The sequence below is a fragment of the Ruegeria sp. C9 genome (assembly GCF_056537585.1).
Genome location: NZ_JBQFRU010000005.1, coordinates 55,486 through 278,060, shown reverse-complemented (window position 1 = coordinate 278,060; position 222,575 = coordinate 55,486). Strand labels below are relative to the sequence as shown.

Here is a 222,575-nt window from a genome sequence, read left to right as displayed (position 1 = left end):
TTGATCCATCTTTCAATCAGTACCGTAACACCAACACCCCAAAACTACCGCCCGCGTTGTTAACCTGGTTTCCCTCCGAACGATGCGGGTTTTTTTGGGGGGGATGGGGATATAATGAGTTTCCATTTTGCAGAGCGACCGACTGGACCTTCTACTTCTGGTTTGGTCGATGGCGCAAGTGTTGGCCTCATTACCACCTGCTTTTCAAACCATTCGAAAGGACGCAGCCATTCATTTTAGTTTGAAGATTCGCGTTTTCGGTTTTCCCTCACATCTTCATTCTGCAATATTATAATGGGATTGTTCCTATGAAAACGACAACTAAGATCCTTGTTGCCGCTGCCGTTCTTGCATGCGGAGCAACCGTAGGACATGCTAAGGACAAAAATATTCTGCCAAAAGACAACGCAGAGTTCGTAAACTATGGCGAGGAATCCGGCTGGAATATGTTTGTGGATTAGAGCCGAAATACTTGCCTGATCGAACGGGTGGATGAAAATACCAACGTTGTTCAAATGGGTCTGACCCCAGACAAAGATTTTGGCTACATGGGTGTTTTTACAAAGGCAGACATCGAATTTGAGGATGATAAAGTCTAGCTGCTCATGGACAACAAATTATACTATGGCGATACATCAGCGGCGCCACCAAATTTGGCGGACGGGTACAAAGGCGGTTATCTCATTGCCAACAATCCCGACTTCGTCACAGACGTGATGGAGCGCGAAACCATGATTGTAATGCCACAGTCTATTTTTGCCTTCGAAATAAGCCTTGCTGGCACCAAGAAGGCAATTGAAGCGGCGCGTGAGTGCAGTGCTTCTCTGACCAACTGATCGGTGTCGATACTTCAAGGCCGTCCACTTTGTGGGCGGCTTCGTTTGTGACTGCGCGAACCCTGTGTATCGAGGAAGCCTATAATCGATTTCAGGCTTCAATTTCGATCAACTCTGTTTTGTAACTTAGATAGTTTGTCCCTTTGTTCCAAAATAACTTCTTAGAGGCGCAAAAATACGTCCGCTTCGGGCTCGAAGGGGACGTTCGCCTCACTTTACATGAGTGACTGCTTACTTCCCTAAGCACTAACATGGGAGTGAGCGATGACGCCCCAGTTACTGACCTGAGCCCGATGTCCTTGCGGGAGATTCAACTCAATCGACGACGATGGTGACGCTCGTCTCGGCTCGAAAGTCCGGTGGAAAGTCATCACTTATGCGACAATTGCCAATCACGAAATGCGGACGACTCTTGCCGCCCGCTCAATCTTCAAACGTCGATATTTTCTGCGATACTCAGCGCGTCTTCCAATTCAACGCCAAGATATCGAACTGTGCTGTCAACCTTGGTGTGGCCAAGCAAAAGCTGCACCGCGCGTAGATTGCCTGTTTTCCGGTAGATCAGTGCCGCTTTTGTGCGTCTCAGCGAATGCGTGCCGTAACCGCTTGGCTCCAGTCCAATCGCCGACACCCAATCACGGACCAGACGCGCGTACTGACGTGTCGAAATATGCGGCCTTTCGTGGAAGCGGCTTGGGAAAAGGAAAGTGCGTCCAAGCATCTCCGGGCGACATGCCCAGGTCAAGATGGACTGGCGGGTGTTTTCTGAAACCTCGAATTGGACCGGCCGCTTTGTTTTGCTCTGGACAACTGTCACGCGTTCGCGGACACGATCACCAGTAACAAGATCGGCTACGTTCAAGCGAACGAGATCGCAGCCTCGCAGCTTGCTATCGATCGCAAGATTGAAGAGTGTCAAGTCCCTGAGATTGTCTGAGAGTTCAAGCCGAACGCGGATGGCCCAGACGTGCCTCGCGAGAAGCGGGCGTTTTTAGCCTATAAGGCGACCTTTGTTCCACGGCGGGCGTTTCGGTGTGATGGCAGGAAGTTGAAAAATGGACATCAATTGTCCTCCATCCTTCCCTCCCACTCCAGGCACCGACACCGTGTCGACCAACTGAAACTATTAAGGAGCCAAATGGCAGGTTCATCAACATATCTGATGACGTTGAATGTCTGCGCCAAGCTAGTCAGGTTCCCCTAAAGGTGTTGCGCACTGGTGAATGAAGTCAGACATCCTCTCTTTAATCTGAAGCAAACTCTCAAACCCACTGGTCACAAAAATCACAATGCAAAGAGTTCTTAGTGAGATTGCAGGGGTTGGCGTTGACAACGCAGTGCGGGCCATCTCAAGCCTAAACAACAGCTGCACTGCCGCCGCTATCGAGGTGTGCGACAAATGTGACCTATGCGAGTAATGTAGTGCACCATTTAATAGTTTTCTCGAACCGGTTTCCTCGTGCGAGCCATTTTTCAATTGCTCACAATGGTCACATTGGTCACGCTTTCGCAAAGCGCGTAGTACTTGGTGAGGAAAATGGGTCAAGTTTCCTTGGGGGGGTGAGAAAGACTGGCACGTCAAAGGCCCTATTTTCAAAGCCGTGTGACTGCGAGTGAATTCGAATTGAGGAGAAAAATGGTGGAGCCTAGGGGAGTCGAACCCCTGACCTCTTGCATGCCATGCAAGCGCTCTCCCAACTGAGCTAAGGCCCCATAAAAGTACCGTCGTAACGGTGGACGGACGTTTATGAGACGCCGTCGATGAGTGCAAGTCCTAAAATCGGAATCGGCAAAAAATTCAGACCGACTTCGCGGACCGGGTCGAGGCGGCGGGGCCGCCTCGGGATCCATCAGTTTTCGTCTTCTGACGACATGTCCTTTATATCGTCTAGTGAAACGTTGTCGCTGTCGTCATCGTCGTCTAGCAGATCGTCGTCCAATTCGACATCGACATTATCGTCATCATCCAAAACGATGTCTTCGTCCGACGACGCTTCGCGCGCCTTGACCGATGCGGCATCTTCAGCATCCGCGGCGATCATCCGGCTTTTTCCGGTATCCAGCTCCACGACCTCGCCCGTATAGGGGCTGACGATCGGGTCCTTGTTCAGGTCGTAAAAACGTTTGCCGGTTGTCGGGCAGACACGCTTTACGCCCCATTCTTCCTTGGGCATATCAAATCCCCTTGATATCAGGTGAATCTCATCAATGATTCAGGTCACCTGCCACATGCGGCAGGCACTGTCAAAGCCTTTGCGCAAAGGAGGCCCACCCATGGGGCGACACGCATTGCCCGGAACGCCTCCGGTGCCGCTGATACTGCGCAGATCGGCGCGCGCACGGCGGATCAGTTTGCGAATTTCCCAATTGGATGGGCGGGTTACGCTGACCTACCCGACAGGAGTGGCCGAAGCCGAAGCGCTGGATTTCGCACAGCAGAAAGAGGGCTGGATCCGCGGGCACCTGCAGGATCGACCTAGCCTTGAAGCAGTTGGCGTAGGGCAGTTCATTCCGATCGAGGGTACGGCGCGGCGAATCGTTCCTGCATCGGGGCGGAGGGTCTTGCTGAGTGGCGATGCGATCGGGGTTCCGCCCGGTGCCGAAGCACGGCGACTAGCGCGGTTTCTAAAAGAGCTTGCCCGCGATCGTCTGACCGGTGCGTGCGATGATTACGCGGCGATGCTGGGGCGGTCGTACAGTAGCCTTACTTTGCGAGATACGCGTTCGCGCTGGGGGTCGTGCAGTTCTGCGGGCGGGTTGATGTTCTCCTGGCGGTTGATCCTCGCCCCGACAGAGGTTCTCCATTATGTGGCCGCGCATGAAGTGGCGCATCTTGCCGAAATGAACCACTCACCTGCGTTCTGGGCGCAGGTCGAGCGTATTTTTGGCCCTTACAAAGAACCACGCCGCTGGCTGCGAGACAACGGGGCTGAACTGCACAGATATCGCTTCGACTCCGTCGCTTGACCTCAGCGCGATTTGTGATCACATAAACTCATGTTAACCTCACGCCCCGCCGAGTCTCATACGGCAACCCATGATCGCGTTTATCGCGCCCTCAGATCCCGCATCATGCATGGAGAGATTGCCCCGGGGCAGGCGTTGACGCTGCGCGGGATTGGCAAGGAATTCGGTGTGTCGATGACTCCCGCGCGCGAGGCGGTGCGACGTCTGGCGGCAGAAGGTGCTTTGTTCCTGTCCACCTCCGGTCGGGTATCAACGCCGGAACTCACGCGCGATCGGATCGAAGAGCTGGCGGCGCTGCGCGCGCTGCTTGAGGTTGAACTGGCCAGCCGGGCCCTGCCGCGCGCGCATATGGCGCTGATTGACCGGTTGCAAAGCATCAACATGGCAGTAGCCGAGATGGTCACGAAACGCGATGCAGTGGGATATATCCGTGCAAATCTGGAATTTCACCGCACGCTGTATCTACGCGCACAGGCCCCCGCGATGCTTGCCATGGCCGAAACCGTCTGGCTGCAGCTGGGTCCCACGATGCGTGCCCTATACGGTCGGTTGCGGAGGACCGAGCCACCGCACTACCATCGTCTGATCATCGCAGCGCTCAAGGCCGGGGATGAGCCTGGGTTGCGACTAGCAGTGCGTTCGGATGTGACCCAGGGCTTGCGGCTGCTTGTGACCTGAGCGGCTTGTTGCCCATCTCTCAACTCAGTTGATTTAGGATGTCGCTTTGCTGGCTTGAGCGACCGGGCTGCGCTATTCTGAACGCAAATCACAACAAGAGCAGATTTAACCATGATTAATCGAAGAGTGTTTTCCTTAGGGCTTGGTTCAACCCTGTTGGCGGCCTGTTCCACAGGCACCGCACCCAACAGTGCTCCGGCTTCGCGGATGCGTGCGGTTCCGAACGCAGAATGGGATGCCTGGGTGGCCAGTTTCAAAAATCGGGCAGCGTCGCAGGGCATTTCACAGACGACCCTTAACCGAGCGTTTCAAGGCGCAGGATATCTACCCGACGTGATCGAACGCGATCGCAATCAGGTCGAATTCAAACGCTCGCTTGAGGATTATCTGGCGATCGCTGCCTCGGATGAACGGATCAACACTGGCAAGCAAATGCTTGTGCGGCATGCAGGAACCCTGTCGCAGATCGAAGCCCAATACGGTGTCGACAAAGAGGTCGTCGTGGCTGTTTGGGGCCTGGAAAGCCGCTATGGCGCACGGCGGGGCGATGTACCGGTGATCTCGGCAACGTCGACTCTGGCCTATGACGGGCGGCGCGGAGCGTTTTTTGAGAAGCAACTGGTGGCAGCGCTGAAGATCATTCAAGAGGGCGATACGACCCCGGCTAACATGACCGGCAGCTGGGCCGGAGCGATGGGCCACACACAGTTCATTCCGACGTCCTACCTTGCTTATGCAGTCGATTTCACCGGCGACGGGCGGCGCGATATCTGGTCCGATGACCCAGCAGATTCACTTGCGTCAACGGCTGCTTATCTGGCACGTGCCGGTTGGGTGCGAGGGCAGCCTTGGGGCGGTGAGGTCGGCACGGTTTCGGGCACGCCGGCGGCAGTGCTGCAACCGCAGACGCCTGGCCCACGTATTGCTGTGTTCCGCAATTTTCAGGTGATCAAGCGCTACAACAATTCGGACAGCTACGCGATCGGCGTAGGTCATCTTTCTGATCGCATTGCTGGCGGCGCGCCGTTCCAAGCGTCATTCGGGCCGGATGCGACCGGTTTGACGCTGGAGGATCGTAAAGAACTGCAGCGCCGCCTGACATCCGCGGGCTATGACACACAAGGCGCAGATGGTGTTATCGGCAAGAATACTGAGGCGGCAATTAGCGCCTACCAGCGCGCCAACGGGTTGTCCGTGACTGGCCAGCCTTCGGTGGCTCTGTTGCAGCGGTTGGGTGGCTGACGGGTTAAGCCGCCAGCCCTTTCGAACCGATATCCAGGAACTTCTGACGGCGGTCCTTGATCAGGGCTGCCGCGTCTTTCCCATCAAGCTCTTCCAGCATCGAGGCAATTGCAGACCGCACGGCTTCGACCGCCGCCGGGCGGTTGCGATGTGCACCGCCCTTGGGCTCGGTGATGATGTGGTCACAAACGCCCAGCTTGTGCAGATCCTGAGCGGTAAGGCGCAACGCTTCGGCGGCCTCGCGCATTTTTTCGGCATCTTTCCAAAGAATCGACGCGCAGCCTTCGGGCGAAATCACCGAGTAGACCGAATACTCCAACATCGCTACGCGGTTCGCAGTCGCAAAGGCGACCGCGCCACCAGAACCACCTTCGCCGATGATTACGGACACCAAAGGAACGCCAATCTTTAGGCACATCTCGGTTGAGCGCGCGATCGCCTCGGACTGGCCACGTTCTTCCGCCCCCTTGCCGGGATAGGCCCCAGCTGTATCGATCAAGGTGATTACCGGCAGGCCAAAGCGGCCTGCCATTTCCATCAGGCGCACAGCCTTGCGATAGCCCTCGGGGCGGGCCATGCCGAAATTGCGTTCAATCCGCGATTTGGTATCGCTGCCTTTTTCGTGGCCAATCACCATGACGGGTTGATCGTTGAACCGCGCCAGACCGCCAATTACCGCCAGATCGTCGGCAAAGTTCCGGTCACCTGCCAGTGGGGTGAATTCGGTAAACAGCGCATCCACGTAATCGTTGCAGTGTGGACGTTCAGGATGACGCGCCACCTGACATTTCCGCCATGGGGTCAGATCGGCATACAGCTCGTCCAGAAGCTTGGCGGCCTTGGCATCCAGCGCGGCGGCCTCTTCCGTCACATCCATTTCTTCATTGGCACGGGCCAGCGCGCGCAGCTCTTCAGCTTTGCCTTCGATCTCGGCCAGCGGTTTTTCGAAATCCAGATACTGGGTCATGACGCCTCTCAACGCGGAAGTTCCCTGCTATATGACCAAAGGTGGTCCGGGATGCAACTCAGCAAGATTTGTGGTCGCGGAATATGCGACCACGGACGGGCAAAGAGAAGAAAGGATACCGATGGCCGCCAGCTACGAAGATCGCGTGTTGCGCGTGTTGGCCTACATCCATGATCACCCCGCCGGGGATCTGTCGCTGGATGCTTTGGCCGAGGTCGCAGCCATGTCGCGGTTTCACTGGCATCGCGTGTTTCGCGCCATTACTGGCGAGACCTGCGCGCAGGCCACCCGTCGGATACGCCTGCACCGTGCCGCATGCTGGCTGGTGCAAACAGACAGACCGGTTTCGCGGATCGCGACCGACATTGGCTATCCGAACCAAAAATCCTTTGCGCGGGCCTTTTCCGAGGCCTACGGCAGCAGCCCCACCGCGTTTCGACGCGCAGGGCAGATTCTGCCGGCCCATCCAATGTTCAAAACCGGAGGTTATCCGATGCACCCAGTAACAACCCGAACCGAACCGTCCCGTCGTGTCATAGCGCTGCCGCATAAAGGCGCTTACGCTGAGATTGGCCGTAGCTTTGAGACCTTTGGTGCCCTGTGCGAATCCCGCAAGCTGTGGCCGCACGTCGGTCCGATGATCGGGCTGTATCTCGACAGTCCCGACGATGTGCCCGAGGATGAATTGCGAAGTTTTGCGGGCGCTGAATTCCGCGGTGATGATACGCCCGAGGGGATGGAAGACCTTGACATCCCGGGTGGCAAAACGGCGGTGCTGACCTACAAGGGCCCCTATTCCGGCATTCACGGCGCGTACCAGACCCTGTTTGGCAATTGGTTGCCCGATTCCGGCGAAGAACCTGCGGACCAGCCGTGTTATGAGATTTATCTCAACGATCCGCGGGAAACGGCCCCCGAGGATCTGCTGACCGAGATTTGCCTGCCGCTCAGATAACCTAATTCGGCCACAGCACCGGATAAAGCGAGGCCACAAGCAGGGCAGCCATGGTCCAGTTGAATACCAGCAATCGGCGCGGGTTCGTCAGGATTCGCGCCATTTGCTGTCCAAGAACCGTCCAGGTGCTGACCGAGGGCAGGTTGATGGCTCCGAACACCAGCGCGACCAGCAGAATCGCATTGATCGTTTGGTCGGGCGCATAGGCGGCTGTCGCGGTCAGCGCCATCGCCCAGGCTTTTGGGTTGACCCATTGGAAGGCTGCAGCTTGCAGAAACGTCATCGGGGTGCCCGCAGCATCGACACCTTTAGCGGGCGCTGCATGGGCGATTTTCCATGCCAGATACAGCAGATACAGAACCGAAAGAACTTTCAACACGGTATGACTAATCGGATACCGGTCAAAGACTTGAACCAGACCCGCCCCTACCAGAAGCACCATAAAGGTGAAGCCCAAACCGATACCCAGCATATGCGGGATCGTGCGGCGAAAGCCGAAATTCGCACCCGATGCCATAAGCATAAGATTGTTGGGTCCCGGCGTGATTGACGAGACAAAGGCAAATGCGATCAGGGCCATCAGGATATCGTAGGTCATGGCTGCATTTTCTCGCTGAATCCGGCAAATGAAATTGCGTATTCGTGCGCTCTAAGGTTAATGTTGCAATAAATGGCGAAGATTGATCAGATCAACCAACATATATTGCAAGAGCTTTCGCGGGACGGTCGCATCAGCAACCTCGATCTTGCCGAGCGGGTGGGCCTGTCGCCCTCCGCTTGCTTGCGCCGGGTGCAGGAGCTTGAGCGGGCAGGGATCATTTCCGGCTACCGAGCAGTGCTGAACCCGGCGGCGCTGGGGGTGGGTTTCGTTGCCTATATCGGCGTTGGTCTGGGCGAGCACACAAAAGCGGCGCAGGAAGGGTTCGAAAGGGCCTTGCAACAAGCGCCCGAAGTGGTGGAATGTCACAATATCACCGGCACGATCGAATACCTGCTACGGGTCGAATGTGCCGATTTGCCCTCCTACAAAACCTTCCACACCGAGGTGCTGGGTACACTGCCGCATGTGACCTCGATCACCTCATATGTTGTGATGGGATCGCCCAAGGATATGCGCGCGTGACCATCAAAAAGTGATTTTTAACCATCTTGCGAGGTCAAAGTTCAGCGCCTAGTGTCATCTCAACAGGATCGTCGGCAGGGATTAACCCCGAAGCAGGCGCAAATTCAGGGAGTAGACCATGACATTTTTTCGCACCGGAGCGCTGGTGGCTGCCTTAGCAATGTTTGCCGGCGCTGCGACAGCAGCACCTTTGAAGTTACAGCCAGCTAGCCCTCAGCCCAGCCCAAAAGCCGGCTTGAACGTAAAATACAGTTGGGAAGGTAACCCGCCTCGCAAAATCCAGAACCTCTCGAAGGTCAATCATCTGCTAAAAAAGGCAAAGCCGGGTCAGCCCCTCCGAGGTTTGGACTACAGAGACACGAACGAAGGTGATCCTGTCCTGACCTACAATCAGGCGTTCAATGTTGCCGCGGAAATCAGCGGATATATCCGGTTTGATTCACCCGGAGTTTACGAGCTTGAAACCTGGTCGAACGATGGGATTGACGCCTGGGTCGGCGGTCAGCAGATCGGCTATGTCAACGGCCGTCAGGGCTGCGAAGCCAACCAACGCACCGAGGTCGAAGTGCCGCAGGCGGGTTGGTATCCAATCAAAATCAAGTATTTTCAGAAATACGGTACCTCGTGCCTGATGATGAAATCAGGAAAGAAGGGTGAGCGTTTCACATGGACACCAAACAATGTATTTGGACGCTGATCAGATCGATTAGGGCGCTCAGCTGAGCGCCCTTTTTTCTTAGTTACCCGCCGCGATTAATTCCGCCTGCGCCACAATAACCTCGGCTTGTTTGATCGAAGCGATATCGACCAAACGCCCTTTGTAGACCGTCGCGCCTTCGCCGTTGGCTTTTGCTTGTTCCATGGCGGCCAGAATCTCGCGCGCTTCGGACACTGCTTCATTCGACGGTGTGAAGACCTGATTGGCCAATGCGATTTGCTTGGGGTGGATCGCCCATTTGCCGACCATCCCCAGCGTGGCAGACCGTTTGGCCTGCGCGATATAGCCCTCATCGTCTGAGAAATCGCCAAACGGGCCGTCGACAGGCAGCACGCCATGAGTCCTGCAGGCGGCGACAATTGCGGCCTGCGCCCAGTGCCACGGATCGGACCAGTGCTTCTCACCCTCGCGCAGCATATAGTAGTTTTCCTGCGTACCCCCGATGCCGGTTGTTTGCATGCCCATTGAGGCTGCAAAATCTGCGGCACCAAGGCTCATGGCCTGCAGGCGCCGGGATGAGGCTGCGATTTCTTCGACATGCGCCAGTCCGGCGGCAGATTCGATGATCACTTCGAATGAAATTGGCTTGGTTCGGCCCTTGGCGCGCTCGATCGCGGTGACCAGCGCGTCAACTGCATAGACATCCGCCGCGCAGCCTACCTTGGGGATCATGATCTGATCCAGACGGTCGCCTGCCTGTTCCAGCACATCAACCACGTCACGGTACCAATAGGGTGTATCCAGCCCATTGATCCGAACCGACATGTATTTATTGCCCCAATCGACTGTGTTCAGCGCCTCGATTACGTTAGCGCGAGCGGTATCCTTGTCGGAAGGAGCCACCGAATCTTCTAGATCCAGATTAATGACGTCTGCAGCTGATGCAGCCATCTTGGGAAATAGCTTGGTGTTCGAGCCCGGGCCAAACAGTTGGCAGCGATTGGGCCGGGCCGGAGCGGCAGGTTGGATGCGGAAGCTCATTTGGACCTCATGAGAGTAAGGAAATTGCGTTTAGGGTTGGTCATGGGATATTAAATTGCGCAATGCTGCGCAAGCGTGATTGTGCATATGCGGCAATGCGTATGCAGCATGATTGAAGATACTGGCAAAATGGGGTGCTTAAAGTTTGATCAGTTTAAAAACTTCGAACAATCTTGTGCACGAAAGCCCAAATACGCAAAAACTTCCCGCTGTGGGCGGGCAGGCAAGAAGAATTTGAGAAACCCTCGTCAAAACGGTTCTCTAGCTTAAGCCAGAATCAAAGGAGTGCACCGCAATGATCGAGACACCGTACCTGTTGTTTTTGGGCGATGCGCCCGACTTGTTGGCGGCCAAAGTGGCCATTGGTATCCGCGACTGGCGTCCTGAGAATGCCGTGGGTCAAATAAGGCTGGATGGTTGCAAGACTGATTTGGGTCTTACCGAAATGACACTTGCCGAAGGTAAAGCTGCTGGTGCCAAGACTCTTGTCATTGGTGTTGCCAACCGAGGTGGGGTCATCAGTGAGGCCTGGAAAGAGGTTCTGATCGCAGCGTTGGAAATGGGTTATGATCTGGCGTCGGGCCTGCACAACCTGCTGCGCGACGAAGGCGATCTGGTTGCTGCGGCGCAGACTCACGGCTGCACATTGCACGACGTCCGTGTACCGACCGTAGGATATCCTATCGCAAACGGCCGCAAGCGTACTGGTAAGCGGTGCCTGGCCGTTGGAACCGACTGCTCTGCCGGCAAGATGTACACTGCGATGTCCATGGATGCTGAAATGCGCAAACGCGGCATGAATTCCACCTTCCGGGCCACCGGTCAGACCGGAATTCTGGTCACGGGTCAGGGCGTCCCGCTGGATGCGGTTATCGCCGATTTCATGGCGGGATCCGTTGAGTATTTGACACCGGACAATGATCCGGATCACTGGGATCACATCGAAGGGCAGGGCTCGTTGTTCCATGTGTCCTATTCTGGCGTGACCATGGCGCTGATTCATGGCGGTCAGCCCGACGCGCTGATCCTGTGCCACGAGCCGACCCGGACCCATATGCGAGGATTGCCTGAGTATTCGCTGCCGACGCTGGAGCAGTTGCGCGACACAGCGCTGCCGCTGGCGCGTGTTGCTAACCCGGAATGCCAGGTTGCGGGCGTGTCGATCAACACCCAGCATCTGAGCGAAGACGACGCACACGCATACATCGCCAAGGTTGAGACCGAGATGGGTATCCCAGCAACCGATCCTTACCGGTTTGGTGCCGGTAAACTGGTGGATGCGCTGGCCGCACTGTGATCTAAGCAGGTTGCCGATCGCCCCTTGCTGTCGGCAACAGACATCACTTTCGATGAAAGGTTGAACGCGTGCAGATTGACGTTTCCCGCGATGTATTTCGGCTGGCGCAGGTATTCACTATCTCGCGCGGCTCACGGACTGAGGCAAAGGTCCTGACGGTTCGGATCTCGGATGGTGTGCATCATGGTTGGGGCGAGTGCGTGCCCTATGCGCGCTATGACGAAACGCTGGATTCAGTCGAGGCCGAGATTGCCGGCCTGCCCGACGTATTCTCTCGCTATTCCCTGATGGATCTGCTGCCTGCCGGCGCGGCTCGGAATGCAGTGGATTGCGCGCTTTGGGACCTTGAGGCGAAACGCTCCGGCAAACGGGCGTGGGAGCTGGCGGAACTTGCCGCACCGGGGCCTGAAGTTACGGCCTATACTCTTTCCCTGGACACTCCCGAGGCAATGCAGGCACAGGCGGCAGAAAATGCGTTCCGACCCTTGTTGAAGATCAAACTTGGTACACCGGACGACATGCCCCGGCTTGAGGCCGTGCGGGCTGGTGCGCCGGAGTCCAAAATCATTATCGACGCCAATGAGGGTTGGTCTGCTGAAGTGTACGCCGATCTTGCGCCGCATCTTGTGCGACTGGGCGTTGCTCTGGTTGAACAACCTCTGCCAGCCGGTGAGGATGATGCACTGATCGGCATGGATCGTCCGGTGCCGGTATGTGCCGACGAATCCTGTCACGATCGGGCCAGCTTGCCTGCGCTAAAAGGCAAATATGATGTGGTGAACATCAAACTCGACAAGACCGGCGGTCTGACCGAGGCGCTCGAACTGCGCAAGGCCGCGCTGGCCGAGGGCTATGGCATCATGGTCGGATGCATGGTTGGAAGTTCGCTGGCCATGGCACCTGCAACGCTGGTCGCGCAGGGTGCGATGGTGACGGACCTTGACGGACCGCTTTTGTTGGCAGAAGACCGCGACACATCCCTTATTTTTGATGACGCCGGAGTGCATCCGCCCAAAGCGGCACTTTGGGGCTGAGGAGAAGAACATGACCCGCACCGTTTATGTGAATGGCGAATACCTGCCTGAAACCGAGGCAAGCGTCTCGATCTTTGATCGGGGTTTCTTGTTTGCAGACGCCGTCTATGAAGTAACCAGTGTGCTGGATGGTAAGCTGGTCGATTTCGAAGGCCACGCGGTGCGGCTGAAACGCTCGCTGGACGAGTTACAGATGGCTGAACCCTGCAGCAAAGAAGAACTTCTGGAAATCCATCGCAAACTGGTCGAGTTGAACGACATCGAAGAAGGTCTGATCTATCTACAGGTTTCGCGCGGCAGTGACGGCGACCGGGATTTTGTGTTTCCGTCAGCGGATACCAAGCCTACGCTGGTTCTGTTCACGCAGAATAAGCCAGGTCTGGCCGACAGCCCCGCGTCGAAGAAAGGGGCCAAGGTCATTTCGATCGATGACATCCGTTGGGGCCGCCGCGATATCAAAACCGTGCAACTGCTGTATCCGTCCATGGGCAAGATGATGGCGAAAGCGGCTGGCTGTGACGATGCCTGGCTGGTTGAAGATGGCTATGTCACCGAAGGCACCAGCAACAACGCCTATTTCGTCAAGAACGGCAAGATCGTCACCCGCCCGCTGTCCAACGACATTCTGCACGGCATCACCCGCAAGGCGGTTCTGCGCATGGCCGCCGAGGCGCAGATGGAGATTGAGGAGCGCCTGTTCACCATCGATGAGGCGAAAGAGGCGGATGAGGCCTTCACCACTTCGGCCAGCGCTTTTGTCATGCCGGTGGTTGAGATTGACGGCGTGGCACTGGGTGATGGCACGCCGGGCCCGATTGCCAAACGCCTTCGCGAGATCTATCTGGACGAAAGCCGAAAGGCCGCAATCTAAAGCAAAGGCCCGCCAAAACGGCGGGCATTTTTCGTTTTCGGGGCTTCAGCCTTTTTTCGTGACGTTCTCTTCAAACGCGACCTTGAAGGCGGCTTGTTTCTCGGCGTTCGCTTCGGTCTGGTAGTTGGCCTTCCACTCATCCATGGTCATGCCATAGAAAATCTCGCGCGCTTCGTTTTTGTCCATGTCGATGCCCTTGGCATTGGCGGCTTCCTGATACCAGCGCGACAGGCAATTGCGGCAGAACCCGGTCAGATTCATCATATCGATGTTCTGTACGTCGGTGCGATCCTGCATCAGATGCTGCTGCAAACGGCGAAACGCTGCGGCCTGAAGTTCGATTTCGGTTTGCTTGTCCATTGTCGGGCTCCGAATGATTGTCTTGCGTTCTGGACCTGACCTAGCAATCCGTGGGCCATGTTACAACGAACAGTAGAGGCCCTAAGGCCCCTTGGAACGTCAGGTTTGGATGCTTTATGTCAGTTTGAGGGCCAGCCACGGCACAAGGCAAAAAATGATTGTCAGGATTTTGTAGTTCGCAAGATATCTGAAATAGACCCTCTTTACGTCGGCCCGCTCCATTTGGAACATTCTGCCATGCACGCCTGCAATCCAGTCCTGCATGATGAGGATCATAAGTGTGCTGAACAACAAAACAGCGATGTTAAGGGCGGTCATCCAGCCGAAGACAGTAGTCAGGAATTCCTGAGTCATGGTCGTCTCCTTTCCCTTAATATATGGGTGTCAGTATATTGGCTCACAATATTTCGAGGATCGGAAGCGGCATGAAGTGACCTTACGTCATAGTCCGCTATCGTTCAGTGCATCCTGCAGAATAACGGCCAATCGTTCGGCCCAGCTGCGTTGCCCGTCATGATCCGCAATCAGATCATTACGCAGTTCGATCAGTGCATTAGGACGGCCGAAACTGCTGCAATGCTTGTCGATCGCATCGCCGGGTAGCACACCTGTATAGGGTTCATTTACCCCAACGCACAGATCATCCTCGGCGTTCAACCGGTTGATCAGCGGGCGCGAGAACCGCTCATCCGGTGTGTGCAAGACGCCGATGTGCCACGGCCGAGGATCGCGGCCACGGAGCTGGCGCGTAAAGGAATGCATCGAGATGATGACCGCATGCGGCAGGGCTGCAAGCTCTGCCAGCGCATCGTGATAGGGCCGGTAGCACATGGTCAGACGACGCTCACGCTCGGTCGCATCTGCGTGTCGGTTACCGGGGATGATCGAGCCGTCATAGAGCTTCATCAACAGCGTCGGATCGTCCTCGCCCCGGTTGGGGTCAATCACGAGGCGCGAGAAGTTGGCTGCGATTACGGGGGCGTTCAGAACCTCACCCAGATGCTTTGAGACCTCGTAGGCGCCCACGTCATAAGCGATATGGCGTTCCATATCTTCGCGCGGCAGGCCCAGGTCTCCGCCGCTGATTTCGGGCGGCACCATGTTGGTTGCATGGTCGCAAGTAATCAGCCAACGCGACGGGCGATCCGCGCCGTGAACAAAAAACGGAGAGTATGTCATGAGCCTGTCATCTTGTTTGTCGCAGGTGTAGGACAGTTGCGTTGGAAAGGGAATTGCGCAATAAGCAGCCTGAGCAATGTTTGCGGTAACATTTACGCGTTTGAGGAGAGCCTGATCAATGCGACGCCTGAGAAATGTGAAAATCGTGGCGACGCTGGGACCGGCGTCCAATGACTATGACACCATCCGTGCGCTGCATGAGGCCGGGGCCGATGTATTCCGGCTGAACATGAGCCATGGCAGCCACGATGAGATTCGCGAGAGGCACCGTATAATCCGGCAGATCGAAAAGGATCTGGAAAGCCCGATCGCGATTCTGGCTGATCTGCAGGGGCCAAAGCTGCGCGTTGGCGTGTTTGCAAATGATGCGGAAGAACTGGAGGAGGGCGCCGCATTCCGTCTGGATCTTGATCCGGCAGCCGGGGATATCACCCGGGTCTGCCTGCCACATCCCGAAATTTTTGCCGCATTGGAGCCAGGTGCGCGCCTACTGGTCAATGACGGAAAGATTCGTCTGATCGTGCAGGATTGCGGTCAGGATTTTGCACATTGCACGGTCGAAGTCGGTGGCACGATTTCGAACCGCAAGGGTGTGAACGTGCCTGACGTGGTGCTGCCATTGGCAGCGCTGTCGGCCAAGGATCGCGACGATCTGGAATTTGTCTGCCAACTGGGTGTGGACTGGTTGGCGCTGAGCTTCGTTCAGCGTGCCAAGGATGTGTTCGAGGCGCGCGCACTGGCGGATGGCCGAGCATCGATCTTGTCCAAGATCGAAAAACCTGCTGCGGTCGAAGCTTTTGACGATATCCTTGACGCCTCAGACGGGATCATGGTTGCGCGGGGTGATCTGGGCGTCGAACTGCCTGTTTCGGCAGTCCCCCCGATCCAAAAACGTCTGGTGCGTAAATGCCGTACAGCCGCGAAGCCTGTGATTGTCGCAACCCAGATGCTGGAAAGCATGATCGAAAGCCCAATGCCCACACGGGCCGAGGTTTCGGACGTGGCCACCGCGATCTACGAGGGTACCGATGCAATCATGCTGAGTGCTGAATCGGCTGCTGGTTCTTATCCCATCGAGGCGGTTCAGACGATGAACAAGGTTGCCATCGAAGTTGAAGCTGACCCAACCTACACTCAGATTATTGCCGCGTCGCGTACCGCCAAGGGTACGACCATCGCTGATGGTATCGTGGCTGCGGCACGCGAGATTGCCGAAAAGACTGACATCAAAGCCATCTGCTGCTTCACTCAAAGCGGGACCACCGCCTTGCTCACCGCCCGTGAGCGTCCCGGTGTGCCTATCATCGCGATGACTCCCGCCACCGGCACCGCTCGCAGGCTATGCCTGAGCTGGGGCTGTCATTGCGTCTTAACCCCTGAACAGGAGCGGTTCAAAGGCGCGGTCGTCAGCGCCGCTCGCGCCGCCCGATCGGGTGGTTTCGCCGCTGAGACTGATCAGATTGTGGTCACCGCCGGCGTCCCTTTCAATGTTCCTGGCACTACCAACATCTTACGTATAGCCCCTTGTGATGAACGGCTGATCTACAACACTGATCCGGGCTAAGCCCGGATCACCACTACTAATTTCAGTTTGATACAAAGCGCATGCCTAATATTTGGGCATATAATAATATTTATTTACAGTGCCTTAGAAGTTTGAGGGTTGTATCCAGCAATAATCTCTCTGTTTTTGCGTGTTTTTTCGGGATACTTGCCCTTAGGGCGGTCTACTCAAGCAAGTTCCAGGTTCCGGCTGCCCTGCCGGGGGCGAGGGCCCCGGCCAAAGCAACAATAACGGAGGAACGGCATGACAACGAAAATTGTCATAGGACTGGACGGGACAGAAACCGGAGAACGCGCGATCGCCTTTGCCAAAGACTTGGCCGGGCGTATCGGTTCATGCGAGCTTCTGGCGGTTTACGTCATCGAATGGTCTCCTTTCACATTCCAGACACCAGAAGAGAACGCCCTGCGCCACAAACGGCGCGAAGAAGAGGTTGCGTTAGCTACGTCACGGATCATCGAGCCAGCGGTCGAAGCGTTGAAGGCTGCAGGATTCGAGGCGCGCGGCATCGTCCGTCACGGAGATGTGGCGGAAACGCTGAATGCAATCACGGTTGAAAACGGTGGCTCCCAGATCGTTGTGGGTCGGGCCTCGGCAGATGGGTTTAAAAAACGCCTGTTTGGCAGTTCGACCCAGAACCTTGTCATGCACGCCGATGTTCCGGTTACGGTCGTGAACTGAGGGGAGAGATTATGATGAATATTCAGAACAAACTGAGTCTGGCAGCACTTGCCGCTCTGGTTGCGAGCCCCACTGCCGCACAGGAGGCGGTCGGGTTGGACGATAAAATCAACCAGGCCTTTGCTGATTTCACCGGGCCTTTCGTCAGCTTTATTTTTGCCCCGTTTCCGGGCACCGGGTTCCCTTGGATCGTGGGTTGGCTGGTGATCGCCGCGACCGTCTTCACGCTTTATTTTGCCTTTGTACAATTGCGTTTCTTCGGTCATGCGATCAGCCTTGTGAAAGGTGACTATTCTGATCCCAATGATGCGGGTGAAGTTAGCCACTTTCAGGCGCTGGCAACGGCGCTGTCCGGTACAGTTGGCCTCGGTAATATTGCCGGTGTTGCGGTCGCCGTCGGTATCGGCGGGCCAGGTGCAACTTTCTGGATGATTGTCGCGGGCCTGTTGGGCATGGCGTCGAAATTCACCGAATGTACGCTGGGTGTGAAGTACCGCAACGAATATGATGACGGCACCGTTTCTGGTGGTCCAATGTATTATATGTCGAAAGGGTTCAACGAACTGGGCCTGCCGGGCGGTAAAATTCTGGCCGTTCTGTTCTCGATCTTCTGCATCCTTGGCGCGCTTGGTGGGGGCAATATGTTCCAGGCCAATCAGGCGCATCAGCAGATCGCAGGCATCGTCGGAGATTACCCGGGCTGGATCACTGGCCTGGTCTTTGCAGGCATCGTCTTTGCAGTGATCGTGGGCGGCCTGAAATCCATCGCGCGCGTGACTGAGAAAGTCGTTCCTTTCATGGGCGTGATGTATGTGGCCGCGGCGCTGGTGATCATCCTGATGAACGCGGATCAGATCGGTTGGGCCTTTGGCCAGATCTTCGCAGGAGCCTTCACCGGTCTTGGTGTTGCTGGCGGTATGGTCGGCGCATTGATCCAGGGCTTCCGGCGTGCGGCGTTCTCGAACGAAGCGGGCGTTGGTTCTGCGGCGATTGCCCACTCGGCGGTTCGCACCAAAGAACCGATCACCGAGGGCTTTGTGTCTCTGCTGGAGCCGTTCATTGATACGGTCGTAATCTGTACCATGACCGCGTTGGTGATCATCATCACCCAGCAGCTGATCGTCGATCCGGAGACCGGAAACTATATGCTGAACGAGGCGGGCAACGCGATTGCAACCGTTGATGGCAACTCGGGCGTTAGCCTGACCTCTGCCGCCTTCGGCAGCGCGTTCAGCTGGTTCCCATACGTGCTGGCGATCGCCGTGGTCCTGTTTGCCTTCTCGACCATGATCAGCTGGTCCTACTACGGCCTCAAGGCCTGGACTTATCTGTTCGGTGAAGGCCAGACCAAAGAGCTGGTGTTCAAGGTCATTTTCTGCATCTTCGTAGTCATCGGTGCAGCGGCCAACCTTGGCCCCGTTATCGACTTCTCGGATGCGGCGATCTTTGCCATGGCGGTTGTGAACGTCTTCGCGCTCTACTTCCTGATGAAAGTGGTACGTCAGGAACTGGCATCTTATGCAGAGCGTTTGAAGAGCGGTGAAATCCGCAAATTCGAACATTAATCCAAACCACCGGGGCGGCGCGCGTCGCCCCGGTGCCTAGCCAGCCTGCAAAAAGCGCAGATTCTGGCCCAAACCCCCTTGCCAGTATGACCGAACTTGCGTAAACGGCGCTTCTGATCGCGTGACCGGCCGAGATGGCATGCCGAGTCGCGTTTGAAACCGAACCCCGAAAGGAGACGGAAATGCCTAAGATGAAGACAAAGTCGAGCGCCAAAAAGCGCTTTAAGGTGACTGCGACCGGTAAGGTCCTTGCTGGCCAGGCCGGCAAACGGCACGGTATGATCAAGCGGACCAAGAAATTCATCCGCGACGCCCGTGGCAACACCACCCTGTCCGCCCCCGACGCCAAGATCGTCAAGGGCTACATGCCCTACGACCGCTAAGAGGAGATTAAGAGATGTCCCGCGTTAAAGGTGGAACCGTAACTCACGCCCGTCACAAGAAGGTCATCAAGGCTGCCAAAGGTTACTATGGCCGCCGCAAGAGCACCTTCAAGGTTGCCCGTCAGGCCGTAGACAAGGCCAACCAGTACGCAACCCGCGACCGCAAGAACCGCAAGCGCAACTTCCGCGCGCTGTGGATCCAGCGTATCAACGCCGCTGTCCGTTCGCATGACGAGGCACTGACATATTCCCGCTTCATTAACGGCCTGAACCTGGCCGGTATCGAAGTGGACCGCAAAGTTCTGGCCGACTTGGCTGTGCACGAACCGGAAGCGTTCGGCGCGATCGTCGCCAAAGCACAGGCCGCGCTGGCTGCCTGAACCTCTTTCGAGAGACAGTGAATGAAAGGCCGTCCCAGTTGGGACGGCCTTTTTTTGAATCCGTAACGGGTGTCGATTGCGCCAGTTTGCCAAATTGAGCTTTCTAGGGCGACGAAGATAGATATCTCACCGCCTCCAACATCCTGGGCTGAATTGTACTGCAGACAACGCACCAAGCTCCGGCATCAGGGTGCAATGGTTGATGCGAGCGATCCAATCCGCCTTGAGAAATGGTAGTGTGCAACGCCCGTGAAATGCCGTGAATTCAGTGGGATGATTTTATGAGATCGTTCAGACCATGGCGGGCATCGCAGGTGATGCCCGGTATGGGTGGCGGAGACGAAGGGATTCGAACCCTCGAGACGGTTTCCCGCCTACTCCCTTAGCAGGGGAGCGCCTTCGACCACTCGGCCACGTCTCCGCTGGCCGGTATATCCTTGCCTGTCATCCAGATACAAGGCGATTTTCTATGTCTGGAAAATTTTTCTGAATACCGATGATCAAACCCACAAGAAGGAGCGCTGGGGCTACCGGAAGCAGGGGTGCGAAACCCCCGAAATGCTGAAAAACATGCAAAACCTTGCCAACTCCACCTGTTCTGGCGCATATTTGTCTAGTTTTAAGGCTCTAATAACTATTCAGATTTAGCTTTCTGAGGCGACAGATATCGGGCGTGGGGTGTTTGGCACCCTGGTAGGTACCTTTTGGGGGAAGGGGACTTGGGTTTGGCCTGGTTGAAATTGTTTTGTGTTTTCTTGGTTCTAGCGACGCTGCCTGCGTCGGCCATCGCATCAATCGGAAAAGTGCTCAGTGCTAAACCGGGCGCGGATATTATCCGGGCCGGTAAAAAGATACGCTTGCGTGAAGGGATGGATGTTGTTTCAGGCGATACTATTTCGACCGACAGATCAGGCGTGGTTCAATTGGTGTTTGTAGATGAAACCAAGATCGCGGTTGGTCCGAACGCGCGAATGATCCTGGATGTCTCAATGCTGCGAGGCAATCGGAAGGCAAAAAACTTCACCGTGCAGGCGCTGGGCGGCAGTTTCCGTTTCATTTCGGGCAAAAGCAGAAAGCGCGCTTATTCGATCAAAACGCCCGATGCCACCATGGCCGTGCGGGGAACGACATTTGACATGTGGATTACATCCGGCAGCCAAAGCGCGATGCTGGTTATCGAGGGCACCGTTCAGATGTGCGGCCGACGCGGGTCATGCCGGTCGGCAAGCCGACAGTGCAGTCTCTTTGCGACCGGTTCGGGCGGTCAGGTGGGGCGCCCGATAGATCAGGAGCAGTATGACAAAGCGCTAAAAGGTGGTTTTCCCTTCATACGCTCGCAAACGCAACTGCTGCCACCGTTTCGGGTGAGTGCCGAAGGGTGTTCGGGCAGACAGGCTCAGGCCCTAAAGATTGAATCTGAAAGGCCAGAGCGGCGCGAAGCGCGGCGGCAAACGGAACAAGGTCGTTCTGAGGTGTCGGCGGCCCGCGAAAGCGGGCGATCCGAAGCGCCAGACCGGGCCTCAGCCAGCGCCGAAGGGCGTTCTGGGACATCAGCGCGCGCAGGTGTAAGCGCCTCGGGTGAAACGAGAACATCCGTAAACGCATCCAGTGGAGATAGCGGTGGATCGGGTGTCAGGGCAACGGCGACGGCAGGTAACGCTTCAGCGATAGCTGGTTGGTAGCATCAGGTTACATATATTTTCATGTTCCCCTGCGCCTGGAAGGTGAACGTGGTGGGTAAGATAAGAGACAAAATTGGGCATCGATTAGTATTCAGGCTTGTAGGCTTGGGGCTGATCTTGATGGGCTGCTTCATTAGGGTCGCGGATCCGTATCCCGTTCAAATGTCCAGATTGATTTACTTCGATATCCTGCAGCGGATTTCACCACGGGCCTACAACCCGGATCTGCCGGTCCGCGTGGTGGATATTGATGAAAGGTCTCTGGCAGAATGGGGCCAATGGCCTTGGCCTCGTACCCTGTTGGGTCAGATGGTCGAACGATTGGGCGAATACGGTGCCGCTGCGATTGCCTTTGATATGCTGTTTGCCGAGCCCGACCGATACTCTCCGATGCGATTGTTGCAAGACCCGACCTTGTCCGGACTACTGCAGGTGGATCAGGCCGCGATCGATCTGGACAATGACGTCAGATTTGGGGACGAAGTTGCGAAATGGCCAGTGGTTCTGGGTGTGGCAGCCCGGCAAACCGATAGCGGTTCGGCCATTGTACCGAAGGCGGGGTTAGTTGAAATCGGAGAGAACCCCGCAGCTGGCCTTGTCAGCGTTGCCCACTGGACCTCTCTGGCACCGCCATTGGGGGAAGAAGCGGCCGGGATCGGGGGTGTTAATGTTTCGCCCCAAGGAAGTTTGGGTGTGGTGCGACGGGTCCCTGTGCTTTGGTCCGGGCCCAACGGTGTATTACCTGCGCTTGGGGTTGAAGCCCTGCGGGTGGCCATGGGCGAATCCGTTTATTTTGCGGAAGGATCGCAGGACGAGATCGGCATCATGCTTGAGGTTGGTCTGGGTGATTTTGTGCTGCCGACCACCGAGAATGGCGAGATCTGGGTGCGTTACAGGCGGGACAATCCTGGCCTCTATCTGTCGGCCGATGATGTCATGCGCAGCGGTAGTGATCCAACGCTTCAGTCAGAGATAGAAGGACGGATCATTCTGGTCGGCACCTCTGCGGCGGGCCTGTTCGATATGCGCGAAACGGCTCTGGGTGAATCTGTTCCCGGTGTTTCGATCCACGCCCAGATTATCGAACAGATCATCCTTGGCGATGTGCTGAGCAGATCGGATGTTACCTCAGCGCTTGAGTTGTTGGCGTTCGTGATCCTGGGCGTCGTTGTCACAGTGGTCATGTCCAACTATGGGGCGGTCGCTTCTTTTGCTGCAGGCGGAGTGGCCGCATCGGCCGTGATTGCCATCAGTTGGTTGGCGTTCCAGAACCAGTCGGTTCTGTTTGATGCGACCTTCCCTTTGGCCGGAGGTATGGCCAATTTCGGGCTTCTGGCCGGGTACCTCTTTGTTTCGACCGAGCGGGAGAAGCGGGTGATCCGCCAGACTTTCTCGCATTATGTTGCACCGGAAATCCTCGATGAGATGGAGGCCAACGGGCATCAACTGCAATTGGGAGGTGAATCTCAGGAGATCACGGTGATGTTTTCGGACATTCGGGGCTTCACGCCATTGTCCGAATCTGTATCAGCCACCGATCTGGTGGCCTTGCTGAATGCGCTGTTCTCAGAGATCGGGGATCAGATTCTGGTCGAGCGTGGAACGATCGACAAATTTATCGGCGATGCGGTTATGGCTTTTTGGAATGCACCGCTGCCCGTGGATGATCACCCGTGCCGCGCTGCTTTGGCCGCGCTGAAGATGCGCGGCGCGTTAGATAAGTTCAACACTTTGCCCATCATGCGCGGGCGTCCTCCCATCGTTCTGGCGACTGGCTGCGCAACCGGAGTCGCCTGCGTCGGCAATATCGGCTCGCGGCGCCGGTTCAATTATACAGTAATCGGAGATGTGGTGAATGTGGCAGCGCGGATCGAACAAAACTGCCGACATGTGGATTATGATATTCTGGTCTCAGAATCTATTCGCCGTGTCACCAATTCTGATCTTGCGCTGCTAGAGGCGGGCTTCGTGGATTTGAAAGGCAAAAGCGAGCCAGAGCCTGTTTATGTACTGGTCGGAGATCGAGAAGTTGCAGGCAGTGCATCGTTTCAAAAGCTGCAGACCGCACACATAGGTCTACTAGAGGCGATACGCGCACGGGAATCACAGACCGTAGTCGCTGGGTTGTGCAAGGAGTGTGCCAAGCATGCGATGGCGGTTGAGCCAGGTTTGGCATCATTCTATCGCGCGCTACCGGGGCGCATGGCGGATTTCCGATCAGAGGTGCTTCATGCGCAGCCGGTGTTTAGTCATCATCATGGTCTGCGCGAAGGTGCAGAGTAAGTACTTCGCCATATGCTTTGGAAAAGAGAACGGGGCGCTGTTGAAAATCAACTGCGCCCCGCCGGAAGTATCAATCTCGCCCCCTCGAATACCATCTAAAACAACACGGGCTAAAACTTTCGATATATTCGAGATCGATCTTCTGTCCCCATATTTAACGAATTCGGCAGGGTAGACAGTGAAGAAGTTCACATTACCCTGAAATTGTTTAAATTTTTTCTTAGCGCCAGTCGAAAAACCCTGGTCCGGCCTGTTTCAGCAGAGAGGCGGCCATTGTCTGACCCAGTTTTGCGCCGTCTTCGAGCGCCCCGGTGGCCTCTTCGCTGATCGCCTCGGAACCGTCCGGGCGCAGAACTTCTCCACGCAGATGCAGTTGGCCATCTTGGACTTGTGCCAGACCGGCGATCGGTGTTTCGCATGAGCCATCCAGCCCGGCCAGCAGGCTGCGTTCAGCCGCAAGGCGTTGGCTTGTTTCGACATGATGAATCGCCGCCAGCATCTCGGCGGTGCGGTTATCGTCGCTGCGCCGTTCAATGCCGATGGTGCCCTGCGCAATGGCAGGTAGCATGTCATCAGGTGATATGGCAGTCGCGGGGACGTCTTTCATATCCAAGCGGCGCAATCCGGCCATGGCCAGAAAGGTACAATCGGCCACGCCATCGGCCAGCTTCTTCAGGCGAGTCTGAACATTGCCGCGAAACTCGACCACTTTCAGATCGGGCCGCCGATTCAGCAACTGCGCCCGGCGGCGCAACGATGAAGTCCCGACAACTGCGCCCACTGGCAGATCGTGAATCGAACTCAGAGTCGGCGAGATAAACGCATCGCGCACATCCTCGCGCGGCAGGAATGTATCCAGCACCAGCCCGTCAGGCTGTTCGACGGGCATGTCCTTGGTCGAATGTACGGCGATGTCGATCTCACCTTTCAGCATCGCCTCTTCGATTTCCTTGGTGAACAGACCCTTGTTGCCAATCTCTTTCAGTGGCCGGTCCGCGTCGATCATGGCGCGGTTGTCACCGGTGGTCTTGATCACCACGATCTCAAACGCGTCCTCAGGCAGGTCGAAAGCGGCGCCAAGTCTCTGACGGGTTTCATAGGCCTGTGCCAGCGCCAGCGGAGATCCACGGGTGCCGATTTTCAGAGGCGATGCGGGGGTAGGCAATATCAGACTCATGTGCACAGCTTTAGTCGCGTCACATTGCCCTGACAATGGGGGCAGAGCTTGACAAATTGCCACTGAGGGCCGACGCGTTGCACCAAACCGGAACACTGGGGGCACGAATGGCCGAGACAAAGAAATTGCTACGGGCGCTGGCGGGGGAAGTGCAGGATGTGCCGCCAATCTGGATGATGCGACAGGCCGGGAGGTATTTGCCTGAATATCGTGCAACGCGCGCGCAGGCCGGAGATTTCCTGTCTCTTTGCTATAACCCCGAGCTTGCCGCCGAAGTCACCCTTCAGCCCATTCGCCGCTACGGCTTTGATGCCGCGATCCTGTTTGCTGATATCCTGCTTGTGCCGCAGGCGCTGGGTGCGGATTTGTGGTTTGTCACCGGCGAAGGTCCTCGCCTTTCGACAATTACACGGCAGTCGGAGTTTGATGCGCTGAAGCCGGTTGATGCAATTCATGAGACGCTCTCCCCGGTGTATGAAACCGTGCGCATCCTTTCTCGCGAGCTTCCTTCTGAGACTACTTTGATTGGCTTTGCTGGCGCGCCCTGGACAGTGGCTACCTACATGATCGCCGGACGGGGCACCCCGGATCAGGGGCCAGCCCATGCGCTGCGCGAAGGAAACACTGCGCTGTTCGAGGCGCTGTTGGATCGGATCACGGCCGCGACAATTGAATACCTGTCTGCCCAAATCGAGGCAGGGGCCGAGGTTGTCAAAATATTTGATAGTTGGGCGGGATCATTGAAGGGTGAAGCGTTTCAGAAATACGCCGTAGAACCCTGTCGCGAGATTACTGCCGCCATAAAAGCCCGCCATCCGGGCATTCCCGTGATAGGTTTCCCACGCGAAGCGGATCAGGGTTACATCGGTTTCGCCAAGGCCACCGGTGTGGATTGTGTCGCGCTGGACAATTCTGTGTCGCCCGAATGGGCTGCTGCGAATGTGCAAGTCGATGGGTGTGTACAGGGCAATCTGGCTTCATCGCATATGGTGACAGGCGGGCAAGCGCTTGTCGATGAGACGCGGCGGATTGTCGAAGCCTTCTCAAAAGGACCGCATATCTTCAATTTGGGTCATGGTATTACGCCAGATGCAGACCCTGAGAACGTTCAATTGATGATCGATACGGTGCGCGGGCGGTAAGCCTGGCGAGGGGGCCAGCCCCCTCTTGGCCTGCGGCCAATTCACCCCCGAGGTATTTTTAGCCAGATGAAGCGGGAGGAAGTTCGTTCAAAATCTCATTTGTATGCTCTCCGCGTTTGGGGCTGGGCCGCGGTTGCCAGTTGTAGGTTGAGAATCTAGGAGCGGCTGCGGCTTGACGTGTTTCGTCGTGGTCGCCCCATGTTTGGCGAGCCGAATTCATGGGGTGATCTCGTGCTTCTTGTGGACTTAGGACCGGCGCAACGCAGGCGTCTGTCCCCTGGAATAGCGCCGCCCATTCGTCGCGCGGTTTTCTGGCAAAGATTTCGCTCAACCGTTCCGTCAGATTGGGCCAAGCGGTCTGGTCGTATTGCTGAGCGAACTCCGCATCATCGCTGAGCCCGAGGATGTCCAGGAAGTGAGCATAGAATTTTGGCTCCAGACATTGAACTGAGATGAAGCCGCCATCTGCGCAGGCGTAGGTTCGGCTCCAATGCGGTCCGTCAAGCAGGCTTTGACCCCGGGTGTCGGACAGGTTGCCGGTTTGGCGCAGGCTCATCAGCAAATTCATCATGTGTGCCGAGCCATCGTAGATGGCGGCGTCCACCACCGTGCCTTTGCCTGTGCTCCGGGCATTCAGAAGCCCGGCGAGCAGACCTGCAACCAGATACATCGCACCACCGCCGATATCCCCGACAAGTGTTGCGGGCGTCAAAGGCGGTTGGCCGGGCAGCGACGCGTAGGATAAAGCCCCTGAAAGGGCGATATAGTTGAGATCATGGCCCGCTGTCTCAGAAAGTGGGCTATGCTGCCCCCAGCCTGTCATTCGGCCATAGACCAGCTTTGGGTTCAGGTAATGACAGTCTTCCGGCCCCAGCCCCAGCTTTTCCATCACGCCGGGGCGAAAACCCTCGATCAGCGCATCAGCCGTTGCGATCAGCCGTTTTGCAACGCTAAGGTCCTGCGGGTCTTTGAGGTCCAGCGCAATTGATCGTTTGCCGCGATCCAGCAGCGAACGTTCAGGCATACCCGGAGTGACGGCGGACCATTTGCGATGGATGGTGATGACATCGGCGCCCATATCCGCCAGCAGCATGGCCGCGAAGGGGGCTGGGCCCAGCCCCTCGATTTCGATGATGCGTATGCCGTGCAGCATGTCTTCCTCCTGCGGCGCAGGGTTTCTGTTGGGCGGAGCGAATGCAAGCGAAGAATCCCGATCCAGTGCCTTGGTGTGAGCAAACTGGTTGCCTGCATCGATGTTTCAGGGCTAGGTCTTTGTGGTCTGCCGTAGGATTAAAAAGAGGTTGAGAGATGCAGTTAAGCGATACCCGTGAAATTCAGGCGCCGCCTGCCGCCGTTTACGCTGCGTTGCTGGACCCTGAAGTATTGAAAGCCTGCATCAGCGGCGCGCAGGAGATTACCGGCGATCCAACCGAGGGGTATAATGCGACCGTGGTGCAAAAGGTTGGCCCTGTGAAGGCGACTTTCAAAGGCACTGTGACCATGTCCGACATGGTTGAGCCTGAACGCCTGACCATCGCTGGTGAGGGCAAGGGGGGCGCCGCAGGCTTTGCCAAGGGAAGCGCAGATGTAACCTTCGCGCCCAGCGAGGCTGGTGGCACCCTTCTGACCTACGAGGTCGAGGCTAAGGTGGGTGGCAAACTGGCTCAGCTGGGCAGCCGCCTGATTGATGGGTTTGCCAAGAAGATGGCCGATCAGTTTTTCGCCAATCTTCAAGAATATTTCGAAGGTCCGCCACCGCAAGAAGACGCTGCCGAAGAAGAGACCAAGTCAGGCTGGCTAGGTCGCCTGACGGGACGAGACTGAACCCTGCGCACACGCGCATGGCACTGTGCGGAATTGGACTGTTCGACGATGGTCCGTCACGATAGGTTGCGGGGTCAGAACGAGGGTACGCATGACGACCATATTGTCGATCCGGGATTTGCGGAAGTCTTATGCCGATGGGTTTGAGGCGCTGAAAGGTGTGTCTCTGGACATTGAAGAAGGTGAGATTCTAGCGCTGTTGGGCCCCAATGGGGCGGGTAAAACAACGCTGATCTCGACTGTGTGCGGTATTACCACGCCGACTTCGGGCTCGGTCACCGTAGGTGGCCATGACATCCAGACCGAGTACCGCGCAGCCCGCAAGATGATTGGGCTGGTGCCGCAGGAAATCGCGCTGGAACCGTTCGAGAAGGTCTGGAACACTGTCCGCTTTTCGCGCGGGCTGTTCGGTCATAGCGGAGACAACGCTAGGATCGAGGAAATCCTGCGCAAGCTGTCCCTATGGGACAAACGCCGTAACGCAATCAAGGAACTATCGGGAGGCATGAAGCGACGTGTGCTGATCGCGAAAGCCTTGGCGCATGAGCCAAGGGTGCTGTTTCTGGATGAACCCACCGCCGGCGTAGATGTCGAGCTACGTAAGGACATGTGGGAGATCGTGGCCGAATTGAAGCAGGCTGGTGTCACCATCATCCTGACCACTCACTACATCGAGGAAGCCGAGGCAATCGCCGACCGTGTGGGTGTCATCGACAAGGGTGAGCTTTTGCTCGTGCAGGACAAAGACACATTGATGGCGCAGATGGGCAAAAAGCAGATTGAGGTCATGTTGACCGAGCCTATTTTATCGGTTCCCGACGTTCTGTCCGATCATCAACTGACGCTCAACGGTGCAGGCGATGCGCTGATCTATACTTACGACACCAATGCCGAGCGCACGGGCATCACCACTCTTCTCAATGATGTTGCACAGGCCGGTTTAGTGCTGCGTGATGTGCAGACGCGGCAATCGAGCCTTGAAGAGATTTTCGTCAACCTCGTGTCCGGAGAACCCGCATGAACTGGTCCGCTATTACTGCCATCTACCGGTTTGAAATGGCCCGGTTCTTTCGCACACTGGCGCAGAGTTTTTTGTCTCCGGTCCTGTCGACCTCGCTTTATTTCGTGGTGTTTGGCACTGCCATCGGCAGTCGCATTCAAGAGATCGAAGGCGTGTCCTATGGGGCCTTCATTGTGCCGGGTCTGATCATGTTGTCCGTAGTGATGCTATCAATCTCGAATGCGTCCTTTGGCATCTACTTCCCCAAATTCTTGGGTACGATTTATGAGTTACTTTCAGCCCCCATCAATTTCATCGAGATTGTGATTGGCTATGTGGGCGCGGCCGCAACTAAGGCACTGTTTGTAGGTCTTGTCATTCTGGCCACTGCGACGTTCTTTGTGGACATTCGCATTGAACACCCGTTTGCCATGGCGGCTTTCCTGATCTTGTCTTGCCTCAGTTTCTCGCTGCTGGGGTTTATCGTGGGCATTTGGGCCGGAAATTTTGAGCAAATGTCGCTTGTCCCCCAGCTTGTTGTGACGCCCCTGATTTTTCTGGGTGGGACGTTTTACTCGATCTCGATGCTACCTCCGCTTTGGCAGACGATCACTCTGTTCAACCCTGTGGTTTATCTGATTTCCGGGTTCCGCTGGTCATTCTATGGTATCGCAGATGTCCCGATATTTTGGAGCCTTCTGGCCATACTAGCCTTCACCGGAATATGCCTCGCGATCATTGGCTGGATCTTCAAAACCGGTTGGCGCATCCGCAGCTAGGGCGTTGCATTTTTGCCCATCAGGTGTGTGAAATTGGTTCACGTCGCGTTTATGGCGCTTCGGGTCTCTTGTTTACGGCTCCGGCGCGCTCTACATCGGCTTCCATGAAACTCAGCCTGCCCTTCATGAAAAAGCCGCCACTTGTGGCCGTTGTTCGCCTGTCCGGTGCCATTGGAATGGCCGGGCGAGGGTCGATGAACGCGACCGCTCTGGCACCGGTGTTGGAGAAAGCCTTTCGCAAGGGCAAGCCCGCTGCGGTCGCGCTGGAGATCAATTCGCCGGGCGGCTCCCCCGTTCAAAGCTCATTAATCGGTGCGCGTATCCAACGGCTGGCGGAAGAGCTTAAGATCCCTGTCTACGCCTTCGTCGAAGACGTGGCGGCTTCGGGTGGATATTGGTTGGCGGTTTCAGCGGATGAGATTTGGGCCGATGACAGTTCGGTTCTGGGGTCGATCGGCGTGATATCGTCGGGATTTGGCGCGCATGTTTTTCTGGCACGTCAGGGCTTTGAACGGCGCGTACATACTGCGGGTCAGTCGAAATCAATGCTCGACCCGTTTGCTCCGGAAAAGAAAGAAGACATTGCACGGCTCAAAGTGCTGCTGGGCGATATCCACGAGAATTTCATAACCCATGTGAAATCTCGCCGGGACGGCAAGCTGGACAGCAGCGCTGATCTGTTCAACGGCGAGGTCTGGCTGGCCCGTCGCGCGCAACAGCTGGGCCTGATCGATGGTATTGCCCATCTGAAGCCCAAGATGCAGGAGAAGTTTGGCGACAAAGTCAGGTTCCGCCGCTATGGCCTGCGCAAACCGATCTGGTCGCGCTTCGGCGCGACGCTGGCGCAGGATGCCATAGCCGGGTTTGAGGAGCGCGCTGCCTACGCGCGTTTCGGGTTGTAGAGTGATCATCAAAGCAGTCACCTTGTTCCTGATCGCCATGGGCGTTCTGGCGATGTTCGGCAAGCTACGCTTTCCTGGACAGAAACGATTGAGTTCTGCGAAATGTCCGCGTTGTGGGCGGTTTAGGATCGGCAAAGGCCCGTGTCCTTGCGAAGAAGGAGGCCGTGGATGACGGCATGGCTGTTCTCCGGCCTCGGGCTGCTGATCCTGTTGTTGGCAGGCGACGCGCTGGTGCGAGGGGCCGTGAACCTCAGCCTGCGGTTGGGGGTTCCCGCCCTGATCGTCAGCCTGACAATAGTTGCCTTTGGAACTTCGGCCCCTGAGCTGCTGATTGCAATCAGCGCCATCAAGGAAAACGCGCCGGGCATTGCGTTGGGTAACGTGGTGGGCTCGAATACAGCGAATATCTTGCTGGTTCTGGGATTGCCCGCGCTTCTGGCGACCTTGCACACAAGCGAGTGCGACAGCCGCAAGAACTACATCTTCATGCTTCTGGCGTCGGTGTTATTTATCGGGTTGGCTTTTTGCGGGGTCTTTAATCTGCTCAGCGGGGCAATTTTGCTGGCTGCGTTGGCTCTGATCCTCGGCAACGCGTTTCGCGAAGCACATGCGCACCGTAAAGCCTGTGGTGAAGCTTGTGCCGATGAGGACGAGCTTGAGGGTCTTGAGGAAGCAGATCCTGACATGCCTTATTGGAAGGTGTCGATCTACCTGATCCTCGGCTTGATCGGCCTGCCAATGGGTGCGCATCTGCTGGTCGAAAATGCGACCGTCATTGCCCGGAACTATGGTGTGAGCGAAACAGTGATCGGCCTTACGCTGATCGCGGTGGGTACGTCCCTGCCGGAACTGTCGACAACCGTCATGGCTGCCCTGAGGCGACAAGCGGATGTGGCACTGGGTAACGTCATCGGATCGAACATGTTCAATCTGCTAGCCATTGTCGGCATTACGACCTTGTTTGGGCGTATTCCCGTCGATCCTGAATTCCTGCGTTTCGATCTGTGGGTGATGCTCGGCGCGTCGCTCTTGTTGGTTCCTTTTGTGTTCTTCAAGAAAGATATCACACGCGTCTGGGGCCTGATCTTGACAGCGCTCTATGTGATCTATGTTGCAAGCCTGTTAGCCTGACCTGACGAGGAGAATGAGCCCATGACCCGAGCATTGGTGACCGGTGCCGGTAAACGCCTTGGTCGTGCCATGGCGCTGTATTTGGCGCAGCGCGGCATGGATGTCGCTGTGCACTATTCCAGTTCGGATCAGGCTGCGCGTGAAACGGTTGATGAGGTTCAGGCGCTGGGCCGAAAGTCAGTTGCGCTGCAGGCCGATCTGCTTGATGAGGGGCAAGTCAGCTCATTGCTGCCGCGTGCAGCTGAGGCGCTGGGTGGTCCGATCACCTGTCTGGTCAACAATGCATCGATATTTGAGTATGACAATATCCACACAGCTACCCGCCAAAGCTGGGATCGGCATCTCGACAGCAACCTGCGCGCACCATTCGTACTGACCCAAGCCATGGCCGAGCAGGGGTTGCAGCCGGAGCTTGATGATCAGGGAGAGCCTCTGGCGATTGGGCTGATCGTGAACATGGTGGATATGCGGGTGCGTAAACTGACGCCTGAGTTCATGTCATACACGATTGCCAAGATGGGGTTGTGGGCCTTGACCCGGACTGCAGCGCAGGCTCTGACACCCGCAATCCGTGTGAACGCGATCGGCCCCGGTCCAACGCTACAGGGTCATCGCCAAAGTGATGCCCATTTTAGCGCTCAGCGGCAGAACACGATTCTGGAGCGCGGCGCGAACCCGTCGGATATCACTGCTGCGCTGGGATACTTTCTGGACGCACATGCCGTTACGGGGCAGCTTCTTTGCGTCGATGGTGGGCAACATTTGGGTTGGCAAACACCCGATGTTCTTGGTGTAGAATAAGTAAATCTGCTGCAAGTTTTGCACCGCTCTCATCTCTGTTACTCGAGCGTTACAAAAATGTCTTAATTTTCATACACTTGTCTCAGATCAACAAATTTATCTTTTAAAAACAACACCATAATTTCCTGCCTATTTTTTGTGCAGATCAACGAATAGGCAAGGATTCAAGGGAAAATCACGATGCCCCTAAAGTTATCTGCACAGTTATCCACAGAAGTCGTGGATTTGTTTTCTCTTGATCTGAAGCGCACAAGATTGCAGCCATGGTCAGAGAATCATATCTCAGACTCATGACCGCCAGCACCGATCCCGAATCGTCGACCCAAGCCACCGGCTATGCCTGCATTCAGCGTTATGCGAAAACGCTGGACAGCTCGCCGGGTGTGTATCGGATGTTGGATGGGGACAGCCGAGTTCTTTACGTAGGTAAAGCGCGAAACCTGAAGGCGAGGGTATCGAACTACACCCGCCCGGGACATTCGGGTCGGATCGAGAAAATGATCGCCGCAACTGCCTCGATGATGTTTCTGACCACTCGGACCGAGACCGAGGCGCTGCTGCTGGAACAGAACCTGATCAAGCAGCTCAAGCCCAAATACAACGTATTGTTGCGGGATGACAAAAGCTTCCCGAATATTCTGGTCGCCAAGGATCATGCCTTTCCGCAGATCAAAAAGCACCGAGGGGCGAAGAAAGAAAAGGGGGCTTATTTTGGCCCCTTCGCCAGTGCAGGCGCGGTGAACAGGACGCTGAACCAGCTGCAAAAGGCGTTCCTGCTGCGGAACTGTTCGGATTCCATGTTCGATAGCCGGACCCGGCCGTGCCTGCTCTATCAGATCAAGCGATGTTCTGGGCCGTGCGTCGGACTGATCTCGGAAGCCGATTATCGTGAAAGCGTTAAGGATGCCGAAAGGTTCCTGTCAGGCCGATCTACCAAAGTGCAGGAAGATCTCGCCGCGCAGATGATGGCTGCCTCCGAGGCGATGGAGTTCGAACGAGCCGCCGGTTTGCGCGACCGTATCCGGGCGCTGACGCAGGTGCAGACGTCTCAGGGCATCAATCCGCGCGGTGTGGCCGAGGCTGACGTCATTGGCCTCTATATGGACAGCGGTCAAGCCTGCGTTCAGGTGTTTTTCATCCGGGCCAACCAGAACTGGGGTAACCGCGATTTCTATCCGCGCGTCGGCCCGGATGTGTCACAGGCTGAGGCGATGGAAGCGTTCCTGGGCCAGTTCTATGACAACAAGGAACCACCCCGGCAGTTGATCCTGTCTGATGCAATCGAGAATGCCGATCTGATGCAGGAGGCATTGTCCGAAAAAGCTGGACGCAAGGTGGAAATCCTGGTGCCCCAGCGCGGTGAAAAGCAGGAACTGATCGCCGGTGCCTTGCGCAACGCTCGTGAATCGTTGGCCCGGCGGATGTCGGAAAGTGCCACGCAGGCCAAATTGCTACGCGGCGTGGCCGAGGCATTTGATCTGGACGCGCCGCCCAACCGGATCGAGGTTTACGACAACTCTCACATTCAAGGCACCAACGCCGTGGGCGGCATGATCGTCGCGGGCCCAGAAGGGTTCATGAAAAACGCCTATCGCAAATTCAACATCCGCGGCGACGACCTAACACCCGGCGATGACTTCGGCATGATGAAAGAGGTCCTGACCCGCCGTTTTACGCGCCTGCAAAAGGAAGATCCGGATCGGGACAAAGGGCATTGGCCCGATCTGCTGCTGATCGACGGTGGCGCGGGGCAGGTGAGCGCCGTACATGAGATCATGGCCCAGCATGGGGTCGAGGACATCCCGATGGTCGGTGTTGCCAAGGGTGTTGATCGAGATCACGGCAAGGAAGAGTTCCACCGCATCGGGCAGCGCCCTTTTGCACTGAAACGCAACGATCCCGTATTGTACTTTATCCAGCGCTTGCGGGATGAGGCGCACCGCTTTGCCATCGGCACCCATCGCGCGAAACGCGCCAAGGCGGTTGGTGCAACGCCACTGGACGAAATCCCCGGCGTCGGGGCCGCGCGCAAACGCGCCCTGCTGACTCATTTCGGCAGCGCCAAAGCGGTGAGCCGAGCCAATTTGGCGGATCTTAAAGCCGTCGAGGGGATTTCAGCCGGGTTGGCGCAGAAGGTCTATGACTTCTTCCATGACAAGGGCTAGGCTTTTCGCCCCCGCCAAAGGATATAGAGGCCCGACGCCACGATGAGGCCGCAGCCAATCCACATGGTCTGATCCAATCGCTCGCCAAACATCACCACGCCCAAGCCGATACCGAACAACAGCCGCGAATAGCGAAACGGCGTCACAGATGAGACCTCGCCGGTGCGCATCGCCTTCATCAGCGCGGCATAGGCCATGACCCCCATCACAATCGCCCCGCCCATGTGCAGGCTGACATTAGGCGTCAGAGTTTGCAGCGGTGTTCCTTCCCAGAATCGATAAGCCAAACCCGCGACAATGATGCAGAGGAAGCCATAGAACCCCAGAACCTCAGTGCCCAGTGTTGCGGGCGCGGCGCGGCTGGCCAGATCGCGCCCCGCAAAGCCGAGCATCCCCAGCACGGCAAGGATTGACAGGGCCGAGAAGCTGTCTCCGGTCGGTTGGATGATGATCACAACGCCAACAAGACCGATCAAAATGGCGCTCCATCGCCGCCAGCCGACGGATTCTCCAAAGAACAACGCGGCCCCTGCGACGACAACCAGTGGTGTGGCCTGCAGGATCACCGTGGCCGATGACAGTGGCGTCAAAGCGATCGCCAGCACATAGAACAAACGTCCAAGAATCTCGAAGACCACACGCACCTTCATTGGGCGCGACAACACGTCGGGCTGGAACAGACGCGTGCTACGTACTGTGGCAACCGCTGCGTAGATTACAGCACCGCCCGCACCGAAGAGAACAAGCACTTGCCAGATCGGGATCGACGCCGAAGCCGCCTTAAGCAGCGCATCCTCCAGCGCGAACAGTGCCATTGCGGCGACCATCCAGGCGCTGCCGATCAGATTTGACCGGGGATCGGTTTGAATATGCGGTGTCATGTCAGCTCTGGGGTGTTGTCTGGTTGGCCAGCCGACAATCTGACGCCAAAGCAATCAAGTGCCAAGATGAAATCTGTAATGTGACCACCGCTGCGACGCTTTGACTTTTAAGACAGCAAACGCTTGTGTTGGGTCAGTTTTTTAAGACCCTGTCTTTTCTGTCTTGAACCGGCGATGTAGGGTCCAAGCCATGAAATGGAACCTGCCGAATATTCTGACTGTACTGCGCCTTGTGGCGGCCCCCGGTCTCGCCGTGATGTTTCTGTATTTCACCCGTCCCTATGCGGATTGGTTTGCTTTGATCCTGTTCCTGTCAGCGGCGATCACCGATTGGTTCGACGGGTATCTGGCGCGCGCCTGGAAACAGGAAACGAAGATTGGCGCCATGCTGGATCCCATTGCCGACAAGGCAATGGTGGTAATCGCGCTGATGATATTGGTGGGCTATTCGACTGAACACTGGACACCATGGCTGGTCCTGCCCGCGACAGTGATCCTGTTTCGCGAAGTCTTTGTCTCAGGCTTGCGAGAGTATCTGGGCGATGTGGCCGGAACCCTGAAGGTCACCAAGCTAGCCAAGTGGAAAACGACGGCACAGATGGTAGCGATCGCGATCCTGTTCTCGCAGGGGATATTCGAGCACCATTTTGTGATGGCCACGTTTGGCATGGATGCGACAACCATTGATCAGGTTCTGGCAGGGCAGGTCGAGGACCTGAACAACATCCGCTGGCATCTTGAGGCCATGTTCTGGTCAGGTCGTATCGGGCTATGGCTGCTCTGGATTGCCGCGACGCTGACATTGATCACGGGCTATGACTACCTACGTAAAGCCATGCCCCACCTGAAGGAGAGCTAACCGATGAACGTGCTGTATTTCGCTTGGGTGCGCGAACGCATCGGCCTGCCGAAAGAGAAGATTGAAACTGAGGCCGCAACAGTCAGCGATTTGGTCGCGGAACTGAGCGCGCGTGAGGATCGCTATGCTGCTGCCTTTGCCGATCTGTCGGCCTTGCGCGTGGCTCTGGACCAAGAGCTTTCGGATTTTGACGCCCCGCTGACCGGTGTGCGCGAGGTTGCGTTCTTTCCGCCCATGACGGGTGGCTAGAATGCGGATCGTCGTGCAGGAGGCCCCGTTCGATCTGGGGGCCGAAGCCAACGCTTTTGCCGCCGGGGACGATACCAACGGGGCCATCGTGACCTTCACAGGCGTTGTGCGCGATCTGGCTTCGGGCGATCTGGATGTGATGGAGATCGAGCACTATCCCGGCATGACCGAACGCGCCCTAACCAAGATAGCGGAAGAGGCGCAAGCCCGTTGGTCACTGGGCAACGTTCTGGTGATCCACCGCCACGGAAGGCTTGCGCCGGGTGACCGTATCATGATGGTCGCTACCGCCGCACCGCACCGCAAAGATGCGTTTGAGGCGGCGGAATATCTGATGGATTACCTCAAGTCTCGCGCGCCATTCTGGAAGAAGGAAATCACCACTTCCGGAGCAGAATGGGTGGCTGCCAAGGACGAGGATGAAGACGCGCTGACCCGCTGGTAGGGTGCCTAGTCTGCGTTGTTGATCCGCCCGCGCATCTCTTCGGCTTCCTGCCGCGCCGCGCGCAGCCCTTCCATTGCGGCATTCAACTCGGCTTCGGTTTGCGTCAGCTGGTTGGTCAGCTCTGCCTCACGCTGCTGCAAATATGTGATGGCCTGATCGCGTGTTTCTTCGGCCTCGTGCAGTTCCTGACTCATGCGGTCAAGATCGGCCACGTCGCTTTGGCGAACACGGGACAGCCGATGGGCCAGCCAGTTGGCGAACCAACCCATGCAGAAAGCTGCGAACAGGATAATGGCTGTGGCGATGATGAATTCTGTTCTGTTCAACTTACTGGTCCTCTGAGCCTGCATCCGGTGCGTCGGTTTCAGGTGTCTCGATTTCGGCCTCAGATTCGGCCTCGGCTTCCATCGCCTCAAGCCCGGTCAGGGTGTTGGCCACGGGTTCAGGACGGATCAGGCGAAACTCTATGCGGCGGTTCTCTTCGCGGCCTTCTTCGGTTTCGTTATCGGCGATGGGCTGCGTCTCGCCATACCCGACCGCAGAAAAGCTTGAGGTCGGCACGCGCCGTCCGCGCAATTCGTTCAGGATCGACTGCGCGCGCGACTGGCTGAGCTGCTGGTTCATCTCTTCACGGCCCTGACTGTCGGTATGGCCCTGAATCTCCAACCGGATGGGGCCACATTCACGCAGGATGTCCGCGATCTGGTTCAGGGCATCTCGCGAGTCTGCTGCGACGGTGGCTGATCCCGGTTCAAACGCAATTTTGCTGACGGCCTGAACCTCGGCCAGCTGCTCTTCGCAGACCTCAGGGTCGGGCGGCGCGTCGGCGGGTGCGGGCGGCTCCTGATAGGTGATTGACAGGGTGTAATCCTGCGCCTCGCCCAGCTTGTCCGACAGCATGCCGGCGATCCGGGCCTTGGCGTCGGGATCATGGCTGATGCCCGACAGCGCTACATTGTCCGGCGTAACGGTCAGGGCGCCATTGTGCAGTTGCGACAGTGCCTCCAGCCCGGCCAAGACGCGTATGGGCCAATCCGCGGGCAGGTCCGGTGCAATCCGGGTGGCTGTGTGCACCTGCAATGATCCAAAGGCGGCACGTGCAAAGCTGTCGGTCATTTCACGCAGCGTTTCGTCACTCAGACGGCCACGCAGTTGAACCAAACCCTCAGGGCTACGTGTTGCGACGAATTCAATAGGCCCAGTCGGGTCATCCGGTTCGGGTTCGGGAAGAATTGCATGCAAGGCGAAAACCTCGGGCAGCGTATTTTCGAGCTCTCCCACGATCCGGTCGAAATCCAAAGGGTTAGTCCCTTGTGTGGCAACTAGAGTGATATCCGCATCCGACAGAGTAACTGAACCCTGACCAAGTTCGGATAGCGCACGAATGCTGAGCTGCGCTGCATTCGCCCAACGCGGAGACGGTACGCCTAGCCCAATGGTGCAGGAATAGGGGCCGGTCAGTCCGGCCTCTTGTGCCGCAGCGACGATGATGTCGCGCGCAACTTCATCCTGGGCCGAGCACGCATCAAACTGCCCGCCATCTTCATCAATCAAATAGCGCAGCGTGAATGGTGTGATTACCGGGCGAGGTGCCGAAATCGAAAGGCCGATTCGCAGACCTGGTGGCGCGGCGCGGCTCAGGTCTTGTTCCAGCTGGTCTTTCTCTTGCTGGCTATCGGCAATCGCCGTGATACGCACCAACCCTGGGCTGGCAGATATCTTGGCCCGTGGCAAATCCGAGAGCGCTTCGATCGCATAGTCGATTGCCTGATCCCAACCGTCTGGCTTGGGATAGTCGGCACTTTCCATCAGGTCCGAAACTGACGCGTCCCGATCAAGGCGTTGCAGCCTGTCTACTAGATCATCGCGATCCAGAGCCGCAGGTACTAGCCCGATAATCGAAATTCCACTGTCATTGCGCAAGATCTCGGTAGAAAAGCGGGGCGGTGTCAGATCGGCGGTGGGAGCAACCTCCATCTCGTCAATGACGCGCGAGGTGTCGACCTCGGTGCCCGCAGCGATCAGGGCGTTGAATCGGGTCGCCTCAGTCGGGGCCGTGCCGGTCAGAACGACACGCAGGCCGTCGGATTCGACTTCGGCCCAATCATGCCCCTGCAAGTTCAAGGCCTTTCGCACGGCCAGTTCCGAGGCGTCTTCGATCTTGCTGACCGCAAATCCAGCGACCACCAGCGATAGAACGGCGGACACCGCGAAAATCAACGCAACAGCTAGGGCGTAAGGCAGACGCATGGGCGAAATCGAGACTCCTCGGGCGGTTGGTTCCGGGACTCATACAGAGCGCAGCACAGAGGTGCAATCAGAGGAAAAGGGCGACGCAGAGGAAGATCAGCGGAATCAAGCCGGTGTCGCGATTGGCCCGGAAAAGCTGCAGCAATTTGGCGTTGTCCTCCGTGTCCAGCCCCCGCAATTGCCAGGCCAGATGCCACCCCATCGCCCAGGGCCCGCCAAGGGCGACCGCCAAAGCAAGAACCGATGTCCCGGGCAAAGCCGCGTCGATAATTGCAAAGGCCATTAGACTGACGGTTCCAATCAGAAAATACTTGAGCCAACGGGCGGTATCGGTGCCAAACAGCCGTGCGGTGGACTTGATGCCGATCAGCTCGTCATCCTCGGCATCCTGATGGGCGTAGATCGTGTCGTAGAACAAAGTCCAGGCGATTCCTGACAGATAAAGCATGATCGCAGGCCAGCCCACGGTGCCGGTATGTGCAGCCCAGGCCAGCAATGCGCCCCAGTTGAAGGCCAGCCCCAGAAAAATCTGCGGCCACCAGGTAAATCGTTTTGCATAGGGATAGATGGTAACAGGCAGCAAAGACAAAACTCCCATCGCAATCGCGGCCCGGTTGAAGGTCAGAAGGATGGCCAGGGCCAACAGACATTGCAGCACCATCCAGAATACCGCCTGACGGACACTCACCTGACCCGAGGGAATCGGGCGCGACCTTGTACGCTCGACCTTCCCGTCAAACTCTCGATCGGTGATGTCATTCCACGTACAGCCCGCGCCACGCATCAAAAACGCACCAATGGCACAACCAACTGCGATCCAAAGATCCTCCCATCGTGGTGCGCCGTCGCTCAGGATGGCCAAGGCCAGACCCCACCAGCAGGGAATCAGCAGCAGCCATGTGCCGATGGGTCGGTCTGCACGGCTGAGCCGCAGGTAAGGGCGGGCAAAGGCGGGGGCGTGGGTGTCGACCCAATTGCCGGTTACGGCATCGGCGACCTGACCGTCTGGTGTTGGGGCATTGCCTTGCATATGTAGGGTCTCATGAATGCGAAGATCAGACTGTATGTAGAGCACCCTTTGGGTCCGGGGCAATCGGTTCCTTTGACGCGTGAGCAGGCGCATTATCTGTTCGGTGTCATGCGCCTGTCGGTTGGGGGGCAGGTCGCGCTATTCAATGGCAGCGATGGCGAGTGGCAGGCAGAGGTAGCAGAAGCAAGTAAACGAGGCGGAATTCTGTCGTGCGTGGAGCAATCGAAACCTCTGCAATTACCGCCCGATCTGTGGCTTCTCTTTGCACCGATCAAGAAGGCGCGGACCGATTTCATCGTTGAAAAAGCAGCTGAAATGGGGGCCGCGCGGATCATACCGGTGCAGACCGAATTCACCAACTCCGAGCGCATTCGGCAGGATCGCTTGCAGGCCCACGCAATTGAGGCGGCCGAACAATGTGGCGGCACTTTTGTGCCTGAGGTCGCTGACCTCCAGCGATTGGATCGTATCCTGGGCGCGTGGCCCGATGATCGCCAATTGATGTTCTGTGACGAGGCAGAAGCCGGCTCGGCCCTGCGCTTGGCAGAGAATGAGAAAGGCAAGCCGTGGGCGATCCTGATCGGCCCCGAGGGCGGGTTTTCCGAGCCCGAACGCAAACGGTTGGCAGAGCTGCCATTTACCCATGTGGTCAGCCTCGGCCCACGCATCCTGCGCGCCGATACAGCAGCCGTTGCGGCGATGACAATGTGGCAGCAATCGTTGGGAGATTGGACGTGACGTGGCAATTGGCGCAGGAAACGGACCTGTCCAGGATCGACTCGTTTTTGTCCCAACATATCCAAACATCGATGTTCCCTTTGGCCAATCTACGGGATTTTGGCCTGTGCGGTACGCATCCCCGGTCGTTGAATGCATGGACGCTTGGCAGCCCGTTGCGTGCGGTCTTTGCCATAACAAATGAAGGCATGATCCTGCTGCAATGTCCCGACTGTTCGGATACCGAACTTGCCGCAGCGATTGACCTTATTCGAGGCCGGGCCCTGTTCGGCATCGCGGCTGAGGCAACGCAGGCTCGTCGGATAATGCAGTTGGCAGGTTGGGAGGGGCGACCCGCGACCCTGAACAGCGATGAGCCGGGGTTTTCCCTGGCGTTGGATCGACTTCAAATACCGGATTTCAGTGGGGCAGATCTCATGCCGCTTACTGATGTAGACCGTTCGGTCCTTGAAGACTGGCGAGAAAGCTACCTCATCGAAGCCATGGATTTTGATCCTGTGCGCGCACAGACGCAGGCTGGGAAGGACATCAAGACCTATATCGAGCGGGATTCTCATCGAGTTTTGCTGCAGAATGGCCTACCGGTCAGCATGACCGGCTTCAACGCCCGCCTGCCTGATGTGGTGCAGATCGGCGGTGTCTACACGCCACCAGATTTACGAGGGCGGGGCTATGCGCGTTTGGCTGTTGCCTTGCATCTGGTTGAGGCGCGCGACGCGGGAGTTTCCAGAGCTGTCCTCTTTGCGGCTTCCGATGCGGCAGCGCGTGCCTATATATCCATTGGGTTCCAGCCTGCGGGTCAATACTCGCTGATCCTGTTCAAAAACCCGGAGGACGTGGCATGAGTTTCTTTCGACCCGAAGCCAAACTGGCCCTATGGCGCTGGCGCGAAGTGCTGGTTGCAGGGTTTGTTCTGATCCTCGGCCTCAGCTGGATCAGCGGCCCTGGTGGATTGCTGGCGTGGTTGGGGTGGCTGCTGATCGTCGTCTCGATGGCACTGGCGGTGATCGGAGTGCAACGCGCGCGCTTTCGCAATGGTGCGGGAGGACCGGGTGTGGTGACTATTGATGAAGGCCAGATCACCTATCTGGGCCCGCTCGACGGCGGCATCGTTGCAGCCCGCGAAATCGAGCGGTTGGCGTTGGATCCGACCTCGCAACCTGCGCATTGGGTTTTGGATCAGCCGGGGCAGCCGACCCTTCACATTCCGGTGAACGCCGAAGGGGCCGAGGCACTGTTTGATGTGTTCTCAGCACTTCCGGGGCTTAAAACCGAGCAAATGCTGTCGGAACTCAACGGTCGTGCGGCACATCCGGTGGTGATCTGGGAACGCACGCCGTCACGGCCTGCGCATCTTAGGCTGCATTGACACTGGCGCGGTTTGCGCTCAGGACTGACCGTCAAGACAGACACATCAGGATCGGAGCACGGGTCACATGTCCATCCCCCAGTCCGGCGGCGGACCGATCGAACGCCATGAGCAACTGGCCGAATATCTGGAATCGGGCTGCAGGCCCAAGGAAGATTGGCGCATCGGAACCGAGCACGAAAAGTTCGGCTATTGCAAAGACACTCTGAAACCACTGCCGTTTGAAGGCAAACGGTCGATTGTGGCCGTGCTGGAAGGTCTGCGAGACCGCCATGGCTGGGCTGAAGTGCGTGAAGCTGGACATTTAATCGGGCTTGAGAAGGACGGCGCGAACGTCAGCCTGGAACCAGGCGGTGCGTTGGAACTGTCCGGCGCTCCGCTCGAGACAATTCATGAAACGTGTGATGAGGTGAACACTCACCTGCGTGAAGTGAAGGATATCGCCGATGAGATCGGTGTAGGCTTTATTGGTCTGGGCGCAGCCCCGATCTGGACCCATGAAGAGATGCCGTTGATGCCCAAAGGCCGTTACCGGCTGATGAACGATTATATGGAGAAAGTCGGCACCATGGGCCGTGCCATGATGCGGCGCACCTGCACGGTTCAGGTCAATATCGACTTCGGGTCCGAGGCCGACATGGTGCAGAAGCTGCGCGTCGCTCTGGCCCTTCAGCCGGTCGCGACGGCGCTGTTTGCGAACTCTCCGTTTTTCGAGGGCAAGGTGAACGGCCAGAAAAGCTGGCGCAGTTATATCTGGCGGCATCTGGACGATGCACGGACGGGCATGCTGCCCTTTGTGTTCGAAGAAGGCTTCGGGTTCGAACGCTATGTACAATATGCGCTCGATGTACCGATGTATTTCGTCTATCGCGACGGCCAGTATATCAACGCGCTGGGCATGTCGTTCCGCGACTTCCTGCAGGGCAAACTGCCTGCGCTGCCCGGTGAGACGCCGACTCTGTCCGATTGGGCCGATCACCTGACCACGGCATTTCCCGAAGCGCGGATCAAGAAATTCATGGAGATGCGCGGCGCCGATGGTGGCCCATGGCGCAGGCTCTGTGCGCTGCCTGCCTTCTGGGTTGGTCTGACCTATGATCAAACCGCACTGGATGCCGCTTGGGATCTGGTCAAAGGCTGGGATGCCGAGACGCGCGAAGCGCTGCGGGTTGAGGCTGCCAAGGATGGCCTGCAAGCGCAGGTCGGCAACATCAACATGCATGATCTGGCGCGCGAAGTGGTCTCGATCGCAGAGGCCGGACTTGCATCCCGCGCGCGCCCCGGTGCGGGTGGTCTGGTGCAGGACGAAACGCATTTCCTGAACGCGCTCAAGGACAGCATCGATACGGGCAAGGTGCCCGCAGATGAGTTGCTGGATCACTACAATGGCGACTGGAATGGCGACCTGACCCGGATTTATCCCGAATACAGCTATTGATCCCTACCGTCCCGCTTGCATTCGCGGGGCGGGGCCGATAGCAGGTTGGCGACCAAATTCAGAGGGCGTCATGGACGATCTTAAGGCAAAATATCTGGGCCAAATCGCCGAAGCTGGCGATGAAAACGCGCTTGAGGCGATCCGCGTCGCCGCCGTCGGCAAAAAAGGCGAGGTCGCGCTGAAGATGCGCGAGCTAGGCAAGATGACCCCCGAGGAACGTCAGGTCGCAGGCCCCGCGCTGAACGCCCTGAAGGATGAGATCAACTCGGCGCTTTCTGCCAAAAAGGCCGCGCTTGCCGACGCCGCGCTGGATGAGCGGCTGCGCACCGAGTGGCTCGACGTAACACTACCGACCCGGGCACGTCGTCAGGGCTCGATCCACCCGGTCAGCCAGGCGACCGAGGAACTGACCGCGATCTTTGCCGAACTGGGTTTCTCGGTGGCCGAAGGGCCGCGGATCGAGACCGACTGGCACAACTTTGACGCTCTGAACATCCCCGGCCACCACCCTGCGCGGGCCGAGATGGACACATTCTACATGCACCGCGCCGAGGGCGACAATCGCCCGCCGCATGTGCTGCGCACCCATACCTCGCCAGTGCAGATCCGCTCGATGGAACTGCAGGGCGCGCCGATCCGCGTGATCTGCCCGGGCGGTGTCTACCGCGCCGACTATGACCAGACTCACACGCCGATGTTCCATCAGGTCGAGGGGCTGGCCATCGACAAGGATATCTCGATGGCGAACCTGAAATGGGTTCTGGAAGAGTTCGTGAAAGCGTTCTTCGAGGTCGACGACGTCGAGCTGCGCTTCCGCGCATCGCACTTCCCCTTTACCGAACCGTCGGCCGAGGTCGATATCCGCTGCTCGTGGGATAACGGTCAGCTGAAGATCGGCGAGGGCGACGACTGGATGGAAATTTTGGGCTCCGGCATGGTCCACCCCAAGGTGATCGCCGCCGGTGGGATCGACCCCGAGGTCTATCAGGGCTTTGCGTTCGGGATTGGCATCGACCGTCTGGCGATGCTGAAATACGGTATTCCGGATTTGCGGGCGTTCTTTGATTCAGATTTGCGGTGGTTGCGGCACTACGGATTTGCAGCGCTGGATATGCCGAACCTGCATGGTGGTTTGAGCCGATAGAGTGCGTGTTGGATAGCTGGCTGATAGCATACCAAGACTGGTGGAAGCAGCGAGTTTCCAAAAGACCATTGGTTTGGTTCTTGGGTCTTTTTATCGCCAGTGTATTGCCTCTCATGCTCACTTCTTGGGTATGGGGTAACGACTCAGCGGCAATCTTTATTGTGTTTATTGGATCTTTACTGCTGTTTTTGCCTGGAATGATAGTTGCTGGCATGGAGTTTGCACGACCAGGTGCGTTTCAGCTTCGCGACAGAATTCAGAGAGAAAAGACGCGGGATTTGATAGACAAAAGGAAGGGCGGATTTTGGAATTGGTGGTGATCCGTTTGGTTTTCTGACCAGCGCGGCTTTGTGATTTGATCCGTTGTAGGGTGGGGTTTCACCCCACCGTGGGGTGGTTGGTGGGGTGAAACCCCACCCTACACCAATAAGTTACGTGACAGGGCGGAGCATGTCGCTAGGCTCCGGCGTATGATCTATCAACTGCTTTTTCTTCTGCTGACTGCGACTCCGGCTTTTGCCATGGGGCCCTGGAAATCTGACTGCCACGGCGATACCGCCTGTCAGATCGGCGACCGCTCGTACCATGTGATGGAACCTGATGGTTGGGATGGCGAAACGCCTCTGCCGGTGCTGCTGCATTTCCACGGCTGGGCGCGGCAGGGCGATGTGGTGGTGAACCATGAGCGCATCGCCGGGGCAACCAAGCTGCGCGATGTGCTGTTGGTGGCTCCGAATGGGCTGGGCAAAAGTTGGAACTTCTGGACTGCTGATACCGCAGACGTGCCGTTCGCAGATCGCGTGCTTGAGGACGTCGCCAAACGCTATCCCATTGATCTTGAAAGCATATATGTCTCGGGTTATTCTTATGGCGGCGCAATGGCATGGCGCTATGTCTGCCAGTCGGGAAACGACATCGCTGCTCTGCTGGCGGTTGCGGGCTCGATCCGCCAGACCGAGGATTGCCCGGAAGCCCCAAGCGAGGTGCGTCATGTGCATGGGCTGGACGATACGGTGATGGATTTTCCCTTTGGGCCGGACGGCGATACGACCTATCCGGTGGCGCTGTGGAAGGCCAAGTTCAACTGCAACGGCGCGACCCCGCGTGGGGATTGGAGCGTGAAGCCCTTCCTGACGCTCAGCCGATTGGAGTGGACCGATTGCGCGCAAGGGCAGGTGACACTGGACACCCATCCCGGCGGGCACTTTATTCCCCACGGCTGGATCGGCTGGCAGCTGGACGAGCTTTTGGGTCGCACCCCCACCTATCCGTGAGCCGCAGCGCTTGCACCTCGGCGCAATCTTTGCCATTGCCTGTGCCGACTGAATGTTTGCCGAAAAAGGCCCGCTGCAATGAAATTCACTCTGTCCTGGCTGAAAGACCACCTCGATACGGATGCGTCGGTTGATGAGATCGCCGAAGCGCTGACCGATCTCGGGCTTGAGGTCGAAGAGATCGTCAACCCGGCGGACCGTCTGGCGGGCTTTACGCTGGGCCATGTGAAACATGCCGAGAAGCACCCGGACGCCGATAAGCTGCGCGTTTGCACGGTTGAAACCGACGAGGGCGATCTGCAGATCATTTGCGGCGCGCCCAATGCGCGCGAAGGCATCACCGTGGTGGTTTGTAAACCGGGTATGTATATTCCCGGCCTGGATATCACCATCAGCGTCGGCAAGATCCGTGGCGTCGAGAGCTTTGGCATGATGGCATCCGAGCGCGAGCTTGAGCTGTCGGATGAACACGACGGGATTATCGAGCTGCCCTCGGGTGAGGTCGGCGACAAGTTTGTCGATTGGTTGGCTGAGAACGATCCGTCAAAGGTTGATCCGATGATCGAGATCGCGATCACGCCGAACCGCCCGGATGCGCTGGGTGTTGCGGGTATTGCGCGAGATCTGGCTGCACGTGGATTGGGCACGCTGAAGCTGCGTGACTATGTCCCCGTGCCGGGGGACTTTGAAAGCCCGATCAAAGTGTCGATTGATGAAGATACGCTGGATGGCGCGCCGCATTTCACCGGTCGGCTTATCAGGGGCGTCAAAAACGGCCCCAGCCCGCAATGGCTGCAGGACCAGTTGAAGGCGATTGGTCTGCGTCCGATCTCGGCCTTGGTGGATATCACCAACTATATGACCTTCGATCACAACCGCCCGCTGCACGTATTCGATGCCGACAAGGTGCAGGGTAACCTACGCGTTCACCGTGCCAAAGGTGGCGAGAAGCTGGTTGCACTGGATGAGAAAGAATACACACTACAGCCCGGCATGATGGTGATTTCGGACGACAAAGGCCCGGAATCTATCGCGGGTATCATGGGCGGTGAGGAAACCGGTTGTACCGAGGAGACTGTGAACGTCTTCCTTGAAAGCGCGTTCTGGGATCATGTACAGATCGCCCTCACAGGTCGGGCGCTGAAGATAAACTCGGACGCGCGGTATCGATTCGAGCGCGGCGTCGACCCGGAATACACGCGCGAAGGGTTGGAGCATGCGACGCAGATGATCTTGGATATCTGCGGCGGTGAAGCCTCGAATGTGGTCGAGGCGGGCAAAGCGCCGAACCACGCGCGGGCCTACAAACTGGACGCGGCGCGCGTGCAGTCCTTGGTCGGGATGGAGATTCCGGAAAGCGAGCAGCGGCAGACACTGACCCGTTTGGGCTTTCGTCTGGATGGCGAGATGGCGCATGTGCCCAGCTGGCGACCCGATATCATGGGGGAGGCCGATCTGGTGGAAGAGGTTGCGCGGATCGCTTCTCTGACCAAGTTGCAGGGTATTCCGCTGCCGCGTACGACAGCAGGTATCCCCAAACCGGTCATGACACCCACGCAGCGTCGCCAGTCGATGGCGCGCCGGACCTGTGCAGCGCTGGGGTACAATGAATGTGTGTCTTATACCTTCATCGATCAGGCCTCGGCAGCCTTGTTCGGGGGCGGTGACGCAGCAACCATGTTGGAAAACCCGATCTCGTCCGAGATGAGCCATATGCGCCCTGATCTGCTGCCTGGTCTGCTGCAAGCGGCGGCGCGCAATCAGGCGCGGGGTTATGCCGATCTGGCCTTGTTCGAGGTCGGGCCAGTGTTCCACGATGGTGAGCCGGGGGATCAACAGACACAGATTACCGGCCTGTTGGTTGGGCGTAGCGGTCCCAAGGACGTGCATGGAGCTTCCCGTCCCGTTGACCTGTTTGATGCCAAAGCCGACGCAGAGGCGGTGCTTGCCGCCATTGGTGCGCCTGCCAAGGTTCAGATCCTTCGTGGCGGCGATGCCTGGTGGCACCCGGGTCGGCACGGCAAGATTTGTCTGGGCCCCAAAAAGGTTCTGGGCGTTTTTGGTGAATTGCATCCGCGCGTGTTGCAGGCGTTGGATATCAAGGGTCCGGCAATGGCGTTCACCATTTGGCCGGATCAGGTGCCGATGCCACGTAAATCCGGTGCGACCCGTTCTGCCTTGGAATTGCGCGACCTGCAGGCGGTCGAGCGCGATTTCGCCTTTGTTGTAAATGCGGATATCGAAGCTCTGACGTTGGTCAATGCGGCTGCGGGTGCTGATAAGGCTCTGATCGAGGACGTGCGCGTCTTTGACGAATTCATTGGCGGTAGCGTCGGCGAGGGCAAGAAGTCTCTGGCCATTACCGTAAGGCTTCAGCCGTCGGACGCGACCCTGAAGGAAAAGGATATCGAGGCGGTCAGCACCAAGATTGTCGAAAAAGTGGTGAAAGCCACTGGCGGCGTCTTGCGGGGATGAGTTGGTTTTCGCCTCCGGCGGGAGTATTTTTGAAATGATAAAGGGGCCATTGCGCCCCTTTTTCACGGGAGGAGAGAAAAATGCTGAAGGTCTATTTGTCCGGTGAGATTCACACGGATTGGCGCGAGCAGATCATTGCGGGCGCCGATGGGTTGGATGTTGAGTTCAGTAGCCCGGTCACCGATCACGGTGCTTCGGACGATTGCGGTGTCACGATCTTGGGGGCCGAGCCGAACAAGTACTGGCATGATCACAAGGGTGCCATGGTCAACGCGATCCGGACCCGCAAGGGCATATCAGACGCGGATGTTGTGGTTGTACGCTTTGGGGACAAATACAAGCAGTGGAACGCGGCATTTGACGCGGGCTATGCGGCAGCACTGGGCAAGTCGATCATTGTTCTGCACGGGGCTGATCATCAGCACGCGCTGAAAGAAGTAGATGCAGCAGCCCTCGCCGTCGCTGAAGAACCCGCGCAAGTTGTTGAGATCTTGCGCTACGTTCTAACAGGCGCGCTGCCTGGGTAACCCGATGGCCCGTGGCGGCGGATTTGGATCCCGCCGCACAGGCCTTGTGTATCAATCCCGTGAGGGGATGTTCAGTCCTCTTTGCACTGCGGGTCGATCCAGGAACCTGTCCAGATAGCGCGTAACGTTGCCATAGCTTTCCCAGCCTATGACATCCTTGACGCCGTAATAATCTAAACCGCGCAGCCAGGGCGCGATTGCGATATCGGCGATCGAGAATTCTCCGGCGATCCAATCTTGGCCGTCCAGTTGCCGGTCGAGAACGTTCAGCAGGCGTTTGGCCTCGGACACGTAGCGTTCGCGCGGGCGGGGGTCTTCGATTTCAGCCCCTGCGAATTTGTGGAAATACCCAAGCTGGCCAAACATTGGTCCGATACCGCCCATCTGAAACATAACCCATTGGGTGACCCGGTGCTTGTCGCCTTTGTTCTGACCCAGCAGCTTACCGCTCTTTTCAGCGAGGTACAGAAGGATTGCACCGCTTTCGAACAAAGCGAACGGAGCATCGTCAGGCCCGTTGGGATCAATGATCGCCGGGATCTTGTTGTTCGGGTTCAGCGAAAGAAATTCCGGGCTTTTGACATCTGCATCGGCCAGTGTGACACGATGTGCCTCATAAGGCAGGCCGGTTTCTTCCAGCATGATCGACGCCTTTACCCCGTTGGGTGTGGGGAAGGAATAAAGCTGAATCCGCTCGGGGAACTGTGGGGACCATTTATTCATGATCGGGAATTGGATTGTGTCCAGCATGATGGGCTCCTTTTATCGCGCCTGTCTCGGTCAATCTGGTAATTTGTGGCGCTTTTGTAAGGTCCAATTCTGTGCGTGATCGGTCAGTCGATGTTTGCTGGGGAACAGCAGGGGGGAAAACTCGGAAATCCCGCACCTAGACCTGCGCGCAAAATTAGCCCAGACTTTTCAGCGATCCCGCGCCAAAAGGCGCGGGTTTGCTGTTGGCGCAAAGGAGAAGCGTGTGGAAGATGTCGTAACACAGGTGGGCGCATTTGGTCCGCTGATCATGAGCGCGATCAAAGCGTTGATCGTTCTGGTATTGGGTTGGATCGTTGCCGGAGCCATTAGCGGTCTGGTGCGGCGGCGGATCAACGCCACGCCACATATCGACCCGACTTTGGGGAATTTCGTTGCGAGCCTCGTGAAATGGGTGCTGCTGGCGATTGTCTTTGTCGCCGTTCTGGGCATTTTCGGAATCGAGGCGACCAGCATCGTGGCCATTCTGGGTGCCGCATCCCTGGCCATCGGTTTGGCGCTGCAGGGAACACTCAGCGATCTGGCCGCGGGCGTGATGCTGGTGGTGTTCCGGCCCTATAAGCTGGGCCAATATGTCGATATTGGTGGCACAGCGGGTACTGTGAAAGACCTGAACCTGTTCACGACCGAGCTGGTGACGCCGGACAACGTGCAGATCATCGTGCCAAACGGTCAGGCTTGGGGTTCGGTGATCACCAACTATTCCGCCCATGACACCCGCCGGGTCGATCTGGTGTTTGGCATCGACTACGGCGATAGCGCGGATGAGGCTATGAACATCATCCTGGATGTGGCCAAAGCTGACGATCGTATCATGGCTGATCCTGAGCCCTGGGTGCGCGTGACAAACCTTGGGGATAGTTCGGTTGATCTGACCGCGCGCCTGTGGTGCGCAGCGGCTGACTATTGGGATGTGAAGTTCGAACTTACCAAAGCGATCAAAGAAGCGTTTGACGCCAAAGGCGTATCCATCCCGTATCCGCATTCTGTGGAGATTCACAAAGAAGCGTAAGCCTCCCGCCCGGCGATCGGGCATTGAAATGCCCACTTCCGGGTGGGCCGGGCACCGCGCTAAGGCGCGGCGCTGGGCCCAAGTCTGTAAAGCGTCCTTTGGAAAAGGACGCTTTCAGAGGCGGGAGCGCTCTTAGTTCAACAGAGTTGTTGGATCGACAGAGTCGATGTTGAGGGCGGTGCCCACCGCTTCGTAAGTCAGCTTGCCGGCGTGGACGTTCAAACCTGCCAGCAAGTGTGCGTCGTCCTTACAGGCCTGCTTCCAGCCCTTGCTTGCCAGCGACAACATAAACGGCATGGTTGCGTTGCCCAGTGCGATGGTCGAAGTCCGGGCAACCGCACCGGGCATGTTGGCGACGCAGTAGTGCATGATGCCGTCAACTTCGTAAACCGGATCGGCGTGGGTGGTGGCTTTCGAGGTTTCAAAACAGCCGCCCTGATCGATCGCAACGTCTACCAGAGCCGCGCCGGGCTTCATGGTCGACAGCTGTTCGCGCGAGATCAGTTTGGGAGCAGCTGCGCCCGGGATCAGGACCGCACCGATGACCAGGTCGGCATCCTGGATCAGCTCGGCTGTCGCACCAGCGGTTGAATACTGGTTCTTGAAGGTTCCGCCGAACACATCGTCCAGATAGCGGAGACGCGGCAGCGAACGGTCCAGTACGGTCACATCCGCACCCATGCCTGCGGCAATCTTCGCTGCGTGGGTGCCTACGACGCCTCCGCCGATGACGATCACTTTGGCAGGGCCTACACCCGGAACACCACCCATCAGAACGCCGCGGCCACCGTTGGCCTTCTGCAGAGTCCAGGATCCAACTTGCGGAGCCAAGCGACCGGCAACCTCGGACATCGGCGCCAGCAGCGGCAGGCCGCCATTGGAGTCAGTCACGGTCTCATAGGCAATCGCGGTGCAGCCGGATTCCAGCAGATCGTGGGTCTGGTCTGGATCGGGTGCCAGGTGCAGATAGGTGAACAGCAACTGACCTTCGCGCAGCATTTTACGCTCGACCGCCTGAGGTTCCTTGACCTTGACGATCATATCAGCCGTGGCGAACACTTCTTCTGCAGTGTCGACGATGCGGGCACCTGCCGCTACATAAGCGTCGTTATCAAAGCCCGAGCCCATCCCGGCACCGGTTTCGATAATGACTTCGTGACCGCGGGCCACAGCTTCGCCAGCAGCGTTCGGGGTCATCCCGACGCGGAATTCCTGAGGTTTGATTTCCTTGGGGCAGCCGATTTTCATGTGAGACTCCATTCATAAACTGCCTAAATTATGGGCATAAATTGGCGCAATTTTTGTGAAACCCCACTTGCTAAACACACAATATGCGGGAAAATATTCAGCATATAGACAACTTGACGCAATGGATGTGCGCAAATGACGATTGACGCAACAGATAGGAAGATTCTGGCTGCCCTACAGCGTAAAGGGCGGATGTCAAATTCGGAATTGTCCGAACAGGCGAATCTATCCCCTTCGGCCTGCCACCGGCGCGTGCAGCGACTTGAGGCTGAGGGTTATATCAAGGACTACGTCGCCCTGTTGGATGCACGGAAGTTGAACGTTCCAACCACTGTGTTTGTCGAGATCACGTTGCAGGGTCAGGCGGAAGAAGTGCTGGAGGCGTTTGAAAAAGCCGTAGCACGGATTCCGGATGTGCTGGAATGCCATTTGATGGCGGGCACGGCGGACTACATTCTAAAGGTCGTCGCAGAAAATACCGAGGATTTTGCTCGCATTCATCGGCAATACCTGTCGCGCTTGCCTGGGGTGGCGCAGATGCAAAGCTCATTTGCTTTGCGCACGGTGTTCAAAACCACGGCCTTGCCTGTCTGAAACCAACTATTGGGGGTTAGCCTTGCGTCAATTCTGCCGCTTGTATCTGTCGTGCGGTCGGGCCAAAATCCATGTTTCCGACCTTATGTACGACCTCGGCACTTTGCGCTGACACTCCGTGGTTACACTGGCCGTGTACGGTCCGAACCCGATGAACGATAAGGAGCAGACCTTGGCTTACGAAAACAACAGCACGCCGAAAGATTGGCTGGAAGCTGAACTGGAAGACACGCTGGACGAAGATTTCGAGATCGAATTCAGCGAACCCATGCTTTCGATGGAAGTGCGCAAGATTTACAAGGACCAGCATCCTGACATGCTGGATCGCAAGGTCTATTTTCGTAACCTTTTGCGGCTGCAGGCTGAACTTATCAAAGTTCAGGATTGGGTGGTCCATACAGGGGCCAAGGTCTGTATTCTATTTGAAGGGCGCGACAGTGCCGGGAAAGGGGGCGTGATCAAGCGGATCACGCAGCGCTTGAACCCTCGTGTAGCGCGTGTGGTCGCCTTGCCTGCACCCAGCCGACGCGAACAAAGCCAGTGGTATTTTCAGCGCTACGTGCCCCATTTGCCTGCGGCCGGTGAGATCGTGTTCTTCGATCGGTCCTGGTACAACCGCGCTGGTGTTGAACGCGTGATGGGATTTGCCAACGAGGATCAGGTCGAACAGTTCTTTCAGGACGTTCCCGAATTCGAACGGATGCTGGTGCGGTCGGGGATTATCCTGCTGAAATACTGGTTCTCGATTACAGACGAAGAACAGCAATTGCGATTCCTGATGCGTATTCACGATCCGATGAAGCAGTGGAAACTGTCACCGATGGATCTGGAATCCCGCATCCGGTGGGAGGCATACACCAAGGCCAAAGAGGATATGTTCTTTCGCACCAACATATCCGAGGCGCCTTGGTATATCGTTGAAGGCAACGACAAGAAACGCGAACGGCTCAATTGTATCGAGCACCTGCTGACTAAGATCCCCTATGAGGATGTGCCGCAGGAAAAGGTCAATCTGCCGGATCGGCGCTATAACCCCGAATACGAACGGCGCATTTTGCCGGATGAGTTACACGTGCCTAAGATATATTGATTTGGCAGGAAAGTGGTGCGGGAAAAGGATCCCCGCACCTGAACGGTTTGATTAACCCCAATCAAATCCGCAGTTCGTTTCGAAAACAAACACGCCGCACATGTCGTCATTCATGTCTTCGACTGTGGCTTCAACGGTTTCGATCATGTCGTCAGCGAAGTCGGTGTCGAACACCGGATCGAAATCATCCATCTCTGGGGTCGTGTCAGCCTGCTGCAACGGAGACCATTCGAACTGGTCAAATTGGGCTTGCAGCGCATTAACAAACGCTTCGATCCCGGCAAGGAAGGCCTGAACGTCAAAGCAGTCCGCGCCCGGTGCAGCATTGTCAACGACAACTTCAGGTGTTTCTGGCTCGGGTTCTTCGACCTCGGTGACGTCGGTCTCCGGAGTTTCGGGTTCCTCGACCTCGACGACGTCAGTATCCGGCACATCGGGTCCCGGGTCTTCAACTTCAGTCACATCGGTATCAGGCGTTTCCGGCTCTTCAGTTTCGGTCACGTCTGTTTCTGGAGTCTCCTCAACCGGGTCCTCGGTCTCGGTAACCTCAGTTTCTGGCGTTTCGTCTGCCGGTTGCTCGGTTTCCGTCACATCGGTGTCGGGTGTTTCGTCCGATGGTTCTTCGGTTTCGGTGACGTCTTCCTCCGGGGTCTCCTCTGCCGGTTCTTCGGTATCGGGAACTTCCGCTACCGGTGTTTCGTCAACTGGTTCCTCAGTCTCGGTCACATCGGTTTCCGGCACTTCTGGTTCGGTCGGGGTGGTAACCTCTTCCTCTTCTGGCTCAACAACTTCTTCAACTGGAGGCGTCACCGGCGGGGTGGTGCCGCCGTTATCAAGATCGACATCGCCCTGAGTCGCCGCAAAGTTCTGCGTCACCATGACAGCGTCGTACCCCTGCATGTCGCCTTCTTCGATCCCGATGCCGATATATTTGAAATCGGGGTTCAGAATGTTGGCGCGGTGACCGGGGCTATTCATCAGGTTCTGGTGCAACTGGGCGACATCATCGCTGATACCGGGTGCGCCACGCTCGGATTGCCAAGCGATGTTTTCTCCGGTGCGCCAGCTCCCGGACAGGTCGAATCCTGCGGCTTGCATCCGTTGGGTCGCGGATGAACCACCCTGACCGGTGTGGCTGAACCGGTCGGTGTCCAGCATCCAGCTGCTGTGGTCCTCGGAAGATTCGTTCAGGTTGCGTTCAAGTTCCAGGGGATCAAGACCGCGGGATGTGCGCTCTTGGTTGATCAGCGCGAGCATTTCGCGCTCGACCGTACTTGCTGTCGACATCAGTGCCTCCGTTTTTGGTTATGTCTGAGTGGACGGCCTCACTTACAGACGATCAAAGAACGCTGAATAGTGCGGGTACGGCGATGGGCGTTTTTCGGCGGCAGAATGCAACCGAACGGCGATTCGCTGCGCTGTAAAATGCCGACTGCGGCGATTGCATTAAAATCGGCAGGTTGCCGCGAGGGTAAAGCCGGGAATTGGCGGGATCATCCGCCCTAAAAACGACAAACCCCCGGGCAGGGCCTCGGGGGTCGTCAAATAGTGTCATCCAAAGCTGGACGAGTCGCGGTAGGCTCTTAGAGCAAACCTTCGCGCTGTGCTTTCTTACGTGCCAGTTTACGGGCACGGCGGATCGCTTCAGCTTTCTCGCGCGCTTTTTTCTCGGACGGTTTCTCGAAATGTTGCTTCAGCTTCATTTCACGGAACACGCCTTCGCGCTGCAGCTTTTTCTTCAGGGCACGAAGCGCCTGATCGACGTTATTGTCGCGAACACTAACCTGCATGTGGTTGTCACCACCTTTCTAGATAGAGTTGCAAGGAAATTGCAGGAGGTGGCCGTATAGCAAAGCGCGCCTAACTTGTCTAGTACTGGACCCGCAGCCTCGGAGAGCCGAAATGACCGCTACCTATGAAGATACCAAAGAACGACTTCTGAACGCGATTCTCGACCATGTGCCTTTTGACGGTTGGTCGGAAACAAGCATTCGCGCAGCGATTTCCGATTGCGGTCTGGATGCCGGACTGGCCCGCGCCATCTGCCCGCGCGGCGCTGTCGATCTGGCACTGGCCTTCCATGCGCGCGGTGATGCGGCAATGCTGGATCGTATCAATACTGAGGATCTAAGCGGGCTGAAGTTTCGTGACAAGATCGCCGCCGCTGTCCGCTTTCGTTTACAGGCAGTCGAAGACAAAGAGGCCGTGCGCCGGGGTGTGACTCTGTTCGCGCTGCCGATCTATGCCGCAGATGGGGCCAAGGCGGTCTGGGGTACCTGTGACCAGATCTGGACAGCGCTTGGCGATACTTCGGACGACGTGAACTGGTACACCAAACGTGCCACTCTGTCGGGCGTCTATTCGTCGACACTGTTGTATTGGCTGGGTGATGACAGCCCGGATTATCAGGCGACATGGGAATTCCTGGATCGGCGGATCGAGGGCGTAATGCAGTTTGAAAAGTTCAAGTCGCAGGTGAATGGCAACCCGCTGCTGAAACCGTTTCTGGCCGTCCCCAACTGGCTTGCGGGTCAGGTGAAGGCTCCGACGAAGTTGCCCGACAACCTGCCCGGTTCGCTGTCATCGGGAAAATAGTCGCAGCGTTTCCACTTGCCGCTGGGCCTCTGCGTTTTCGCCTGCTAGGCATTGGGCAAAGGAGATATGCCCATGACCCAGACAATGCGCGCTGTCGAGATCACTGAAGCTGGTGGCCCGGACGTTCTGCAACTGACGGAACGCCCGATGCCGGAACCGGCAGAGGGTCAAGTGGTTCTGAAAGTCGCGTACGCCGGGGTGAACCGCCCTGATGCGCTGCAGCGGGCAGGGGCGTATGATCCACCTCCCGGTGCAAGCGATTTGCCGGGGCTGGAAGCGTCAGGAGAGGTCGTCGCCATCGGCTCGGGTGTCGAAGGTCTGGTCGTTGGCGATCGGGTTTGCGCCCTGTTGCCCGGCGGCGGTTATGCTGAATATGTCGCAACGCCCGCCGCTCATTGCCTGCCTGTGCCTGCGGGTATGGGTTTGAAAGAAGCTGCCTGCCTGCCCGAAACCTTCTTTACTGTTTGGTCCAATGTCTTCACCCGTGGCGGCTTGAAGCCGGGGGAGCGGTTTCTGGTCCATGGCGGTTCCAGCGGGATCGGCACGACGGCTATTCAGCTGGCCAATGCGTTTGGCGCCCGCGTCTTTGCAACCGCCGGGTCGGCTGAGAAATGTGAGGCTTGTATCAAGCTAGGTGCCGAAAAGGCGATCAACTATCGCGACGAAGATTTCGTGGCTGCGATGCGCGCCGAGGGCGGGGCGAACCTGATTCTGGACATGGTCGGTGGTGATTATATCCCGCGCAACATCAAGGCTTTGGCGGAAGACGGGCGGCTGGTTCAGATCGCTTTCCTGCAAGGTCCGGTGGTCGAACTGAACTTTGCGCTGATGATGGTGAAACGCCTCACCCTGACTGGCAGCACCTTGCGCCCACAAAGCGATTTGGCCAAGGCGCGCATCGCGCAAGACTTGCGTGAAGCCGTGTGGCCATTGCTTGAGGCCGGGAAGGTCGCACCGGTGATGGATTCAGAATTCGATCTTTCTGATGCCGCCGCTGCACATGCGCGGATGGAAGCATCGGGCCACATTGGCAAGATCGTTCTGAAGGTCTCTGGTTAAGCTGCTGCCATGTAGTCAGGCGACCGCCCGGCGATACAGGTGCCATGTGGCGTGGCCTAGAACGGGCATGACGACGATCAGCCCCAGCAACATCGGGATCGCGCCCAGTACCAACATCGCGGCCACAATGGCCCCCCAGGTCAAGATCACACCCGGGTTCTGACGCAAGACCCGTACCGAGGTTACGACGGCCACGGGAACGCCCACTTTGCGATCCAGCAACAGCGGAAAGCTGACCACGCTTAGCGCCAATGCGACCAGTGCAAACAGGAAACCGGTGACGGTGCCGATGATGATCATGCTCCAGCCTGCTCCGGTGGTGAACACTTCTGTCACGAATGCCATGGCCGAAGCCGGAGGTTCTGGCCCTAGGGTTTGCGCGTAGATGCCTTGCGCGACCATCAGCCAGATCATCAATAGCATGACCAGATAGAAGCCCAATGCCAGTATGGCTCCGAAGGAAGGCGAACGGAATACGCCGAACGCGTCCAGCCAATGAACGTCTCCGCCCTGTTCCCTCTTGCGACTGATCTCATAAAGCCCGACGGCGGCGACCGGCCCGATCAGGGCAAAGCCCATGACAAGCGGGGCCAGCAGGGGCACCATGTCTTTGTTGAGCCCAATACCGAACATCAGCAGACCTGCGATTGGATAGATCAGAACGACAAAGATCGCATCGGCCCGGGTTTCGAGAAAATCGTTATATCCAGCTTTCAGGCATTCGCGCAGATCCTGCAGGGTCAGCGTATGCACCGTCGGCAGAGCCTGAACATCCGCGCTGCCGATCTCGGTCACGGATTCAGTGACATGATCGCTGGTTGCCCGCAGATTTCGGGCGACCCAGGTGATTGGGTTACCGATTGTCTTGTCCATGTTCATCCCCTTTTCTGGCGTGGGTGCGCCGCGGGATGCATCCGGCGTGGCAATTCGCGTGACCGGATCAGCCGGCAACGTCTGCCCAATTACAACGTCTCGTTGCATTATAGCACATATTGCGAAATTTTGCCCGATCACCCTTGCAGAGCCGGAAGGATTGCTCTGCCGCACAGGCGTGTTAGCTTTGTTTCCACAGGCAAGGGAGGCATTCATGCAGCAGACAGCACGCACAGTCGTCATACACGAATCCGGCGGCCCCGAGGTTCTTCGGATTGAGGATCGCCCGCTTGGCGATCCCGGCCCGGGTGAGGTGCGCATTCGCCATCATGCCTGCGGATTGAATTTCATCGATGTGTACCAGCGTACCGGCCTTTATCCGCTGGAATTGCCTCATGCGTTGGGAATGGAAGCGGCCGGAGTCGTTGAGGCGGTAGGCGAAGGCGTTACGCATCTTGCCCCCGGCCAACGCGCGGCCTATGCCGCAGGCCCATCGGGAGCATATTCCGAAGCGCGCGTGATGCCTGCAGCACAGGTTTGTCCGCTGCCCGAGAGTATCTCGTTCCGCACCGCAGCGGCCATGATGCTAAAGGGCATGACGGTTGAATACCTGTTTCACCGCACAACGCCGCTGCGGCGCGGAGATACCGTGTTGTTCCACGCGGCTGCCGGAGGTGTGGGACTGATCGCCTGCCAATGGGCGAAATCCGAAGGCATCAAACTGATCGGGACAGCGGGAACGGATGAGAAATGCAGCCTGGCGCAATTCAATGGCGCGTCACATTGCATCAACTACCGGACCGAGAATTTTGTCGAGCGTGTGGCCGAGATCACCGGAGGCAAAGGGGTTGATGTGGTGATGGACTCCATCGGTGCGGACACGTTTGAGGGATCGCTGGATTGCCTGAAACCCTTGGGCATGATGATTTCATTCGGAAACGCTTCGGGGCCAGTGCCGCCTGTCGATCTGGGAATGCTTGCGCAGCGGGGATCTCTGAAGGTGACGCGGCCAACCTTGTTCACGCATATCTCGGATCACGCCACCTGTCAGGCGATGGCGCGACGCTTGTTTGGCAAAGTGGACGGGCGCGAGGTCAAGATCCATGTCGATCAGGAGTTTCCGTTGGATCAAATTGCTGATGCGCATCGTGCTTTGGAAGCACGACAAACCACCGGCAGCACAGTCTTGGTGCCCTAGTGGCACGGGCCCGGCGCAAATAGCCGGGCCCAACTTTCTCATCAAAACCGATATGCTACACGCAGTTGAACTGTAGTTGCGTCAACATCGACGCCCGATGAGTTGAAGTCGTCGAACTCATGATACAGAATCTCGCCTCCAACGCTGATATTGGGGGCTACGATCTGCTCATAGCCTGCGCCGATGAACCAGCCATCGTCACTGCCCAGATTATCGGTATCCGCATCGGCATAACCGGCGGTGCCATAAAGCAGGCCCTGCGGGTTCAACTTGTAGCCCGCGCGCGCTTTGAGCCGCCAGACATTCTCGACCGTGGCGGCGCCGGAAAGGTCTACGTCGCTCCAGTCATAGTCGAAGCCACCTCCGACGACCCAATCGCCCAGATCGTAATCATATCCAAGGATGATACCGCCGATCGCACCATCGCCGTCGACGCCTGATACGTTTGTGTCGATGTCCGCATAACCAAACTGTGCACCGCCGTAGAATCCAGTCCAGTTGCCTGAGGATTGCGCCATGGCGGATCCCGCAGCCAATACGGCGACCGAGGTGATCAGTGCCAATCTTCCTGTCATCGTCTCATTCCTTTCGCTCGAAACCTGCTGCCAATCAAATCTAATGGCAGCGTTATGATTGAATCTACGTTCCGGCCCTTAGGCCGGATCAGTGATGTTTTGACTGTCCCGAACAACTTTATTCTGGCCGGTGCCCCGGCGTGGGCCCACTCAGGTTGGGCTCTTTTCTCACATGCTAGATAGGGTGAAACATGATGCCTTCAAACGAAGATCGGCGGCAGATACGATCTGCCGCCGATGCACAAAGGTCTTGTCAGCGAATTATTGCTGTAGTTCAGCCGGGTCTTTGTCGGCGATGTCTTCCCAGTTCGCGCTGGCTTTCTCAACAAAGCCCGGAATGTCGCCTTCCCAACGCTCCTGAATGTCTTGTGACAGGTTCAGATACAGCTTGTTGTCGACGATTTTCCAGTAGTTCGGGTCACCATCGAACTTGAAGCCCATTGCGGTGCCAAATGCGCAATAGCCGCCGTAAGCAGGCAGATAGGCCTCTGGGTTCGCCTCAAAAGCGGCTTTGTTCTCTTCCGATGCAAAACGGTACAGGGCGTCGTTGTGCAGCGTGGTGATTTTGTAATCACCCTTGGTTGCTTCGCCAACGGTGAAATAGGCAACCGGGTCATAGCCCTGCATTGCCAATCCGGTCGAGCTTGCGTTGATTTCGACGCCAGCCGCCATTGCTGAGCTTGCGATCGCAACAGACAGCGCGACTCCGCTGATGATGGATTTGAACGTGTTCATGACTTCACCTTTCGTGAATAGGCTCGCTGAAGAGCACTGTAATTTTGCCCGGGCGAACCGGATTTGATTGTCGCGACGCCTGTAATTGGCCGTCACAAAATCCCAGTTGGGGAATGGCCCGATCACGTTCAAAGCAATCAATTGTGATTGTGCAATCACAAAGACCGGTTGTTCATTCCTGCACGTCAGGCACCAGCGCCAGGACAAAATCCACCACCTTTTCCGCAGGCACTTCGCAGGGGCGAAGCAATGCGCCGCTTTTCTGTGTTAGATAAAGGTTCAGGCTGATGTAATCCGGCCCGCCCAACTGGTGAGCCACCAGTTTGTGAGATTTCCCGCGGGCCATGATTTGATGTGAAACCACATATCTCTGTGGGCCAGCCGTGCCGGTGAACGTGCCGACAGGCAGATCATGGAACGCTTTCAGCAACGCGCTGGGCGCTGTCACGATTTCCCGATTTTCGGTTCTGTCCCTGCCTTGATCCGCGCAAGGTTGGCGCTGTGCCGCCAGTAGAGCAGCAAGGTCAGAGCGATCCCGAGGACGAAGGTACTGCCATCTGTCAGCACCATGATCCAGGTGGTGGATAGGGCGGCGGCGGCCAGCGCACCAACGGACGAAATACGCCAGATCAGCGCCGCGACCAGCCATGTCAAACAGCAGGCGACGCCCACGCGCCAGTCAAGTGCCAGCCAAAGGCCCAGAAAGGTCGCAACGCCTTTGCCGCCTTTGAAGCCCAGCCAGACCGGAAAGCAATGCCCGAGAAACGCGGCCAATGCGGCGATCTGCGCGGCATCTTCACCAGCCAAAGCGCGTGCCAGCAGAACAGCAACGGCACCCTTGGCTGCATCAAACAGCAATGTCAGCGCTGCCGCTGCCTTATTGCCGGTTCGCAGGACGTTGGTTGCGCCGATATTGCCCGACCCGATTTGCCGCAGATTTCCCAGACCCATCACGCGCGCGACGATCATGCCAAAGGGTATGGAGCCTAGCAGGTATCCCAACGCGGCCCACAGGATGAGCTGAGTTATTGTGCTGTCGATCAGGGGCATCAGGCTCTCCGGTACACTTCTTGTCCAGCGACATAGGTTGCGGTGACCTTAGCCTGCATCCGCTGGCCGTCAAACGGTGTGTTCTGCGATTTCGATTTCAGCGTAAAGCGGTCCAGAACAAAGGGAACATCCGGGTCGAACAGTACCAGATCAGCGGGCGCGCCTTGGGACAGGCGACCACTCTCCAAGCTCAGCCGTTTGGCCGGGTTCAGGGCCATGGCGCGGAACAGGGTCGGCAAGTCCAGCTGTTCAGAATGGTATAGGCGCAGCGCCGCAGCCAGCAGCGTTTCCAGCGCCACCGCGCCCGAGGCCGCCTCTTCAAACGGCAGACGCTTGCTTTCCTCATCCTGTGGCGTGTGCATGGAGCTGATCGTATCGATCAGACCGGTTCGCACCGCTTCGATCACGGCTTGCCGGTCATCTTCGGATCGCAGCGGGGGCTTGATCTTGAAGAAGGTGCGATAATCGGACACGTCCAATTCGTTCAACGTCAGATGGTGGATCGAGGTGCCTGCTGTGATGTCCAGCCCGTTGCGCTTGGCGCGCTCCAGTGCGGGTAGGGCGCGGGCCGTGGTGATCTGATCGGCGTGATAGGCGGCCCCGGTCATTTCAAGCAGGGCGATGTCGCGGTCCAACCCCATACGCTCGGCCATAGGCGATACGGCAGGCAAACCTCGCAGTGCGGCGAATTTACCGCTGGTGGCCGCGGCACCGCTGCTCAGGCCCGGCTCCTGCGGATGGGCAATCACAAGCGCGCCACAGGATTTGGCGTAGGTCAGCGCGCGTGAGAAGACCTTGGTATTGGTGATGACATGATCGCAATCGGTGAAGGCCACAGCTCCCGCATCTTGCAGGAACCCGATCTCGGTCATCTCACGCCCTTCGCGCCCTTTGGTAAGGGCGGCCATCGGCAAGACGTTTACCGGCGCGTCCGCTTGCGCGCGGCGGGTGGCAAACTCCAGCGTTTCGGGTGTATCGACGGCAGGCAGCGTGTCTGGACGGGTGACGATGGTCGTCACTCCCCCGGCGGCAGCGGCCAAACCCGCAGATTTATAACTCTCCTTGTGTCGCTCACCGGGCTCGCAAACCTTAACGCCAATGTCGACGATACCGGGCGCAAGGCATTGCCCACCGCAATCGACCACCTGCGTGTCAGCGTCTGGGGCCGTGCCTTCACCAAGCGCTGCGATCCGACCATCGGCAATCTGCAGCCAGCCGATGCTATCTGTGCCAGCTTCGGGGTCGATCAGGCGAGCGTTAGTGAAAATCAGATTGCTCATGCCATAGCCCTTTCGATTGCAGCTTTGGTGGCGGCGGGGTCCGCCTGGTATTTGATAAGGTGTTTGTCGCCGCCTTTGGTGACGATCTGGACAAAACTGCCAATGGTATTGACCGCCTGAATTTGGTTCAGCGCCACCTTACGCGGACCAGGACCGGTGAGAGTGGTGCCCGTCATTTCCCACTTGGCGACCAGTTCTTCCGAAGCCAAATACCAAGCGCGGATGGTGATGGCGGCCAACCCTGCGGGCGCGCCGGTCCAGACGTAAGGGTTGCCTATTAACCAAAGCAAGACCATCGCAGCCGCCATTGCAAACGCGGCGAGCCATGCGTTGGTGCGGATATAAGCGCCCTTGTCTGGCGTGAATGTTACAGGATCAGCCACAAGGCACCTCCGACGGCGATCAGAATCAGCAAGGCAATGACGGCTGAACCGATGCGGCTTGGTTTATTATCCACTGGCGGGCTTTGCGCGGCCGAGAACGGTTTTGCGCTTTCGGTCTCAATCGTGCCGCCGGACCAGTTGGTAGCCTCTTCGGTGAACAGGCCAATCAGATGCAGGCGGGGATCGAGGGAAAGGGTTGCAGATCGACCACCCAGCGCCGCACTGCGCAGGACCATCACCCAGCCTTCAATGGCGTCCAACTTCGCGCGATCCAACTGGTCTTCCGAGACACCACAGCCTTCGCTGAGATAGCCATAAAGCCCGAGATCTTCGAGGTCGGATACCGGAAAAATGTCGATCTGTTCTGGATCCAGCCCCTCGACACCCAACACCTGATCAACAGCCCCCGGTTCGCGCAGGAATTTCGCTTCTTCCGGGCGCATGTCCAGCGAGAACAGGCGGATCACACCGCGCTCATGGGGGGCGATGATCAGATCGTTCATGCGGCTTCTCGCACGTTGCGCGCCAGCAGGTCCATGGCGGCCATGCGGACGGCAACGCCCATCTCGACCTGTTCCTGAATGACGGATCGGTTGATGTCATCGGCCAGAGTGCCGTCGATCTCGACCCCGCGGTTCATTGGACCGGGGTGCATCACGATGGCGTCTGGCTTGGCCAGCGCCAGCTTTTCAGCATTCAAACCGTAGCGGTGATAATATTCGCGTTCCGAGGGGATAAAGCCGCCGTCCATCCGTTCCTTCTGAAGACGCAGCATCATCACAACGTCGACGTCTTTCAGACCCTCATTTATATCATCATAGATCTCGGCCCCGAATTCCGCGAATTGCGACGGCACCAGCGTCGGCGGGCCGATCAGACGGATGCGGTTTTCCATCTTGCCCAGCAGGATCAGGTTCGAACGCGCCACGCGCGAATGCGCCACGTCTCCGCAAATCGCGATGTTCAGCCGGTGCAGACGACTTTTGGCCCGGCGGATGGTCAGCGCGTCCAGCAGGGCTTGCGTCGGGTGTTCGTGCCGCCCGTCTCCCGCGTTCAGAACGGCGCAGTTCACTTTCTGCGCCAGCAGGTCGACCGCGCCAGAATGAGGATGCCGTACCACCAGCAGATCGGGATGCATCGCGTTCAGCGTCATTGCTGTATCAATCAGCGTCTCGCCTTTTTTGATCGAACTGGCCTGCATCGCCATGTTCATCACATCAGCCCCCAACCGCTTGCCCGCCAGTTCAAAACTGGCCTGCGTGCGGGTCGAGTTTTCAAAGAACATGTTGATTTGAGTCAGGCCCGACAGCACGTCCGAATGCTTAGTCGATTGTCGGTTCAGATCGACATAGGTTTCGGCCAGATCAAGGATAGCGGTGATATCGGATTGCGACAGATGCTCGATGCCAAGAAGGTGACGATGGGCGAAACGCATGGGCGGGCTCCTGTCTGACAATCGGACCGCTTATAGGAAGCCATGCAGGCCAAGGCAACCTAAGGTTCCGACCCTTCGGGCAGTTTCTCGCATCCACCTTCGGGCAGGCATTGTTCCCCTGGTTTGCACCACTTGCCATAGCCACAATCAATGGCCTTGATCGGAACACAGCCCTGATAAGCCGAGCATTTAAATCCGGGTCGGCATTGCGAACCGGTTTCTTCACACAGAAACCAGCCGGGGCGCGAACATCCGCCGCCCGGCAAGCAGGATGAACCGGCTCTGCAACTCCTACCATCTGCGCAGGTTGTGGGTGGAGCTGGGACCAAATCCGGTCGGCTGCGCTCGCATTCCCCGCGCCCGTTGCAGAAGCTGCCACCTGGGCAATCCAGACGCGAGGTGCACTTGTTCGCCCCCGCCGGGGCGCAACGGGTTCCTCCTGCCACGCAGCGCTCGAACGGGCCGCAGGTGCGCCCACCTCCACAATAGGTGTGTCCCGGCGGGATACAGCGGCCATCAAAGCTGCAGCGCTGGCCTGCGGGGCAACAACCGCGCCCGCATTGCAACTGTCCGGCGCGGCATTGTGTATTCCGATCAAACAGCTGCGCACTCGCCGAACCGCCAGAGGTTGCCAGCAATAGAGCAATCAGAAGGAATCGCAGAAATGACAGCATGACCCTGCCATGGTCGGTGCGACCCTGTGCCATGGCAAGGTCTATTCGCTTTCCCTCGGTCAAAAGCTGGTTAGATTGAGGGTTATGGAATCGGGCTTGGACCATCATACCGCGCGGGCGCTGCTGGAATGGCAGATCGAGCTGGGCGCAACCGAGGCGATCGGCGACGCGCCGGTAGATCGCTATGCGTTGCCGGACAAAGCGGCCAAGGCTAAGAAACCAGCTGCGGTTGAACCTGCGAAAAAACCAGAACCGGTCGATGCCGCAGCTGTTGCAAAACAGGCGGCGAAAACCGCTGCATCGCTCGTCGATTTGCGTTCGGCGATGGAGGCGTTTGATCTTTGCGACCTCAAACGCGGCGCGCGGCAGTTGGTGTTTTCCGATGGCACCCCCGGCGCACGGGTAATGATCATCGGCGAAGCGCCCGGCCGTGATGAGGATCGCGAAGGTAAGCCCTTTGTCGGGCGCGCTGGGCAATTGCTGGACCGGATGCTGGCCGCGATTGATCTGGATCGGCGCGAGAATGTCTACATTACCAACGTGTTGCCGTGGCGGCCCCCGCAGAATCGCGATCCCAAGCCGGAAGAGATTGGCATGATGAAGCCGTTTCTGGAGCGGCATGTGACGTTGGCCAAGCCCGAGGTGCTGGTGGTGATGGGCAATATCAGCTGTCAGGCCTTGCTGGGCAAACGCGGTATCACGCGGCTGCGCGGGAAATGGGATCAGGCGCTGAACCTGCCGGTCATCCCGATGTTCCACCCGGCCTACCTGCTGCGTCAACCGCAGATGAAGCGACAGGCCTGGGCCGATCTGCTGGACCTGCAAGCACGGCTGAGAGGCGCGGGATGAGAGTTCTGGCGTTTTCCGATCTTCATATGGCGCGCAACCGGGCCGCTGATCTGGTGGTCGCCAGCGCCGAGGCTGATCTTGTCATCGGAGCGGGGGATTTTTGCAATGCGCGGCGGGGCCTGAATGAAGCGATGCAGATGCTGTCGGGCATTGCAGCGCCGCTGATCCTTGTGCCGGGCAACGCTGAGAGCGCCGAGGAACTGACAGCCGCTGCGCCCGAAGGCGCGCATGTTCTGCACGGGACGGGCATGACATTGGATGGTCTGCGCCTGTTCGGGCTGGGCTACGGCGTGCCGGTGACGCCTTTCGGAGACTGGTCCTGCGATCTTACTGAAGCTGAAGCATCGGAACTGCTGGACCGGTGCGAGGCTGCGGATGTTCTGATCGCGCACTCTCCGCCAAAAGGATATGGGGATGTGACATCGCAAGATGTGTCGGTCGGCTCGACCGCAGTTCGGGACGCGGTTGAACGCATCCAGCCCGATTTTGTCTTTTGCGGTCATATCCACGACAGTTGGGGATACCGCGGCATTCTCGGGCGGTCTCAGATCGCCAATCTGGGCCCAAAACCACATTGGTTCGAGGTAACAACGTGATCGAGACAGTGACATTGATGGCCTTCATCCCAGCCGCACTGGTGCTGAATTTTACACCCGGCGCTGACATGATGTTCTGTTTCGGGCAAGGGTTACGGTCTGGGTCACGCCCAGCGATGATGGCCAGCCTCGGTGTTTCGACGGGTCTGATGGTGCAAGTTTTGCTGGCGGGGCTTGGACTTGGGGCGTTGGTTTCAGCCGTGCCTTGGCTGTTTGACGTTATCCGGTGGATGGGCGTTGCTTATCTGTTGGTTCTTGCATGGGGCGCAATCCGGAAAGGGGCAGTGTCGGACGATGCAGCAGTCAAGCCTGCTCATTTCGCGTTTCGCGAGGGGTTGCTGGTGAACCTGACCAATCCCAAGGTCATTCTGTTTGTTTTGGCCTTTATCCCTCAGTTCGTGGACCCAGCAAACGGCCCGGTTCTGCTGCAATTCCTAACCTTTGGTGCAATCATTACTTTGGGCAGCATTCTAGTGAATGGGATGGTCGGTATCTTTGCGGGCGGAGCAGGACGCATTTTGATCTCAAACCCACGCGCTTCACGTATCATTGGATTGGTCACGGGCGGGATATTCGCGGCTCTTGCCATCCGGCTTGCCATTATGGAAAGGGCTTGACGACATATGTCGCGCATTGACGAAAGCATTGAGTTCATCCCCGTCCGTATTGCGGTTCTGACCGTGTCGGATACACGCTCACTGGACGACGACCGCTCGGGCCAGACGCTTGTCGACCGGATCGAAACGGCTGGACATTCAGTGGCGGACCGCAAGATCATTCAGGACGAACGCACCCAGATTGCCGAGCAATTGCGCAGTTGGATCGCGGATCCTGAAATCGACGTCGTGATCTCGACCGGCGGCACAGGTCTGACGGGTCGCGATATTACAGTCGAGGCGCACCGGGACGTTTATGAAAAAGAGATCGAGGCGTTTGGCACCGTTTTCACCATCGTGTCCATGGAAAAGATAGGTACTTCTGCCGTGCAGTCACGCGCCACAGGCGGAGTTGCAGGCGGAACCTATCTGTTTGCGTTGCCGGGCAGCCCGGGTGCCTGCAAAGACGCTTGGGATGCGATTCTGGAGAAGCAGTTCGATTATCGTCACCGGCCCTGTAATTTCGTTGAAATAATGCCCAGATTGGACGAACACCTGCGACGGAAGTAGACTGGTTCTGCGTTTAACGGATCATAACCGCTTTGTGGCTTGGCATTTTTTGCGACCCGGCTACCTTTGCGGAAGGCAGCATGTGCGACCAAAGGTGAGTGACCGATGCGATTTCTGCGGCAAAGCCTTGTTGGGGTCTTCCTGGCGTTTCTGACGCTGGGCCTGTTGATCGTTGCCGCACAGATGATCTCGGGCGCGGTTCAGGATGTGCTGACGCGGGACAATCAGGCACCTGAGGCGCGGGAACGCATATTCGCCGTTACCGTACGAACCGCCGAGCCGGAAACTGTCACTCCTTATCTGGAAGCGTTTGGCCAGATTCAAAGCCGCCGCCGGTTAGAGCTGCGCGCGGCCTTGGGTGGGCGCGTTGTATCACTGGCCGAAGATTTTGAAGATGGCGGTACCGTAACGGCGGGAGAATTGCTGGTCGAACTGGACCCAGCCGATATGCAATCGGCTCTGGACCGTGCCAAATCCGATCTTCTGGATGCCCAGTTTGAAGAGCGCGACGCCGAACGCTCGCTGCTGTTGGCGCAGGATGAGTTGAAATCAGCCGAGGCACAGGCCGAACTTCGCGACCGGGCGCTGCAGCGCCAGCAGGACCTGCAGACGCGAGGTGTCGGGGCTGCTGCAAGCGTCGAAGAAGCGGAACTGGCCGCAACATCGGCTCATCAGGCAGTTCTCGCGCGCAGGATCGCTTTGGCGCAGGCCGAATCTCGTGTGGATCAGGCAACAACCTTGTTTGCGCGGGCTCGTATCGCGTTGGAAGGGGCCGAGCGTGACCTGGAGGATATGACGATCCATGCCGGGTTTGATGGGACGCTGACCGAGGTCACTTTGGTTGAAGGCCGCTTGGTCGCGGCCAACGAAAAGCTGGCCGAACTCGTCGACCCCAATGCGCTTGAGGTCGCGTTTCGGGTTTCCACCGCGCAATTCGTGCGGTTGCTGGACGCGCAAGGTGATCTGATCTCAGCCCCGGTGACTGTATCGCTTGAGGTCACGGGGACCGATCTCACTGCCACCGGCCGGATCAGTCGCGATAGTGGCGCGGCGGGTGAAGGGCAAACCGGGCGTCTGATCTATGCGCGTCTCGACGACGCGCCGGGATTCAAGCCGGGGGATTTTGTCACCGTTTCGATTGAAGAACAGCCGCTCGATAATGTGGTCCGTCTGCCATCCTCGGTTCTGGACGCCACGGGCAATGTGCTTGTTCTCGGCCCCGATGACCGGCTGGAACCGTTGGCTGTGCAATTGATCCGTCGTCAGGGCGATGAGGTGCTTTTGCGTGGTGAAGGCCTGGAAGGCCGCGAGGTTGTGATTGGCCGGACGCCTCTGCTGGGTTCGGGTGTACGTGTGCGGCCCCTACGGATTGAGGCGAATGCCGAAGCTGATCCGGGCATGGTCGAGCTTTCGGACGAAAAGCGCGCTCAGCTTGTGGCTCAGGTCGAGGCCAGTGATGCCATGTCTCAGGAAGACAAAGCCCAAGTATTGGGCCAGTTGAGCGAGGCCAAAGTGCCCGCCACCCTAATACGCCGTCTTGATGACAACCGGGCTGGGGGCTAAGCGCCATGATCCGCGACATTCCCAACGCGGCGGGCGGTATCCTCAGCTATTTCACCCGGCACCGGACTGCGGCCAATCTGTTGCTGCTGATCATGCTGGTGCTGGGGGCCGCCGCGATCCCCAACATGCGGGCGCAGTTCTTTCCTGATGTGATTCTCGAACGCGTCGATGTGAACGTTCAATGGGACGGCGCAGGCCCCGAGGATGTCGACAATGGCATCATCCAATTGCTGGAACCTGCGCTTTTGGCGGTTGAGGGCGTTGCCAGCACGGAATCAACTTCTCGGGAGGGAACGGCGCAGGTCAGGCTGGAGTTTGAGCCGAACTGGGACATGTCTCGCGCGGTTGAGGAGGTCCGGACCGCCGTCGATAGCGTCACCAACCTGCCCGAAGACGCCGAGGAACCAACCATCAGGCGCGGCGCTTGGCGGGATCGTGTCACGGATGTGGTCATCACGGGGCCCATCGAAGCTGAACAACTGGCCAAATTCACCGATGAATTGATAAGCCGCCTGTTTGCGGTTGGTGTCACGCGGACAACGATCCGGGGACTGGCCGCGCCGCGTGTGGTGGTCGAAGTGCCCACCGCACAGTTGATCGCCAATGATATCTCGCTTTCGGATATTGCCGAGGCCATTGCGGCAGAAGTCACCGCGAACCCCGCGGGCGATGTCACAGGTGCCAATGCGCGTATTCGGACAGGTGTTGAGAAACGCACCCCGGAAGAGATCGAAGGCATCGCACTGCGCAACTTTGCCGATGGCTCAAAGCTGGTTGTGGGCGATGTGGCTGAAATTCGGGTCGAGGGGGTCACGCGCAACCGCAGCTATTTCGTCGGCGACAATCCGGCGATGTCGATCCGCGTCGACCGGTCCAATCTTGGCGATGCCATAGGTATCCAGCGCGATGTCGAGGATGTCGTGGCCAAGATGCAGGCCAGCCTGCCCGAAGGTATCACGGTTGAGCTGATCCGCACCCGCGCACAAGCGATCGCCGACCGACTGGATATTCTGGTCGACAATGGGCTGGTCGGGCTTGGGCTGGTGGTTTGTCTACTCTTCTTGTTTCTGAACGCCCGCATCGCTTTCTGGGTGGCTGCCGGTATTCCGGTGGCAATGTCTGCGGCGATTGCGCTGATGTATCTGGGCGGGTTGTCGCTGAACATGGTGTCTCTGTTCGGTTTGATTATTACCTTGGGCATCGTGGTTGATGACGCCATCGTCGTGGGAGAGCACGCCGATTTCCGTGCCCGCCGTTTGGGCGAAGCGCCAATCGTCGCCGCAGAACGCGCTGCCCGCCGAATGGCGATGCCGGTGTTTGCTGCAACAGTGACCACGGTCATCGCCTTCTTTGGTCTCACCGCCATCGGTGGCCGCTTCGGAGAGCTGATCCGAGACATCCCGTTCACCGTTATCGCTGTCCTGATTGCCTCACTGATCGAATGCTTCCTGATCCTGCCGAACCATATGGCCCATGCCATCGCGCATTCGGCTAAGGAGCATTGGTATGACTGGCCCAACCGGGTTGTGAACAAGGGCTTCCGCTGGGTGCGCGACCACCTGTTCCGCCCGTTGGTCGCGTGGGTGGTCTGGGCACGGTATGTGGTTGTTGCACTGATGGTAGTGATTCTGGCCAGCCAGATTGCTCTGTTCATTCGGGGCGACGTGAATTGGCGGTTCTTCAACGCACCGGAACGCGGCTCGGTCACGGGCAATTTCATCATGGTCGAAGGGGCGACGCGCGCTGAGACGCTGGAAATGATGCGCATGGTCCAGAAAGCCACGGAAGAACTGGGTCAGGTTTACGAAGAACGCCATGGCCGCAATCCAATCGAATACGTTCTAGCCGAGGTTGGCGGTTCGGCCGGATGGGGGCTGCGCGCGGCGGATGGCAAGGATGACGATTTGCTGGGCGGCATCTCGATCGAGCTGATTGATGCCGACTTGCGCCCCTATTCCAGCTTTGAATTTGTGGGCGAGCTGCAGGATTTCGTGCCGCGCCACCCGAAGGTTGAGCTGCTTAGCTTCCGTGGTTGGCGTTCAGGGCCCGGTGGCGATGCGATTGACGTGCAGTTCTACGGTGCGGATGTGAACACGTTGAAATCTGCATCCGAGGACCTCCAGGCGGAACTCGCGAAATACCCTGAAGTTTCAGCGCTCGAGGATAACCTCGCCTATGACAAGGAAGAGTTCATTCTGGACCTCACCGCGCAGGGTCAGGCGCTGGGTTTCCGCATCGAAACACTGGGCCGCGTGTTGCGAAACCGGCTGAACGGGATTGAGGCCGCGACCTTCCCGGATGGTCCGCGTAGCACCGAGATTCGGATCGAACTGCCCGAGGGCGAACTGACTGCTGATTTCCTCGAACGCACATTGATGCGGACTCCGGATGGCGTTTATGTCCCGCTCGCCGATATCGTCTCGGTCGAGCGTAAATCGGGTTTCTCGACCGTCCGGCGCGAAAATGGTCTGCGGGTCATCTCGGTGAATGGTGATATTTCCGAGGACGACCCGGCGCAGGCTGCCGAAATCGCCCGCGCCATGCGCGAAGAGATATTGCCAAACATCGCCGCCGAACGGCAGGTCGAATGGCGCATGGCTGGCCTGAGTGAGCAGGAGGATGAATTCCTGTCCGAGGCCCGCACAGGCCTGATCCTGTGTCTGACCGGAATTTATCTGGTATTGGCTTGGGTCTTTGCCAGTTGGACAAGGCCCTTGGTGGTCATGGCGATCATTCCCTTTGGCCTCGTGGGCGCGATCTGGGGGCATTACCTGTGGGGCGTGCCGTTAAGCATGTTCACCGTCGTCGGCCTGTTGGGCATGACCGGGATCATCATCAACGACTCGATTGTTCTGGTGACCACAATCGACGGATACCGGAAAGAGCGCGGGTTGGTGCCGTCAATCGTAGAAGGTACGGCAGATCGTTTGCGGCCTGTGATGCTGACCACGCTGACCACGGTACTGGGGCTGACGCCCTTGATGTACGAAAGTTCGCAGCAGGCGCAGTTTTTGAAACCGACCGTGATCACACTGGTCTATGGGCTGGGCTTTGGCATGGCCCTGATCCTGCTGCTAGTGCCTGCGTTGCTGGCCATCCTGAACGACATCTCACGCCCGATGACATCGATGAGACGGGCCTTGCGAGCGCCGGACAGGGTGGTGCGCAATGCCGTGCGCGCAACGGGCGCAGCGTTGGCGATCTGGCTGGGGGCCTCGATGATCTGGCCCGTAGTGACAGGTGCGCCGTTGGCGCTGCTCTCGGGTCTCTACCCAGCCGCCGAAGGTCCAAGTGTGCTGCAAATGGGCTTTGGTGTATTCCTGGCGGGTGCGACCGTGATCCTGCTGGTAGGTGTCGTGCTGTCCAGCGCGCTTTATGCACGCTTGTCGGATCGGGTCGAGGCTTAGTCCATCTCTAAAGCACGCCGCAAAAGATCGGGAACGCGGTCGCTCATTGGCAGGTCGCCGCTGGTGATCTGGTCCACCGGAAACCACTGAGCGTCCTGCGCGTCGTCTGCAGCGACAGGCGTGCCGGTTACATAGCGACACGCAACTCCGACCAGCAGGTAGTGCGCCCGGGTCTGCCCGCTATCATCGCGCAGCAAAAGGTCGAGATTGTCGAGATAGACCAAAGGCTCAGCAATCACACCGGTCTCTTCCCGCAGCTCGCGGGTCGCGGCGTCCAGAACCGTTTCACCCCATTCCACATGGCCGCCTGGAAAGCCCCACAACCCCTGATCGGGTTGCTTGCTGCGTTGCACCAAAAGTACCTGGCCATCGTGCAGCACGACAGCCAAGGCACCGATCTTTGGGGTCTGGCTCATCCGGTCAGCCTGCGCTGCATCCTTGGATATCGACAGCGTGGTTTGCCCCCAGAACCGTGATGCGCACTTCGGACCGATCCAGCGCAAATGGCCCGCCGGAGGCACCGATAATCTCCGAGCTTGCGATCAGGGTGTTGCCCTGACGGCGTGTATCGGGCTGCGATGCCCAGAGTGCCGGGTTTCCTGGTTCAATGACGGCGAATTCGGACCCGCCCGCTGAAGGCATGGTGATACGCGCCTCGATCCGCATTCCGTCTGCAGTGGGAGTCAATTGGCACGTCGCATCCGCCACGCCTGCTTCGCGTTCGGAAAACGGGCGCTGGGCGAGGGCTGCGGCGATGGCCGGATTGCGTGCAGCGTCGGCATCCATTGTGTGATCGAATTCCAACCGACCCGGCACGCAGACATCCTTACACACGCCCAAGTCCATCTCGCCGCGCAAACGCACGGGTTTGGCAGGGTTCTTAGGCGTAATTTCAACGGGCAGTACAAGTTGATCCTCATACCCGACCGAGCGCAGCCCGTTCTGATCAAACACATGCGGCGCGGGCCATGTGAAGGCTATGTCTGCAATATTGCGAGAGCCTTTCCAATCAAACTGTGGCGGAATGCCCGCATCGCCGGGTGCGCGCCAATAGGTCTTCCACCCGTCCTTGAGCTTTAGACGCAAGGCCCCCTGATAGGTACCTTCGGCGGTTTTGCCGCCGTCCAACACCTCAAGCTGAACCAGATTATCAACCCCCTGCGCAATGGCGGGGGCACCAAAACAAAGGCTAACGGCCAACACGGCTGCAGCAGATTTGCAAAGCGCTTTCATATGCAGAACATGCGCATTCCGGTCGTGATTGCCAAGTCACGTTCCGGTCACTTCTGTGAAATGCACGGAAATCCCGGCTGATCCCTTGCCATTCCCCGGTTCACAGGGTCATTCTAGGGATATCCTATGGCGCAAGAGATATCTGCTGATGGACCTTACGGGAAAACTGTTGATTGCGATGCCCGGAATGGGCGACCCGCGATTCGAGCATTCGGTCGTCTATATCTGCAGCCATGGTGATGACGGCGCGATGGGATTGATCGTGAATAAGCCTTCGGACTTGCGGATCAAGACCTTGCTGGAACAGCTCAACATCCCGTGTCGGATACCCGTAATTGGCGAACGGCTGGTGCAGTTTGGCGGCCCGGTCGAGATGTCGCGTGGCTTTGTCCTGCATAGCGCAGATTACGAGGCGAATCTGCATTCAATGCAGATTTCCGAAGATTTCAGCATGACCGCAACGCTGGATGTGCTCGAGGATCTGGCCTCGGGCAAGGGGCCGCTGAATTCGATGCTGACTTTAGGTTATTCCGGCTGGGGGCCGGGTCAGTTGGAAGATGAGATCGCGATGAATGGTTGGTTAACGACTGATGCGTCGTCGAAACTGGTCTTTGATGTCCCTGATGACGAGAAATGGGAGGCGGCTTTGGCTACGCTTGGTGTTGATCCGCTGACCCTATCAGCCAGTGCAGGCCGCGCCTAATCGCGAGGGGCTGCTGCGCGGCGTAGACGGTCGTTGATGGCCGCACCTAGTCCGTGATGGGGAATTGGTGATACGGCGATTGGCCGACCGGTATCGTTAAGTTTGTGAAGGGCGGCAAACAGGTTGGCGGCGGCCTCGGGCAGGTTGCCGGTGCTGGAGAGGTTCAGATCACAATCAACGGGGCCAAAACCCAGCAACACCTCGTCCCCCTGCCGTGACCGGGCGTTCAGCCGCACCGGCGCGTCCGGCGCGTAGTGGGATTGCAATTGCCCCGGCGCGGTAAGCAGATCGCCGGGTTGGTGGTGATGCAGTTCTGCCTTTAGAACCTCTTCGATTTGTTCCAATGCGACACCACCTGGACGCAACAGGGCAGGGGTGCCGGCCAGACCCACAATAGTGGACTCAAGCCCGACACCGCACGGCCCATCGTCCAGAACTGCGGCTATGCGTCCCTCCAGCCCCGCTCGGACATGGGCCGCCGTCGTTGGGCTGATCTGACCAGAGGGGTTTGCCGATGGCGCTGCCACAGGACCGTCAAAAGCGGTCAGTAAAGCGTGCGCTGTGGGATGCGCAGGCACGCGAACGGCCAGAGTATCCAAACCAGCTGTGACCAGCGACGAAATCCCGTGATCGGGGCGCAGAGGAAGAACCAGAGTTAACGGTCCGGGCCAGAAGGCATCAGCCAACAAATCAGCCTGATCGGTCCATTCGACGAAGCGTTTTGCGGTCTCGGTTGAGGCGACATGGGCGATCAGTGGGTTAAAACTGGGTCGCCCCTTGGCTTCATAGATCGCGGCCACAGCCTCGCCGTTCCGTGCATCGCCACCCAGTCCATAGACGGTCTCGGTCGGGAAAGCGACCAGCAGCCCCTGTCGCAACAGGTCAGCGGCCTTGGCGAGCCCGTCGGCGTTTGCTGGTAAGTCTTGAGTACCGAGAAGGGTCATGGATCGTGACGCCGCGTTTTGGTTGCTTGCAGTTCAGGTAACGGTAGGTAATCGTGCCAGCCCAGATGAATACCGGCGTGGGGCCGGGATTCCAACCCCACGCTGACAACTTGCCAGAACCAGAGGGAAACCATGCCCTATCGTGCCCCGATCTCAGACTATGAATTCCTGTTCCGCAACGTGATCGGCTTTGACCAGATCGCCGCGACCGAAAAGTTCTCGGAAGCCAGCGAGGATGTGGTCAGCGCCATTCTGACCGAAGCCGGGAAGATGTGCGAAGAGATCATGGCCCCGCTTCAACGCCCTGGTGATCTGGAACCCGCGCGGCTGGAGAACGGCGTGCTGCGGACCTCTCCGGGCTATGCCGAGGGCTGGAGGGCGATTGCCGAAGGCGGCTGGATCGGGATGAGCGGCGATCCCGAATATGGTGGTATGGGTCTGCCCATGACCATGACCACTGCCGTGAATGAGATGATGAGCGCGGCCTGCCTGTCCCTGCAGCTCGCTCCGTTGATGACCCAAGGCCAGATCGAGGCGCTGGAGCATCACGCAAGCGTTGCGTTGAAGGCGCTCTATCTGCCCAAGATGATGGCGGGTGAATGGTCAGGCACCATGAACCTGACCGAACCGCAGGCCGGATCGGATGTGGGCGCGCTGACCTCGAAAGCCGAAGACAATGGCGACGGCACCTATTCGGTGACCGGGCAGAAGATCTATATCTCTTGGGGCGACAACGACTTTGCCGAGAATGTCTGCCATCTTGTTCTGGCCCGCCTGCCAGACGGTGTTCCGGGAACCAAAGGGATTTCGCTGTTTCTGGTGCCGAAATACATCCCCGACGAGAACGGCAACCCCGGCGTGGCCAATGACCTCAAGGTGGTTTCGCTGGAACACAAGATGGGCCTGCACGGCTCGCCGACCTGCGTGATGCAATATGACGGGGCCAGAGGCTGGCTGGTCGGCAAGGAACATAGCGGGATGGCCGCGATGTTCACCATGATGAACAACGCGCGTTTGGGCGTTGGTGGCGAAGGTGTGGGCGTCGCCGAGGGCGCTTATCAACACGCGTTGGCCTATGCGTTGGAGCGTAAGCAGGGCAAGACGCCCTCGGGCACGATCATCGACCATGCGGATGTACGGCGGATGCTGATGTCGATGCGCGCGGATGTGTTTGCGGCGCGGGCGATCATGCTGGCCAATGCAGCTGCAATCGACATGGCGCAGGCCACGGGTGAGGCCGATTGGGCGGCACGTGCGGCGCTGCTGACGCCGATCTGCAAGGCTTTTGGCACCGAGACCGGCATGCGCGTTTCCGAGACCGGCGTTCAAGTGCATGGCGGCATGGGCTTCATCGAAGAAACTGGTGCTGCACAATATTATCGAGATGTCCGTGTGACCGCGATCTACGAGGGCACCAATGGTATTCAGGCCATGGACCTCGTAGCGCGCAAGATGATGGATGGGGGTGAGGCGGCCTCGAACCTTCTGGATGAGATCGAGGATCAAGCCGAGAAGGCGCGCGCCACGATGCCTGAACTTGCTGGTCCTGTTTGGGAAGCTTCCGAGTCGCTGCGGGAAGCGACGGAGTGGCTCGTTGCTCAATCGGATATGAACAACCGGTTTGCTGGCGCGGCTTCGTATCTAAAAGCGTTCGCGCGGGTTCTGGGCGGGCATTACCATCTGTCAGCGGCGCTAGCCGATTCCGATGGACCGCGCGCCAAGTTGGCACGTTATTATATTAATGTGCTGCTGCCTGAACATACGGGCTTGCTTGCGCAGGCGCAGAACGGGGCGGATGACCTCTATGCCCTCAGCCCAGAGGAACTGGCGGTTTGATGGATGGCGAGGCTCCGCAAGTGATGCGATATCCGTGGGAGGAACCACCCGTTCCTGGCGAATGGGTCGAAGTTGCAGAAGGAGTTCTGTGGATCAGGCTGCCTTTGCCGATGGCGCTGGATCATGTGAATGTCTATGCATTGGATGATGGCGACGGCTGGACCATCGTCGACACAGGGCTTTCTTCAAAGAAAACACGGGGAATCTGGCAGACCCTGATGGAAGGGCCATTGGCTGGCAAACCCGTCCGTCGCGTTGTCGTGACTCATCACCATCCTGACCATGTCGGCAATGCGGGCTGGTTCCAGTCCGAGCATGGTGCTGAACTGGTCACCAGTCGTACCGCATGGTTGTTCGCGCGTATGCTGACGCTGGATGTGCAAGAGAATTGGCCGAAGGAAACGCTGGATTACTACCGCAGCGCGGGGATGGATCCGGACGTGCTGGCCGGTCGGATGGCCGAGCGTCCGTTTAACTTTGCCGACGCCGTGTACCCTATGCCGCTGGGATTTACCCGTGTCAAACAGGGCGACGTGATCCGCATGGGTGGCCGCGACTGGGATGTTCACATGGGCAACGGCCATGCGCCCGAGCATTGCACCTTCTGGAGCCGCGAGGACAATCTGGTGCTGACCGGTGATCAGATCCTCAGTTCGATCAGTTCCAACTTGGGCGTCTATGCCACCGAGCCGATGGCCGATCCGGTGGCCGACTGGTTGGAGGCGTGCGAACGCCTGCAACCGCTGGCCCGGCCCGATCATTTGGTTTTGGGCGGGCACAAACTGCCGTTCACCGGGTTGCCGATCCGCATGCGGCAGTTGATCGATAACCACCACGGCGCGCTTGAGCGTCTGCTGAACGATCTCGATCAACCCAAAACCGCCGCCGAGTGCTTTGCCCCGCTGTTCAAGCGCCAGATCAGGGGCGGGGAATACGGCCTCGCGCTGGTCGAGGCGGTTGCACATATGAACCATCTCTACCACATTGGAGCGGTCACCCGGACGCGGCGCGCGGACGGAGCTTGGGAATATCAGCGCAAAGGGTAGAGCAATGGACAAGATCGAAACCTCAGCCGAGGCAGCGGAATCTGCGGCGTTGCCGCGGTGCTATGAGGTACACGCCAACCCTGAAGCGGCATCGGGGAACAAGGATTTGCCCAAGCCATTGCAAAAGCCGGTCGAAAGCAAAAGCCCTGCTCAATGGGCCTATGAGCGGCTGATCATGTATATTCAGAATTTCGAGAAGACTCTGGATGGCGATCACGAGGTTGCCATGGGATTCACCGGTGGTGATGCCGGTGTAATGCGGATCGAGGGCATGGGCTATTTCGATCCGGATGTGATTACCTTCTATGGCTCGGACGGAGGCGGCGCCAAAACGCAGCTCGTCCAGCATGTCAGCCAGTTGAATGTGATGCTGCGTGCCTTGCCGAAATCGATCGAGGATAAACCAGCCAACCGCATTGGTTTCCGGCTGGCGGCTGATCTGGAAGAAAGCTGACGCCCACTCTTGCAATTCACACTTACGCAGCCTTGAATGGATAGACCATTCAGGAGGCAACCGCGTGACCAATTTCTCAGCCGTTACAACTGCCTACCGGGGCGCATGGGCGCGGCGGCGCGTGTTTGTGCCTGTTTATGTCGCCGTCCGGTTGCTGCTGGTTGCACTGATCGCTCCGGGCGTTGCCATCGCCGTCAATCTTGCTGTCTCATTGTCTGATCAATCGGCGCTGACGGATCAGGACATTGCGATGTTCCTGCTGTCACCAGCGGGCTTCATCGCGGCGGTTGTAGTTCTCAGCCTGTTCTTACTGGCCGAGGTCTTTGTCTTCTCGGTCATGGCCGGATCATTGCGGATGGGTGAGCGTGACCCTTGGCGCGCGGGCAGTGCTTCCATCCGGTTGATCCTGACGCGTTTACCTGCGCTTTTCGGCTTTGCCGCACGGTTCATTTTGCGTGTGCTGGTACTTGCGCTGCCTTTTGTCGCCGTGGCTGGCCTGATCGCCTGGTGGATGCTGACTGAATACGACATCAACTATTACCTCACCTTCCACCCGCCTTCATTCTGGGTGGCGGTAGTGCTGATCGGATTTGTGGTGCTGTGTCTGGCTTGGGTTCTGATCCGCAGGCTCTCGGCCTGGGCGCTGTCGCTGCATCTTGTATTATTTGAGGGCTGCAAACCCGCCGAGGCCTTCTCCGCCAGCACGGATCGAATGGAAGGCAAACGCGGTCGCCTCAAGATCGAGCTTGGCCTTTGGCTTGCGATGCGTCTCGTGATCGCCGCACTGATTGCCTTTGTGGCCGGACTGTTGTTCGATCTGGTACCGTTGCAGGAAAGCACGAACCTGCGCTTTGCGCTGATCTTCAGTATGATCGTAGCGGGCCTCTGGTCGCTGGCTGGGCTTGTGCTTGCAGCCGTCGCTCTGGGAGCATTGGCGGTTCTGCTGGATGGGTTCTTCGACACACAAGGCCGAGAGGTCCCTCATCCCGAACCAGGCAACCTGCGCGCGCCGCTTTACGCTGTGGTCGGTGGCGCGGCAATCGCCCTGCTGATCGGGCTCTGGTCCGGGCAGGAGTTGCTGGTCCGCATTCAGGCCCCCGATCATGCGGATGTCATTGGTCATAGAGGTGCGGCGGCGATAAGGCCGGAAAATACCATGGCGGCAGTGTTGAAGGCTATCGAAGATGGCGCCGATTGGGTTGAGATCGACGTTCAGGAGACTGCGGATGGTGTGGTCATCATCGCGCATGACAGTGATTTCATGAAACTGGCCGGTGTGCCGCTCAAGGTCTGGGACGCAACCATGGAGGATGTGGCCGAGATCGACATCGGCAGTTGGTTCGGCCCCGAATATGCCTCGGAACGGACGCCCACGCTGCGCGATGTTCTGGAAGCTGCGAAGGGCAAATCCAAGGTCATCATCGAGCTGAAATACTATGGCCATGACGTCGACCTGGAAAACCGAGTCGCCACAATTGTCGAAGAGATGGGGATGCAGGACGACATCGCCACCATGTCGCTGAAATACCCGGCAGTACAGAAGATGAAAGCGCTGCGCCCCGATTGGCGGGCAGGCGTTCTGGCCGCAACCGCCATCGGCAATCTGTCGGGGCTTGAGGGCGATTTTGTGGCCGTAAACGCGGCGACGGTATCTCCGGGTCTGATCCGCTCGGTCCATGAGGCGGGCAAGGACATCTATGTCTGGACGGTGAATGACCCGCTACAGATGTCGGCCATGGCATCGATGGGGGTCGACGGGCTGATCACCGATCGTCCTGCCATGGCCCGCGAAGTGCTGCGTGTTCGTGCCGAGATGGGACCGGGCGAGCGTCTGATGCTATGGTTGGCGACGACGTTCGGATTGTCTATCGATACTGCCGAGATGCGCGATGCGAACCCGTGAACTCACCCTCATTCTGGCCTGTTGCGCGCTGCCTGCAGCTGCGCAGGACCTGATGCGTAGCGTGGAAATGCCCGCTCACCGGGCGTTGGCCGACACGATAGAAGGCGCTGAACTGACCCCCTTTGAAACGGATGGCTGTTCGGGCGGATTATCTTCCAGCTGGCGTATGGTTGCCGAGACCTTTCCGAAGTTCAGTCTGCTTTATGAAGAACACCCGCCATGGGAGTACTGCTGCGTTACTCACGATCGCGCCTATTACAACGCAGGCGGCGCATCGCAGGCCGAGGCCAGCTTTGACGCCCGGCTCGCTGCCGATGACGCGCTGCGCACCTGTGTCAAAACCCACGGCGAAAGCCATGCTGATGAATATGCCGAACGCTATGATATGACGCCGGATCAAATCCGCTCGGTTCATTCGATCACCTCCGAGGCGATGTTTCTGGCCGTGCGTTTTGGGGGTGGTCCCTGCAGCGGGTTGCCCTGGCGCTGGGGGTTTGGTTATCCAGGCTGCACGATTTTTGGACCAACTGCGCGCGAATGACGTCGTGACAGGCCCTGAGTTTTGCATTATCCAACATTTCAAATACGCGAATTGGGATTCTAATAAACATGGCTGATCACAAGCACGGCGAGATGGACATCACCGTTCAAACAAAAACCTTTGACGGTTTCATCAAATTCACCACGTGGTGCGTGGTGGCAATTGTACTCCTTTGCCTGTTCCTGGCGGTCTTTGCGGCCTAAACGGTACACGAGGCGCATCTCTTGTTCAGGATTCTGATTGCCTGCCTGCTGGCAGTGACAGTTGCGGGTTGCGCGGGATCGCAGCGCCCGCAGGCTGATCCCTCGGAAATCGTGGCTCGGTCCTATCGTGATCCGGGGCCATCGACACTGACGCTCTATACGATGATCAGCACGCGCACCGGATCGGGGGCACACACGTCGCTGATGATCAGCGGCAGCGAGCGGGTCATATTTGATCCTGCCGGATCGTTCCGGGCGGATGTGGTGCCGATCAAGAATGATGTCCTTTATGGCATCACGCCAAATGTTGAACGCGCCTATCGTAGCAGTCATGCGCGCGAGACGCATTATGCCCGTATTCAGACGATCGAAGTGACGCCACAGCAGGCCGAGATCGCGCTGCAATTGGCCAAGCAGATGGGCCCGGTTTCGCAGGCTTTTTGTGCAAATTCGACCTCGCAATTGCTGCAACAGGTCCCGGGGTTCGAGCAAATCAAAACAACATTCTACCCGGTGAAGCTATCCGATCAGTTTGGTCAGATTCCAGGCGTTGTCACCACGGACTATCGTGAGAATGACTCGGCTGATCTTCAGCAGGGGCTGGCGGAAAACAATGCGCGCCTCAATCAGCTTGAAGCGGTCTCAACCAACTAGGTACAGCAGACCGTAAAGCGTGGCGGCCCCTGAAAAGATGGCCGCTATGACGTTCTTCGTTACAATTCCCACCGTCAACGCAACTGCCGCAGCCGCCATGCGCGGCATATCCGGTTGTCCTTCGGTGGCCGTGGGCCAGACTACCAAAGGTGCGATCAGGGCAGGCAGAATCGCCACTGCTGTGTACCTCAGGTGCCGCAGAAGCCAGGGCGGCATCGGGCGGTCGCCAACCAGCCCGATAAAGGTAAAGCGCAGAAGGTAGCTGCCTATCGCCAGACCTACGATGATGATCCACATGGTTGTCGGGTCGATCTGCGTCATGACTTTTTTCGCTCTAACATCAATTCAGCCTGCGCACCTGCCATCATCCCGGCTATTCCTGCGATCAACAGTCCAAGATTGAACGGCACTGCCACGCACAGCAGGGCGACAACAATCGCCACCAGCGCGGCTACAACATGCGCCATGGTGCGCATCATTGGTCCGATCATGGACAAGAACGTGATCGGCAGCGCAAAATCCAGAGCCCAGCTTTCCGGAATCTGCGCCCCCAGAACAGCACCCAGATAAGTGGCGAGTATCCAAAGCGGCGTGATCGGCGTGACCGAGCCGACAAAGTACGCCATGCGCTGAGGCACGGACATATCCGGTTCTTTCTCGAATCGGACAATCGAACAGGCGTAAGACTGATCAACAATAAGATAGGCTCCAAGGGCCCGTTGCCACAGCGGAGCCGCCCCCAGATAAGGGGTCAGTGAAGCCGAATACATGGCCACCCGCAGGTTCACAGCCAGGGCCGAGATCAGAACGATAACCGTTGGTGTATTGTCCTGCAGCAATTGCAATGCGGTGAACTGAGCAGCGCCGGCAAACACCGTGGCGGAAAAGGCCATCGTCTGGATGATATCCAGCCCTGCTTCTGTGGCAAAAACACCAAACAGAAGGCCAAAGGGCATGGCGACGAAGATAAACGGCGTCCCGTCGCGAAAACCTTTCCAGAAGTATGACTTGGATGTGGCAGAGGCCATGGCTAAATCCTATGGTGACGCGAGCAGCAGTAGCCGTCTTGGGAAGGGGTTGCAATTGGCCACGGAGATCGACCTGTCAGACTACCTCATTGCGCCCGATCCGGGGGCTGCCCGCCTGACGCGCGGTGTCGAGGGTGTGGACCAGAATGGTGAGATAAGTCAGATCTCGGTGGTCGAGGAACGCCCGCTGACCATTTTCCTCAACTCACAGGAAATCGTGACGGCAATGACCATCGGCGACTATCCCGAATACCTTGCGCTCGGGTTTCTGCGTAATCAGGGGATGCTGCTTGCAGATGATGAAATTACTCGGGTCGACTATGACGACGATCTGGAAACCGTGGTCGTGCGTACAGCGCGTGAGACCTCATACGAGGACAAGCTGAAGAAGAAGACCCGCACCAGCGGTTGCGCAGTAGGCACTGTGTTCGGAGACATGATGGAGGGGCTAGAGGACGTGCGCCTGCCACAGGTCTCGGTGCGCACCTCGTGGCTGTATGAGTTGGCGTCGAAGATCAACCGCACCCCGTCTCTGTACCTCGAGGCGGGTGCCATACATGGTACGGTGCTTTGTCATGAAAGCCACCCGTTGGTTTATATGGAAGACGTGGGCCGCCATAACGCAGTCGACAAGATCGCAGGCTGGATGCTCTCCGAGAGTGCGAGCGCGTCTGACAAGATCCTCTATACGACCGGTCGTTTGACCTCGGAAATGGTGATCAAAACGGCGATGATGGGCATCCCAGTTCTCGCTTCGCGATCGGGATTCACCGCCTGGGGCGTCGAGATCGCGCGCGAGGTTGGTTTGACCCTGATCGGCCGGATGCGCGGGCAGCGGTTTGTGTGTTTGTCGGGCGAAGACCGATTGGTGCGCGATGTTGATCCGTCGAGCGTGGCGATTGAGGACAAAAAACATCGCAGGAAAAGTGCCGATGGCTGAACAGTCGCAAAAACCGCTGGGGGTTATTCTGGCAGGCGGCCTCGCAACGCGAATGGGAGGCGGCGATAAAGGGCTGTTGCAGATCGGCGGGCAGAGCCTGCTGGATCGGGTGATAGACAGGCTGCGCCCTCAGGTCGGCGGGCTGGCTTTGAACGCCAACGGCGATGCCGAACGGTTTGCCCGCTTGAACTTGCCGGTTGTTTCGGACTCGATCGAGGGCTTTGCAGGGCCGCTGGCCGGCGTTTTGGCCGGGCTTGATTGGGCCGCTGAACAGGGCGCTCAATCTATCGTGACGGTTGCGGCGGATACTCCGTTCTTTCCGCATGATCTTGTGGCGCAACTGGTGCACGCATCCGAAGGTCAGAAATACCCCCTTGTTCTGGCAACCACCCCGCGCACGGGTGACGAGGCTTTGAAATCCGGTGGCGGCAAGCGGGTCAATCGGCACCCGACCTTTGGGCTCTGGCCGGTGGCATTGCGCGATGATCTGAGGGAGGCGTTGAACGCTGGATTGCGCAAGGTTGTCCTGTGGACTGACCAGCATGATGGGCGAGAGGCGCTGTTTTCGGCCCTGCCGTTTGATCCGTTCTTCAACGTCAACACTCCCGATGATCTGACCCGCGCTGAAACCTTGTTGGAGCAAGTATGAGGGTCTACGGCGTCACCGGTTGGAAAAACGCGGGCAAAACCGGCCTAGTGGAACGGCTGGTGGCTGAAATCACCGGACGTGGGTATACCGTTTCCACCGTTAAACATGCGCATCATTCCGTCGACGTCGACCAGCCGGGTACCGACAGCCAGCGGCATCGCGCGGCGGGTGCGTCCGAAGTGCTGTTGGCATCCGGCCAGCGGATCGCACTGATGCAGGAGTTGCGCGGTGCGCCCGAGCCGAAGCTGGACACCTTGCTGTCGCGTTTGTCTCCGGTCGATCTGGTGTTGATCGAAGGCTTCAAACGCGAGCGTCACCCCAAGATCGAAGCGTTTCGCGCAGAACCCGGAAATCCGCTGATCGCCACGGATGATGACACGGTTCGCGCGGTTGCAAGTGATACGCCTTTGGAATTGGATTGCCCGGTGTTTGATCTGGATGATACGGCGGCCATTGCAGATTTTATCTTGGAAGAGGTCGGATTATGAGCACGCCGGATATCTCACCTCCGCCCTTGCGCAATGATTGTTTCGCCTTGCCTGCAGGGGTGAACTGGACACCCGTTGATGAGGCTCTGGCGCTTTTGCGAGACAGATTGTCGGTGGTAGCTGGGGTTGAAAACGTGCCCGTGATGCGGGCGGCGGGCCGAGTTCTGGCGGTGGACGTGTCGGCCAAACGATCAAACCCGCCTCAGCCCAACACCGCTGTCGATGGGTACGGATTTGCCGGTCCGGTGCCGGACGGACCCTGTGTCATGCCTTTGGTAGAGGGCCGGGCGGCCGCGGGTGTACCCTTTGACGGTGAGGTCCCAGAGGGCCATGCGATACGCATTCTTACCGGAGCTGCACTGCCAAAGGGTGTTAATACGGTCATATTGGAAGAGGATGTGACCTTTGATCAGGGGCACATTGCATTCCGAGGTCCGTTGAAACAGGGCGCGAACACGCGAAAGGCAGGCGAAGACGTGGTTGAAGGCGCGCTGACCTTGCCAGTTGGGCGGCGTTTAACACCAACGGATCTGGCGCTTTTGTCGGCGGTTGGTCTGGCTGAGGTTTCCGTCCGCAAGGTTTTACGCGTCGGAGTGCTATCGACCGGGGATGAGTTGGTCGAGCCGGGTGACAGCGCCGGACTGGGGCAGATTTATGATGCCAATCGTCCGATGCTGCTGTCGCTGGCCGAGCGGATTGGATTCAAATCGGTTGATCTTGGGCGCGCCGAGGATGATCGCGCGGCGCTGAAACAGCATTTGGATCGCGCGGCTCAGCAAGTGGATGTAATCCTTACCAGTGGCGGGGCCTCCGCCGGCGATGAAGATCACGTCTCGGCTTTGTTGCGAGAGGCCGGGGCGATGCAGGAATGGCGCATCGCACTAAAACCCGGGCGGCCTTTGGCGCTGGGCATGTGGGATCAGACACCGGTGTTTGGCTTGCCGGGCAATCCGGTGGCAGCACTGGTTTGCACGTTGATCTTTGCCTGCCCGGCACTGAACCTGCTGGCCGGTGCAGGCTGGCAAGAGCCGCAAGGCTTCGACGTGCCCGCCGCGTTCGAAAAGCGCAAGAAACCGGGGCGTCGGGAATACCTGCGGGCGCGCATCCGTGAAGGACAGGCCGAGGTATTCCATTCGGAAGGATCTGGCCGGATCAGCGGGCTGAGCTGGGCCGAAGGCTTGGTCGAAATCGAGGACGGTGCCCGCGATATCAAGCCCGGCGATCTGGTGAGGTTCATACCCTACGGAAGTTTTGGGCTTTAATCGAACGTCCCTGCGACACGCCCCACCAGCATGAAGGCACGTGCTGTGCGGGTTTCGCCCAGGGCTGTAAGCTCGGCATCGCTGGCATTAGGTTCGAACTCGACGATCATATGGTCAAAGCGGCGCAGGAAATGGTGTGCGGCATCGCGAAAGATCGGATCCTGTTTCATCCGCGCCGCAGTCAGCGCCAGTGACGAACGGTCCCGAATGCCACCCAAGGCAGCCACCGACCGCCCGCGCGCGCCTTGGGCAAATTGCCGCCAGACTTCGGGTCGGGCCATATCGGGGCGCAGGTCATCCATATAGATGCCTTCCTGGCTGAGAAGGGTCAGAACATCTTGTGAGGCCTGCACAAGTTTCGAGGTCTTGCGATCTTTCAATGCAAGCCGCAGCGCGTTAAATCCCTCGGCATCGCTTTGTGTCTCGGGGAAGTTCAGGGCGCGGATAAAGATGTCGGTGGGCAACGGGGGCGCCATTTCTTCCGCTGAGGTGCCAAGTTCCAACGAAGTCTGATTGGCCATGTCCGGCGCGGGCCTTTGGGTGCGTCCGGGTTCACCGCGATTGGTCGAAAATGTCGCCAGCGCGCTCTCGGTCTTTTTTGCGCTTTCGGCGATTTCATCCAGTTTCTTGCCGACCGTCGGTTCATACGTGCTGGCCGCGCGTTGTTGCTGAACGACATAGCTGTTGCGGATCGCATCGATGGCTGTCTGCAGGCGGGCGCTTTCTTCGCGCATCACGCGGCTGGCGCGCATCGCGAGGGCTGCGACCCAGATCATTGCGACCGGCATGAACACCGCCAGGAAGGTGACGATGAACCCTCCTTGTTGCCCGCCGGGCAGTACCAGAAACACGACCGACACCACCAGCCAGATCAGGCTGAGAACAACTGCTGCAATCTCGATCTCGGTGACCGAACGGTGCGCCGGACGGTCGTAGATACCCAGCGAGGTGGGTTTCTCGGGTTCTTGCTCAGGTTCAGACCCTGACATGACAAACGCTCCGGTCAGGCGTATTCGATACTCAGAACTTCATAAGAGCGCACGCCTCCGGGGGTGCGGACCTCGACACTGTCGCCTTCTTCTTTGCCAATCAGGGCGCGGGCGATGGGGGATTTGATGTTCAGAAGGCCCGCTTCGATATTGGCCTCATACTCACCCACGATCTGCCAGGTCTTTTCTTCGTCGGTATCTTCATCCACCAACGTGACCTTCGCGCCGAACTTGATGGCCCCTGACAGTTTGGCCGGATCAATGACATCTGCCAGCGACAGGATGCCTTCAAGCTCTTTGATGCGGCCTTCGATAAAGCCCTGCTTTTCGCGCGCCGAGTGGTATTCGGCGTTTTCTTTCAGGTCGCCCAGTTCGCGGGCTGAGGCAATCGCCTCGATGATCGCCGGGCGCTCGATGGATTTCAGATTCTTCAGCTCTGCCTCGAGCGCGGCATTGCCCGAAGGCGTCATGGGGATCTTTTCCATTGTCTTGTCGTCCACGCAGAAATTGTTACGCCCCGCCGCACAATAGCGTCGGGGCGAAGGATGGGTTGGCAATTACCTGACCCAAATGAGGCGTGAATTGCAAGAGGGGAGGTGTGCGTTGTCAGTAAACTCGCAACTTAGCGCCGCCGTTCCGGGGGGCGGGTGCGCCTGTGGCGCTGTCCCAACAATTCCCCATTTCGCCAGCGGCTGGCTTCGTGCCCAAGCCACAGCATCTCAATCATACTGAACCACTTCGAATTCGATGCCATTGTCATCTTCGAAATAGAACCGCTTGCCTGGCTCATAGTCTGCGTGGTTGTGCGGTTCAAATCCCGCTTTGCGGACCTTTTCCTCGGTGGCGTCGATATCCTCGACCAGCACACCTACATGGTTCAAGCCGCCCACGTAATCATAGCTGCTTTCGCCTGATGGCTTGGGATCGCCGGGGGCGTAGAGTGCCAGATAGGTATGCGGGCTGCCCACATGCACCGTATAGCCACCGGCAATGGCGGGGCCTTCCCAGCGTGTTTTCCAGTCGAAGACTTTCTGCATCCACGCCGCAGATGCCTTTGGGTCGCGGACCGTGAAATTAGTATGTTCCAGCGTCGCCATCATGGGATTCTCCTTCCAATTTGAGGCTTGTCCCGACTCACTGTAATTTCTAAACCTAACTTTAGGTCAAGAGATTTCTTTGGGAGGATGTAATGGTTGTTTCGGAAGGTCTGGCGATTGGAGCATTGGCCCGGCGCACCGGGTTGGCGGTGTCGGCGATCCGATACTACGAGGCGCAAGGTTTGATATCTCCATGGCGTAACGCGGGTGGGCAGCGGCGTTATCAGCGCGCCGATATCCGACGGCTAAGCTTTGTGATGATCGCGCAGCAATTCGGTCTGACTTTGCCCGAGATCCGCGAGGTATTGTCGGGCTTGCCAGGAAACCGCACACCGACGCCTCAGGACTGGAAGAGTATCAGCGAACGGCTGCGCACGCATCTGGATCAGCGAATCGATACGCTGATGCGACTGCGCGACAATCTGGATGGATGTATTGGTTGCGGCTGCCTCAGCCTGCCGAAATGCAAGCTTTACAACCCCGATGACAGGGCCAAATCCCATGGTAGCGGTCCCAGATACCTTATGGGGGACGCACCCGAAGCCTGAAGTGTCGAATAGCGGCGTTGTTACGCCGTGTTTCGATTGACCAAAGTCTTTATGACCATGTAATCAGCCGTGAAACAATATTGCGCCGACCGCATGAAGAAAGCGCCAATTCGGAAAGTTAGCTAAGGAGCCCGCGATGGCCGAGATTGAACGCGAAGCGATGGAATATGACGTGGTGATCGTGGGTGCTGGCCCTGCGGGCCTGTCTGCGGCCATCCGTCTGAAACAGCTGGATGCCGACCTGAACGTCGTGGTTCTAGAGAAGGGTTCGGAAGTGGGTGCGCATATCCTGTCGGGTGCGGTGCTGGACCCTTGTGGTCTGGATGCTCTGATCCCCGATTGGAAGGAAAAGGGTGCCCCGCTGAACGTGCCTGTGCATGAAGACAATTTCTACATGCTGGGCGAGGCTGGCAAGATCCGCATCCCCAATTTCCCGATGCCGCCGCTGATGAACAACCACGGCAACTACATCGTCTCGATGGGCAATGTCTGCCGCTGGATGGCAGAGCAGGCCGAAGAACTAGGCGTCGAAATCTTCCCCGGCATGGCCTGTTCCGAGCTGGTCTACGGTGAGAACGGTGAAGTCAAAGGCGTTGTAGCCGGTGTATTTGGTCTGGAGCCAGACGGATCCTACGGTCCCAACACCGAACCGGGCATGGAACTGCATGGTAAATATGTCTTTCTGTCGGAAGGCGTGCGCGGCTCACTGTCCAAGGAAGTCATCGCCAAATACGACCTGTCTGCCGGTAAAGAGCCGCAGAAATACGGCGTTGGCATGAAAGAGATCTGGGAGATTGATCCAGCCAAGCACAAAGAAGGCAGCGTCACGCACACCATGGGCTGGCCGCTGGGCAGCAACGCGGGTGGCGGGTCGTTCATCTATCACCTTGAAAATAATCAGGTCTATGTCGGTTTTGTGGTCCACCTTAACTACAAGAACCCGCACCTGTACCCCTACATGGAATTCCAGCGTTTCAAGCACCACCCGATGGTGGCCGAGCTGCTGAAAGGCGGCAAGCGTGTGGCTTACGGCGCCCGCGCGATCACCGAGGGTGGCTACCAGTCGATGCCGAAACTGGTCGCACCGGGTGTTGCGCTGTTGGGTTGCTCGGCCGGGATGGTCAACGTGCCGCGCATCAAGGGCAACCACAACGCGATGCTGTCAGGCAAGGCCGCGGCCGAGGCCGCCTATGACGCCATCAAGGCCGAGCGTTCGGGTGATGAGCTGACCGCTTATGAGGCCAACGTTCGCGATGGTGCAATCGGCTCGGATCTGAAGAAGGTGCGCAACGTCAAACCTCTTTGGTCGAAATACGGCCTGACCGCCAGCCTGGTACTGGGCGGTATGGACATGTGGACCAATACGCTGGGCTTCTCGCTGCTGGGCACGCTGGGCCACGGCAAGAACGACGCGGAATCGACCGAAGATGCCAGCAAGCATCAACCCATCGACTACCCGAAACCTGATGGCACACTGTCCTTTGACCGCCTGACGAACGTATCGTTTGCGGCCACCAATCACGAGGAAAGCCAGCCTTGCCATCTGAAACTGGCCGACCCGGATATCCCGGTTAAGGTCAACCTGCCCAAATTCGACGAGCCGGCGCAGCGTTACTGCCCCGCAGGCGTCTATGAGATGGTCGAGGATGAAGACGGGCCGCGATTCGTGATCAACTTCCAGAACTGTGTTCACTGCAAGACCTGTGACATCAAGGATCCCAGCCAGAACATCACCTGGACTACACCGCAGGGCGGCGACGGGCCGAACTACCCCAATATGTAGGCAAGAACACGGGCGTTGGCAGGGTCGTGAAGGCTCTGCCATTGCCTCTCGCCCAGCAAAGCCCTAGCTTGTCGGTCAGTCAACGACAGCAAGGCAGATTATCAGTGGTTTCCCTGGTTCGACGTGCGGCACTGGCCGTGATCCTCAGCTCTTCAATTGCGCTCCCTGCGGTATCGGATACCGGATCGGGGTCGTATCTGGCTGGACGTCAGGCGATTTATCAGAGCGATTATCCCGCTGCCGAGCGTTACTATGCGCAGGCGCTGCGCGCTGATCCCCAAAATCCGAAACTGCTGGAAAACGTGGTCGTCGCCCGGCTCGCTTTGGGTGAGATTGAGCGGGCCCTGACCGTCGCCGAAGTTATCGAGGAAAATGAACTGCCCAGCCAGGCCGCTCGGATGGTGATCGCCGCCAATCTGGTGGCAGATGGCAAGCTGGATGAATTTCTGGCCCGCGATCCTGAAACGCAAGGGGTTGGACCGCTGGTTGATGGCCTGATGATTGCTTGGGCTCATATGGGGCAAGGCGCCATGACCAAAGCGATGGAACAATTTGACGTTGTTACCACGCAGGAAGGTCTGAAAGAATTTGCACTTTATCACAAGGCCATGGCGTTGGCGTCAGTCGGAGACTTTGAGGGGGCCGAGGCGATCCTTGCCGCAGATGATGGCCTGGTCGCCCGTTTTTCACGCCGGGCTGCGCTGGCGCGTGCCGAAGTGCTGTCGCAGCTGGATCGCAACGACGATGCGCTGGAATTTCTGGATAACGTCTTTGCCGCCGGCAGTGATCCGACCATCGAAGGTTACGTCACTCGGCTGTCTGATGGCGAAACGCTGCCCTTTACCCATGTCCGTTCTGCACAGGATGGCATGGCCGAGGTTTTCTTCACCGTTGGCGCTGCGCTGAGTGCGGAGGCCGCGCAGGATTATGTTCTGCTATATGCCCGCGTCGCGGCCTTTCTGCGGCCTGACCATATTGATGCGCTTTTGCTAAGCGCTGAGTTGTTGGATGGGCTGGAACAATATGATCTGGCGGTTGATGTCTATCGGCAGGTGCCTCCGGACAGCAGCGATTATCATGCCGCCGAGCTGGGGCGCGCCGAGGTCCTCAGTCGCTCTGACAGAAAAGAAGCTGCCGCCGAAGTCCTGCAAAACCTTGCCGCTCAAAGCCCCGATTTGCCCGGTGTGCATGTAGCTTTGGCCGACCTGCGGCGCCAGCAAGAGGATTACGCGGCAGCGGTCGCCTCTTACGACAAGGCGATTGGCCTGACGGAAGAGGGTGCAGGCGGAAACTGGTTCCTGCATTATGCCCGCGGGATATCGCATGAACGTCTGAAGAACTGGGACGAGGCCGAGGCCGATTTCCGCCGCGCGCTTGAGTTGAACCCGGACCAACCACAGGTGCTGAACTATCTCGGGTATTCGCTGGTCGAGCGGCGCGAGAAATTGGACGAAGCGTTGAATATGATCGAACGCGCAGTCGCAGCGCGCCCTGACAGCGGCTATATCGTTGACAGCTTGGGCTGGGTGTTGTTCCGCCTGGGCCGGTACGACGAAGCAGTCGACCACATGGAGCGCGCCGTTGAACTGATGCCGGTCGATCCGGTGGTAAATGACCATCTGGGCGATGTTTACTGGGCCGTAGGTCGCGGGCGTGAAGCCGAGTTCCAGTGGAAACGAGCACTATCTTTCATTGATCCTGAAGATACCGACGGTGAAGCCGATCCTGAACGCATCCGCCGCAAGATTGAAGTCGGATTGGATGCGGTTCTGGCCGAGGAAGGTGCCGAACCCCTGAAGGTCGCCAATGAAGGCTGAGGCATTTGCCCCCGCCAAGATCAACCTGACCCTGCATGTGACCGGCCAACGCGCGGATGGCTATCATCTGCTTGATTCGTTGGTGGCCTTTGCCGATGTTGGGGATCAGTTGAGCCTCAGTTCCGACCCCGAGCTGTCTCTGTCGGTCACGGGTGAGTTTTCGGATGGCGTACCGACCGATGATCGCAATCTGGTCTGGCAGGCCGCGGAGGCCGCAGGCTGGACCGGTCGCATTCATCTGAACAAACAACTGCCGCACGGTGGCGGTGTCGGGGGCGGCTCCTCGGATGCTGCGGCGGTTTTGCGCACCGTGAAGAAGGGGGGAGAGTGGCCCGATAGCGTGTCGCTGTCGCTCGGCGCGGATGTCCCGGTATGCATACATGCTGCTGCAGCGCGTATGCGCGGGATTGGTGAACAGATTGAGCCGATGGCGTTGCCGCCCCTCCCGGCGCTTTTGGTCAATCCGGGTATTGAAGTTCCCACCGGCCCGGTGTTTTCCGCTTTGCACAGCAGAGACAACGCACCGATGCCTGCTGAGATCCCTGCATTCAAAACACCGGAAGACTGCGCCACGTGGTTGCAGGTTCAGCGGAATGATTTAGAGGCACCTGCAATATCTGTAGCGCCGGGCATTGCGGAGGTCATAGCGGCGTTGGAAGGCACCCGAGACGCGTTGATGGTTCGTATGTCGGGTTCAGGCTCAACCTGTTTCGCACTTTATCCAACGCTCAAAGCAGCCCATTTTGCCGCCTATGAGATCGGCGCGGCCCAACCCGGCTGGTGGTGCCGCGCAACGACGCTCAGTTAAGGCGCGATACGACGTAATCGGCCAGATCGCCTAACAGGGTGCGGATTTCGTGATCCGGAAGAGGCGCCAGCGCAGCCTTGGCCTTGGCCGCCCAACCAAACGCATCCGCGCGGGTTGCATCCAGCGTGCTGTATTTGGCCATCAGCGACAAAGCGTGATCCAGATCACCCTCTTCCTGCCGCCCGCGACCGATCGTCCGTTCCCAAAACGCGTGTTCCTCGGCAGTTGCCTGAGCCACGGCTTTGATCACCGGTAGGGTCAATTTGCGTTCACGGAAGTCGTCGCCGACGTTTTTGCCTGTGGCCGCACTATCGCCCTGATAATCCAAAAGATCATCTGCGATCTGGAACGCGATTCCAAGCGCGTCACCATAGTCATACAGCGCCTTGACCTGCGCCTCGGTCGCGCCTGCGATCACACCACCCACTTCGGTTGCGGCAGAAAACAGCGCCGCTGTCTTACCGCGCACAACCTGCAGGTAGACACTTTCATCCGTGCCCAGATCGGTGGCCGCTGTCATCTGCAGCACCTCGCCTTCGGCAATTGTGGCCGATGCATTTGCAAGGATATCCAGAACCCGCAACGAACCGGTTTCGACCATCAACTGAAAGCTGCGGGAAAACAGGTAATCGCCAACCAGAACACTGGATTTATTGTCCCATAGTAGGTTTGCCGTCGGTTGCCCGCGCCGCTGCCCGCTTTCATCGACGACATCGTCATGCAGCAGGGTTGCGGTATGAATGAACTCGACCGTTGCAGCCAGCTTGACGTGATGGTCGCCTGAATAGCCGAACAGTTGCGCCGCCGCCAGGGTCAGCATCGGGCGTAGACGCTTGCCGCCCGCCTCGACCAGGTGCGCGGTCACTTCGGGAATGCGCGGGGCATGTTCCGACGCCATACGCGTCCGAATCAGCGTGTTTACTGCTGCCATTTCGCCCGCAAGCATCTCTGCCAGACGCTCATGCGGTTTCGAGATCGTGCTGACGTTCATCACTCTCCTGATACAAGGCTCGACATCCCTGTCACCTTGCCCTTACATCCATCCCCATGAAAGAACTATTGCGCAGCACCGATCCGACAATCCTAGCCTTTGCAACGGCTCTCCTTGAGGGCGAGGATATAGACTGCTTTCAGATGGACGTAAATATGAGCATCCTAGAAGGCGGCATCGGAATCTTTCCCCGTCGCCTAATGGTGCGGGCAGATGATCTGACCCGCGCCGAACGGGTCATGCGTGATAACGAGATCCCGCTGGGGCGATGAGCAGCTTTTCCGACAGTGATCTGACCTGCAATGATTTTCTGGGCGGGCGTGTGCGTCTGTGGCAGCCGCGTTCAGGATATCGTGCAGGGGTCGATCCGGTCTTACTGGCGGCATCGGTCCCGGCACAAGCTGGCCAGTCGGTGCTGGAATTGGGCTGCGGGGCAGGGGCTGCTATTCAGTGCCTAATGGCGCGAGTGCCGCACCTGAAGGCAACTGGGGTTGAACTGCAGGCTGGCTATGCAGATCTGGCCCGCCGCAATTCGGAACAAAACGCAGCGATCACCGTGGTTGAGGCGGATTTGAACGCACTACCGAATGATCTGCGACAAGAACAGTTCGATCATGTGATCGCCAATCCGCCCTACTACCGGGCAGGCGCGCACAGCCCTGCCACCGACGCTGGACGGCAGATCGCACTGGGTGAAGACACGCCGCTTGAAGACTGGATCAATGTCGCCGCCCGACGTCTGGCGCCGCGCGGATATCTTCACATGATCCAGAGGGCAGACCGGCTGCCCGATATGCTTGCGGGGTGCGCGGGCCGCTTGGGCTCGATTCAGGTGCTACCTCTGGTCCCCCGTGCGGATCGCGCGTCCGAGCTGGTGATTTTGCGTGCCAGAAAGGGCGGGCGCGCCGCCTTTCGGCTACACGCACCGCTGATTCTGCACCTCGGTGACCGGCACGTAGAAGACGGCGAAAGCTATACCCCAAAGGTTTCGGCGGTGTTGCGCGATGGGGCGGATTTGACCGGGCACTTTGCCTGATCGGCAATGACCAGCCGAATTTGTCGGATTTATTATAGAATTCGTGCGTCTGCAGCGTGACAGGCTGGAAATGATGTGATCAACTTCTTACGTGACACTTACAAACCAGAGAAGGAGGACCGCCATGAGCGTGAGCGCACATCTGACGGAGTTGAAGAAAAAACACGAAATTCTCGGTCTTGAAGTGGAAGAAGCGCAACGCTCACCTGGTATTGACGATCTCCATATCGCACAGCTGAAGAAGCAAAAGCTGAAGCTAAAAGAAGAGATCGAGCGCCTGTCGACCTAAGGTTCTAGGCCTTCAGGCTGGCGCGGGCCGCGATGGCAGCGCCACCGGTGACAAACAAGGCCGCGATCGCCAGGCCCCAGGACGGGGCGGCGATCCCGGCCAGAACCAACACAAGCGTCGATAGCAAAGGTGCCGCGTATGAGGCGGTGCCCAGTATTTGAATGTCCCCGCGCTTGACGCCGATATCCCAGACATAGAACGCCAGCCCAACCGGTCCCAGGCCAAGTGCAAAGGTCGAGGCCCAGCCAAATGTGCCTTGCGGCCAGATCGTTTCTTCCACCGTGAAATGCAAGGCCCATGAGGCGATCGCCGTCAAAATGCAGAACACCGCGACCGAACTTGTCGGCACATCACCCAGCCGTCGCGATAGAACCGAGTAGCTGGACCATGTAAGCGCGCACAGCAAGGCCAGCCCGTAGCCGGGCAGATGCTGGACCTGAAACCCTGCGCTGCCACCACCCGTGATGATGACGGCGGCTCCAGCAAAGCCAAGGCAGGCTCCGATAAGGTGACCAGGTTTCAGATGTTCTCCGGGCAGCAGACCTGACAGAAGAACGATCAGCAAAGGCCAGAGATAAGCGATAAGCCCAGCCTCGGCTGCAGGGGCCATGCGAAGGGCTGAAAAGTACAGCGCGTGGTAGCCAAAAAGGCCAATTGATCCAAGCAGGTATGTCGTCCACGCGACCCGGCGCAGTTGAACCAGCCCGCCGCTGGCGAATGTCCAAATCAGACCCAGCGTACCGCCGATGGTAAAACAGATCGCGTTCAACAACAAAGGCGGCGTCGGGGCCGAACCCACAGTGAACAGCGCCAGCAGAGACCACAGCAAAACGGCGACAAAACCAATCGCGGTCGCGCCCATTCTGCTCATTCACCAGCTACCTTCTCAACAGGGATGATTTCAAACTCATCCGATATATGCGCGGTCTTTTCAATCTCGGAAATGAACCAGTCGCGGAACGCTGCGATCTGCGGTCGCTTCTCTGCCCCTTGCAGGCAGAGGAAACGAAATCGCCCGGCGGTCTCCAGTGCCACTTTGAACGGCGCGACCAGTCGCCCTTCGGTCAGGTCTTTCAGGATCATGGCGCGCCGCCCCAGAACCACGCCCACCCCGGCCACGGCAGCGTCGATGGCGTGATCGGCGTTCGAAAAATGCGCCCCATGGGTCGGAGTGAAATCCAATCCAACCGCACGGAACCACGCGGGCCAGTCGCAACGCGGCTTGAGGAAACTGATCGAATCGTCGTGGATCAGGGGGGCGTCGCGCAACGACGCAGGCGTGGGGAATTGTTCGGCCAGCTTCGGGGTCATAACCGGTGTCAGCCACTCCTTGCGGACGGGAACCGAATAGAGCCCCTCATCCGGCCCATAGCCAAAGCGGATCGCCACGTCCACGTCATCCCGTTCAAGGTCCATGTTGCGCAGAGTGGCCGAGAATTTCAGGTCAATCCCCGGATTTGCACGGGCGAACTCATAAAGGCGCGGAGCCAGCCATTTTGCTGTCAGGGCAGGGCCTGCTGTAACCGTGAGGCTTGTTTCATCCTGCAGCCTCCGCGTCGCTTGCCACGCGGCTTGCAGGGCGGCAAAGCCATCTGCTGTTCCGGGTGCCAATGTGCGCCCAGCTTCGGTCAGCTTGACAGCGCGATTGAGCCGGCGAAACACGGGGTGGCCCAGATGCTCTTCTAACGACTTAATTTGAAAGGACAGGGCCGCAGGTGTCACATTCAGCTCCTCCGCCGCCTTGGTAAACGACATATGTCGTGCGGCGGCATCGAAGGCGCGCAAAGCAGTCAGCGGAGGCAGGCGGTCGGTCATGACGGTTAAGTTTTTCTGAACTGAAGGATCGAAAACTCTCGTTTGTGCAATTTAAAATCAAAGGCCATGTTAATGGCAAGACAAAACCAACTTGATTGAGAAGGGTTCAGCATGATCGAGATGACAACAAACCCAGCCATTCAGAACGCCATTCACCGCGCGCATGAAGAGCGCAGCAAGGCGGTTGTAGGATTCTGGTCCTGGCTATTCGGTTCCCGCTGATCGCAGCGCGCGTGATCTTACGGGATAAAAGAAGGGCCGGTCCTTGATGGACCGGCCCGTTTTCATTCTCAGGTCGTCGGTTTAGACGAAGAACTGTGCACCGTTTGCGGAAATGGTCGAGCCGTTGATGAACTGCGAATCGTCCGATGCCAGGAAGGCGACGCAACGCGCGATTTCTTCCGGTTCACCCAGACGACCAGCCGGGATTTGGCCGATGATCGATTCGCGTACTTTTTCCGGCACCGCCATAACCATTTCGGTCGCGATATAACCGGGGCAGATCGCGTTGGCCGTGATACCGGCCCGCGCACCTTCCTGCGCCAGAGATTTCACGATGCCCAGATCGCCCGCTTTGGTTGCGGCATAGTTGACCTGCGCAAACTGGCCTTTCTGACCGTTGATCGAGCTGATCACGATGATACGACCAAATTTACGCTCGCGCATACCCGGCCATACCGGGTGCACGGTGTTGAACACACCAGTCAGGTTGGTGTCGATGACCTGATGCCACTGTTCAGGTGTCATCTTGTGGAACGGTGCGTCGCGGGTGATACCGGCGTTGGCGACCACGATGTCGATCGGGCCAACCTCGGCCTCGACTTTTTCGATGCCCGCTTTGGATTCGTCGTAGTCCGCAACATTCCATTTATAAGTTTTGATACCGGTTTCGTCGGTGAACTTTGCGGCGGCTTCGTCATTGCCTGCATAAGTGGCGGCAACATTGTATCCTTCGGCCTTCAGCGCCTTGGAAATTGCTGCGCCGATGCCGCGGGAACCGCCGGTTACGAGTGCTGTACGTGCCATTTAGGACTCCTCCAAATTTAGTCGTCTTGGTAATTCTGTTACTCTGAGAGTTAAGGATGCGCAATATCGTTTCGTGATCGATCTTGTCTTTCTGTCCGGCGATATTGTCGCATCTAAGGGGTATGATCCGATTGTAACAAAAAAGGGCGCCCAGTGGACGCCCTTTTGTATTTAGTTTTCAGCGCACTTAGTCACGCTCCACACACAGGGCGACACCCATGCCGCCGCCGATGCAGAGGGTCGCGAGACCTTTCTTGGCATCCCGGCGCTTCATTTCGAACAGCAGGGTGTTCAGAACCCGGCAGCCGGACGCGCCGATTGGGTGTCCGATGGCAATTGCACCACCATTGACGTTTACGATCGACGGATCCCAACCCATGTCTTTGTTTACAGCGCAGGCTTGCGCTGCGAAGGCTTCGTTTGCTTCGACCAGATCCAGATCATCGACCGACCATCCAGCTTTCTCCAGCGCCTTGCGCGAAGCGTAGATCGGGCCAACGCCCATGATCGACGGGTCAAGTCCGGCGGTCGCGTAGGATGCAATTCGGGCCAAGGGCTCAATCCCACGCTTTTCGGCATTCTCAGCCGACATCAGCAGGGTGGCAGCGGCACCGTCATTCAGGCCCGAAGCGTTTGCGGCCGTGACAGAACCGTCCTTGGCGAAGGCGGGGCGCAGTTTGCCCATGGCTTCGATTGTCGCGCCGTGGCGGATGTATTCGTCCTTGTCCATCACGATGTCGCCCTTGCGGGTCTTGATGGTGAAGGGCACGATTTCATCGGCGAACTTGCCAGCGTTCTGGGCCGCTTCGGCTTTGTTTTGCGAGGCGACCGCAAATTCATCCTGCATATCGCGGCTGATCTGCCATTTCTCGGCGACGTTCTCAGCCGTTTGACCCATGTGATAGCCGTTGAAGGCATCCCACAGACCATCGCGGATCATCGTGTCGATGTATTTCATGTCACCCATCTTATGACCGGCGCGCAGGGCGGCGGCATGGGGCGACAGGGTCATGTTTTCTTGTCCACCAGCCGCAACGATGTCGGCATCGCCCAATTGGATATGCTGTGCACCCAGAGCAACAGCACGCAGACCCGAACCGCAGACCTGGTTGATGCCCCAAGCCGCGCTTTCCTGCGGCAGGCCCGCATTTATATGCGCCTGGCGCGCTGGGTTCTGACCTTGGGCGGCAGTCAGGACCTGGCCCATGATGGTTTCGCTTACTTCGCCCTTGTCGATCCCGGCACGTTCGACAACTGCTTCAAGGACGGCAGCGCCCAGATCATGTGCGGGGGTGTTCGCAAACGAACCGCTAAAGCTACCGACGCCCGTACGTGCGGCGGATGCGATTACTACGTTGGTCATAAAGTCAATCCTTTACCGTCATGGTCCTGTGGGAAATCTGACGGCGCGGTTTGAGGAGAAGTCTTCTCCGGGTGCAAGAGCGCCTCGTGATCCCCCGCTCAAGCATCTTCTGCAATAACGCAATGCTGCATCTGCAGCAACGGACAGCTTGTCTCAGAGTGAGCCTTGGCGGTGTTCCGCGCGACCAGCTGCTATCAACTGCCCGTTTTTGCAGCTTTTTCCGAGCTCCAGAGCGGAGTGACTGAAGGCGCCCCATATAGGAAGCCCTGCAGACAATCGACACCGTTTGCGATCAGGAAATGAGCATCTTCGTCACTTTCGACCGATTCGGCAGTGACAAGAATTTCGAATTCCCGCGCAACTGCAATCAGTGCGCGCACCAGCGATTGATTGTCGGGATTGCTGCTGATGCCCCTGATAAACTGCCCATCGATCTTGGCGGCATCGAACAGAAATTCACGAAAGTGGCGAAAGCCAAAGTTACTGGCCCCAAAATCATCCAGCGCAAAGGCGATACCGCGGGCTTGTTGGCGATCCATGAAATCTACCACCAGTTCGGGCACCTGCATCGCCGAAGATTCTGAGATTTCCAGAATCAACCTTTCGCCCAAGCTTGCGTCTTTTTTCAGAAACCTATCCAGCACACGCGACCAGTTGGAATAACCGATGGACCGCGCGGACATGTTGATTGACAGGCGGATGCCAGGGTTGCGGATCAGAGTGCGCAGCCCCATTTCAAGCGCGACGCAATCAAGGTCCCGGCCAATTGGCGTGTTTTCAACCTGTGGCATGAACTCGCGCGCGGGGATGACGCGGCCGGTTTCATCCAATACACGGATGAACCCTTCGTAGAACGCGATGCCCTGAGGAGGATGTGCTTGAACGACAGGCTGGAACGCCAGCCTGCATTGTCTATGCTTCACGGCTTCGGTCGCCATCTGTACCACCGATCGATCCCGTGAAGTGACGGCGGCGCTTAAGGGGTCGTCCGATCCCTCGGGCAGGTCTGCGCGTTTCCTGTTTCCCATGACGTACCGTTCCCCTGATCCCGATGATTTTGGCCGGGGCCAGTTTCAGGGAAGACAGGTAAAACCGGGGTTAACGCTCAAAATTTTATCGCAGGTGGCGGGGCGGAAGATCAGTGTGTTGATTGCCAAGCATGACGCAGCGAAGCAGCCGCACCGATAAGCGCTCCTAAAAGTCCCAGCGCGGCCATGACAAATCCCAGCCCCAATAGCGCGGGCATTGCTCCGTTGAGTGCGGCGGTCATTGTGATGACGAGGCCCAGCAAACCTGTGATCGTAGAAATTCTCATCAGCTTTGACATGCGGACCTCCGGAAATGCACTCTTAAAACATCTCAGGGGATATGGAGCGCTTGTGCCAAATTTCAAGCAAAGAAAAGGTCTTTTTGAGACCTAGGCCCGCTTGGCTGTGGAAGCAGGTGATTTGGTGCCGAACTGTTCGAATCCCGGTGTGCCGTGATCTTGCGGATGGCGGACAAGGTGCTTGGCCTTGATCTGTTGGGAATTGTCGCGGCTGCCATCGTGGCTATAGCCCGGAGGGGCAAAACAATAAGCCAGACGTTGGCGCAAGGTCAGGCCCGGTTGGGTGGCGTCCCGCCAGATTCCAACCCATTCATGAAACGCCACGCGCAGCGGATTGAACGTGCCGATATTGTGGACAAGCCCATAGTCGACCTTGTCATCTTCTTGCTCGGGGACAAATGTGCCGAACATCTTGTCCCAGATGATAAAGACACCCGCATAGTTGCAATCAAGATATCGCGCATTTCGCCCATGATGGGCGCGGTGGTGACTGGGCGTATTCATGACGGCTTCGAACCAGCGCGGCATTTTGCCGATCGCTTCGGTATGGATCCAGAATTGGTAGATCAGGTTCAGACCTCCGACGAACAGCACCATCGCCGGGTGAAAGCCTAGTAAGATTAGCGGCGCACGTACCACCATCATGAAGGTGAATGTATAGGTCCAGGTCTGCCGCAGCGCCGTTGTGAGGTTGTAATGCTGTGAGCTGTGGTGGTTCACATGACTGGCCCAGACCCAGCGAATGCGGTGCCCAAAGCGGTGCACCCAGTAATACCGCAGATCGTCCAGTACAAAGCACAAGATGATGACCGGGATCGAGGTCCCTAGGTTGAGCGGTGTGATCTGCCACAGCCACATGAAAAACGCATATGCGATGAAGCCCAGCAAAAAGCCCGAGGCGATATTGCCTGCCCCCATGATTAGCGAGGTCAAGGCATCGCGGGTTTCGTACCTACCGCCCCGGCCTTTGATCGCGATCCAAAGGAATTCGGCCAGAATGGCCGCGATGAAGAAGGGCACGGCCCATTGCACCGCGTCGGGAAAACTCACTTGATCGGTCATGCGGGATCCATCAGATTTTGCCAGTGCTGGCGTTCGGTCTCATCAAGGTGGACGATGACCCGAGGAGTGCTGAAATCGTGGAACAGGACTTCAAAGCCTTCGGGATGATCCAGCCAATCGAAATCTCGCAAATGGCGGGCCACGGTATCGGCACCAAAGGACCACAGCAGACCGGCTCCGGTTTCGGTTCGGATAAGGGCGGCGTGACCATCATGGGCAACGGTCACGTCAATGATGGAATCATCTGGAAAGTGACGCAGCCACTGTTCGTGCGCTGTCTCGGGCGTCAGCACTTGCAAGCGTGACTTGCCCGTCAGATGCAGCAGCAAGGCGACCCCGGCAATGCCGCCGACGACGAGGATCAATAGTATTTCCAGCGGCATTCCATCCTCCTGCAGATAACCTGCAAGCGGGCGATTTGTCTGTCAAAGGTGGCGTGGCGTCAGCCGCTTTCCAGGCTTTCCAGAATCTCATGCTGGACGATGCGTGCGACAAACGGCATTAACCCGTCAGGGCCAGAGGCCCGATCTTTGAGATGGATGCAGATATCGGGCCTGCGCGCGGCGATGATGCCAACCATTTCTCCGCGTATCTTGTCATCAAGACCCGCGCCCATGATCGCACAGGCGATGCGCGGTTCCGCGTCCAGCTGCCGCCGCACCTCATCCTGATCATGCGCGCCCAGCCACTGAATCGGCAGGTGATCCAGTTGTTGTGCCACGTTGCCGATTACATTCGGCAACCGCCCAATCAACAGAACTACCGGTTTCATCGGAGTCTCCCTTTCTTCCGGTCGCAAACGAAAACCGGCCCGTTGGGGCCGGTCTCATTCTAACACAGATTTTCTGCAAGAGCGCGCGGGACCTCAGCTATTGCCTTCGACAAGCGCTGAAATTATCGCCTTGGCACTGTCCGAGTTCCATTCTGCATCACCGATCAGGCGTGCGATCTCATTGCCATCGGGGTCGATGATCACAGTGATCGGCAGGCCAATCACTCCCATTTCGCGTGCAACCGCCTGTTTCGGATCCTGATGACGCGGCAAGTTGTCGATGCCGTTTTCGTCAAAGAACTTCTTGATCCCGGCAGGTGTGTTGCGACCGGTCGCCAGGGTCAGAACCTCGAATTTGTCACCGCCAAACTCCTGTTGCAGTTCAGCGATCTGAGGCATTTCTTTGCGGCACGGCGCACACCATGTGGCCCAGAAGTTCAGCAGCACATACTTGCCTTTGTAGTCGGCCAGCGATCCGGTGCCACCATCATCTTCTAGTTCAAAATCGACCACTTTGACCGGCTTGGGCTCACTATGCAGGATCAGCCGCTTCAGGCTGCCCTCACGCAATGGGCCAAGCGTTGCCGCATCTGTTGCCAAAGCGGCGTTTGCACCCAGCGCTAGGGCCATATAAAGGGGGATCAGACGTAACAGGCGCATATCAACTCCGGGTTTTCTTTCATGACCGATCAATCTTCGAACCAGATGTGGGGCGGCCGCTTTGCCGCTGGTCCAGACGCGATCATGGAGGCGATAAATGCCTCGATCGGGTTCGATCAGCGGATGGCAGCCCAGGACATCGCAGGCTCGCGCGCCCATGCCGCCATGTTGGCTGCCACAGGCGTTATTACTGATAGTGATGCGCACGCCATTCGGGAAGGCCTGCTCACCGTTTTGTCAGAAATTCAGAACGGAGAATTTCAGTTCTCGACTGCGCTGGAAGACATTCACATGAATGTCGAGGCGCGACTGAAAGAGGTGATCGGAGAACCCGCAGGCCGTCTGCACACGGGCCGGTCGCGAAACGACCAGGTGGCGACCGATTTCAAACTCTGGGTTCGCGACCAGCTAGATGCCGCAGAATCCGGTCTTCTGGCCCTGATCCGCGCGCTTTTGGCGCAGGCCGAGGCCGGGGCGGATTGGGTCATGCCCGGTTTCACCCATTTGCAAACCGCGCAGCCGGTGACATGGGGCCACCACATGATGGCCTATGTCGAGATGTTTGGTCGCGATCTGTCCCGCGTGCGTGACGCCCGTGCCCGGATGAACGAATCCCCCTTGGGCGCAGCCGCGTTGGCCGGGACCTCTTTCCCAATCGACCGCCAGATGACAGCTGAGGCGCTGGGCTTCGACCGCCCCGCAGCCAATTCACTGGACGCTGTCAGCGACCGCGATTTCGCATTGGAGTTCCTGTCGACCGCCTCGATTTGCGCCATGCACTTGTCGCGCTTTGCCGAGGAACTGGTAATCTGGTCCTCGGCCCAATTCCGGTTTGTATCACTGTCTGATCGCTTCTCGACTGGTTCATCAATCATGCCGCAAAAGAAGAACCCCGATGCAGCTGAGCTCATCCGTGCCAAGGTTGGCCGCATATTTGGTGCGAATACTGGCCTGATGATGGTGATGAAGGGGCTGCCGCTGACCTATTCCAAGGACATGCAGGAAGACAAAGAACAGGTATTTGATGCGGCAGATAACTGGATGCTGGCACTTGCCGCGATGGAAGGCATGGTCAAGGACATGACCGCCAATCGCGAAAGCCTGGCTGCCGCTGCCGGGTCTGGCTTTTCAACTGCGACCGACCTAGCCGACTGGTTGGTCCGCGTGCTGGGCCTGCCCTTCCGCGACGCGCACCATGTCACTGGATCGCTGGTGGCCATGGCTGAAAGCAAGGGCTGCGACCTACCGGATCTGACGCTGGAGGACATGCAATCGGTCCACGCGGACATCACCGACGACGTCTATTCTGTTCTTACCGTCGAAAATTCGGTAAACTCTCGCCAATCCTATGGCGGCACCGCACCGGATCAGGTGCGGGCCCAGATCAAGCGATGGAAGGCGCTGGTGTAATGCAGATACGACGGGTGGTGCTATTGATTGCGGTCGCAGCGGCCTTGGCTGGGTGTGGTGCCGATGGCGAACCCATACAGCCCACCATGAGCGCAAGCGTCGGCGTAGGCAGCAGCGGCACCTATGGCGGTGTTGGCGTTGGTCTCAGACGCGGTGGGCTGGGCGTTTATCTGGGGCTCTGAACTCCAAAATTGCAATTTGCTGATCGCACACCCATCTGCATCTGACACGTCCTGAATGACAAAGAGAAAATGCATGAGACCTGTCGGCCTGATCCTCTGCCTCGCCGTACTTGCAGCTTGCGACCCGTCAGGCGCACCCCGAACGGAACCAACGGCCGCACCTAGCGGGTCCGGGGTCTCGGTTTCAGGATATGCGAGGGTTGGCGCGTCAAAGACGTTCTGAACCGCGACGGTGACCACAACCCTACCGGAATCATTTGATCCACATACCTCTTTTGGTCTAAGCGCGCGGTATGGATCATTTTCTCTACCGCGACGGCGCGCTTTTCGCCGAGGATGTGCCAATCTCCGAAATCGCAGCCGCGGTCGGAACCCCGTTCTATGTCTATTCGACGGCGACGCTGCAGCGGCATTTCAAGCTGTTCGATGACGCGCTTGAGGGCACTGATCACCTTATCTGCTATGCGATGAAAGCGGCCAGCAATCAGGCCATCCTGAAGACGCTGGCGCAAGCTGGCGCGGGGATGGATGTGGTTTCGGGCGGGGAATATCTGCGCGCCAAAGCCGCAGGCGTACCCGGAGACAAGATCGTCTTCTCTGGCGTCGGCAAAACGGCGGATGAGATTCGCACCGCTCTGACTGGTGGCATTCGTCAGTTCAACGTCGAATCTGAACCCGAAATGCAGGTGATTAACGCGGTCGCAAAAGAATTGGGCAAGGTTGCGCCGATCACCGTCCGGGTGAACCCGGACGTGGATGCAAAGACCCACGCCAAGATCGCCACCGGCAAGTCCGAGAACAAGTTCGGCATCCCAATCTCGCGTGCGTCCGAGGTTTATGCGCTGGCCGCCAGCCTGCCGGGATTGGAGGTGATTGGGATCGACGTTCATATCGGCTCACAACTGACCGAGTTGGAGCCGTTTGAGCTGGCTTATAACAAGGTTGCTGAGCTGACCGAGCGTCTACGCGCTGAGGGACATAACATCCGCCGCCTCGATCTAGGCGGTGGTTTGGGTATTCCTTATGCCCGTTCCAACGACGCGCCTCCGCTGCCGGTTGAATATGGTGCGATGGTCAAGAAAACACTGGGCCATCTGGGCTGCGAGATCGAGATTGAGCCCGGTCGGCTGATCGCTGGCAATGCGGGTCTGATGGTGTCCAAGGTCATCTATGTTAAATCCGGCGAAGACCGCGATTTCCTGATCCTCGATGGCGCAATGAACGACCTGATCCGCCCCGCGATGTATGAGGCGTATCATGATATAGTGGCGGTCGAAGAACCTGCCGCAGGGGTCGAACAGCGCCCGTATGATATCGTTGGTCCGGTCTGTGAATCCGGGGATACCTTTGCAAAACAACGCAACATGCCGGCTTTGAAATCGGGCGATCTTATCGCATTCCGCAGTGCAGGTGCCTACGGTGCAGTCATGTCTAGCGAATACAATACGCGGCCCCTGATCCCTGAGGTTCTGGTGAACGGGGATCAATTTGCCGTAATTCGTGAACGCCCAAGCTTTGACGAAATCATAAACCGCGATACCATACCTGAGTGGCTTTGACGCGATAGGCGCGTCGGGCCGATCAGGAGGCCCGCCTTGCGCGACAACCAGACCTTGCCAATTCCAAGACTGTCCCTGTGGCTGACGCACGGGGGTATGCTGGCTGAGCAGGTGATGCGCGCCTTCTGGCCGTTCTTTTCTATTCTTATGGCGCTGCTGGCCGCCCTGATGCTGGGTCTGCACGATCTTGTGCGCATTGAAGCCGTTTGGATTTCTGCAGCGGTCGGATTGATTGCTTTAATTGCGACAGCGGTTTTGGGAATCAGACGGTTCCACCTGCCAACTCGGGCCGAGGCGCTGGTTCGGCTGGATGAAACCCTGCCCGGACGCCCGATACAAGCACTGATGGACGATCAGGCAATCGGTACGATGGATGCGGATTCGGTGGCACTGTGGCATGCGCACCAGACGCGCATGGCAGATCGTGCATCAAAGGCCGATCCGGTGAAACCCGACTTGCGGCTGGCGTCTCGCGATCCCTATGCGCTTCGCTATGCTGCCTTATTGGCACTCGTCGTTGCGGCTCTGTTCGGCTCGTTCTGGCGGATAGGCTCGGTCGCTGACATGACGCCGGGGACCGCTCAGGCGGGGCAGGGCCCGACTTGGGAGGGTTGGGTTGAACCGCCGCGCTACACCGGGCTGCCAACGCTCTATCTGGCCGATCAGACCGATCCAACATTGACAGTGCCCAAAGGCAGCCGCATCACGCTTCGATTTTATGGCGAAGTCGGCGCACATAGTCTGACGGAAACTTCGACGCCTCTGGGCACACAAGCCGCGACGGACCCGGAACAAGAATTTGTTGCGGAACGCTCGGGCCAGATGCGGATTGATGGCCCGGCAGGGCGCGATTGGGCGCTTGAGATCCTTCCAGACACTGCGCCCAGGATCGCGACGGCAGGAGTGGCGCAATCAGAGGCTGGCGGACAGATGAAGCTGCCCTTCGCTGCTGCGGATGACTATGGAATCGTCTCCGGCACAGCCCGGATTGAATTGGACCTGCCAGCGGTCAACCGTCAATTCGGTCTTGCGACCGAGCCTGAACCGCGCGAGATCATTACGGTCGAGTTGCCAATGCCGATTACAGGCGATCGGACCGATTTCACCGAAGACTTGATCGAGGATTTCTCGCAGCACCCTTGGGCACATTTGCCGGTAAAAATAACCCTCATGGCTATCGACGCGTCAGATCAAGAGACGGTGGCAGAACCTTATCTGACAGAACTGCCAGCCCGTAGGTTCTTTGACCCATTGGCTGCTGCGGTGACCGAACAGCGGCGCGATCTGCTCTGGTCGCGCGAAAATGCGCTGCGTGTATCGCAATTGCTGCGTGCGGTTTCGCACCTACCCGAGGACCTGTTCCGCTCAGATACAGCGTATCTACGTCTGCGTGTGATCCTGCGGCGGCTGGAGACCTTCGACAAATACAGCGCACTGAACGTCAAACAGCAGGAAGAAATTGCGCAAGCACTGTGGGATCTGGCGGTTCTGATCGAGGATGGCACGCTGGCCGACGCACTGGAACGGATGCGCCGTGCGCAGGAGCGTCTGACCGAAGCGATGCAGAACGGTGCCAGCGACGAAGAGATTGCCGAACTGATGCAGGAGCTGCGCGAAGCGACACAGGATTACATGCGGCAACTCCAGCGTCTGGCGCAGGAAAACGGTGAGACGCAGCAAGGACAGCAGGGCCAGAACGGCGAAACCCTGCAGATGACGCAGGATGACCTGCAGCGAATGATGGACCGCATTCAGGAGCTCATGGAACAAGGCCGCATGGCCGAGGCGCAGCAGGCATTGGAAGAGTTCCAGCAAATGATGGAAAACATGCGCGTCACACAAGGGCAGGGCCAAGGTGGCCAGTCCGAAGGACAGCAGGCCATGGAAGGGCTGGCAGAAACCCTGCGCGAACAACAGGGCCTCAGCGATCAGGCATTCCGCGACCTGCAGGAACAGTTCAACCCCGGTGCGCAAGCGGGCGAAAGTCAGGGAAATGAGGGCCGCAATGGTGGTCTGGGACGCGGCCAGAGCCATGAAGGCCAGGGCGGTCAGGGCCAGGGTCAGGATGAGGCTGGTGAAGGCCAGCAAGGTCAGGGGTCACTGGCGGATCGGCAGCAGGCGCTGCGGGATGAGTTGAATCGGCAGCAACAGGGTCTGCCCGGCGGTGGTACACCCGAAGGCGACGCTGCGCGCGAAGCATTGGGCCGTGCGGGCCGGGCCATGGACGACGCCGAAGACGCCTTGCGCAGCGATGATCTGGCCGAGGCGATTGACCGTCAATCCGAGGCGATGGAAGCCCTGCGCGAAGGCATGCGTTCACTGGGCGAAGCCCTGGCGCAGAACCAGCAGAACCAGCCGGGTCAAGGGACCGAGGCCGGCGACATGCAGGCCAATAACCGCGATCCATTGGGTCGTACGCCAGGTTCCGCGGGATCAATCTCGACCGACGACAACTTGCTGCAAGGCGAAGATGTATATCGCCGTGCGCGCGAGTTGCTGGATGAAATCCGCCGTAGGACCGGTGAACAGGATCGGCCTCAGATCGAGTTGGAATACCTCAAGCGATTGCTCGAAAGGTTCTAGTTCTGCCCTGCGCCCCCGGTCTGTGTCTCAAGCCAAAGGCGCGCTTGATCGACCAGTGAGACATATGATTTCAGCATCGGATCAGCCTGAGGAACCGCCTCGCTGATCTGATTGGCGTTTCCATATATCAGAAACAGAATGACGCCGATGATAATGATCAAGGCAAAGCCACGCAGAAACCCACCGGATTTGCGGGCCGGAGCAACGGCTTCAGCTTCGTCCGATGTCAAGTCGCTGCGCAGACCCGAGTTGATCGCCTCAACATCCGGCAGCTCATCTTTCTGACCTGCGTCAGCGGCGGTTTCAGTGGCCGAGGGCCGTTTCGGTTTGACTTTGGGCTCTTCAGGCGGATCCAATGCCAGATCAGGTTGGCTTTCCAGATTGCTGCCTTCACGCTCGCGCAGTTCTGCCTCGCGTGCAGCCTCTTCCTTGAGGATGCTGGATACCGCCGGGTCTACGTTTCCAACACTCAATTCCTCGGGCGCATCGGGTTCTGGTGTGTCTTCTGCCTTAACCTTTTCTGGCTCGGCCTTGGCCGTATCGGGTTCTGGCGCATCCTCTGACTTAACATCTTCCGGTTCGGCAAAGGCTGCCTGGATTGCAGTTGCAGATTTCGCTTCCGGCTCTGCTTTGCTGGCGACTGGATACTTTTCCTGAAACCAGGTCTCTTCGCAAGCCGAGCATTGAACTTCGCGCCCGTCCTCGGGGATCACTTCGTCCGGGACTTCGTACTGGGCGCTGCAATTCGGACACGTTAAACGCATTCTGCCTCCTGGCCTTCAAGGCTGGCCTGATAATAGTTTTTTCAGGGATGATATTCCGTTAAGACCCAACAGCAAAGCGTGTTTTCGGTTTCGCGGGCCAAGTGTCGCCAATTGGCCCCGCCCAAGGCATTGAATCCACCGCTGCGCTCGGGCAAGAGGTGAGCAGAATAAAGGGGGCAGGCGTGATCGAGCTGGAGAATATCAGCTATACCTACGGCGGTGGTGAGTTGCTAAGCGATGTTTCGCTGCAATTACAGCCCGGATCGTTCCACTTTCTGACCGGGCCTTCGGGTGCGGGCAAGACCACATTGCTGAAACTCTGTTATGGCGCGTTGTTGCCAACCTCGGGCAGGTTGATGGCCTTTGGTGAGGATATCGCCCGCATGGACCGCGATCAGATGGCGCTGCTGCGCCGCCGAATTGGCGTGGTGCATCAGGATTGCCGATTTTTGGATCACATGACGCTGGCCGAGAATGTCGCGTTGCCGCTGATGGTCTCGGGGCGCTCTGAAAATGGGCAGCAGGACGATCTGACCGAACTGCTTGGCTGGGTCGGGCTTGGCAGCAGGCTTGAGGCGCACCCGCCTGAACTATCGGGGGGCGAACGCCAGCGTGCCGCATTGGCCCGCGCAGTCATCCTATCGCCCGATGTGGTGCTTGCGGATGAACCCACCGGCAATGTGGACTGGGAGATGTCGCAACGACTTCTGCGCCTGTTGGTCGAATTGAACAGGATGGGAAAAACCGTGCTGATCGCCACCCATGACCTAAGCCTGATCCGCGCCGCCAAAAGCCAGGTTCAGGCTCGCGTTCTGCGCATCGCGCAGCGCCGGGTGCAGCTTGCGGGGGCGGATCTATGAGCAAGGGCACGATCCGCAATTTGCTGCGCCGTGACAGCCGCGCCGACCGGGTGGTGCCACCCACGGGCTTTACCGCGCAATTGACCCTGTTCGTGTCTGGTGCAATGGCCTTTCTGGCGGTTTTTGCGCTGGCTCTTTCTTTAGCCTCGGGCCGTGTGGCGGATCGTTGGGCTTCAGAGTTGGCGGGGGCAGCGACCTTGCGGATCAATGCCCCTGCAGATCAACGTGCGGCGCAAACCGAGGCTGCTTTGAATGTCCTCCAGCAAACGCCGGGTGTGGCTTCGGCTCGCGCGTTGACGAGCGAAGAGCAGGCCACACTGCTGTCACCCTGGTTCGGACCGGACTTGCCTCTGGACACTTTACCAATCCCGCAGCTGATCGAGATTATCGAAGGTGAGCCGGGTCTTGATGCGGCTGGCCTGCGGCTGCGGCTAGGGGCTGAGGTGCCGGGCGCAGTGCTGGATGATCACACTCGCTGGCGCGAACCATTGGTTGATGCGGCCAATTCACTGCGGCGTCTAGGCTGGATTTCGATCCTGCTGATCGGTGGCGCCACTGCCGCCATGATCACGCTTGCCGCCAACGCCTCGCTTGCCGCCAACGCGCAGATAATCGAGGTTCTGCGTCAGGTCGGCGCGCGGGACCGGTTCATCGCCGGAGCGTTCGTGCGCCGCTTTACGTTCCGGGCGCTGTTTGGAGCAGCAGTTGGCACTTTGCTGGGTATGACGGGTGTATTGTTGCTCCCTGAAGCCTCGGATGCGGGTGGTTTTCTCACTGGCCTTGGGTTTCAGGGTATCGGTTGGATCCTGCCCGTGCTGATCCCGGTATTGGGCGCGGCCGTTGCGTTTCTGGCCACATGGTCAGCCGCGCAGCGCAAGTTGAAGGAGCTTTCGTGATGTTCATGGCTATTCAATGGGTCCGGTCGCTGATCTTTATGATCACCATCTATGCCTGGATGCTGGTGCTGGGGCTTGTCTTTGCCCCCTATGCGCTGTTCGCCAAGCGTGGTGCATTGCGAGCATGCAAAACCTATGCGCGCACAACCAAGTGGTTGGCCCGCTGGATGGTCGGTATTCGCTGCGAAGTGCGCGGGGAAGTCCCACATGGCGAGGTTGTGATCGGCGCCAAGCACCAGTCGTTTCTGGACATCATTATAATCTTCGACGCCATCCCACACGGCAAATTCATCATGAAGCGAGAGCTTCTGTGGACGCCGGTCATTGGCATGTATGCGCGCCGTCTGGGATGTATCCCGGTCAATCGCGGAAAACGAGGGGCGGCGGTTGCCAAAATGGTCAAGGATGTTGCGCGCGAGTTCAGCGAACCCGGTCAGTTGGTGATCTACCCGCAAGGTACGCGCGTCGCGCCTGGGGTGCACAAACCCTACAAGGTTGGAACGGCGGTTCTGTATGAAGGGCTTGGGTTCCCGTGCGTGCCAGTTGCCACCAATGCGGGCGTCTTCTGGCCCAGAACCGGTGTCATGCGCAAGCCAGGCACCGCGATTGTCGATTTCCTTAATCCGATCGAACCCGGCGTTGCGCGGAATGCCTTTCTTGAGCAGCTGGAAAACGTGATTGAGACACGCTCGAACGAATTGATGAGAGAAGTGGGGTTTGACCCGGATGGAATTCGTTAAGGATATCACTGCCCTTGAGGCTCTGTATGGCACACCCGGCGCAGCCTCCATACGCAAAGTGGCGCGGCGGCTAACACCGCTCTACCGCAAATGGATTATGGCCTCACGCTTGTGTATCCTCAGCACCGTCGGCTCCGAAGGTGTCGATGGCAGCCCGCGTGGAGATGAAGGGCCAGTTGTGTTGGAACTGGACCAAGGCACCCTGGCACTGCCGGATTGGCGGGGAAACAACCGCTTGGATTCCCTGCGAAATATCGTACTCGATCCACGCGTCTCATTGTTGTTCATGGTGCCCGGTTCGAACAATGTGGTTCGGGTAAATGGGAACGCTCAACTGACTGATGATGAAGCCCTGCGCGCCCGGTTCGAAAAACACGGAAAACGCCCCGCAACCGTCATCGTAATCGAGATATCCGAGATTTACACACAATGCGCGCGCGCCCTGATCCGGGCCAGAACCTGGAGTGGCCACGATGAAAGCGAGGGCCTGCCGACGGCCGGCGAGATATTGTCGGAAATGACGTCAGGAGAGGAAGGCGGCGCGCAATACGATCAGGAATGGGGTGCCCGCGCCGCTAAAACCATGTGGTAGGCAAGGATGGCTCTGATTCAGCCGATCACATCACCGATCAGCATCTGCGGTTTGACATTGGTGAAGTTTGGCAGATCGGCCAGGACAGGGCCTGCCTTTGACATAGCGTCGTTCATGGCGTCCTGATCTTCAAATATGATCGTTGCGATCGCGTAGTGACCCGCCGCCTCATCCGGGCCTCCCGCAATGCCTTTGGTTACGACCGTACGTTCGATATGTGACCCCATGTGCTCGCCGACAAGCGGAAGATGTGTGCCGACATAATAGTCGAAATCGAAATGTGTTTCTGTACCTATGGGATAGATCACCTGTAAACTGACGCTCATCTGACTTCCTTTCCAAAAGCAATGGAGTCAGTAAACCGCGTCTGATCACCTGCCGCAAATGGTTTTGAGCGACACGGGGTGCCGCCCAAGGAGACTAGGTAGAGGACCTGCTCAGGTCGGGTCAGCTGTGAATTGGCCCGTCACCACAGGCGAGCGCCGCCTCGCGCACTGCTTCGGAATAGGTCGGGTGAGCGTGACAGGTCAGGGCCAGATCTTCGGCTGATGCGCCGAATTCCATGGCGACGCAAACCTCGTGGATCAGGTCTCCGGCCGCGGGGCCGATGATATGCGCGCCCAGAATGCGATCGGTTTCTTTGTCTGCCAGAATCTTGACGAACCCGTCGGCTGCGAAATTCGCCTTGGCCCTGCCATTACCCATGAACATGAACTTGCCAACCTTGTAAGCGCGGCCCTGTTCTTTGAGTGTCGCTTCGGTCTCACCGACATTGGCCACCTCGGGCCATGTGTAGATGACCCCCGGAATGACACCATAGTTCACATGACCATGCTTGCCTGCAACCTGCTCGGCGGCGGCCATGCCTTCATCCTCAGCCTTGTGGGCCAGCATCGGGCCTTCGGTCACATCGCCGATGGCGTAAATGCCCGGTACGTTGGTCTGCCAATCGCTACCGACCTTGATCTGGCCCCGCGGGGTCATCTCGACACCCAGAGCGTCCAACCCAAGCCCGTCCGAATAGGGCTTGCGCCCGGTGGCCACCAGCACGGTATCGGCATCGATGACATGCTCGCTGTCATCCTTGAGCAGCTTGTAGGTCACCTTGGCTTTGGTCTTGGTCGCTTCGGTCTTTTGCACCGCAGCGCCCATGACAAATTTCAGGCCCTGTTTCTTCAGGATGCGCTGGAAGGTCTTCTGAACCTCAGGGTCCATGCCCGGCGTGATTTCCTTGAGGAATTCGATCACCGTCACCTCTGCGCCCAAACGGCTGTAGACCGAGCCCAATTCAAGCCCGATCACACCGGCACCTATCACAATCATTTTCTTGGGAACTTTGCCCAGAGACAACGCGCCAGTCGAAGTCACTACGACCTTTTCGTCAACCTCGACGCCGGGCAGCGCTGACGGCTCAGAACCCGACGCGATAATGATGTTCTTGGTCTCATGGACCTCATCACCAACCTTGACCTTGCCCGCAGCAGGGATTGAGCCCCAGCCTTTCAGCCAATCGATCTTGTTCTTCTTGAACAGAAACTCGATGCCCTTGGTGTTGCCATCGATGACCTCGTCCTTGTAGGCCTGCATCTGCTTCCAATCGACCGAAGGTGACTTCCCCTTCAAACCCATCTTTGCAAAGTTGTGTTCGGCTTCGTGCAACTGATGGCTGGCATGCAACAATGCTTTCGAGGGGATGCAGCCCACGTTCAGGCAAGTCCCACCCAGCGTCTCGCGCCCCTCGACAACTGCGGTTTTAAGGCCCAGTTGGGCGCAACGGATGGCGCAGACATAGCCGCCGGGTCCGGCGCCGATTACGATGACGTCATAATTTGCCATTACATTCTCCTAAATCGACCGGGTGATCCGGCAGCGTCCCGATCCGGTGTGGTGGGTCGGGTACCTATATTTCAAACGGGTTCCAGCAGCTTGATCGAGATATGGGCTATCCCGCCCCGCTCGTGATGCATCGCCAACTCTTCCGACCCAAAAAACGCCTTTGCCTTATCCAGATTCATAACTTCGAACATCGCTATCGCATGATCCCGCTGATCTGGATCGCGCCAGACATGCAGGTCGCGGATACCCGCGGCCTTGCGCATCGGTTGATCCTCGCGGAACACTTTCAGCCAGGCATCGAAATCGGCCACATCGGCTTGCCACAGTACATGAGTCGCCATCTTAAAGATCCATCAGCAGACGGCGCGGGTCTTCCAGCGCCTCTTTTACGCGGACAAGGAATGTCACAGCACCCTTGCCGTCCACAATACGGTGATCATAGGACAGCGCCAGATACATCATCGGGCGGATTTTGATCTCACCATTGATGACCATGGGACGATCCTGGATCTTGTGCATGCCCAGAATGCCCGATTGCGGCGGGTTCAGGATCGGTGAAGACATCAGCGAGCCGTAGACGCCTCCGTTCGAGATCGTGAAAGTGCCGCCCTGCATTTCCGCCATCGAGAGTTTACCATCACGGGCGCGCTTGCCCTTTTCGGCGATGGCTTTCTCGATCGCTGCGAAAGACATCGAGTCCGCATCCCGGATGACTGGAACCACCAGCCCTTGCGGCGTACCTGCGGCCACACCCATATGCACGAAGTTCTTGTAGACGATGTCATTGCCGTCGATCTCGGCATTCACTTCGGGCACTTCTTTCAGCGCATGACAGCAGGCCTTGGTGAAAAAGGACATAAAGCCCAGACGTACGCCATGCTTCTTCTCGAACTGGTCCTTGTACTGGTTGCGCAGGGCCATCACCTCGGTCATGTCCACCTCGTTATAGGTGGTCAGGATCGCGGCGGTGTTCTGCGCGTCCTTCAGGCGCTTGGCGATGGTCTGGCGCAGACGGGTCATGCGCACGCGCTCTTCGCGGCTCGCATCCTCGGCAGCCACAGGCGCGCGCGGAGTTTGGGCAGCGGGGGCGGGCACAGCCGCCGCAGGCGCTGGGGCCGTAGCTGCTGCAACTGCCTTTGCCACGTCTTCTTTCATGATACGACCATCGCGTCCGGTGCCAGTGACCTGATCCGCAGACAGACCAGCTTCGGCCATCGCTTTCTCAGCCGATGGAGCGTTGGACACGTCTTTACCTGTGCTGGCTGCAGCCGGAGCGGCGACGGCCGCCACCGGAGCCGCTGCTGCACCTGCGGCTGCGCCCGAGATCACCGCCAATTTGGCAGAAGCATCGACCGTGCTGCCTTCAGGCGCAACGATTTCAGCCAGAACGCCTGCCGCCGGGGCAGGGACCTCGACCGAGACCTTGTCGGTTTCCAATTCGCACAGCATTTCATCCTGTGCAACGCTGTCGCCGACCTGTTTGAACCATGTCGAGACTGTAGCCTCGGTGACGGATTCACCCAATGTCGGCACCATCACATCTACACTGCCGCCTGATGCTGCGGGTGCCGCTGCCGCCGGGGCCGGGGCCGGGGCCGCCGCTGCCGGAGCAGGCGCAGCCCCTTCGCCCGCCGCTATCGTGGCAAGCAGGGCATCGACGCCCACGGTCTCACCTTCGGCTGCAACGATCTCACCCATCACGCCAGCAGCGGGTGAGGGCACCTCGACCGTGACCTTGTCGGTCTCAAGTTCACATAGCATCTCATCTACGGCGACTGCATCGCCGGGTTTTTTGAACCATGTCGCAACGGTGGCTTCGGTGACAGACTCGCCCAGCGTGGGAACACGAACTTCAATCGTCATCGTTTACTTTCCTTCAATGCTCAGCGCTTCGTTCACCAGCGCTTCTTGTTGGGCTTTGTGTTGGCTGGCCAGACCCGTCGCGGGCGAGGCCGAAGTTGCGCGACCGGCATAGACCGGACGGGTGTGTTTTGCGCCAATGCGGGTCAGAACCCATTCGATATTGGGCTCAATAAAGGTCCAGGCCCCCTGGTTCTTGGGTTCTTCCTGACACCAGACCATCTCGGCCCCCTTGAAGCGCTCAAGCTCGTTGATTAGCGAATGCGCAGGGAAAGGATAGTATTGCTCGATCCGCATTAAGTAGATGTCGTCGATGCCGCGCGCATCGCGTTCCTCAAGCAGATCAAAATAGACCTTGCCCGAGCACATGACGACCCGCTTGATCTTGTCATCTGCCACCAGTTTAGTGTCCGAGTTGCCCTGTTGAGCATCATCCCACAGCACCCTATGGAAGCTCGAGCCTGTAGTGAATTCCTCGGCCTTGCTGACAGCCAGCTTATGGCGCAGCAGCGACTTCGGCGTCACCAGGATAAGCGGCTTGCGGAAGGTCCGGTGCAATTGACGGCGCAGGATGTGGAAATAGTTCGCAGGCGTTGTGCAGTTCGCCACGATCCAGTTGTCCTGACCGCACATTTGCAGAAACCGCTCAAGCCGTGCGGATGAGTGCTCTGGGCCTTGCCCTTCGAACCCATGCGGCAGCAGCGTGACCAGACCAGACATCCGCAGCCACTTCGATTCACCCGAACTGATGAACTGATCGAACATTATCTGTGCCCCATTGGCGAAATCGCCAAACTGTGCCTCCCAGAGAACAAGCGCGTTGGGCTCGGCCAGTGAATAGCCATACTCGAACCCAAGCACCGCGTATTCGGACAGCATCGAGTCAATCACGTCATAATGTGATTGGCCCTTGCGGATATTGTTCAGCGGGTAATACCGTTCCTCGGTTTCCTGATGGACAAATCCGGAATGGCGTTGGCTGAATGTGCCACGCGTCGCGTCCTGTCCGGCCAAACGTACAGGGTAGCCTTCGGTCAGCAGAGAGCCAAACGCCAGAGCCTCGCCCGTTGCCCAGTCAAAGCCGGTTCCGTTTTCGAACATCTGTTTCTTGTGGTCCTGCAACCGGCCCACGGTTTTGTGCATCGCAAAACCTTCGGGGGCGCTGGTCAGAGCGGTGCCGATCTCGGCCAGCGTCTCTGGTGTAATTGCGGTTTCACCGCGCATGTATTCGTCTTTGTGCTTGTCCAGATGCGACCAGCGCCCATCCAGCCAGTCGGCTTTGTTTGGCTTGTAGTCTTTCCCGGCATCAAACTCCTCATTCAGATGTGCCTGAAAGGCCGCCTTCATGTCTTCAATCTCGCCTTCGGGGATAAGCCCGTCCCTGACAAGGCGCTCGGTATACAGCGACAACGTGGTCTTATGCGTCTTGATCTTCTTGTACATGATCGGGTTGGTAAACATGGGCTCATCGCCCTCGTTGTGACCAAACCGTCGATAGCAGAAGATATCCAGCACCACGTCCTTGTGAAACTTCTGACGGAACTCGGTCGCCACCTTAGCGGCATGCACCACCGCCTCGGGGTCGTCGCCGTTCACATGGAAGATGGGAGCTTCAACCATCAGCGCGATATCCGTGGGATAAGGGCTGGAGCGGCTGAAGTGCGGCGCGGTGGTGAAACCGATCTGGTTGTTCACCACGATATGCATGGTGCCGCCGGTCTTGTGCCCTTTCAGACCCGACAGGCCGAAGCCTTCGGCCACAACACCCTGTCCGGCAAAGGCTGCGTCGCCGTGCAGCAGAATGCCCATCACTTTGGTGCGGTCTTCGTCGTTCAACTGGTCCTGCTTGGCACGTACCTTACCCAGAACCACTGGGTTCACCGCCTCAAGGTGGCTTGGGTTTGCGGTCAGCGAAAGGTGAACGCTATTGCCATCGAACTCTCGGTCGCTTGACGCGCCGAGGTGATATTTCACATCGCCTGATCCATCCACGTCTTCGGGCTTGAAGCTGCCGCCCTGAAACTCGTTGAAGATCGCGCGATAGGGCTTGCCCATCACATTGGCCAGAATGTTCAGACGACCCCGGTGTGGCATGCCGATGACGATATCGCTGAGGCCCAAGGCGCCGCCGCGCTTGATGATCTGTTCCATCGCGGGGATCAGTGCCTCGCCACCGTCCAGACCAAACCGCTTGGTGCCCATGTATTTCACATGCAGGAATTTCTCGAACCCCTCGGCCTCGACCATCTTGTTCAGGATCGCCTTGCGGCCTTCCTTGGTGAAGGCGATTTCCTTACCGAACCCCTCGATGCGTTCCTTCAGCCACGCGGCCTCTTCCGGGTTCGAGATATGCATGTATTGCAGCGCGAAGGTGCCGCAATAGGTCCTCTTCACGATCTCGACGATTTGGCGCATGCTGGCCATCTGCAGGCCCAGCACGTTGTCAATAAAGATCGGTCGATCCATGTCAGCATCGGTGAACCCGTAAGTCTTCGGGTCCAGCTCGGGATGCGTACTGGCGGCGCGCATGCCCAGCGGGTCCAGATCAGCTGCCAGATGGCCCCGGATACGATAGGCCCTGATCAGCATCAGCGCCCGCAGGCTGTCCAGCACCGCGCGCTTGATCTGGTCATCGCTGACCTCGACCCCCTTGGCTTCGGCCTTGCCCTTGATCTTCTTGCCTGCCGCCTTGGCGTCGATCTCGGCCCACTCGCCAGTCAACGCACCGGTCAGATCATCCGCAGGCATCGGAGGCCAATCGCTGCGTGCCCACGAAGGCCCCTCGGCCTCGCGCTGCACATCCGGCGCGTCATCGCCCATGGCCTTGAAGAACTCGACCCAGGCTGCGTCGACCGCACCGGGGTTCTTGGTGTACTGGGCATAAAGCTGCTCCAGATATTCGGCATTATGCCCCTGCATGAAGCTTGAGGCATGAAAGGCGGTGTTGGGCGAGTGTTCGGTCATTGGGCTACCTCATATGGGTTGGGACCGTATTGGTTGGTGCCTGGTTCGCTGGGGCGGGTCAGCCACCACAGAACCAGGAGGGGCGACACAAACAGGACAAGAAGTGTCGGAATGACAATAAGAAGAGTTGCGCGGGTGAACAGGATATCCAACGTGCCGCCATGGAACTGGCTGGCAAGGCCGATGCCAAAGATCAGGACGGCAAGCGCACCAAGTATCAGCAGGATCGGCAGCAGAGCATAAAGCCCGCTGCGCCCGGTATCATGCATCCGCCGCCATGCAACGGCCAGATGCGGGAAGAAGACAATCAGGCTGACGATGCTTTGGACCGGGCCTGTTGAGGTGGCCGTGACGGATTTGGATGTTTCGGTTTCAGTCACTGCGACCTGAGTGAAGAACTGCCAGTCGATGATCCCGGCAATGATGCTCCAGATCACGATGAACAGGAAAAAAAACCAGTATTCGGGCCGCGAGGCACGGCCCGAAAAGGTGAAAAACTTGGAGAAACAGGTTTTAATGGCTTCGCCGAAAGTCATGTTTACCGCTCCTCCCAAAGCAGTCAAATTCTGGTCAACCGATGGCTTCCAGCACAGCCTCACCCAGCTGCGCCGGGCTTTCGGCCACGACGATACCAGCCGCGCGCATGGCTTCGATCTTGTCCTCGGCGCCGCCTTTGCCGCCGGCGACGATGGCGCCCGCGTGGCCCATACGGCGGCCAGGAGGGGCCGTGCGGCCCGCGATGAACCCTGCCGTGGGCTTCTTGCGGCCTTTCTTGGCCTCATCCGCAAGGAACTGCGCAGCTTCTTCCTCGGCCGAGCCACCGATTTCACCGATCATGATGATCGACTCGGTTTCGTCATCAGCCAGGAACCATTCCAGCACGTCGATATGCTCGGTCCCTTTGATCGGGTCGCCGCCGATGCCCACGCAGGTGGACTGGCCCAGACCTACATCGGTGGTCTGCTTGACGGCCTCATAAGTCAGGGTGCCCGAACGCGACACAACGCCGACCGAGCCGCGCTTGTGGATGTGGCCGGGCATGATGCCGATCTTGCAGGCGTCGGGCGTGATGACACCGGGGCAGTTCGGGCCGATCAGGCGCGAGTTCGATCCTTCCAGCGCACGCTTCACCTTCATCATGTCCAGAACCGGGATACCTTCGGTGATGCAAACGATCACTTCCATCTCGGCATCAATCGCTTCGAGGATCGAGTCAGCCGCAAACGGCGGCGGCACGTAGATCACGCTGGCATTGGCTTCGGTCACATGCTTGGCCTCGTGGACCGAGTTGAACACTGGTAGACCCAAGTGCTCCATCCCGCCTTTGCCTGGTGTCACGCCGCCGACCATCTTGGTGCCATAGGCGATTGCCTGTTCGCTGTGGAATGTGCCCTGCGAGCCGGTAAAGCCCTGACAGATCACTTTGGTATTTTCGTCGATGAGGACTGCCATCTGGCGTTCTCCTTTATACGGCAGGCTTCTGCCCGCCAAAATCTTGGGAAAGGCGGGCTGAAGCCCACCCTACGGGATGACACTCAGCCTTTGACGGCCTTCACGATTTTCTCGGCACCGTCTTTCAGGTTGTCCGCTGCGATCACATCGAGGCCCGAGGTGTTGATGATCTCTTTGCCTTTCTCGACATTCGTGCCTTCCAGACGCACGACCAGCGGGACCTGCAGGCCCACCTCTTTCACCGCGGCAACGACGCCCTCGGCAATCACATCACAGCGCATGATGCCGCCGAAGATGTTGACCAGAATGCCTTTGACGTTCGGATCCGAGGTGATGATCTTGAACGCCTCGGTCACTTTCTCTTTGGTCGCGCCACCGCCAACATCCAGGAAGTTGGCAGGCTCGGCACCGTAAAGCTTGATGATGTCCATCGTCGCCATCGCCAGACCAGCACCGTTGACCATGCAGCCGATCTCACCGTCCAGCGCGATGTAGTTCAGGTCGTATTTGGACGCTTCCAGTTCCTTGGGGTCTTCCTCGGTCGTGTCGCGCAACTCGGCAATATCCGGGTGGCGGTATACCGCGTTACCATCAAAGCCGACTTTTGCGTCCAGTACTTTCAGGTCGCCCTTGTCCGAGACGATCAGCGGGTTGATCTCCAGCATCTCCATGTCCTTCTCGACGAAGGCATTGTAGAGCTGGTTCATTAGCTTGACGCATTGTTTGACCTGCGCGCCTTCCAGTCCCAACGAGAACGCGATGCGGCGGCCGTGATAGGGCTGATAACCAGTGGCGGGATCAACCGAGAAGGACAGGATTTTCTCAGGCGTCGCAGCGGCCACCTCTTCGATGTCCATGCCGCCTTCGGTCGAGCATACGAATGAGATACGGCTGGTCTGGCGGTCCACCAGCAGGGCCAGGTAAAGTTCACGTTCGATGCCCGAACCGGCTTCGATGTAGATGCGGTTCACCTGCTTGCCTGCGGGGCCGGTCTGATGGGTGACCAGCGTGCGGCCCAGCATCTTTTTGGCTTCTTCGGCGGCTTCTTCCACCGATTTGGTCAGACGGACACCGCCTTTTTCACCGGCGTCGGCCTCTTTGAAGGAACCCTTGCCGCGACCACCCGCGTGGATTTGCGCCTTGACGACCCAAAGCGGCCCGTCCAATTCACCGGCTGCGGTTTTGGCTTCCTCGGCGCGCAGAACTGCGCGACCATCGGAGACCGGAGCGCCATAGCTGCGAAGAAGCGCTTTGGCTTGATATTCGTGAATGTTCATCGAAATTGTCCCGTCTGACTACGATTACACCGTTATAGGGGTGTCTAAGCGCCAAAATTAAAGAGTTTTTTGACGGGTCACGGGAAATTGTCGAAGATTTTCAGTATTTGTGATCACAGGTTTTTGGGGTGTGATCACAAAAATTGCGGGGCGTGGAAATTGATTCGATGATCCGGGATCATGCCCACAAAACACATTCATAGATGAGTTTTGCGACGTTTGCGCGAACATCTTCTAGCCAGCTTGGCACCGTGTAAAAGAAAACCGGCCCGTGAAGAGGGCCGGTTCATTGGTTTTAGGGTTCGTGACTTAGGCCAGCGAGCTGTCGATGCCCTTGCATGCTTCGATCAGGCCCTTAACGGCATTGACCGAATTGTCGAAACCGGCCTGTTCTTCTTCGTTCAGCTTGATGTCGACGACGCGCTCGATACCACCTGCACCGATTACGGTAGGCACGCCGACATACATGCCGTCGACACCCAGTTCGCCGTTGCAATAGGCTGCACAAGGCAGAACGCGTTTCTGGTCTTTCAGGTAGGCTTCGGCCATTTCGATCGCCGAAGTCGCCGGTGCATAGAAAGCCGAGCCGGTCTTCAGCAGGCCAACGATTTCTGCGCCGCCGTCACGGGTGCGCTGAACGATGGCGTCCAGTTTTTCCTGCGTGGTCCAGCCCATCTCAACCAGATCGGGCAGCGGGATACCGGCAACGGTCGAGTAGCGTACCGAAGGCACCATCGTGTCGCCATGGCCGCCCAGAACAAAAGCGGTGACGTCGCGCATGGACACATTGAACTCTTCCGACAAGAAGTGTGCGAAACGGCCCGAGTCCAGAACGCCCGCCATGCCGCAGACTTTGTTGTGCGGCAGGCCCGAGAATTCACGCAGCGCCCAAACCATCGCGTCCAGCGGGTTGGTGATGCAGATGACGAACGCATCCGGAGCGTTTGCGGCGATGCCTTCACCGACCGATTTCATGACCTTCAGGTTGATGCCCAGCAGGTCGTCGCGGCTCATGCCCGGCTTGCGCGGCACGCCAGCGGTGACGATGCAGACGTCGGCACCGGCGATATCCTCATAAGACTGGGTGCCTTTCAGCTTGGCGTCGAAGCCTTCCGAGGGGCCGGATTCGGCGATGTCCAGCGCCTTTCCTTCCGGGGTGCCTTCGGCGATGTCGAACAGCACGACGTCACCAAGTTCTTTCATTGCAGCGAGGTGGGCGAGCGTGCCGCCGATCTGACCTGCGCCGATCAGCGCGATCTTGGGTCTGGCCATTTGGAATATCTCCGGTCGGTTTTGAAATCGCGGTTGTGCTAGTCGCAAAAGCGGCGTCACGCAAGCCTTCTGCGGCGCGGCATGCCACCGCATACCGTTTGCACCCACCCCGCCGATTGCGCTAAACCGCCTGTGAATCATGCATATTTCCGGGGTGCCTGATGTTCGAGATGAACCTGATGTTTTTTGCAGTGGCGATCCCGGCGGTGATCTTCGCGGGCATCTCGAAAGGTGGGTTCGGCTCGGGAGTGGCGTTTGCATCTTCGTCGATTCTGGCTCTGATACTGACGCCAGGACAGGCGCTAGCGCTAATGCTGCCGATCCTGATGGTGATCGATCTGGCGACGTTAAAGCCGTATTGGAAACGCTGGAGCTGGCCGGATTCGCGCCTTCTGATGTTGGGCGCAGTACCCGGTATCGCGCTGGGCGCGTGGCTTTATCGTGCGACGGATGACGATCTGCTACGTCTGTTGATTGGCGGAATATCGGTCGGTTTTGTGATCTGGCACGTTGCCCAGACCAGAGGCTGGGTGCGGGGCTTTGCCAACCGGTTGCCTCCATCGGCGGGCCTGTTTGCCGGGCTGATCGCCGGATTCACCAGCTTTGTCAGCCATGCGGGCGGCCCACCCGCCGCCGTGTACCTGCTGTCACAACGCCTGACGAAAACCGAATTTCAAGCCTCGACCGTGCTGGTCTTCTGGGTGATCAACGCCGTCAAATTCGTGCCCTTCGCCTATCTGGGCCTCTTCACCTGGCACACAGCCTTGGCAGACCTCTTGCTGACTCCGTTTGCGATCCTCGGGGCCTGGCTGGGCGTCCGGGCGCATTTCATGCTCTCCGAACGATTGTTTTTCAACATTGCCTACGTCTTGCTGACCCTGACGGGAAGCAAACTTATTTGGGATGCGCTGGTTTAGGCGTTGGGCGGCAGCGTTTCGACCAGTGTTTCATAAGACTGGCCCGAGGCGATCAGGCAGCTCACACCTTCCGGCAAGGTCACAACAATGGTCCAGCTGCCGGTTTGGTCCGAGGCATACACCTCCATCACCGCTCCCCGACGCGCAATACCGATGCCTCGTCGGGTTTCGCCATAGGACTTTGCCAATCGCTTGATCACGTCCTCGCGTGGCGCACAATTCTGTGCGCTGACTTGTTGCGCTGCCAGTACCATGATGCCCAAGCCAATCGTCATTTTCAGCATAATCGTTTTCATTGGTCACCCCTTTCAAGCTCTTGCTCAAAGCAGCGTGCCGTAGGCAAAAGGACATTGCGTTAAGGCAACGCACGTTGCGCAGCGCAGGAAATGCTGCGCTGCGGCGATTTTGTTCTTGAACTTTCCGTCAAAAAATGCCCCATTCCGCGCAACATTATTTCAATGGGAGAGTCCCGTGGACCCGCGCCAACGCCCCTATCGCTCGGTACTATACATCCCCGGCTCGCGTGAACGCGCCCTTGATAAGGCCCGCACCTTGCCGGTGGACGCCATCATCTTTGATCTTGAAGACGCGGTTGCGGCTGATGAGAAAGAGAACGCGCGCGAGACCCTCAAGGCGGCTTTGGCCGCCGGAGGCTATGGCGCTCGGGTCAAGATCGTGCGGATCAACGGGCTTGATACCGAATGGGGGCGCGCGGATGCCGAAGCCGTGCGCGAGATGGATGCAGATGCCGTTCTGTTGCCAAAGGTGAGTTCTGCTGCGGATGTGGATGCGCTGACCTCAATCACCGGAGACCTGCCGATCTGGGCGATGATGGAGACGCCGCGCGGGATGCTGAACGCAGCCGAAATTGCCGCACATCCGCTGATGGCAGGCTTTGTCATGGGAACCAACGATCTTGCGAAAGAGCTGCAGACGCGCTTCCGCCCCGACCGTTTGCCGATGATGACCTCGCTTGGCCTGTGCCTGTTGGCGGCCAAGGCCGAGGGGCTGATCATCGTCGATGGCGTCTACAACGCCTTCAAGGACACCGACGGTCTGGCCGCCGAGTGTGCCCAGGGCCACGACATGGGCTTTGATGGCAAAACCCTGATCCACCCGGCCCAGGTCGACATCGCAAACTCCGCCTTTGCCCCTTCCGAGGATGAGATTGATCTGGCTCGCCGTCAGATTGCCGCCTTCGAGGAAACCGAGTCGCAGGGGCAGGGGGTCGCCGTTGTCGATGGCAAGATTGTTGAAAACCTACACGTTGTAACTGCCCGAGAAACTCTGGCAAAAGCAGAGGCGATAGTAGCTTTGCAAGCGGGGTAAGCCAGTATGGGCTTTGTTCTTCTGATCCTTGGTGTGGCACTTTGGTGGGCCGCACATCTTTTTAAGCGCGCGATGCCGGAACGACGTGCCGCCATGGGCGACGCGGGCAAGGGCGTCGTGGCGCTCGCCTTGGTGGCCTCGGTATTGTTGATGATCTTCGGTTATCGCATGACCGATTTCATATATGTCTGGGCGCCGCCAACCTTTCTGATTCACGTCAACAACCTGCTGGTGTTGATCGCGTTCTATCTGGCCAGCCCTGCGGGAACCAAAGGTCGCCTGTTGAACAAGGTCCGTCACCCCATGCTGGGTGGCTTTAAACTCTGGGCCTTTGCGCACCTGTTGGTGAACGGTGATCTGGCGTCGATCATCCTGTTTGGTGGCTTGCTGGCCTGGGCGATTGTCGAAGTGATCGTGATCAACAAATCCGAACCAGACTGGGCGCCGGGCGAACCCGGCACATACGGCAAAGATGCCATGTTCTTTGTGGGCTCCATCGTGCTGCTGGGCGTTGTGGGCTATATTCACGGGCTGGTTGGTCCGTCTCCGTTTGGTGGATAAGGGGCCTAATCAATGGCGAAACTTTATCGTTTGTTGACCGAGGAAGACACATCAGCCTTCTGCCACAAGGTCTCGGACGCGTTGGCAAAGGGATGGGAGCTTTATGGCGACCCGTCCTATGCCTTTGACGCCGCAAATAACGTGATGCGTTGCGCGCAGGCTGTGACCAAAGAGGTCGCCGCTGATTACACCCCCGACATGAAACTGGGACAGCAATAATGGCAAAAACCAATCCGGGTAACTTTTTCGAGGATTATTCAGTCGGGCAGATCCTGCATCACGCCGTGCCGCGCACGGTGACGGATGGCGAGCGCGCGCTTTATCACGCGCTCTATCCCGCGCGACACGCACTCTATTCCTCGGATGAGTTCGCCCGGAATTGTGGCCTGCCGCAAAGCCCGATTGATGATCTGGCGGCGTTCCATGTGGTATTCGGCAAAACGGTTCCCGATATCTCGCTGAATGCGGTGGCTAATCTGGGTTATGCCGAAGGGCGCTGGCTGCAACCGGTCTACCCCGGTGATACGCTGCGCGCTGAATCTGAGGTGATCGGCCTCAAGCAGAACTCGAACGGCAAAACAGGTGTCGTCTGGGTCCGCACCCGCGGGCTGAACCAGCGCGACGAAGTGGTGATCGAGTATGTTCGCTGGGTCATGGTGCGCAAATCAAACCTCGATGCGCCTGCACCAGAGACGGTGGTGCCCAATCTGAAAAAGGCGCTTGATGTCAGCGATCTGGCGGTACCGCAGGGGCTCGATTTCTCGAAATATAATTTTGTACAATCCGGCGAAAACCACCGCTGGGATGCGTACAACACGGAAGAAACGATCGATCACGTCGATGGCGTGACCGTCGAAGAGGCCGAGCACATGCTGGCCACCCGCCTGTGGCAGAACACCGCCAAAGTGCATTTCGACCTCACCTTCCGTCCAGAGGGGCGGCTGATCTATGGCGGCCACGTTATCTCAATGGCGCGTGCCTTGTCGTTTAATGGCCTGGCGAATGCGCAGATGATCGTTGGTCTGAACGGAGGTGCCCACGCCAACCCTTGTTTCTCGGGCGATACGATCAAAGCCTGGTCCGAGGTTTTGGACAAGGCCGAGACCGGAACTCCCGGAATCGGTGCCATCCGCTTGCGCCTTGTTGCGACCAAAGGCGGCGAGCCCTTCGTTCTGCGCAATGACGAGGGGAGATATCTTCCTAACGTTCTGCTAGATTTGGATTATTGGGCTCTTATGCCGATGTAGCCAATGCCTTCTGGCGGCTGACATTCAAGTGATCACGGTCCGCGAAATCCATGCTACGCTTGGCGCATGATGATGTTTCGTGCGCTCGCCGCCAGCCTGTATCTGGCATCTCAGGCCTATGCTTGTGATTTGGCTCTGGCCTTGGCCGTAGACGTTTCAGGCTCGGTTGATTCCGAGGAATATCGTATCCAAATGGACGGTCTTGCCGCAGGTCTGCGGGACCCTATCGTATCCGAGGCCTTGGTGCGCGGACAGGCTCGGCTGATGCTTGTGCAATGGACAGGCAGTTCTCGCCAAAGGATCACGATCCCCTGGACCCGGATCGATAGTTTTAACACCTTGGACAGTTTTGCTGATCAGGTCGCAGCTGACCCTCGTGTCTGGCGTAACTTCTCAACTGCGATAGGTGAGGCGCTCGATATGACGGTTGCCAGCTTTGACGACGTGCCCGAATGCGAAAGGCATCTTATTGATCTTTCGGGCGACGGAATTTCGAATGAAGGAATCGAGCCATCGACAATCCACGCCAAACTGCGGGATCGCGGCATCACCGTGAACGCGATCGCGATTGAAGAAAGTGAACCCGATCTGACAGCCTATTTCTTCGAGAACGTCATCGTTGGCGAGGGGGCCTTTGTCGTCTCTGCAGCAGGCTTCGCGGATTATCCCGAACGTATTCGCAAGAAGCTTTTACGCGAGGTGACACAGCAGACTGCAGGGCTGACGCCGCTCCAACAATAGATTCGTGATCACATTGCTTTTTCATTGAAAACGCTAACATTGGCGGTATCGAATGTAATTTGTGATCACGAGAATATTTTGTGTGATCACAAACACGGCTTATCAGCGATTTTGCGTTAAATTTACTGGATTTTGCACCTGCAGCGCGTGACAGAGTCGTAAAAAACAGTAAAACGTTCGGTAGCCAACCGAAAAGGAGCCAACATGGCCGATGTAAATCGAGGCAACCGCCCGCTTTCTCCACATTTGACGATCTATCGTCCACAGATGACTTCCATATCTTCGATTATGGTGCGCATCACGGGTCTTGCGTCTTTTGGTTTGGCTTTGTTGGTCGTCTGGTGGTTACTTGCTGCGGCCACATCGGAAAGCGCCTTTGAGCTGATCAATGGATTGATGACCAGTTTCCTGGGTGATCTGGTCATGTTTGGCGCGGCATGGGCCATTTTCTATCACATGTTGGGCCGTTTGCGGCACGTCATCTGGGATCTGGGATATTGCGTGGATGTTGAGGTGTCCGAGAAGATGGGCATTGGCATGTTCGTGCTGGCAACTGTTCTGGCTCTGATCACAGCCGTAGCGCTTTAAGGGGAGGTTCGCGATGCAGTTTCTCACAGACCGTAAACGCGCGCAGGGCATGGGGGCCGGACGTGCAGGTACACATCACCACTGGCAAATGATGCTCAGCTCGGCGGCATTGGTCATCCTTGTTCCGCTGTTTGTATTTACCTTCGGGCACGCTTTGGGTGGAACCTACGAAGAGGCTCTGGCCTATTACAGCCGCCCGTTCCCGGCGATTATCATGGGTCTGACACTGGTTGTTGTCGTCCCGCATTTGTTGCGCGAAGCCCAGGAAGCGATTGAGGACTACGTGCATGGCGTCGCGGAAAAGCTGGCGCTGATGGCAGCGCAGGCTTTTGCATACACACTGATTGCTGCGGGTCTCTTTGCGCTCGCGCGTCTGGCTCTCGGATATGCGCAGTAAGGAACAAGAACAATGACAGCAGCATATGAATACGAAACCCACGAATATGACGTGGTGGTTGTCGGTGCCGGTGGCGCGGGTCTGCGTGCAACATTGGGCATGGCCGAGCAGGGTTTGCGCACCGCTTGCGTGACGAAGGTATTCCCGACCCGGTCACACACAGTGGCCGCCCAAGGCGGCATTGCGGCGTCCTTGTCGAATATGGGGCCAGACCATTGGCAGTGGCACATGTATGACACCGTAAAGGGCTCGGACTGGCTGGGTGACACCGATGCGATGGAATACCTCGCGCGTGAAGCACCCAAAGCCGTATATGAGCTAGAACACTACGGAGTGCCATTCAGCCGGACCGAAGAAGGCAAGATCTATCAGCGCCCATTTGGTGGCCACACCACCGAATTTGGCGAAGGCCCCGCTGTGCAGCGGACCTGTGCCGCCGCCGACCGGACCGGTCATGCGATCCTGCACACGCTGTATGGTCAGTCGCTGAAGAACAACGCCGAGTTCTACATCGAGTATTTCGCCATTGATCTGATAATGTCTGAGGACGGACAGTGTCAGGGTGTCGTGTGCTGGAAGCTGGACGACGGCACGATGCACGTCTTCAACGCCAAGATGGTTGTTCTGGCGACCGGCGGCTATGGCCGCGCCTATTTCAGTGCAACCTCGGCACATACCTGCACCGGCGACGGTGGTGGTATGGTGGCCCGCGCGGGTCTTGCACTGCAGGATATGGAATTTGTTCAGTTCCACCCAACCGGCATCTACGGATCGGGGTGCCTGATCACTGAAGGTGCACGTGGTGAAGGCGGATACCTGACCAACTCGGAAGGCGAGCGGTTCATGGAGCGCTATGCGCCTCAGTACAAAGACCTCGCGCCGCGCGACTACGTTAGCCGTTCAATGACCATGGAAATTCGCGAAGGGCGCGGCCACGGTGACAACGGCGATCACATCCATCTGAACCTCAGCCATTTGCCAGCCGAAGCTTTGGCGGAACGCCTACCGGGCATTTCAGAATCTGCGCGCGTCTTTGCCGGTGTTGACGTTACCAAGGAACCGATCCCGGTTCTGCCGACCGTGCACTATAACATGGGTGGTATCCCGACGAACTATTGGGGTGAGGTGCTGAACCCGACAGCCGACAACCCGACTGCCGTGGTCCCTGGCCTGATGGCTGTGGGCGAGGCCGGGTGTGCCTCGGTTCACGGGGCAAACCGTCTTGGTTCAAACTCGCTGATCGACCTCGTGGTGTTTGGCCGTGCGGCGGCGATCCGGGCGGGCAAAGTTGTGGATGCCGACGCGTCGAACCCGGTTCTGAACCAGGCCTCTGTAGATAAAGCGTTTGACAGGTTCGATGCGGCGCGCAACGCCAGCGGCGCAATTCCAACCGCAGATCTGCGGCTTGAGATGCAGCGCACCATGCAAGAGGACGCGGCGGTTTTCCGCACCTCGAAGACCATGGCTGAGGGCGTCGAGAAGATGACCGCGATCGCCGCCAAGATGGATGATCTGAAGGTTTCTGACAGATCGTTGGTCTGGAACAGCGATCTGATGGAGACGCTGGAGCTCACCAACTTGATGCCAAGCGCGTTGGCCACCATCGTTGGTGCGGAGGCGCGTAAGGAATCCCGCGGTGCACACGCCCATGAAGATTTCACCGAGCGCGACGATGAGAACTGGCGCGTCCACACGGTCAGCCGTGTCGATGGCAACAAAGTAGAGCTTAGCTACCGTCCGGTTATCGTTGATCCGCTGACGACCGAAGACGAGGGCGGCATCAGCATGAAAAGAATCGCGCCCAAGGCGCGGACGTTCTAAGGAGAGGAACCCATGGTACAACTGACCCTCCCCAAGAATTCCCGGATTACCACCGGTAAAACCTGGCCCAAGCCCGACGGCGCGACCAATGTGCGCAAATTCCAGATCTATCGCTGGAACCCGGATGATGGCCAGAACCCGCGCGTCGATACTTATTTCGTCGATATGGATACTTGCGGCCCGATGGTTCTGGACGCTCTGATCAAGATCAAGAATGAGATCGATCCGACTCTGACCTTCCGCCGTTCGTGCCGCGAAGGCATCTGCGGGTCCTGCGCGATGAACATCGACGGGATTAACACGCTGGCCTGTATCTATGGGATGGATGAGATCAAGGGCGACGTGAAGATCTACCCGCTGCCCCATATGCCGGTGGTCAAGGACCTGATCCCTGATCTGACTCATTTCTACGCCCAACACGCCTCGATCATGCCGTGGTTGGAGACTAAGACCAATCGTCCGGCAAAAGAGTGGAAGCAATCCATCGAAGACCGCAAGAAATTGGATGGTCTCTATGAATGTGTGATGTGTGCCAGTTGCTCGACCTCGTGCCCCAGCTACTGGTGGAACGGCGACCGCTATCTCGGCCCTGCCGCGCTGTTGCATGCTTACCGCTGGATCATCGACAGTCGGGATGAGGCCACCGGTGAGCGCTTGGATGAGCTGGAAGATCCGTTCAAGCTGTATCGCTGCCACACCATCATGAACTGCGCCAAGACCTGTCCCAAGGGTCTGAATCCGGCCAAAGCGATTGCAGAAATCAAGAAGATGATGGTGGACCGCGCGGTCTGATCACGCACCAAAACAAAGCACTTGCCGGGTTGCGGCAAGTGCATGCCGCCTCTGCAAAACTATGCGATGCGCTTGTACGAGCGCGGATTTAAAGTCCGCGCAGGGAGGAGTGATGAGTTCGAAAAAAGGTCACTCCGATGAACATGCAAAACCAAAAACACGACGCGGCCAAAGCGTTGGAATTTCTGGAGCAAGCTTGGGCCTATTATACGCCCGAGCCCAAAGTTCCGGCCAAAGACGAAACACCAGAATTGTTTGAATATGCGAACGCGGCTTAACCGTGTCGCGCGGGCTTGAAAATTACGACACAATAGGCAATGCAGAGCTATGCCCGTTCTAATGCTTCTGCTCGCCGCTGGCGTTTTTGCCTATTTTTTCTGGCGGTCCCGCACGTCGTCTCTGACGCGCGACTGCAGGTGGCGGCAACATCGAAGCGAGGGCCAGTGGCGCTGTGCTTACTGTGGCGCGGTGTCAAAATCTGATGTTGAGCCCACACAGTGTCTGAAGGGACAATAGCTGCTGTTGGGGGTTTCCCACCGGGCCGAACTGCGCCACTCTCGGCCCATGTCAGAATCTCGGAATACTCCCCGCCCACCCATGGATGCAGATGCGCGCCGCGCGATTGCGCCCGTTATTTGCTACCCGAATGAAGGGCTACCAAAACCCGATCTAGGGCTCTATCAAACTGCGCGTGATACAGCGCACAAAACGGGTGAGGTGTTGGTGCCACCGCGAGATGCGCGATGCTTTGAGGTGCCTGCAGGGCATTTCTTTAGGATCACTTCTGTTGAAGGATCGCAAGTTGGCGATCTAAACCTGTGGAACCTCAACGACCTTTCCGAGCGGTTCTATTCCGGCAAGACGCGCGCGTTGCATGGCACACATATCACCGTGGGTGAGCGCATGTGGTCGAGCTTTCCACATATGCGACCGATGGCGACAATCATTGCAGATACGCTGGGGTGGTACGGAATCGATGATTTCGGCGGGTCGGTGCACGATGTGATCGGGACCCGATGTGATCCCTATACCGGTAATTTGCTAGCTGGATCCCAGTACCATCACTGTTGCCATTCGAATCTGACACGCGCGCTGGCGGATCATTTGGGCGTCTCTTTGGCCGAAGCCGAGCCTGCGGTACATGATGTATTGAACGTGTTCATGTGCACCGGTTTCACGCGTGATACCGGGCAGTATTTCATGAAAGCCTCACCTGTCCGTCCGGGAGACTATCTTGAGTTTTTCGCCGAGATTGACCTGCTGGGAAATCTAAGCGCGTGCCCGGGCGGTGATTGCTCGTCCGAGCATTCATCGGATACCGCAGCCTGTTATCCCCTGCTGGTAGAAACCTTTGCCCCGGCTGAAGGTGCGCTTGAGGGATGGCGCAGCCCCGCGCGCAACGGATATGACCGCACGCACGGGCGCTAGATATCGCGCAATTCAGCTGTCCGGGAACGCCGCCTGCAGCGCGATTTCGACCATGTCGCCAAAACTGCTTTCTCGGTCCGATGAGGGCAGGGCTTCGCCGGTCAGCAGGTGGTCCGAGACTGTCAGTACCGCCAATGCGCGGCATTTGTGACGCGCGGCAAGGATGTAAAGCTCTGCCGCTTCCATCTCGACACCCAAAATACCGTGCCTAACCATTTGTTCGTTCAGGTCCGGGCGTTCGTCATAAAAGACATCGGATGAATAGATGCCGCCAACATGGGTTGGCGTACCTTTGGCTTGTGCAGCCAATGCTGCAGACTGCAAAAGACCCCAATCCGCGCAAGGGGCGAAGTTTATTTCTCTCATGATCCCGCGCGAAGGGGTGCTGAGTGTGGTCGACGTCATCGCCAGAATAACATCACGCACATTCACACTGTCTTGCATCCCGCCACATGACCCGATCCGGATCAGAGTTTTGGCGCCGTAGTCACGGATCAATTCGTTCACGTAGATCGACAGAGACGGCATCCCCATGCCACTACCCTGAATGGTAACACGATTTCCTTTCCAGGTGCCGGTGAACCCCAGCATGCCACGCACTTCGTTTACCAGCTTTACGTCTTCAAGAAACGTTTCGGCCGCCCATTTTGCGCGATACGGGTCGCCGGGCAAAAGAACGGTTTCGGCAATCTCGCCTTTTTGGGCTCCAATATGGATAGTCATTTTGCCACTTTCCCCCGATCAGATTTCCAGATCAGTAATATCGGTACCGGCTTTGATTGCGTCATGAACCCACTGCGGTTTGCGGCCCCGCCCGGTCCAGGTTTGCGACGGATTGTTCGGATTTTGATATTTCGCTTTAGATGATTTTGCCGATTTAGCGCTGTCTCCTGACAATTCAGACAACGAAAACCCATATTCCGCCGCCGCCTTTTCGGCAGCTTTCAATGCTTCTTTTCGCTCACGCACTTCGGCGGTTTTTAGCGCCTTTTCGACCCGATTGCGCAATTCGAGCAGTTCTTTGCGCGACATTTTTTCAAGATCGATCGCCATAATCTTCTCCATTTCGGCTATTCCCCTACTTATTGCAGGGGAAATTGAATAAACCCGAACCTATCTATTCCCATTTTACCGGAAATAGAAATGGAGATTTCTGTAATATGCTTTTCTATTCAGCCGCAATTTCCGTTGGGTCAACCAATGTGACGATATCGCCCATGATTGCATTCAATTCGAAATTTTTCGGCGTATAGATTTTCGATACACCCATGGAACGCAATTGATCCGCGTCCTCATCGGGGATGATCCCACCTACAATGACGGGAATATCGCTTAGCCCTGCTGCTTTCAGCCGCGTCATCACGTCCTTCACCAAAGGCAGGTGGCTGCCAGAGAGGATCGATAGACCAATCACATGCGCTTTGTCTTCTTGTGCCGCAGTTACGATTTCTTCGGGCGTAAGACGAATACCTTCGTATCTGATATCCATGCCACAGTCGCGTGCGCGGAAGGCGATCTGTTCGGCTCCGTTCGAGTGTCCGTCCAGACCAGGTTTGCCAACAAGAAACTTCAGCCTGCGCCCCAGTCGGTCGCTTACCGCATCTACGGCTGCGCGCAGGTCTTCCAGACCTTCGGTTTTGTTCGAAACAGATCCCGAGACGCCAGTTGGTCCACGATATGTACCGTAGGCCTTGCGCATTTCCTCGGCCCATTCGCCAGTTGTGACACCGGCCTTGGCCGCAGCGATTGAAGGTGCCATCACATTGGCACCAGATTTCGCTGCTTCGCGCAGGGCTTGTAACGCCGCAGCCACGGCGGCGTCATCCCGATCCGCACGCCAGTCGTTCAAGCGCCCGATTTGTTCCTGTTCAACCGCCGGGTCGACGACCATGATGCCGCCATCCTCGGTCTGCAAAGGTGAGGCTTCGCCCTCGGTCCATTTGTTTACGCCAACGACGACGGTTTCATTGCGTTCAATGCGGTTCAGGCGCTCGGCATTGGACTCGACCAGCCGCGATTTCATGTATTCGATCGAGGCTACCGCGCCGCCCATCGATTCGAGATTAGCCAATTCGGCCCGTGCGCCATTTTTGAGTTCTTCGACTTTGGCGTCGACAACCGGATTGCCGTCGAACAAATCGCCATATTCCAGCAGATCGGTTTCATAGGCGAGGATTTGTTGCATCCGCATCGACCATTGTTGATCCCATGGACGAGGCAGGCCGAGCGCTTCGTTCCATGCAGGCAACTGCACCGCACGTGCGCGGGCACGTTTAGACAGCGTCACCGCAAGCATTTCAATCAGTATGCGATAAACGTTGTTTTCCGGCTGCTGTTCGGTCAGTCCCAGCGAGTTTACCTGAACGCCATAACGGAATCGGCGGAACTTAGGGTTTTCAATGCCATAGCGCTGCTGCAGAATTTCGTCCCAAAGATCCACAAAGGCGCGCATTTTGCACATTTCGGTGACAAACCGGATGCCCGCATTCACAAAAAACGAAATCCGCCCGCAGAGTGCTGGGAAGTCTTCAGCCGGAACGCGCGGGCGAAGTTCGTCCAGCACTGCAATGGCAGTCGCCAGAGCATAGGCCAGCTCTTGCTCAGGCGTCGCGCCTGCTTCTTGCAGGTGGTACGAACACACATTCATCGGGTTCCATTTGGGCACGTTATCGTAGCAATATTCGGCCACGTCCGCGATCATCTTCAGCGATGGCTTTGGTGGGCACACATAAGTGCCGCGGCTCAGGTATTCCTTGATCAGGTCGTTCTGGACGGTCCCCTGCAATTTCGAGACGTCCGCGCCCTGTTCCTCGGCAACTGCGATATAAAGCGCCAAAAGCCAAGGAGCAGTCGCATTGATCGTCATCGAGGTATTCATCTGTTCCAGCGGAATTTGATCGAACAGTACCCGCATGTCCCCCAGATGGCAGATCGGAACCCCAACTTTTCCAACTTCGCCGCGCGCCAAAGTGTGATCGCTGTCATACCCTGTTTGGGTTGGCAGATCGAAGGCCACGGATAGGCCGGTCTGACCTTTGGCCAGGTTCGCACGATAAAGCGAATTTGACGCTTTGGCCGTTGAGTGACCGGCATATGTACGGATGAGCCAGGGGCGATCTTTCTGCAACTGCGTCATGGGTCGGGCCTCGCGGATCGGTGGGTAACAAAATTACGTTCTATGGTGGTAAATAGTAATTTTCAGTACATGTCAATTCGCTGCGTTGCGGCATCGACGGTTTCTGCAGATTGTGGGTGGTCGCGTTTGATGGCACTGTGCCCGAATGATGCAGACTGTGGAAATCCCGCTTTGGCTGTTTGTGCTGATCGTGCTGTTTGCCGCGGTCACATTTGCCTCGCATTTTTTGTTTCCGTCGGTGCGCTGGTTTTTCCGCCGCCGCCTTGAGCGCGCCGTCGCACGGTTGAACAAGCGCCTTCAGCGCCCGATCCAACCGTTCAAGTTGGCGGGGCGGCATGACATGATTCAACGGCTTATCTATGACCCGCAAGTAAGCCGGGCGGTGCAGCAGCATGCCAAAGAAGAAGGTGTGCCTGACGCTGTTGCCTCAGAATTGGCACGGCGTTATGCGCGCGAGATTGCGCCCTCATTCTCGACAGTGGCGTATTTCAGCATCGCGATCCGTTTTGCCCGCATGCTGAGCAACGCCTTTTACAAGGTGCAGTTGGGTTACGAGGACAAAGCCGCGCTGGACAGTATCGATCCCGATGCGACGGTCGTTTATGTCATGAACCACCGCAGCAATATGGATTACGTGCTGGTCACCTATCTGGCGGCAGACCATTCGACCTTATCCTATGCTGTGGGCGAGTGGGCCCGTGTCTGGCCACTAAGTCGATTGATTCGCGCGATGGGGGCCTATTTCATTCGCCGCAAGTCGGGTAGCGACCTATATCGACAGGTCCTTGCAAGCTATGTAAGGCACGCGACCGAAGCGGGCGTGACGCAGGCCATGTTCCCTGAGGGCGGGCTGAGTCTGACTGGCAAACTGGGGCGCCCCAAGCTGGGATTGTTGAAGTATATCCTTGACGGAGTCGAACCGCAGGGGCGGGATGTGGTGTTTGTTCCGGTTGCTTTGAACTATGATCGGGTGCTTGAAGATACCGTATTAACAGCGGCAGCGAAGGATAGTGAACGCCGCTTCCGCGCGCGGATCGGGGTTATCACCCGCTGGTCGCTCAAGCAGATTTGGCGCAAGCTCGTCGGGCGCTACAAGAGATTCGGGATTGCCTCGGTGCGGTATGCGACACCGATTTCCCTGAAGGAATTTCGAGTCGCGCACGAACGGGACCTAACAACCGATCTGGCCCGCGAGTTGATGCGCAGGATCGGCGCCGCAATTCCCTTTGTTCCAGTGCCTGCTGCGTGTCGGCTGGTTCAGGAAGAAGGTGAGATGTCAGAGCAGGAGTTGAAGGCGCGTTTGCTGATGTTGGGCGGCGACGCGGTTGCCCAGGATGATGGAGAGGCTGTTGACGATGCCATCAATCAGTTGGTCGAGCGACGGATTCTGCGTCGTGAGGCTGGAGTGTTGCGCCCATCAGGCGAGCGATCAGAGCTGCTTGCTTATTACGCGGCAGCATCAGAACCCGTTGTTCGGGCTGAGAATGATGCAAGTGCAGAAAGTATTTCTGCAACTGCTGGGTCATAAAATTACAAAATAGATACCAAAAACGGTTGCAATATTACTCAGGGGCTAATATTTCGTCTTTGGAAAGCCGCGATTCTGCGGCGCGGCAACAGTTGGAAAAAGGAGGCCAGCATGGCTTTGGATGTCGACAGCGGTATCGCGTCGTATGAGGCGCCGGAAAAGGACCTCTACGAGATGGGTGAAATCCCCCCGATGGGGTATGTTCCCAAGCAAATGTATGCCTGGGCCATCCGGAAAGAGCGCCACGGTGAGCCAGACACAGCGATGCAGTTGGAAGTCGTTGATGTCCCGAAGCTGGACAGCCACGAAGTGCTGGTTCTCGTTATGGCGGCGGGTGTAAACTACAACGGCGTCTGGGCATCGCTTGGCAAGCCGATCAGCCCGTTTGATGGCCACGGCCAACCCTTTCACATCGCAGGTTCAGATGCGTCGGGCATCGTCTGGGCGGTTGGTGACAAAGTGAAGCGCTGGAAAGTCGGCGATGAAGTCGTGGTTCACTGCAACCAGGACGATGGCGATGACGAACACTGCAATGGTGGTGATCCGATGTATTCGCCCAGCCAGCGCATCTGGGGATATGAGACACCTGATGGCTCGTTCGCGCAGTTTACAAATGTTCAGGCACAGCAGCTGATGCCGCGTCCCAAGCACCTGACCTGGGAAGAAAGCGCCTGCTACACGCTGACCTTGGCAACAGCCTATCGGATGCTTTTTGGGCACGAGCCGCACGATCTGAAGCCGGGCCAGAACGTCCTGGTTTGGGGCGCATCGGGCGGTCTGGGCTCTTACGCGATACAGCTGATCAACACTGCGGGTGCCAATGCGATCGGCGTGATTTCGGATGAAAGCAAGCGTGAGTTTGTGATGGACCTTGGCGCCAAAGGCGTCATCAACCGCAAGGATTTCAACTGCTGGGGCCAGCTGCCCACGGTGAATACTCCGGAATATGCTGAATGGTTCAAAGAAGCCCGCAAGTTTGGCAAGGCCATCTGGGATATTACCGGCAAAGGTGTGAACGTCGACATGGTGTTCGAGCACCCCGGCGAAAGCACGTTCCCGGTGTCCACTTTTGTCGTGAAAAAGGGAGGTATGGTTGTGATCTGCGCCGGGACCACTGGCTACAATCTGACCTTCGACGTGCGTTACATGTGGATGCACCAGAAACGCTTGCAGGGCTCGCATTTTGCGCATCTCAAACAGGCCTCGGCTGCAAACCAGCTAATGGTCGAGCGCCGCTTGGATCCGTGCATGTCCGAAGTGTTCACTTGGCAGGATCTGCCTGAGGCGCACATGAAGATGATGCGCAACGAACACAAGCCGGGCAACATGTCGGTGCTGGTTCAGGCTCCGCATACAGGCATGCGCACCCTTGAAGAAGTATTGGCTGCCCGCGACTAACGGTCTCAGGCGAACAGCAGCTGCAACACCCGCAGGGCGCACACACGCCTTGCGGGTGTTCATCGTTTCTATCGATGATCATGTATTTTCAATGCTTTAAGAAATCGCCCCCCGCTATTTCTGGGGAGTAGAAAGCAGCGAGTAGGCCGAATTAGTCTGCACATGTTATGGTTGTGTTAACCCTTCGTTAACTATTTCGGGGACACCCTGATGGCGCAAAATGAGTGGATTTTGGACGTTCTGTCGGACCTAAACGCCTTTGCTGTGGCGAATGGGTTGAGCGCGCTGGCCGAGCAGCTTGACGACACAAGACTGATCGCCGCGGCCGAGATTGCGTCCTCAAAGGATGAGGCTTGCGCGCCCGCGAATGGGAAGAAAATTCGATTTGAGCCAGATCCTAGGGGATTTGGAAAGCACCAGCACGCTTGACGAGCTGACCAGCGTAGCAGTCCAGTTGCGGGACAAGCTGCAAATTGACCACATGACATATCATTGGGTTGATGGGGCCGGGGATCAATACGGGTTCACGACTTATTCGGATGCCTGGGATGAACGGTATCGAGACAGGAATTATCATCGTATTGATCCGGTTATTCTGGGTTGTTTTCAGCGATTTCACGCTGTGGACTGGAAACAGCTGAACTGGTCGGGCAAAGCAGTAAAGGCCTTCCTGCAGGACGCGCAGGAACATGGCGTCGGCAATCAGGGCTATTCGATCCCGCTGCGGGGGCCAGGCGGGCAATTCGCGCTGTTTACGGTCAACAACAGCTGTGATGACATCGCATGGCAGGCATTTGTCGAAACGTATGGCCGAGATCTCATATTGGTGGCGCATTTCCTCAATCGAAAAGCGCTGGAATTTGCAAAAGAACGGCAGCCGGACAACATGCGGGGGCTCTCGCCCCGCGAAATCGATGCAATGACATTGCTGGCGCTGGGGTATAGCCGAGCGCAGGTGGCGCACTCGCTTTCCATTTCTGAGCATACGCTCAGGGCCTATATCGAAAGCGCACGCTCAAAACTCGGTGCGCAAAATACGACTCATGCAATCGCCACTGCACTCAGTAGAGGATTAATAGTCGTTTAACGACCGTACGGTGATCTCACCTTAAATTAACCACGTGTTCGTACCCCCTTTGTTCCAACTATGGACGATAAGGGGAACACGTCATGTTGCGTTATTTGTATGCCGATGAGCTGCATAACTTTCCGGAATTGGCCAGGGGGATGTTCAGGGATCGCGCGGATCAGTTCAAAACCCGCCTTGGCTGGGATGTTAAGGTTAATGAAAAGGGGGAAGAGCGGGATCAGTACGATGACCTGAACCCGCTCTATGTGATTTGGGAAGAGGCAGATGGCAGCCATGGCGGGTCCATGCGGATCCTACCGACGACCGGTCCGGTCATGGTGAACGACATATTCGGACATCTCACCGGGGGCAGTCCGATCCGAAGCCCACTAATCTGGGAGGTCACTCGCTTTTGCCTCTCGCGCAACGCCAGCGCTCATACTGCTGGGGCCATCATGCTGAGCGGCGGTGAGGTAATGGAAGGGTTTGGCCTGACCCACATAGCGGGCGTTTTTGATGCCCGCATGATCCGGATCTACCGTATGATCGGATCGTCTCCGGTGGTTTTGGGCACCGAAGGGAAAGGGCGCGATCAGATCTCGGTCGGCCTGTGGCCTTATTCAGCGGATGATTGCAACCGTGTAGCAGCCCGCGCAGGCATCCCGCGAGAGTTGTCGCGCCTGTGGTTCAAGACAGCATTTGGCCATGGCGCACAGCACCGGTTCGCTTTGTCGGCATAAGCATACGGAAAAACCAATCGGCATCTGGCAGCGCGCGGCGCGTCCCTGTAGGGTCGCGCCATGTCCTTGCCCCAAGTCACATTTTCCGAAGATCAGGCTGCCGCTTTTGACAACATTGCCGAGATGTTGCGAGGTGCCGGAGTAGACCTTGAAGACGACGCTCTGCTGAAACTGCCCGGCAACGGAAAGTCTGGTGTGATGGCTGTTATTGGCAAGGCTGGATCGGGCAAAACCCTGTTGCTGGCAGAGCTTTACAAAGCTTTGGCCGAGACGGGGGTCAACCTGATCTCGGGTGATTTCGAAAGCCGCAAATCCCGCGACAAGCGCAGCCTTGCGATCCTCGCGCCGACGAACAAGGCCGCCAGCGTATTGCGGCTGCGTGGGGTGCCCGCGACCACGATCCACCGTATCCTCTATACGCCTGTTTACGACCCTGAATACGAGCGGATCGCCGAATGGCTAGCGGGCAATGACGAACGGCCCGAGATCGAAGGGCTGACAGACGAAGCGCTGGACCGCGCAGCCGCGTTCTATGCCAACAACAAATCCATCCCCGGTGCGCTGGCCGCTGCTGGGTTGCGCGGTTCGGATTTCATCACCGGCTGGAAACGTCGGGAAGAGCCGCTGGATATCGGTTTTGTGGACGAAGCCTCGATGCTAGACGACCGGCAATTCGAGGATCTAAAGGAAATCTTTCCAACCTTGTTGCTATTTGGTGACCCGGCGCAGTTGGCGCCGGTCAATCAATCGGGCTCGATGGTGTTCGACGGGTTGCCAGAGCCGCGCAAACAAATCCTGCATCGAGTGCATCGGCAAACTGCGGACAACCCGATCCTAGACCTCGCCCATGCTCTGTCCGATCCGGTCATGGGGTTTGAGGATTTCGAACGTCTGATCGAGGACACTGCCCGAAAGGATGACCGCGTTGTCTGGGGACAGCGGGTAGAAGTTGATCTGATGGCGCGCAGCCCGGTTCTTGTCTGGCGCAATGCGACCCGAATCCGGCTGATTCAGGCGTTCCGCACCGTACATGGCGCGCCGGAAACTGAACTACTGGAAGGGGAACCGTTGATTTGTGACGGCATTGAGCTGCCGTTGAAGCACCGCAAAAAGCGGCTGGACCTTGAGGCGCGCGGGCTGATTAAAGGCGCGCAGGTCATCTATCTTGGCCCTGGTCGCAAGCCGGGTTTTTCGCGGTTGCATGTGATGGGGGCCGAAGACCCTCAGGTCTCGGCGGCGTCGATCGTGCAGATTGAAAAGCCCGATGAGGAGGAGCCGTTCATTCCCTATGCTGCCCGTATGGGGGCAACGTTCCTGCATGGTGCCGCTGTGACGATCCATAAGGCGCAAGGGTCGCAATGGGACACGGTTCAGGTCTTTGCGCCAGACATCTACGCAGCCGCCCGCATGGGCCGTACTGAGGCCGGGCAACCTTTGTGGAAGCGCTTAGCTTATGTCGCCATAACCCGCGCACAGGAGAGGCTAATTTGGGTAGTGCGGAACCGCTTGTCGAAACCGACCCACCCATTGCGTGTGGATGACCTGCGTGCGGTTGCGGCACCATCCCTGACATTGGAGGCGGAAGAGACATGAAGACGATCATAGTGACCGGTGCAAGCTCGGGCATAGGCCGCGCCACCGCCGAGCTGTTTCTGTCAGAAGGATGGACTGTCGGGCTTCTGGCCCGCAGCGCTGACAAACTTCTTGCTATGGCACAGCATAACGCCTCGGCGATCCCGCTGGTTGCCGATGTGACTGACCCGGATGCCGTTGCAAACGCCTTTACTGCATTCACCCGACAGACCGGGCGACTGGACGTGCTGTTCAACAATGCCGGGATTTTTGCCCCTGGTGGCACCATCGACGAGATCGCGCTTGAGGATTGGTACGGCTCGGTCAATGTGAACCTGAACGGCATGTTCCTGTGTGCACGGGCTGCATTTGCTGCGATGCGGGCTCAGGCGCCGCAGGGGGGGCGTATCATAAACAACGGTTCAATCGCTGCTCATGTGCCGCGCCCGAACTCGGTGCATTATTCTGCGACGAAACACGCGATTACCGGTCTGACGCGCAGCCTTTCTCTGGACGGGCGGAGTTTTGGAATTGCCTGTGGTCAGATCGACATCGGAAATGCGCGCACCCCGATGGTGCAGGGGCTGGTCGATGAGGCGCTTGCCGAAGGCCGCGACCCTGATCCCACCATGGATGTCGGGGATGCCGCCCGCTCGGTACTGCATATGGCCGAACTGCCGCTTGAGGCGAATGTGCAGTTCATGACCGTTATGGCCACGACCATGCCCTATATCGGTCGCGGGTGACGATCAGTTCTCGCGCAGTAGGCGGAAGGCTGTCGAAGCGCCCCAACCGGCGGCAATCGCGATGGCCAGTGACATGAGCCCGTACCAAATGGGTTGTTCACGCGACATCGCGTACAAGAATCGCTCAAGCCCGACTTTGCGTACTCCGATCGAGGTTTCAAAGGTCGAGACCACCTTTCCGTCTCGTGTCAGGAAGATACGGGCGCTGTAGTCGCCTTCGGTCAGGTCCGACGGCATGTCGATTGATGTGCGGAACAACGTCTGTTCGTCCACAGCCACTGTGTTTTCCCGGATCGAGTACAGCCCTTCATCTTCGCGGATGCGGATGACCGCCTCGGAAAAATCCTGTGCGCCCTGAATGCTCATGTCCGCACCGACCGACCGGATGGCACGCTCGATCGAAACCTTATAGCGTAGGTCTTCGGTTTGAGTCAGAACCTCGGAAAACGGGGCGCTGGTGGCAACGGCGTAGAAGCTTGGTGCCAGATCAACAACAAGGCTGTCGGTGTTCACCCAGATACCGAACCGTTTCTCTTTGCGGCGTACGGTGACAGGTTCGGATGGGCCGACCACCGATACGATGACCTCAAGCGGTGGACCGTCCGGGATTGGGGCTTCGCGCTTTACCGCGCCGAAAACCAATATTTCGGACCCGTCAAAATTGGCGGTAATCGAGACGCGATCCTGACTTAGGCCCAGAACAACCTGTTCTTCGGCTGCGTAGGCTGGCAGACAGATCAGACAAAGAAGAGCAATCACACGCAGCATCTTAGTGCCCTCCCGCATCGCCAAGCGAATACAACTCGGCGGGTTGAAGCAGAAGATCAAGCGCCAGCTTGCCGCAGACGACAAGTACAAGAGCCGCCAACAAAACGCGCAGTTGTTCAGCCGGCATTCGGGCGCCGATGACTGTTCCGATTTGGGCACCAACTACGCCACCGACGAGCAGAAGAACCGCCAACACGACATCAACGGTATAGTTGGTGGTGGCGTGCAGCATCGTGGTGAAGGCGGTTACAAAGATGATCTGAAACAGCGAAGTTCCGACAACAACCTTTGTCGGCATGCCCAATAGATAGATCATCGCGGGCACCATGATAAACCCGCCGCCGACACCCATGATAGCAGACAGGACACCGACAAACAGGCCTACGACAAGCGGTGGAATGACCGAGATGTACAGGCCCGACGTCCGAAACCGCATCTTGAACGGCATGGCGTGCACCCAACCGCGCTGGCGTCGTTTCGGAGGCGGCGTGCCGCCTTTCCGCGTTTTTCTAATCGCGTTCAGGCTTTCGACAAACATCAGACTGCCAATGATGCCCAGAAATACGACATAGCAAAGTTTGACCAGCAGATCGACCTGTCCGAGGCTCTTGAGATAGTTGAAGACAACAACACCCAACGCAGCGCCTGTCAGCCCTCCGACCAAAAGGACTGTGCCCATTTTAAGGTCCACGGTTCGGCGCCTGAAATGCGCCAGCACCCCAGAAAATGATGAAGCAACAATCTGGTTTGCCTCGGTTGCGACCGCAACCGCAGGCGGAATGCCGATGAAGAACAGCAGTGGAGTCATCAAAAACCCACCGCCAACGCCAAACATTCCAGACAGAATGCCCACCATTCCACCCAGTCCAAACAGTAGAAACGCGTTTACGGATACTTCGGCAATCGGGAGGTAAATCTGCATGGCTTCTTCTAGACAGGAGAGGCCGTACCACGCGGTGTGGCAAAGCCATTTGTAACATAAATCTCAACAGACGAAGCGCGCGTGCCAGGTGGGGCCATCTAGTTGTTTCCGTGGCTCAACCTGAAAATAGTCGATAGCATGGCTGCGGAACTGATGCGGGACACGTCCATACCCCCTTAGAGCGGTTGCGGCATACAAAATCAACTCTGTATGCCGCTTTGCAGCAAACAGGACTGAGGGGCAGTCCTGAACTGGCTCTATCAGCGTTCCTTTACATATGGTTCGCCGCCTGCACGTGGCGGTATGGCCTTGCCGACGAACCCGGCAAGAATCACCACGGTCAGGATATAGGGCAGGGCGTCCATGACCTGCACCGGGATCACGACCCCGCCCAAATCGATGTTCTGGAACCGCAAGGCAATGGCCTGCAACAGCCCGAACAACAGGCATGCCCACATCGCGTGCCACGGACGCCATTTTGCAAAGATCAGAGCAGCCAGTGCGATAAATCCGCGCCCAGCGGTCATCTCTTTCACAAAGCCTGCTTGCAGCGCGGTGGCCAGGTAGGCACCTGCGATGCCGCAAAGTACGCCGCAAATCGCAACCGCTGCGTAGCGGAGACCTACAACCGAAACTCCAGCAGTATCCACCGCCGCAGGATTCTCTCCGACCGCGCGCAGACGCAGCCCGAACCGGGTGCGGAACAGAATCCACCAGGTCAGTGGCACCATAAGGAAAGCCACATAGACCAGAATGGAATGGCCAGACAGAAGCTCGGAATAGGCCATATGCAGGGGATTGGTTTCAGACATCAGCTCGGAAACCGGACGGCCTGTCAGTTCGGCGTCAGCTGGTCCGATCGCATAAGGGAATTCTGCAGATTCAAACCGCCCTTCACCGAACAATGATGGCGTACGACCACCCTGCTTGAACCAGCTTTGGGCGACAAGAACGGTCATACCTGAGGCGAGAAAGTTGATCGCAACCCCCGAGATCAGCTGATTGCCCCGAAACGTGATCGACGCAAACCCGTGTAGCGCCGAAAGGACCAGAGATGCCGCGATCCCGGCCAGCAATCCCAGCCACACCGAACCGGTTACGGCGGCGACGGCAGCCGAGAAGAATGCTGACATCAGCATCTTGCCTTCAAGGCCGATGTCGAAGATGCCCGCGCGCTCAGAGTACAATCCGGCCAGACAGGCAAGCAGCAGAGGCGTAGCCAGTCGGATGGTCGAATCCAGAACCTGGATGAGTGTCAGGAAGAAATCCATCAGGCCGACCCCTTCCGAAGCGCCATGAACAGCTTTTCAAGCGGCATGCGCACCATGTTGTCCAGTGCTCCGGTAAACAGAATGACCAGCGCTTGGATGACCACGATCAGTTCGCGCGGAATCGATGTCCAAAGCGCCAGTTCGGCCCCGCCCTGATACAGAAACCCAAACAGAATAGCGGCTAGAAATACCCCGAATGGATGAGACCGACCCATCAGTGCCACGGCAATTCCAATGAAACCCGCGCCTTCGGTTGCGTTCAGCACCAACCGCTCGGCTTCGCCCATCACGTTGTTGACTGCCATCAGGCCCGCCAGAGCGCCCGAGATCAGCATGGCAATAATCGTGATGCGTACAGGCGAGATACCGGCGTAGACGGCACCGGTTTCCGAATGGCCGTAGGCGCGGATTTCATAGCCCAACCGAGTTCGCCAGATCAGCGCCCAGACAACAAAACACGCAAGGATTGCGACGAAGAACGAGATGTTGGCAGGCGCACCTCGGAAAACGATGTTTTCGGCGCTCGAGAACATCGACTGGAAAGTCGGGAGATGCACTGCCTCGGGGAAACGAGCCGTTGCTGGGTCTTGCGACCCTTGCGGGCGCATGACGTTGACCAGCATGTAATTCAGGAAAGCGGCAGCGATGAAATTGAACATGATCGTGGTGATCACGATATGGCTGCCCCGCTTCGCCTGCAGATAGGCCGGGATCGCGGCCCAGGCTGCACCGAAGATCATCGAAGCAGCACAGGCGGCCAGCAAAGCTATTGTCCAATGCGGCCAAGGAACCGATAGGCAGACGATGGCAACGCCCAGTCCGCCCAGCATGGCCTGACCCTCGCCGCCGATGTTGAACAAGCGCGCGTGAAAGGCAACTGCAACCGCGAGTCCGGTGAAGATGAAGTTCGTTGCATAATAAAGTGTATAGCCCCAGCCGTAGGTTGACCCTAGGGCCCCAGTGACCATCAGATTTACCGCCTCAAGCGGATCTTCCCCGATGGCCAGGATCACGATTGCCGAAAGGATTGTGGCCAGAAGCAGACTGATTAGCGGGATCAGTACCACATCGGCCCATTTGGGCATTTTTTCCATGGTTCAGGCGGCCTCTCCTGCAACACCGGCCATCAGCAGGCCCAGTTCTTTTTCATCCGTCTCGGCGGGCAGACGCTCGCCCATGATATGTCCGTCAAACATAACCGCGATCCGGTCCGAGAGTGAGAAGATCTCTTCCAGCTCGACCGAGACCAGCAAGATTGCTTTGCCCTGATCCCTCAAGGCGACGATCTGTTTGTGAATGAACTCGATGGCACCGATATCCACGCCGCGTGTGGGCTGGCCCACCAGCAGCAGATCGGGATTGCGCTCGATTTCTCGTGCAACGACGATTTTCTGTTGATTGCCGCCCGAGAAGCTTTTTGCCGTCAGCCAGCCATTGGGCGGGCGTACGTCGAACTTCTCGATCTTGGCTTCGGTGTCGGCACGCAGGGCGGCGTTGTCCATGAACAGCCCGCGTTTGTAAGCAGGGTCGCGGTGGTAGCCGAACGCCACGTTCTCCCACGCGTGAAAATCCATGATCAGGCCTTCGCGCTGCCGATCCTCGGGGACATGAGCGATATGTCGGGCGCGCCGCGCTTGCCCGTCCGATCCGGGGCCGTGCAAAGCCAGAGGCTCGCCGTTCAGTTTGATCGAGCCTACCCCGGGTCGCATACCGCCCAAAACTTCAAGCAGCTCGGACTGCCCGTTGCCAGCAACGCCCGCGATGCCAACGATCTCACCCGCGCGAACGGTTAGGTCGATGCCTTTGACACGCTCGACACCGGCCGAATCGGTGACACTGAGGTTTTCGATTTCCAGAACCGGTTTGCCCGGCTGTGCAGGCACCTTATCAACCTGTAGCAAGACCTTGCGGCCAACCATCAATTCGGCCAGTGCCTGCGGATTGGTGTCAGCTGTTTTGACGGTGGCGGTCATCTCACCACGGCGCATAACCGAAACCGTATCAGTGTTCTCCATGATTTCGCGCAGCTTGTGCGTGATCACGATGATTGTTTTACCCTCGGACCGCAGCCGGTCGAGAATGCGAAACAGCTGGTCCGCCTCGGCAGGGGTAAGAACGCCCGTGGGTTCGTCCAGAATCAGAATTTCGGCCTTGCGGTAGAGCGCCTTGAGAATCTCAACCCGCTGCTGCATGCCCACACCGATCTCATCGATGCGTTTGTCCGGGTCGACGAACAGTTCGTATTCTTCCTCTAGGTCTTTCAGCTCTTTCCGGGCTTTCGCGAGCGACGGAGCCAACAGCCCACCGTCCTCCGCACCCAGAACGATGTTTTCCAGAACGGTGAAATTCTCGACCAGTTTGAAATGCTGAAACACCATCCCGATGCCCGAGGCGATCGCCGCCTGGCTGTCAGGGATGTCGGTCTTGGTGCCGTTGATCCAGATTTCGCCTTTGTCGGCTTTGTAAAATCCGTAGAGGATGCTCATCAGCGTGGATTTGCCCGCTCCGTTTTCACCGATGATCCCGTGGATCGCTCCGCGGGCGACGCTGATGGAAATATCTTTATTAGCCTGAACCGGCCCAAAGGCTTTGGAAATCCCTTTGAGTTCAATGGCGGGGACGGTCATATCTTGTCCTTGGGTTGCCGAAAGGGCCGCATGCGGCAGAGTGGTGCAGGGCGGAGGCCATGGCCCCCGCCCCCAGTTACATCAGAACTGCAGTGCAGGGCAGCTGTCGTTCTCGTAGTAGCTGACAACGCTTACGTTGCCATCGATGATGTCGCGACGGGCACTTTCAATGGCCGAGCTCATTTCTTCGCTCACCAGTTCCGCGTTGTTTTCATCCATCGCAACGCCAACGCCATCTTGTGCAAGACCCATGGTGTAAACACCGGTCTGGACGTCTTCGCCAGCTTTCATGGCGTCATATACAGCAACGTCCACACGCTTGAGCATCGAGGTCAGGACCTTGCCCGGGTGCAGGTGGTTCTGGTTGCTATCGACGCCGATTGACAGGATGCCTTCGTCGGCTGCGGTTTGCAGAACGCCAACACCGGTACCGCCCGCAGCGGCGTAAATCACGTCAGCACCCTGGCTGATCTGTGCTTTGGTCAACTCCGAGCCCTTCACCGGGTCGTTCCATGCTGCAGGGGTGGTGCCTGTCATATTGGCAACAACGTTGATGTCCGGGTTCACGGACTTCGCGCCTTGTGCATAACCACAACCAAAGTGACGGATCAGTGGGATATCCATACCACCGATAAAGCCCACTGTGTCGGATTGGGACGCCATCGCCGCCATCATGCCGACCAGGTATGATCCTTCATGTTCGGCAAATCCGATCTGGCGAATGTTCGGGGCTTCCAGCCAGGTCACGTCGACCGCAACGAATTTGGTATCCGGATAGTCACCTGCCACTGCAGCCAATGGATCGGCCATGGCGAAGCCCATTGTGATAATCGGGTTTGCGCCCGCTTCGGCAAAGCGGCGAAGCGCTTGTTCGCGCTGCGCTTCCGACTGAAGCTCGATCTCGCGATAGCTTTTGCCGGTCTGTTCCGCCCAACGCTGAGCGCCATTATGCGCGGCTTCGTTGAACGATTTGTCGAACTTGCCACCCAGATCAAAGATAAGGGCCGGTTCTGCCATAGCAGCACCTGCTGTTAGTGCAACCGCAGCGGCTGCGCCCATCAAGGATTTCATAAATGTCATTTGTTACTCCCGTTGGCTGTTATCGGTCCGGGGCTTAATCCCCCGGTACCCACTCAGAGCGAGCATACCTGTTGTGATGGCGGGAATTGAAGCTGTTTGCAACAGCTTCGGTCAACACATTTTTGACCATATGGTCTAAAAAAGCGAATATTTTTCGCTCAGGGGGCGTTCCATGACGATCGCATCGGCGTTTGGGCCACTTTTGCGATGATAATAGGCTGCGCGATTGCCGCATGGCGTGTATCCGCAGGTTTGGTACAGAGAGATCGCCGAATGGTTATCTGAGGCAACGTCCAGAAATGCACGGATTGCACCGAGTTCTCGTGCCTTGGCGTGCCAGTCTGCCATGATGCGCCGCGCCAGCCCGCGTCTTTGGTAGTCTGGACGTGTCGCGATCGTGAGCAGCTCGGCCTCTTCGCCGATCACTTGAATGAGAGCGAAAGACCGTTTGTCACCAACTACATGGGTAAAGCGATTGGCGATCAGATTGCTGAATTCTTCAGCGCTCCACGGACGTGACTGTGTGAAGGCTGCGGCGTGGGTTTCTGCCATGTCCTGTGGTGTCATTCGTCCAAAAGCACCGGTGGTACATCGCTGGAGGGGGCCGCATCTGCAGGGCGGACATAAAGCGGAGCAGGTGGCGCTTGAACTGTCGTCCAACGACCAGCGGCCACCTGGGCGATCGCACGGGCCTGCTGTTCTGGGTCCTCGCAGAAATACAAGGGACCAATATCGTCAGCGGCATGACGTGAGGTCAGGTAAGGCGCGCGCCCCTTAGGTTGCACATAAACCTGATCGCGCGGTGCAGCTATCGCCGGGAGATGCCCGCCGGGCGCAATTTCCGCAACTGCATCAAACCCCGACACCCCAACCGCCGGCACACCAAGCCCAAGCGCCAACCCGCGCGCGGCGGATACCGAGATACGGATGCCGGTGAAATTGCCGGGGCCGATTCCGACGGCGATCGCATCAAGGTGCCGCCATGTGCAATTGTTCCGGGTCAGGATTTCTTCAAGCAAGGGCATCAACCGTTCCGCCTGCCCACGAGTCATCGCCTCGGCGTGCGATGCGATAATCTTACCCTCTCGCAGCAAAGCGGCCGCGCAATGCGCGGCCGATGTATCGAATGCCAAAATCGTCGGTTCAGACGGCAACAGGGCGAACCTCGGTCACTTCGGGGATGTAGTGACGCAACAGGTTCTCGATCCCCATTTTCAGCGTTAGGGTCGAGGACGGACAGCCCGCGCAGGCTCCCTGCATGTGCAGATAAACAACGCCGCGGTCGAAGCCGTGGAAGGTGATGTCACCGCCGTCCTGAGCCACAGCAGGACGCACGCGGCTATCCAGCAGATCTTTGATCTGGTTGACAATCTCTGCATCTTCGCCGGTGTGTTCAGCGTGGCCCGAGGCGGTCTCTGCACCTGCGCCCATAACCGGTTGGCCGGACTGGTAATGCTCCATCACAGCGCCGAGAATTGCGGGCTTGATGTGATCCCACTGCACGTCATCAGATTTGGTTACCGTGACAAAATCGTTGCCGAAGAACACGCCTGTTACGCCGTTTACATCGAATATGCGTTTGGCGAGCGGTGATTTTTCTGCAGCGTCGGCGCTTGGAAAATCAGCGGTGCCTGCTTCCAGAACCGTCTGGCCGGGTAGGAATTTTAGTGTGGCCGGGTTGGGTGTGGATTCGGTTTGAATGAACATGGCGCGGCTCCGTCTAAGATGCACCTGATATGCGCGTCCGTGCGGGGGAAGTCAAGATTTGGAACCGTTCTAAATTGTGACGGCGTAAGAAATCGCATCATCCAGACGATCATCACCCCAGAACAGCTCGTCCCCAATAACGAAACTCGGCGCACCAAAGATGTGTTTAGCCTTGGCCTGAGTAACTTGCTCGAACAAGGCAGCCTTGATCGCGGGGTCGCTTATCCGATCCATCAGATCAGTCGAAACGCCAGATTTGGTAAGGCACTCAACCAGAACCGCCGGATTCGATATATCACGACCGGAACCAAACTGCGCAGAATAGACAGTGCGTACAAAGGCTGCCCGTTGATCAGCTGGTTCGATCGCCAGCGCTAGCCTTGCTGCTTTCAGGCTGTTTTGCGGAAATGGCTCAGGCCGCCGAAAAGGTAAATCGCGCGCGGCGCAAAGCCGTTCCATGTCCCGCCACATGTATCGACCTTTTGCAGGGTAGAGGTTGAACGGCGAGTTTTTCCATCCCTGTTCAGCAAAGATCGGCCCCAGAAGGAATGGGTGCCATTCTACGGCAACTCCATATTCCGAAGCCGCCTGCTGGATACGCATCGCGCTGAGATAAGAATAGGTCGATGCGAAGTCGAACCAGAACTGCAGCTTCGCGGACATAAATTCACCTCAGGTGATGGCTTCCAGCTTCTCTTTGCTCAGATCGCCGGGCACGATAGTAATAGGAATGGGCAAACTTCCAGAGTTCCGGGTCAGTTGTGTCACCAACGGTCCGGGGCCTTTTTTGTCAGTACCTGCACCCAGAACCAATACGCCGATCTCGGGATCGGATTGGACATGTTCAATGATTTCGGCCACCGGATCGCCTTCACGGATTGCCAATTCGGGCTCGACACCCTGTTTGTCGCGCATCCATTTGGCGAACACCTCGAAATGGGCGTGAATACGTTCACGCGCTTCTTCGCGCATCACCTCGGCAACACCGATCCAGTGGTTGAATTCGTCCGGTGGAATTACCGAAAGAACCGTAACCCCGCCGCCAGTATGTGCCGCACGCATAGCGGCAAAGCGCATGGCGTTCAGGCATTCACGGCTGTCGTCCAGAACGACTAGGAACTTGCGCATGTTTGTCCTCGTTTGTTTTCGGGATCATGCCTCACAGGGTAAGCAGTGGCAACTGAAACAGAAAAGGAGCAGATCAGCAATTGCTTGCAGCCCAATCCCAGTACATCTCGCGTGTGCGACGGGCGATTGGGCCCACCTGATACTGGGTGTCATCCAGCGCGGTGATTGGCGTCACTTTGCTCATGTTACCGCTCATGAACACTTCGTCCGCGTCGTGAAAGTCATCGAAACTCAGCACGGTTTCATGCACGGTTACCCCGTCGGCGCGCAGGTTTTTAATATGCCGCGCGCGTGTAATCCCGGCCAAGAATGTCCCATTGGGGATTGGAGTAAAAACCTCACCATCGCGCGCCATGAAGATATTTGCGGTCGCAGTCTCGGCCACATGCCCCATCGCGTCGGCCACAAGGGCGTTTGAAAAGCCCTTGTTGCGTGCCTCCTGCAACATCCGGGCATTGTTCGGATACAGGCACCCTGCCTTTGCGTTGACCACAGCGGATTCCAGAACAGGGCGGCGGAAACGAGTGGTTGTCAGCGTCGCCGAGGCGGTTTTGGGTGCCATTGGGATTTCTTCAAGACAGATGGCAAAGCCAGTGCTGTTTTCCTGAGGGACGATGGCGGTGTGATCCCCGTCGATGCCCCAATACATGGGGCGAATGTAAACGGCGGTGTCAGGTGCGTAACTTTGCAACCCTTCGTGAACCAGATCGACCATCTGTTCGGTTGTTACAGAAGGTGTCAGCATCAGCGCCTCGGCTGAACGGTTCACGCGGGCACAATGGGCATCCAGATCCGGGGTCATTCCATCAAAGTACCGGGCACCGTCAAACACCGATGAGCCCAGCCATGCGCCATGGTCAGCAGCGCGCATGATCGGTGCGTCCCCGTCATGCCATTGGCCGTTGAAATAGGTGCGGATGTTTTTGCCGACTGCCATTGCGCCCTCCCTCAAGCTTCGGGGAAACCTAGGTTGGGGCTGACGCAAGGTCCAGCAGATTATCCGTGATGCTGGGGCAGCGCTTCGCGTTTGACCATGGTGCGCAAAGCGAAGTTTGATCGTAGGTTTCGAATGCCCGAAATTTTCATAAGCCGGTTTTCCAGAAATGCATCAAACGCATTGAGGTCTTTGGCAACCACGCGCAGCAGAATGTCGCGTGATCCGGTCATGAGGTAGCATTCCATCACCTCGTCGCAGCGACGAATGGCCTTTTCGAAGGAATCGATGGCGTTGCGATCCTGTTTCTCCAACTCGACAGACACAAAGATTGTGACGCCGAATCCAAGCCGCTCGGGGTCGACCTGTGCGGCGTAGCCGGTGATAATCCCGTCCCGCTGCAGTCGATCCAAACGCCGTGCGCAGGGTGTCGGGGACAGCCCGACATGCTCCGCCAAATCGATGACAGTCATACGGCCATCGTTTTGAAGGGCGCGGATTATCTTGGAATCGATATCATCCATGGCGAAAAATTCCACAAAAGTTTTCAATTTTAGAGGTTAGCACCAAAAATTTCCCTGATATAGTGACAAAAGGGTGAAAATCACTCGACGATAGGTGGCAAACTCTCGGAAGCACTCCGGAGGAGAAGAATGGACATCACCATCGTAGACGCGCCAGAGCACGAGCGCGTGGTCGAATTCAAAGATAACTCACTTGGTCTATTGGGCTACATTGCGATCCACTCAACGCAACGTGGCCCCGCTGCGGGCGGTGTGCGCATGCGCCCTTATGGCCACCCAGCCGAGGCCCTGGACGATGCTTTGCGACTGGCAAGGGGCATGACGTTCAAGAACGCCGCGGCAGATCTGCCGCTCGGGGGAGGCAAGGCTGTCATCATCGGGGATCCTCATGAGGATAAATCACCTGAACTTTTGCAGGCCTTTGGGCGCGTGATTCAAGGTTTGAACGGTCTGTACTGGACGGCAGAAGATATGGGTATGACGCCTGCAGATATGGCGCATATCGGGTCTGAAACCGAATTTGTGGCTGGGCTGGCGGAAGGTGAGTTCGCCAGCGGTGATCCGTCTCCGATAACGGCGCGCGGGATATTCAATGCTATCCGGGTGACAGCGCAGCACCGGTTCAGGCTTTCTGGCCTTAAAGGCCTGACGGTATCGGTTCAGGGTCTTGGCCATGTAGGCGAGCATTTGTGCCAGTTGTTGCACGATTCTGGTGCGCAGTTAATCGTAACTGACATCGACACCCGGCAAGCGGCCCGCGTGGCCGAACGGTTTGCGGCACGGGTCGTTGCACCCGATGCGATCTACGGCGTTGAAGCGGATATCTTTGCGCCTTGTGCGATCGGCGGCATCCTGAACGAAACGAGTATTCCATTACTGAAAGTCGGCGCTGTGGCCGGAGGGGCAAATAATCAGTTGTCCAGCGATCGGGACGCGCAGTTGCTCCACGAGCGTGGCATTCTTTACGCCCCTGACTTCGTCGCCAATGGCGGTGGTATCGTGAATGTGGCGACGGAAATCCTGCGTGTCGCAGAGCGTGAAGCTTGGGTCGCCGGTAGGTTGCAGGCGCTGGAGCAGACGATGGATCGCATCCTGACACGGGCCAAAGCCGAAGCGGTCAGCCCGCACGAAGTTGCGGAATCCATCGTGCACGAGATGCTGAGCCTGCAGGCGGCATAAGAGCCGACGGAACGAAAAACGCCGCCCGAGAAAGGGCGGCGTTCTTTTTTGGATTGCGATCGCGTGGTCAGGACTTGCCCGCGCCGACCATCCCTACAATCTCGTAGGTCTGCTGCAGAATCGGGGCCGCGATTGCACGTGCCCGTTCAGCACCTCGGGCGAGAATCTGATCAATCTCGGCCTCTTCGCCCATCAGGCGCGCCATTTCGGTTGAAATGGGTGAGAGTTTCGAGACCGCAAGTTCTGCCAACATTGGCTTGAACTCACCGAATTGCTTCCCGCCAACCTCAGCCAGCACTTGTGCGGCCGTCTGGTCGCTAAGCGCGGCATAGATATTCACCAGATTGCGCGCCTCGGGACGGTCTTCAAGGCCATCGACCTCCGACGGCAAAGCGTCCGGATCGGTCTTGGCTTTACGGATCTTCTTGGCGATGGCATCGGCATCATCGGTCATGTTGATCCGCGTCATATCAGACGGGTCTGACGACGACATCTTCCGGGACCCGTCACGCAGGTTCATCACACGGGGCGCAGGCCCACCGATGACCGGTTCGGTTACCGGAAAGAAATCGACGCCATAGTCATGGTTGAACTTGATTGCGATGTCGCGCGTCAGTTCCAGATGTTGCTTCTGGTCTTCTCCAACAGGCACATGGGTCGCGTGATAGACCAGAATGTCTGCCGCCATCAGGGCAGGATAGGCGAACAGACCCAGCGAAGCATTCTGCGCATTCTTACCGGCCTTGTCCTTGAATTGCGTCATCCGCTGCATCCAGCCGATCCGGGCGATACAGTTGAAAATCCAGGCCAACTGAGTGTGTTCCGGCACTTGGCTCTGGTTGAACAAGATAGATTTCTCAGGGTCGAGGCCAGCAGCAATGAACCCTGCGCACACTTCGCGGGTTTTTTCACGCAAGCGATCGGGATCTTGCCAGACGGTAATCGCGTGGAGGTCGACCATGCAGTAGACGGTCTCGTATTCCGGCCCCTGCATATCCACGAAACGTTTGAGTGCACCCAGGTAATTACCCAAGTGCAGGTTTCCTGAAGGCTGGATGCCGGAAAACACGCGCGGCGTGAATTGGGTCTCGGTCATCGAAGGAAACTCCTGTCTGGAAAAATCAGCCCCCGTCGCTTACCCATGAGGCCAAGGGACGTCAACAGCCGCGAAAGGCCAGCCCAATGAGCAGTGAGCATTATACACCGCCCGTGAACCCTCTGCCGCCGGTCGTGGTGGCGCTGGTTCTGTTCATCAGCGGGATTGAACTGATCTTCTTGCTTGGCAGCAGGGGCTTGGTCGGAGGGCCGACTGCTGTTGGTTGGCGCTTGGATGCGTTGCAGCAATATACGTTTTCGCCCGATATATTCGATTGGATGGTCCAGAACGGGCGCTGGCCGTTCGAACATGTGATCCGCTTTGTCACATATCCCTTTGTTCAGGCCAATTTCACACAAGCTGTGTTTGTCTGCGTGTTTGTTCTGGCGATGGGGAAGATGGTGGCTGAGGTCTTTGGCAGCGTCGCCATGCTGATCATATTCGTCTTGTCCGGTGTCGGCGGAGCGTTGGCCTATGCGGTGCTGTTGAACCCGCCATATCCACTGGTTGGCGGGTTTCCTCCGGTTTATGGGCTAATCGGCGCGTTCACTTGGCTGCTGTGGCGCAAGCTTTCTCTGGTGGGTGAAAACCAATCGCGCGCATTCAGCCTGATCGCGGTTCTTATGGGCATTCAGTTGCTGTTCGGTCTGATCTTCGGTGGGACCTCGGATTGGGTCGCCGATCTGGGCGGTTTTGCCACCGGGTTTGGTTTGTCTTTCTTTCTGGCTCCGGGTGGCTGGGCACGCATCCTCAGCAAAACGCGACGCGATTGATGCGCATTAGCTACGGCGCAGCGCTGTTCGGAACTCCGAAATCCGGAAGGCGCCAAAGATGTGCCCCAACAAGAAGTAGGCCACCGCCGCAGTTACAATGAGCACGAGAAGCGCAAGGTAACGCCAGCCTGGTACTTCGAACGTCCAGCCGAAGAGGTTAATGGCCGCAAACAACACCACCCCCATGCCAGCCGATGCCGCCACGACCCGCCAAATCCGCTGTTTGAACCGGTCATCAAATCGGGCTTCGTCGCCCATTCTGCGCGCGCCGATTGCAAGCAGCGCAACCATGGCCCAGCCAGCAGTCGACGCTGCGATTGCGGGCGCAATCCACCCGACAATGGGATAAAGCCCAAAGGCAAGTCCGGCATTCACCACCATCGCAACCACTGCGTATCGAAACGGTGATTTGGTATCTTCGCGGGCGAAGAACAACGGTTGCAGCAGCTTTTGCAGCATGAATGCGGGCAGCCCGATACCATAGATGGCCACGGCCAAGGCGGTCGCCGCTGTATCTTCGGCGCTGAACTGGCCGCGTTGGAACAGGACCGAGACCAACGGGCCGGGGATGATCATAAAGGCAACGGTCGAAGGCAAGGTCAGCAGCAGAGTAAACTCTCCGGCTCTTGAAAAGGCGTTGCGTGCTCCATCTTTGTCGTCTGCGCGCAGGCGGCGTGACAGGTCGGGTAACAGCACGATGCCGACGGCGATGCCAACCACTCCGAGCGGCAGTTGATACAAACGATCTGCGGCAAACAGCCAACTGACAGCCTTTTCGGTTTTTGATGCCACAAGCTGTCCGACCACAAGATTGACTTGCGTAACGCCCATGGCCAACGCCGCAGGAACCGCGATCCGCACCATGCGGCGCATTTCCGGGCTGAGCTTTGGCCAACCGGGCCGAATGCGAATTCCCGCGCGTTCAGTCGCAATCCAGACAAGCGCTAATTGCGCGATGCCTGCGACTGGGATGACTGCGATGAGCCAGCGTATGATTTCTCCACCAGATATCGCGCCAAAGATTAACGCGGAGCAGGCGAATATGTTCAGCAGCACAGGAGCGGCGGCTGCAGCGGCGAAGCGCCCGGTTGCGTTCAATACTCCGGAAAACAGCGCAGCGAGGGACATAAACAGGATGTAGGGGAACACGACGTAACCATAATCCACCGCCAGATCGAAGCGTTCATCACCATAGAATCCTTCGGCGGTTATCCAAACCAACGCGGGCATGAAGACCATCGCCAGACCGACTAGCGCCAGCACCGCCACTGCCAACAGGTTAAACGCATCCTGTGCGAAACCTTCGGCGTCTTCACCGCCTTCAAGGCGTTTTGAAAACATTGGAACAAAGGCTGCGTTGAATGCGCCCTCGGCAAAGAAGCGGCGGAACATATTGGGTAGTCGGAAGGCTGCGACGAAAGCGTCCATCACCGGTCCGGGCCCGATATAAGCGGTCAGCAGGATTTCCCGCAAAAAGCCCAGAATGCGGCTTGCCAAGGTCCAGAACCCAACGGTGAAAAAGCCCGAAATCAGGCGGATCGGCTTCATGATGCGGCCCGCTCGGCACCTTCGGTGATGGCCGCACGCAGCTTGGCTTCCAACCCGCGTTGCTTGGCCTCAGAGTGGTATTTCAGGCCGAACATATCCTTGACATAGAACGTGTCGACCACCTGTTCTCCATAGGTGGCGATCACTGCGTTCGCGATATAGACATTGGCGGCTGCCATCGTGCGCGTCAAATCATATAGCAGTCCGGGCCGGTCGCGGGTGTCGACTTCGATGATCGTGTAAATCTCTGAACCTTCGTTGTCGAAGGTGATATGGGTCGGGACGTTGAAGGCGCGTTCGCGCTTCTTGATCTTGTCGCGGGATTTCAATGCGTCCCGTGCGACAACCTCACCCCTGAGTGTCTTGTGAATCATCTGGGTCAGCCGAGGCAGGCGCGTGGCCTCGAAGGGATGGCCCTCGGCGTCCTGAACCCAGAACGCATCAGTTACATATCCGTCTTTCGTCGTATAGCTGCGGGCATCAACCACGTTGGCTCCTACAAGGGCAAGTGCCCCCGCTATGCGAGAAAAAATACCCGGATGATCACCCATGGCAAAACACGCGCGGGTGGCGTCGCGATCCTCATCCGGATGCAGACGGATTTCTACGGCACCCGGATCGCCGCTGTCCTCCAGCGATTTCAACATTTCCGCGAATTCGACATGTGTCGAAAGGTTCAGTCCCTGCCAATACGGATCATAATGCCGCCCGGTTTCGGTTTTCAGGTCAGATTTGGACCAGTTTTCCAATTCGGCCCGCAACCGCTTTTTCGCCCCATCTCCACGATTGGCTCGGTTAAGCGCCTCCATCCCGGATTCCAGTGCGTGTTTGGTGTCAGCATGCAAAGCGCGCAGCAATGTAGCCTTCCAGTTGTTCCAGGTCGTTGGTCCGACACCGCGGATGTCACAGACTGTCAGCACCGTCAGCAAGTCCAGCCGTTTGACGGTTGCAACAGCTTTCGCGAAATCGCGGATTGTGCGCGGGTCTGAGATGTCGCGTTTTTGCGCCATATCGGACATCAGCAAGTGATAGCGTACAAGCCATTCGACGGTTTCCGAATCCGCCTTGCTCAGCCCTAATCGTGGCGCCACTTTGCGCGCGATTTGCGCGCCCAGAATCGAATGATCTTCGGGGCGTCCTTTGCCGATGTCGTGCAGCAACAGAGCCACGTATAGAACCTTTCGGCTAACACCACCCTCCAGGATGGATGACGCCAAGGGCAGTTCCTCGATTAACTCTCCTCGCTCGATCTGCGCCAAATTGACGATGCACTGGATCGTATGCTCGTCCACCGTGTAGCTGTGATACATATTGAACTGCATCATCGCCACGATGTGCTCAAACTCGGGCAAAAAGGCTGACAGAACCCCCAACTCGTTCATTCGTCGCAGGGCACGTTCGGGGTTGCCGTGTTTCAGCATCAGATCAAGAAACATGCGCCGCGCCTCTTTGTCGTTGCGCATCTCATCGTCGATCAGGTTCAGGTTGGCCGTTACCAACCGCATTGCGTCGGGATGGATCAGCATACCCGTGCGCAAACCCTCTTCGAACAACCGTAACAGGTTGACCTTGTCTGACAGGAACGTGTCAGGGTCCGCGATATCCAGACGGCCATGGACCACGCGGTAACCGGCCTTGACGCGGGGGCGACGGCGGAAAATACGTTCCAGCAAGGCCGCGCCCTTCATGTGCGAGGCTTCCAGTTTGGTCAGGAAAATCCGTGTCAATTCGCCCACACGGGTGGCTTCGCGGAAATAGCGTTGCATGAACACCTCGACGGCGCGCCGACCGGCGCGGTCTTGATATCCCATACGATCGGCCACCTCGACCTGCAGATCGAAGGTCAGTTGTTCCGTCGCGCGGCCCGTCACCAGATGCAAATGAGACCTGACGGCCCAGAGGAATTCTTCGGCTTGCGCGAACTCGTCAAACTCTTCGGGCGTAAAGAGGCCCATAGGGACCAATTCGGCCACATCCGTTACGCCATAGATATATTTTGCGATCCAGTAGAGCGATTGCAGGTCGCGCAAGCCGCCCTTGCCCTCTTTGACATTGGGTTCGACCATATAGCGTTCACCCTGCTTCAGGTGCCGCTCATCGCGCTCTTTCAGCTTGGCTTCGATAAATTCCCGCTCGGTGCCTTTGAAAAGATCGGTCTTCAGGCGCGCTTCAAGTTCTTGCGCAAGGGGCTGATCCCCGACGAGATACCGTTGTTCCAGCATGGCGGTACGGATGGTGAAATCATCGGCCCCCAGACGCAGGCAATCTTTGATCGTGCGTGAAGAGTGACCGACCTTCAGCCGCAGATCCCAGAGAATATAGAGCATGGATTCGATCACGCTCTCGGCCCAGGCGGTGATTTTGTACGGCGTCAGAAAAAGCAGATCTACATCGGATGACGGGGCCATCTCACCCCGGCCATAACCTCCCACTGCCAGCACAGCGATTTTCTCGCCTTGCGTGGGATTTGCCAGCGGATGCAGATGCTCGCTGGCGATGCGCATTGCTGTCCCGACCATCTGATCCGTCAGATAGGTATAGGAATGCGTCAGCGGCAGTGCATCAAATGGGCGCTCGGCAAAGGCGTCCGCAATCGCCTTGCGGCCTGTCTTTTGCGCCTCTCGCAGAATGCGCACCGTCTCGGCGCGCAAGGCTGCGTTGTCCGAACTGATTTCAACAGCGGCGGACAGGTTGGCATTGACCTCGGCGTTGTTAAAAATCTCGTCAGCCGCGCAGATCAGATTGACATCGGGCGCAGAGCCCTGCGCCGGTCGATTAGAATCCGGCGCCAGAGAAGCTTTGTGGGGCAGGGTCAATCACAACCACCTGTTTGTTCTGGATCGTGGCAACAGCCAGACCGCGTTCGTTCGTACCGTTTGGCCGCAGGCGGAAAATACCGCCGACACCCTGAAAACCGGCGTTCTGGGTTAATGCTGCACCTGTCAACGCGTTCGATTTGCCCTGGCTGACCAAGGCTCCGATCGCAGCGATTCCGTCATAGGCAAGCCCGCTGATCGGGTGTGGTGCCTCACCGTAGGTGTTGTTGTAACGCTGGCGATAAGCCTGTGCCTTTGCCGGATCGGGAAGTGCGAACCAGCCACCTTGTACGCCAGGCAATTCCAGCGTTTGGGCTGGAATGTCCCAACGTGTCAGGCCGATATACTGAGTTGTCGCAGGAGATACACCAGCCTCGGGCAACAACTGGCTGTAAAGCGGCAGCGCGCCTGCGGTTGTCGCGGTCAGGAAAATTGAATCCGCGCCGGTCGAATCGACCGTTGCTTTGATCGCCGAAACCGAATCGATCACGCCCTGCTGTGACCGGTCATATCCAACTGTGCCCGCATTGTTGACGCGGCTGTTGCTGAGCGCGGCAGCGATGGCAGACTGGCCTAGCTGGCCCGCTGAGTCATTGCTGTGCACAATGACAGTACTGTTTTTACCCTGCTGTCCGGCGTAGTTCACCAGCCTGTTGGCCGTGTTCTGGAAAGTGGGGCCAAGCACATAGACATTGCCGCCCGCAATGCTGGTGTTGTTCGAGAAGGACAGCACGTTCACATTGTTGTTTAGCACCGCAAGTCCTGCCGCGTTTGCGGCTTGTGCGTACACTGGCCCAAGAATGATCTTGGCCCCGTCCGCTACAGCTTGCTGTGCAACCGCCGAGGCCGTTCCGGCAGTTCCGGCCGTGTCGTAGACGCGCAGATCAATCTTGACGTTCGGCAAATCCGCGATGGCCAGCCGTGCCGCGTTCTCAAGGCTACGGGCAAGGGCCGCATCGCCAGACTGAGGTGATCCGCTTGGGACCAACAGGGCCACCGGAACCGGGTCAGAGGTGTCGATCGAGGGGCCTCCGCTGATGCCGCCGACTTCACAGGCGGCCAGAAAAGCGGCCGTGGCCAGTACAATGGCGGATTTCGCCAGTTTGCGTGCGGGCTTGCAAACGGTAAACATCTAAAAGAAAACTCCCTGATCCGGCGTCTGAGGGCACCTTGGTCTATTGAACCGCGATAATAAACGTCACGCTGTGAGGGTCCAGCTTTGAATTTCCAAAAGATCAGATTGGCCACTGGGCTGTACTTTATTGCCACCCCAATCGGGACGGCACGCGATATTACGCTCAGGGCGCTCGATGTTTTGGCCTCGGCAGACATGATTGCTGCCGAAGATACGCGCAGCTTGCGACGTTTGATGGAAATCCATGGCGTGCCGCTCGAAGGGCGCCGCATATTGGCCTACCACGATCACAGCGGCGCGGGCGCGCGGGGCAAAATACTTGAGGCGCTGGAACAAGGGCAATCGGTGGCTTACGCGTCCGAGGCGGGAATGCCGCTGATCGCCGATCCCGGCTATGATTTGGGCCGTCAGGCGGCTGAGGCTGGGCACAACGTGACATGTGCACCGGGACCGTCTGCTGTTTTGACGGCGCTGACATTGGCGGGGCTTCCCACGGATGCATTTTTCTTTGCCGGGTTCTTGCCCAATGCCTCTGGCGCACGGCGTTCACGAATCGAATCCCTGCGCAGCGTCCCCGGAACGCTTGTCTTCTATGAATCGCCGAAGCGCGTGGCTGCCTGCCTCTCTGATCTCGCGGATATTTTGGGTGGAGACCGACAGGCGGCCCTGTGCCGTGAACTCACGAAGAAGTTTGAAGAAACTCGCCGAGGGACGCTCGCTGATCTGGCAACAGAGTACGAGGGCTTATCGGTTAAAGGCGAGGTGGTTCTGCTTGTGGATCGCGCCCATTCGCAATCTGTTAAGGACTCTGATGTAGAAGGGGCATTGAAAAAAGCTTTGCAAACGCATTCGGTGCGGGATGCGGCAGATTTGGTGTCAGAGATGTTCAGCCTGCCGCGCCGTCCGATCTATCAGATGGCTCTGAAGCTGGGAAAGGGATGATATGGCACAGAGATCCGTTCGGGGTTCTGTATCTTATCACGCTGGACAATCCGCCGAACTTTGCGTGGCCGCCGAATACGTGCGACGGGGTTATTCAATCGCAAGACGCAGGTGGTGCGGTGCTGGCGGTGAAATAGATCTGATCGCGCGCAACGCAGATGGGTTGGTCTTCATTGAGGTTAAGAAAAGCCGTAGTTTTGACCGTGCAGCCGCTCGGATTAGTCGCCGACAGATGGATCGAATTTGCGCATCCGCTGCCCAGTTTCTTGAACAGGAGCCTGCTGGTCAGCTGACGAATACTCGGTTTGATGCGGCACTGGTTGATGACACTGGAACTGTTCAAATCATCGAAAACGCCTTTAGTTTGGACTGACCCCCATTGAACCCGTCAAGCCTCTGCGCCATGTATCGAGCGTGGAATTGAGGGATACACCATGAAGATCGCCTTTCAGATGGACCCAATCGGGGCCGTGGATATCAACGCCGACAGCTCTTTCCGTCTGGCAGAAGAGGCTCAGGCGCGCGGCCACCAGCTGTTTTTTTATGGCCCGGATCAACTCGCTTACCAGGAAGGCAAGATCACGGCGCGCGGCCATGACATGACGGTGCAACGAGTCGCTGGCAACCCGGCAGTGTTGGGCCCTGAGCGTGAAGTGGACCTTGCTGAATTTGATGTCGTCTGGCTGCGCCAAGACCCCCCGTTTGACATGCACTACATCACCTCGACCCATTTGCTTGACCGGCTAAAGGGGCAGGCCCTGGTGGTTAACGATCCGTTTTGGGTGCGAAACTATCCCGAAAAGCTGCTGGTTCTGGATTTCCCTGAACTGACTCCGCCCACCACGATTGCGCGGGATTTGCGAACCATCAAGGCGTTCAAGGAAAAGCATGGCGACATCATCCTCAAGCCGCTTTACGGCAACGGAGGTGCTGGCGTATTCCGTCTTGATGCGAATGACCGCAACCTGACGTCGCTGCATGAGCTGTTCACCGGCTTTTCTCGTGAGCCTCTGATCGCGCAGAAATTCCTGCCCGATGTGCGCAATGGCGACAAGCGGGTCATACTTGTCGATGGTGAGCCGGTGGGCGCCATCAACCGGGTTCCAGCTGAGGGCGAGACCCGCTCGAACATGCATGTGGGCGGGCGCCCCGAGAAAATCGGCCTGTCCGAGCGAGATATGGAAATCTGCGCTGCGATTGGGCCGTTATTGAAGGAACGTGGTCAGATCTTTGTGGGGATCGATGTAATTGGCGACCACCTGACCGAGATCAACGTGACCTCACCCACTGGTATTCAGGAGCTTGAGCGGTTCAATGGCGTGAACATCGCCGAGAAAATCTGGCAAGCGATTGAGGCGAAACTTTAAGCTCCTGCTTTGGCGCTGATGCGAAAGCTCAGCGCCTCTGCGACATGGGGGCGGCGCACATCCGGCTCACCTTCGAGGTCGGCAATGGTGCGGGCCACGCGTAGGATGCGGTGAAAGGCGCGGGCCGACAGGCCAAAGCGTTCCGCGGCTTTCAGTAATAGTTCTTTGCCCTGGGCATCAGGGGCGGCGATTTCTTCCAGCACATTGCCTTCGACATCTGCGTTTTGACGGGTATTTGGCGTGTCGCGAAAGCGATCTGCTTGTATGGCGCGCGCCGCTTCGACCCGCTCTGCGACGGTCGCAGAGCTGTCGCCGGTAGGCGGCAGGTCGAGATCGGTAAATCCGACCGGAGGGACTTCGATGCGCAGATCGAACCGGTCCACCAACGGCCCTGAGATACGCCCCAAGTAATCCTCGCCACAGACCGGTGCGCGTGAACAGGCGCGGGACGGGTCCGTCAGGTATCCGCATTTGCACGGGTTCGCGGCGGCTACCAGCATAAAGCGGCATGGGTATTTCACATGGGCGTTGGCGCGGGCGACCATTACCTCGCCGGTTTCAATAGGTTGGCGCAGGGTTTCCAAAACTGTGCGCGGAAATTCGGGAAACTCGTCCATGAACAGGACGCCGTTATGCGCCAGTGATATCTCACCGGGTTTCGCACCTTTGCCACCGCCCACGATCGCCGCCATCGAAGCGGTATGGTGCGGCTCGCGAAACGGTCTGGCGCGGCTGATGCCCCCTTCGTCCAGTAAGCCGCAAAGCGACTGGATCATCGATGTCTCTAAAGCTTCGACCGGGCTCAGAGGCGGCAAAATACCCGGCAGACGCGCCGCCAGCATGGATTTGCCGGAACCCGGTGTCCCGATCATGATCAAATGATGCCGCCCGGCTGCGGCGATTTCCAAGGCGCGTTTGGCGCGCTCTTGCCCCTTCACGTCCCGCAGGTCCCGTGCGTTGGGTGATAGTTTCACTTCGCCCGGTGTCGCAGCGGGCAGCGCAGACTGACCGGTAAAGTGCCGCACCACATCCCCCAACGAGCCCGCTCCGATCACCTGAGTGGCGTCAACCCACGCGGCTTCGGCGCTAGAGGCGCTGGGACAAAGCAAGCTGCGATCATCGGCGGCTGCTGTCATGGCAGCGGGCAGCGCGCCGACGACGGGTACCAGAGAACCATCCAAAGACAACTCGCCCAACGCGACAGCGCCCTCGGCAGCATCCGCTGGGATGATTTCCAACGCAGTCAACAAAGCGACGGCGATAGGCAGGTCGAAATGGCTGCCCTCTTTGGGCAGATCGGCAGGCGAAAGGTTAATCGTGATCCGTTTCGACGGCAGCGCGATCGCCATCGAACTTAGCGCACTACGAACACGGTCCCGTGCTTCGGAGACTGCCTTGTCCGGCAATCCCACGATGGAAAAGGCCGGAAGGCCCGGTGAGACGGCGCATTGCACCTCGACCGGGCGGGCATCGACCCCTTGAAAGGCAACGGTGTGAGCACGGGCGACCATGGCAATCCTGTCCTTGGTTAACAGGACGTTGCTGCCATGGCTGCAGTTTAAGAATCGTTAACGTCAGCAACCATCGCCGTAAATTTCGGCCACGCCTCAGGGTCAGAAACGGTCTTGTCTCGGCAAAACGGATTACAAAAGCCCCAAATCTTGCCATCGAGTTCCAGATAGTCTTGTACAGGCTTGCCGGAATAGGGGCAGGCTGTGTTGACCGAGGGGCCTGTGCTGACTGCCAATGCCCCTGAATCCCCGCCAATTGGCCAGCTGTGTGCGGGAAGGTCTTGCGGATACGGGAAGGGCTCATACGCGACCGTCATGCCCATGGCGCGCCATTGTCGAACTGCGATATCAGAGAGCAGGTGCATGCAGTATGCACGATTGACCTCGGACACGGGCAGGCCATAGCCGACAATCCGTGCAGCGACCGGCGTGTAGAAAACATCAGTCAGAGAATAGGCACCAAACAGCGGGCCCGACGCGGCGCCAGAGACCTTCCGTGCATGGGCCCAGAGGGTTTCGATCCGCTGCAAATCAGTCATCGTTTCAGGTGAAGGTTTGAACCCTTCCCAGCAACGTTTCAACTGCATGGGGCATTGCCCCCGCAGCGCTGTGAAACCGGCAACCATTTCAGCGCAAAGCCACCGGGCTGTGGCGCGGGCGGCAGGGTCTGACGGCCAAAGCCCTGCTTCGGGGTGGCGTTCGGCCAATGTCTCTGCCATCGCGAGGCTTTCGCCGACCACGGTTCCATCTGGTAGACGCAGCGCAGGAACAAGGCGCGCCGGGCCCAGTGGTTCCATATCCGCCGCCATGGTGCCGGAATAAAGGCCAATCATGTGGGTGCGGTATGGCAGGCCGAATTTCTCAAGCATTAGCCATCCGCGCATGGACCAGCTGGAGAACAACCGGTCACCGATAAAGAGATCATATGTCATACAGCAACGATGTCGGACAGAGACGCGTCGGTAAATCAGAGATTTGTGCGCACACTTATCACGGTCGGTGATTAATCCGACCTACGGTCCAACCATAGTTATGGCGCGTGATCTCGGTGACGGACAGGTTGTCGATGCGGTGACCAAACGCGTGTTGGGCGTCCACGTCCAGAGCGCGTTGGACCTGAGTCAGGATCACTCCGAAATGGGCGACCAGGACTAGGTCACATCCGGTATGGGCCGCGATCAGGGTGTCGACGACCCTATCGACACGCGCGCGGACCTCATTCCAGCTTTCCCCGTTTGGAGGCCTGACCTCGCCCGGATTATCCCAGTAGGCAAAGCAAAGCTCGGGATCTTCCGCCTCGATCTCGGCGAAGGGGCGCATCTCCCAGTTGCCGAAATTAATTTCGCGCAGATCGCGGTGGTGCGGAAGGCGGAGTCGCGTGCCTTGAATGGCGCTGGCCGTATCGCTGGCGCGTGACAGGTCTGATGAGATTACGACGGCATTGGAAGGCAGATGCGCATCAAGCCGTGCAATCGCGGCCTTATCACTCAAGTCGGCAGGAAGGTCGGACCAGCCTACCATAGTTTTAGCATGGGTGGGGCCGTGCCGTACCAAATGCAGGCGCGTCATAGGGGTTGCCCTTTGAGAACCAGCGGCAGCCCGGCCGTAACCTGCACCACCCGATCTGCCTGCGCAGCCAGAGCGATGTTCAGCCGTCCCTGCGCCTCGCGGAATCGACGGGACAAGGCGTTGTCGGGGACGATCCCGTGGCCGACTTCGTTTGATACCACGACGATCTGGGCGGCACAGGTCTTCATCGCCTCAAGCAGTCCGGCCTGTGCTTCCTCTAGGTTATTCTCTGCCAGCAGGTGATTTGTCAGCCACATGGTTGCACAATCGATCAGGCAAATCTGATCATTTGTCAGCTTGGCGAGTTCCGGCAATAGATCAAATGGCGCTTCGATCGTCGTCCACCCGCTGCCGCGTTGTGCAATATGTTGCCTGATTTTTAGGCGCATCTCGTCATCAAACACTTGTGATGTCGCAAGGTAAACGCGGCTTTTCCCAGTTGAAACAGCAAGTTGCTCCGCAAAAGCAGATTTTCCGGATGCCGCTCCGCCCAAGATAAAGGTTAAATCGGCATGCACTTTTATTACCTTTCTGGTGATCCACCCGGTTTTGTCCTGCGTATCGACCACAAGTCGGCAAGGCAAGCCCGGCCCATCGCCTGTGATAAAAGGGGAGAATTGCATGGCACTCGACAACGCACATGATTTTTCGATGTCCCGGCAGGCAATGAAGGCCGAGCTGCTGGATGCGGAGACTGAATTGAAACTGGCCTATGCCTGGCGCGACGAACGCGATGAGCAGGCGCTGCACCGCCTCATTACGGCTTATATGCGGCTGGCGATATCAATGGCGGCGAAATTCAAACGCTACGGCGCGCCGATGAATGATCTGATTCAGGAGGCGGGACTGGGCTTGATGAAAGCCGCCGACAAGTTCGATCCGGATCGGGGTGTGCGGTTTTCAACGTATGCAGTTTGGTGGATCAAGGCCAGCATTCAGGATTACGTGATGCGCAATTGGTCGATGGTGCGCACTGGTTCGACCTCTTCCCAGAAATCGCTGTTCTTCAACATGCGTCGGGTACAGGCGCGTCTGGAGCGCGAAGCCGCGACTGAGGGGCTGGAGCTGGATCGCCATCAGTTGCATCAGAAGATTGCCGCCGAAATCGGAGTCCCGCTGCGTGATGTCGAGATGATGGAAGGCCGTCTGGCAGGGTCCGATTTCTCGCTGAATGCGGTGCAGTCTGCAGATGAGGACGGGCGCGAGTGGATTGATGCGCTGGAAGATGACAGCGAACAAGCCGCCGAGGTAGTAGAGAACAGCCACGACAACCAGCAACTGCGCGAATGGCTGGTGGCGGCGATGCAAGCTTTGAACGATCGCGAGCGGTTTATCGTTCGCGAAAGAAAACTGCGTGAGCCTGCCCGGACGCTGGAAAGTCTTGGGAAAGAGCTTGGCCTGTCGAAAGAGCGTGTGCGCCAGCTCGAGGCGGCAGCATTCACAAAGATGCGCAAGAACCTTGAAGCGCAATCGCGCGAGGTGCAACACTTCTTCGCATGAAACCTCTTGCGATTCTTACAGCTTTTGTGTTGCTCGCCACTTTGCCTCAAACGGTTCGAGCTGCTGAATTTATCCCTCAGGACGTGTTGGCCGACATGCGGGCCGCGGATGTCGTCATTCTGGGCGAGATACATGACAACCCTCAGCATCATCTGGTTCAAGCCGAAGCAGTTGAAGCAATCACGCCCACGGCGGTTGTCTGGGAGATGGTGACCGAAGAAGGTGCTCAGCGGTTGGCTCAAAAAGCGGCAACCAATCCCGAGGAGCTGTCCCGAATTCTGCGCTGGGCAGAATCCGGCTGGCCGCCTCTTAGAATGTACTACCCCATTTTTCAGGCCGCGGATGTGCCGGTGTATGGCGCGATGGTTCCGCGTGAAGCGGCCCGCGCTGCTATGGAACGCGGGGCGGCCACAGCGTTGGGGGCTGATGCGGCCAGATATGGATTGACTGTACCCCTGTCGGATGAAGATCAAGCCGCACGCGAGGCTGATCAACTGGCGGCACATTGCGACGCATTGCCCGCTGAAGTTCTACCGCAGATGGTCGCCATTCAACGTCTGAGGGACGCTGTGTTGACCCGAGCCATTCTGCGCGCCACCGACGAAACTGGTGGGCCTGTCGCGGTCATCACTGGCAATGGCCATGCCCGTAAGGATCGCGGAATTCCGACTTTTCTGTCGCGACTGCGCCCCGGTTTGAAGGTCTTTGTGCTTGGACAATCCGAAGATGGGGTCGTGAGCGGGGATTTTGATGCTGTTATCGATAGCCCCACAGTCGAGCGAGAAGACCCCTGCAAAGCCTTTGAGGTGCAGAATTAACTGCTGGAACTGCCCGCCAGCGTTGCCTAATGTCAGGGCCGACCGGGAGGGGAAGGGCGAGCCATGCTGTCATCGAAACGTATTCTGCTGATCATCGGTGGTGGAATCGCGGCCTATAAGTCGCTGGACCTGATCCGGCGGTTGCGGGAACGTGGTGCAGCGGTCACGCCGGTTTTGACGCGTGCTGCCGAAGAATTCGTAACTCCGTTATCCGTGTCTGCCCTGGCCGGTGAAAAGGTCTATCGAGATCTCTTTGATCTGACCGATGAAGCTGAGATGGGTCATATTCAGCTTTCCCGTTCGGCTGATCTGATCGTGGTTGCTCCGGCAACGGCCGATCTGATGGGTAAGATGGCAGGCGGGTTGGCTAATGATCTGGCCTCGACCCTTTTGATGGCGACCGATACGCCGGTTCTGTGTGCGCCTGCGATGAATGTCCGCATGTGGGAGCATCCCGCAACCCGGCGCAACCATGCGCAACTGGAAGCAGACGGCGTGCGTTTTGTCGGCCCGAACGAAGGCGATATGGCTTGCGGTGAATACGGTCCGGGCCGCATGTCGGAGCCACTTGAAATTGTCGCGGCGATCGAGGCGCAGTTCGGGGATGGGCCTTTGGCTGGCAAACGTATTCTGGTGACATCGGGTCCGACACATGAACCAATGGATCCGGTACGATACATCGCCAACCGATCGTCGGGCGCTCAGGGAACAGCCGTTGCACGCGCGCTAACTGCGCTGGGGGCCGATGTTACATTTATCACGGGTCCGGCTGACGTGCCTCCTCCAGACGGCGTGAAGGTCGTGCGTGTAGAGACCGCGCTGCAAATGTCGGATGCGGTCGACGCAGCGCTTCCGGTGGATGCGGGGGTATTTGCAGCTGCAGTGGCCGATTGGCGGGTATCCAGTGCCTCGGACCGGAAGCTGAAGAAAAGCCGCGACGGGGTGCCCGCGCTAGAGTTTGCCGAGAATCCCGACATTTTGAAGCGCATCGCGCGAATGGGAAATGGCAGGCCCGTTTTGGTGGTGGGTTTTGCCGCCGAAACAGACAACGTGATCGAACATGCTACGGCCAAACGTGCCCGCAAGGGCTGTGACTGGATAGTTGCGAATGATGTCAGTCCCGCGACAGGTATCATGGGCGGTTCTGAGAATGCGGTGATCCTGATCTCAGAGCAAGGTGCCGAAGAATGGCCGCGTATGGGCAAGGATGATGTGGCAAAGCGGTTGGCAGCCAAGATCGCTGGCGCGCTGACCAGATAGCAGCCATAAAGACAAGAGGTACAGGTATGGTGGCAATTCGCGTGATCCGAGAGGAGGGGGCTGACCCGTTGGTGCCATTGCCTTCATACGAAACCGCGGGTGCTGCCGGGGCGGATGTGCGCGCCAATCTGCCTGATGGTGAGTCTGTTATTCTTGAACCGGGCCGTCGTGCGCTGATACCGACAGGCCTTAGGATCGAAATTCCGCAGGGGTTCGAGGTTCAGGTGCGTCCGCGATCGGGCCTTGCCTTGAAACACGGGATCACCTTGCCCAACACACCGGGTACAATCGACAGCGACTATCGCGGGCCGTTGGGCGTGATCGTGATGAATGCGGGTCAGGACCCCTTCGAGATTACGCATGGCGAACGTATCGCGCAACTGATCGTCGCACCGGTGGTGCAGGCCATGTTCCAGGACGTTGAGGCTCTGACCGAGACTGATCGCGGCGCGGGTGGCTTCGGCTCGACAGGGCGCGGCTGATGCTGCTGGTTCTGATCCTTGCCGCCGGGCTTTGGGGTGTCGGCTATATCGCCGGGGTGTCGCGCAGCGCGCGTCTGGTTTCCATTGGCGCGCTCTTGACAGGCGTGATTATTGCTCAACTTCTCCTGCCTGAGGGAAACCCGTTGCGTCAGGCGACCGGTGGGTCGGCAGCGATGTGGCTGATCCTCGCTGGAGCGGCTGTGCTGGTGCTGCTTTATGGGCGGGGTTTGAAGGCGTTGCGAAATCGCGCCGCGTCCGGCCAGACGTCGGAGCCCGCTAAGCCATCCGAACAGTTCAGCGAGACCGAGCTTGAACGCTATGCCCGCCACATCGTTCTGCGTGAACTGGGCGGTCCCGGCCAGAAGCGAATGAAACAGGCGCGCGTGCTGGTAATCGGTGCGGGGGGGCTCGGCGCGCCCGCCCTGCAATATTTGGCTGCCGCCGGAGTGGGAACAATCGGCGTGATCGACGATGACGTGGTCGAGAACGCCAACTTACAGCGGCAGGTGATCCACCGCGACGCAGATATCGGCATGCCCAAAGTGTTCTCGGCCCAGCAGGCGATGGTGGCGCAGAATCCCAACGTGGTCGTCTTGCCGTACCACCGTCGCCTGACCGAAGAGATTGCAGCAGATCTGTTTGCTGATTTTGATCTGATCCTCGACGGCACTGACAATTTCGACACCCGCTACCTTGCAAACCGTACGGCGGTTGCACTGGGAAAACCCCTGATATCTGGCGCGCTGTCGCAGTGGGAAGGGCAGCTCAGCGTCTTTGACCCTGCCACCACCGGCCCATGTTATCAGTGCATTTTCCCCGAAGCACCCGCCCCCGGCCTTGCGCCTTCTTGCGCCGAGGCAGGGGTGATCGGCCCACTGCCCGGCGTGGTTGGTTCGATGATGGCGATTGAGACGATCAAGGTCATCACCAGCGCTGGGCAGGCGTTGCGGGGTGAGATGTTGATCTACGATGCGCTTTACGGCGAAAGCCGCAAGATCACCCTAGCACGCCGCACCGATTGCCCGATTTGTGGGGCAGCACACTAACGCCGCCTCAAATTTTCGGGTAGCTCTGGATCATTGTGTCGGGCGGTCTTAGCTATGAGGTCAAAGGAGACCTCAATGACCAACCCGATCCTTTCTGACTGGAACACGCCCTTCGAAATCGCACCGTTTGACACAATCTCGGATGATGATTTTTCCCCCGCGCTGAAACAGGCGATGCACGCACATGATGCCGAGATTGAGGCGATAGCAGCGAGTCCGGACACGCCCACATTCGCCAATACGATCGAAGCGCTGGAGGCTGCAGGCGAGCAGTTGGATAAGGTTCTGTCGGTCTTTTTCACCGTTGCAGGTGCGGACAGCAACCCCAAGCGTGAAGAACTGCAACGCGAATTTTCGCCCAAGCTGGCGGCACACTACTCGCGCATCTCATCAAACAAAGCACTGTTTAAGCGCGTGGCGGATTTATGGGACCGGCGCGATAATCTGGACCTGACCGATGAACAGGCGCGCGTTTTGATGCTGTCTCATCGCGGGTTCGTGCGGGCGGGGGCGGCGTTGACCGGCGCCGACGATGCAAGAATGCAAGAGATCAAGGCCCGTTTGGCGTCTCTGGGCACGTCCTTCACGCAGAACTTGCTGGCGGATGAACGCGACTGGTTCATGGACTTGACCGAAGAAGACCTGCAAGGCTTGCCGGATTTTGTTATCGATGCAGCGCGCGCAGCGGGTCAGGAAAAGGGGGCGGATGGCCCGGTGGTGACCCTCTCTCGGTCGATTATCGTGCCCTTTCTGCAATTCTCGCCCCGCCGGGATTTGCGTGCAAAGGCTTATCGCGCGTGGACTGCACGGGGGGCAAATGGAGGTGAGACCGACAACCGCGAGATTGCGGCGGACATCCTGCGCCTGCGCGAAGAACGCGCCAAGCTGCTGGGGTATGCCAGCTTCGCCGCCTACAAGCTTGAGACCGAGATGGCCCGCACACCAGATCGCGTGCGAGAGCTGCTGCTGGATGTGTGGGAGCCCGCCAAATCCCGCGCCGACGCAGATGCCGAGGTGCTGACGGCAATGATGCAAGAGGATGGCGTAAATGGCCCGCTGGAGGCGTGGGATTGGCGCTACTATGCCGAGAAACGCCGCAAGGCCGAACATGATCTCGATGAAGCGGCGCTGAAGCCGTACCTGCAACTGGACCGGATGATCGAGGCGTCTTTCGCCTGCGCCACACGGCTGTTCGGGCTGGAGTTCGCGCCGCTTGATGTGCCGCTCTATCATCCCGATTGCCGTGCATGGGAGGTGACCCGTGACGGGCAGCATATTGCGGTGTTCATCGGTGACTACTTTGCGCGCGGATCGAAACGGTCGGGTGCATGGTGCAGCGCAATGCGCGGGCAGGCGAAATACCCGAAAGAACAGGCTCCGGTGGTGATCAACGTCTGTAACTTTGCCAAAGGTGACCCGGCGCTTTTGTCCTATGATGACGCCCGAACGTTGTTTCACGAGTTCGGCCATGCCCTGCACCAGATGCTGTCCAATGTGACCTATGAGAGTATCTCGGGCACCTCGGTGGCGCGTGATTTCGTTGAACTGCCCAGCCAGCTTTACGAACATTGGCTGGAAGTGCCCGAGGTATTGGCTGAGTTCGCGACCCACGCCGAAACCGGCGCGCCGATGCCGCAAGAGATGTTGGACAAAGTTCTGCAAGCGGCCAATTTCGATCAGGGGTTTCAGACGGTGGAATATGTTGCCTCGGCCCTGGTCGATCTGGCGTTTCATGAGGGGGCTGCCCCCGCTGATCCGATGGAGAAACAGGCCGAGGTGCTGGCCGAAATCGGCATGCCTCGGGCCATTGGAATGCGCCACGCCACCCCGCATTTCGCCCATGTCTTTGCAGGCGACGGTTATAGCGCGGGCTATTACAGTTATATGTGGTCCGAAGTCATGGATGCCGACGCCTTTGCTGCCTTTGAAGAAGCGGGCGGTGCGTTTGATCCCGAACGCGCCAAGGCACTGGAGGAACACATCCTTTCAACTGGCGGATCCCGCGAGGCGGAAGAGCTGTATCTGGCCTTCCGTGGACGTCTGCCTGGCGTCGAAGCCTTGCTGAAAGGCCGCGGGCTGATCGCGGCCTAGTACCCAAGCTTTCGGTCGACGAGGTGGAGAAAGGGTTCACCCGCTTCACCTCGGCGAATGTTCTCGCAGATCACCTGAGCTGCGGTAACAGGTCTGGTTTCCGAGGCGATATGCGGCGTCACCGTCACATTGGGATGTGCCCAATAGGGATGCTCGGTCGGCAGGGGTTCGGTGCGGAAGACATCCAGCGTGGCGTGCCCGACCTGCCCTGAATTCAGCGCGGCCAGCAGGGCCTCATCATCGATAAGCGGCCCGCGACCCGGGTTGATGATCTTGGCCCCTTCCGGCAACAGCGCCAGTGTTTCGGCGTTGAGCGTGTTTTCGGTCGCCGGAGTATCTGGCAGCAGCAAAACCACTATCTCGACCTGGGACAGCGCATCGCGCAGCCCGTTCTTACCATGCAGACAGGTCACGCCGGGAATAGTCTTGGCGGTACGGCTCCAACCGATGACATGGAAATTCAACGCTGCCAACGCGTGGGCCGATGCTTCACCCAATGCGCCCAAACCCAAGATGCAGACGGTGCGTTGCTGGGCCAGTGGTGGCGCATCAGGTGTCCAGACCCCATCCTGTAGCGTAATGTGTTGGTCCATCCCAAGGTGATAGCGCAGCACATGGCCCACCACCCATTCCGTCATGCCTTGCGTTAATCCCCCGTCAACCATACGCGCCAGCGGAACGGTCAAGGTTTCATTGCCCGAGATTTTCTCAACCCCCGCCCAGAGGCTCAGCACCGCCTTGAGCCGTGTAAAGGGGGTGAAATCCTGTACCCCTCCGTTCGGGGCGTAAACGATGTAGTCGACCTGATCTGCAGGGATGTCCGTGGCCAGATGAAAATCTAGCCCTGCGTCCGACAAGTATTGATGCATCAGAGCTTCATACTCAGGCCACAACTCAGGGCGCGCGGAAAACAGGACATTCACGGGCATGGGAAACCTTTCAGCGGGGACGATGTATATGGGCGCTTTGAACGATGCCAAAGGCGGCCATCAGGACCAGCATGGCCGAGCCGCCATAACTGACCATCGGCAGCGGTACTCCGACCACTGGGGCCAGCCCCATCACCATCGACATATTGACGGCAAAGAACAGGAAGAAATTCAGCGCGATCCCAAGTGTCACCAGAGACGAGAAACGATCCTTGGTCGACAGCGCCGTGACCATGCAGAAGATCAGGATCAGACCGTAAAGGATCAACAGTGTGATGCCGCCGACAAAGCCGAACTCTTCGGCCAAGGTGGTGAAGATGAAATCGGTGTGTTTTTCGGGCAGGAAGTTAAGACGTGATTGCGTTCCCTGCATGAAACCGCGCCCATTCCAGCCCCCCGAACCCAGAGCGATCTTCGATTGCGTGATGTGATATCCCGCTCCCAACGGATCGGTTGAAGGATCCAGAAACGTATCGATGCGTCGGAACTGGTAATCTTTGAGCAACTGCCATTCAGTCCCTCGGCTGTTGAACACCGCAGCAATCAGGCCAACCCCCGCTGCAATCACGGCAGCGAAATAGGCCCAATGCACCCCGGCAAGGAACATCAGACCACCACCAGCAGCCAATAACAGGATCGATGTGCCTAGGTCGGGCTGGCGCAGCACCATGAATGTCGGGATCAGGATCAGAATGACCGGGATAATCACCCAGAGCGGGCGCGAGGTTTTGTGCGCCGGCAGCCAGTCGTAATAGGCGGCCAACACCATCACCAACGCCACTTTCATTACTTCTGAGGGTTGCAGCCGCATGAAGCCCAGATCAATCCAGCGCTGCGCCCCCATGCCGATCGTTCCAAACAGTTCGACCACGACCAGTAGACCGATCGCGCCCAGATAGGCCACAACCGACATGTTCCGCCAGAACCAGATAGGCACAAGCGCGATGATAAACATGGCTGCCAAGCCCAGACCGAACCGTTCCATTTGCGGTTCCGCCCACGGCATCCAGGATCCACCCGCGACCGAGTAGAGCATCAGGAATCCCGCGCTTGCCACGCTGATCAGCAATAGGGTGAGCGGCCAGTTCATATAAAGGAACTTGCGAAACCCCGACGGCGTGGATTTGACGGCATATTCAAGATAGCTCATGCGCGGTCCTTCTCGTCAGGACGCGCTTTGGGGCGACGGTCACCCTCCAGCCGTTTCTGTTGTTCTTTGATGCGCTCTCGGTCTCCGGCCGGATACGCCTCGAGCGGTGGCGTGCCATCGTAGAGTGCCTGCAGCATGATATCGCGCGCCACTGGCGCCGCGGCTTTGGAGCCGCCGCCGCCGTGTTCCACCACCACAGCCACAGCGTATTTCGGATTGTCATAGGGGGCGAAGCTGACGAACAGGGCATGGTCTCGACGCTCCCATGGCAGGTCTTCGTTTCGGATCACACCTGCGGCGCGTTCTGCCTTGGTAATATTGCGCACCTGACTGGTGCCGGTTTTGCCTGCCATGCGGAACTCATCGGCGATGATGCGACTGCGATACGCGGTGCCACGCCTGTTATTCGAGACTGTGAACATGGCTTTGCGCACTTGCTCAAGGTTGTTACGGTTCACCTGCAGCGGCTCACCCGCGCCCGAGGGCTGCTCAACCCCATTGATTGATCGAACAAGGCGTGGTTGCACGGCGCGACCTGTCGCCAAACGCGCGGTCATCACGGCCAATTGAAGCGGTGAGGCAAGCATGAACCCCTGACCGATCGACGCGTTTGCGGTGTCGCCTACCAGCCAGTCCTGTCCGTGAACCCGCTGCTTCCATTCCTGATTGGGGGCAAGCCCGGCAGCAACGGCAGACATCGGAATGTCATGTTTGATACCCAGTCCGAAGGTGCGTGCCATCTCGGAAATCCTGTCGATCCCGACACGTATTGCCACGTCGTAATAGTAGACGTCGCAACTGCGCTTCAGCGAAGTTTCAAGGTCGACCGTCCCGTGCCCGCCGCGTTTCCAGCAGTGAAAGCGGCGGCTGCCCACTTTCATGTGACCCGGACAGTACACCGTGCTGGAAGGGCTGATCACCCCGGCTTCGAGCGCAGCCATGGCGGTGATCATTTTGAAAGTCGATCCAGGAGGGTAGGTGCCCTGTACTGTCTTATTGGCAAGCGGGCGATACTTGTCCTGCGTCAGCATCTGGTAGTCCGCCACCGAGATCCCACGCACGAACAGGTTCGGATCGAAGCTGGGGGCCGAGCTGATGGCGCGGATGTCGCCGGTTTCGCAATCGATCACGACCGCAGCGGCGCTTTCCCCAGCCAATCGCGCCTGCGCGTATTGCTGCAGATTGGCGTCGACTGACAATTGCAAATCTGCCCCGGCTTCGCCGACCTGGCGGTCCAGCTCGCGCATCACCCGGCCTGTGGCGTTGACCTCAACCCGCTTGGCCCCGGCCTTGCCGCGCAAGGTGATCTCTTGCTTGGCTTCCAGCCCGACCTTGCCGATCTGGAACCGTGGGATGCGCAGTACCGGCTCGGGGTCTTCAATCTGGCTCAGATCATAGTCGCTGACCGGGCCGACATAGCCGACTACATGGGCGAAATCTTCATAGCGCGGATACTGGCGTGTCATGCCGACCTCGGGCGTGACACCAGGCAGTGCGGGGGCATTGACCGCGACTTTCGAGATATCCTCCCACGTTACTTGATCGGCCAGCGTGACCGGCAGAAACGGGGCCGATCGGCGCATTTCGGTTTTGGCACGCTCGATCTCATCCCCGGTCAACGGGATCAGTTCCGAAAGCTTGGCGATGACCTTGTCGATATCGCCTGCATCCTCGCGCACGATGACGATGCGATAGGACTGAGAGTTTAATCCGATGATCTGCCCGTTTCGGTCATAAATCCGGCCCCGGGTTGGTGGGATCAGACGGATGTTGATCCGGTTTTCTTCGGCCAGCAGACGGTATTCATCCGCTTGATCCACCTGCATGAACCGCATCCGGGCTGCCAGCCCCCCGATAAAGGCCGCTTGTAGCCCACCGAGGATCAAGGCGCGGCGCGGCAAACGTTTGTAAGCAAGGCCCTTGGGCTTTGGTTTGCGCTGCTTCATGGCCGCACCCTTGGCATCGTGCTGTCGGCAACAGATTTGCGCCTAACGCCAAATACAGTTTGGCTCATCAAAACCATCACAGGATAGATTGCGATTGTCAGAATAACTTGCACCACTACCGGTCCCAGAGTTGCCTGTTGCACCGAGAGGATAGCAAGAATGAGTCGATTGAGCACAAACACAACCGTGATCACGGCCCCGACGGTTGCCCATTCGCCCACAAACCCGCTGTCTTTCATGCCAGCTGCAGTGGAATGAAGATAGGCTGCACCCAGAACCACTAACGCAGCAAGCAACCCGGGTGGGCGTTGCAACAGCAAATCGGCCATGAACATGACCATGGCAATGATCAGGATCGGAATATATTCCGGCCGCCGCAGCACCCATGCGTAGGTAAGAGCGATCAGTATGTCAGGAAAGGGCAGGCGATCAGGTTTTGTATCCAGCGGCAACAGGTGCAGAAACACCACAAATACCGCCAGAGCGACATAGAGACCGCGCTTGGCCCACAGATCTGAGACCGACCTATCCATCATTGACCTCGGATGGGGTCAAGGATGCTTCGGGTTGACGGGGGCCGACGATATCACCGGATTCCGTGATTGGTGGGGCCGACTGATAGCGTAGTACGCGCAGAAACTCGAGCCGCTCGAAATCTGCCGACAGCCGCACGCGCAACCTGCCACCGGGATCAACCGTGATTTGACCGATCAGCAAGCCACCGGGGAACACGCCACCATCGCCTGATGTAACGACCCGGTCGCCCGGTCGCACGAGTTCCCGGTTTTCCAGAAACTCCACCGCAGGGGCTGAAGTATTGTCTCCTGCGATCAGCGCCGTCTGCCCCGAAGGCTGGATCGTCGCCGGGATCGCGCTTGAGGCATCGGTCATCAGAATTACGCGGGCGGTATCGGGGCCCACGCCCGAAATACGTCCGACCACGCCGATCCCATCCATCGTAGCCCAGCCATCCACAATCCCGTCACGCTCGCCTACGTTCAGCAGCACAGATTGCCGGAAGGGTGAGCCGCTATCCGCCATCACCACCCCGGTGACATAGGTCAGGCGCGGATCGAGCCGAACATTGTTAAGGTCCAGCAGGCGGGCGTTTTCCTGTTCCAGCTGCAGCGCGGCCTCTTTCCAGGCGCGCATCAGGCGCAGCTCGCTGCGCAATTCCTGGTTCTGCTCGCTGAGCCGCTGATAGCTTTGGAAATCACGAGACAGGTTCACCAGCGCAGTGACCGGGACCATTGCCCACTCCATCGAGGGGACTACCGTATCCACCACCTGCGCGCGGAACCGTTCCACTCGCGGGCTGTCGATGCGCCAGATCAGGAAGATACCCAGCAGGCACAGGACCACGATCCCCAGCAGCAGGCGGCGCAAAGGGGTCGTGTATTCGTCGCGCTGTGAACGGTCTTTTGCCACAGGTTACCTTCCCGTGCTGCTCGCGTCCGTTTGTTACCCTTCAAAGGGTGCGCGCCTTAGCTTTCGTAGTCAATCGCGTGGCGCAGTTGTTTTTCGTATTCCAGCGCCTTGCCGGTGCCCAAAGCCACACAATTCAGGCTTTCATCGGCAATCGACACGGCCAGTCCGGTCTGCTCGCGCAGCGCCAGATCCAGATCGCCCAGCAGCGCGCCGCCGCCGGTCAGCATCACGCCCCGGTCCACGATGTCCGCCGCTAGATCGGGCGGCGTGGTTTCCAGAGCTGTCATTACCGCCTCGCAAATCTGCTGCACGGGTTCAGACAGCGCTTCGGCCACCTGAGCTTGGCTGATCTCGATTTCCTTGGGCACACCGTTCAGCAGGTCGCGACCCCGGATATGCATCGACTGGCCACGGCCATCGTCCGGCATCCGTGCGGTACCGATGGTGGTCTTGATCCGTTCCGCAGTTGATTCACCCACCAGCAGGTTCTGTTGACGCCGCAGGTACGAGATGATCGCCTCATCCATCCGGTCGCCACCAACGCGGACCGAGCGGGCATAGACGATATCGCCCAGCGACAGAACCGCGACCTCGGTGGTACCGCCGCCGATATCGACAACCATGTTGCCGGTCGGATCGGTTATCGGCATCCCCGCGCCAATCGCAGCCGCAATTGGTTCGGCAATCAGGCCCGCGCGGCGCGCGCCTGCGGACAGAACCGACTGGCGGATTGCGCGTTTTTCAACCGGGGTTGCGCCATGAGGGACGCAAACGATGATCTTGGGTTTCGAGAACGTCGAGCGTTTATGCACCTTGCGGATGAAATGCTTGATCATCTCTTCGGCGGTGTCGAAGTCCGCGATGACACCCTCGCGCATCGGACGGATGGCTTCAATGGAGCCCGGGGTCCGGCCCAACATCAGCTTGGCGTCCTCGCCAACAGCAAGGACTTTCTTGACCCCATCCTTGACGTGGTAGGCAACGACCGAGGGCTCAGACAGGATCACTCCGCGCCCTTTGACATAAACCAGCGTGTTCGCTGTTCCAAGGTCGATAGCCATGTCCGCTGTGAACAGGCCGCCCAGATTGCCAAAGATGCCCATATTTCCCTGATCCCGTTTGTCAGAATTTCCACTGCCCGCGACTCGACGGTTCCGGGACGGATGCCTTATAGGGTGCCAACTCGCCCGGTTAAAGGGCTGATTCCGCGACAATCAGCACCTTTCCGCCTTATTGATGGGGACTTTAGAAGGCAAAATGCTCTCATATCAACACATTTACCACGCTGGGAATCTGGCTGATGTACAAAAGCACGCTTTATTGGCATGGACGCTGCGTTATCTGACTCAAAAGGACAAGCCGCTCAGCTATATCGAAGCACATTCCGGGCGTGGATTGTATCACCTTGATGCGGCCGAGGCGGTTCGGACCGGAGAAGCCGAAGCGGGTATTGGGCGCGTTCGGCGCGAAGGTTGGTTTGATTTCGATCACCCAATGGCGCAGGTGCTGGATACCATACAGGCCAGTCACGGCGTGCAAGCGTATCCCGGTTCACCTCTGATCGCGGCCAACCTGCTGCGAAAACAGGATAGCCTGCATTTCGCCGAGCTGCATCCGCAGGAACATACGGCACTCTCACTGGCGCTGTCTCCTTTCGGGGCGAAGGTCTATCGGCAGGATGGGCTTGAGTTGGCCCAATCGTTGCTGCCTCCGACCCCGAGGCGGGGAATGGTGCTGATCGATCCCAGTTATGAAGTAAAAGCCGAGTATGACCGTTTGCCTGGGGTGATCGCGAAGCTGCACCGCAAATGGAATGTGGGTGTGATCGCACTTTGGTATCCAATCCTGACGGATGCACGTCACAAGGCTATGATTTCGTCTCTGAAATCCGCTGGATATCCCAAAACGATTTGCCATGAGGTCACGTTCCCTCCGGCGCGGGAAGGTCATCGCATGGTCGGATCAGGTATGTTCATGTTGAATGCACCCTTCGGGATCGAAGACGAAACGCGCCGCTTGTCGGAGCTGTTCGCTCAGCTTTGATAAGCAAGAATTATACAGGGAAAACTCCCGTCCTGTTTGCCCGCATCAAAGATGCCGTCAAACGCGTTGGGCCCGGCAGGGCGCCAGTGGCGCGCTGCCGGGCCCAATACCCAAGAAGGGTCGGCGAAGCCGGGCCGCCGCGGGCGCGGGAGCCATTCGCCTTACCCTTCAATCAGGTCAGGTCTTTGTAGCTGATCTCGCGTGTATCTGCCCCCGGACCAGCCTTTTCACGACGCATGATCAGGCGGTTCAGCGCGTGGATATAGGCTTTGGCCGACGCAACCACCGTATCTGTATTTGCAGACTGACCGGTGGCGATCATACCATCCTCCTCCAGACGGACCGAAACCGTGGCTTGCGCGTCCGTACCTTCGGTTACCGCATGCACCTGATACAGTTGCAGCCGCGCAGTGTTGGGATAGATCGCCCGGATCGCCCGGAAGGTTGCGTCGACTGGGCCGTCACCGTTTTCCGTGGCGATCCTGTCTGCACCCTCTACCTCCAGCTCGACCGTCGCTTCGGCCTGACCTCCGGTACCGCAGGTCACTTTCATCGACACCAGTTGAAGATGATCGTCCGCTTCGTCGTCGACGCTCATCAACGCGATGAGGTCATCGTCAAAGACTTCTTTCTTGCGGTCGGCCAGATCCTTGAAGCGCACAAAAATGTCTTTGAGCTGGTTGTCACCAACCTCATACCCCAGCGTTTCGAGCTTATCGCGCAGCGCAGCGCGGCCCGAATGCTTGCCCAGCGGCAAAGAGGTGCCAGAGAGCCCAATGTCTTCAGGGCGCATGATCTCGAAGTTTTCTCGGTTCTTCAGCATGCCATCCTGATGGATGCCGCTTTCATGGGCAAATGCGTTCTTTCCAACGATGGCCTTGTTGAACTGCACCGGAAATCCGGCCACGGTCGCGACCCGGCGTGAAATATGCATGATCTTGGTGGTGTCGATGCCAGTATGCCACGGCATGATGTCGTTGCGTGTGCGCAACGCCATCACAACTTCTTCCAGCGCGGTGTTGCCTGCGCGTTCACCCAACCCGTTTATGGTGCATTCGATCTGACGCGCACCACCTGCGACCGCTGCCAGAGAGTTCGCTGTCGCCATGCCAAGGTCGTTGTGGCAGTGGGTGGCAAAGATTACCTCATCCGCGCCGGGAACCGTCTCGATCAGGCGCTTGATCAGATCTGCAGACTCGACCGGGGCAGTATAACCGACAGTATCGGGGATATTGATCGTGGTGGCGCCAGCCTTGATTGCAATCTCGATCACACGGCACAAATAATCCCATTCGGTCCGGGTCGCATCCATCGGCGACCACTGCACGTTTTCGCAAAGGTTGCGCGCGTGGCTGACCGTTTCGTGGATCTTGTCGGCCATCTCGTCTTGCGTCAGATTTGGTATCGCCCGGTGCAGCGGAGAGGTGCCTATGAAGGTGTGAATACGGTTCTTCTCGGCGTTTTTCACGGCCTCCCAACATCGGTCGATATCGGCGAAATTGGCGCGGGCCAGACCACAGATGCGGCTGTTCTTCGACCGCTCGGCAATCTCGGACACCGCTTTGAAGTCGCCTTCCGATGCAATGGGGAATCCGGCTTCGATGATGTCGACGCCCATCTCATCCAGAAGCTCGGCAATTTCGAGCTTTTCGTTGTGGGTCATGGTCGCGCCGGGGCTCTGCTCGCCGTCGCGCAAGGTGGTGTCGAAGATCACGACGCGGTCTTGGTCGGTCACGTTTGTCATGGGGTTCTCTTTCTTCTTCTGTCCTAAAGCCTCTTGGCGCGCGGGCGTCCTCCTCTGAGCGGGCGCGCCGGATGGCACGCTCAGAGGCGGATTAGGATCAGTAGACCACGCAGCAACGCGCCGCTGGGTGCGGCGTTTGCAAAAGCGATATCTGCGCGGTTGATCATGGGGATCAGCTTATACAGGGCGCGCGGCGAATGAAAAGCGGGAAATTTACGGGGGAACAAAAATGACGGTGGAGTTGAAGCGATGAAGCTTTCGGCTAACTTCTCGTGCATGAAAACTGCATTAATCATCGGAGCTTCTGGCGGTATCGGGCGCGTTTTGAATGACTACCTGACAACGGATGGTGTCAAAGTCACCCGACTGGCCAGATCAACGGATGGGTTTGACCTGACCGACCCGGATGGCGCAGAGCGTATGCTGGCGTCCCTTTCTGATCCGTTTGATCTGATCCTGGTAGCCTCAGGGGCGCTTGAGATTAACGGTATGGGTCCGGAAAAATCTATGCGCACCTTGTCCGCGAAGGCGATGATGGACCAGTTTGCACTGAACGCAGTTGGCCCGGCCTTGGTGTTGAAGCACATGCACCGCCTGCTGCCACGCGACCGCAGATCGGTGATCGCCGTGCTGTCGGCCCGGGTTGGTTCAATCGGGGACAACCGGCTGGGTGGGTGGGTCAGTTATCGTGCGGCCAAGGCGGCTGTGAATCAGATAGTACATACGGCTGCCATCGAATTGGCGCGCACGCACAAACAGGCCATATGTGTCGCTTTGCACCCCGGAACAGTCAAAACGGCCTTTACCGAAAAGTACCTTGCCCGCCACCCGGCTGTTGAACCCAATGAGGCCGCAGCCAATCTGCTGTCCGTCATCAATGGACTTACCCCCTCTGACTCGGGCAGTTTTTACGATTGGGCTGGCAAGCGCGTGCCTTGGTAGGGCTGATTTAGCCGTCGTTTATATCCGGGTCTGTCGCGTCAGGGGCGGGCGCGTCGGGGGTAGAGTCGGACTCAGGGGTTTCAGCACCCGCAGCGGGGTTTTCGGGCGCAATCTCTGTCTCGGTCGCCAGCGTGTCATTTTCCCAAACGCCGGTCTCAACCTCGCCGCCTGCGAAACGCATCGTGCCGTCACCATGGCGTTTGTTTTCCAGGAAATTGCCCTCATAGACATCCCCGGTCTCATAGGTGGCGGTTCCAAAGCCAGTGATCTTGCCGTCGGCCCAGTCGCCTGTGTAGCTGTATCCGCCCGGTCGGGTCAGTGTTCCCTTGCCGTGACGCTTGCCATTCAGAAAATCGCCTTCGTAAATGATCCCGTCCGGAAACGTAGCCTTGCCCTTCCCCTGTCGGACGCCGTCTACCCAATCGCCATCATAGCGATAGCCATTTGCAAAGGTCAGAATACCTTTGCCGTCGAAGCGGGCGTTTTTGAACTGGCCCGTATAAGCCGTTCCGTTGGGATAGGTTGCCGTGCCGGTGCCCTCAAAAATCCCGGCGATCCAGTTGCCGTCGTAAACTGATCCGTCGGGGTATGTCGTTTGCCCCTTGCCATGAGGCAGGTCATCCAGAAAGTCGCCGATATAAACCGAACCATCGGGATAGAGCATCTCGCCCAGGCCCTCAATCTGGCCCTTTTGCCAGGCACCTGTGTACGCAAACCCGTCGCTGCCCTTGTAGGTGCCCTGACCATGGCGCTGGTCGTCAGCATAGTCGCCTTCATAGGTCGCACCGTTGGCGTATATGGACTTGCCTTTGCCCTGTCGGCGATTTTCGACCATTTCGCCTTCGTAGACATCTCCGTTGGGTTGAACCAAACGGCCTGTTCCGGCCATCTGGTCGTTGGCCCAGGACCCAGCATAAGTCATGCCGTCTACCCAGACTTGACTACCCTGACCATGCCGTTGCCCGCCATTCAAGTCGCCCTCATAGGTACTTCCATCGGCGTAGGTGATCTTGGCGCTGCCGGTTTTCTGGCCGTTTACCCAGTCGCCCTCATAAACCGAGCCATCCGGGCCGGTCAGCACGCCGTGACCGTGATATCTGGCGTCCTTGAAGCCGCCCTCGTATCGCGAGCCGTTGGAATATGTCGCAATACCGGTTCCGTTTATCGTGCCGTTGGCCCACTCGCCCTCATAGGACTGGCCATCAGAATAGACGATTCTGCCGCGCCCTTCCGGTTGGCCCTTGGCGAATGTCCCTTCATAGACCGAGCCATTGGCATAGCGCGCGGTGCCTTGCCCCTGAATCTCTCCCTCGACCCATTGACCAGAATATTCAAAACCATTCGGCAGGCGATAAGTGCCGGTGCCATGGCGCAGGCCATTTTCGAACGTGCCCTCATAGACGCCCCCGACATCGTCATCAGCGATGACAATCTGACCGTCCTGTTGGGCCATCGCAAAAGGGGCCAGCATTGCAAGCATTGCAGCGGTAAGGGATGTGCGGATCGCTTTCATTTTTGTACCTGCCTGCGGTGTTTGTGTTGGCGCAAAACTAAGATACCGCCGAGGGCAGAGCAACGGCTTTTGGCGCATTTGCCTTTCACTCGCGGTGTGATCTGCTAAATCCCTGAAAGACATGAGGGCAAGAGGGCAAAAATGGCCGATCGTTTCCGCATCACTCTGGCGCAATTGAACCCAACGGTTGGGGATATCGACGGTAATGCCACCAAGGCTGCTGCAGCCTGGCAGCAAGGGCGCGCTGCACAGGCCGATCTTGTAGCGCTGCCCGAGATGTTCATCACTGGCTACAATACTCAGGATCTGGTGATGAAGCCCGTTTTTCATCAGGCAGCGATGAAGGCGGTGCAGGCGTTGGCTGAAGACTGCGCCGAAGGCCCGGCGCTGGCAATCGGCGGCCCCTGGGTCGAAGATGGGAAGCTTTATAACGCCTACCTGATCCTCAAAGGTGGGCGGATTGTCAGCAAAGTTCTTAAACATCATTTGCCCAATGAAACCGTCTTTGATGAAGTTCGTCTTTATGATGCGGGTCCTATGGGCGGCCCTTATGCGGTTGGAAATGTTCGTATCGGTAGCCCGATTTGCGAGGATGGCTGGCACGAGGATGTCGCTGAGACACTGGAAGAAACCGGGGCCGAGTTTCTGCTGATCCCCAACGGCTCGCCCTATTTTCGAAACAAATACGATATCCGGTTGAACCACATGGTGGCTCGCACGGTCGAAACGGGCCTGCCGGTAATCTACCTGAACATGGTCGGCGGGCAGGATGATCAGGTTTTCGACGGTGCTACGTTTGGATTGAACCCGGGTGGAGAGCTTGCGTTCCGCATGCCCGTCTTCGATGAGGCCGTCAGCCATATCGATCTGTCGCGCCAAGATGACGGATGGCGTATTGTGGCTGGTGAAGTCGTGCCGCAACCCGACGAATGGGAGCAGGATTATCGCGCGATGGTGCAATCTCTGCGCGATTACATGGGCAAGACGGGGTTTGGCAAAGCTGTGCTGGGGTTGTCGGGCGGCGTCGACTCGGCGCTGGTGGCCGCAATAGCCGTGGATGCGATCGGTGCGGAAAATGTACGCTGCGTAATGCTGCCTTCGGAATATACAAGCCAAAGTTCTTTGGATGATGCCGAAGCCGTCGCCAAGGCGCTGGGAGTGCACTACGACTTTGTGCCGATCTCTGAGGGACGCGCAGCGGTAACCAACACTTTGGCTCCGCTTTTTGCAGGGCGGAATGAGGACCTGACCGAAGAAAATGTCCAGTCTCGCCTGCGCGGTCTTCTGCTAATGGCGATTTCGAACAAGTTTGGCGAGATGCTGCTGACCACCGGCAACAAGTCCGAGGTCGCAGTGGGATATGCCACCATTTATGGAGACATGAACGGCGGCTATAACCCGATCAAGGATCTGTACAAAACTCGCGTGTTCGAGACCTGCCGCTGGCGCAACGCCAATCATCGCGACTGGATGATGGGACCCGAAGACGAAGTCATACGCCCTTCGGTGATCGACAAGCCGCCAAGTGCTGAATTGCGTGAAGATCAGAAAGATAGCGACAGCCTGCCGGACTACCCTGTTCTCGATGCGATTCTTGATATCTTGGTAGATCAGGATGGCTCAATCGCCGACTGCGTTGCAGCCGGATTTGACGAGGCCGAGGCCCGGCGGGTCGAACACCTAATTTACATTAGTGAATACAAGCGCTTCCAGTCCGCGCCTGGCACACGGTTGACGCCACGGGCCTTCTGGCTGGATCGTCGCTATCCGATTGTAAATCGCTGGCGGGATAGAACGTAAGCACCGCTCTGGTTGAAGAATTTACCATTGTTTCGAAAGTGCATGGTAATGCGGATTTCTGCGGCAGTTTGTTTATCCATTTCAGCCAGTTGTGCGGTGAAAAGACTATGTTTCGCTTGTACGCGCGTCCTTTTTTTGCCACATTTACGACAGGGGTCTGCCTCATATGGGGCGGATGTGACGCAATCCGGTAGGTTGTCCTGCCATTTTCAGAGCCGATGACCGGGATTGTGGAACTGGGAAAAGGCATCCGTGTTTGGGATGTCAGTAAAGGTATTGGTGGTCAAATGACGAATGGATACGATAAGCCGCTTCATTCTCCGTTGCAGTTGAAGCCTATGGAATCAGCGCCGCGCAAGTTGGATGAACAGGCGCTGGATGCTGCGATTGCAGACATTATGAGCCAGGAAGAGCCGACGCCCGACGCGGTGGCAGGCCCGGTTCCGTTGCGATCGGAATTTCCGGTGTTGCAGCCACAGGAATCGCTTGCATCAAAGTCCGATCCCAAGCTCAGCACGGTACTGCGCCAGAAATGGGCGCAACTTTCCGGGGCGGCGTAATCTGAACGCATCTGCGCGGCGTAATTCGCCGCGCATTGGCCAATTGGCCACAGGTTCCGGCAATTGCCCGGGACCAATCGTTTTCTACATTGCCAGTGAAATCGCCTTCAGGCTGGATGTCGCTCCGATGAACGAGCACCGAGCGGTTAATGCCAGGCCCCACACCGACACCCGTCGAATCTGATCTCACACTTCCCAAACACGTAGATGTTGTCGTCATAGGTGGTGGAATCATCGGGGCTTCGGCTGCCTTCGAGCTTGCTGAGCGAGGTGTTTCCGTTCTGTTGTGCGAGAAAGGCCGGATTGCGGGCGAGCAAAGCTCGCGCAATTGGGGCTGGGTGCGCCTTGGGACACGTGATCCGCGCGAGATCCCCCTGATGCAAGAGGCGCTTAGAATCTGGCAAGGGCTGGATGCGCGATTGGGACGCGCCACAGGCTATGTTCAATCAGGAATCGTGTTTGGCGCGTCTGGCGCACGAGACGATGAAAACCTGACGCGATGGCTGGACCATGTTGAAGGGCTGCAAACAGGTGCTCGCATGGTATCCGGCCCTGAACTGGACGGGTTGCTGTCGGATAACAGTATGAAACTGCGCTCAGCGCTTTACATGCCGCAGGACGGGCGCGCCGAGCCGCAATGGGCGGCCCCCGCAATCGCCGAGGCGGCGCGCGACCGTGGTGCCGCGATCATGACGCAATGCGCGGTGCGAAGTGTCGATGTTGCTGCGGGCCGGATCGCAGGTGTTTTCACCGAACGCGGCCGCGTAAGGTGTAGTCAAGTCGTACTTGCAGGCGGAGCCTGGTCTCGGCTGTTTGCTGGGAACGCTGGAATCGCTCTGCCACAGCTCAAAGTGCTCAATACGGTCATGCGGACTTCTCCGGTTGCAGCAGGGCCAGAGGTGTCGCTTTGGAGTGATGATTTTGCCATTCGAAAGCGCTCGGACGGGGGATACACTATAGCTTCGGGTCACGAGAATACAGTGGATATCGTTCCTGACAGTTTCCGACTCGGGTTGCAGTTTCTGCCCGCATTCCGGCAAGAGTGGCGGTCCTTAAGGTTTCGCTTTTCGAGACGCTGGATGGTCGAGGCGAATGAGGATCGAAGCTGGCTGCCGACCGATGTGACACCGTTTGAACATTGCCGAGTACTCGCCCCGGAACCTTCCCAGAAAGTGTTGCGAAGGGCGTGGGCCAACGCCCGCAAGGCGTTGCCTGCGCTTGATAGTGCGGAGATCGTGCAAAGCTGGGCCGGCCTGATCGATGTGACCCCGGATGCGATCCCGGTCATCTCGAAAGTGGACGCGGTGCTGGGCCTGCATATTGCCACCGGTTTCTCTGGCCACGGTTTTGGCATCGGTCCTGCCGCAGGTCGATTAGTGGCGGACCTTGTTACGGAAAGCACGCCTTGCGTTGATCCGACCGCCTTTCGCCTGCCCCGTTTCACGGATGGGTCAAAAGTGCGGCCGGATGCTGGTTTTTAGCTCCTAGCCCATCATTTGATAGCTGACCGGCACGAACCGGAACCCGTCGCCACGGGATTCGACATACCCAGCGGCTGGGAAAGGCATGTGATAGCCGATCATAGGCACTTTGTCCGCAGCCAGCATGCCCAGCACATTCCTGCGCGATTCCGTGGCAGCGGCTTTGTCCATGTCGAATCGCACTTCCCATTCAGGATGTGCAAAAGACCAGACATAGTGATTTGCAAGATCCGCCGTCAGGACCAGACGCTGACCGTTGCTTTCTAGGTGATAGACCATATGGCCCGGAGTATGCCCAAACGCTGCCATACCGGTGACGCCGGATGCGACTTCACCACCATCCCCGATAAAAGTCATCTTCTCTGCCATCGGGGTGACTTTGGCTGCAACCATATCACCCACTCGGTTGCCCGCGTCTTGCGCTGACCAAAAGTCGTATTCGGGTGCTGCTGTTACATAACGCGCATTGGCAAAAGTTGCGGCATCATTGGTTGTCATACCACCGATATGATCGGGATGCATGTGGGTAATGACCACCACATCGATCTGATCAGGCGTTACGCCGGCGTCGGCCAACGCGGCCTGAATTCCACCTTGGCCAAGCCCAGTATCAAACAGGATCATCTCGGACCCCGTATTAACCAGCGTTGGTGTGAAGAAGAACTGTGCAACATCTGGCGAGATGAAGTTGTCAGCCGATACACGGGCGAAATCTTCATCCGAGGCGCCGCCGCCGAAAATGTCTTGCGCACCATCACGAGGCAGGCTGCCATCCAACAAGGTGGTGACGGTGAAATCGCCCAGTTGAAACGATTTTGCGATTGTAGAGTTGGCTTTGGTCTCGGTACCCGCGGCCAGAACAGGCGAAGTAGCTGCCGCAAGCGGCAGAGCCGCAACCGTTCCAAGCGCCGCCCGGCGAGTCAATCTGATGGTCATGGTCGTTCTCCCTGTCAGAGCATGTTTGACTGAATTAGGTCAGTCTGGGCCTGTGGCCATACTATGGCACTGTTATATGGGCTGCGTGGTTGAACATTACGTGTTAATTTTTGTTCATGCCGCGATCTGCGAATAAAACCGTACCCACCGAGCAAAACGTTGCTGATTTTCTGGCGAGTATTCAGCCGACCCGCAAGGCGGAGGAGGCGCACGTGCTGGACAGGCTGTTTCGTGAAACCACAGGTTATGCGCCAGTAATGTGGGGGCCGTCGATCATTGGCTATGGTCGATATCACTATCGCTATGCGTCAGGGCGCGAGGGCGACTTTCTCGCAACTGGGTTCTCTCCGCGCAAAGCGGCGCATTCCATCTATATCATGCCCGGGTATGCTGACTTCGGAGATGTCTTATCAAGACTGGGCAAGCACAAGCTGGGTAAATCCTGCCTCTATATGAATAAGCTACCGGATATCGATCTCGACGTGCTTCGTGAACTCATCAAAGCCGGGCTCGAACGCTTAGATGGCATTTGGCCGGTTGAACCAACCTGAAAGCCTCTTCTGGACAAAAACGCGCCCATGTGAGATGAGCCGCGCCAACAGGAGACTTCCATGACCACGACCCGTTTTGCCCCGTCGCCCACCGGTTACATCCATGTGGGCAACCTGCGCACCGCCCTGATGAACTATTTGATCGCCCGCAAAGCCGGCGGTACGTTCATCTTGCGTATCGATGACACCGATCCTGAGCGGTCGAAGGAAGAATATGTCGACGCGATCAAGCAGGATCTGGAGTGGTTGGGCCTGCATTGGGACCGGGTTGAGCGACAGTCGGAGCGTCTGGACCGCTACGCCGAGGCCGCCGACAAGCTGCGCGAGATGGGCCGGTTTTATGAGGCGTTCGAAACGCCGACCGAGCTGGACCTGAAGCGCAAGAAACAGCTGAACATGGGCAAGCCGCCGGTCTATGATCGTGCGGCGTTGAATCTGTCGGATGCCGAGAAAGAAGCCCTGCGTGCCGAACGCGGCAACGGCGTCTGGCGGTTCAAGCTGAACCACGAGCGGATCGAATGGAACGATGGCATTCTGGGCGATATCTCGATTGATGCGGCCTCGGTCTCTGATCCGGTGCTGATCCGAGGAGATGGTCAGGTTCTCTACACGATTGCCTCTGTGGTCGATGACACCGAAATGGGCGTAACCGATGTCGTGCGCGGCTCGGACCATGTCACCAACACCGCAACGCAGATTCAGATCATCGAGGCCTTGGGCGGGACCTGTCCGCGTTTTGCGCACCACTCGTTGCTGACTGGCCCGCAGGGAGAGGCGTTGTCGAAACGCTTGGGCACTCTGGCCTTGCGCGATCTGCGAGAGCAGGGTGTGCAGCCAATGGCCTTACTGAGTCTGATGGCGCGTCTGGGGTCGTCAGATCCGGTTGAGCTGCGCTCGGATATGGCAGAGTTGATCGACGGCTTTGATGTTACACGCTTCGGTGCAGCCCCAACCAAGTTCGACGTGCAGGACCTGTTCCCGCTGACTGCGAAGCATCTACAATCGCTGCCGCTGACCGATGTGGCCGATGCCGTTGCTAAAGCAGGTGTACCTGCTGAACTGGCCGAGCCTTTCTGGACCATGGCGCGCGAAAACATCACCACGCTGAGCGATCTCGAGGGATGGTGGGAATTGTGTCGTGATGGGGCCGAACCCCTGATCGCTGACGAGGACCGTGAGTTCATCGCTCAGGCTGTCTCATTGCTGCCCGAAGGCCCATTCGATGGGGAAACTTGGGGCACATGGACCAAGGCCGTGAAAGAGGCCACAGGCCGCAAGGGCAAAGGCCTGTTCATGCCGCTGCGCAAAGCGCTAACGGGGATGGAGCGCGGGCCCGAAATGGCGACCTTGCTGCCGCTGTTGCAGGTGATCCGCGCTCGCGGCTGACTTCAGGGTCAGTGCTTAGAATACGAAGGAGGCAGGTAAATCACCTGCCTTTCTTTGTTCTCCGGGTCGCAAAACTTGCGCCGAAACGCGTTGCAGGCGGTCATCCACGAATTCGGTCTCTGCCTGCTTCAATTGTTGGTGACGGGGATAACGGGGCTTGGCGCGGTCGTTCAAAATCGGAGCATCCCAACCATCGGTTGTTGCAAAGAAGCGATCGGCGCCCTCTGGTCCAAAAGCCCGCAGATACCCTTGCACGACAACATCAATATAGCTGAGCAATAGGGGATGGTGATTGCTGGGCGCGGTGTGTCGATCATGCGGGACTGCGTAGACAGCGATTTCCACCTCTTGCGTCAGAGTGTGCGTGACCGACCGTGTGGCTGGAACGCGGTCATAGGCCCATTCTCTTTCATCCAACGCGGCCCAGTCGTTTTTAGGAACATGGGCGATCATACCATCGATCTCGGAATCAGCATCCGGCACAGCGGTCAAAAACGCCACCGGGCGCAGATCCGTGTGCCGCCATGCGCGTCGCCAACCTTTCAGTCGCGCTGGGCGCGGGTCGGGGAAATCATGCGTCGACAGGTTCACGAGGCTGCCATAGCCGAAGAAATAAGGGTCTGCCATGCGGGTCGCGTCCTTCTTTGACGATTGATGTATGTCAAACAGTCTTTTTACGAGACATGCAATAAAGCTTCACCTTGAGATTCGGGAGGCCCTAATGCGGATTACCAAACGGACGAATATCGCGGTGCGTGTTTTGATGTATTGCGCCGCACATCAGGAACGGCTGGTCACGAAGGCCGAGATCGCCGATGTCTGTAATATTTCAGAAAACCATCTGGCACAGGTGATCAACCAACTGAGCCAGCTAGACTATCTCAGCACACAACGCGGCCGCAATGGCGGCATGACGCTGGCGCGCCCGGCGGATCAGATCCGGGTCGGGTCCGTGTTTCGCCATGTCGAAGGCGGATTGCCGATTGCCGAGTGTTTTGCGGATGCTGACAACACCTGCCCACTGACCGATGCCTGCCGCCTCCGGTTGGCGCTGCGGGATGCGGCTGAGGTGTTTTATGCGTCGCTGGACGAGATCACGCTCGATGCGTTGGTGTGCGACAATGACCAATTGCTGAAAATATTGCAGCCTGTCGCTTGTATGCGCTGAACTCAGTCGCTGGCGCGCAGTATGCGCGCAGGGCGTACTGAAAGCGGGCGCAGGGCAAAGACCATCCCCGCGCCTAAGGTAACGCCAACACCGGCGATGACGATCCCAAGCGCGGATGGCCAGATGACCGCGAACTCTGTGTCGAATATATAAGTAGCCACGGCCCAACCGCCCAGAATTCCGGTCAGCAAAGCAACGCAACCTGCGGCTGCTCCCAAAAGGATTGCCCGCAGGGCAAAGCTGCGCAATATGCGCCCACGGTTGGCACCCAGAGTCTTGAGGATCGCTGCCTCGTACCTACGCGCCGGTTCGCCCGCTGCCGCCGCACCGATCAACACTAAAAACCCGGTCAACAGAGAAACCCCTGCGCCATATGACGTGGCTGCCGCAAGCCCTGCCAGCAGGCCTGATACCCGGTCGATGGCGTCTCTGACCCGGACTGCCGTGATGTTGGGGAATTGACCGGCCAAATCACGCAGAATGGCGGCCTCGGCCTGTTCTTCGGCATAGACGGTAGCGATGAAGCTATGCGGGGCACCAGCCAAGGCAGAGGGGTTCATCGACATGACAAAACCCATTCCTGCAGTGGAGAAATCAACTTCGCGCAGCGATGTGAGTTCAGCTGTGATATCGCGGCCCAGGATATTAACGGTCAGCTCATCGCCCAGTTTCAGGCCCATCTCGTCGGCCTCTTCTGCGGCAAAGCTGACTTGCGGTGGGCCGCTGTAGTCCTCTGGCCACCAAACCCCGTCAGTCACGCGGGCATTCCGTGGGGGGCGGGCAGAGTAGGTTACGCCCCGGTCGCCGTCCAGAACCCAGTGATCGCCTGCAATCTCGCGCGCGGGTCGCCCATTGATTTTGGTAATGATCCCACGCAGCATCGGAGCGCTTTCTACCCGACTGACGGCAGGGTCGGTGTCGAGACGTTCGCTGAACCCGGGCATCTGATCCTTCTGGATATCGACGAAGAAATACGAGGGTGCGACCTCGGGCAAGTTGCCCGAAATCGCATTGCGTAGCGTGCCGTCGATCTGCCCCACCGCCGCAAGGACCGAAAGGCCGAGCCCAAGGGACAGGACCACCGATGCTGCGCCTTCGCGTGGGTCAGAGATGGCGGACAACGCCCACCGCAGGGCTGGACGCCCTCTGGCCCAAGGAGCGCCCGCGCGGGCCAATTTGCGAATGGCAAAGGCAGAAAGGGTCAGCAAAGTGAGCGCCCCCGCCAGACCTGCGCTTGTCCAGAGAGTCAACCGGGTTGAACCGCTGAACCAAGCGGCGGCTCCGATCAGTACGGCCAGGCCAATTGCAGTCGCAATTACATAAATCAAGCGCGGGAAGCTGCTTGCCGAAGTCAGCGCATCCCGGAACAATGTTGCCGCACGCACCTCCTCGGTTCTGGCCAGAGGCCAAAGCGTAAACAGGAACGCGGTTAGCACACCATAAAGTGCGGCCTCGAACAGGGGCTGCGGATATAACGAGAATACAGCAGGGATCGGCAGTTGGGTTTCGATAACCGGTGCCAGCAGCATTGGAAGCGCCGCGCCCAGGGTCAAACCCATGACGATACCAACGCTTGAAAGAACGGCGATCTGGATCATGTATGTCTGAAAGATTGTGGCCCGATCAGCGCCCAAAGTCCGCAATGTCGCAATGGTTTCCGTTTTCTGGGACAGATAGGCGCGCACGGCAGCCGATACGCCGATCCCCCCAACCGCCAATCCGGATAGACCAACCAGCACCAGAAACGCGCTGAGGCGCCCTACAAACTCGGATATCCCCGGTGCACCATTGCGGGCATCAGTCCAGCGCATGCCGGTTCCCTCGAAGGCCTGCCTGGCTTGCTGCGACAGCGCCTCCAACTCGGCGGTTTGCGGCAAGTTCATCCTGTATTTGGTGGAAAACAAAGTACCCGGAGCCAGCAGGCCCGATGATTGCAAATCCTCGGTTCGAACCAACGTGCGCGGTCCCAGCGAGAACCCATCTGCCGCACCATCCGGTTCGTGTTCCAGCGAGGCCATCAAAACGAACCTCTGCGTGCCGAGATCAAATTGGTCCCCAATCGCAAGGTTCAGGCGGTCAATCAGGGACGGAGCCATCACGGCGCCGGGCAGCCCATCGGCGCCCGCCAAGGCCTCGGGCAAAGAAACTGCGGGTTCCAGAGCCACCGATCCCAACAGCGGATAGGCCCCGTCCACGGCCTTCACCTGAGTTAACGCCCGTTGCGCGCCTGCGCCATCACCCGTGACGGCCATGGACCTGAAATCGACGACCTCCGACACTGCTTGCGCGGTGTCCGCCATCCAGTCACGTTCCTCATCGTTTGCAAAGCGATAGGTGAACTCCAGCTGGGCATCGCCGCCTAAGAGCGACGCGCCCTCTTGTTGCAATCCGGTCTGAATGGCTTGGCGCACCATGCCAACCGCAGCAATTGCTGCGACACCCAAAGCCAGGCAGGCCAGAAACACTCGAAACCCGCGCAACCCACCGCGCAGTTCGCGCCGGGCCAGGCGACCGGCCAGACGCAGGCTCATTCGGCGGCCTCACGCTGGGATTCCTCGGCGATACGCCCATCGCGCAAGCGCACAACGCGGTCGCATTTCTGAGCCAGCGTATGGCTGTGCGTGACCAGAACCAGAGTTGCCCCGTGACGGTCCCGCAGTCCGAATAACAGATCAATGATTGCTGAACCGTTGGTTTCATCCAGATTTCCCGTTGGTTCATCTGCCAGTAATATATGCGGGCGCGGGGCCGAAGCGCGGGCCAGCGCCACACGCTGTTGCTCGCCGCCTGACAACTGCGCCGGGTAGTGATCGATACGATGTGAAAGGCCCACGGCCTCCAACTCGGCCGCGGCGCGCTGGAAAGCATCTTTGTGTCCCGCGAGTTCTAACGGGGTCGCCACGTTCTCAAGCGCGGTCATCGTCGGAATCAAGTGGAAATTCTGAAACACTACGCCCATGGCATCTCTTCTGAACCGTGCCAGCGCATCCTCGCTCATTTTCGTCAAATCTTGGCCCAATGCGGTAACGCGTCCACCGGTTGCCTGTTCTAAGCCGCCCATTAGCATCAGTAGCGAAGACTTTCCGGAACCAGAGGGACCGATCAGCCCCAGAGTTTCACCCTTGCTCACAGTCAAGGTGATGTCGTGCAGGATATCCACTCTTCCGGCATTGCCATCCAGCGATAATGCGGCATCTTGGAGGGTGAGAACGGGTGTCGTCATCGATCAGGCCATCAAGAGGGGTACAGTCCATTGGGATATGGCGCGATACAGAAGCTGCGCAAGGGTTTGATGTCAGGCGTGTTCATCTGTTGCGGATTTGCCGCGACGGCTGAGCCGGTGGTGATTGCGGCGCTCGGAGATTCCCTGACACAAGGATATGGACTTCCGCAACAAGACGGGTTTGTGCCGCAACTGCAACGCTGGTTGCAGGAGGAAGGGGCGGATATTCAGCTTATCAACGCTGGTGTTTCCGGGGATACGACCGCAGGAGGAGCCGCCCGCGTAGATTGGACTCTGACTCCAGAGGTCGATGGCATGATTGTAGCCCTCGGCGGCAATGATCTGTTACGCGGTATCGATCCGGATGTGTCGCGCACCAATCTTGAGGCAATCCTGAACACCGCTGAAGCTGCGAATGTCGAAGTTCTGCTGATCGGCATGCATGCCCCCGGGAACTATGGGACGGACTACAAGCAAAGTTTCGATGCCATGTATCCGGAACTGGCGCAGCAGTATGGCGCGATCTATGCGGAAAGCTTCTTTGACGGGCTCACGACCAAGAACGATCCTGCAGTCGCGCGCCAGTTCATGCAATCTGATGGCATCCATCCAAATGCCCAAGGCGTTGCGCTGATCGTTGACGCGCTGGGACCTTTTGTACTGGCTTTAGCGGAGCGCGCTGCCGATTAGGAGGGTCCTATGCCAGGCCGGTTTTTTCTCACACGACCAATTGGCGAGATTGCTAAGTTCCTGAACGTGAAAGATAACGTAGGGCCTCAACCCCCGCGCAGAAACATTCAACCGGGTCAGGAGGTGACGCTATTGACCGGTGAAGGCTTGAAGATGATGCGTTGGGGGATGATCCCGGTCGGCAGGGTCAATGCGCGCGGACGTCCGGTGATGGAGACCATTATCAACGCTCGCTCTGAAACGGTTTTTGACAAAAGCGCATTCGAAGGTGTTGGGCGCGCAGTTATACCAGTTGATGGCTGGTACGAGTGGACCGGAGAGAAACGGCGCAAAACTGCATGGCGTATCGCAGCGAAGGATGGCATACCGCTGTTATTTGCTGCAATTACGGATAGTTGGGAGGCCCCTGGTGGGCAGCGTGTGGATCAGGTTGCCGCAGTCACCTGTGAGCCAAATGCCGATGTAAAGCCGATCCACCACCGTATGGGTGTGTTGCTGGGGTCGCAGGATGTGGATTGCTGGTTACACGGATCCGAAGAAGAGGCGCAGAAGCTGATGCGCCCATGGCCAGAAGGTCGCCTGAGGATTGAACAAGCCGACGATGTGGATTGGTCGGCGGCTTAGACCACGGTCACCACGGTTCCAATCGGCACCCGGTTGTACAGATCGATTACATGCTCATTCAGCATCCGTATGCAGCCGTTCGAGGCCGCGCGACCGATGGTTTGCGGTTGTGTGGTGCCATGGATGCGGAAATAGGTGTCGACTCCGTTTTGGAACAGATACAAAGCGCGCGCGCCCAGTGGATTATCGCTCCCTCCGGGTTGGACATAGTCGTTGTCCTTGAACCGACCATAGGCCACCGGGTCGCGATCGATCATCTCATCGGTCGGTCGCCAGGTGGGCCATTCCTTCTTTACGTCGATAGTTGCGGTTCCTGTAAACTCCAGTCCGGCTTTGCCGACGCCGCAGCCATAGCGGATCGCTTTGCGGGGTTCGGTTATGTAATAAAGGTAGAAGGAACGGGGAACGACCAGCAGCTGACCGGGTAGGAATTGCTTTTTGACCCGCACGAATTGTGGCGTGGGATCATACTCGACCGCTTTCTTGGCGCTGACAACGCCCGGAAGCAGGCTGACGGCAGTACCGGCCAGAAATACGCGGCGTGTGAACATGGTGACATCCCTCAAATGACCAAAGAAATCATAACGCTAGTTTTGAAATGATAGCGGATTTGGTCAATCACCGGGGAGGGATAACCCGATTGTGATGTATTCCCTATGCCACACAATCAACGAGGGCATAGCAGAGAGGGCGGGAAAAATCCCGCCCTTTGAACGGCTTAGGCCAGTTCGATATTGTCGGCGCTTTCGCGGCCATCACGACCAGCGCGCAGCTCGTACGTGACTTTCTGGTTGTCGGCCAGACCGGTGAGGCCCGAACGCTCGACAGCCGAGATGTGTACGAAGATGTCTTTGCCGCCATCTTCGGGTGCGATAAAGCCATAGCCTTTGGTGGTGTTGAACCATTTTACGGTGCCTGCGGGCATATCCGTTGTCTCCTGTTTAGTGCTGCCCACGTGGATGCGGCAGCCCGGCGTCGTTGTCTGTATCGATAGACTGAGCGCCGTAGAAGGAGACAGTAGGTCGAAATAGAAAAACGTAAGCCTCATGGATATGGCATCGGTCAGGCGGTGTGGCAAGGGCGGATTGTACGGTTTGTACAGGGGTTTGAGGGGCAATCGTCCGACTTGTACAAGAATCCGCCGATAGTTTTGGTTATTAGTTAGCGGAGCTTTGATAAGGTCCGGTTATTTATCTGGCGCGTCGGAGTGGCATTCAGAATCCGTTAACCCTCGTCATGATCAAGTTACAGCATGAGCGATTATCGACGCGTCCGCATTCCCGGAGCCAAGTATTTTTTCACCGTGTCTTTGGCCGACCGGTCGTCGGATTTGCTGGTGCGACAGGTGGCGCATTTGCGGGCCGCCTTTGCGGTGACCCAGAGGGAGCGTCCGTTCTGGTGCGATGCGTTTGTTGTGTTGCCGGATCATTTGCACGCGGTTTGGACCTTGCCGCCGGGGGATGCGGATTATTCGACGCGGTGGCGGTTAATCAAAAGCCGATTTGTGCGTGCCGTCGGAGAATTCGGTCCGCGAAGCGAGTCCAAGGTTGTCAAACAGGAACGCGGGATTTGGCAACGCCGGTTTTGGGAGCATTGTATCCGCGACGAACGAGATTACCGCAATCATACGGCATATTGTTGGGGCAATCCGGTCAAACATGGGTTGGTGGAGCATCCAACGGATTGGCCGTATTCGTCGATCCATCGTGATATACGCACAGGTCAGGTTGATCCGGAATGGAGTGGTGGCGTCATCGAAGGGACGTTTGGGGAGCCGTAGGATGGGTGATTTCACCCATCAATTTATGTGGTGGGATATTGGAGAATTGAGGAGTGATGGGTGCGAGCACCCATCCTACGCTTGCTGAAGCCCGGCCTACGGGCCGACAGACGCGAAGCGCCTGTTTGGCAACGCCGGTTTTGGGAGCACACCATTCGGGACGAACAGGATAACCGCAATCATATGGCGTATTGTTGAGGGAATCCGGTGAAGCACGGGTTGGTCGAGCGCCCGACCGATTGGCCGTATTCGTCAATCCATCGGGATATTCGTGCGGGTCGGGTAGAACCAGAGTGGAGCGGTGTGGTTACCGAAGGGGCGTTTGGAGAGCCGTAGGATGGGGTTTCACCCCATCATTTGAGAGGTCGGAGTTTGGAAGAGACTTGGTGCGCGGAAACACATCGTGCGGGTGTTCGGGCGTGATTATTAGGTGAGTGATGGGGTGAAACCCCATCCTACGCTTGTTTCACCAGCTAGTTATCGGATTTCTCTAAGTCTTTAAGAGTGGCATAGTTTATCGATCTAAGCGGTGTTCTATGGATCTTTTCTCTAATGGCGTTTTCACACGGCGCAAGACTAGTGGCTTCAAAACCTTGCTTCGTCCTTTTAAATGCCCCAAAAACAGAGTTCCTGGAATGCCTAGCAGGAGCATCATACATAGCGCCTAGCGACATAAAATCGGGTTGCTCTAAGTTGTTGCTTTTAATGTAATCTTCCAACAAATAGGCTTCGTCAAAATATGCAACAAATTCAATTTCTACGATCAAATGCTCATCCACTTCGATATTAGATGTAACAAGGCCTACTGGGACAGTTGAAGTTAATGGAATTGGTGCTTTTCCTTCGGTTCGGATTAGAAACTCCGGCTCCGGGGTCAACGGTTTTCTGTTCTCGGCCAAACCCGCAGAGTTAGCTTCACCAGGCTGGTACTCAGCATTCCATATTTTTGCATTAGGTCTTTCACATACTATGAATCTCGAGTGAATTGGGTCGACGCGAATATCAAAAGCGGACTTGTTTTCTAAGCTATAGTTTATCCGAAAGGCTCCGTCGGAAAATTCACTGTTATCGTGAAAAAGATTAAATCTTGGCGTGAGCTTCTCCAAAATTGTTATCTTGTTTTCCCACTCGCTTTGGTTCAACGAATGCGAGAACTGAGACAAGCCCACTCCAAAGCCAACAAGTGCCGCGACGATACCAAGATACTCAAGAATAAGTTTGTTTTTGCTCAGAAAGGCCAAGATCTTTTCATACATCGGCTCACCTCGCAAACTTCTTATGCTTCAACCGCTTGGGCTCCAGCGCGTCCGGTCCCAGACGGCGTTTTTTGTCCTCTTCGTAGTCCTCGAAGTTGCCCTCGAACCACTCCACATGGGCGTCGCCTTCGAAGGCCAGAATATGCGTGCAAATCCGGTCGAGGAAGAAGCGGTCGTGCGAGATGACGACGGCGCAGCCGGCGAAATCGACCAGCGCGTCTTCCAGCGCACGCAGGGTTTCAACGTCAAGGTCGTTGGTCGGTTCGTCGAGCAGCAGGACGTTGCCGCCCTCTTTCAGCAGGCGGGCCATGTGGACGCGGTTGCGCTCACCGCCTGAGAGTAGCGAGACCTTTTTCTGCTGGTCGCCGCCCTTGAAGTTGAAAGACGAGCAATAGGCGCGGGAATTGACCTGCGCGTCACCCAGTTGGATGATCTCGGCGCCGCCGGTGATCGCCTCCCACACGGTGTCATTGTCTTTCAGGTCGTCGCGGGACTGGTCGACGTATGACAGTTCAACCGTATCGCCCAGCGTGATGGTGCCGCTGTCGGGCTGTTCCTGACCGGTGAGCATCTTGAACAGGGTCGATTTACCCGCACCGTTGGGGCCGATTACGCCGACGATGCCGCCGGGGGGCAGGGCAAAGTCCAGCCCTTCGATCAGTTGCTTGTCGCCCATGTGTTTTGACAGGCCCTCGACCTCGATCACCTTGCCACCAAGGCGCTGGCCGTTGGGGATGACGATCTGGGCGCGGGTCAGCTTTTCGCGTTCGGACTGTTCGGCCAGCTCATTATAGGCGTTGATCCGGGCCTTGGATTTGGCCTGACGGGCCTTTTGGCCCTGACGCATCCACTCCAACTCGCGTTGCAGGGTCTTCTGCTTGGATTTGTCCTCGCGGGCTTCCTGTTCCAGCCGTTTGGCTTTTTGTTCCAGCCATGCGGAATAGTTGCCCTCGTAAGGAATGCCGCGGCCGCGGTCGAGTTCGAGGATCCAGCCGGTGATATCATCCAGGAAATAGCGGTCGTGGGTGACGATCAGGATGGTGCCTTTGTAGTCGATCAGGTGTTGTTGCAGCCAGGCGATGGTCTCGGCGTCCAGGTGGTTGGTCGGTTCGTCGAGCAGCAGCATGTCGGGCGCTTCCAGCAGCAGCTTGCAGAGCGCAACGCGGCGTTTCTCACCGCCCGAGAGGTTGGCAATGTTGGCATCGTCCGGCGGGCAGCGCAGCGCTTCCATCGAGACATCGATCTGACTGTCGAGGTCCCACAGGTTTTCCGCGTCGATCGCGTCCTGCAGGGTGGTCATTTCCTCCATCAACTCGTCCGAGTAGTTCTCGGCGATCTCCATGGCAATCTCGTTGAACCGGTCGACCTTGGCCTTTTTCGCGGCCACGCCCAGCATGACGTTTTCGCGGACGGTGAGCGATTCATCCAGTTGCGGCTCCTGCGGCAGATAGCCGACCTTGGCGCCTTCGGCCGCCCATGCCTCACCGGTGAAGTCCGTATCGAGGCCCGCCATGATCTTCATCAGCGTCGATTTACCCGCGCCGTTGACGCCGACGACACCGATTTTCACGCCGGGCAGGAAGCTCAGGTGGATGTTTTCAAAGCACTTTTTGCCACCGGGATAGGTCTTGGAGACACCCTGCATGTGGTAGACATATTGATAGGCAGCCATGTCGCGTCCTCTGGGTCGGGGAAATCAAGTTGGAACGCTGGATATCCGAGGCGAGCGGGCGGGGCAAGCTGGTGGTTTTGTGAATTTTCTGTGGTCGTTTGATCCGGTAGAACCAACACGACAAGGAGTGGTGGGGTTTTGGCAGAATTTGCGGAACTGATTGCCGGTTGGGCGCAACCGGGCCGGGTGACATGGATCGGTTTACGTCCCGGCCGCAGAGCGGAAATGGATGGGCGCAACGAGGTTTGGGTATCAGCCGATGGCCTCGACGACGACCGCAGCCGGGCGGGCAAGCGGGCGGTGACTTTGATCCAGCAGGAACATCTGGCGGCGATTGGCTCTTATCTGGGGCAAGGATCGGTTATGCCTGAGATCCTGCGGCGCAATCTGGTGGTTTCGGGGATCAATCTGGCGGCGCTAAAGGGGCGGGAGGTGCAGGTCGGGGAGGCCGTTTTGCGCTATACCGTGATCTGCGCTCCATGCAGTCGGATGGAGGAGGCGTTGGGCAAAGGCGGCTATTCTGCTGTGCGGGGGCATGGGGGATGGTGTGCCGAAGTAGTGCAGCCGGGGCAAGTCAGGCTTGGCGATGTGGTGCAGCCGATTGATTGACAACACCTCTCAGTTCTGAACATCAGCAGAGGATGGAACGCAGTACCATTCCATATGCGGGGCCCGGGCAGGTCGTTGGGTTGTTCGGAGGGTCATTTGATCCTCCGCATCAAGGTCATGTGCATGTGACGCGCGAAGCGATGAAGGCGTTCGGGCTGGATCGGGTGTGGTGGCTGGTGTCTCCGGGGAACCCTCTTAAGGAGCGGGGGCCTGCGCCTCTGGCGCGGCGGGTTGAGGCGGCGCGGGACGTGATGCAGCATCCGCGCGTTGAGGTCACGGATATCGAGGCGCTGACGGGCACGCGGGCGACGGCGGATACGCTGTCGGCGTTGCGGAGGCTTTATCCTAAGGTTCGGTTCGTTTGGCTGATGGGCGCGGACAATCTGGCGCAGTTTCACCGCTGGAAAGATTGGCGACAGATCATGGACAGCGTGCCTGTGGGCGTTGTGGCGCGGCCGGGGGATCGGATCTCGGCGCGGATGTCTCCGGCGGCTCGGCTTTATGCCAAGTACCGTATCGACGGGCAGGCGCGGCATTTGCTGGGGCGAGCGGACGCTCCGGCCTGGTGTTTCGTGAACGTGCCGATGGTTGATCTGAGTTCAACTGATTTTCGCAATCGCGGCATCTGGGGCGATGGGGTGTTGCCCGAATGACTCCACTTGGCGCATAATCTTAATCAAGTGATTGTCTGCATTTAAGCTCTGGGATTCTAATAGACCCATGGTCGATCGAATTTCGCGTCGTTTGTTTCTGGGTGGATTAGGGGCGTCTCTGGTTCCGGGCACAGGTCTGGCCGAGGCGCCTTTGGTGTCTCTGCGCCCTGTGCTGCGTGGCCCGCAACCCAGCGGGGCTGAGCGGCTGGTTCAGGCGGCGGGGCTGAGGGGCGAGGTTGTTTTTGCCGTGGCCGACGTGGAAACCGGAACGCCGCTGGAGGTGTTCGGCGAGGGCCAAAGCCTACCACCAGCCAGCGTCGCCAAGGCGCTGACCGCGCTTTATGCGCTGGATGTGCTGGGTCCGGAGTATCGGTTCGAAACGCGCTTGATCGCGGATGGACCGGTGGAAAATGGTATTCTGAAAGGCGACTTGATCCTTGCGGGTGGCGGTGATCCGCTGCTGGATACAGACGCGCTGGCCACAATGGCAGCCAATCTGCGCAAGGCCGGGATCACCGAGGTGAAGGGCGCGTTCAAGGTCTATGATGGTGCGCTGCCCTTCGTCTTCAGCATTGATCCGGGGCAGCCAGATCATCTGGGCTATAGCCCGTCGATCAGCGGGATTTCCCTGAATTTCAACCGTGTGCATTTCGAGTGGAAACGCGAGGGCACCGGCTATGGTGTAACCATGGATGCGCGCAGCGCGAATTATACGCCTTCGGTAGATATGGCATCGATGCGAGTCGAGAGCCGCAGCCTGCCGATTTACACCTATCAGCCAAGCGCGCGACAGGATCGCTGGACCGTGGCCAAAGGCGCGCTAGGCAATGGCGGGGCACGCTGGCTGCCGGTACGCAAGCCTGCGCTTTATGCCGGAGATGTGTTCCGCACGCTGGCACGCGTGAATGGGATCGTGCTGGGCCGGGTGCAGGTGACGCGGCAAGCACCGCAAGGGACCGAACTGGTGGTGCATCAGAGCGATCCGTTGGAAAGCATCCTGAAGGGGATGCTGAGATATTCGACCAATATAACCGCCGAAATGGTGGGTTTGGCGGCCACCAAGGCGCGCGGGGTTGCGCCGCAGAGCCTTGAGGACTCGGCCGCAGAAATGAACCTATGGGCGGCAGAGCGTTTTGGCGCGGATGGGATCGCGATGGTCGATCATTCCGGACTTAGCGGTTCCTCACGTATGGCCCCCGCCGGTCTGGTCAATACGCTGGTGGCGGCGGGGCAGTCAGAGGAGCTGCGGCCGTTGCTTCGGTCCTTTACGCTGGCCGACAAAAACGGGCAGCCGGTCAAGGATCATCCGATCAAGGTCGACGCAAAAACGGGTACTTTGAACTTCGTCTCGGGTCTTGGCGGTTACATGACAACGGCAGATGGGGTGGATCTGGCGTTTGCGATCTTCACAGCCGACACCGCGCACCGCGCCACGATCCCGCGTGCGTCGCGCGAGCGCCCGGACGGCGCGCGGGCCTGGAACCGACGGTCTCGCACTTTGCAGCGCAATCTGATTGAGCGGTGGGGTACGCTCTACGGCAGCTAGGTCGTATGCCGCGCCCGTGCCCCGCGTTCGATAGCGGCAGCGTGCAGGCGGTCGATGCTCAGCTCGTACCGGATTTCTTCCAGCAGGCGCAGTTCGGTTTCGGCCAGAGTGCCGTCAGCGGCGGCGACATCACAGGCCAGCGCGTAGGCGGTTTCGTTCAGGCGTTCGGGCAGGTTGTCACGGATCAGTCCGAACAGGGCATCCAGCCCGTCCACCTGCTCAAACAAATCAAACACGATCTGCGAGACGCGGCGGGTTCGGTCGATGTCGTAGCCTGCAAACACCGGCAGCATGTTGACTGCGCCTTCAATCTTGACCAGCTCTGCGGTTCGGATGTTCTCGTCCGAAGCGGAAATCGCCACCATGATCGCCACAAGGCAATCCTGCGGGGACATCGGATGTGGGGTTTGCTCGGTCATGGTGTCGTCCTGAATGAAACGTTTGTTGCCGCACGATAGGAGCGGGTGCAAGGAGGTTCAACTGGTAGTTTTGGGGTGCAATGAATGCGATCGGTGAGGGTGGGTGATTTCGGCTGTGATGTAAACGTCCGTTGAGAGCTTATACCTGCCGTCGACCAGGCTTCTATTCTTTGCATGTGCTGCGCGTCGCGAACCAAGCATTTTGGGCTTTCGCTGTCAGCATTTTAAAGCAGAACTTCGCCAAGTTAATTGACTGCACGGAAACGACTAGGCGTGAGATATAAAGCGTTTCAGTTGGGCGTTTTTCTATGCCTTGCACCGCCGGTCATGCCCGAAATTTAGCAAGCTCACTCCAGAATAATTCTACAGCATCCGAAGTGTTCTGTGACTTACGCGCTGCGCAGATGTTCCACGTAAGGTTCTGTGCCATAGACACGGGTTTCACCGTCTTTGCATGGATCAGATCCGCAAATGTGTCCGCCATCCCTCCCACGATGTAGTCCGGTTCTGCCAACAATCCGGTCAGGAGGTTGTAGTCGTCGCATTCGATATGCGGCTGTGCATTCACCTTTTCAACGGCTTCAGCACCGCCACCAAGTGCTTTTGTCAAAGCGGCTTTCCAGTGTTTGTGGAGATGCGGAGATGCGAAGGGAAAATCGAATATGCCTGCCATCGTTTGCGGGCCACGCTGATGAATCTTATGGTCGCGATGTGCCACAAACTGGATTTGTTGTTTCTCCATCACCATAATCTCGACGTTGTCAGCTTCGGGTGTGTAGGTCAGGTCACCGAGGAACATGTCGAACTTTCCCGCCTGCAACAAATCAAGCGGTCGTGCGTAGGCGCTTACCAGAATTCGGAAGCGAAGATCAGGCATCACTTGCCGCACTGATCGCAGGGCGGGCAGGATCAGGGTTCTCGTGGTCAGAGGCCCGCAACCGATCAGCAAAGTGCCCGGCCCGGTTTCGCGCAAAGCGGCCACGCGCGTTGCATACTGGTTCAGGTCTTCGCGCAGCGCCTGGGCGATTGGCAAGAACTCCTGCCCTGCGCGTGTCAGAGTGCTGTTGTTTCGGCTTCGATGAAACAAAACAAGCCCCGTATAGTCCTCGGCCTGCCCGACATAGCGGGACAATGATGCGTTGGACACACCCATCGCACGGGCAGCATTTTGGAAACTGCCGATTTCAGCCAATGTAAGAAAAGCGGTCAAAGAGTTTTCGTTCATCATGCCGTCAACCACATTTCAGGTTTTGCTCTTTAGATTTCACAATATGAAATTCCGGTAAAGCTCTGTTGCGACGCGAAAGTTTCGACCGCTATCCCTGATCGGACTTTCGATATTCCCTTCACCGGTATCGTCTTCTACGTTCGCAGAGGTAAAAATGTTCATTTTTCGATCTATTGTGGTTTCCGCCACGCTGGCTACAGCTTCGGTCTGTGCCCTGCCAGTTTTGGCCGAAACCGACCAGCCCAATATCCTTGTCATCATGGCCGACGATGTCGGCTGGGCCAGTCTGGGCAGCTATCATCAGGGTGTGAAAAGTATCAAAACCCCCAACCTTGACCAGCTTGCTGCGGATGGTATGCGCCTTACGGATTACTATGCACAGCCAAGCTGCACCGCAGGGCGATCTGCCTTTATCACCGGACAATTGCCAGTTCGGACGGGGATGCACACAGTCGGGCTGCCCGGAGATCCGGAAAAAGGTCTGAATGAAAAAGACCCTACTCTGGCCAACATCCTTAAATCTCTAGGCTACACCACCGGGCAATTTGGCAAAAATCACTTGGGCGATATGAACAAGTTTCTGCCAACTGTGAAAGGTTTCGATGAATATTGGGGCTGGCTTTACCACCTGAATGCGATGGAATACACCTCTGACCCCGATTGGCCCAAAGATCAGAAATTCAACGACACATTTGGCCCACGGAACATCATCCACGCCTATGCCACGGATACAATTGATGAAACTGTAGATCCTCGCTGGGGCCTGGTTGGAAAGCAGCGTATAATCGACGATGGCCCGGCTCCGCCCGATCGGCAAAAAACGCTCGACGATGAGGTGACGGCCCATACTCTGGACTTCATCAACCGCGCGGTCGATAGCGACACGCCCTTCTTTGTCTGGATGGCCCCGGCCCGAGCACATGTCTGGACACATCTGAGCCCCGAATACGAGGCAATGCTGGGCGACGGGCGCGGTTTGCAGGATGTCGTAATGAAAGAGCTTGACGACAACGTGGGCAAGGTCATGGCCCGTCTGGACGAACTTGGCATCTCGGACAACACTATTGTAGTCTTCACCTCGGATAACGGCCCCGAAACCATGACTTGGCCTGACGGTGGAACAACACCGTTCCGAGGCGAAAAAGGTACGACATGGGAAGGCGGCTTCCGCGTTCCTGCTATCATTCGCTGGCCCGGAAGAGTTTCCGCCGGGACCGTAAGCAACGGAATTTTTGCTGGTCTTGACTGGATGCCTACCCTCGTCGCCGCCGCCGGAGGACCTGACGATCTGCCTGGATCACTACTGAAGGGCTATGAGGGCTATCAGGTGCATCTGGATGGTTACAACCAACTGCCTTTCCTGACTGGTAAAGGTGAGAGCAACCGGGACGAGATTATCTACTATGAAGGTCCGGACCTGCAAGCGGTACGCCATGGTGATTGGAAAGCACATTTCACGATACAAACCGAAGGATGGGCAGGTCCAAAAGAGGAACTGAACGCGCCCCTGCTGTTCAACCTGCGCCGCGATCCCTATGAGAAGGCAGCTGAGGAATCGGGGATGTATACCCGTTGGATGGGCAACAAAATGTGGGCCTTTGGCCCTGCTGCCAAAATCGTCCAAAACCACCTGTCTACCTTCAAGGACTATCCTCCGCGGGGGTCGGACATAACCAACCAGGGCCATGTCGAAGAGCAGATATCGACCGAAGGTGGGATGTCGCAGTAGAAATCAAACCTCGGGGGGCATCACCTGTTGCCTCCCGATCTGTGTCAAGGATTTCATCGAGGGCCGCGAAAATCACGCTTCACCGCCTCTTTGCTATCGCGCTGCCCGGTTCATCCCGCCGTCGGACAGTATACTCTGACCGTTGATATACCGGGCTGCATCGCTGGCGAGAAACACGCAAGCCTGCCCAATTTCTTCGAACGTTGCGGGCCGCTGAGCGGGGATTTCCCGGCGTGCCTGTTCGGACAGGTTCACGTTTTCGCAGAACCCCGGCAGCAGGTTGTTCATGCGAATGTTGTGCCGTGCATATCGGTCCCCGTAAAGCTTTGAGAAACTATGCAATGCTCCACGCAGCATGCTCATGGGATAGGGCGCACGTGGCTCGATTGTGTTCATGGATGAGATATTTACGAATGCACCGCCGCCTTGTTCGATCAGAATGGGCGTGACGATACGGGCGATCTTGACGACATTTAGCACATACATGTCCAGACTTTCGTGCCATAGCTCGTCGCTGAGTTCCAATAGCGGTCCGTCAAAGTCAGGATCGAAACCGACGGTTTTGATGGCTTCAGGCACCGTTCCACCGTGACCCATATTACTGACGATTGCATCAATCCGTCCATATTTGCTCATGGTGTCGTCGACCATCGCTTGCAAATCATCGACATCTAATACAGAGCCGCGACGGCCAATGCCCTCAAGTTCCTCCGCCAATTCAACCGAGCGGTTGGAAGGAGACATAAGCGAAACCTTATAGCCGGCTTTCGCCATTTCAATGGCGCAACCCCGGCCAATTCCCTGTCCTGTACCTGTCATCAAAGCAACTTTGGTATCGGGCATGGTGTGTCCTTTCTTTGGGCGCACAGTGTGTGAGGTTTATTGATTTGTGGTCAGTGTAACTGCCGGGAACAAAGCAGACCTATCGAGTTTTTGGGACAATGCTGTTAGGTTTTCTCACATGCCGGAGAACCTTAGACATCTACGTGCCCTTCAGGCCTTTGATGAAACCGCAACCCACTCCAGCCTGTCCAAGGCAGCAGATGTTCTGAACGTCACCCACGGGGCGATCAGTCGGCAAATTAAGCTGCTGGAACTGCATCTTGGCGTAACGCTTTTTCATCGCCGCCCAAATGGGGTTGAACTGACCAGTGCCGGGGAGCTTCTGCATCAATCGACGCGCGGGGCATTTTCGGCGTTGCAACTGGGCGTGATGGAGGTGAAGCGGCTGCATCACCGCCAGTCGATTACGGTGTCGTTGTCAACATCGCTGGCGCTTAAATGGCTTGTCCCGTTGCTCAGTTCATTTCAGCAAGAACATCCGGGTATCGCGTTGCTGCTGGACACAAATGATCGATTTGCGGATTTTGATGCGTCTGAGGTCGATGTCGCCCTGCGGTTCGGGGAACCCGGTTGGGACGGGCTCTATCATGAGCAGATAAGACAAGAGGACCTGATTGTTGTAGCAGCGCCATCCCTTGTTGGTAAAACCCGACTGCCGATGCCCGCCGAGAATGTGGCTGATCTTCCACTCTTGCATGATGCCTACAACGTCGGGTGGGAAAGCTGGGCTGCGCAGGTCGGGCTGGGCGCTGACCGGATCAATTCGCAGAGCATCAAGTACGTGGACAGCGCGGTTCTGTTGGAGGCTGCGATTGACGGGCAAGGTGTAGCGTTGGCAAGACATCTCTTGGCGGAGAGGGATTTGGAACTTGGTCGCTTGATCCGCCTCGATGAAAGCCGGGTTCCATTGGATCGGGGGCTCTACTTCGTCTGCCGCCCCGGCGATCAGGAACGGGTCACCGTGAGAATTTTCAGGAAATGGCTTATGTCGATTTAATCTTTTTGCCTTGCTTGCAAATCCGCGAGAGCGATCAACAGACTACGTTTTTCAGAATGCCGCAATGCCCCGTGCTGCGGACTCTTGTAACCAAGACCAGATATGGATTGCACGCCGTTCATGCGCATAGAGGCATGAAAATCACCACCCTTTATTGACTCATACTGCACCTGCACAATAACAGGGGCCGGTCCGGGCGCATGGGGTGTCTGGCACGTTTCCCGATGGAGTATCCAAATGTCTGACCTGCGTGAAACCGCGATGACGTCCAAGGCGTGGCCGTTTGAAGAGGCGCGGCGGTTGCTCAAACGGTATAAGCAGGGCGCTCCGGAGAAGGGATATGTGCTGTTTGAGACGGGCTATGGCCCATCAGGTCTGCCGCATATCGGCACCTTTGGTGAGGTGGCGAGGACCACGATGGTCAAGCGCGCGTTTGAGGCGCTGTCGGATATCCCGACCAAGCTGATCTGTTTCTCGGACGATCTGGATGGGATGCGGAAAGTGCCCAGCAATGTGCCGAACCCCGAGGCGCTGCAGGATTATCTGCAATGTCCGCTGACCTCGGTGCCGGACCCGTTTGGTGAATATGACAGCTTTGGTGAGCATAACAATGCGATGCTGCGCCGGTTCCTCGATACTTTCGGGTTCGAGTATGAGTTCTATTCGGCGCGTGAGTTTTACCGCTCGGGCCAGTTCGACGAGATCCTGAAGCGCGCCGTTGAGAAGTATGACGACGTGATGGCCATCATGCTGAAAAGCCTGCGGGAAGAACGTCAGCAGACCTACTCGATCTTCCTGCCGATCCATCCCGAGACCGGGCGGGTTCTGTATGTGCCGATGAAGAAGGTTTGCGCCGATACCTACACTGTCACCTTCGATGACGAGGATGGCAAGGAATGGACGCTGCCCGTGACTGGCGGCAATGTGAAGCTGCAGTGGAAGCCTGATTTTGGCGCGCGCTGGGCCGCTTTGGGCGTTGATTTCGAAATGTATGGCAAGGAACACGCCACCAACGAAAAGATCTATGACGCGATCTGCCGGGCTTTGGGAGGTCGTGCGCCTGAGCATTTCTCGTATGAACTGTTCCTCGATGAGAACGGCCAGAAGATTTCGAAGTCGTCGGGCAATGGTGTTTCGATCGATGAATGGCTGACCTATGCACCGACCGAGTCGCTGGCCTATTTCATGTATCAAAAGCCCAAAACGGCGAAGCGGATGCATTTCGATGTGATCCCGAAGGCGTATGATGAATATCATCAACAGTTGCGGGCCTATCCGGGGCAGGACCTGAAGGCGCAGCTGAACAACCCGGTGTGGCATATCCATGGTGGGATTGTGCCCGAGTCCACGCTGCTGGTTCCCTTTGCGATGCTGTTGAACCTGGCGTCGGTATCCGGGGCTGAGGACAAAGAGGCGCTGTGGGGCTTCATTCGCAGGTACGCGCCTGAGGCCACGGCGGAAACGCACCCTGATCTGGATCAGGCGGCGGGCTTTGCAGTGAGGTACTTCAACGATTTCGTCAAGCCGACGCGCCAGCATCGCGCGCCGACGGATCAGGAGCGTGAGGCGCTGGAAGCATTGAGGGCAGCCTTGGAAGCCTATGACGGGCCGATGGAAGACGAGGCACTGCAATCGGTGGTCTATTCCATCGGGCGTGAGCGGTTCGATCCGATGCGCGGCTGGTTCACGGCACTTTACGAAGTGCTGCTGGGGGCCTCGCAAGGGCCTCGGTTTGGTGGGTTCATCGCGCTTTATGGCGTGCCAGAGACGATTGCTCTGATCGACAAGGCGCTGGCCGGGGAATTGGCCTGATTTGACCTGATCCAGTGTGGGGCTACCCTTGCATCAGGAGGTGGCCCCATGCGTCGACTATTGCTTGCTGTATCCCTGAGTGCCGGACTGGCATCCGGAGCTTTTGCTCAGAGTGACGAGATTGAGGCCAATATCTCGGCGCAGATTCAGGCCTTCAAGGCGGATGACTTTGCCACCGCCTTCACCTTTGCCAGCCCCAATATCCAGCGGCTGTTCGGCGATCCCGAGAATTTCGGGATCATGGTGCGCCGCGGCTATCCTATGGTCTGGCGGCCTGCGGATGTGAGGTTTCTGGAGCTGCGCGAGATTGGCGGAGCCCTGTGGCAGAAGGTCATGATCACTGATGGTAACGGACGGGTGCATCTGCTGGACTACCAGATGATCCAGCGAGAAAACGGCTGGAAGATCAACGGTGTACAGTTGCTGGGCAACTCCGACCCGGCGGCCTGAGGCAACACCACCGTCACGGTGGTAAGAGCCGCGATTAATTCCTTTTCGATACTCAGACCCATGCGCTTGGGCTCAGGGCTCGGGCGGTATCGGGTTTTGGCGCGCGTGCTTGGCGCGATTGGGAAAGGGATTTTACATGAACAAGGCAATCACCGACGGCATCGTGTTCATGCCGCCCGCCTATGCGGCTGGTCTTGGGGTCTGGTCCAGTGGCGACGGCACGCCGGGCTCTCCGACCTATGAGGGGTCGGGCACGGGGGTGTTCGTTCCGGCGGATGCGGATTTCGCAGGCTGTCTGGAGATTTACAAAACGGCAGAGCCTCAGCGGCTGCGGTATATGGGGCAGACGCCTTTGTTGCCGGGCTGCTATCTGCAGATCAAGGCGCGGGTGAAGGCGATCAGTGGGCCATTGCCCGAGGTGCGGATCGCGGGCTGGGCCGGTGGAGCCGGAGATGCGCATGTGGACGGGTTGGTCGAGCAGGGCCCGGCGGTGCAACTGACCGGCTATGGCACCGTGCATGAAGTGACGGCCATCGTGGGCACGGGACTGCGCCCCGGTGTGGACATGCCATGGGGCAATACGGCGCTTTATGGCCATTTTGGATTGGATGTCGAAGGTACCAACGGTGCGGTGGTGCGGGTGGATGATATCGAGATCACTGATGTGACCTCGGTCTTTCTGCGCGATTTGATTGGTCTGGTCGACGTGCGCGATTTTGGCGCTGTGGGTGACGGGGTCACCGATGACTCGGCTGCGTTTGAGGCGGCGGATCAGGCCGCGAACGGGCGCAAGGTTTATATTCCGCAAGGTGAGTTCCGGCTGGAAGAGAACACCAATATGGCGTCCGAGGTCTCGTTCGACGGCACCGTTACGATGCCGGTCGACAAGATGCTGCTGTTGACCAAGAATTTCGATCTGCCAACCTATATCACCGCTTTTGGCGATGAGATGTTGGCCTTCAAGAAGGCGTTTCAGGCGCTGCTGAACAGCTCGGACCATGAATCGCTGGATCTGGGCGGGCGCAAGATCGCAGTGACCGAGCCCATCGATATGGCGGCAGCAGTGCCGAACCGGACGGGCTATGCCACCCGTCGAGTGGTGCGCAACGGGCAGTTTGACGTCAAAAGTAGCTCGAATTGGGATACCGAAACCTTCACCTCGGTCGCGACCTACAGCCCGTCTGATCCTGATACGCTGACCAACGTGGCCAATGTGGTGAATATACCGGTGGGTTCGCTGGTCACCGGCAGCGGGGTCGGGCGTGAGGTTTATGTGCGGTCGAAAAACGAAAGCACCGGTGAAATCACGCTGAGTGCGCCGACTTATGATGCCGCAGGGACGCAGACCTTCACCTTCACATCGTTCAAGTACCTGCTAGATTTCAGCGGTTTCAGTGCGCTGCAGAAGTTCAACATGGAAGGGATCGAGTTCCAGTGTAACGGTCGGTGCAGCGCGATCCGGCTGTCTCCGGGCGGGAACACTTTTGTACTGAAAGACTGTTTCATCAGTCGCCCGAAGGACCGGGGTATCACATCAATCGGGCGCGGATGTCAGGGGATGCTGATCGATGGCTGTCAGTTCCTATCGACCGAGGAAAGTCTGGACGTGCCGGACCGAAGCTCAATCGCGCTGAACGCCAATGCCAACGACGTCAAGCTGCGCCACAACCGGGCCACGCGGTTCCATCATTTCGCGGTGCTGAGCGGCGACAACAATCTGGTGCTGGGCAACCACTTCTTCCAGGGCGACAACGTCGCGAACGGGGTGCGCAACGCCGGGTTGGTGATCATCGGCGGCTATAACAGTTCGTCCATCGCCGAGAACTATGTCGATAACTGTTTTATCGAATGGACCAACGAGCACGATGCCAACCCGGATTACTTCACCAGCTTCTCGTTCAGCGCGCTGAGCATCACGGATAACATCTTTTATGCCAGCGATGTTGCCCCCTGGTTCAGCTATCTGGTGATCCGCCCCCATGGCACAGGGCATTTCTTGAACGGGCTGACCGTCACCGGCAACAAGTTCCGTGTCAACAACGTGCGGATCGACCGAGTGGACCGGGTCGATACCAGTTTTGCCGATCTCGACCCGGAAAGGCACAAGAGGGTGTGTTTCGAGAACAATACGTTTCACGGCATCGATACGCCTTGCGCCAATCCATTGCGGCTGCAGCACACGCAAAGCTCACCGTCATCAGCCTGGACCGTCAGTTCGCAGGGCCAATTGCCGTTCGGGGGCAGGGCGCGCGGGTGTGATGCGGTTGTTGCCCTGGGAAGCCTCAGGACATCGTTGAATGCGGTGCGCTATACCGCGCCATATGTCGAGTTGCGACAGGGATCGGGCCAGAGCGATATCCGCCTGCGCTGGTCCGAAGGCTTGCGTGGTGCGGTTTCGACCATTCTGCGGATTGATACCTGATTGATGCGGTGGGCCGCCTGAATGTAGGCGGCCCATCTTTAATAGCTGCGCCACAATCCAAATTTGATCCCGATGTTATCATCAGCCGAATTGCGCTCGGCACCCAGAATCCAGGTGAGTCTGCCCGTCTTTGGGCGATACATCAGCGAAGGTCGCACCCTCCAGTACCATGGTCGGTCCGAAACATAAGAAGTTTCGATCTGCAGGAGCGGGTCAAACCGTCGACCCGAGGACAGACCGGCCGTGAAATCCAATTTGCGGATCACTGCCTCATGGGTGCGGTTTTCGAGCGCTGCGTCGACATTGATCCATCCGCCTCCCAATCCGGTTTGAATGCTTTTGCCGTATGAAAGTGTTGCTTTGTACATTGCCCAACTACTGTACTGGCGATGGTGCGCGCCAACGCCGAACTCGGCCGCCAGACGCCCTGCTGACCCCATGTCTGCAACCGGCACGCGTGCAATGACCAGCGCGTGCCCATACAAATCCTGATGCTCCTCGGCATCCAGTCCGATCGTGAGTTTCGGCCGCAATCCCCACTCGGTATAAAGCGAGGTTTTGTACTTGTAGACGTCTTCCTCTTTGAAAGCGGTCACAGATAACGCGGTGAAGCTTGACCCCTTCTCGCGGAGCCACGCACCGGACCATGCCGGAGTGCACACCATAAAAAGCAGCGGAATGACGAGAACCAGACGAGCCATGGGGGCAGCATCGGCAGACATGGTTAACGGATGGTTAGTTTCTTGTTCATCTTCGAGAAAGATTTTTTGATCCAAAAACATTGTCTATGTGCAGGAAAAGGGTGGCGTTTTCAAAAGCTGTGCTAGGCTCGGGTCAGCTATAAAGGAGGAGCCTTATGCCGCAGATTTCCAAAACCAACAGCTATCAGACTGTCATCACCACCTTCGAGATGACCCCCGGAACCTGCCAGGACCTTCTTGAGGCGCTGACCGATGCTTATGCCGAGTTCATTTCGAAACAGCCGGGTTTCATTTCAGCCGGATTGCATGTGAATGATGCCCAGACGCGGATTGCCAATTATTCACAATGGGAGCGCCGCGAGGATTTCCTGGCGATGTTGCGCACACCGGAAATGCGAGAGCGGAATCGCAGGGTTAACGAGCTGTGCAAGAGCTTTGAACCCGTGATGTACGACGTCGCCGAGACATTCGGTGAGACCTGATCTGAGTCAATGCACGGCCACCACCGGTCGCGCAGTATAGCGGCACAACTACGGAGGCGCGAGCCATGTATCATAACATTCTTGTTCCCATTTCCTTTGATGCTGAACGGGACAGCTCGGCAGCGTTGAAGCTGGCAGAACTACTGTCGACGCCCGAGGCTGCGGTTACGCTGCTGCATGTGGTAGAGCACATTCCGGATTATGCGATCTCGTACATGCCTGCCGAGTATTTGTCCGAAGCCCGCAAGGCCATTCAGACCGAGCTTGATGCTCTGGCGGCGCGCGTCCCGAATGCGAAGGGGCTGGTGGTTGAAGGCCATTCCGGGCGAACGATTCTGGACTGGGCCGAAGTGAATAAGCCTGACCTGATAATCCTGGCTTCGCACCGCCCGGGGATGCAGGACCTGCTGTTGGGTTCAACCGCGACCCATGTGGTGCGCCACGCCAAATGTGCCGTGCATGTGGTGCGATAAAGTCGAGCTTTTTCCAAGCCGACCCCGATTGCGGCCATGGCTTTGCCACATACCGCGTGTAAGACCTATGGCATGACAACCGGGAAACCAACGAAAGACACCGATCCGAACCCTCGTCTTACACGGCGGCAACGGCGGGCAGACGCGTTGCGCAGGCAGGCTCTGTCTCCGGTGCGTATTCTACTGATGGTGCTGGCCTTGCCCTTAACCACAGGAATGATCGCAATCGGTGTCTACCTGCGCGTTTCAGACTACGAACGTCATGAAGCGGTGATCCATCTGGTGGCGCTGGCTGGGTGTGATGCTGTGGAGATGCTGGGTTTCGGGCCTTTTCGCGAAGGAAGGCCCGGATACCATAAGCGCAATGATCCCGATGGCGATGGTGTCGCCTGTGGCTCGTTTGCCTTGCAGAAACCACGCAATGTCGCGATGCCGGGAGATATCCAAGCCAATCCCCGGAATCTTCAGACCCCGAAACAGCGCACTGTCGGAACGGCAAAATTTTTGAAGCCTTGAATCGGAGGGGGGCGAAATCTTGAGAAGATTTCGGTGCGCTTTCTTTTCAAGAAAGCGTTGCGTGGCTCAGGTGAGCCAACGCACGGGTGCGCGGTTGCAGAAGATTACGATCTGGCCCGAGTTTTCCGCCACTTGATAACCGCGACGATTGATTTCGGCCATAAAACGCTCCATCCCGGCAAAGCGCTCTATATCGCGCGCCTTGCGACGGATTACGCCACCTTGCTGCACCGCCTTGGAGGCGAATAGATCACTGAGCCAAACCTCAGGCGAGAGGGGAGAATTACAGTTATACATCACCTATGATTTGGCGCAGCTAGGTTAATGCCGGGTAAAGAAAGTTGCGCCCGCAATGCGGGTCTTGCCTTGTCCTGACCAGAGCGCCACAGTCGCCGCGATGACTCGTGATGAATTCAATGCCTTTTGCTCGGACCTCAAAGCCACCAGCCATGTCGTGCAGTGGGGCAACGCAGATGTCTGGAAAGTAAGCGGCAAAGTCTTTGCCATCTGTGGTTGGAACGACGGAAAGGATGCGTTTACCTTCAAGGCTACCGATCTAGCCTTTGAGGTCCTCGGAGATGAGCCAGGTATCCGCCCAGCGCCTTATCTGGCATCGCGAGGTATGAAATGGCTGCAGGTTTACGATGAACGTGGCATGAGCGACGCGTCGCTGCGAGATCATATTGTAATCTCATACGATCTGGTCGTAGCTAAGCTGACCAGAAAGGCGCGGGCAGAGCTGGGCCTTTAAGGCGGTCAGTCTTTCATGGCGTGCAGCAGCTCAAGCAGTTTTTTCCGGTCATCATCGTCGGCATAGTCTCCGCTGGCCAGCCGTTCGGCGATGCTGAGGCGCAGACGGTCATGTTGTGTGCGAACCTCTTCGCCCGCCGTTTCAGCGAGGGTCTTCATGATCACTGCCACCGCCTGCTGCCGTTTGGTGGTGGGATTGGCGATGTAGTCCACAAGGCTTTGCTGTCCGGAATCAAGGATGTTTTCTGCCAGATCACGCAGTTGATCCCCATTTGGAAGCAACGGCGTAGGGGCATTTTGCGGTGGCAGAATCTCAGGCGGGTTGCGCGGGGTTTCCGCTAGCGCATTGGTGCCGTCAACAAAGGCTTCGGTGATCATCCGCGTGATCCTGATCGCGCGCGGATCTTTAAACAAAGTCGAGGCAATAGCTACGCCGTAGTCGGTATAGACCCACGGATTGACCCGTCGGCCACCGCGGCCTTCGGGTTTTGAGATCACATTCTGTGATTGCAAATCCGCGACCTCAGCGTCGGAAAGCTGAAAGCGGTAGCCTTCGAACAGATCCTTATTGCGCGAGACGGCCTGATTGAAGGCGCTGACGGATTTTCCGTAAAACTGCGCCAGATCTTCTGCCAGAACCACGCGTACACCGCGCACCCGATGAATGGCGTTTTGGACCTCTTGAGGGCTGGGCAGGTTTTCCGGGTTCGTCATCATATCCGTTTGGAATCACAATTTGTGATTTCAAACGTGACGCAGGGCGCGCTGGGCTGCAAGTTTGAACTGCAGGTAGGTTCGATGTCTCTTGCCGAGAGGTCTGCCAGATTCGGCCAATACCCTGATGGAAATAACCTTTTTGAAGGAACAAGCTTGCCCCCTATCAAGTTGACAATCCTAATGGATTGACTGATACAAACGGAACAAGACCGGGCCGTTAGCTCAGCTGGATTAGAGCAGGGAACTTCTAATTCTCAGGTCGGGGGTTCGAGTCCTCCACGGCTCGCCATTT

At 57.8% G+C, this 222,575-nt stretch carries 231 protein-coding genes, 3 tRNA genes and 1 pseudogene; 131 read left to right on the top strand and 104 right to left on the bottom strand.

All coding sequences use genetic code 11. The features are described 5' to 3' along the window. Positions 1–308 precede the first annotated feature (308 nt). Together ACR0NE_RS14895 and ACR0NE_RS14890 are read left to right on the top strand one after the other, a co-directional pair. On the top strand, positions 309–461 hold the full coding sequence (locus tag ACR0NE_RS14895) for a hypothetical protein (RefSeq protein ID WP_170597212.1): 153 nt from the start codon (positions 309–311) through the stop codon (positions 459–461). A 144-nt stretch (positions 462–605) separates the two neighbouring features. Continuing rightward, positions 606–836: a hypothetical protein gene (locus tag ACR0NE_RS14890; RefSeq protein ID WP_170597213.1), complete on the top strand. Its 231-nt coding sequence runs from the start codon at positions 606–608 to the stop codon at positions 834–836. 430 nt (positions 837–1,266) lie between these two features. Here the strand turns inward: ACR0NE_RS14890 and ACR0NE_RS14885 are convergent. The 3 genes and pseudogenes from ACR0NE_RS14885 to ACR0NE_RS14875 form a co-directional block, all read right to left on the bottom strand. Continuing rightward, a pseudogene (locus tag ACR0NE_RS14885) lies at positions 1,267–1,899 on the bottom strand (tyrosine-type recombinase/integrase). A gap of 574 nt (positions 1,900–2,473) precedes the next feature. Then, positions 2,474–2,549 (bottom strand) — tRNA-Ala (locus ACR0NE_RS14880). Between the two features lie 137 nt (positions 2,550–2,686). Then, positions 2,687–3,010, bottom strand: coding sequence for a TIGR02300 family protein (locus ACR0NE_RS14875; protein WP_170395552.1), 324 nt, complete (start codon positions 3,008–3,010; stop codon positions 2,687–2,689). A gap of 100 nt (positions 3,011–3,110) precedes the next feature. On the opposite strand from ACR0NE_RS14875, the gene ACR0NE_RS14870 reads away from it, so the two are divergent. The 3 genes from ACR0NE_RS14870 to ACR0NE_RS14860 all read left to right on the top strand — a co-directional run bounded on the left by ACR0NE_RS14870 (position 3,111) and on the right by ACR0NE_RS14860 (position 5,723). Continuing rightward, complete coding sequence (locus ACR0NE_RS14870; protein ID WP_480459836.1) at positions 3,111–3,803, top strand: M48 family metallopeptidase; 693 nt, start codon at positions 3,111–3,113, stop codon at positions 3,801–3,803. Positions 3,804–3,833: 30 nt separating this feature from the next. Then, a complete protein-coding gene (locus ACR0NE_RS14865; protein ID WP_170395556.1) occupies positions 3,834–4,481 on the top strand; it encodes a GntR family transcriptional regulator in 648 nt (215 codons plus the stop codon). 111 nt (positions 4,482–4,592) lie between these two features. Beyond that, positions 4,593–5,723 carry a lytic murein transglycosylase gene (locus ACR0NE_RS14860; RefSeq protein WP_170597215.1) on the top strand — a complete coding sequence of 377 codons (1,131 nt, stop codon included), beginning with the start codon at positions 4,593–4,595 and terminating at the stop codon, positions 5,721–5,723. A 4-nt stretch (positions 5,724–5,727) separates the two neighbouring features. Here the strand turns inward: ACR0NE_RS14860 and ACR0NE_RS14855 are convergent, their stop codons facing one another. Next, positions 5,728–6,690 (bottom strand): acetyl-CoA carboxylase carboxyltransferase subunit alpha, encoded by a 963-nt coding sequence (locus tag ACR0NE_RS14855; protein WP_170597216.1) that lies wholly within the window; start codon positions 6,688–6,690, stop codon positions 5,728–5,730. 121 nt (positions 6,691–6,811) lie between these two features. On the opposite strand from ACR0NE_RS14855, the gene ACR0NE_RS14850 reads away from it, so the two are divergent. Then, a complete protein-coding gene (locus ACR0NE_RS14850) occupies positions 6,812–7,645 on the top strand; it encodes an AraC family transcriptional regulator (RefSeq protein ID WP_170597381.1) in 834 nt (277 codons plus the stop codon). Between the two features lies 1 nt (position 7,646). On the opposite strand, the gene ACR0NE_RS14845 is transcribed toward ACR0NE_RS14850, so the two are convergent. Next, positions 7,647–8,243 (bottom strand): LysE family translocator, encoded by a 597-nt coding sequence (locus ACR0NE_RS14845; RefSeq protein WP_170597217.1) that lies wholly within the window; start codon positions 8,241–8,243, stop codon positions 7,647–7,649. A 72-nt stretch (positions 8,244–8,315) separates the two neighbouring features. On the opposite strand from ACR0NE_RS14845, the gene ACR0NE_RS14840 reads away from it, so the two are divergent. Together ACR0NE_RS14840 and ACR0NE_RS14835 are read left to right on the top strand one after the other, a co-directional pair. After that, a complete protein-coding gene (locus ACR0NE_RS14840; RefSeq protein WP_170513733.1) occupies positions 8,316–8,768 on the top strand; it encodes an Lrp/AsnC family transcriptional regulator in 453 nt (150 codons plus the stop codon). A gap of 118 nt (positions 8,769–8,886) precedes the next feature. Continuing rightward, complete coding sequence (locus ACR0NE_RS14835; RefSeq protein ID WP_170395568.1) at positions 8,887–9,465, top strand: PA14 domain-containing protein; 579 nt, start codon at positions 8,887–8,889, stop codon at positions 9,463–9,465. A 39-nt stretch (positions 9,466–9,504) separates the two neighbouring features. Here the strand turns inward: ACR0NE_RS14835 and ACR0NE_RS14830 are convergent, their stop codons facing one another. Beyond that, complete coding sequence (locus ACR0NE_RS14830) at positions 9,505–10,467, bottom strand: L-malyl-CoA/beta-methylmalyl-CoA lyase (protein ID WP_170597218.1); 963 nt, start codon at positions 10,465–10,467, stop codon at positions 9,505–9,507. A 295-nt stretch (positions 10,468–10,762) separates the two neighbouring features. Between ACR0NE_RS14830 and dgcN the strand changes: the two genes are divergently transcribed. The 3 genes from dgcN (at position 10,763) to ACR0NE_RS14815 (ending at position 13,669) form a co-directional block, all read left to right on the top strand. Continuing rightward, positions 10,763–11,764, top strand: a complete 1,002-nt coding sequence (dgcN, locus tag ACR0NE_RS14825) for an N-acetyltransferase DgcN (protein WP_170597219.1) — start codon at positions 10,763–10,765, stop codon at positions 11,762–11,764. A gap of 68 nt (positions 11,765–11,832) precedes the next feature. Continuing rightward, positions 11,833–12,798, top strand: a complete 966-nt coding sequence (dgcA, locus tag ACR0NE_RS14820; RefSeq protein WP_170597220.1) for an N-acetyl-D-Glu racemase DgcA — start codon at positions 11,833–11,835, stop codon at positions 12,796–12,798. A gap of 10 nt (positions 12,799–12,808) precedes the next feature. Further along, positions 12,809–13,669: a D-amino-acid transaminase gene (locus ACR0NE_RS14815; RefSeq protein ID WP_170395576.1), complete on the top strand. Its 861-nt coding sequence runs from the start codon at positions 12,809–12,811 to the stop codon at positions 13,667–13,669. Positions 13,670–13,714: 45 nt separating this feature from the next. On the opposite strand, the gene ACR0NE_RS14810 is transcribed toward ACR0NE_RS14815, so the two are convergent. From ACR0NE_RS14810 to ACR0NE_RS14800, 3 genes are all read right to left on the bottom strand, one after another. Beyond that, positions 13,715–14,029: a DUF1244 domain-containing protein gene (locus tag ACR0NE_RS14810; protein ID WP_170395578.1), complete on the bottom strand. Its 315-nt coding sequence runs from the start codon at positions 14,027–14,029 to the stop codon at positions 13,715–13,717. Positions 14,030–14,143: 114 nt separating this feature from the next. Further along, entirely contained in the window at positions 14,144–14,383 is a 240-nt protein-coding gene (locus ACR0NE_RS14805; protein WP_170423583.1) for a DUF6868 family protein, read from the bottom strand. A gap of 87 nt (positions 14,384–14,470) precedes the next feature. Next, positions 14,471–15,208 carry an N-formylglutamate amidohydrolase gene (locus tag ACR0NE_RS14800; RefSeq protein WP_170512699.1) on the bottom strand — a complete coding sequence of 246 codons (738 nt, stop codon included), beginning with the start codon at positions 15,206–15,208 and terminating at the stop codon, positions 14,471–14,473. 118 nt (positions 15,209–15,326) lie between these two features. On the opposite strand from ACR0NE_RS14800, the gene pyk reads away from it, so the two are divergent. The 5 genes from pyk to rplT all read left to right on the top strand — a co-directional run bounded on the left by pyk (position 15,327) and on the right by rplT (position 19,781). Further along, positions 15,327–16,772 carry a pyruvate kinase gene (pyk, locus tag ACR0NE_RS14795; RefSeq protein ID WP_170395584.1) on the top strand — a complete coding sequence of 482 codons (1,446 nt, stop codon included), beginning with the start codon at positions 15,327–15,329 and terminating at the stop codon, positions 16,770–16,772. Between the two features lie 243 nt (positions 16,773–17,015). Further along, positions 17,016–17,453, top strand: a complete 438-nt coding sequence (locus ACR0NE_RS14790; protein WP_170395586.1) for a universal stress protein — start codon at positions 17,016–17,018, stop codon at positions 17,451–17,453. A 14-nt stretch (positions 17,454–17,467) separates the two neighbouring features. After that, positions 17,468–19,018 (top strand): alanine/glycine:cation symporter family protein, encoded by a 1,551-nt coding sequence (locus tag ACR0NE_RS14785; RefSeq protein WP_170597221.1) that lies wholly within the window; start codon positions 17,468–17,470, stop codon positions 19,016–19,018. 182 nt (positions 19,019–19,200) lie between these two features. Further along, positions 19,201–19,401 carry a 50S ribosomal protein L35 gene (rpmI, locus tag ACR0NE_RS14780; protein WP_010443552.1) on the top strand — a complete coding sequence of 67 codons (201 nt, stop codon included), beginning with the start codon at positions 19,201–19,203 and terminating at the stop codon, positions 19,399–19,401. Positions 19,402–19,415: 14 nt separating this feature from the next. After that, the gene (gene rplT, locus ACR0NE_RS14775) at positions 19,416–19,781 is read left to right on the top strand and encodes a 50S ribosomal protein L20 (RefSeq protein ID WP_008756009.1); all 366 of its coding nucleotides are present in this window, start codon (positions 19,416–19,418) and stop codon (positions 19,779–19,781) included. Positions 19,782–20,112: 331 nt separating this feature from the next. On the opposite strand, the gene ACR0NE_RS14770 is transcribed toward rplT, so the two are convergent. Further along, a tRNA-Ser gene (locus tag ACR0NE_RS14770) sits at positions 20,113–20,202 on the bottom strand. 304 nt (positions 20,203–20,506) lie between these two features. Between ACR0NE_RS14770 and ACR0NE_RS14765 the strand changes: the two genes are divergently transcribed. After that, positions 20,507–21,463 (top strand): FecR family protein, encoded by a 957-nt coding sequence (locus ACR0NE_RS14765; RefSeq protein WP_480459840.1) that lies wholly within the window; start codon positions 20,507–20,509, stop codon positions 21,461–21,463. Between the two features lie 162 nt (positions 21,464–21,625). Continuing rightward, positions 21,626–23,746: a CHASE2 domain-containing protein gene (locus ACR0NE_RS14760; RefSeq protein ID WP_480459842.1), complete on the top strand. Its 2,121-nt coding sequence runs from the start codon at positions 21,626–21,628 to the stop codon at positions 23,744–23,746. 220 nt (positions 23,747–23,966) lie between these two features. Here the strand turns inward: ACR0NE_RS14760 and hemC are convergent, their stop codons facing one another. Next, the gene (hemC, locus tag ACR0NE_RS14755; RefSeq protein WP_170597223.1) at positions 23,967–24,923 is read right to left on the bottom strand and encodes a hydroxymethylbilane synthase; all 957 of its coding nucleotides are present in this window, start codon (positions 24,921–24,923) and stop codon (positions 23,967–23,969) included. Between the two features lie 107 nt (positions 24,924–25,030). On the opposite strand from hemC, the gene hemE reads away from it, so the two are divergent. Then, positions 25,031–26,065, top strand: a complete 1,035-nt coding sequence (gene hemE / locus ACR0NE_RS14750; RefSeq protein ID WP_170597224.1) for a uroporphyrinogen decarboxylase — start codon at positions 25,031–25,033, stop codon at positions 26,063–26,065. 58 nt (positions 26,066–26,123) lie between these two features. Here hemE and ACR0NE_RS14745 read toward each other — a convergent pair whose 3' ends face one another. Continuing rightward, complete coding sequence (locus ACR0NE_RS14745; RefSeq protein WP_170597225.1) at positions 26,124–27,218, bottom strand: CaiB/BaiF CoA transferase family protein; 1,095 nt, start codon at positions 27,216–27,218, stop codon at positions 26,124–26,126. A 155-nt stretch (positions 27,219–27,373) separates the two neighbouring features. Between ACR0NE_RS14745 and ACR0NE_RS14740 the strand changes: the two genes are divergently transcribed. The 7 genes from ACR0NE_RS14740 (at position 27,374) to uvrC (ending at position 34,667) form a co-directional block, all read left to right on the top strand. Continuing rightward, positions 27,374–27,889 carry an SRPBCC family protein gene (locus ACR0NE_RS14740; protein WP_170423597.1) on the top strand — a complete coding sequence of 172 codons (516 nt, stop codon included), beginning with the start codon at positions 27,374–27,376 and terminating at the stop codon, positions 27,887–27,889. A 91-nt stretch (positions 27,890–27,980) separates the two neighbouring features. Beyond that, positions 27,981–28,910, top strand: coding sequence for an ABC transporter ATP-binding protein (locus ACR0NE_RS14735; RefSeq protein WP_170395599.1), 930 nt, complete (start codon positions 27,981–27,983; stop codon positions 28,908–28,910). After that, positions 28,907–29,668, top strand: a complete 762-nt coding sequence (locus ACR0NE_RS14730) for an ABC transporter permease (protein WP_170395601.1) — start codon at positions 28,907–28,909, stop codon at positions 29,666–29,668. The genes ACR0NE_RS14735 and ACR0NE_RS14730 overlap by 4 nt, the downstream gene beginning before the upstream one ends. 104 nt (positions 29,669–29,772) lie before the next feature. Then, on the top strand, positions 29,773–30,570 hold the full coding sequence (locus ACR0NE_RS14725; protein ID WP_170395603.1) for a S49 family peptidase: 798 nt from the start codon (positions 29,773–29,775) through the stop codon (positions 30,568–30,570). 168 nt (positions 30,571–30,738) lie between these two features. Further along, positions 30,739–31,701 (top strand): calcium/sodium antiporter, encoded by a 963-nt coding sequence (locus tag ACR0NE_RS14720; protein ID WP_170597226.1) that lies wholly within the window; start codon positions 30,739–30,741, stop codon positions 31,699–31,701. 21 nt (positions 31,702–31,722) lie between these two features. Then, positions 31,723–32,502: an SDR family oxidoreductase gene (locus ACR0NE_RS14715; protein WP_170423603.1), complete on the top strand. Its 780-nt coding sequence runs from the start codon at positions 31,723–31,725 to the stop codon at positions 32,500–32,502. 290 nt (positions 32,503–32,792) lie between these two features. After that, positions 32,793–34,667: an excinuclease ABC subunit UvrC gene (gene uvrC, locus ACR0NE_RS14710; RefSeq protein WP_170597227.1), complete on the top strand. Its 1,875-nt coding sequence runs from the start codon at positions 32,793–32,795 to the stop codon at positions 34,665–34,667. On the opposite strand, the gene ACR0NE_RS14705 is transcribed toward uvrC, so the two are convergent. Beyond that, positions 34,664–35,548 (bottom strand): DMT family transporter, encoded by an 885-nt coding sequence (locus ACR0NE_RS14705; protein WP_170566165.1) that lies wholly within the window; start codon positions 35,546–35,548, stop codon positions 34,664–34,666. The two genes, uvrC and ACR0NE_RS14705, sit on opposite strands and share 4 nt — an antisense overlap. A gap of 190 nt (positions 35,549–35,738) precedes the next feature. Here ACR0NE_RS14705 and pgsA point away from each other — a divergent pair, with 190 nt between their 5' ends. From pgsA to ACR0NE_RS14690, 3 genes are read left to right on the top strand one after another with little or no spacing between them, the layout of a single operon-like run. Next, the gene (gene pgsA / locus ACR0NE_RS14700; RefSeq protein WP_170395613.1) at positions 35,739–36,407 is read left to right on the top strand and encodes a CDP-diacylglycerol--glycerol-3-phosphate 3-phosphatidyltransferase; all 669 of its coding nucleotides are present in this window, start codon (positions 35,739–35,741) and stop codon (positions 36,405–36,407) included. A gap of 3 nt (positions 36,408–36,410) precedes the next feature. Beyond that, on the top strand, positions 36,411–36,656 hold the full coding sequence (gene moaD, locus ACR0NE_RS14695; RefSeq protein ID WP_170395615.1) for a molybdopterin converting factor subunit 1: 246 nt from the start codon (positions 36,411–36,413) through the stop codon (positions 36,654–36,656). Between the two features lies 1 nt (position 36,657). Continuing rightward, the gene (locus tag ACR0NE_RS14690; protein ID WP_170395617.1) at positions 36,658–37,101 is read left to right on the top strand and encodes a molybdopterin synthase catalytic subunit; all 444 of its coding nucleotides are present in this window, start codon (positions 36,658–36,660) and stop codon (positions 37,099–37,101) included. A gap of 5 nt (positions 37,102–37,106) precedes the next feature. Here ACR0NE_RS14690 and ACR0NE_RS14685 read toward each other — a convergent pair whose 3' ends face one another. The 3 genes from ACR0NE_RS14685 to ubiA form a co-directional block, all read right to left on the bottom strand. Next, positions 37,107–37,427: a hypothetical protein gene (locus ACR0NE_RS14685; protein WP_170395619.1), complete on the bottom strand. Its 321-nt coding sequence runs from the start codon at positions 37,425–37,427 to the stop codon at positions 37,107–37,109. A 1-nt stretch (position 37,428) separates the two neighbouring features. Beyond that, positions 37,429–39,351 (bottom strand): OmpA family protein, encoded by a 1,923-nt coding sequence (locus tag ACR0NE_RS14680; protein WP_170597228.1) that lies wholly within the window; start codon positions 39,349–39,351, stop codon positions 37,429–37,431. Between the two features lie 67 nt (positions 39,352–39,418). Further along, positions 39,419–40,381 (bottom strand): 4-hydroxybenzoate octaprenyltransferase, encoded by a 963-nt coding sequence (gene ubiA / locus ACR0NE_RS14675; RefSeq protein ID WP_170597229.1) that lies wholly within the window; start codon positions 40,379–40,381, stop codon positions 39,419–39,421. A gap of 12 nt (positions 40,382–40,393) precedes the next feature. On the opposite strand from ubiA, the gene ACR0NE_RS14670 reads away from it, so the two are divergent. The 8 genes from ACR0NE_RS14670 (at position 40,394) to ACR0NE_RS14635 (ending at position 49,346) form a co-directional block, all read left to right on the top strand. Further along, complete coding sequence (locus tag ACR0NE_RS14670) at positions 40,394–41,119, top strand: 16S rRNA (uracil(1498)-N(3))-methyltransferase (protein WP_170408406.1); 726 nt, start codon at positions 40,394–40,396, stop codon at positions 41,117–41,119. After that, positions 41,116–41,964, top strand: a complete 849-nt coding sequence (locus tag ACR0NE_RS14665) for a GNAT family N-acetyltransferase (protein ID WP_170597230.1) — start codon at positions 41,116–41,118, stop codon at positions 41,962–41,964. Before ACR0NE_RS14670 ends, ACR0NE_RS14665 begins: the two co-directional genes overlap by 4 nt. Next, positions 41,961–42,488, top strand: coding sequence for a hypothetical protein (locus tag ACR0NE_RS14660; protein WP_170408404.1), 528 nt, complete (start codon positions 41,961–41,963; stop codon positions 42,486–42,488). The genes ACR0NE_RS14665 and ACR0NE_RS14660 overlap by 4 nt, the downstream gene beginning before the upstream one ends. Before the next feature lie 67 nt (positions 42,489–42,555). Further along, a complete protein-coding gene (locus tag ACR0NE_RS14655; protein ID WP_170597231.1) occupies positions 42,556–43,926 on the top strand; it encodes a glutamate--cysteine ligase in 1,371 nt (456 codons plus the stop codon). Between the two features lie 70 nt (positions 43,927–43,996). Beyond that, a complete protein-coding gene (gene pheS / locus ACR0NE_RS14650; RefSeq protein WP_010443591.1) occupies positions 43,997–45,070 on the top strand; it encodes a phenylalanine--tRNA ligase subunit alpha in 1,074 nt (357 codons plus the stop codon). Positions 45,071–45,540: 470 nt separating this feature from the next. Continuing rightward, positions 45,541–46,344 carry an alpha/beta hydrolase family protein gene (locus tag ACR0NE_RS14645; protein WP_170597232.1) on the top strand — a complete coding sequence of 268 codons (804 nt, stop codon included), beginning with the start codon at positions 45,541–45,543 and terminating at the stop codon, positions 46,342–46,344. Positions 46,345–46,422: 78 nt separating this feature from the next. Then, the gene (gene pheT / locus ACR0NE_RS14640; RefSeq protein ID WP_170597233.1) at positions 46,423–48,819 is read left to right on the top strand and encodes a phenylalanine--tRNA ligase subunit beta; all 2,397 of its coding nucleotides are present in this window, start codon (positions 46,423–46,425) and stop codon (positions 48,817–48,819) included. An 80-nt stretch (positions 48,820–48,899) separates the two neighbouring features. Continuing rightward, positions 48,900–49,346 carry a YtoQ family protein gene (locus tag ACR0NE_RS14635; RefSeq protein ID WP_170423625.1) on the top strand — a complete coding sequence of 149 codons (447 nt, stop codon included), beginning with the start codon at positions 48,900–48,902 and terminating at the stop codon, positions 49,344–49,346. 51 nt (positions 49,347–49,397) lie between these two features. Here ACR0NE_RS14635 and ACR0NE_RS14630 read toward each other — a convergent pair whose 3' ends face one another. After that, entirely contained in the window at positions 49,398–50,096 is a 699-nt protein-coding gene (locus ACR0NE_RS14630) for a glutathione S-transferase N-terminal domain-containing protein (RefSeq protein ID WP_170597234.1), read from the bottom strand. 223 nt (positions 50,097–50,319) lie between these two features. Between ACR0NE_RS14630 and ACR0NE_RS14625 the strand changes: the two genes are divergently transcribed. Then, positions 50,320–51,126, top strand: a complete 807-nt coding sequence (locus tag ACR0NE_RS14625) for a mechanosensitive ion channel family protein (RefSeq protein WP_170423629.1) — start codon at positions 50,320–50,322, stop codon at positions 51,124–51,126. Between the two features lie 132 nt (positions 51,127–51,258). Here the strand turns inward: ACR0NE_RS14625 and ald are convergent, their stop codons facing one another. Continuing rightward, on the bottom strand, positions 51,259–52,374 hold the full coding sequence (ald, locus tag ACR0NE_RS14620) for an alanine dehydrogenase (protein ID WP_170597235.1): 1,116 nt from the start codon (positions 52,372–52,374) through the stop codon (positions 51,259–51,261). 135 nt (positions 52,375–52,509) lie between these two features. On the opposite strand from ald, the gene ACR0NE_RS14615 reads away from it, so the two are divergent. Both ACR0NE_RS14615 and ppk2 read left to right on the top strand, forming a co-directional pair. After that, the gene (locus ACR0NE_RS14615) at positions 52,510–52,968 is read left to right on the top strand and encodes an Lrp/AsnC family transcriptional regulator (RefSeq protein ID WP_170395646.1); all 459 of its coding nucleotides are present in this window, start codon (positions 52,510–52,512) and stop codon (positions 52,966–52,968) included. Positions 52,969–53,119: 151 nt separating this feature from the next. Then, entirely contained in the window at positions 53,120–54,058 is a 939-nt protein-coding gene (ppk2, locus tag ACR0NE_RS14610) for a polyphosphate kinase 2 (RefSeq protein WP_170395648.1), read from the top strand. A gap of 51 nt (positions 54,059–54,109) precedes the next feature. On the opposite strand, the gene ACR0NE_RS14605 is transcribed toward ppk2, so the two are convergent. Together ACR0NE_RS14605 and rpsU are read right to left on the bottom strand one after the other, a co-directional pair. Continuing rightward, positions 54,110–55,345 (bottom strand): CAP domain-containing protein, encoded by a 1,236-nt coding sequence (locus tag ACR0NE_RS14605; protein ID WP_170597236.1) that lies wholly within the window; start codon positions 55,343–55,345, stop codon positions 54,110–54,112. Between the two features lie 296 nt (positions 55,346–55,641). Next, positions 55,642–55,848: a 30S ribosomal protein S21 gene (gene rpsU, locus ACR0NE_RS14600; RefSeq protein WP_005614280.1), complete on the bottom strand. Its 207-nt coding sequence runs from the start codon at positions 55,846–55,848 to the stop codon at positions 55,642–55,644. 112 nt (positions 55,849–55,960) lie between these two features. Between rpsU and ACR0NE_RS14595 the strand changes: the two genes are divergently transcribed. Together ACR0NE_RS14595 and ACR0NE_RS14590 are read left to right on the top strand one after the other, a co-directional pair. Continuing rightward, the gene (locus tag ACR0NE_RS14595; protein ID WP_170597237.1) at positions 55,961–56,653 is read left to right on the top strand and encodes a COQ9 family protein; all 693 of its coding nucleotides are present in this window, start codon (positions 55,961–55,963) and stop codon (positions 56,651–56,653) included. 72 nt (positions 56,654–56,725) lie between these two features. Beyond that, positions 56,726–57,712: an NAD(P)H-quinone oxidoreductase gene (locus ACR0NE_RS14590; RefSeq protein WP_170513806.1), complete on the top strand. Its 987-nt coding sequence runs from the start codon at positions 56,726–56,728 to the stop codon at positions 57,710–57,712. 15 nt (positions 57,713–57,727) lie between these two features. Here ACR0NE_RS14590 and ACR0NE_RS14585 read toward each other — a convergent pair whose 3' ends face one another. Then, entirely contained in the window at positions 57,728–58,585 is an 858-nt protein-coding gene (locus ACR0NE_RS14585; RefSeq protein ID WP_170395655.1) for a DUF2189 domain-containing protein, read from the bottom strand. 214 nt (positions 58,586–58,799) lie between these two features. Here ACR0NE_RS14585 and ACR0NE_RS14580 point away from each other — a divergent pair, with 214 nt between their 5' ends. Then, positions 58,800–59,783, top strand: a complete 984-nt coding sequence (locus ACR0NE_RS14580) for a quinone oxidoreductase family protein (RefSeq protein ID WP_170597238.1) — start codon at positions 58,800–58,802, stop codon at positions 59,781–59,783. Positions 59,784–59,824: 41 nt separating this feature from the next. On the opposite strand, the gene ACR0NE_RS14575 is transcribed toward ACR0NE_RS14580, so the two are convergent. From ACR0NE_RS14575 to ACR0NE_RS14540, 8 genes are all read right to left on the bottom strand, one after another. After that, the gene (locus ACR0NE_RS14575) at positions 59,825–60,358 is read right to left on the bottom strand and encodes an outer membrane protein (protein WP_170465891.1); all 534 of its coding nucleotides are present in this window, start codon (positions 60,356–60,358) and stop codon (positions 59,825–59,827) included. A 261-nt stretch (positions 60,359–60,619) separates the two neighbouring features. Further along, the gene (locus ACR0NE_RS14570) at positions 60,620–61,093 is read right to left on the bottom strand and encodes a YHS domain-containing (seleno)protein (RefSeq protein ID WP_170395661.1); all 474 of its coding nucleotides are present in this window, start codon (positions 61,091–61,093) and stop codon (positions 60,620–60,622) included. A gap of 172 nt (positions 61,094–61,265) precedes the next feature. Next, entirely contained in the window at positions 61,266–61,541 is a 276-nt protein-coding gene (locus ACR0NE_RS14565) for a hypothetical protein (protein WP_170597239.1), read from the bottom strand. After that, on the bottom strand, positions 61,538–62,143 hold the full coding sequence (plsY, locus tag ACR0NE_RS14560; protein ID WP_170597240.1) for a glycerol-3-phosphate 1-O-acyltransferase PlsY: 606 nt from the start codon (positions 62,141–62,143) through the stop codon (positions 61,538–61,540). Before plsY ends, ACR0NE_RS14565 begins: the two co-directional genes overlap by 4 nt. Then, positions 62,143–63,423 carry a dihydroorotase gene (gene pyrC / locus ACR0NE_RS14555; RefSeq protein WP_170597241.1) on the bottom strand — a complete coding sequence of 427 codons (1,281 nt, stop codon included), beginning with the start codon at positions 63,421–63,423 and terminating at the stop codon, positions 62,143–62,145. Before pyrC ends, plsY begins: the two co-directional genes overlap by 1 nt. Then, complete coding sequence (locus ACR0NE_RS14550; RefSeq protein WP_170597242.1) at positions 63,420–63,806, bottom strand: hypothetical protein; 387 nt, start codon at positions 63,804–63,806, stop codon at positions 63,420–63,422. The genes pyrC and ACR0NE_RS14550 overlap by 4 nt, the downstream gene beginning before the upstream one ends. Then, complete coding sequence (locus ACR0NE_RS14545; RefSeq protein WP_170597243.1) at positions 63,791–64,309, bottom strand: hypothetical protein; 519 nt, start codon at positions 64,307–64,309, stop codon at positions 63,791–63,793. The genes ACR0NE_RS14550 and ACR0NE_RS14545 overlap by 16 nt, the downstream gene beginning before the upstream one ends. Beyond that, entirely contained in the window at positions 64,306–65,241 is a 936-nt protein-coding gene (locus ACR0NE_RS14540; protein WP_170597244.1) for an aspartate carbamoyltransferase catalytic subunit, read from the bottom strand. The genes ACR0NE_RS14545 and ACR0NE_RS14540 overlap by 4 nt, the downstream gene beginning before the upstream one ends. Before the next feature lie 758 nt (positions 65,242–65,999). On the opposite strand from ACR0NE_RS14540, the gene ACR0NE_RS14535 reads away from it, so the two are divergent. From ACR0NE_RS14535 to ACR0NE_RS14510, 6 genes are all read left to right on the top strand, one after another. Beyond that, positions 66,000–66,764 (top strand): uracil-DNA glycosylase, encoded by a 765-nt coding sequence (locus ACR0NE_RS14535; RefSeq protein ID WP_170597245.1) that lies wholly within the window; start codon positions 66,000–66,002, stop codon positions 66,762–66,764. Further along, entirely contained in the window at positions 66,761–67,360 is a 600-nt protein-coding gene (locus ACR0NE_RS14530) for a metallophosphoesterase (RefSeq protein WP_170597246.1), read from the top strand. The genes ACR0NE_RS14535 and ACR0NE_RS14530 overlap by 4 nt, the downstream gene beginning before the upstream one ends. Next, complete coding sequence (locus ACR0NE_RS14525; RefSeq protein WP_170597247.1) at positions 67,357–67,977, top strand: LysE family translocator; 621 nt, start codon at positions 67,357–67,359, stop codon at positions 67,975–67,977. Before ACR0NE_RS14530 ends, ACR0NE_RS14525 begins: the two co-directional genes overlap by 4 nt. A gap of 6 nt (positions 67,978–67,983) precedes the next feature. Beyond that, positions 67,984–68,526: a molybdenum cofactor biosynthesis protein B gene (gene moaB / locus ACR0NE_RS14520; RefSeq protein ID WP_170597248.1), complete on the top strand. Its 543-nt coding sequence runs from the start codon at positions 67,984–67,986 to the stop codon at positions 68,524–68,526. A gap of 105 nt (positions 68,527–68,631) precedes the next feature. Further along, positions 68,632–70,089, top strand: coding sequence for an RND family efflux transporter (locus ACR0NE_RS14515; RefSeq protein ID WP_170597249.1), 1,458 nt, complete (start codon positions 68,632–68,634; stop codon positions 70,087–70,089). A gap of 5 nt (positions 70,090–70,094) precedes the next feature. Beyond that, a complete protein-coding gene (locus ACR0NE_RS14510) occupies positions 70,095–73,496 on the top strand; it encodes an efflux RND transporter permease subunit (protein WP_170597250.1) in 3,402 nt (1,133 codons plus the stop codon). Here ACR0NE_RS14510 and ACR0NE_RS14505 read toward each other — a convergent pair. Together ACR0NE_RS14505 and ACR0NE_RS14500 are read right to left on the bottom strand one after the other, a co-directional pair. After that, entirely contained in the window at positions 73,493–73,912 is a 420-nt protein-coding gene (locus ACR0NE_RS14505) for an NUDIX hydrolase (protein ID WP_170423657.1), read from the bottom strand. The genes ACR0NE_RS14510 and ACR0NE_RS14505 overlap by 4 nt on opposite strands. 4 nt (positions 73,913–73,916) lie before the next feature. Then, a complete protein-coding gene (locus ACR0NE_RS14500; RefSeq protein ID WP_170513825.1) occupies positions 73,917–74,729 on the bottom strand; it encodes a protein-disulfide reductase DsbD domain-containing protein in 813 nt (270 codons plus the stop codon). 148 nt (positions 74,730–74,877) lie between these two features. On the opposite strand from ACR0NE_RS14500, the gene ACR0NE_RS14495 reads away from it, so the two are divergent. Then, positions 74,878–75,432: a YqgE/AlgH family protein gene (locus ACR0NE_RS14495; RefSeq protein ID WP_170395693.1), complete on the top strand. Its 555-nt coding sequence runs from the start codon at positions 74,878–74,880 to the stop codon at positions 75,430–75,432. Here ACR0NE_RS14495 and ACR0NE_RS14490 read toward each other — a convergent pair. Beyond that, complete coding sequence (locus ACR0NE_RS14490) at positions 75,429–76,376, bottom strand: L-threonylcarbamoyladenylate synthase (RefSeq protein WP_170597251.1); 948 nt, start codon at positions 76,374–76,376, stop codon at positions 75,429–75,431. The two genes, ACR0NE_RS14495 and ACR0NE_RS14490, sit on opposite strands and share 4 nt — an antisense overlap. Before the next feature lie 132 nt (positions 76,377–76,508). Between ACR0NE_RS14490 and ACR0NE_RS14485 the strand changes: the two genes are divergently transcribed. The 7 genes from ACR0NE_RS14485 to ACR0NE_RS14455 all read left to right on the top strand — a co-directional run bounded on the left by ACR0NE_RS14485 (position 76,509) and on the right by ACR0NE_RS14455 (position 83,013). After that, positions 76,509–78,212, top strand: coding sequence for an acyl-CoA dehydrogenase family protein (locus ACR0NE_RS14485; protein ID WP_170597252.1), 1,704 nt, complete (start codon positions 76,509–76,511; stop codon positions 78,210–78,212). Then, positions 78,212–79,258 carry an MBL fold metallo-hydrolase gene (locus ACR0NE_RS14480; protein WP_170597253.1) on the top strand — a complete coding sequence of 349 codons (1,047 nt, stop codon included), beginning with the start codon at positions 78,212–78,214 and terminating at the stop codon, positions 79,256–79,258. The genes ACR0NE_RS14485 and ACR0NE_RS14480 overlap by 1 nt, the downstream gene beginning before the upstream one ends. Before the next feature lie 4 nt (positions 79,259–79,262). Next, positions 79,263–79,712, top strand: coding sequence for a DUF6173 family protein (locus ACR0NE_RS14475; protein WP_170395701.1), 450 nt, complete (start codon positions 79,263–79,265; stop codon positions 79,710–79,712). Between the two features lie 64 nt (positions 79,713–79,776). Beyond that, positions 79,777–81,615 carry a glycerophosphodiester phosphodiesterase gene (locus tag ACR0NE_RS14470; RefSeq protein WP_170597254.1) on the top strand — a complete coding sequence of 613 codons (1,839 nt, stop codon included), beginning with the start codon at positions 79,777–79,779 and terminating at the stop codon, positions 81,613–81,615. Continuing rightward, on the top strand, positions 81,602–82,156 hold the full coding sequence (locus ACR0NE_RS14465; protein ID WP_170423670.1) for a hypothetical protein: 555 nt from the start codon (positions 81,602–81,604) through the stop codon (positions 82,154–82,156). The genes ACR0NE_RS14470 and ACR0NE_RS14465 overlap by 14 nt, the downstream gene beginning before the upstream one ends. Positions 82,157–82,224: 68 nt before the next feature. After that, positions 82,225–82,359, top strand: coding sequence for an aa3-type cytochrome c oxidase subunit IV (locus ACR0NE_RS14460; RefSeq protein WP_170395707.1), 135 nt, complete (start codon positions 82,225–82,227; stop codon positions 82,357–82,359). Positions 82,360–82,380: 21 nt separating this feature from the next. Next, positions 82,381–83,013: a hypothetical protein gene (locus ACR0NE_RS14455; RefSeq protein ID WP_170395709.1), complete on the top strand. Its 633-nt coding sequence runs from the start codon at positions 82,381–82,383 to the stop codon at positions 83,011–83,013. On the opposite strand, the gene ACR0NE_RS14450 is transcribed toward ACR0NE_RS14455, so the two are convergent. Further along, positions 83,002–83,334, bottom strand: coding sequence for an AzlD domain-containing protein (locus tag ACR0NE_RS14450; protein ID WP_170395711.1), 333 nt, complete (start codon positions 83,332–83,334; stop codon positions 83,002–83,004). The two genes, ACR0NE_RS14455 and ACR0NE_RS14450, sit on opposite strands and share 12 nt — an antisense overlap. Next, on the bottom strand, positions 83,331–84,041 hold the full coding sequence (locus ACR0NE_RS14445; protein ID WP_170423672.1) for an AzlC family ABC transporter permease: 711 nt from the start codon (positions 84,039–84,041) through the stop codon (positions 83,331–83,333). Before ACR0NE_RS14445 ends, ACR0NE_RS14450 begins: the two co-directional genes overlap by 4 nt. Before the next feature lie 49 nt (positions 84,042–84,090). On the opposite strand from ACR0NE_RS14445, the gene ACR0NE_RS14440 reads away from it, so the two are divergent. Genes ACR0NE_RS14440 through ACR0NE_RS14425 form a run of 4 tightly spaced genes read left to right on the top strand, consistent with a single transcriptional unit; the run spans position 84,091 to position 87,380 of the window. After that, entirely contained in the window at positions 84,091–84,981 is an 891-nt protein-coding gene (locus ACR0NE_RS14440) for a formate dehydrogenase accessory sulfurtransferase FdhD (RefSeq protein WP_170396088.1), read from the top strand. Further along, positions 84,974–85,630, top strand: a complete 657-nt coding sequence (mobA, locus tag ACR0NE_RS14435) for a molybdenum cofactor guanylyltransferase MobA (protein ID WP_170597255.1) — start codon at positions 84,974–84,976, stop codon at positions 85,628–85,630. The genes ACR0NE_RS14440 and mobA overlap by 8 nt, the downstream gene beginning before the upstream one ends. Next, positions 85,627–86,118: a molybdopterin-guanine dinucleotide biosynthesis protein B gene (mobB, locus tag ACR0NE_RS14430; RefSeq protein ID WP_170597256.1), complete on the top strand. Its 492-nt coding sequence runs from the start codon at positions 85,627–85,629 to the stop codon at positions 86,116–86,118. The genes mobA and mobB overlap by 4 nt, the downstream gene beginning before the upstream one ends. Next, positions 86,115–87,380: a molybdenum cofactor synthesis domain-containing protein gene (locus ACR0NE_RS14425; protein ID WP_170597257.1), complete on the top strand. Its 1,266-nt coding sequence runs from the start codon at positions 86,115–86,117 to the stop codon at positions 87,378–87,380. Before mobB ends, ACR0NE_RS14425 begins: the two co-directional genes overlap by 4 nt. On the opposite strand, the gene ACR0NE_RS14420 is transcribed toward ACR0NE_RS14425, so the two are convergent. The 3 genes from ACR0NE_RS14420 to ACR0NE_RS14410 form a co-directional block, all read right to left on the bottom strand. Beyond that, positions 87,377–88,369, bottom strand: coding sequence for a hypothetical protein (locus ACR0NE_RS14420; protein ID WP_170597258.1), 993 nt, complete (start codon positions 88,367–88,369; stop codon positions 87,377–87,379). The two genes, ACR0NE_RS14425 and ACR0NE_RS14420, sit on opposite strands and share 4 nt — an antisense overlap. 14 nt (positions 88,370–88,383) lie before the next feature. Beyond that, a complete protein-coding gene (greA, locus tag ACR0NE_RS14415; RefSeq protein ID WP_170597259.1) occupies positions 88,384–88,854 on the bottom strand; it encodes a transcription elongation factor GreA in 471 nt (156 codons plus the stop codon). Between the two features lie 234 nt (positions 88,855–89,088). Beyond that, on the bottom strand, positions 89,089–89,469 hold the full coding sequence (locus ACR0NE_RS14410) for a VOC family protein (RefSeq protein ID WP_170513859.1): 381 nt from the start codon (positions 89,467–89,469) through the stop codon (positions 89,089–89,091). An 89-nt stretch (positions 89,470–89,558) separates the two neighbouring features. Between ACR0NE_RS14410 and soxR the strand changes: the two genes are divergently transcribed. The 4 genes from soxR to ACR0NE_RS14390 all read left to right on the top strand — a co-directional run bounded on the left by soxR (position 89,559) and on the right by ACR0NE_RS14390 (position 94,422). Continuing rightward, entirely contained in the window at positions 89,559–90,014 is a 456-nt protein-coding gene (gene soxR, locus ACR0NE_RS14405) for a redox-sensitive transcriptional activator SoxR (protein ID WP_170395726.1), read from the top strand. 136 nt (positions 90,015–90,150) lie between these two features. Further along, positions 90,151–91,797 (top strand): electron transfer flavoprotein-ubiquinone oxidoreductase, encoded by a 1,647-nt coding sequence (locus tag ACR0NE_RS14400; protein ID WP_170395728.1) that lies wholly within the window; start codon positions 90,151–90,153, stop codon positions 91,795–91,797. 104 nt (positions 91,798–91,901) lie between these two features. Continuing rightward, positions 91,902–93,614 (top strand): tetratricopeptide repeat protein, encoded by a 1,713-nt coding sequence (locus ACR0NE_RS14395; protein ID WP_170597260.1) that lies wholly within the window; start codon positions 91,902–91,904, stop codon positions 93,612–93,614. After that, positions 93,604–94,422: a 4-(cytidine 5'-diphospho)-2-C-methyl-D-erythritol kinase gene (locus ACR0NE_RS14390; protein WP_170597261.1), complete on the top strand. Its 819-nt coding sequence runs from the start codon at positions 93,604–93,606 to the stop codon at positions 94,420–94,422. The genes ACR0NE_RS14395 and ACR0NE_RS14390 overlap by 11 nt, the downstream gene beginning before the upstream one ends. Here the strand turns inward: ACR0NE_RS14390 and ACR0NE_RS14385 are convergent. Next, entirely contained in the window at positions 94,415–95,413 is a 999-nt protein-coding gene (locus tag ACR0NE_RS14385) for a polyprenyl synthetase family protein (protein ID WP_170597262.1), read from the bottom strand. The two genes, ACR0NE_RS14390 and ACR0NE_RS14385, sit on opposite strands and share 8 nt — an antisense overlap. 56 nt (positions 95,414–95,469) lie before the next feature. Here ACR0NE_RS14385 and ACR0NE_RS14380 point away from each other — a divergent pair, with 56 nt between their 5' ends. The 3 genes from ACR0NE_RS14380 to ACR0NE_RS14370 all read left to right on the top strand — a co-directional run bounded on the left by ACR0NE_RS14380 (position 95,470) and on the right by ACR0NE_RS14370 (position 96,738). Beyond that, positions 95,470–95,685 (top strand): putative signal transducing protein, encoded by a 216-nt coding sequence (locus tag ACR0NE_RS14380; RefSeq protein ID WP_008755664.1) that lies wholly within the window; start codon positions 95,470–95,472, stop codon positions 95,683–95,685. Beyond that, a complete protein-coding gene (locus ACR0NE_RS14375) occupies positions 95,682–96,449 on the top strand; it encodes a methyltransferase (protein WP_170597263.1) in 768 nt (255 codons plus the stop codon). Before ACR0NE_RS14380 ends, ACR0NE_RS14375 begins: the two co-directional genes overlap by 4 nt. A gap of 124 nt (positions 96,450–96,573) precedes the next feature. Then, complete coding sequence (locus ACR0NE_RS14370) at positions 96,574–96,738, top strand: YdcH family protein (RefSeq protein WP_170395738.1); 165 nt, start codon at positions 96,574–96,576, stop codon at positions 96,736–96,738. 4 nt (positions 96,739–96,742) lie between these two features. Here the strand turns inward: ACR0NE_RS14370 and yddG are convergent, their stop codons facing one another. The 10 genes from yddG to ACR0NE_RS14320 all read right to left on the bottom strand — a co-directional run bounded on the left by yddG (position 96,743) and on the right by ACR0NE_RS14320 (position 104,763). Then, the gene (yddG, locus tag ACR0NE_RS14365) at positions 96,743–97,609 is read right to left on the bottom strand and encodes an aromatic amino acid exporter YddG (RefSeq protein ID WP_170423689.1); all 867 of its coding nucleotides are present in this window, start codon (positions 97,607–97,609) and stop codon (positions 96,743–96,745) included. Continuing rightward, positions 97,606–98,553, bottom strand: coding sequence for a transcriptional regulator GcvA (locus ACR0NE_RS14360; protein WP_170597264.1), 948 nt, complete (start codon positions 98,551–98,553; stop codon positions 97,606–97,608). The genes yddG and ACR0NE_RS14360 overlap by 4 nt, the downstream gene beginning before the upstream one ends. A 303-nt stretch (positions 98,554–98,856) precedes the next feature. Next, entirely contained in the window at positions 98,857–99,579 is a 723-nt protein-coding gene (gene phbB, locus ACR0NE_RS14355; RefSeq protein ID WP_170395744.1) for an acetoacetyl-CoA reductase, read from the bottom strand. A gap of 187 nt (positions 99,580–99,766) precedes the next feature. Further along, a complete protein-coding gene (locus ACR0NE_RS14350) occupies positions 99,767–100,942 on the bottom strand; it encodes an acetyl-CoA C-acetyltransferase (protein ID WP_170395746.1) in 1,176 nt (391 codons plus the stop codon). A 194-nt stretch (positions 100,943–101,136) separates the two neighbouring features. Continuing rightward, complete coding sequence (locus ACR0NE_RS14345) at positions 101,137–101,970, bottom strand: EAL domain-containing protein (protein WP_170597265.1); 834 nt, start codon at positions 101,968–101,970, stop codon at positions 101,137–101,139. Positions 101,971–102,080: 110 nt separating this feature from the next. Next, a complete protein-coding gene (locus ACR0NE_RS14340; protein ID WP_170395750.1) occupies positions 102,081–102,269 on the bottom strand; it encodes a hypothetical protein in 189 nt (62 codons plus the stop codon). A 90-nt stretch (positions 102,270–102,359) separates the two neighbouring features. Beyond that, a complete protein-coding gene (locus ACR0NE_RS14335) occupies positions 102,360–103,331 on the bottom strand; it encodes a sterol desaturase family protein (RefSeq protein ID WP_170597266.1) in 972 nt (323 codons plus the stop codon). After that, a complete protein-coding gene (locus ACR0NE_RS14330; protein ID WP_170408353.1) occupies positions 103,328–103,714 on the bottom strand; it encodes a hypothetical protein in 387 nt (128 codons plus the stop codon). Before ACR0NE_RS14330 ends, ACR0NE_RS14335 begins: the two co-directional genes overlap by 4 nt. Before the next feature lie 59 nt (positions 103,715–103,773). After that, positions 103,774–104,103, bottom strand: coding sequence for a hypothetical protein (locus ACR0NE_RS14325; protein WP_170395756.1), 330 nt, complete (start codon positions 104,101–104,103; stop codon positions 103,774–103,776). A 93-nt stretch (positions 104,104–104,196) separates the two neighbouring features. Then, the gene (locus ACR0NE_RS14320; RefSeq protein ID WP_170395758.1) at positions 104,197–104,763 is read right to left on the bottom strand and encodes a TlpA disulfide reductase family protein; all 567 of its coding nucleotides are present in this window, start codon (positions 104,761–104,763) and stop codon (positions 104,197–104,199) included. A 21-nt stretch (positions 104,764–104,784) separates the two neighbouring features. On the opposite strand from ACR0NE_RS14320, the gene argH reads away from it, so the two are divergent. The 4 genes from argH (at position 104,785) to ACR0NE_RS14300 (ending at position 110,497) form a co-directional block, all read left to right on the top strand. Next, entirely contained in the window at positions 104,785–106,173 is a 1,389-nt protein-coding gene (gene argH / locus ACR0NE_RS14315; protein ID WP_170408352.1) for an argininosuccinate lyase, read from the top strand. Next, on the top strand, positions 106,173–106,355 hold the full coding sequence (locus tag ACR0NE_RS14310; protein WP_170395762.1) for an argininosuccinate lyase: 183 nt from the start codon (positions 106,173–106,175) through the stop codon (positions 106,353–106,355). The genes argH and ACR0NE_RS14310 overlap by 1 nt, the downstream gene beginning before the upstream one ends. 293 nt (positions 106,356–106,648) lie before the next feature. After that, positions 106,649–107,914, top strand: coding sequence for a diaminopimelate decarboxylase (gene lysA / locus ACR0NE_RS14305; protein ID WP_170597267.1), 1,266 nt, complete (start codon positions 106,649–106,651; stop codon positions 107,912–107,914). A gap of 96 nt (positions 107,915–108,010) precedes the next feature. Beyond that, positions 108,011–110,497: a TIGR02302 family protein gene (locus ACR0NE_RS14300; protein ID WP_480459863.1), complete on the top strand. Its 2,487-nt coding sequence runs from the start codon at positions 108,011–108,013 to the stop codon at positions 110,495–110,497. Here ACR0NE_RS14300 and ACR0NE_RS14295 read toward each other — a convergent pair. Beyond that, positions 110,494–111,261, bottom strand: a complete 768-nt coding sequence (locus tag ACR0NE_RS14295; RefSeq protein WP_170597269.1) for a zinc-ribbon domain-containing protein — start codon at positions 111,259–111,261, stop codon at positions 110,494–110,496. The two genes, ACR0NE_RS14300 and ACR0NE_RS14295, sit on opposite strands and share 4 nt — an antisense overlap. 182 nt (positions 111,262–111,443) lie before the next feature. Between ACR0NE_RS14295 and ACR0NE_RS14290 the strand changes: the two genes are divergently transcribed. From ACR0NE_RS14290 to ACR0NE_RS14275, 4 genes are read left to right on the top strand one after another with little or no spacing between them, the layout of a single operon-like run. Further along, positions 111,444–112,121 (top strand): cell division ATP-binding protein FtsE, encoded by a 678-nt coding sequence (locus ACR0NE_RS14290; protein ID WP_170423929.1) that lies wholly within the window; start codon positions 111,444–111,446, stop codon positions 112,119–112,121. Further along, the gene (locus ACR0NE_RS14285) at positions 112,118–113,017 is read left to right on the top strand and encodes an FtsX-like permease family protein (RefSeq protein WP_170408348.1); all 900 of its coding nucleotides are present in this window, start codon (positions 112,118–112,120) and stop codon (positions 113,015–113,017) included. Before ACR0NE_RS14290 ends, ACR0NE_RS14285 begins: the two co-directional genes overlap by 4 nt. Next, positions 113,017–113,757, top strand: coding sequence for a lysophospholipid acyltransferase family protein (locus ACR0NE_RS14280; RefSeq protein WP_170395772.1), 741 nt, complete (start codon positions 113,017–113,019; stop codon positions 113,755–113,757). Before ACR0NE_RS14285 ends, ACR0NE_RS14280 begins: the two co-directional genes overlap by 1 nt. Further along, positions 113,744–114,349, top strand: a complete 606-nt coding sequence (locus ACR0NE_RS14275) for a pyridoxamine 5'-phosphate oxidase family protein (RefSeq protein ID WP_170513089.1) — start codon at positions 113,744–113,746, stop codon at positions 114,347–114,349. The genes ACR0NE_RS14280 and ACR0NE_RS14275 overlap by 14 nt, the downstream gene beginning before the upstream one ends. A 17-nt stretch (positions 114,350–114,366) precedes the next feature. Here the strand turns inward: ACR0NE_RS14275 and ACR0NE_RS14270 are convergent, their stop codons facing one another. The 9 genes from ACR0NE_RS14270 to mdh all read right to left on the bottom strand — a co-directional run bounded on the left by ACR0NE_RS14270 (position 114,367) and on the right by mdh (position 125,010). After that, positions 114,367–114,675, bottom strand: coding sequence for an EthD family reductase (locus ACR0NE_RS14270; protein ID WP_170597270.1), 309 nt, complete (start codon positions 114,673–114,675; stop codon positions 114,367–114,369). A 121-nt stretch (positions 114,676–114,796) separates the two neighbouring features. Continuing rightward, on the bottom strand, positions 114,797–116,185 hold the full coding sequence (gene lpdA, locus ACR0NE_RS14265) for a dihydrolipoyl dehydrogenase (RefSeq protein WP_170465907.1): 1,389 nt from the start codon (positions 116,183–116,185) through the stop codon (positions 114,797–114,799). Positions 116,186–116,256: 71 nt separating this feature from the next. After that, positions 116,257–116,526 carry a hypothetical protein gene (locus ACR0NE_RS14260; protein ID WP_170395780.1) on the bottom strand — a complete coding sequence of 90 codons (270 nt, stop codon included), beginning with the start codon at positions 116,524–116,526 and terminating at the stop codon, positions 116,257–116,259. A 1-nt stretch (position 116,527) separates the two neighbouring features. Then, positions 116,528–118,048 (bottom strand): 2-oxoglutarate dehydrogenase complex dihydrolipoyllysine-residue succinyltransferase, encoded by a 1,521-nt coding sequence (odhB, locus tag ACR0NE_RS14255; protein WP_170408343.1) that lies wholly within the window; start codon positions 118,046–118,048, stop codon positions 116,528–116,530. Positions 118,049–118,051: 3 nt separating this feature from the next. Continuing rightward, positions 118,052–121,009 carry a 2-oxoglutarate dehydrogenase E1 component gene (locus ACR0NE_RS14250; protein ID WP_170597271.1) on the bottom strand — a complete coding sequence of 986 codons (2,958 nt, stop codon included), beginning with the start codon at positions 121,007–121,009 and terminating at the stop codon, positions 118,052–118,054. Then, positions 121,006–121,545: a DUF805 domain-containing protein gene (locus ACR0NE_RS14245; RefSeq protein ID WP_170408341.1), complete on the bottom strand. Its 540-nt coding sequence runs from the start codon at positions 121,543–121,545 to the stop codon at positions 121,006–121,008. The genes ACR0NE_RS14250 and ACR0NE_RS14245 overlap by 4 nt, the downstream gene beginning before the upstream one ends. Before the next feature lie 34 nt (positions 121,546–121,579). Then, positions 121,580–122,461 carry a succinate--CoA ligase subunit alpha gene (gene sucD / locus ACR0NE_RS14240; protein WP_170597272.1) on the bottom strand — a complete coding sequence of 294 codons (882 nt, stop codon included), beginning with the start codon at positions 122,459–122,461 and terminating at the stop codon, positions 121,580–121,582. A gap of 83 nt (positions 122,462–122,544) precedes the next feature. Then, a complete protein-coding gene (gene sucC / locus ACR0NE_RS14235) occupies positions 122,545–123,738 on the bottom strand; it encodes an ADP-forming succinate--CoA ligase subunit beta (protein ID WP_170395786.1) in 1,194 nt (397 codons plus the stop codon). A gap of 309 nt (positions 123,739–124,047) precedes the next feature. Beyond that, positions 124,048–125,010, bottom strand: coding sequence for a malate dehydrogenase (gene mdh / locus ACR0NE_RS14230; RefSeq protein WP_170353522.1), 963 nt, complete (start codon positions 125,008–125,010; stop codon positions 124,048–124,050). A gap of 161 nt (positions 125,011–125,171) precedes the next feature. Between mdh and ACR0NE_RS14225 the strand changes: the two genes are divergently transcribed. Further along, positions 125,172–125,927, top strand: a complete 756-nt coding sequence (locus ACR0NE_RS14225; RefSeq protein WP_170395788.1) for a sulfite exporter TauE/SafE family protein — start codon at positions 125,172–125,174, stop codon at positions 125,925–125,927. Here the strand turns inward: ACR0NE_RS14225 and ACR0NE_RS14220 are convergent. Then, positions 125,924–126,223: a hypothetical protein gene (locus ACR0NE_RS14220; RefSeq protein ID WP_170597273.1), complete on the bottom strand. Its 300-nt coding sequence runs from the start codon at positions 126,221–126,223 to the stop codon at positions 125,924–125,926. The genes ACR0NE_RS14225 and ACR0NE_RS14220 overlap by 4 nt on opposite strands. Positions 126,224–126,398: 175 nt before the next feature. Here ACR0NE_RS14220 and ACR0NE_RS14215 point away from each other — a divergent pair, with 175 nt between their 5' ends. The 11 genes from ACR0NE_RS14215 to ACR0NE_RS14165 all read left to right on the top strand — a co-directional run bounded on the left by ACR0NE_RS14215 (position 126,399) and on the right by ACR0NE_RS14165 (position 134,831). Next, entirely contained in the window at positions 126,399–127,256 is an 858-nt protein-coding gene (locus ACR0NE_RS14215) for an HpcH/HpaI aldolase/citrate lyase family protein (protein ID WP_170597274.1), read from the top strand. A gap of 6 nt (positions 127,257–127,262) precedes the next feature. Beyond that, positions 127,263–127,817: an NnrU family protein gene (locus tag ACR0NE_RS14210; protein ID WP_170395794.1), complete on the top strand. Its 555-nt coding sequence runs from the start codon at positions 127,263–127,265 to the stop codon at positions 127,815–127,817. 12 nt (positions 127,818–127,829) lie between these two features. Continuing rightward, positions 127,830–128,036 carry a DUF1737 domain-containing protein gene (locus tag ACR0NE_RS14205; RefSeq protein WP_170408336.1) on the top strand — a complete coding sequence of 69 codons (207 nt, stop codon included), beginning with the start codon at positions 127,830–127,832 and terminating at the stop codon, positions 128,034–128,036. Next, positions 128,036–129,064, top strand: coding sequence for a MaoC family dehydratase (locus tag ACR0NE_RS14200; RefSeq protein WP_170597275.1), 1,029 nt, complete (start codon positions 128,036–128,038; stop codon positions 129,062–129,064). Before ACR0NE_RS14205 ends, ACR0NE_RS14200 begins: the two co-directional genes overlap by 1 nt. A gap of 66 nt (positions 129,065–129,130) precedes the next feature. Further along, a complete protein-coding gene (locus ACR0NE_RS14195; RefSeq protein ID WP_480459854.1) occupies positions 129,131–129,805 on the top strand; it encodes a DUF1194 domain-containing protein in 675 nt (224 codons plus the stop codon). A gap of 204 nt (positions 129,806–130,009) precedes the next feature. Beyond that, positions 130,010–130,393, top strand: a complete 384-nt coding sequence (gene sdhC / locus ACR0NE_RS14190; RefSeq protein ID WP_170597276.1) for a succinate dehydrogenase, cytochrome b556 subunit — start codon at positions 130,010–130,012, stop codon at positions 130,391–130,393. 13 nt (positions 130,394–130,406) lie between these two features. Then, a complete protein-coding gene (locus ACR0NE_RS14185; protein WP_170395800.1) occupies positions 130,407–130,790 on the top strand; it encodes a succinate dehydrogenase, hydrophobic membrane anchor protein in 384 nt (127 codons plus the stop codon). 12 nt (positions 130,791–130,802) lie between these two features. Then, entirely contained in the window at positions 130,803–132,611 is a 1,809-nt protein-coding gene (gene sdhA, locus ACR0NE_RS14180) for a succinate dehydrogenase flavoprotein subunit (protein ID WP_170395802.1), read from the top strand. A 12-nt stretch (positions 132,612–132,623) separates the two neighbouring features. Continuing rightward, positions 132,624–133,403, top strand: a complete 780-nt coding sequence (locus ACR0NE_RS14175; RefSeq protein ID WP_170408332.1) for a succinate dehydrogenase iron-sulfur subunit — start codon at positions 132,624–132,626, stop codon at positions 133,401–133,403. A gap of 137 nt (positions 133,404–133,540) precedes the next feature. Continuing rightward, positions 133,541–133,681, top strand: a complete 141-nt coding sequence (locus ACR0NE_RS14170) for a hypothetical protein (protein WP_170395806.1) — start codon at positions 133,541–133,543, stop codon at positions 133,679–133,681. Positions 133,682–133,967: 286 nt separating this feature from the next. Continuing rightward, complete coding sequence (locus tag ACR0NE_RS14165) at positions 133,968–134,831, top strand: DUF1989 domain-containing protein (RefSeq protein ID WP_170513058.1); 864 nt, start codon at positions 133,968–133,970, stop codon at positions 134,829–134,831. A 12-nt stretch (positions 134,832–134,843) separates the two neighbouring features. Here ACR0NE_RS14165 and deoD read toward each other — a convergent pair whose 3' ends face one another. The 3 genes from deoD to ACR0NE_RS14150 form a co-directional block, all read right to left on the bottom strand. Then, positions 134,844–135,554 carry a purine-nucleoside phosphorylase gene (gene deoD, locus ACR0NE_RS14160; protein ID WP_170408329.1) on the bottom strand — a complete coding sequence of 237 codons (711 nt, stop codon included), beginning with the start codon at positions 135,552–135,554 and terminating at the stop codon, positions 134,844–134,846. A gap of 18 nt (positions 135,555–135,572) precedes the next feature. After that, positions 135,573–135,884 carry an H-NS histone family protein gene (locus ACR0NE_RS14155; RefSeq protein WP_170408328.1) on the bottom strand — a complete coding sequence of 104 codons (312 nt, stop codon included), beginning with the start codon at positions 135,882–135,884 and terminating at the stop codon, positions 135,573–135,575. Between the two features lie 115 nt (positions 135,885–135,999). Further along, positions 136,000–137,967 (bottom strand): protein meaA, encoded by a 1,968-nt coding sequence (locus ACR0NE_RS14150; protein ID WP_170597277.1) that lies wholly within the window; start codon positions 137,965–137,967, stop codon positions 136,000–136,002. Between the two features lie 145 nt (positions 137,968–138,112). Between ACR0NE_RS14150 and ACR0NE_RS14145 the strand changes: the two genes are divergently transcribed. The 6 genes from ACR0NE_RS14145 to ACR0NE_RS14120 all read left to right on the top strand — a co-directional run bounded on the left by ACR0NE_RS14145 (position 138,113) and on the right by ACR0NE_RS14120 (position 145,020). Then, complete coding sequence (locus ACR0NE_RS14145) at positions 138,113–139,495, top strand: 1-acyl-sn-glycerol-3-phosphate acyltransferase (RefSeq protein ID WP_170597278.1); 1,383 nt, start codon at positions 138,113–138,115, stop codon at positions 139,493–139,495. A gap of 111 nt (positions 139,496–139,606) precedes the next feature. Beyond that, a complete protein-coding gene (ccrA, locus tag ACR0NE_RS14140) occupies positions 139,607–140,893 on the top strand; it encodes a crotonyl-CoA carboxylase/reductase (protein WP_170597279.1) in 1,287 nt (428 codons plus the stop codon). 367 nt (positions 140,894–141,260) lie between these two features. Continuing rightward, positions 141,261–141,980 (top strand): helix-turn-helix transcriptional regulator, encoded by a 720-nt coding sequence (locus tag ACR0NE_RS14135; protein ID WP_170395826.1) that lies wholly within the window; start codon positions 141,261–141,263, stop codon positions 141,978–141,980. Positions 141,981–142,063: 83 nt separating this feature from the next. Further along, positions 142,064–142,702: an acyl-homoserine-lactone synthase gene (locus ACR0NE_RS14130; protein ID WP_170423735.1), complete on the top strand. Its 639-nt coding sequence runs from the start codon at positions 142,064–142,066 to the stop codon at positions 142,700–142,702. A 60-nt stretch (positions 142,703–142,762) separates the two neighbouring features. Next, a complete protein-coding gene (locus tag ACR0NE_RS14125) occupies positions 142,763–144,295 on the top strand; it encodes an ATP-dependent DNA helicase (protein ID WP_170597280.1) in 1,533 nt (510 codons plus the stop codon). Then, positions 144,292–145,020: an SDR family oxidoreductase gene (locus ACR0NE_RS14120; protein WP_170566304.1), complete on the top strand. Its 729-nt coding sequence runs from the start codon at positions 144,292–144,294 to the stop codon at positions 145,018–145,020. Before ACR0NE_RS14125 ends, ACR0NE_RS14120 begins: the two co-directional genes overlap by 4 nt. A gap of 3 nt (positions 145,021–145,023) precedes the next feature. On the opposite strand, the gene ACR0NE_RS14115 is transcribed toward ACR0NE_RS14120, so the two are convergent. From ACR0NE_RS14115 to ACR0NE_RS14055, 13 genes are all read right to left on the bottom strand, one after another. Then, on the bottom strand, positions 145,024–145,788 hold the full coding sequence (locus tag ACR0NE_RS14115) for a TIGR02186 family protein (protein ID WP_170597281.1): 765 nt from the start codon (positions 145,786–145,788) through the stop codon (positions 145,024–145,026). 1 nt (position 145,789) lies between these two features. Further along, entirely contained in the window at positions 145,790–146,710 is a 921-nt protein-coding gene (locus tag ACR0NE_RS14110) for a sulfite exporter TauE/SafE family protein (RefSeq protein ID WP_170395834.1), read from the bottom strand. A gap of 260 nt (positions 146,711–146,970) precedes the next feature. Beyond that, positions 146,971–147,981, bottom strand: a complete 1,011-nt coding sequence (locus ACR0NE_RS14105) for an ABC transporter permease (protein WP_170408321.1) — start codon at positions 147,979–147,981, stop codon at positions 146,971–146,973. Continuing rightward, the gene (locus tag ACR0NE_RS14100; RefSeq protein WP_170513031.1) at positions 147,981–149,075 is read right to left on the bottom strand and encodes an ABC transporter permease; all 1,095 of its coding nucleotides are present in this window, start codon (positions 149,073–149,075) and stop codon (positions 147,981–147,983) included. The genes ACR0NE_RS14105 and ACR0NE_RS14100 overlap by 1 nt, the downstream gene beginning before the upstream one ends. Before the next feature lie 3 nt (positions 149,076–149,078). Further along, the gene (locus ACR0NE_RS14095) at positions 149,079–150,608 is read right to left on the bottom strand and encodes an ABC transporter ATP-binding protein (protein WP_170395839.1); all 1,530 of its coding nucleotides are present in this window, start codon (positions 150,606–150,608) and stop codon (positions 149,079–149,081) included. An 81-nt stretch (positions 150,609–150,689) separates the two neighbouring features. Then, positions 150,690–151,688: a BMP family ABC transporter substrate-binding protein gene (locus ACR0NE_RS14090; RefSeq protein ID WP_170597282.1), complete on the bottom strand. Its 999-nt coding sequence runs from the start codon at positions 151,686–151,688 to the stop codon at positions 150,690–150,692. Positions 151,689–151,823: 135 nt separating this feature from the next. Beyond that, the gene (locus ACR0NE_RS14085; RefSeq protein ID WP_255612006.1) at positions 151,824–152,240 is read right to left on the bottom strand and encodes a GNAT family N-acetyltransferase; all 417 of its coding nucleotides are present in this window, start codon (positions 152,238–152,240) and stop codon (positions 151,824–151,826) included. A gap of 11 nt (positions 152,241–152,251) precedes the next feature. After that, a complete protein-coding gene (gene tsaB / locus ACR0NE_RS14080; RefSeq protein ID WP_170597283.1) occupies positions 152,252–152,842 on the bottom strand; it encodes a tRNA (adenosine(37)-N6)-threonylcarbamoyltransferase complex dimerization subunit type 1 TsaB in 591 nt (196 codons plus the stop codon). Beyond that, positions 152,832–153,395 (bottom strand): NifU family protein, encoded by a 564-nt coding sequence (locus ACR0NE_RS14075; protein WP_170597284.1) that lies wholly within the window; start codon positions 153,393–153,395, stop codon positions 152,832–152,834. The genes tsaB and ACR0NE_RS14075 overlap by 11 nt, the downstream gene beginning before the upstream one ends. Before the next feature lie 69 nt (positions 153,396–153,464). Continuing rightward, complete coding sequence (locus tag ACR0NE_RS14070; protein WP_170597285.1) at positions 153,465–154,058, bottom strand: 2-hydroxychromene-2-carboxylate isomerase; 594 nt, start codon at positions 154,056–154,058, stop codon at positions 153,465–153,467. A 9-nt stretch (positions 154,059–154,067) separates the two neighbouring features. Next, positions 154,068–154,523, bottom strand: a complete 456-nt coding sequence (locus ACR0NE_RS14065; RefSeq protein WP_074736907.1) for a universal stress protein — start codon at positions 154,521–154,523, stop codon at positions 154,068–154,070. Positions 154,524–154,596: 73 nt separating this feature from the next. Beyond that, positions 154,597–155,460 (bottom strand): branched-chain amino acid aminotransferase, encoded by an 864-nt coding sequence (locus ACR0NE_RS14060; protein ID WP_170597286.1) that lies wholly within the window; start codon positions 155,458–155,460, stop codon positions 154,597–154,599. Between the two features lie 59 nt (positions 155,461–155,519). After that, positions 155,520–155,981 (bottom strand): Lrp/AsnC family transcriptional regulator, encoded by a 462-nt coding sequence (locus tag ACR0NE_RS14055; RefSeq protein WP_170423751.1) that lies wholly within the window; start codon positions 155,979–155,981, stop codon positions 155,520–155,522. Between the two features lie 129 nt (positions 155,982–156,110). Here ACR0NE_RS14055 and ACR0NE_RS14050 point away from each other — a divergent pair, with 129 nt between their 5' ends. After that, the gene (locus ACR0NE_RS14050) at positions 156,111–157,160 is read left to right on the top strand and encodes a Glu/Leu/Phe/Val dehydrogenase dimerization domain-containing protein (RefSeq protein ID WP_170395855.1); all 1,050 of its coding nucleotides are present in this window, start codon (positions 156,111–156,113) and stop codon (positions 157,158–157,160) included. Positions 157,161–157,227: 67 nt separating this feature from the next. Here ACR0NE_RS14050 and trpS read toward each other — a convergent pair whose 3' ends face one another. Then, entirely contained in the window at positions 157,228–158,256 is a 1,029-nt protein-coding gene (trpS, locus tag ACR0NE_RS14045; RefSeq protein ID WP_170423755.1) for a tryptophan--tRNA ligase, read from the bottom strand. Between the two features lie 86 nt (positions 158,257–158,342). On the opposite strand from trpS, the gene ACR0NE_RS14040 reads away from it, so the two are divergent. Continuing rightward, positions 158,343–159,029: a rhomboid family intramembrane serine protease gene (locus ACR0NE_RS14040; protein WP_170597287.1), complete on the top strand. Its 687-nt coding sequence runs from the start codon at positions 158,343–158,345 to the stop codon at positions 159,027–159,029. A 6-nt stretch (positions 159,030–159,035) separates the two neighbouring features. On the opposite strand, the gene murJ is transcribed toward ACR0NE_RS14040, so the two are convergent. From murJ to ACR0NE_RS14025, 3 genes are read right to left on the bottom strand one after another with little or no spacing between them, the layout of a single operon-like run. Next, positions 159,036–160,577: a murein biosynthesis integral membrane protein MurJ gene (gene murJ, locus ACR0NE_RS14035; protein WP_170423759.1), complete on the bottom strand. Its 1,542-nt coding sequence runs from the start codon at positions 160,575–160,577 to the stop codon at positions 159,036–159,038. Then, positions 160,574–163,393: a [protein-PII] uridylyltransferase gene (locus tag ACR0NE_RS14030; protein ID WP_170597288.1), complete on the bottom strand. Its 2,820-nt coding sequence runs from the start codon at positions 163,391–163,393 to the stop codon at positions 160,574–160,576. The genes murJ and ACR0NE_RS14030 overlap by 4 nt, the downstream gene beginning before the upstream one ends. Then, on the bottom strand, positions 163,353–164,525 hold the full coding sequence (locus tag ACR0NE_RS14025) for a penicillin-binding protein activator (protein WP_170597289.1): 1,173 nt from the start codon (positions 164,523–164,525) through the stop codon (positions 163,353–163,355). The genes ACR0NE_RS14030 and ACR0NE_RS14025 overlap by 41 nt, the downstream gene beginning before the upstream one ends. Before the next feature lie 87 nt (positions 164,526–164,612). Here ACR0NE_RS14025 and rsmI point away from each other — a divergent pair, with 87 nt between their 5' ends. The 3 genes from rsmI to gshB all read left to right on the top strand — a co-directional run bounded on the left by rsmI (position 164,613) and on the right by gshB (position 166,837). Beyond that, the gene (gene rsmI / locus ACR0NE_RS14020; protein WP_170597290.1) at positions 164,613–165,470 is read left to right on the top strand and encodes a 16S rRNA (cytidine(1402)-2'-O)-methyltransferase; all 858 of its coding nucleotides are present in this window, start codon (positions 164,613–164,615) and stop codon (positions 165,468–165,470) included. 1 nt (position 165,471) lies between these two features. Further along, on the top strand, positions 165,472–165,843 hold the full coding sequence (locus ACR0NE_RS14015; RefSeq protein ID WP_170597291.1) for a YraN family protein: 372 nt from the start codon (positions 165,472–165,474) through the stop codon (positions 165,841–165,843). Between the two features lie 61 nt (positions 165,844–165,904). Then, complete coding sequence (gene gshB / locus ACR0NE_RS14010; protein WP_170597292.1) at positions 165,905–166,837, top strand: glutathione synthase; 933 nt, start codon at positions 165,905–165,907, stop codon at positions 166,835–166,837. Here the strand turns inward: gshB and ACR0NE_RS14005 are convergent. From ACR0NE_RS14005 to cobU, 4 genes are read right to left on the bottom strand one after another with little or no spacing between them, the layout of a single operon-like run. Next, positions 166,834–168,348 (bottom strand): YifB family Mg chelatase-like AAA ATPase, encoded by a 1,515-nt coding sequence (locus tag ACR0NE_RS14005; RefSeq protein ID WP_170597293.1) that lies wholly within the window; start codon positions 168,346–168,348, stop codon positions 166,834–166,836. The two genes, gshB and ACR0NE_RS14005, sit on opposite strands and share 4 nt — an antisense overlap. A gap of 47 nt (positions 168,349–168,395) precedes the next feature. After that, positions 168,396–169,280: a glutathione S-transferase gene (locus ACR0NE_RS14000; RefSeq protein ID WP_170597294.1), complete on the bottom strand. Its 885-nt coding sequence runs from the start codon at positions 169,278–169,280 to the stop codon at positions 168,396–168,398. A gap of 58 nt (positions 169,281–169,338) precedes the next feature. Beyond that, positions 169,339–169,917, bottom strand: coding sequence for a histidine phosphatase family protein (locus ACR0NE_RS13995; protein WP_170597295.1), 579 nt, complete (start codon positions 169,915–169,917; stop codon positions 169,339–169,341). Next, on the bottom strand, positions 169,914–170,435 hold the full coding sequence (gene cobU, locus ACR0NE_RS13990; RefSeq protein WP_170514161.1) for a bifunctional adenosylcobinamide kinase/adenosylcobinamide-phosphate guanylyltransferase: 522 nt from the start codon (positions 170,433–170,435) through the stop codon (positions 169,914–169,916). Before cobU ends, ACR0NE_RS13995 begins: the two co-directional genes overlap by 4 nt. Positions 170,436–170,538: 103 nt before the next feature. Between cobU and ACR0NE_RS13985 the strand changes: the two genes are divergently transcribed. The 6 genes from ACR0NE_RS13985 to ACR0NE_RS13960 all read left to right on the top strand — a co-directional run bounded on the left by ACR0NE_RS13985 (position 170,539) and on the right by ACR0NE_RS13960 (position 177,114). Continuing rightward, positions 170,539–171,417: an RNA polymerase factor sigma-32 gene (locus ACR0NE_RS13985; protein ID WP_170423772.1), complete on the top strand. Its 879-nt coding sequence runs from the start codon at positions 170,539–170,541 to the stop codon at positions 171,415–171,417. Further along, a complete protein-coding gene (locus ACR0NE_RS13980; protein WP_170395880.1) occupies positions 171,414–172,235 on the top strand; it encodes a ChaN family lipoprotein in 822 nt (273 codons plus the stop codon). Before ACR0NE_RS13985 ends, ACR0NE_RS13980 begins: the two co-directional genes overlap by 4 nt. Before the next feature lie 63 nt (positions 172,236–172,298). After that, entirely contained in the window at positions 172,299–173,495 is a 1,197-nt protein-coding gene (coaBC, locus tag ACR0NE_RS13975) for a bifunctional phosphopantothenoylcysteine decarboxylase/phosphopantothenate--cysteine ligase CoaBC (protein WP_170597296.1), read from the top strand. A 26-nt stretch (positions 173,496–173,521) separates the two neighbouring features. Next, positions 173,522–173,977, top strand: coding sequence for a dUTP diphosphatase (dut, locus tag ACR0NE_RS13970; protein WP_170423776.1), 456 nt, complete (start codon positions 173,522–173,524; stop codon positions 173,975–173,977). Beyond that, positions 173,977–175,023 (top strand): molybdopterin-synthase adenylyltransferase MoeB, encoded by a 1,047-nt coding sequence (locus ACR0NE_RS13965; protein WP_170597297.1) that lies wholly within the window; start codon positions 173,977–173,979, stop codon positions 175,021–175,023. The genes dut and ACR0NE_RS13965 overlap by 1 nt, the downstream gene beginning before the upstream one ends. A gap of 75 nt (positions 175,024–175,098) precedes the next feature. Next, positions 175,099–177,114, top strand: a complete 2,016-nt coding sequence (locus ACR0NE_RS13960) for a M3 family metallopeptidase (protein WP_170597298.1) — start codon at positions 175,099–175,101, stop codon at positions 177,112–177,114. Here ACR0NE_RS13960 and ACR0NE_RS13955 read toward each other — a convergent pair. Genes ACR0NE_RS13955 through ACR0NE_RS13930 form a run of 6 tightly spaced genes read right to left on the bottom strand, consistent with a single transcriptional unit; the run spans position 177,111 to position 183,670 of the window. Then, a complete protein-coding gene (locus ACR0NE_RS13955; protein WP_170597299.1) occupies positions 177,111–178,043 on the bottom strand; it encodes a 2-hydroxyacid dehydrogenase in 933 nt (310 codons plus the stop codon). The two genes, ACR0NE_RS13960 and ACR0NE_RS13955, sit on opposite strands and share 4 nt — an antisense overlap. 10 nt (positions 178,044–178,053) lie before the next feature. Then, positions 178,054–179,193, bottom strand: coding sequence for a rod shape-determining protein RodA (gene rodA, locus ACR0NE_RS13950; protein ID WP_170597300.1), 1,140 nt, complete (start codon positions 179,191–179,193; stop codon positions 178,054–178,056). Continuing rightward, positions 179,190–181,139, bottom strand: a complete 1,950-nt coding sequence (mrdA, locus tag ACR0NE_RS13945; protein ID WP_170512994.1) for a penicillin-binding protein 2 — start codon at positions 181,137–181,139, stop codon at positions 179,190–179,192. Before mrdA ends, rodA begins: the two co-directional genes overlap by 4 nt. After that, entirely contained in the window at positions 181,136–181,672 is a 537-nt protein-coding gene (locus tag ACR0NE_RS13940; RefSeq protein WP_170597301.1) for a rod shape-determining protein MreD, read from the bottom strand. Before ACR0NE_RS13940 ends, mrdA begins: the two co-directional genes overlap by 4 nt. Next, a complete protein-coding gene (gene mreC / locus ACR0NE_RS13935; protein ID WP_170423788.1) occupies positions 181,665–182,567 on the bottom strand; it encodes a rod shape-determining protein MreC in 903 nt (300 codons plus the stop codon). The genes ACR0NE_RS13940 and mreC overlap by 8 nt, the downstream gene beginning before the upstream one ends. Before the next feature lie 56 nt (positions 182,568–182,623). Then, positions 182,624–183,670, bottom strand: coding sequence for a rod shape-determining protein (locus ACR0NE_RS13930; RefSeq protein WP_039523195.1), 1,047 nt, complete (start codon positions 183,668–183,670; stop codon positions 182,624–182,626). A gap of 154 nt (positions 183,671–183,824) precedes the next feature. Between ACR0NE_RS13930 and ACR0NE_RS13925 the strand changes: the two genes are divergently transcribed. Beyond that, positions 183,825–184,610: a 23S rRNA (adenine(2030)-N(6))-methyltransferase RlmJ gene (locus ACR0NE_RS13925; protein WP_170597302.1), complete on the top strand. Its 786-nt coding sequence runs from the start codon at positions 183,825–183,827 to the stop codon at positions 184,608–184,610. A 172-nt stretch (positions 184,611–184,782) separates the two neighbouring features. Here the strand turns inward: ACR0NE_RS13925 and ACR0NE_RS13920 are convergent, their stop codons facing one another. Further along, the gene (locus ACR0NE_RS13920) at positions 184,783–186,354 is read right to left on the bottom strand and encodes a 2-isopropylmalate synthase (RefSeq protein WP_170597303.1); all 1,572 of its coding nucleotides are present in this window, start codon (positions 186,352–186,354) and stop codon (positions 184,783–184,785) included. 276 nt (positions 186,355–186,630) lie between these two features. Between ACR0NE_RS13920 and ACR0NE_RS13915 the strand changes: the two genes are divergently transcribed. Continuing rightward, positions 186,631–187,296, top strand: coding sequence for an SDR family NAD(P)-dependent oxidoreductase (locus tag ACR0NE_RS13915; protein WP_170597304.1), 666 nt, complete (start codon positions 186,631–186,633; stop codon positions 187,294–187,296). Between the two features lie 7 nt (positions 187,297–187,303). On the opposite strand, the gene ACR0NE_RS13910 is transcribed toward ACR0NE_RS13915, so the two are convergent. Beyond that, the gene (locus ACR0NE_RS13910; RefSeq protein WP_170597305.1) at positions 187,304–188,809 is read right to left on the bottom strand and encodes a 2-isopropylmalate synthase; all 1,506 of its coding nucleotides are present in this window, start codon (positions 188,807–188,809) and stop codon (positions 187,304–187,306) included. 141 nt (positions 188,810–188,950) lie between these two features. Between ACR0NE_RS13910 and ACR0NE_RS13905 the strand changes: the two genes are divergently transcribed. The 3 genes from ACR0NE_RS13905 to ACR0NE_RS13895 all read left to right on the top strand — a co-directional run bounded on the left by ACR0NE_RS13905 (position 188,951) and on the right by ACR0NE_RS13895 (position 192,650). Beyond that, on the top strand, positions 188,951–190,609 hold the full coding sequence (locus ACR0NE_RS13905) for an NAD+ synthase (RefSeq protein WP_170597306.1): 1,659 nt from the start codon (positions 188,951–188,953) through the stop codon (positions 190,607–190,609). Positions 190,610–190,827: 218 nt separating this feature from the next. Further along, positions 190,828–191,169 (top strand): hypothetical protein, encoded by a 342-nt coding sequence (locus ACR0NE_RS13900; RefSeq protein WP_170408289.1) that lies wholly within the window; start codon positions 190,828–190,830, stop codon positions 191,167–191,169. 149 nt (positions 191,170–191,318) lie between these two features. Further along, a complete protein-coding gene (locus ACR0NE_RS13895) occupies positions 191,319–192,650 on the top strand; it encodes an NAD(P)/FAD-dependent oxidoreductase (RefSeq protein WP_170597307.1) in 1,332 nt (443 codons plus the stop codon). Positions 192,651–192,653: 3 nt separating this feature from the next. Here ACR0NE_RS13895 and ACR0NE_RS13890 read toward each other — a convergent pair whose 3' ends face one another. After that, positions 192,654–193,586, bottom strand: coding sequence for an MBL fold metallo-hydrolase (locus tag ACR0NE_RS13890; protein WP_170395914.1), 933 nt, complete (start codon positions 193,584–193,586; stop codon positions 192,654–192,656). A gap of 116 nt (positions 193,587–193,702) precedes the next feature. Between ACR0NE_RS13890 and ACR0NE_RS13885 the strand changes: the two genes are divergently transcribed. Then, positions 193,703–194,137 (top strand): DUF1801 domain-containing protein, encoded by a 435-nt coding sequence (locus ACR0NE_RS13885; protein ID WP_170597308.1) that lies wholly within the window; start codon positions 193,703–193,705, stop codon positions 194,135–194,137. Between the two features lie 60 nt (positions 194,138–194,197). Continuing rightward, complete coding sequence (gene gltX / locus ACR0NE_RS13880; RefSeq protein WP_170395918.1) at positions 194,198–195,523, top strand: glutamate--tRNA ligase; 1,326 nt, start codon at positions 194,198–194,200, stop codon at positions 195,521–195,523. Between the two features lie 15 nt (positions 195,524–195,538). Here the strand turns inward: gltX and ACR0NE_RS13875 are convergent, their stop codons facing one another. After that, positions 195,539–196,150: a gamma-glutamylcyclotransferase family protein gene (locus ACR0NE_RS13875; protein WP_170597309.1), complete on the bottom strand. Its 612-nt coding sequence runs from the start codon at positions 196,148–196,150 to the stop codon at positions 195,539–195,541. Between the two features lie 94 nt (positions 196,151–196,244). On the opposite strand from ACR0NE_RS13875, the gene ACR0NE_RS13870 reads away from it, so the two are divergent. Then, positions 196,245–196,691 (top strand): Rrf2 family transcriptional regulator, encoded by a 447-nt coding sequence (locus ACR0NE_RS13870; RefSeq protein WP_170423813.1) that lies wholly within the window; start codon positions 196,245–196,247, stop codon positions 196,689–196,691. Between the two features lie 2 nt (positions 196,692–196,693). On the opposite strand, the gene ACR0NE_RS13865 is transcribed toward ACR0NE_RS13870, so the two are convergent. Both ACR0NE_RS13865 and ACR0NE_RS13860 read right to left on the bottom strand, forming a co-directional pair. Then, the gene (locus ACR0NE_RS13865) at positions 196,694–199,222 is read right to left on the bottom strand and encodes an FtsX-like permease family protein (RefSeq protein WP_170597310.1); all 2,529 of its coding nucleotides are present in this window, start codon (positions 199,220–199,222) and stop codon (positions 196,694–196,696) included. Further along, complete coding sequence (locus ACR0NE_RS13860) at positions 199,219–199,914, bottom strand: ATP-binding cassette domain-containing protein (RefSeq protein WP_170395925.1); 696 nt, start codon at positions 199,912–199,914, stop codon at positions 199,219–199,221. Before ACR0NE_RS13860 ends, ACR0NE_RS13865 begins: the two co-directional genes overlap by 4 nt. 69 nt (positions 199,915–199,983) lie before the next feature. On the opposite strand from ACR0NE_RS13860, the gene ACR0NE_RS13855 reads away from it, so the two are divergent. Further along, the gene (locus tag ACR0NE_RS13855; protein WP_170597311.1) at positions 199,984–200,604 is read left to right on the top strand and encodes an arylesterase; all 621 of its coding nucleotides are present in this window, start codon (positions 199,984–199,986) and stop codon (positions 200,602–200,604) included. Positions 200,605–200,613: 9 nt separating this feature from the next. Beyond that, the gene (locus tag ACR0NE_RS13850; RefSeq protein WP_170597312.1) at positions 200,614–201,228 is read left to right on the top strand and encodes an SOS response-associated peptidase; all 615 of its coding nucleotides are present in this window, start codon (positions 200,614–200,616) and stop codon (positions 201,226–201,228) included. On the opposite strand, the gene ACR0NE_RS13845 is transcribed toward ACR0NE_RS13850, so the two are convergent. Continuing rightward, complete coding sequence (locus tag ACR0NE_RS13845) at positions 201,225–201,779, bottom strand: L,D-transpeptidase (protein ID WP_170597313.1); 555 nt, start codon at positions 201,777–201,779, stop codon at positions 201,225–201,227. The two genes, ACR0NE_RS13850 and ACR0NE_RS13845, sit on opposite strands and share 4 nt — an antisense overlap. A gap of 167 nt (positions 201,780–201,946) precedes the next feature. Then, positions 201,947–202,153, bottom strand: coding sequence for a cold-shock protein (locus ACR0NE_RS13840; RefSeq protein WP_010442474.1), 207 nt, complete (start codon positions 202,151–202,153; stop codon positions 201,947–201,949). 327 nt (positions 202,154–202,480) lie between these two features. Here ACR0NE_RS13840 and ACR0NE_RS13835 point away from each other — a divergent pair, with 327 nt between their 5' ends. Next, positions 202,481–203,008: an REP-associated tyrosine transposase gene (locus tag ACR0NE_RS13835; protein WP_170597314.1), complete on the top strand. Its 528-nt coding sequence runs from the start codon at positions 202,481–202,483 to the stop codon at positions 203,006–203,008. 207 nt (positions 203,009–203,215) lie between these two features. After that, on the top strand, positions 203,216–203,344 hold the full coding sequence (locus tag ACR0NE_RS13830) for a hypothetical protein (RefSeq protein ID WP_480459918.1): 129 nt from the start codon (positions 203,216–203,218) through the stop codon (positions 203,342–203,344). A gap of 137 nt (positions 203,345–203,481) precedes the next feature. Here ACR0NE_RS13830 and ACR0NE_RS13825 read toward each other — a convergent pair whose 3' ends face one another. Then, on the bottom strand, positions 203,482–204,264 hold the full coding sequence (locus ACR0NE_RS13825) for a hypothetical protein (RefSeq protein ID WP_170597315.1): 783 nt from the start codon (positions 204,262–204,264) through the stop codon (positions 203,482–203,484). Positions 204,265–204,268: 4 nt separating this feature from the next. Continuing rightward, the gene (gene ettA, locus ACR0NE_RS13820; RefSeq protein ID WP_010442471.1) at positions 204,269–205,936 is read right to left on the bottom strand and encodes an energy-dependent translational throttle protein EttA; all 1,668 of its coding nucleotides are present in this window, start codon (positions 205,934–205,936) and stop codon (positions 204,269–204,271) included. Between the two features lie 138 nt (positions 205,937–206,074). On the opposite strand from ettA, the gene ACR0NE_RS13815 reads away from it, so the two are divergent. From ACR0NE_RS13815 to dacB, 3 genes are all read left to right on the top strand, one after another. After that, entirely contained in the window at positions 206,075–206,545 is a 471-nt protein-coding gene (locus tag ACR0NE_RS13815) for an MOSC domain-containing protein (protein WP_170597316.1), read from the top strand. A gap of 32 nt (positions 206,546–206,577) precedes the next feature. Then, entirely contained in the window at positions 206,578–207,198 is a 621-nt protein-coding gene (locus tag ACR0NE_RS13810; RefSeq protein ID WP_170597317.1) for a nicotinate-nucleotide adenylyltransferase, read from the top strand. Positions 207,199–207,265: 67 nt separating this feature from the next. After that, positions 207,266–208,744, top strand: coding sequence for a D-alanyl-D-alanine carboxypeptidase/D-alanyl-D-alanine endopeptidase (dacB, locus tag ACR0NE_RS13805; protein WP_170597318.1), 1,479 nt, complete (start codon positions 207,266–207,268; stop codon positions 208,742–208,744). On the opposite strand, the gene ACR0NE_RS13800 is transcribed toward dacB, so the two are convergent. Together ACR0NE_RS13800 and ACR0NE_RS13795 are read right to left on the bottom strand one after the other, a co-directional pair. Next, complete coding sequence (locus ACR0NE_RS13800) at positions 208,741–209,163, bottom strand: tellurite resistance TerB family protein (protein WP_170395941.1); 423 nt, start codon at positions 209,161–209,163, stop codon at positions 208,741–208,743. The genes dacB and ACR0NE_RS13800 overlap by 4 nt on opposite strands. Positions 209,164–209,488: 325 nt before the next feature. Further along, complete coding sequence (locus tag ACR0NE_RS13795; protein ID WP_170597319.1) at positions 209,489–210,388, bottom strand: LysR family transcriptional regulator; 900 nt, start codon at positions 210,386–210,388, stop codon at positions 209,489–209,491. 157 nt (positions 210,389–210,545) lie between these two features. Here ACR0NE_RS13795 and ACR0NE_RS13790 point away from each other — a divergent pair, with 157 nt between their 5' ends. Then, positions 210,546–212,120: an arylsulfatase gene (locus tag ACR0NE_RS13790; RefSeq protein WP_170597320.1), complete on the top strand. Its 1,575-nt coding sequence runs from the start codon at positions 210,546–210,548 to the stop codon at positions 212,118–212,120. A gap of 93 nt (positions 212,121–212,213) precedes the next feature. Here ACR0NE_RS13790 and ACR0NE_RS13785 read toward each other — a convergent pair whose 3' ends face one another. Next, positions 212,214–212,963 (bottom strand): SDR family oxidoreductase, encoded by a 750-nt coding sequence (locus ACR0NE_RS13785; RefSeq protein ID WP_170597321.1) that lies wholly within the window; start codon positions 212,961–212,963, stop codon positions 212,214–212,216. A 118-nt stretch (positions 212,964–213,081) separates the two neighbouring features. On the opposite strand from ACR0NE_RS13785, the gene ACR0NE_RS13780 reads away from it, so the two are divergent. The 4 genes from ACR0NE_RS13780 to ACR0NE_RS13765 all read left to right on the top strand — a co-directional run bounded on the left by ACR0NE_RS13780 (position 213,082) and on the right by ACR0NE_RS13765 (position 218,644). Beyond that, the gene (locus ACR0NE_RS13780) at positions 213,082–213,960 is read left to right on the top strand and encodes a LysR substrate-binding domain-containing protein (RefSeq protein ID WP_170566425.1); all 879 of its coding nucleotides are present in this window, start codon (positions 213,082–213,084) and stop codon (positions 213,958–213,960) included. 237 nt (positions 213,961–214,197) lie between these two features. Continuing rightward, the gene (locus ACR0NE_RS13775; RefSeq protein WP_170597322.1) at positions 214,198–215,772 is read left to right on the top strand and encodes a lysine--tRNA ligase; all 1,575 of its coding nucleotides are present in this window, start codon (positions 214,198–214,200) and stop codon (positions 215,770–215,772) included. 48 nt (positions 215,773–215,820) lie between these two features. Further along, positions 215,821–216,222, top strand: coding sequence for a DUF4864 domain-containing protein (locus tag ACR0NE_RS13770; protein WP_170597323.1), 402 nt, complete (start codon positions 215,821–215,823; stop codon positions 216,220–216,222). A gap of 136 nt (positions 216,223–216,358) precedes the next feature. Beyond that, positions 216,359–218,644, top strand: coding sequence for a glycosyl hydrolase family 28-related protein (locus ACR0NE_RS13765; protein WP_170597324.1), 2,286 nt, complete (start codon positions 216,359–216,361; stop codon positions 218,642–218,644). Positions 218,645–218,682: 38 nt separating this feature from the next. On the opposite strand, the gene ACR0NE_RS13760 is transcribed toward ACR0NE_RS13765, so the two are convergent. Next, entirely contained in the window at positions 218,683–219,366 is a 684-nt protein-coding gene (locus tag ACR0NE_RS13760) for a hypothetical protein (protein WP_480459915.1), read from the bottom strand. Between the two features lie 134 nt (positions 219,367–219,500). Here ACR0NE_RS13760 and ACR0NE_RS13755 point away from each other — a divergent pair, with 134 nt between their 5' ends. The 5 genes from ACR0NE_RS13755 to ACR0NE_RS13735 all read left to right on the top strand — a co-directional run bounded on the left by ACR0NE_RS13755 (position 219,501) and on the right by ACR0NE_RS13735 (position 221,567). Further along, on the top strand, positions 219,501–219,827 hold the full coding sequence (locus ACR0NE_RS13755; RefSeq protein ID WP_170395957.1) for an antibiotic biosynthesis monooxygenase family protein: 327 nt from the start codon (positions 219,501–219,503) through the stop codon (positions 219,825–219,827). 65 nt (positions 219,828–219,892) lie between these two features. Then, the gene (locus tag ACR0NE_RS13750; protein ID WP_170395959.1) at positions 219,893–220,300 is read left to right on the top strand and encodes a universal stress protein; all 408 of its coding nucleotides are present in this window, start codon (positions 219,893–219,895) and stop codon (positions 220,298–220,300) included. A gap of 72 nt (positions 220,301–220,372) precedes the next feature. Next, positions 220,373–220,816 carry an excalibur calcium-binding domain-containing protein gene (locus tag ACR0NE_RS13745; RefSeq protein WP_480459914.1) on the top strand — a complete coding sequence of 148 codons (444 nt, stop codon included), beginning with the start codon at positions 220,373–220,375 and terminating at the stop codon, positions 220,814–220,816. A gap of 33 nt (positions 220,817–220,849) precedes the next feature. Beyond that, complete coding sequence (locus ACR0NE_RS13740; RefSeq protein WP_170514064.1) at positions 220,850–221,065, top strand: hypothetical protein; 216 nt, start codon at positions 220,850–220,852, stop codon at positions 221,063–221,065. Positions 221,066–221,213: 148 nt separating this feature from the next. Further along, positions 221,214–221,567, top strand: a complete 354-nt coding sequence (locus ACR0NE_RS13735; protein ID WP_170514068.1) for an MmcQ/YjbR family DNA-binding protein — start codon at positions 221,214–221,216, stop codon at positions 221,565–221,567. 5 nt (positions 221,568–221,572) lie between these two features. Here the strand turns inward: ACR0NE_RS13735 and ACR0NE_RS13730 are convergent, their stop codons facing one another. Further along, the gene (locus ACR0NE_RS13730) at positions 221,573–222,280 is read right to left on the bottom strand and encodes an ORF6N domain-containing protein (protein ID WP_170514072.1); all 708 of its coding nucleotides are present in this window, start codon (positions 222,278–222,280) and stop codon (positions 221,573–221,575) included. A gap of 214 nt (positions 222,281–222,494) precedes the next feature. Here ACR0NE_RS13730 and ACR0NE_RS13725 point away from each other — a divergent pair. Beyond that, positions 222,495–222,572 (top strand) — tRNA-Arg (locus ACR0NE_RS13725). Positions 222,573–222,575: the final 3 nt, after the last annotated feature.

Excerpts from the sequence above, each read along its gene's own strand:
- ACR0NE_RS14895 (WP_170597212.1), top strand. The coding sequence starts at position 309 with ATGAAAACGACAACTAAGATCCTTGTTGCCGCTGCCGTTCTTGCATGC.
- ACR0NE_RS14890 (WP_170597213.1), top strand. The coding sequence starts at position 606 with ATGGACAACAAATTATACTATGGCGATACATCAGCGGCGCCACCAAAT.
- ACR0NE_RS14875 (WP_170395552.1), bottom strand. The coding sequence starts at position 3,010 with ATGCCCAAGGAAGAATGGGGCGTAAAGCGTGTCTGCCCGACAACCGGC.
- ACR0NE_RS14870 (WP_480459836.1), top strand. The coding sequence starts at position 3,111 with ATGGGGCGACACGCATTGCCCGGAACGCCTCCGGTGCCGCTGATACTG.
- ACR0NE_RS14865 (WP_170395556.1), top strand. The coding sequence starts at position 3,834 with ATGTTAACCTCACGCCCCGCCGAGTCTCATACGGCAACCCATGATCGC.
- ACR0NE_RS14860 (WP_170597215.1), top strand. The coding sequence starts at position 4,593 with ATGATTAATCGAAGAGTGTTTTCCTTAGGGCTTGGTTCAACCCTGTTG.
- ACR0NE_RS14855 (WP_170597216.1), bottom strand. The coding sequence starts at position 6,690 with ATGACCCAGTATCTGGATTTCGAAAAACCGCTGGCCGAGATCGAAGGC.
- ACR0NE_RS14850 (WP_170597381.1), top strand. The coding sequence starts at position 6,812 with ATGGCCGCCAGCTACGAAGATCGCGTGTTGCGCGTGTTGGCCTACATC.
- ACR0NE_RS14845 (WP_170597217.1), bottom strand. The coding sequence starts at position 8,243 with ATGACCTACGATATCCTGATGGCCCTGATCGCATTTGCCTTTGTCTCG.
- ACR0NE_RS14840 (WP_170513733.1), top strand. The coding sequence starts at position 8,316 with ATGGCGAAGATTGATCAGATCAACCAACATATATTGCAAGAGCTTTCG.
- ACR0NE_RS14835 (WP_170395568.1), top strand. The coding sequence starts at position 8,887 with ATGACATTTTTTCGCACCGGAGCGCTGGTGGCTGCCTTAGCAATGTTT.
- ACR0NE_RS14830 (WP_170597218.1), bottom strand. The coding sequence starts at position 10,467 with ATGAGCTTCCGCATCCAACCTGCCGCTCCGGCCCGGCCCAATCGCTGC.
- dgcN (WP_170597219.1), top strand. The coding sequence starts at position 10,763 with ATGATCGAGACACCGTACCTGTTGTTTTTGGGCGATGCGCCCGACTTG.
- ACR0NE_RS14815 (WP_170395576.1), top strand. The coding sequence starts at position 12,809 with ATGACCCGCACCGTTTATGTGAATGGCGAATACCTGCCTGAAACCGAG.
- ACR0NE_RS14810 (WP_170395578.1), bottom strand. The coding sequence starts at position 14,029 with ATGGACAAGCAAACCGAAATCGAACTTCAGGCCGCAGCGTTTCGCCGT.
- ACR0NE_RS14805 (WP_170423583.1), bottom strand. The coding sequence starts at position 14,383 with ATGACTCAGGAATTCCTGACTACTGTCTTCGGCTGGATGACCGCCCTT.
- ACR0NE_RS14800 (WP_170512699.1), bottom strand. The coding sequence starts at position 15,208 with ATGACATACTCTCCGTTTTTTGTTCACGGCGCGGATCGCCCGTCGCGT.
- pyk (WP_170395584.1), top strand. The coding sequence starts at position 15,327 with ATGCGACGCCTGAGAAATGTGAAAATCGTGGCGACGCTGGGACCGGCG.
- ACR0NE_RS14790 (WP_170395586.1), top strand. The coding sequence starts at position 17,016 with ATGACAACGAAAATTGTCATAGGACTGGACGGGACAGAAACCGGAGAA.
- ACR0NE_RS14785 (WP_170597221.1), top strand. The coding sequence starts at position 17,468 with ATGAATATTCAGAACAAACTGAGTCTGGCAGCACTTGCCGCTCTGGTT.
- rpmI (WP_010443552.1), top strand. The coding sequence starts at position 19,201 with ATGCCTAAGATGAAGACAAAGTCGAGCGCCAAAAAGCGCTTTAAGGTG.
- rplT (WP_008756009.1), top strand. The coding sequence starts at position 19,416 with ATGTCCCGCGTTAAAGGTGGAACCGTAACTCACGCCCGTCACAAGAAG.
- ACR0NE_RS14760 (WP_480459842.1), top strand. The coding sequence starts at position 21,626 with ATGTCCAGATTGATTTACTTCGATATCCTGCAGCGGATTTCACCACGG.
- hemC (WP_170597223.1), bottom strand. The coding sequence starts at position 24,923 with ATGAGTCTGATATTGCCTACCCCCGCATCGCCTCTGAAAATCGGCACC.
- hemE (WP_170597224.1), top strand. The coding sequence starts at position 25,031 with ATGGCCGAGACAAAGAAATTGCTACGGGCGCTGGCGGGGGAAGTGCAG.
- ACR0NE_RS14745 (WP_170597225.1), bottom strand. The coding sequence starts at position 27,218 with ATGCTGCACGGCATACGCATCATCGAAATCGAGGGGCTGGGCCCAGCC.
- ACR0NE_RS14740 (WP_170423597.1), top strand. The coding sequence starts at position 27,374 with ATGCAGTTAAGCGATACCCGTGAAATTCAGGCGCCGCCTGCCGCCGTT.
- ACR0NE_RS14735 (WP_170395599.1), top strand. The coding sequence starts at position 27,981 with ATGACGACCATATTGTCGATCCGGGATTTGCGGAAGTCTTATGCCGAT.
- ACR0NE_RS14730 (WP_170395601.1), top strand. The coding sequence starts at position 28,907 with ATGAACTGGTCCGCTATTACTGCCATCTACCGGTTTGAAATGGCCCGG.
- ACR0NE_RS14725 (WP_170395603.1), top strand. The coding sequence starts at position 29,773 with ATGAAACTCAGCCTGCCCTTCATGAAAAAGCCGCCACTTGTGGCCGTT.
- ACR0NE_RS14720 (WP_170597226.1), top strand. The coding sequence starts at position 30,739 with ATGACGGCATGGCTGTTCTCCGGCCTCGGGCTGCTGATCCTGTTGTTG.
- ACR0NE_RS14715 (WP_170423603.1), top strand. The coding sequence starts at position 31,723 with ATGACCCGAGCATTGGTGACCGGTGCCGGTAAACGCCTTGGTCGTGCC.
- uvrC (WP_170597227.1), top strand. The coding sequence starts at position 32,793 with ATGACCGCCAGCACCGATCCCGAATCGTCGACCCAAGCCACCGGCTAT.
- ACR0NE_RS14705 (WP_170566165.1), bottom strand. The coding sequence starts at position 35,548 with ATGACACCGCATATTCAAACCGATCCCCGGTCAAATCTGATCGGCAGC.
- pgsA (WP_170395613.1), top strand. The coding sequence starts at position 35,739 with ATGAAATGGAACCTGCCGAATATTCTGACTGTACTGCGCCTTGTGGCG.
- moaD (WP_170395615.1), top strand. The coding sequence starts at position 36,411 with ATGAACGTGCTGTATTTCGCTTGGGTGCGCGAACGCATCGGCCTGCCG.
- ACR0NE_RS14690 (WP_170395617.1), top strand. The coding sequence starts at position 36,658 with ATGCGGATCGTCGTGCAGGAGGCCCCGTTCGATCTGGGGGCCGAAGCC.
- ACR0NE_RS14680 (WP_170597228.1), bottom strand. The coding sequence starts at position 39,351 with ATGCGTCTGCCTTACGCCCTAGCTGTTGCGTTGATTTTCGCGGTGTCC.
- ubiA (WP_170597229.1), bottom strand. The coding sequence starts at position 40,381 with ATGCAAGGCAATGCCCCAACACCAGACGGTCAGGTCGCCGATGCCGTA.
- ACR0NE_RS14670 (WP_170408406.1), top strand. The coding sequence starts at position 40,394 with ATGAATGCGAAGATCAGACTGTATGTAGAGCACCCTTTGGGTCCGGGG.
- ACR0NE_RS14660 (WP_170408404.1), top strand. The coding sequence starts at position 41,961 with ATGAGTTTCTTTCGACCCGAAGCCAAACTGGCCCTATGGCGCTGGCGC.
- ACR0NE_RS14655 (WP_170597231.1), top strand. The coding sequence starts at position 42,556 with ATGTCCATCCCCCAGTCCGGCGGCGGACCGATCGAACGCCATGAGCAA.
- pheS (WP_010443591.1), top strand. The coding sequence starts at position 43,997 with ATGGACGATCTTAAGGCAAAATATCTGGGCCAAATCGCCGAAGCTGGC.
- ACR0NE_RS14645 (WP_170597232.1), top strand. The coding sequence starts at position 45,541 with ATGATCTATCAACTGCTTTTTCTTCTGCTGACTGCGACTCCGGCTTTT.
- pheT (WP_170597233.1), top strand. The coding sequence starts at position 46,423 with ATGAAATTCACTCTGTCCTGGCTGAAAGACCACCTCGATACGGATGCG.
- ACR0NE_RS14635 (WP_170423625.1), top strand. The coding sequence starts at position 48,900 with ATGCTGAAGGTCTATTTGTCCGGTGAGATTCACACGGATTGGCGCGAG.
- ACR0NE_RS14630 (WP_170597234.1), bottom strand. The coding sequence starts at position 50,096 with ATGCTGGACACAATCCAATTCCCGATCATGAATAAATGGTCCCCACAG.
- ald (WP_170597235.1), bottom strand. The coding sequence starts at position 52,374 with ATGAAAATCGGCTGCCCCAAGGAAATCAAACCTCAGGAATTCCGCGTC.
- ACR0NE_RS14615 (WP_170395646.1), top strand. The coding sequence starts at position 52,510 with ATGACGATTGACGCAACAGATAGGAAGATTCTGGCTGCCCTACAGCGT.
- ppk2 (WP_170395648.1), top strand. The coding sequence starts at position 53,120 with ATGAACGATAAGGAGCAGACCTTGGCTTACGAAAACAACAGCACGCCG.
- ACR0NE_RS14605 (WP_170597236.1), bottom strand. The coding sequence starts at position 55,345 with ATGTCGACAGCAAGTACGGTCGAGCGCGAAATGCTCGCGCTGATCAAC.
- rpsU (WP_005614280.1), bottom strand. The coding sequence starts at position 55,848 with ATGCAGGTTAGTGTTCGCGACAATAACGTCGATCAGGCGCTTCGTGCC.
- ACR0NE_RS14595 (WP_170597237.1), top strand. The coding sequence starts at position 55,961 with ATGACCGCTACCTATGAAGATACCAAAGAACGACTTCTGAACGCGATT.
- ACR0NE_RS14590 (WP_170513806.1), top strand. The coding sequence starts at position 56,726 with ATGACCCAGACAATGCGCGCTGTCGAGATCACTGAAGCTGGTGGCCCG.
- ACR0NE_RS14585 (WP_170395655.1), bottom strand. The coding sequence starts at position 58,585 with ATGGACAAGACAATCGGTAACCCAATCACCTGGGTCGCCCGAAATCTG.
- ACR0NE_RS14580 (WP_170597238.1), top strand. The coding sequence starts at position 58,800 with ATGCAGCAGACAGCACGCACAGTCGTCATACACGAATCCGGCGGCCCC.
- ACR0NE_RS14575 (WP_170465891.1), bottom strand. The coding sequence starts at position 60,358 with ATGACAGGAAGATTGGCACTGATCACCTCGGTCGCCGTATTGGCTGCG.
- ACR0NE_RS14570 (WP_170395661.1), bottom strand. The coding sequence starts at position 61,093 with ATGAACACGTTCAAATCCATCATCAGCGGAGTCGCGCTGTCTGTTGCG.
- plsY (WP_170597240.1), bottom strand. The coding sequence starts at position 62,143 with ATGCCCCTGATCGACAGCACAATAACTCAGCTCATCCTGTGGGCCGCG.
- pyrC (WP_170597241.1), bottom strand. The coding sequence starts at position 63,423 with ATGAGCAATCTGATTTTCACTAACGCTCGCCTGATCGACCCCGAAGCT.
- ACR0NE_RS14545 (WP_170597243.1), bottom strand. The coding sequence starts at position 64,309 with ATGAACGATCTGATCATCGCCCCCCATGAGCGCGGTGTGATCCGCCTG.
- ACR0NE_RS14540 (WP_170597244.1), bottom strand. The coding sequence starts at position 65,241 with ATGCGTTTCGCCCATCGTCACCTTCTTGGCATCGAGCATCTGTCGCAA.
- ACR0NE_RS14535 (WP_170597245.1), top strand. The coding sequence starts at position 66,000 with ATGGAATCGGGCTTGGACCATCATACCGCGCGGGCGCTGCTGGAATGG.
- ACR0NE_RS14530 (WP_170597246.1), top strand. The coding sequence starts at position 66,761 with ATGAGAGTTCTGGCGTTTTCCGATCTTCATATGGCGCGCAACCGGGCC.
- moaB (WP_170597248.1), top strand. The coding sequence starts at position 67,984 with ATGTCGCGCATTGACGAAAGCATTGAGTTCATCCCCGTCCGTATTGCG.
- ACR0NE_RS14515 (WP_170597249.1), top strand. The coding sequence starts at position 68,632 with ATGCGATTTCTGCGGCAAAGCCTTGTTGGGGTCTTCCTGGCGTTTCTG.
- ACR0NE_RS14510 (WP_170597250.1), top strand. The coding sequence starts at position 70,095 with ATGATCCGCGACATTCCCAACGCGGCGGGCGGTATCCTCAGCTATTTC.
- ACR0NE_RS14505 (WP_170423657.1), bottom strand. The coding sequence starts at position 73,912 with ATGAGCCAGACCCCAAAGATCGGTGCCTTGGCTGTCGTGCTGCACGAT.
- ACR0NE_RS14500 (WP_170513825.1), bottom strand. The coding sequence starts at position 74,729 with ATGAAAGCGCTTTGCAAATCTGCTGCAGCCGTGTTGGCCGTTAGCCTT.
- ACR0NE_RS14495 (WP_170395693.1), top strand. The coding sequence starts at position 74,878 with ATGGACCTTACGGGAAAACTGTTGATTGCGATGCCCGGAATGGGCGAC.
- ACR0NE_RS14490 (WP_170597251.1), bottom strand. The coding sequence starts at position 76,376 with ATGACCCTTCTCGGTACTCAAGACTTACCAGCAAACGCCGACGGGCTC.
- ACR0NE_RS14485 (WP_170597252.1), top strand. The coding sequence starts at position 76,509 with ATGCCCTATCGTGCCCCGATCTCAGACTATGAATTCCTGTTCCGCAAC.
- ACR0NE_RS14480 (WP_170597253.1), top strand. The coding sequence starts at position 78,212 with ATGGATGGCGAGGCTCCGCAAGTGATGCGATATCCGTGGGAGGAACCA.
- ACR0NE_RS14475 (WP_170395701.1), top strand. The coding sequence starts at position 79,263 with ATGGACAAGATCGAAACCTCAGCCGAGGCAGCGGAATCTGCGGCGTTG.
- ACR0NE_RS14465 (WP_170423670.1), top strand. The coding sequence starts at position 81,602 with ATGCGAACCCGTGAACTCACCCTCATTCTGGCCTGTTGCGCGCTGCCT.
- ACR0NE_RS14460 (WP_170395707.1), top strand. The coding sequence starts at position 82,225 with ATGGCTGATCACAAGCACGGCGAGATGGACATCACCGTTCAAACAAAA.
- ACR0NE_RS14450 (WP_170395711.1), bottom strand. The coding sequence starts at position 83,334 with ATGACGCAGATCGACCCGACAACCATGTGGATCATCATCGTAGGTCTG.
- ACR0NE_RS14445 (WP_170423672.1), bottom strand. The coding sequence starts at position 84,041 with ATGGCCTCTGCCACATCCAAGTCATACTTCTGGAAAGGTTTTCGCGAC.
- mobA (WP_170597255.1), top strand. The coding sequence starts at position 84,974 with ATGGCTGAACAGTCGCAAAAACCGCTGGGGGTTATTCTGGCAGGCGGC.
- mobB (WP_170597256.1), top strand. The coding sequence starts at position 85,627 with ATGAGGGTCTACGGCGTCACCGGTTGGAAAAACGCGGGCAAAACCGGC.
- ACR0NE_RS14425 (WP_170597257.1), top strand. The coding sequence starts at position 86,115 with ATGAGCACGCCGGATATCTCACCTCCGCCCTTGCGCAATGATTGTTTC.
- ACR0NE_RS14420 (WP_170597258.1), bottom strand. The coding sequence starts at position 88,369 with ATGTCAGGGTCTGAACCTGAGCAAGAACCCGAGAAACCCACCTCGCTG.
- greA (WP_170597259.1), bottom strand. The coding sequence starts at position 88,854 with ATGGAAAAGATCCCCATGACGCCTTCGGGCAATGCCGCGCTCGAGGCA.
- ACR0NE_RS14410 (WP_170513859.1), bottom strand. The coding sequence starts at position 89,469 with ATGATGGCGACGCTGGAACATACTAATTTCACGGTCCGCGACCCAAAG.
- soxR (WP_170395726.1), top strand. The coding sequence starts at position 89,559 with ATGGTTGTTTCGGAAGGTCTGGCGATTGGAGCATTGGCCCGGCGCACC.
- ACR0NE_RS14400 (WP_170395728.1), top strand. The coding sequence starts at position 90,151 with ATGGCCGAGATTGAACGCGAAGCGATGGAATATGACGTGGTGATCGTG.
- ACR0NE_RS14390 (WP_170597261.1), top strand. The coding sequence starts at position 93,604 with ATGAAGGCTGAGGCATTTGCCCCCGCCAAGATCAACCTGACCCTGCAT.
- ACR0NE_RS14385 (WP_170597262.1), bottom strand. The coding sequence starts at position 95,413 with ATGAACGTCAGCACGATCTCGAAACCGCATGAGCGTCTGGCAGAGATG.
- ACR0NE_RS14380 (WP_008755664.1), top strand. The coding sequence starts at position 95,470 with ATGAAAGAACTATTGCGCAGCACCGATCCGACAATCCTAGCCTTTGCA.
- ACR0NE_RS14375 (WP_170597263.1), top strand. The coding sequence starts at position 95,682 with ATGAGCAGCTTTTCCGACAGTGATCTGACCTGCAATGATTTTCTGGGC.
- ACR0NE_RS14370 (WP_170395738.1), top strand. The coding sequence starts at position 96,574 with ATGAGCGTGAGCGCACATCTGACGGAGTTGAAGAAAAAACACGAAATT.
- yddG (WP_170423689.1), bottom strand. The coding sequence starts at position 97,609 with ATGAGCAGAATGGGCGCGACCGCGATTGGTTTTGTCGCCGTTTTGCTG.
- ACR0NE_RS14360 (WP_170597264.1), bottom strand. The coding sequence starts at position 98,553 with ATGACCGACCGCCTGCCTCCGCTGACTGCTTTGCGCGCCTTCGATGCC.
- phbB (WP_170395744.1), bottom strand. The coding sequence starts at position 99,579 with ATGGCACGTACAGCACTCGTAACCGGCGGTTCCCGCGGCATCGGCGCA.
- ACR0NE_RS14350 (WP_170395746.1), bottom strand. The coding sequence starts at position 100,942 with ATGACCAACGTAGTAATCGCATCCGCCGCACGTACGGGCGTCGGTAGC.
- ACR0NE_RS14345 (WP_170597265.1), bottom strand. The coding sequence starts at position 101,970 with ATGGGAAACAGGAAACGCGCAGACCTGCCCGAGGGATCGGACGACCCC.
- ACR0NE_RS14340 (WP_170395750.1), bottom strand. The coding sequence starts at position 102,269 with ATGTCAAAGCTGATGAGAATTTCTACGATCACAGGTTTGCTGGGCCTC.
- ACR0NE_RS14335 (WP_170597266.1), bottom strand. The coding sequence starts at position 103,331 with ATGACCGATCAAGTGAGTTTTCCCGACGCGGTGCAATGGGCCGTGCCC.
- ACR0NE_RS14330 (WP_170408353.1), bottom strand. The coding sequence starts at position 103,714 with ATGCCGCTGGAAATACTATTGATCCTCGTCGTCGGCGGCATTGCCGGG.
- ACR0NE_RS14325 (WP_170395756.1), bottom strand. The coding sequence starts at position 104,103 with ATGAAACCGGTAGTTCTGTTGATTGGGCGGTTGCCGAATGTAATCGGC.
- ACR0NE_RS14320 (WP_170395758.1), bottom strand. The coding sequence starts at position 104,763 with ATGCGCCTGTTACGTCTGATCCCCCTTTATATGGCCCTAGCGCTGGGT.
- argH (WP_170408352.1), top strand. The coding sequence starts at position 104,785 with ATGACCGATCAATCTTCGAACCAGATGTGGGGCGGCCGCTTTGCCGCT.
- ACR0NE_RS14310 (WP_170395762.1), top strand. The coding sequence starts at position 106,173 with ATGCAGATACGACGGGTGGTGCTATTGATTGCGGTCGCAGCGGCCTTG.
- lysA (WP_170597267.1), top strand. The coding sequence starts at position 106,649 with ATGGATCATTTTCTCTACCGCGACGGCGCGCTTTTCGCCGAGGATGTG.
- ACR0NE_RS14300 (WP_480459863.1), top strand. The coding sequence starts at position 108,011 with ATGCTGGCTGAGCAGGTGATGCGCGCCTTCTGGCCGTTCTTTTCTATT.
- ACR0NE_RS14295 (WP_170597269.1), bottom strand. The coding sequence starts at position 111,261 with ATGCGTTTAACGTGTCCGAATTGCAGCGCCCAGTACGAAGTCCCGGAC.
- ACR0NE_RS14285 (WP_170408348.1), top strand. The coding sequence starts at position 112,118 with ATGAGCAAGGGCACGATCCGCAATTTGCTGCGCCGTGACAGCCGCGCC.
- ACR0NE_RS14280 (WP_170395772.1), top strand. The coding sequence starts at position 113,017 with ATGTTCATGGCTATTCAATGGGTCCGGTCGCTGATCTTTATGATCACC.
- ACR0NE_RS14275 (WP_170513089.1), top strand. The coding sequence starts at position 113,744 with ATGGAATTCGTTAAGGATATCACTGCCCTTGAGGCTCTGTATGGCACA.
- ACR0NE_RS14270 (WP_170597270.1), bottom strand. The coding sequence starts at position 114,675 with ATGAGCGTCAGTTTACAGGTGATCTATCCCATAGGTACAGAAACACAT.
- lpdA (WP_170465907.1), bottom strand. The coding sequence starts at position 116,185 with ATGGCAAATTATGACGTCATCGTAATCGGCGCCGGACCCGGCGGCTAT.
- ACR0NE_RS14260 (WP_170395780.1), bottom strand. The coding sequence starts at position 116,526 with ATGGCGACTCATGTACTGTGGCAAGCCGATGTGGCCGATTTCGATGCC.
- odhB (WP_170408343.1), bottom strand. The coding sequence starts at position 118,048 with ATGACGATTGAAGTTCGTGTTCCCACGCTGGGCGAGTCTGTCACCGAA.
- ACR0NE_RS14250 (WP_170597271.1), bottom strand. The coding sequence starts at position 121,009 with ATGACCGAACACTCGCCCAACACCGCCTTTCATGCCTCAAGCTTCATG.
- ACR0NE_RS14245 (WP_170408341.1), bottom strand. The coding sequence starts at position 121,545 with ATGACTTTCGGCGAAGCCATTAAAACCTGTTTCTCCAAGTTTTTCACC.
- sucD (WP_170597272.1), bottom strand. The coding sequence starts at position 122,461 with ATGGCAGTCCTCATCGACGAAAATACCAAAGTGATCTGTCAGGGCTTT.
- sucC (WP_170395786.1), bottom strand. The coding sequence starts at position 123,738 with ATGAACATTCACGAATATCAAGCCAAAGCGCTTCTTCGCAGCTATGGC.
- mdh (WP_170353522.1), bottom strand. The coding sequence starts at position 125,010 with ATGGCCAGACCCAAGATCGCGCTGATCGGCGCAGGTCAGATCGGCGGC.
- ACR0NE_RS14225 (WP_170395788.1), top strand. The coding sequence starts at position 125,172 with ATGTTCGAGATGAACCTGATGTTTTTTGCAGTGGCGATCCCGGCGGTG.
- ACR0NE_RS14220 (WP_170597273.1), bottom strand. The coding sequence starts at position 126,223 with ATGAAAACGATTATGCTGAAAATGACGATTGGCTTGGGCATCATGGTA.
- ACR0NE_RS14210 (WP_170395794.1), top strand. The coding sequence starts at position 127,263 with ATGGGCTTTGTTCTTCTGATCCTTGGTGTGGCACTTTGGTGGGCCGCA.
- ACR0NE_RS14205 (WP_170408336.1), top strand. The coding sequence starts at position 127,830 with ATGGCGAAACTTTATCGTTTGTTGACCGAGGAAGACACATCAGCCTTC.
- ACR0NE_RS14200 (WP_170597275.1), top strand. The coding sequence starts at position 128,036 with ATGGCAAAAACCAATCCGGGTAACTTTTTCGAGGATTATTCAGTCGGG.
- ACR0NE_RS14195 (WP_480459854.1), top strand. The coding sequence starts at position 129,131 with ATGATGATGTTTCGTGCGCTCGCCGCCAGCCTGTATCTGGCATCTCAG.
- sdhC (WP_170597276.1), top strand. The coding sequence starts at position 130,010 with ATGGCCGATGTAAATCGAGGCAACCGCCCGCTTTCTCCACATTTGACG.
- ACR0NE_RS14185 (WP_170395800.1), top strand. The coding sequence starts at position 130,407 with ATGCAGTTTCTCACAGACCGTAAACGCGCGCAGGGCATGGGGGCCGGA.
- sdhA (WP_170395802.1), top strand. The coding sequence starts at position 130,803 with ATGACAGCAGCATATGAATACGAAACCCACGAATATGACGTGGTGGTT.
- ACR0NE_RS14175 (WP_170408332.1), top strand. The coding sequence starts at position 132,624 with ATGGTACAACTGACCCTCCCCAAGAATTCCCGGATTACCACCGGTAAA.
- ACR0NE_RS14170 (WP_170395806.1), top strand. The coding sequence starts at position 133,541 with ATGAACATGCAAAACCAAAAACACGACGCGGCCAAAGCGTTGGAATTT.
- ACR0NE_RS14165 (WP_170513058.1), top strand. The coding sequence starts at position 133,968 with ATGTCAGAATCTCGGAATACTCCCCGCCCACCCATGGATGCAGATGCG.
- deoD (WP_170408329.1), bottom strand. The coding sequence starts at position 135,554 with ATGACTATCCATATTGGAGCCCAAAAAGGCGAGATTGCCGAAACCGTT.
- ACR0NE_RS14155 (WP_170408328.1), bottom strand. The coding sequence starts at position 135,884 with ATGGCGATCGATCTTGAAAAAATGTCGCGCAAAGAACTGCTCGAATTG.
- ACR0NE_RS14150 (WP_170597277.1), bottom strand. The coding sequence starts at position 137,967 with ATGACGCAGTTGCAGAAAGATCGCCCCTGGCTCATCCGTACATATGCC.
- ACR0NE_RS14145 (WP_170597278.1), top strand. The coding sequence starts at position 138,113 with ATGATGCAGACTGTGGAAATCCCGCTTTGGCTGTTTGTGCTGATCGTG.
- ccrA (WP_170597279.1), top strand. The coding sequence starts at position 139,607 with ATGGCTTTGGATGTCGACAGCGGTATCGCGTCGTATGAGGCGCCGGAA.
- ACR0NE_RS14135 (WP_170395826.1), top strand. The coding sequence starts at position 141,261 with ATGGGAAGAAAATTCGATTTGAGCCAGATCCTAGGGGATTTGGAAAGC.
- ACR0NE_RS14130 (WP_170423735.1), top strand. The coding sequence starts at position 142,064 with ATGTTGCGTTATTTGTATGCCGATGAGCTGCATAACTTTCCGGAATTG.
- ACR0NE_RS14125 (WP_170597280.1), top strand. The coding sequence starts at position 142,763 with ATGTCCTTGCCCCAAGTCACATTTTCCGAAGATCAGGCTGCCGCTTTT.
- ACR0NE_RS14120 (WP_170566304.1), top strand. The coding sequence starts at position 144,292 with ATGAAGACGATCATAGTGACCGGTGCAAGCTCGGGCATAGGCCGCGCC.
- ACR0NE_RS14115 (WP_170597281.1), bottom strand. The coding sequence starts at position 145,788 with ATGCTGCGTGTGATTGCTCTTCTTTGTCTGATCTGTCTGCCAGCCTAC.
- ACR0NE_RS14110 (WP_170395834.1), bottom strand. The coding sequence starts at position 146,710 with ATGCAGATTTACCTCCCGATTGCCGAAGTATCCGTAAACGCGTTTCTA.
- ACR0NE_RS14105 (WP_170408321.1), bottom strand. The coding sequence starts at position 147,981 with ATGGATTTCTTCCTGACACTCATCCAGGTTCTGGATTCGACCATCCGA.
- ACR0NE_RS14100 (WP_170513031.1), bottom strand. The coding sequence starts at position 149,075 with ATGGAAAAAATGCCCAAATGGGCCGATGTGGTACTGATCCCGCTAATC.
- ACR0NE_RS14095 (WP_170395839.1), bottom strand. The coding sequence starts at position 150,608 with ATGACCGTCCCCGCCATTGAACTCAAAGGGATTTCCAAAGCCTTTGGG.
- ACR0NE_RS14090 (WP_170597282.1), bottom strand. The coding sequence starts at position 151,688 with ATGACATTTATGAAATCCTTGATGGGCGCAGCCGCTGCGGTTGCACTA.
- ACR0NE_RS14085 (WP_255612006.1), bottom strand. The coding sequence starts at position 152,240 with ATGGCAGAAACCCACGCCGCAGCCTTCACACAGTCACGTCCGTGGAGC.
- ACR0NE_RS14075 (WP_170597284.1), bottom strand. The coding sequence starts at position 153,395 with ATGTTCATTCAAACCGAATCCACACCCAACCCGGCCACACTAAAATTC.
- ACR0NE_RS14070 (WP_170597285.1), bottom strand. The coding sequence starts at position 154,058 with ATGTCCGCGAAGCTGCAGTTCTGGTTCGACTTCGCATCGACCTATTCT.
- ACR0NE_RS14065 (WP_074736907.1), bottom strand. The coding sequence starts at position 154,523 with ATGCGCAAGTTCCTAGTCGTTCTGGACGACAGCCGTGAATGCCTGAAC.
- ACR0NE_RS14060 (WP_170597286.1), bottom strand. The coding sequence starts at position 155,460 with ATGGCAGTCGGCAAAAACATCCGCACCTATTTCAACGGCCAATGGCAT.
- ACR0NE_RS14055 (WP_170423751.1), bottom strand. The coding sequence starts at position 155,981 with ATGGATGATATCGATTCCAAGATAATCCGCGCCCTTCAAAACGATGGC.
- ACR0NE_RS14050 (WP_170395855.1), top strand. The coding sequence starts at position 156,111 with ATGGACATCACCATCGTAGACGCGCCAGAGCACGAGCGCGTGGTCGAA.
- trpS (WP_170423755.1), bottom strand. The coding sequence starts at position 158,256 with ATGACCGAGACCCAATTCACGCCGCGCGTGTTTTCCGGCATCCAGCCT.
- ACR0NE_RS14040 (WP_170597287.1), top strand. The coding sequence starts at position 158,343 with ATGAGCAGTGAGCATTATACACCGCCCGTGAACCCTCTGCCGCCGGTC.
- murJ (WP_170423759.1), bottom strand. The coding sequence starts at position 160,577 with ATGAAGCCGATCCGCCTGATTTCGGGCTTTTTCACCGTTGGGTTCTGG.
- ACR0NE_RS14025 (WP_170597289.1), bottom strand. The coding sequence starts at position 164,525 with ATGTTTACCGTTTGCAAGCCCGCACGCAAACTGGCGAAATCCGCCATT.
- ACR0NE_RS14015 (WP_170597291.1), top strand. The coding sequence starts at position 165,472 with ATGGCACAGAGATCCGTTCGGGGTTCTGTATCTTATCACGCTGGACAA.
- gshB (WP_170597292.1), top strand. The coding sequence starts at position 165,905 with ATGAAGATCGCCTTTCAGATGGACCCAATCGGGGCCGTGGATATCAAC.
- ACR0NE_RS14005 (WP_170597293.1), bottom strand. The coding sequence starts at position 168,348 with ATGGTCGCCCGTGCTCACACCGTTGCCTTTCAAGGGGTCGATGCCCGC.
- ACR0NE_RS14000 (WP_170597294.1), bottom strand. The coding sequence starts at position 169,280 with ATGACATATGATCTCTTTATCGGTGACCGGTTGTTCTCCAGCTGGTCC.
- ACR0NE_RS13995 (WP_170597295.1), bottom strand. The coding sequence starts at position 169,917 with ATGACGCGCCTGCATTTGGTACGGCACGGCCCCACCCATGCTAAAACT.
- ACR0NE_RS13985 (WP_170423772.1), top strand. The coding sequence starts at position 170,539 with ATGGCACTCGACAACGCACATGATTTTTCGATGTCCCGGCAGGCAATG.
- ACR0NE_RS13980 (WP_170395880.1), top strand. The coding sequence starts at position 171,414 with ATGAAACCTCTTGCGATTCTTACAGCTTTTGTGTTGCTCGCCACTTTG.
- coaBC (WP_170597296.1), top strand. The coding sequence starts at position 172,299 with ATGCTGTCATCGAAACGTATTCTGCTGATCATCGGTGGTGGAATCGCG.
- dut (WP_170423776.1), top strand. The coding sequence starts at position 173,522 with ATGGTGGCAATTCGCGTGATCCGAGAGGAGGGGGCTGACCCGTTGGTG.
- ACR0NE_RS13965 (WP_170597297.1), top strand. The coding sequence starts at position 173,977 with ATGCTGCTGGTTCTGATCCTTGCCGCCGGGCTTTGGGGTGTCGGCTAT.
- ACR0NE_RS13960 (WP_170597298.1), top strand. The coding sequence starts at position 175,099 with ATGACCAACCCGATCCTTTCTGACTGGAACACGCCCTTCGAAATCGCA.
- ACR0NE_RS13955 (WP_170597299.1), bottom strand. The coding sequence starts at position 178,043 with ATGCCCGTGAATGTCCTGTTTTCCGCGCGCCCTGAGTTGTGGCCTGAG.
- rodA (WP_170597300.1), bottom strand. The coding sequence starts at position 179,193 with ATGAGCTATCTTGAATATGCCGTCAAATCCACGCCGTCGGGGTTTCGC.
- mrdA (WP_170512994.1), bottom strand. The coding sequence starts at position 181,139 with ATGAAGCAGCGCAAACCAAAGCCCAAGGGCCTTGCTTACAAACGTTTG.
- ACR0NE_RS13940 (WP_170597301.1), bottom strand. The coding sequence starts at position 181,672 with ATGGATAGGTCGGTCTCAGATCTGTGGGCCAAGCGCGGTCTCTATGTC.
- ACR0NE_RS13930 (WP_039523195.1), bottom strand. The coding sequence starts at position 183,670 with ATGGGCATCTTTGGCAATCTGGGCGGCCTGTTCACAGCGGACATGGCT.
- ACR0NE_RS13925 (WP_170597302.1), top strand. The coding sequence starts at position 183,825 with ATGCTCTCATATCAACACATTTACCACGCTGGGAATCTGGCTGATGTA.
- ACR0NE_RS13920 (WP_170597303.1), bottom strand. The coding sequence starts at position 186,354 with ATGACAAACGTGACCGACCAAGACCGCGTCGTGATCTTCGACACCACC.
- ACR0NE_RS13915 (WP_170597304.1), top strand. The coding sequence starts at position 186,631 with ATGAAAACTGCATTAATCATCGGAGCTTCTGGCGGTATCGGGCGCGTT.
- ACR0NE_RS13910 (WP_170597305.1), bottom strand. The coding sequence starts at position 188,809 with ATGAAAGCGATCCGCACATCCCTTACCGCTGCAATGCTTGCAATGCTG.
- ACR0NE_RS13905 (WP_170597306.1), top strand. The coding sequence starts at position 188,951 with ATGGCCGATCGTTTCCGCATCACTCTGGCGCAATTGAACCCAACGGTT.
- ACR0NE_RS13900 (WP_170408289.1), top strand. The coding sequence starts at position 190,828 with ATGACCGGGATTGTGGAACTGGGAAAAGGCATCCGTGTTTGGGATGTC.
- ACR0NE_RS13895 (WP_170597307.1), top strand. The coding sequence starts at position 191,319 with ATGCCAGGCCCCACACCGACACCCGTCGAATCTGATCTCACACTTCCC.
- ACR0NE_RS13890 (WP_170395914.1), bottom strand. The coding sequence starts at position 193,586 with ATGACCATCAGATTGACTCGCCGGGCGGCGCTTGGAACGGTTGCGGCT.
- ACR0NE_RS13885 (WP_170597308.1), top strand. The coding sequence starts at position 193,703 with ATGCCGCGATCTGCGAATAAAACCGTACCCACCGAGCAAAACGTTGCT.
- gltX (WP_170395918.1), top strand. The coding sequence starts at position 194,198 with ATGACCACGACCCGTTTTGCCCCGTCGCCCACCGGTTACATCCATGTG.
- ACR0NE_RS13875 (WP_170597309.1), bottom strand. The coding sequence starts at position 196,150 with ATGGCAGACCCTTATTTCTTCGGCTATGGCAGCCTCGTGAACCTGTCG.
- ACR0NE_RS13870 (WP_170423813.1), top strand. The coding sequence starts at position 196,245 with ATGCGGATTACCAAACGGACGAATATCGCGGTGCGTGTTTTGATGTAT.
- ACR0NE_RS13865 (WP_170597310.1), bottom strand. The coding sequence starts at position 199,222 with ATGAGCCTGCGTCTGGCCGGTCGCCTGGCCCGGCGCGAACTGCGCGGT.
- ACR0NE_RS13860 (WP_170395925.1), bottom strand. The coding sequence starts at position 199,914 with ATGACGACACCCGTTCTCACCCTCCAAGATGCCGCATTATCGCTGGAT.
- ACR0NE_RS13855 (WP_170597311.1), top strand. The coding sequence starts at position 199,984 with ATGTCAGGCGTGTTCATCTGTTGCGGATTTGCCGCGACGGCTGAGCCG.
- ACR0NE_RS13850 (WP_170597312.1), top strand. The coding sequence starts at position 200,614 with ATGCCAGGCCGGTTTTTTCTCACACGACCAATTGGCGAGATTGCTAAG.
- ACR0NE_RS13845 (WP_170597313.1), bottom strand. The coding sequence starts at position 201,779 with ATGTTCACACGCCGCGTATTTCTGGCCGGTACTGCCGTCAGCCTGCTT.
- ACR0NE_RS13840 (WP_010442474.1), bottom strand. The coding sequence starts at position 202,153 with ATGCCCGCAGGCACCGTAAAATGGTTCAACACCACCAAAGGCTATGGC.
- ACR0NE_RS13835 (WP_170597314.1), top strand. The coding sequence starts at position 202,481 with ATGAGCGATTATCGACGCGTCCGCATTCCCGGAGCCAAGTATTTTTTC.
- ACR0NE_RS13825 (WP_170597315.1), bottom strand. The coding sequence starts at position 204,264 with ATGTATGAAAAGATCTTGGCCTTTCTGAGCAAAAACAAACTTATTCTT.
- ettA (WP_010442471.1), bottom strand. The coding sequence starts at position 205,936 with ATGGCTGCCTATCAATATGTCTACCACATGCAGGGTGTCTCCAAGACC.
- ACR0NE_RS13810 (WP_170597317.1), top strand. The coding sequence starts at position 206,578 with ATGGAACGCAGTACCATTCCATATGCGGGGCCCGGGCAGGTCGTTGGG.
- dacB (WP_170597318.1), top strand. The coding sequence starts at position 207,266 with ATGGTCGATCGAATTTCGCGTCGTTTGTTTCTGGGTGGATTAGGGGCG.
- ACR0NE_RS13800 (WP_170395941.1), bottom strand. The coding sequence starts at position 209,163 with ATGACCGAGCAAACCCCACATCCGATGTCCCCGCAGGATTGCCTTGTG.
- ACR0NE_RS13795 (WP_170597319.1), bottom strand. The coding sequence starts at position 210,388 with ATGAACGAAAACTCTTTGACCGCTTTTCTTACATTGGCTGAAATCGGC.
- ACR0NE_RS13790 (WP_170597320.1), top strand. The coding sequence starts at position 210,546 with ATGTTCATTTTTCGATCTATTGTGGTTTCCGCCACGCTGGCTACAGCT.
- ACR0NE_RS13785 (WP_170597321.1), bottom strand. The coding sequence starts at position 212,963 with ATGCCCGATACCAAAGTTGCTTTGATGACAGGTACAGGACAGGGAATT.
- ACR0NE_RS13780 (WP_170566425.1), top strand. The coding sequence starts at position 213,082 with ATGCCGGAGAACCTTAGACATCTACGTGCCCTTCAGGCCTTTGATGAA.
- ACR0NE_RS13775 (WP_170597322.1), top strand. The coding sequence starts at position 214,198 with ATGTCTGACCTGCGTGAAACCGCGATGACGTCCAAGGCGTGGCCGTTT.
- ACR0NE_RS13770 (WP_170597323.1), top strand. The coding sequence starts at position 215,821 with ATGCGTCGACTATTGCTTGCTGTATCCCTGAGTGCCGGACTGGCATCC.
- ACR0NE_RS13765 (WP_170597324.1), top strand. The coding sequence starts at position 216,359 with ATGAACAAGGCAATCACCGACGGCATCGTGTTCATGCCGCCCGCCTAT.
- ACR0NE_RS13760 (WP_480459915.1), bottom strand. The coding sequence starts at position 219,366 with ATGTCTGCCGATGCTGCCCCCATGGCTCGTCTGGTTCTCGTCATTCCG.
- ACR0NE_RS13755 (WP_170395957.1), top strand. The coding sequence starts at position 219,501 with ATGCCGCAGATTTCCAAAACCAACAGCTATCAGACTGTCATCACCACC.
- ACR0NE_RS13750 (WP_170395959.1), top strand. The coding sequence starts at position 219,893 with ATGTATCATAACATTCTTGTTCCCATTTCCTTTGATGCTGAACGGGAC.
- ACR0NE_RS13745 (WP_480459914.1), top strand. The coding sequence starts at position 220,373 with ATGACAACCGGGAAACCAACGAAAGACACCGATCCGAACCCTCGTCTT.
- ACR0NE_RS13735 (WP_170514068.1), top strand. The coding sequence starts at position 221,214 with ATGACTCGTGATGAATTCAATGCCTTTTGCTCGGACCTCAAAGCCACC.
- ACR0NE_RS13730 (WP_170514072.1), bottom strand. The coding sequence starts at position 222,280 with ATGACGAACCCGGAAAACCTGCCCAGCCCTCAAGAGGTCCAAAACGCC.